This is a genomic window from Oryzibacter oryziterrae, assembly GCF_021864535.1.
Lineage (GTDB): Bacteria > Pseudomonadota > Alphaproteobacteria > Rhizobiales > Pleomorphomonadaceae > Pleomorphomonas > Pleomorphomonas oryziterrae.
On sequence record NZ_JAKJIC010000009.1, the window covers coordinates 1 to 196,438 of the forward strand.

Genomic DNA, 196,438 nt, shown 5'->3' on the forward strand with positions numbered 1-196,438 from the left:
GCAAACCAACCGATCAACTCATCGTCAATCACCGGTCAACAGCTCTCCGTCAGCGCTCCGTCGCCGCAGCGCCGCCGTCGATGAACGTGCTTATAGAAGGCACACTCAGAACTGTCAACGAGGTTTTTTCGACACGGGAGAAGTTTCTGTTTTGGGCATTTTTCCGCAGATTTCCGCCATTCAAGCCGCTGTTATCATGGGCTTTTCCACATAAGTCCACAAAATATGCATATTCTTTTTGCTGCCTAAATTTGCACACTCGTAGCCGGTTTTGCAATTTATCGCGGAAATCCGGGGTTTTGCATCGAAAGTGGCGCGCGATTTTTCTGCGCACGCCCCTTCATCGCCTCTCAAGCCAGGCAAATAGCTCCCCCGGATGCCCATGGAGCGAGGTGAAGCCCCCCCTGCGTCACCTGCCCCCCTCCACCTGAGACCAGAGCTGGCGCGTGATGTTCGCTCCCCCTCGTACGCACGGCGCCTGACGCACGCGAGCGCGCGCGTACGTTCTGCTGGGGTACTGCGGCGCTCCTCCCACCCTCGCCCTACTCCCGCCCAATTTGCGCCGCAGGACAGCGCGAGCGTCATAATCCGCTGGATATCTGCTCCACGTGGGAGCGCCCGCAGCCGCAGACGTTGACAAGTAAGACCAAGCGACGGCAAGGTCGCCGCCAAAGCGCCGGAACTGGCGGGAAAAGCGCGAGAATTCAGCAATGAAAGAGTTCGGCATGGCTGGATCGAAATCACGCAGGTGCCAACTCACATGATCGCGCCGCGCCTCAATCACGACGATCCGGTCTCCAGCCTCGGGAACCTGCCGCCGCTGCTCACCGTGGACAGCCGCAACGCACCTGACCGACGCAAACTGTCGCTGCGCTGGCTGAGCGGTACGATCCTGGCCTCCCTCGCCTCGACCTTCCTGATGGGCGGCGCGCTCTATGCAGCCTTCAACGGCCAGGAAACCGCCTTTGCCCCGCCCACTCTGGTAACCCGCTCAATCGCGGCCGTCATTCCCACTGCCCCCGAAGAGGCGGTGGAGAAGGGCGACCTGCCGCAAGCGACCGACCTGGCCGAACCGGCGACGCAGGTGATCAAGGTCTCGACCATCGTACGCGAGGGCGAGCATGACATCATCCGCCTGAAGCCCTTCGTCAAAGTCTCCACGGACCTGATTGCCGACCTGACGGCGATCACCGATCCGATCCCGCCCTATAATCCCCTGCGCATCTTCGCCGACGCCAACGCCGACACCAGCCCGGAATCGGAAGCCACCCTCTACGGGGCGGACATTGACGACGAAATGATGCTGAAGGTGTCCGACTTCCCCGTGAATGATCCGACGCTTGAAGCCGACATTCCCATGACCGTCGACCAGACGGAAAAGGTGGTGCGCGAGGCGGCGCAATTCCTCGGCGGCACCAACGTCAAGCTCGCGGCCCTCCCCCCGATCGACAGCTCGCGCTTCGACTTTGGCTTCAGCCAGTCCGATCCGCTGCAGGATCTCGGCGTGCGCATCGTGCCGGAGAACGTGTCCTTCGTGCCGACGACCGAAGACCAGCACCCAGGTGCGGCGGAGCATCAGGCCTTCGAAGATCGCAAGGTGGACGTTGAACAGGACACCCCGATCGAGCAGATCCTGACCGACAATGAAGCAACCGACGACGAAGCCGGCGACATTGTCATGGCCTTCTATCGCGCCGCTCATCTGAGAAATCTGTCTGCCGGCGATCAGATCCGCATCCGCCTCGCCCCCGACAACACCGACGAGACCGACCGCTACCGTCCGATCCTGATCTCGGTCTACCGCGCCGGCCAGCATGTTGCCTCCGTCGGCCTGTCCGACCAGAGCGAATATGTGAAGGTCGACGAGCCGCCCCCGTCCGAGGAGGTCGCCTCCGGTGGCGATGCGGACGATGGCGCGCCGCGCCCCCGCCTCTACGAGAGCCTTTATCAGACGGCCCTGCGCAACAACATTCCGCCGGGCCTGATCGACGAGCTGATCCGCGTCTACTCCTTCGATCTCGACTTCAACACCCGCATCCAGCCGGGCGACAGCTTCCAGGTGGTCTACACCGGAGGCGATGCCAACGCCGGCGAAAACGCCGACCCCGGCGAAATCGTCTATACGGCGATCACGCTGGGCGGCAAGGAAAAGCGCTTCTATCGCTATCGCGCGCCCGACGACGGGTCGGTGGACTATTACGATTCGGACGGCAAGAGCGCCAAGAAGTTCCTGCTGCGCAAGCCCATGTCGGGCGGCACCTTCCGCTCCGGCTTCGGCGCCCGCAATCATCCGCTGCTCGGCGTCGTGAAGATGCACACCGGCGTCGACTGGGCTGCGCCCCGCGGTACGCCGATCATGGCGGCGGGCGACGGCATCGTCACCTATGCCCGCTGGAAGAACGGATACGGCAACTACATCGAGATCCAGCATACCAACGGCTACGCCACCGCCTACGCGCACCAGACCGCTTTCGCCAAGGGAATCGCCGAAGGCAGCCGCGTGCGCCAGGGCCAGATCATCGGCTATGTCGGCACCACCGGCCTCTCCACGGGACCGCATCTGCATTACGAAGTGCATGTGAACGGCACGCCGGTCGATCCGCTGCGCATCAAGCTGCCGCAGGGCCGCACACTCGACGGCACGATTCTCACCTCCTTCGAGACCGAGCGCGAGCGGGTCGACACCTTGCTGGCGGGCGGGAACCAGACCTCCAAGGTTGCCGCGGCCGCTCAAACCGGCGGCGGCTGATCGCACGGGCTACCCGGCCCAGCGTCGGCAATCCACATGGATCGGCCTCCATCAGGGCGGTCTTGAGGTGGCTGTGAGTTTTCCTTCCGAAGCGCTTGACAGCCCCCGCCCCCCGCCCTTATATCGGCGCACTTTCCGCCGGGGCAGCCCGGTGGCCGGATGGCAGCGTAGCTCAGTTGGCTAGAGCGAAGGACTCATAACCCTTAGGTCGGCAGTTCGATTCTGCCCGCTGCTACCATCTCTCTTCCAAAACAGGACAGGGTTTATCAGGTTTGTTCCTGACTTGCCTGACTGCGTTCAAACGCTCATTCCCGATCGATCTTTCTTCTCCGCAGGCGGGACCAGCATGCCGGATTCATCCCCTTCCCTGTCCGTGCCGCACGGATCGATCAACGAAGACACCATCCATGCGCTGGTGCACGGCTTCTACGGCAAGGCCATGGCCGACCCGCTGCTCGGCCCGATCTTCGCGCGCGAAGTCCCGGCCGAACTCTGGCCGCATCATCTCGAGAAGATGTGCGCCTTCTGGTCGTCGACCCTGCTGAAGTCGGGCCGCTATCACGGGCGCCCGCTGCCGCCCCATCTCGCCTTGCCGGAGCTGGACGATCGGTTGTTCGGCCGCTGGCTGCAGCTGTTCAAGGAAACCCTCAGCGAGGTCTTTGTGGCCGAGGATGCCGCCTCGACCATAGCGCTCGCGGAGCGGATCGCCCACAGCTTCCGCCTGGCGCGCGCCTTCCATGAAGGGCGCGATTCGACGGGTCTGCGCATGCTGAAAGCCTAACAGTCCCTGGTCCGGGGGACCCCGGGGCACACTTTGTTATCGAAGGCCCAAACTTTTTTAGAGCCACGCTTCATTCTTGCCGCCGGTAGCTGTAGGCTGCGCCCCCTCGAAGGGAGCATTTTTCGCGGCCATGCGGCACATCCTGCTGAACCTTGCGATTGGTCTTTTCGGCGCAATCCTGCTTGTCCTGACCCTCGCCGGCGCTGCCATGATCTGGGGTGAGCGGCTGGATCTCGCAGCCGCGCAAAACCAGGAAATGCAGGAAGGGCGCAATCTGATCGCCACGAACCTGCTGCCCGCCACCGACACAATCAAGGACCAGGCGCGCATCGCCAACATCATCCGTGCCTTTGACGACAATCCGCTGGTATCCGCCCACCTCGTCGATCCCTGGGGCTTTGACCGCCTGCAATCGGTGCCGGCGCGCGTCGCCTACCAGCCGCCGAGCTGGTTCGTCTGGCTGGTCGCCCCCAAGCGGCAAGAGGTCCACATCGATTTCGGCCAGACCGGAACCTTGCACCTGCAGCCCTATCTCTTGCCGAGTGTAGAGACCATCTGGCACCGGACGGCAATGAACCTTGGTGCCATGGCAGGCGGACTGTTCTTCATCAGCGTCATTGCAATTTTCCTCGTCCGCCGGTCGCTCCATGTGCTGACGGATCTCGAACAGGCGTCGGTGCGCCTGCTTTCCGGCGATGAAGGGCAAATGGGCGCTCGATCCACACTGGGTCAGGCTTTCGACCGCCTCGCCGGCAAGTTTCAGGAAACCATCGCCCAGAATGCGCGTCTGACCCGCATGATCGACCGATTGCAGGAAGAGGAGCGCTCGGAGCTGGCGCGCAATCTGCACGACGACATCGGCCCCCAGCTGTTTGCCGTGGATGTCGACGCCTCGACCATCATCCGCCAGAGCGAGCAACAATCCCCCGATCTTCACGCCATTGCGGAACGGGCTAGCGCCATCCGGGCGTCGGCGACAACCATGAAGCGGCACGTGCGCCAGCTTTTGGGGCAGCTTCGCCCCAACGAAGCTCTCAAGCTCGGTCTGGAGCCGGCCGTCCGCAATCTCGCCGGCTACTGGAACGAGCGCCGGCCCGAGCTGAAATTCGGGATCAGCATCGCCTCCGAACCACACAATGGCCTTTTGGATGGAACGCTCTATGCCGTCATTCGCGAGGCGATTGCCAATGCCGTCAAGCACGGGCACCCCAGATACATCGACATTTCCGTGGACTCCTCTGCCCAGGAACTGAGGCTGAGAGTTGCCGACGACGGCGGCGGCGCTGCCAGTTTCGAAGGCCCCGGCTATGGCGTCATCGGCATGCGCGAGCGGGTCCAGTCCGTCGGCGGGCGGTTCATCATCGATCGCCGCGTCGACGTCGCAGGCGTCGTGGTTGCCGCAACCATTCCCTTCGGCCAGAATGGCCACAACCCAATTGGAGCTCGACAATGAAGATTCTTGTCGTCGATGATCACGCCGTGGTCCGCGAGGGCGCAAGCCGCCTGCTGGCCACTTTGGCGCCCGACGAAATCGCTGAAGCCGAAACGCCCGAGGAAGGCTTTCGCCGATTTGTCGAGATGCGGCCGGACGTTACCGTTCTCGACATCAACTTGCGCGGCGGAAGCGGCCTCGATCTTCTGCGTCGTATCCGCGGAGAAGACGCTGGCGCGCGCGTGGTCATCTTCTCGATGTACTCCGACGTCGTCTATGCCAACTCCGCCCGCCGGGCCGGGGCCATCGGCTACGTGTCCAAGAGCGCGTCGTCCGACGATCTGCTGACGGCTGTGCGCCTGGCAAGCGCCGGCCAGTCTTTCGTGGACGAGGAGCTGGCTGCCATGCTCGACAGCGACATGCGGCCGGATCAGGACCCGTTCCAATCGCTGGCCCGTCGCGAGATCGAAGTGCTTCGGCTACTCGGCGACGGCCTTGGACTCAACGAAATCTCCGAACAGCTTGGCATCGCCTACAAGACCGTTGCCAACACCTGCACGCGCATCAAGGAGAAGCTCGGCCTTGAGCGCACGGGCGACCTGATCCGCTACGCGGTGGAGAACCGCCACAACAGGCTCTCGGAACGCAATCTGGATATGTGACCGAAAGGGGGGGGCGCGACAGACCTCTCCTGTTGGATGGACAGCGTCCGGGCATCAGCGATGCACAAATAAAAGAGGCCAGCTCGTGCACCGAGCCGGCCCTTTTTCATACTCAGTTTCTGAAACGTCAGTTCACGTAGAACTCGCGAATACGCGCAGCGGTGTAAGCCGGATTGACCGTCGAGTTGAGCAGGAGCAGGAACTTCTGCAACTCGCCCGCAGTGGCATTGGCCACATAGACGATGTCGCCGTCATAGATGCGGAAGCGACGGGCCTGGAACAGGCCGTCGGCCTGACGCAGGTCGATCCTGTAGACCATCGGGATGGGCTGATCGACAGCCGCTGACGTCGCCCCAAGTTGGGTTGCCACACCTGGCTGCTCGTAGCGGAACACGAAGACGCCCGCCGGATCGGCGCGCTGATCGATCAGGCCGCCCAGCCTTGCAAGTGCCTGATCGAGCGTAAGCTCGCCAGCATTGAACGGGACTTCCAGATTGCGCATGGTCGCGCCGAAGGCCGTGAAGGTCTGCGGATCCTTGGTGACCGTCAGCATGTCGCCCGCACGAACGTAGATATTCTCGGACGGCTTTTCGACAATGGTCTGCAGCGGCACGCGGCGCGTGAGCTTGCCGCGCGTCAGCTGGACGAAGAGATCGAAGGTTTCCCCCTTCCAGCCGCCATTGAGGGCGAGAATGTCGAGGATCTTGGCGCCCTTGAGAGCGATTGGAACCATGCCGCCGGCAACGACGTCACCGGTGACGGTAACGGTCCGCGACATCGGCTTGACCACAGACACCATCACCTGAGGCTCGATGGCCTTGCCGGCCAGAGCCTCTTCGATCGCGGCCTTCACTTCACGGGGCGTGCGACCGACCGCGCGAATCTCACCGGCATAGGGAATCTGGATGGTGCCATCCGTGGTAACCGGCTGTTCGGGGATGGTCGCCGTCTTTGTGCCGCCACCGAGACTGCCGGACGCCGACGAGAACAGACCGCCCATCGCGGCCTCGAAGATCACGACGGAAACCATGTCGCCGATCCCGAGGATCTCGGCACCGGTGCCCGCGCCAGCGTTGCCGAAGCTGGCGGAAAAGTTGAGATCTGTACGTTGGGCGAGGATGTCGAGCGCATGATTGTCGACCTCCACAACCTTGTATTTGCTTTCGGAAGACGCCGCGCCACCCGAAATTTCACCAGACGAGGGTCCGGAGGCGGGCATAACGGAACAGCCTGCAAGCGTTAAGGCAGCAACACAAACTGCGGTCAAAAACGTTTTCTTCAAGCCGCCCTCCCGAGCACCCGACGCATAGCCAGGTACCATATTCCAAGCCACTTCAAACAATTCATTGAAATAGCTAGGCAAAAACTCAACACACCATCAGGCTTCAATCCAATACCCCAGATTCCTAACCAAATAAATACGAAGAGCCCCAGCCCCCCGGATTGATCCTCCAGAGTCTCAAAAATGCACCAGAATTGCCGCAGTTTCGCAAGTCCTTCCCGCTGTGGATAGCCTCGGAAGTCACCAATCCGCTGTGGGCAGTCTCATTCGATGCGCGCCAGCGCCTTGTAGACATGCACCATCAGCGCGGTAGCAAAGAGCGGCGTCAGGAGATTGAGAATCGGCACGGCAAGAACGGCAGTGATGATCAGCCCTGCCAGGAACAGCTTGCCGCTGAAGCGCTGACGCATCTGCCGAACGGTCTGCGGGTCATGAAAGCGCGACGCGACGAACTCGAAATACTCGCGACCGATCAGATAGGCGTTCACTACGAAGAAGATCGGCACGTTGACTCCGGGAAGCAGGAGCAGAAGGAGAAGCGCCGCGTTCACCACCACGAGCAGGCCGGTGAAGCGCAAGGCAGATGCAAGCCCCGTCCAGAAGTCGAGCGGTTTGCCCGGTGGGTCCTGCGGATAATGGGTTCGTTCGACCACTTCGGCCACTTCATCAAGGAAGAGCCCCGCGAACAGGCCAGTGACGGGGGCTACCAGAAAGCCGAGGCCGACGGCCAGCACCAAGCCGGTTACAAAATTGGCGAACCAGAGCCAGTTCTCAGGCAAGGCCGGCATCATCGCGTCCATGCCGGTATGTACCCCGATCCAGACGACGGCAAGCAGACCGACCGTCAGGCCGATCGACCGCCAGAAGACGGAGCGAAACGGCGGCGAGAAGATCTGCTGGAAGGCAAGAAGGGCGGCTGAAAGCATTTTTTGGCAACCTTATGGAGATGGCGAAGCGCGCGCTTGCCCCGCATTTGGGAATGCGCTAGGCCGAAGAGAAGAGGCGGCGGGTGCATTTCCGCCCGAAATGTCGTGCAGGGGTTCCCGGACTGATGGCTCATAAATTCGACGTGCTGACGATCGGCAATGCGATCGTCGACATACTCGCGCATGCGGAAGAGAAGGTCCTTCTCGATCTCGGCGTGACCAAGGGCATGATGCGCCTCATTGATGCGGACGAAGCCGCGCGCATCTACACCCTGATGGGGCCTGCCATCGAAGCCTCCGGCGGCTCGGCCGCCAACACCGCAGCGGGCGTCGCCTCCTTCGGCGGCATGGCGGCCTATATCGGCAAGGTCGCCACCGATGAGTTCGGGCGAATCTTCTCGCACGACATCAATGCCCTGGGTGTGCATTTTGCCACCGCCCCGCTGTCCAGCGGCGCGCCGACGGCCCGCAGCATGATCCTCATCACGCCGGATGCCGAGCGCACCATGAACACCTATCTCGGTGCCTGCCAGCAGCTGACCGAGGACGACATTGACGAAACCGTCGTTGGCGGTGCGCTGCACACCTACCTCGAGGGCTATCTGTGGGATCCGCCAGCCGCCAAGATTGCCTTCCGCAAGGCGGCCGCCATCGCCCATGCCCACGGTCGCGAAGTGTCCATCACGCTCTCGGACAGCTTCTGCGTCGATCGCTATCGCGCCGAGTTCCTCGAACTGATGCGGACCGGCACTGTCGACCTCGTCTTCGCCAACAAGGATGAAGTGCGCGCGCTTTATGAGACGTCCGACCTCGACACCGCCGTGACTTGCTTCCGCCAGGACTGCCGGTCCGGTGCCGTGACACTCGGCGGCGATGGCGCCCTGGCCTTCCGCGAGGGAGAACTGGCGACCGCCTCCGCCTATCCGGTCGAGACGCTGACCGACATGACGGGCGCCGGCGATCAGTTTGCCGCCGGATTCCTCTACGGCATCGCCCGCGGCCTGCCGCTGAAAGCTGCCACCGAACTCGGCTGCATGGCTGGATCGGAATGCGTCGGCCATATCGGCCCGCGCCCGGCCGTCAATCTCGCGCAGCTCGCCCGCGACACCGGCCTGCGCCTTTCGTAAGCCGCACCCACAAAAAGAAGAAACCGCGTCAACCAGACGGTTGAACGCGGTTTCTGCTGAACAGCTATGGTCCCCGATGAGGGAATGAGGACCATCTCCAAATCAGCCTTGGTCGGAGTTCGGGTCTAGGGAGTTTCGAATTCCGTACAGCCCACCGGGCTGCAAAGGGATACTCCCCCATGGCCGACCAGAATCCCAGTTAAAGTTTTGTCATGTTCGATCAAGGGGTTGGTATAGGAATATTTCCTACTCAGCTCGGATCGTAATTCAGGATGGGCGCCAGCCAGCGTTCCATGTCCTTGAGATCCATCTGCTTGCGCCTGGCATAATCTTCCACCTGATCGCGCTCGATCTTGCCGACACCGAAATAGTGACTGTCGGGATGGCTGAAATAGAGGCCGGAGACGGCGGCGGCCGGCCACATGGCGAAGGATTCGGTCAGCGTGATGCCCGCCTTCTCCGTGGCGTCCAGGAGGCGGAAGAGCGTGCCCTTCTCGGTATGGTCGGGCTGGGCCGGATAGCCCGGCGCCGGGCGGATGCCGCGATAGCCCTCGGCGATCATCTCCTGCGGCGTCAACGCCTCGTCGGTCGCATAGGCCCAGAACTCGCGGCGCACCCGCTCGTGCAGCCGCTCGGCAAAGGCTTCCGCCAGACGATCGGCGAGCGCCTGACTGAGTATCTTGGAATAGTCGTCATTGGCGCGGGCAAAGCGTTCCGCCACGGCCGCCTCACCGATACCGGCCGTCACAGCAAAGCCGCCGACATAGTCGGTCACGCCACTGCCCGCGGGCGCGACGAAGTCGCTGAGGCAGAGATTGGCGCGGCTCGACGTATCCCTGGCAATCTGCTGGCGCAGGCCATGCAGCACCGCCAGACGCTCAGACCGGCTGTCATCGGCATAGAGTTCGATATCATCGCCGATGGCATTTGCCGGCCAGAAGCCGACCACGGCCTTGGCGGTCAGCCACTTCTCGGCCACCATCTGCTTGAGCATGGCTTGCGCATCCTCAAACAGAGGGCGCGCCGCCGCACCGTAAACCTCATCCTCCAGGATCGCCGGATAGGCGCCCTTCATCTCCCAGGTGGAGAAGAAGGGCGTCCAGTCGATATAGGGGACGAGTTCAGCCAGATCATAGGCCTCGAACACCTTGGTGCCGAGGAAGGACGGCTTGGGCGGCACATAGTTCGACCAATCGATACGGAAGGAATTGGCCCGGGCGTCGGTTAGCGTGAGACGGCGCTTGTCCTCGCGACCGCGCGCATGCGCTTCGGCAATGCGCACATAGTCACGGCGGATGTCGTCCACATAGGCCTTACGGTTGTCGGAGAGCAGCGACGAGGCCACGCCGACGGCACGACTGGCGTCGGTGACATAGACCGCCTGCCCCGCCTTGTAGTTGGGATGGATCTTCACCGCCGTATGCACGCGGCTGGTGGTGGCGCCACCGATCAGCAGCGGAATGTCGAAACCCTGCCGTTCCATTTCGCCGGCGACGAGACACATCTCGTCGAGCGACGGCGTGATCAGACCGCTGAGGCCGATGATGTTGGCTTTCACCTCGCGGGCGGTATCGAGGATCTTCTGCGCCGGAACCATGACGCCGAGGTCGATGACCTTGAAGTTGTTGCAGGCAAGCACGACGCCGACGATGTTCTTGCCGATGTCGTGCACGTCGCCCTTGACGGTAGCCATCAGCACGGTGCCGGCGGAGCTGTCCTCGGTAAGGCCGAGCTCTTCCTTTTCCTTCTCCATGAAGGGCATCAGCCAGGCCACCGCCTGCTTCATCACACGCGCCGACTTGACCACCTGCGGCAGGAACATCTTGCCGGCGCCGAACAGGTCGCCGACCACGTTCATGCCGGCCATCAGCGGGCCTTCGATCACATGCAGCGGCCGGACGACCGACAGGCGCGCCTCCTCGGTATCGGTTTCGATGAACTCGGTGATGCCATGCACCAGCGCATGCTCGAGGCGCTTTTCCACCGGCAGCTGCCGCCAGGACAGATCGACCACCCGTTCCTTGGCGCCATCACCCTTGAAGCGCGGCGCGGCATCCACCAACCGCTCGGTGGCGTCGGATCGGCGGTTGAGAACCACATCCTCGCAGAGATCGCGCAGTTCTGCATCGAGGTCGTCATAGACGCCGAGCTGGCCGGCGTTGACGATGCCGAAATCCATGCCCGCCTGGATGGCGTGGAAGAGGAAGACGGTGTGCATGGCCTCGCGCACCGGCTCGTTGCCGCGGAAGGAGAAGGACAGGTTCGAGACGCCGCCCGACACATGGGCGCCCTTCAGGTTCTGGCGGATCCAGCGGGTCGCCTCGATGAAGTCGACACCGTAATTGTTGTGTTCCTCGATACCGGTCGCCACCGCGAAGATGTTGGGATCGAAGATGATGTCTTCGGGCAGGAAGCCCACTTCGTCGACCAGAATGCGATAGCTGCGCTCGCAGATCTCGATCTTGCGGGCATAGGTGTCGGCCTGCCCCTTGTCATCGAAGGCCATCACCACCACGGCCGCGCCATAGCGCCGGACCAGCTTGGCGTGATGGACGAAGGCATCCTTGCCTTCCTTGAGCGAGATCGAGTTGACGATACCCTTGCCCTGCAGGCACTTGAGGCCGGCTTCGATGACCGTCCACTTGGAACTGTCGACCATCACCGGCACACGCGCGATGTCGGGTTCGGCGGCCAGCAGATTCAGGAAGGTGACCATGGCCGCTTCACTGTCGAGCAGGCCTTCGTCCATGTTGACGTCGATGACGACCGCCCCGCCCTCAACCTGATCGCGCGCCACATCCAGCGCGGCGGCATAGTTGCCTTCCTTGATCAGTTTGCGAAAGCGAGCCGAACCGGTGACATTGGTACGCTCGCCAACCATGACGAAATTGGCAAAGCCGCTGGACGTGGAGGTCATCGGTGCGTGGCCTTCTAGACTGCTGTCTTCTGTTGGACGTTCTTGACGATGTCGATGCTCAGGCGCCGATGACTGCCGGCTCAAGGCCGGAGAGGCGCATCAGCGGCTCGATCCGGCCCGGCACGCGCGGCGCAATCGGCTGCACCGCCTCTGCAATGGCGCGGATGTGATCGGGTGTGGTGCCGCAGCAGCCGCCAACGATGTTGACGAGGCCGGAACGGGCGAACTCGCCGACCAGCTTCGCCATGGCCTCGGGGCTTTCGTCATATTCACCGAACTCGTTGGGCAGGCCGGCATTGGGATAGGCCATCACCAGGGTGTCGGAGACACGCGCGAGATCGGCGATGTGAGCGCGCATTTCGCGCGCGCCCAAGGCGCAGTTGAGGCCGATCGACAGGAGATCGCCATGCCGCACCGAGTACCAGAAGGCTTCCGCCGTCTGGCCCGACAGGGTGCGACCGGAGAGATCGGTGATGGTGCCGGACACCGACACCGGCAGGCGTACGCCCTTCTCCTCGAAGACTTCCTCGGTGGCGAACAGCGCCGCCTTGGCGTTCAGCGTATCGAAGACGGTCTCGATCAGGATGATGTCGGCTCCGCCGTCGATCAGCCCGCGCACCGCCTCGCCATAGGCGATGCGCAACTCGTCGAAGCTGATGGCGCGGAAGCCCGGATTGTTCACGTCGGGCGAGATCGAGGCTGTGCGATTGGTCGGCCCGATGGCACCAGCCACGAAACGCGGCCGGGCCGGATCGCGCGCCGTTACCTCGTCGCAGGCCGAACGGGCGAGCCGGGCGCCTTCCAGGTTCAACTCATAGGCCAGCGCTTCCATGCCGTAGTCGGCCTGGGCGATGGTGGTGGACGAGAAGGTGTTGGTCTCGACGATGTCCGCACCGGCATCGAGATACTCCATGTGGATGGAGCGGATCACGTCCGGCCGGGTGATCGACAGCAGGTCGTTGTTGCCCTTGACGTCGCGCGGCCAATCCTTGAAACGCGTGCCCCGGAAATCGGCTTCCGTCAGCTTGTGCCGCTGGATCATGGTGCCCATGGCGCCATCGATCACCAGAATGCGGGAGGCAGCGAGGGCCCTGAGGCGGGTCTCGATCTCGGAGGCTTTCGACATCAGTGAGCTCCTGCGTCAGTCAGAATTTCAAGGCGATTGCCGAATGGATCGGCGGTGTAGAAGCGGCGGAAGCCTGGTAGCGCGTCGTCCCAGATGACGGAAGCGCCGGCCGCCGTCAATCGTGCAGCCAGGGCGTCCAGCCCATCGCAGCGCAAGGCAGGATGCGCCTTCAGCGCCGGACGAAAGTCCTGTTCGACGCCGAGATGCAACTGGTGACGGCCAACGGCAAACCAGAGACCACCGCGTGCGGCCAGGACGGGTGGCTTTTCGAGCTCTTCGAGACCGAGCAAGTCGCCATAGAAACGACGCGCGGCCGCCTCTTCCCCATGGGGCATGGCAAGTTGCACATGGTCAAGCTCGAAGATCATGCCGCCTCCGTGACCGAAGCCGGCGGCGTCGCCCGCAGGCCCATCATGTGGCAGATGGCATAGACAAGATCGGCGCGGTTCATGGTGTAGAAGTGGAAGTCGCGGTAGCCGCGATCGATCAGGTCCATCACCTGTTCGGCACAGACGGCGGCCGCCACCAGCTGCCGCGTCACCGGATCCTCCTCCAGCCCGTCAAAGCGCGCGGCCAGCCAGGCGGGCACGCTGGCGCCGGTCTTCCTGGCGAAGCCGGCGGTCTGGGTGAAGTTCACCACCGGCACGATGCCCGGCACGATGGGAATGTCGATGCCCGCGGCACGCACACGCTCCACATAGCGTTCGAACACGTCATTGTCGAAAAAGAACTGGGTGATGGCGCGCGTCGCACCAGCCTCGACCTTGCGCTTGAGCAGGGCAATGTCGGCGAGTACGTCCGGGCTCTCCGGATGGCGTTCGGGATAGGCGGAAACGGTGATCTCGAAATCGCCGATGGCCTTGATGCCGGCGATGAGATCGGGCGTGGAGGCATAGCCTTCCGGATGCGGCTGATAGCGCCCGCCGACACCGCTGACCGGATCGCCGCGCAGTGCAACGATATGGCGAACACCCGCCGCCCAGTAGCCGCGCACCACGTCATCCACTTCCGCCCGCGTGGCATCGACGCAGGTGAGGTGTGCCGCCGGCTTCAGATGCGTCTCGCGCACGATGCGGGCCACGGTGTTGTGGGTACGTTCGCGCGTCGAACCGCCGGCGCCATAGGTGACCGACACGAAGGTCGGGTTGAGCGGCGCCAGACGCGTAATCGAGGCCCACAGGGTCTCCTCCATCTTCTCCGTCTTGGGCGGAAAGAACTCGAAGGAAACACCCAGTTGCAGGGAGCCGAGATTGTGGCTGTAGCGCATTTTTCTGTCCTGAATTTCGCGATTTGAAAGGGGGATCAGGCGATCTTCGACAAGCTTCCGGCCATCTCCATGCGTCGGTCTTGGGCGAGCCAGAGCGACACGGTCAGCCCATCGTCCGACATGGGCGGCAGGTCGCGCGTCTCGACGAGATCAAGGCCGGCAGCCTCGACCCAGCCCTGCATCTGGTCATGCCCGAAGCCCAGACGCCGATGCGCGTGATCGGCACGCAGAAACTCGTGGGCATGCGGGGCAAAGTCGACCACCAGCAGCCGTCCGCCGGGCGACAGCGTCCTTGCGGCCTCCCGCAAGGCGCGGGCGGGGTCGTCGAGATAATGCAGCACCTGGTGCACCAGAACGAGATCATAGCCGTTGCCCAGCGACAGTGCCGTGGCGTCGGCCTGCCGCACATGCGCATGATCGATGCCGGCCGCCGCCAGATTGGCGCGCGCCACCGACAACATGTCATGGCTCATGTCGATGCCGACCGCTCGGCTGTAGCGATCAGCAAGCAGGGTCAGCATGCGACCCGTGCCCGTGCCGATGTCGAGCAAGTTGTAGACCGGACGTTCACCGACGATGGCCCGGATCGCCGCCTCCACCGCCGCCTCGGACACATGCAGGGACCTCAGCCGATCCCAGGAGGACGCATTCCTGGCGAAATAGCGCTGCGCCTCGGCGGCATGGGCGGCCTTGACCGAATCCAGGCGCCGGCGATCCGACTCGAGCACGGCATCGGCCGCGTCGAGCCGCGCCAGCATGCTGCGGCAAAGCCCGGCGCCGGCACTGCTCTCGGCCAGACGATAATAGGCCCAGGCGCCCTCGGGAATGCGCTCGACCAGACCGGCCTCGGTCAAGAGTTTGAGGTGACGCGAGACCCGCGGCTGGCTCTGCGCCAGCACTTCGGTGAGATCCTTCACAGTCGCCTCGCCCGCCAGCAGCAAGGCAAGCAGGCGCAACCGCGTCGGCTCTCCCGCCGCGCGCAGCACGCTTACGACATCCTCGAATGCAGCCTTGCTCTCGAACACCGATCAACCTCACACAAGATATAAACATATCTTTATATCGGTCACGGAGCCATTGCAAGCTATGATCCGGAAAAGCAGGGGGCAGTGGCCGGCCAGACCTTGTGCCTGGGGGCAAAATGACAAACGCCGCGAAACGGGTCGCGGCGTTTGTGGATTGTCAGGTCTTTCGGGAAAGTCACCCCACCAGCCGCTGCCCACGCGTTGCGGCAATGCGCGAACGCGCCACCCGCGGGTCGATCTGCTGGAACTGATTGAGCGCCTGCATGCGCTGCTCGCCATCAAGCCGATGCTTCCAGGGACCGGCCTTCAGCATGGCCTGCACGGTAGTGAACTTCATGCCGAGCGCCTTGGCCATCACCACGAAGGGTTCGGTGTCCATGCGCACCAGCCAGTGCTTGGCCTCTTCGAGATCGAGATCGGCCACAAGGGCAAAGGTGGCGACAACATCGGCAAAGCGGTCTTCGAGCGCATACTGGCACATCAGCGCTTCCGACGCGATGCGGCGCCCACCCTGGTGCAGGATCTTCTCCCAGGCGGTCTCGAAGTCATAGAGGCCGAGCCAGTAGGAGTTGCTCATGCGCGCTTCAGCCATCTTGGCCGCTTCGTTGAGCTGGGCCTCCATGGCGCTCTCCGCCTCGCTGCCGATGGCAGCACGGACGCTGGTGACGGCCTGACCGACCACCTGCGCGATGACGGTATCGGGCGTATCGGGACGCTTGCCGAGAATCTCGGCCATGCGGACGTCGGACAGCGCCTGCTGGACGATCTGCGCCAGGGCGCGTTCACCGAGGCGCGCGCCGTGATTGCTCGCGACGGTGCGGCGCACATCGCTGTTGCCATGGCCGACGACCACATCGGTCACCCGCTCCGACAACACCGAGCGCTGCGCGATGGCCAGGAGATGGCCATGGCCCTTCTTCTCGGCGATCGCCACGAGGTCATGGTCATTGAGCACCGGCGAACGCTTGAGCACGGGGCCGGCCACCTCGATCATGTCGTCGGCGGCAAACTTGCGGACGGTGCGTTCGGGAGCACGGCGCAGCGGAGCGATCTTCTCGGCGGCAAAGATCTTGGCTTCCGCCTCGACCATATCCGCCAGACGACCGATCACATCGTCGTAGATCTCGATCTGCTCCATGGTGCAGCGTTCGGACGTGAAGGCGAACAAGGACGCGACACCCTTAAGAAGCTCGTTCTTTCTGCCAGGGGACGGATCAAGAGCGAGACTCTTGAAATCTACGAGATTGGTTTCGATCATGGCTTTTCCTGACACCCGCTGAATGATCGGAGGTTAGCACCAATTATTGCAAATCGTGTTCAGGAGACCATCGCAATTTTACGAAATTTTACATTCAAAACACGCTGCAACTGCCATTGATGTTCCTGACAGGGGCGGTAATTTCCCGCTATTGCGCAAAAATGCTTAGATGCACCGGCAGGAAAGCTTAAGACTTCAGAAACCAATCCGCGAACCCGTTGTTTCCGACGAGAGAGACATTTTTTGAGCGCGCGGATTTTGATGTGGACGCGCGCCGGCCAAAACGGCAACTGTTTCGGAACAGAAAGTTCAATCGGAGACCAAGATGCGTAGAATGGTTTTGGCGCTTGCAGCGGCCATCCTGCTTGCAGCACCGCTGCAAGCCGCAGAGCGCCCGCTCACGGATCTCGTCTCCGGTCTCGCCAAGCATCAGCAGGAGGGAGCCGCAAGGGCGCGGCAGTCCAATCCATCCTATCCCGTCATCGTCACGCTCAACCTGTTCGCAGCCAGCAAATACGCCGACGACATGGCCAAGCAGGATGCGCGGACGCTGGCCAAGAGCGCCGTCAAATCGGCGCTGTCGTCCTTCCTGCAGTCGCGCCTTCCCGGCAAGGCCGCGCGGATGATGACGACGGCGCCGCGCTTTGCCGCAAAGCTGAGCGAAGCGGAAATCCGCAAGCTCGCCGCAGATCCCACCGTTGCCCGCATGGAATATGACGCACCGGCCTACCCGCTGCTGCGCAAGTCCCTGCCCTTCATCCAGATGGACAAGGTCTTCGCCGCCGGCGGCACCGGCCTCTACGGAACCGTGGTGGTCATCGATACCGGCGATGACCCGACCCATCCCTTCATCAACAAGGGCATGCTGCGCCTCGACAAGCTGTCCGCCTGCTTCCGCAACGAAGCTCCGTTCTGCGCAAACGGCGAGATCTCCCAGACCGGTGCCGGATCTGCAACTGCCGTTGGCGGGCAGATCCACGGCACGCATGTCGCGGGCATTGTTGCCGGGTACAACAAGACCGCCACCGCCAGCCAGCCCAAGCAGGGCGTTGCGCCTTACGCAGCCTACATTCCCATCAACATCTTCCGCGAATCGAACGGGACATCGGACTCCGACGAAGAGGCCGCATTCGAGTATGTCGACGAACTCGTCAGCACCAACAACAACATGTACTCGATCCGGGCCGTGAACATGTCGGTTGGCGGCGGTGCCTTCGCTGGCAACTGCGACAGCGAGATGAGCGGCATGAAGGCCATATTCGACCGCCTGCGCAAGAAGGGCGTCGCGGTCGTCGTCGCCGCAGGCAATGCCTATCAGATGGATGCGGTGTCGGCGCCGGCCTGCATAAGTTCCGCCATCGCCGTCAGCGCCGCCAGCAAGCAAGCCCCCCTGGCCATTTCGTCCTATACCAACGTCGGCCGGATGACCGACCTTTACGGCCCCGGCGGCGAGTTCGACGATTGCGTGATCTCCTCCGTTCCCGGGCGGACATACGAAGCGGAATGCGGAACCTCCATGGCTTCCCCACATGTGGCAGGTGCCATGGAAGTTCTGCAAACGCTGTATCCCAAGCGCTCGGTGACGGAGATCCTGCAGGCCTTGCGCAGCACCGGACGCCCCGTCAAGGACACGCGCACCGGCGGCCATTTCACCTTCCCCTTCATCCAGGTGAACAGCGCCCGCCAGTTCCTGGCCAACCCGACCGCCGATCTGAACGACAGTTTCGCCTACGCCCGTCCCGTCAACGCCAACACCTGGTATTATGGTTCGAACGTCTTCGCCTCCAACGAAGCGGGTGAAAGATACCATGCGGTGGCCGGCGACAGCGGCTCGGTCTGGTTCAAGATCACCGCGGCATCCACAGGACGCCTGCACGTCACGACGACGGATTCCGACTTCGACACAACGCTCGCGGTCTATGCTTCCGCTGCACGGATCAGCGCTCTCAAGGCTCCCTTGGCGGTCAACGACAACGCGAGAAGCGGCGTGAAGACCAGCGCGCTCACCATCAATGCCGTCAAGGGCGCGACCTATTACATCTCGGTCGCGGGCAAGACCGCCAGTGAGCGCGGCCGGATCGTGCTCGTGGCCGGAATCGAGCCGGTCAACGACAACTTTGCCAAGGCCCAAAGCATTGCAGGCACGCAGACCCGCTCCGCCTACAACACCTTCGCCACGCTCGAAGACTCCGAGCCGACGCCGGTCAGCGAGAGCACGAAATCAGTCTGGTGGACGTTCAAGCCGACCTCAAGCAGCTACTACTTCATCAACACCTTCGGCAGCAACGTTGCTGACACGGCGCTGGCAATCTACAGCGGCAACAGCCTGTCCAGCCTGCAAGAGATTGAAAGCAACGACGATATCGACGATCAGAGCCGCCAGAGCGGGATGTTCCCCTATCTTACGGCCGGCGTGACCTACCACATTCAGGTCATGGGCTACTCCGACAGCGACGTCGGGCTGCTCAAGCTGTCGGTCATCGAGTAACCGCGCTGCCGGTCAGGTCACGCGACCTGATCGGCAAGCCTTTGGGGCGCGACCGCCGGGCGGACGATCCACCACCGGGCGGGCGGACTTGTCTGGCGCGCTTATGGATTGAGAGACAGTCCGTCGTAGCGGAAGAACTGGCCGCTGGTCTCCAGGGTCAAGCTGTCGAGAACCTTGCGGATGCCGGTGGCGCTGTCCTCCGGGCTCACTTCGGCTTCAGGGCCACCCATATCGGTGCGGACCCAGCCCGGGTGGATCATCGCCACCGAAATGCCGAGCGGTTTCAGATCCGTGGCCAGTCCCTGCATCACCTTGTTCACCGCCGCCTTCGAGGCGCGATAGGCGGTGGTGTCGGACTTCATCTGCGTCATCGCCCCCATGGCACTGGAGATCGTCGCGATCTTGCCGCCGCGCGTCATGTTGGAGAGCGCCGCGCGCGAGATGAACAACGGCGCGATGGTGTTGATCTGGAAGGATTTTTCGAAGGCTTCCCAGGTCACCGCCTCGGAAATGGTCGAGGGATTGGCCTCAAGCAGGACGCCCGCGTTGTTGATGAGGATATCGATCCGCTCGGCAAGGCGCGAAGGCAGATCGGCAACCGCACGCGAGCTGGCCACATCCAGCGAGATGACGCGCAAACTGTCTGGATAGGCATTGAGCAAATCGCGCAGGCTGGCCGGCACATCCGGTCCTGGCCGGCGCGTTGCCAGCACACGGCTGCCTGCCGCCAGATACTGACGGCACAGCTCAAGGCCGATCCCGCGACCGGCCCCGGTAATCAGAATTGTCGCCATGCCCCGGTCCTTCCGATCGCTTCCGACCTTCCGGTGAGACCGGCCAGGTCAGGAAAAGGGATCCGGATTGAACCGCAGTTGAAGCATTTTTACATGCGCAAAAATGCTTAGTCCTCAACTTTTTGGCACAAGCATCCGCTTCAACACCTCATCACGCCGGATGAAGTGGTGATAAAGCGCCGCGCTGGCATGAATGACGATGAATGTCAGGAAAAGCGGCTTGGCGGCTTCATGCACCCAGCCGATCTCCGGCGCGATGAACCAGGAGATCAGCCCGGAGATCGGCACGGTGAACAGCAGAAGATAGAAAATGATATGCAGGAGCAGCGACAGGCGCTGGTGGATCATGGGCACCCCCTCGGGAACCCTTGGGGCTCCATAACCGAGGCGCACCACCAGCCTTACGGCGGCCAGCAACAGAACCAGCACACCGGCGAAAATGTGCAGGCGCACACCGATGGCCAGATTGCCATCGATCGGCATGCCGTCGCCGAGCTTGCCACGCGCTTCTTCCATCACGGCACCAAAGCCAAGCTGGAAGAAAACCAGCACCACAATGGCCCAATGCAGACCGATCTGCCGCGCGCTATACCCGTTGGGGCGCTTGGGCTCATATTCCTCATCCATGGTCACCCTCCACGTCGACGATGTTGTTCCTCTCAGGCGATGTCGTTTTCGACTTGTCACGGGCAGGTCATGCCTCGCGCGCCGGAGTGCCGTCGTTTGTAAGGAGATCGGACGCCTCAACGGCCTCCAACTCCGGTCCTCGGGGTGTCGGTGTTCTTGAAACCGGCGAATCGCCTTCGCGCATTCGCTGCAATCCCGCGACCACATTGCACAGCCCAGCCTTCTGGCCTTGAGCCGACAACGGTCACATTGGAAGGCGCCGCAATTGCCTTTCTATTTTGGAAACCTGGGCGCCCTCCCCGACGACCCCAGCTCCAGAATGCGGCAAAAAATCAATGATGCAAGTGACTTTAGTCAAACTCGTGGCATCGACATACATATTTTTGCGTATCTCTAGCACTGAGCGCTTAAATCGATTAGAATGCGCGCCGACGCCGCAACTTCCTGCAGGAAGTGCGTAGAGCTTTCCGATCCGACGGATTCGTCAGATCGACAAGAAGTAGCTCCGGATTCAAGAGTTTGCGCAGTCGCGTGTCGACGAGGGTGATTCAAGCTGATCGACCGGTGCTGTGGTCTCAGTCGCCGGCGTCTTCGCTGGCATCCCAGGGCCAGGCACCGCTCTTGTCGCGCAGACGCTTGCGTGCCGCCTTGAGCAGCTTTTCAAAGGCAGGATCAACGGGTTCGTCCAGCGCCTGCTCCAGAAGAATCAGCACGGCATTGAGCGACCAGACCTCGGCGTCATCCTCCAGCGTCTCGGCAATGCCCTCGGCATTTTCGTCGTCGACGACACGCGCCAGCCACTCGTGCAGCACGACGGCCTCGTCGCGGGACAGGGAAATGGTGATGAGATCGGAGGACATGGCGGCACCGTCGCAGGAGTGAAACAGCTCCTCCTTAGCGAAGTTTCGCCACCAAGGGGAGTCGCCGCCTATCGAACAGCGACAATGAAGAGCCGCGGGAAGCGCAGCAGCACCTTGCCATCGGCTTGCATCGGATAGGCATTAGCCACCCGCGCAGTATAATCGCCGAGGAAAGCCGCCCTCTCGCCTGCGTCCAGCGGATCGAGAAAGGGCTTCAACCCGGTCGACTTCACCCACTCCACCACTGCAGTCGCGCCATCCAGGGGGTGATTGTAGATGCTGTGCCAGATGTCCAGCCGGGTGCAGAGTGGCTTCAGCGCTTCATAGTAACGGCCGACGCCCGGCAGCGGATCACGCGCCGCCGTGGCGAGCTTCGGAGCCCAGGGGCCGACTGACGCCACCTCGCGCATCAGTCGATGCGTCGGTTCGGCAAGATTGTCAGGCATCTGAACGGCGAGCACTCCGCCGGGCTTGAGAAGCCCGAGGAGGCGCTGAAACACTGCCGTGTGATCGGGCAGCCACTGGAACACCGCATTGGCGAAGATGAGATCCGGCGCGGTGTCCGGCACCCAGCTGCCAGCATCCGCCTCGCCGAAGGTGACGCCCGGCAGGCGTGCACGGGCTTCCTCCAGCATGGCCGGCGAGGTGTCGATGCCGAGATGCCGGGCCTGTGGGAACCGCTCCACCAGGAGCTCGGTCGAGTTGCCCGGCCCGCACCCCACATCCACAACGAAGGCCGGCACCGACAGCGGCACCTGCGCCAGCAGATCGCGCGCCGGGCGCGTCCGCTCGTCCTCGAACTTCAGATAGGTGGACGGCGACCAGTCGGCCATGCTTGCCTCCAAACAAAACGGCCCGCCGTCGGGATCGAGCGGCGGGCCGGAATGCATCACCGCGTCAGCGGCTTGTACTTGATGCGATGCGGGTTGACCGCATCGGCGCCGAGGCGGCGCTTCTTGTCTTCCTCATAGGCTTCGAAGTTGCCTTCGAACCATTCCACATGGCTGTCGCCCTCGAAGGCGAGGATATGCGTGGCAAGACGGTCGAGGAACATGCGATCATGGCTGATGACCACGGCGCAGCCGGCGTAATCCTCCAGCGCGTCCTCAAGGGCGGCCAGTGTTTCGGTGTCGAGGTCGTTGGTCGGTTCGTCGAGCAGCAGGACGTTGGAGCCCTGTTTGATCATCTTGGCCAGGTGGACGCGATTGCGCTGACCACCGGAGAGCGAACCGACCTTCTGCTGCTGGTCGCCACCCTTGAAGTTGAACGAGCCGCAATAGGCGCGGGAGTTCACTTCCTTCTTGCCCAGATAGATCACGTCGGCACCGCCGGAGATTTCCTCCCAGACGGTCTTGTTGGGATCGAGCGCATCGCGGCTCTGGTCCACATAGCCGAGCTTGACCGTCTCGCCGATCTTGATGGAACCGCCGTCCGGCGTTTCCTGCTCGGTGATCATGCGGAACAGCGTCGACTTGCCGGCACCGTTGGGACCGATGATGCCGACGATGCCGCCCGGCGGCAGCGCGAAGCTGAGGTTGTCGATCAGCAGGCGATCGCCATAGCCCTTGGAGAGGCCCGAAACCTCGATGACATTGTCGCCGAGACGCGGCCCCGGCGGAATGACGATCTGCGCCGTGCCGACGGTCTGGCGCTCCTCGTTGCGGCGCAGCAACTCGTCGTAGGACTTGATACGCGCCTTCGACTTGGCCTGACGGGCCTTGGGGCTGGCGCCGATCCACTCGCGTTCGCGCTCCAGCGCCCGCTGGCGGGCGGCTTCTTCGCGGCCTTCCTGCTCAAGGCGCTTGGACTTGGCAGTCAGATAGGCCGAATAGTTGCCCTCATAGGGAATGCCGCGGCCGCGGTCGAGCTCAAGGATCCAGCCGGTGACATTGTCGAGGAAGTAGCGGTCATGGGTGATGATCAGCACGGCGCCGGGGAATTCGCGCAGGTGCTTTTCCAGCCAGGCCACCGACTCGGCGTCGAGATGGTTGGTCGGCTCGTCGAGCAGCAGCAGGTCGTGATTCTCGAGCAGAAGCTTGGCAAGCGCCACGCGACGGCGTTCACCACCCGACAGCGTATCCACCTTGGCGTCGCCCGGCGGGCAGCGCAGCGCGTCCATGGCCATCTCGACCTTGGACTCGAGATCCCACAGGTTCTTGGAATCGATGATGTCCTGCAGCTTGGAGGCCTTTTCCGCGTTCTCCTCGGAATAGTCCATCATCAGCTCGTTATACTCGTCGATCAGCGCCTTGTCCTTGGCGACACCGAGCATCACGTTGCCGAACACGTCGAGGCTGGAATCGAGCTGCGGCTCCTGCGCGAGATAGCCGCAGGACGCGCCCTTGGCGAGCCAGGCTTCGCCGGTGAACTCCTTGTCGAGCCCCGCCATGATGCGCAGAAGCGTCGACTTGCCCGAGCCGTTCGGGCCGAGCACGCCGATCTTGGCGTCCGGGTAGAACTGCAGGTGGATGTTGTCGAGAACCTTCTTGCCGCCACCATAGGACTTGGTGAGGCCATGCATGTAATAGATAAACTCGCGCGCCATGGATCTTCCGATGTTTGCGTGAAATTGTTTGGCCGTGTTCTAGCCTGAGCGGGCCAGCAGGAAAAGCAAAAAAGCCGATGGGAGCCCTGCCCCACCGGCTTTTTGAGACGTGAAACTCGATGCCGCCCGTTCAGGCTGCCGAGACGCGCTGGATGAAATCGCGGACGTTCCGCTGCAGCACGTCCGACTGCCGTCCGAGCGTATCGGACAATGTCTTCATGCTGCCGGCCGTGGCGGACGTCTCGTCGCTGGCCGCCGTCACCTGAGTGATCGCCGACACGATGGCGTCGGTGGCGCGCGACGCCCCCGATGCATTGTTGGCGATTTCCCGGGTCGCTGCCGCCTGCTCTTCCACGGCCGCGGCGATCGCGGTGCCGATCCGTGCCACGTCGTCGATGGTGCCGGTGATGGAAGCGATATCGGTCACCGACTGGTTGGTCGCCTGCTGGATCGCAGCAATCTGCGCCGTGATCTCCTCCGTCGCCTTGGACGTCTGCGCGGCCAACTGCTTGACCTCCTGCGCAACGACGGCAAAGCCCTTGCCAAGCTCCCCGGCCCGTGCAGCCTCAATGGTGGCGTTGAGCGCGAGCAGGTTGGTCTGACCGGCGATATTGTTGATCAGTTCGACCACCGAACTGATCTGCTCGACCGCGCTCGCCAGCCCCTGCACCGACTGCACCGTGCGCCGGGCGTCCTCGGCCGCCTTCGCAGACACGTGGCGCGACATTTCCGCCTGCCGACCGATCTCGCCGATCGATGCGTGCAACTCCTCGGTCGCCGCTGCCGTGGAGCTGATCTCCGACGCCGCGTGGCTCTGGGCAGCGCGAATGTCCTCCGCCTTGCCGCTGACCGAGCTCGACTGGCGCGACAGGGCCGACGACGTTGTCTCCATGGTCGCCGACACCTGGCTCAACTCGTCGAGCAGCGTCACGATCTTGCCATTGAAGTCGTCGACGGACACCTTGACCAGGTTCTGCCGATCGCAAATCTGCTTGACCAACGTTTCGCTGTAGACGGAAACGGCAATATCCATATCCAGCAGCAAGGCGCGCGTGACAGCAGAGATCAACCGGCCGGCCTTCACGCCCGAGAACCGGCAGCGGGCCGAGATGATCTGGTTCATCTTGCCGAGTACGTCGGTATAACCGGCAATATACCAGTGCGGCTCCAAGCCTATCCGCTGGTGGGTAACGCCGACCTTGTGAACGGACTCGAAATATGCGGCAGAGAAATCCGCAGCGAAGAGACGTTGCCAATGCGCCCCTTGGTGCTTCTTCAGGTGAGCAATACGCCCCTCGACCAGGCTGGCCAACTTGGGAACCTTGGCCCAACGGCTGTAGAAGGCGTCAAGAATTTCATCCAGAGACGGCTCAACAATGCTCCAGGCTTGCCGCAGATCGGCGCAAACCTGACTGTCGATCGCAAATGTGGCCGCATGGCCAGCATAGTCACCAAAACCGCTCATCTCTGCACCGAACTTATTTCATCTGTTCCGATGAAAATCGAAAATAGTTAATCAAATAATAAATTTATAGACATTTACTCGCATTCAATCGTTTCAATATAATATGCATGACGCGGATATTCAATTTATCAAAAGCACTCAAAGTCACTCTATGTATTGATCACACTTATTTAGGCGCGGAAACTTCGATCAGCCTGATCGCCTGTTTTGGCGATCAACAAGCCCATGGATCCCCGCCCATGACCGCCCCATATGACCGCGGCGTGTTCGTGCAAAACATTCAAAAATAGATATCTATACGCGTGAAACAGCCCGGCTGTCCGAGGAGCAACCGGGCTGAAACAGCTTGAGATTTTCCGGGCCATGGCCTGTCGGCCATCACTCGGCGTCACGCACTGCGCACAGACGTGAAGAAGCCCTGGACCGAAGACCGCAGCACGTCGGCCTGCCCTTCGAGATCACCCGCCAGGGATGCCACCTTTCTGGCAACGTCCGAGCTTGCCGAGGTCGCCCCCTGAACGCGGGTGACCGCAGACATGATCGCGTCAGCCGACTGTGAAGCAGCGTTTGCATTGTTGGCAATTTCGCGCGTCGCAGCCCCCTGCTCCTCGACAGCCGCGGCGATGGCAGCACCGATGCGCGCCACTTCCTCGACCGTTCCGGCAATGCCGGAAATGTCATCGACCGATTGCTGCGTGGCCTGCTGAATGGAAGAGATCTGGCCGGTGATCTCTTCTGTGGCCTTGGCAGTCTGCGACGCCAGCGACTTCACTTCGCTCGCCACAACCGCAAAGCCCTTGCCGAGCTCACCCGCCCGGGCCGCCTCGATTGTGGCATTGAGCGCCAGAAGATTGGTCTGCGCTGCAATGTCGGAGATGAGCTCGATCACCGAACTGATCTGCCCGACCGCCGTGGCCAGACCCTTGATGTTGCCGCTGGTGCGCCGGGTTCCCTCGACGGCCTTGTCGAGAACCACGCGCGACGTCTCCGCTTGTCGGCCGATTTCGGCGATCGAGGCATGCAGTTCCTCAGTGGCCGCTGCCGTCGCGCCGATCCCGCCCTGCGTTTCACGCGAGGCGGCCGAGATACCCTTGGCTTGTCCCTCGACCTCGCCGACCTGCGTCGTGAGGCGGTCCGAGGTATCGCCCATGTCCTTTGACGCGGACTGCAGGCGATCGAGCAGCTGGGCCACCGAACCGTCGAACGAGGCGATCGCGGACTCCACCTTTTGCTGCTTCTCGACGATCTGCTTCATCAGCGTCTCACCGTATACGGAAACGGCGATATCCATATCCAGAAGAATGGCGCTGTTGACGGCCGCGATCAGCTGCGCCGTTTTCCGGCCGGAAAAGCGGTTTGCTTCTCCAAGGATACGAATGATGTGGCCGACGACCAGATTGTAGCCGGCAATATAGAGATGCGGTTCAAGCCCGATACGCACATGCGCCATGCCCACGCGCTGAACGCTGGCAAAATAGTCGGCGTCGAACTTGGCAGAGAACAACCGCTCCCAATGGGTCGACTGGGCCGACTTCAACGCCGGAACCCGCCCCGAAACCATCTTGGCCATGGCGGGATCGCGCTGCCATTGAGCGTAGAATGAGTCAAGGATTTCGCCGAGTTTGGGTTTGATCAACTCCCAGGCGGTGCGGATGTCCTTACGCTGAGTGTCGCCAATACCAAACGTCGTCGTATGACCCGAAAAAGATGCCTCAATGCTCATCGAGCTCCCCCCCAACCAAGCAACCAGATAAACCAATCCTAGAGAGGAATGGCTAATAAATATGAAACAGCAATTTTTTCGTTTCATCGCAAAATCATCGGAAAATTGACTATGAGTATACGCAGGTAAACTAAGCAAAGTTGAATTTTCTTATATTTGAAAATCAATAAAATGCACCATTTCTATCGGTAAAAATTGCAAGTTGGCAACTTCGGATAAAGCCTCTGATTTGTAACCAACAGACAACCAAACACCACGAAAAACGTATATGTCACGACATCAAATGCCGAGTTCTAGAGCAGATACAGACTTTCTCACATAGCACGTCAAAAAGCCGCATCTCCAGACGTGGAGAAGAATGAAAAAGCCGCCATAATCTCCCTCGCGAGACACAGGTCAACTAACAAGGCGAACAAGCCGCCTGAAAAACCTTTGGTAGTCGCAATAAAAAGGGGAGGAACAACAATATGAATCTTGTCACGGCGCTAGCCATCGTCATCGGCGTCCTGGGAGCGATCGCCACTTATGTATTTCTTGGTCCGGCAGGAGGGCTTGGCCTGCAGATCTGGGCATGTTTCATTGCCTGGGCGGCCTTCTTCCATTCGGGTGGCAATGAAGCAGCCCTGAAAACCAACATTCCCGCCCATATCTGGGGAAGCATCTGCGCCACGCTGGCCTTCCTGCTGATCACCAAGGTCGGGATTGGCGACCTGCCGCTGACAGCCGCGATCTGGGTCGGTGCGACTGTGATCCTTCTGATCCTCGGGGCGCACTTGCCATTGCTCTCCGGGATTCCTGCGGCGGTCTACGGCTATGCGTCGACGGCAGCCTTCTGCATCCTCAAGGGGGCAGACGTCAGTGACGGACTTGCCAACCTGATCTCCGGAGGTATCGGCACCAATCCGGCCATTACCATATCCCTGTCCATGGTCATCGGTTCACTGCTGGGCTATCTTTCCGGCAAGATCGCTGGTGCCATCGCGAAGTAGCAGAACCAACGGGCTTCGGGCCGGCACGACGCCGGCCCGGTCTCCGGACTGAAAATGCGGAAATCAGGACGGGACTTCCGCAATTCTGCGCAGTGACGGAATGGAATTTTTCGCGATAATAACGGATCTTGCCTGCAGCCTTCGCCGACAGAGTTTCAAGGGTGGAACAAAGAGCGATGGCTTCAGATCGAAGCGTGTGCGGCCGCCAGTTATCGAGCAGGTTGCCATGACGCTGTCGGCGGGTGATTGAGCGGAGTATTTCCATGCGCAGCGCCGGATTGCCCATTGCCGCCATCGTCTACCCCGAGGGAAGCCCGGTGGATGACCTGCTGGCCGATGCCGTTGCCCGCATGCGGACAGCTGGTGTGCGTGTCGCAGGCTTCCTGCAGGCGCACATGCCGACCACCGATCAATGCTGCGGCGCCATGCTGTTGACCGATATCGAGGATGGCACCCAGATCGACATTTCCCAAAAGCTCGGACCGCTCTCGTCGTCCTGCAAACTGGACTCGGCGGCATTGGCGGAAGCTGCGAGCCGCCTCGACCGCATCGTCGCCAGCCGTCCGGACCTGCTTCTGATCAACCGCTTCGGCAAGGCCGAAGTGGAGGGCCGCGGCCTGCGCTCAGGCATTGAGCAAGCCATTCTCGGTGGTGTGCCGGTGCTGCTGTCGGTCCGCGCCGATTATGCCGTGCCCTTCCAGGTGTTCCACGGTGGCCTCGGGGAAATATTGCCCGCCGATATCGAGGAAGTCTTGCGCTGGTGCCGTACGGCGACCGGACTTGCCGGCCTGCAAGCCGCCGAGTAGCCACGCACCTTCACCCCCGGGCGACGAAGCCCGCCACCAACTGCCGCGTCTCCGGATCGCCCATGTTGCAGGCCATCACCTGCGAGGCGTCCGCATAGGCGGCTTCCAGCGACACCCCCATCTGCCGATGGAACAGCGCCTTGCCCATGGCGATGGCGGCCGGCAGCTTGGCGGCAATCGCCCGTGCGGCCTCCGCGACCGTTTCATCAAGACGATCGGCAGGCACAGCAGCGTTGATCAATCCGATCTCCACGGCGCGCGGTGCCAGGATCAGCTTGCCGGTCAGCGCCAGTTCCAGCGCCTGTTTGGCCGGGACCGCCCGTGACAGCGCTACCGACGGCGTTGAACAGAAAAGCCCGAGATTGATGCCGTTGACACCGAACTTCGCCGTCTCCACCGCATAGGCGAGATCGCAAGTGGCAACCAGTTGGCATCCGGCCGCGACCGCCGCACCCTGGACGCGCGCGATCACCGGCTTGGGACAGGCGCGGATAGCCGCCATCAGACGGCTGCAGCGCAGGAAGTGCGCTTCATGCCAGGCGGTGTCCTCGTGCTCCAGCATTTCCTTCAGGTCATGCCCGGCAGAGAACACCTTGCCCGCACCGGTCAGCACCAGCACGCGCACTTGAGGATCGGTGGCCGCCGCCAGCACGGCGGCCTCCAGGGCATCCATCATCGCCGCCGACAAGGCATTGGCCTTGTCGGGACGATTGAGGGTCAGCGTGGCGATGCCGTCTGCCACTTGGGAAAGAACGAGATCGTCCACGCCGGCCTCCATCACGCCTTGAACTGGTCGCGCAGCTTGAACTTCTGGATCTTGCCAGTGGAAGTGCGCGGCAGATCGGCGAAGACGAAATGGCGCGGAACCTTGTAGTGGGCGAGATGCTTGCGGCACCAGTCGGTCAACTCGTCCGGCGTCACTTCCATGCCGGGCCGCAGCTCGACGAAGGCGCAAGGCGTTTCGCCCCACTTCTCGTCGGGTTTGGCCACGACGGCGGCATTGGCCACCGCCGGGTGCTTGTAGAGCGCATCCTCCACCTCGATCGAGGAGATGTTCTCGCCACCCGAAATGATGATGTCCTTGGAGCGATCCTTGAGCTGGATATAGCCGTCGGGATGCATCACGCCCAGATCGCCCGAATGGAACCAGCCGCCTGCAAAGGACTCGTTGGTGGCCTTGCGGTTCTTGAGATAGCCCTTCATCACCACATTGCCGGAGAACATCACCTCGCCGATGGTTTGCCCATCGGCCGGCACCGGCTGCATGGTGTCGGGGTCGAGCACGGTCAGGCGTTCGAGCGTGGTATAGCGCACGCCCTGGCGCGCCTTCTTGGCGGCCCACTCGGCCGAACCGAGCGCATCCCAGTCGGCATTCCATTCGTTGACCGTCGACGGCCCATAGGTCTCGGTCAGGCCATAGAGATGCACGACGTTGAAGCCCGCATTCTTCATGGCGGCGAGCACGGCCTCCGGCGGCGGGGCGGCGGCGGTCAGGAAGGTGATCTGTCTGGAGACCGCCTTGCGTTCCTCCTCCTTGGCATTGAGAATGATCGACATGACGATCGGCGCGCCGCACATGTGGGTGACACCATGTTCCGAAATGGCGTCATAAATGGCGCTTGCGCGCACCTGTCTGAGACAAACATGCGTCCCTCCGACTATGGAAAGCGCCCAGGGGAAGCACCATCCATTGCAGTGGAACATGGGCAGCGTCCACAGATACACCGCCCCATTTGGCATGTTGCAGGTCATGATGTTGCCCATGGCCAGCAAGAAGGCACCGCGGTGATGATAGACCACGCCCTTGGGATTTGACGTCGTACCCGAGGTATAGTTCAGCGAAATGGCGTCCCACTCGTCACCAGGCACGCGATAGGCGTAGTTTTCATCGCCTTCGGCCAGAAACGCCTCATAGTCGAGTGAACCAAGACGCTCGCCGGTCTGCGGATATTCGAGGTCGTCGTAGTCGATGACCAGCGGCTTGACCTTGCACAGCGCCAGCGCTTCCTTGATGGGCTTGGCGAACTCGCGGTCGGTGATCAGCACCTTGGCCTCGCCGTGATCCAGCGTGAAGGCCAGCGTCGCCGCATCGAGACGGGTGTTCAGTGTGTTCAGAACCGCCCCGCACAGCGGCACGCCATAATGGGCCTCGATCATCGCCGGCGTGTTGGCATGCATCACCGCCACCGTATCCCCGCGCCCGATGCCCCTCTTTGCCAGCGCGGAAGCCAGCCGCCGGCTGCGCAGACGCAGGTCGCGATAGGTTTCGCGCAGATTGCCGTGAATGATCGCGACCCGATCGGGGAACACGTCAGCGGCGCGCTCGAGATAGGTCAGCGGCGTCAAAGGCTGGAAATTGGCCGGATTCCGATCGAGATCGATATCGTAAATGCTGCTGGTCATGGAACTGTGCTCCTCCGCGAGCGACCGTCTCCCCCGATCGCCCGATGATGGCCAAGGTGTGCCAGTTGGACGCAGCAACTGTCCAGACCGACTTCCGGATTAGCACCTACCGAAATACAAACGCCCGGTGCGAAACACCGGGCGTTTGCTGCACTCATTCAGCGGCATGCGGTAACTGATGCTGCGGATCACGCGGCGGAGCGTCACCGTTGTCCGACACCAGCCTTGGCGCCATGGGTACCGGTGGTGGCGGTGCCGATTCCACCGTTGCCGGAGGGTTTGACGGTGGGGCAGCCTCCGCTTCCACAACGGGCTTGGGCTTGCGCACGTGGGCGTATGGATTGTGCGCCAGCTGCTCATGCGCATGCGCGTCCACATCATCCTCATCGGCCTCGTTGGGACGCACCAGGCGGTGGAACACGGCGGCAATGCCGCGGCTGATCATGTTCATCACCATGTAGAAGGACGGGATGAACACCAGTGACAGCAAGGTGGACACCACGAGGCCACCGATCACCGCGATGGCCATAGGCGAGCGGAACTCGCCGCCCTGCCCGATGCCGCGGGCTGCCGGCAACATGCCGGCCACCATGGCAATGGTGGTCATCACGATCGGTCGTGCCCGCTTGCGCCCAGCGTCGATCATCGCCTCCGTCTCGCTCAGACCGTGCTTTTCGCGCTCCACCGCAAAGTCCACCAGCATGATGGCATTCTTGGTCACGATGCCCATCAGCATCAGGATGCCGATGATCACCGGCATCGAGACGGAATTGTTGGTGATCAGCAAAGCACCCACCACGCCGCCCACGGACAAGGGCAGCGTGCCGATGATCGTTGCCGGCTGGAAGAAGCTGTTGAACAGCAGGATCAGCACAATGTAGACGATCGTGATGCCGGAAATCATCGCCACGAAGAAGCTCGTGAAGATTTCCGCCTGGATCTCGGCGTCATCGGTATCCTGGATATGCACCCCGGCCGGGAAGGTCTTGACCGCCGGCAGGCTCTTGATGAGATCAAGCCCCTGGCCCGACGTGTAGCCCGGCATCATATCGGTGCCGACCTTGACCAGACGTTCGCGGTCATAGCGATCGATGGTCGATGGCCCCTGGCCGAAGGAAATGTCGGCCACTGCGGCGAGCGGCACTGCCCGGCCCGCCGTGGTCGGAACCTTCAGGGCCGCCAGCGTATCGAGCTGCCCCCGCGCCCCATCCTGCAACTCCACACGGATCGGGATCTGGCGATCCCCGAGCGTGAACTTGGCCAGGTTGGACGACGCGTCGCCCACGGTCGCCACGCGCATCGTCTGCGACAGCGTCTCCGCCGTGACCCCGAGCTCGGAAGCAATGTCGCGCTTGGGCCGGATCTGGATTTCCGGACGCGCAAACGACGACAGCGCGGACGGGTTCGACAGCATCGGCTGCTTGCGCATGTCGTTTTCAAGCGACGCGGCGGCCTTGGCAACGTCGTCGCCATTTTTGCCCAGTACGCCGAGCGTCGCCTCGCGGTCGCCGCGGTCGTTGACGAAGAAGAACCGGATATCCGGCACGGTCAGCAGCTTTTCCTGCACGACCAGCTGAACTTCCTTCTGCGACAGCGTGCGATCGGTCTTTGGCACCAGATTGACGATGACGGCCGCGCGCCGCGTTTCCAGTGTCCCTGTGGGCGATGTGCCGCCCATGACGAACACACTGGAGACCTCGGGAATGGTGTGCATCAGCGTCGAAATGTCGTCGGTCGTGGCCGTCGTGTCATCCAGCGTCGCACCAGGCGGCAGCTCGATGGACGTCACGATGCGCGCCTCGTCGGCGAGCGGCATGAAGCCGTCCGGCAGGTTCTTGGCTTGGCCAAGCGCCAGCACGAAGGTTGCCAACGAGAGCACAATGGTGATCGCCGGCATGATCGGCAGCTTGATCGCACGTCCGCGGACATGCACCACAGGCGACCACAGCGTCAGGCGGAGGAACCCGGTATACCCGCGGATGATGATGCCACCCTCGTGATCCTCCGTGTGCGGACGGTTGAACCAGGCCAGGAACAGACCAGCCACGACAACGCCGGCGGCGGTGTAGAGGGCCGCCCGGCTCCAGCCGAAGCCGGCCAGCATCGCCGCACCGCGATCGAGCAGCGCAAGCGGGCCCCAATGCGCGGCCAGAGGCCCGTTGTCCAGGACCCACATGGAACCAAAATAGGCTACCAGCCCCACCGGCGCCAGGAAGACGATGTTGCGCAGCGCCGTCTTGGCAAAGCCGCGATAGAGCGGATGCCCGTCCGTGCCGTCGCCGAGATAGGGCGCCTTCATGAAATAGGCCGCCATCATCGGCGTGATCAGGCGCGCCACCAGCAGCGAGAAGAACACGGCGATGGCGACCGTCAGGCCGAACTGCTTGAAATACTGGCCGGGAATCCCCGCCATGAAGCTGACCGGCGAGAAGATGGCGATGATGGTGATCGAGATCGCGATCACGGCGAGGCCAATCTCGTCCGCCGCTTCCAGCGCCGCCCGATAGGGCTTCTTGCCCATTCGTATGTGGCGAACGATGTTCTCGATCTCCACGATGGCGTCATCGACCAGAATACCCGTCACCAGCGTGATGCCGAGCAAGCTGACAAGGTTGAGCGAGAAGCCCAGCATATCCAGCGCCCAGAAGGTCGGGATCGCCGACAATGGCAGCGCCACCGCCGAAATGATCGTCGCCCGGAAGTCGCGCAGGAACAGCAGCACCACGATGACGGCCAGCAACGCGCCTTCCATCAGCGTGTCCATGGCGCTTTCATAGTTGCCATAGGTATAGACAACGGCGTCGTCGATGCGGTGCATCTTGACGTCGGGATACTGTTTCTCAAGGTCCTCGACCTTGGCCCGCACCGCATCCGACACCGACGCATCGGACGCACCCTTGGCCCGATAGAGCGCGAAGGCCACCACCGGTCGGCCATCCAGGCGCGCAAAGGACTTGGGCTCTTCCCAAAGATCCGTGATCGTCCCCACGTCGGACAGGCGGATTTCGCGTCCGTCGCCCAGGGGAATGCGGGTATTGGCCAGATCGTCCATGGACTTGGCGCTCGACAGCGTCCGCACGGCCTGCGTCTGGCCGCCCACCTCGCCCTTGCCACCAGACAGGTCGATGTTGTTGGCCTTGAGCGCGGAGTTGACCTGCGCCGCCGTGACGCCGAGCGACATCAGCCGCGTCGGATCCAGTTCGACACGGATCTCCCGCTTGACGCCGCCCATGCGTTCGACACGCCCGACACCCTTGAGGCTCTGCAGCTCGCGGATCACCACGTCGTCGACGAACCAGCTGAGTTCTTCCGGCGTCTTGGCCGGCGATTGCGCCGCATAGGTGAGGATCGACTGCCCCTCGACGTCGATGCGGCGGATGATCGGCTCGTTGATCGCGCTGGGCAGATCGCCGCGAATCTCGGCAACGGCGTCCTTGACGTCATTGAGCGCCCGGTCGGTGTTGACCTCCAGCTGGAAGATCACGGCGGTCGTGGACTGACCATCGGTGATCTGCGAGGTGATGTGCTTGACGCCCGTCAGGCCGGAGATCGCATCCTCGACCTTCTTGGTGACCTGCGTCTCCAGTTCCGAAGGCGCGGAGCCGGAGTCCGTGATGGTCACGGAGATCACGGGAACGTCGATGTTGGGGAATTTGGTGATCGGCAGGCGGGTGAACGACCAGGCGCCCAGTGCCAGCAGGCACAGGAACAACAGGATCGGCGGAACCGGGTTGCGGATCGACCAGGCAGAAAAGTTCCAGTTCATCCCTTGGCCCCCGTAACCTTGGCGATCTCCGCCTTCACATGATCGCCGGCGCGCAGGAAGGTGCCGGCCCGCAGCACGACGACGTCACCTTCGGTCACACCACTCTTGATTTCCACCCGTCCGGCATCGCTGATGCCGAGATCAACCGGACGCGTCTGGACGACGCCATCCTTGTCGACAATCTGCACAGAGGTCTCGTCGGACAGCGTGTTGACGGCTGACACCGGCAGCACCACACCGCGCGCACTCGCAACCTCGACCACAGCACTGGCGAAGGAGCCGATCTTGAGTCCGGCGTCCGATGGCAGCGCAATGCGCGCCTTGCCAAGACGGGTGGTGGCGTCAACCAGTGGATCCACCAGACGAATGGTGCCTTCGATGGCCACATCCACGCCCGACGGCGTCACCTTCACCGTCTGCCCGGCCTTGAGGCGCGGCAAGGCGGTTTCGGTAACCTCGGCGTCCAGTTCGATCTTGCCGTCCTCGGCAATGACGAACATCGGCGTGGCCGACGACGCGGCAACCTGGCCGATCTTGGCGGCGCGGGTCAGAATGACGCCAGCTTTGGGCGCAATGACATCGGTCTTGGATTTGCGCAATGCGATCTCGGCGCGCTGGGCGTCCAGAAGCTTGCGCGCAGCCTCGGCCACCGCAAGGCCCTGCTTGGCAACCGCAAGTTGGGCATTGGCGGCATCGGCGGCAGCGACGCGCTGATCAAGCGTATCCTGCGACGTCACGCCCTTGCCGGTCAGCGTCCGCGCGCGATCAAGGGCAGTCTGAGCCTGAGTGGCCGATGCCTGCGCGGACAGGATCTGTGCGGCAGCCTGCGCGATCTGCGCCTCAGCCGAGGCAATCTGCGAGGCGTTCTGGGCCAGCGCCACGTCGATGGTGTCGGTGGCGAGCCGTGCCAGCACCTGCCCGGCCTTGACGGTATCGCCAACGTCGGCAAGCAGCGCTTCGATCTTGAGCCCCTCGACACCGGGCGTCACAGAGACTTCTTCGCGCGCGACAAGCGTGCCCGTGACGATCACCTTCTGGGAGAGATCGTCGGTGGCGGCGGTAATGACCGAAACCGTGGGGACATCCGGCGACGCCGCAGCCGAGGTGGGGGCCGGATCGGCCGCCAGGGCAGGCGCCGCAGTTCCCAGGACCGCCAGTGCGACAATCGTCATCCAAGTGCGTTTCATGATCTACCACCCAAAGTTCCCACGCGATCAGGGAACACAAACATTGCCAATTTGTAATGAACCGTCAGATGGGGCAGCCACCGGCTTCAGCCAAGAGGCGGAGCGCCCGAAACCTCACATTTATTGCAGCACAGCCGCGATAATTCGTGTCAGCATCCTTTCGGTTCCTGCAAGATCCAAACCGCTTTCGCTGCCTGCGCGCATGGCCAGTCCGTCGCCGACTGCAAGAAGTGTAGACGCGACCAGTTCAACGTCGACATCGCCGCCAAACTCTCCTTTGGCTTGCGCTTCGGAAAGAACGGCGATGAACTCGGTACGTATCTCCTGCTCGATCCGCTTGAAGCCGACCGTCCCGCTGCGCAGTCCCTCGACAGCAACCTCAAGCTTGAGCTGAAGGCACTGCTGTTCCTCGAGGCCACGCAGATAAGCCATGCCGCAGGCGAGCAGGCGATCATGGATGCGCCCTTCACCATGCAGCAAGGCGAGAGCCCGTGCGCCCCGACGCGCCTCCTCGTCGACGATCGCTTCGATGATCGACTCTTTCGACGGGAAGTAGCGATAGAGAGCGCCTGGACTCATTTTTGCCGCCGCGCAGATCTGCTGCATCGACGCGTTGTGAAACCCTCGAAGCGAAAAGCACGCGCGTGCAGCCTCGAGAATGCCCGCACGACGGCGATCCTGCGACGACAACTCTTCTTCCCGACAAAGCTCGGTCACCTGCAGGACGTCATGCATGCCAGTCCAGATCCAATCGAGAGCGAACGTTCGTTCGCATTAACGCGCAGACCGGCCGCGCCGTCAAGGCACTGCGCCTCAACGGCCAGAGACTCGTGCAGGAGAATGAAAAAAGGCGAAAGCGGCGCCTACGGCTGATTGCATCCGCAAGACGCAGGACTCGCATGGCGGATCATCGTACCGAGGAAAGGCAAAACGTGGTTAGCAATCCATGAATGAACGCCTGCCGACCCCGATCGGAGCACGTCCCGACCGGTATCAAATGATCCGGGACCGAGGCGCGCATTTCCATTGGCGGATCATCCATTTGGGATGATTGGCCACCCAATCGGCCGCGGCGACCTGACCGAACTGGACGCAGGCGATTGGGCCACCATCAAACGAGAGCTTCTCATCTCGGCACTGGGTTGGGGACGACTGCATGCAGACGAGCAAAACGAGTTCGAGCATTGGAGAGTCCTTTGCTGTGAAACTCGAAGGGAAATGCACGACATGTGCCAAATTGTCACAGGACGATCGCTGGGGGAAAGGCCGTTTGCGAAGAGGCAGGGAAGCCTCCAACGCCGCCGCCGCCAATCGACCGACATAAGATAAATTCCCGAAGACCGAATACGGATCAAGTTGTCAAAGCGGTGTTTCCGCTTGCCTCGGTCAAACAAGAGGTTCAAACTCTTCTTGTAGTCAACAGCAGATAGGGGTGTGATCCGGTGAAAAAGGCAAATGGATCGCCTATTGTCACAAGGTCAGGATGCACCATGAACCAAGGAGTATTTTGGTCATTCTGATCTCTATGGGAAATGTCCTGAATAAATCAGAACCCACCGAAGAACTGTCTCCAGAATCGACGGCATCAGCAAAGGCGGATGTTGTCGAAAGCATGTGACTGACAATCGCGATCCGAACGACTTTGGCTCTGCAAATTCTGCCACTTTCTCGGGCACCCTCACGAAAATCAAGCAACTGATGGCTTGAGGGGTGACCCGATCAACGGACGGGACCAGACCTGCGCAGCGAAACATCCCTCCCCCTGACAGATCGGGAGGCCCGGTCGCATGAACGAACAAGGACCGGAATGGCGATCAGCGAAGGCCCCGACGGGTGCCGCCACGACAGGCACCCAGATTCTGAAACGGCCAAGGGGCCACCGCAAATCCAGCGGCGGCCCCTTTCGTTTTGGACGGACAGGGTCAGGACTTGAGGCCGTAGGCTCTTGCAAAGGCGGCCAAGCCTTCGTCGACCATCGATTCGATGGTCTCTCTCGACGGATTCGGATCAATGGCAAACAGGGAGCGCTTCAGTACATCCGAGGTGCACAGGGCGATGAAGTGGCGCGCGGCCGCCTCGGGATTGGAACACTCCATGCGCCCCGCGGCGACCATGTCCTCAAAATAGGCAGCCAGACGCCCAACTCCACGCTGGGGACCGGCGTTGAAGAACACACGCCCAAAGGCGGGAAACTTCTCGACAGCGCCCAAGACCATGCGGATGGACGACGTGTGATCGTGCATGGACAGAAGTTCGCAATAGTTGATTGCGATCCTGCGGAGTTCTTCATGCAAGCTGGCGCCGCTTGCATCGAAGGTGATCAGATTTTCCGCAAGTATCTGCTTTTCCTCGACGATCAGCGCCTCGAACAGCACGTCCTTGCTGGCAAAATACACATAGAGCGTCCCCTTGGAGACACCCGCCGCCTTGGCGATGGCGTCCATGGAGGCGCCTTCATATCCCTTGGCCAGAAACACTTCCCGCGCCCCGACCATGATCTGGCGGCGCTTGTCGCTGTCATGCCCAGGGGCTTCGACGGCCACATGGGCTGTTGTTGCATCACTCATCACCTCAACCCCTGCCTGATCGAAACGGCTGAGCCATTCAACAGGCCCTTTTGTCGTTCGACCGCTTTCCGTCCGCTCATTGACCGCTAGCCAGGATGATCCGCAAGCAAGGCCCGGGAATCACCCTCTCAGAATAGTGAACCACCGGCTTTGCGCTGAGTCCGTTCGCACGCTGATTGCGAGCCACCCGGAAGACAGCGCATTATCACGATTTTATGATCACTTATCTTGAACCATGTGACCAGAATTTCGCGCCGCAGCATATTGACCGAACCGTTCAGTCATGCGATATCACGGTCAGACCTTAGGGGCAATACGGATAACGTATCCCCTCAAATAATGACCGAACGGTTTGGTCATTCCTTCAATCGAACGCCCAGAACGCGCCGCTGGCCGAATGCCAGGAGCGGATAGGGACCCTTTTTGGAGCTGAACCATGGCAAAGCGCGACGTTGAAGCTGGGGGAGCAGGCGGAGCCGTCCTCGAAGGCCCCGCCCCGCATCAGCCCTCCGAAGCGCCCAAGGCAGCGGCTCCGGCTGCGCCGGCGACGCCAACGCCCCAACCGGTTCGACGCAAGAAGTCCGGGATCGGACGCAAGCTGGTCTTGCTCGCCCTGCTCGGCGCGGCGGGCTACTACGGCTATCGCACCGGCGAAGCCTGGTGGACCGAAGGCCGCTTCATGATCGAAACCGACGACGCCTATGCGGCCGCCGACATCACCATGGTCTCGGCCAAGGCGTCGGGCTATGTCACCGACGTCATCGTCAAGGACAACCAGCCCGTCAAGGCGGGCGACGTGATCGCTCACATCGACGACGGTGACTACAAGCTGGCACTCGTCCAGGCAGAAAACGCCCTTGCCGGCAACGTGGCGACCATCGCCCGCATCGGCAAGCAGGTGGCGGCCGCCAACGCCCAGGTGGCCCAGGCCGAAGCCGGCGTCGCCTCGGCAAAGGCCAATCTCGCCTCGGCGCAGGCCACGTTCGATCGCCAGACCTCGCTCGTCGCTTCCAAGGTGTCGAGCCAGTCGCAACTCGATGATGCCCGCGCTGCCCGCGATGCCGCCGCCGCCAACGTGCAGTCGGCCGAAGCGGCGGTCACCGTCGCCGAAGCCAACATCGCCGTGTTCCAGGCGCAGCAGGTTGAGGCCGAACAGACCGGCAAGACGCTTGCCACCGCCGTCGACAAGGCCAAGCGCGACCTGAGCTTCACCGAAATCCGTGCGCCGATCGATGGTGTGCTGGGCAACACCGCCTTCAAGATCGGTACCTATGTGACGCCCGGCCAGCAGCTTGGCGCGCTGGTGGCACTCGATACGGTGCACATCGACGCCAACTTCAAGGAGACCCAGATCGCCCAGCTGGTTCCGGGCCAGAAGGTCAAGGTGACCGTCGACGCCTTTGGCAGCAAGAGCGACATCGAAGGCACGGTCGACAGTCTGTCGCCGGCCACCGGTGCGGTGTTCAGCCTGCTGCCTGCCAACAACGCCACCGGCAACTTCACAAAGGTGGTGCAGCGCCTGCCAGTGCGCATCGCCTTGCCGAAGGACGTCGTTGAAAGCGGGCGCCTGCGTCCCGGCCTATCGGTGGTGGTTGCGGTCGACAGCCGGACGACGCCAGCGGCCAAGTAATCCGCTGCCACAACAGCTTGCGGCGCTGACAGGCTTCTCCATGTCCTTGCAGCGCCGCCCATTCCTTCTCTGACGCACCGTCCTGCGGGTCCTCGCCCACCGGGCCGGATCTGACGCCGAAACATTCGATCGGCGATCCACTGCGAGCACGCCACCATGTCCAGCATCGCTGCCCCACGTCCGAGCACACCCGCCTTCAGTGGCAGGCGCATGTTCACCTTCATCTGCATGGTGTTCGGCATGTTCATGGCGATCCTGGACATCCAGATCGTCTCGGCTTCGCTCGCGGAAATCCAGGCCGGCCTCGGGGCCGCCAATGACGAGATCTCCTGGGTGCAGACAGCCTACCTGATCGCCGAAGTGATCATGATCCCGCTGTCGGGCTACCTCTCCCGCATGATCTCGACGCGCTGGATGTTCGTCATCGCCTCCGGTGGCTTCACCTTCGCCTCGCTGATGTGCGCCACATCCGGCACCATCAACGAGATGATCCTCTGGCGCGCCATCCAGGGCTTCATCGGCGGCGGCATGATCCCCACCGTCTTCGCCTCGGCCTACACCATCTTCCCGCGCGAGAAGCAGGCGATGATCGCGCCGATCATCGGCCTCGTCGCGACGCTGGCCCCGACCATCGGCCCGACGGTCGGCGGCTATCTGACCGAGCTGTTTTCCTGGCACTGGCTGTTTCTCGTCAATGTCGTGCCCGGCATTTTCGTGACGGCCGCAGCCTACTTCCTGATCGACTTCGACGAACCCGACCTCTCGCTGTTCGACAAGTTCGACTGGCTCGGCCTCGCCTCCATGGCCACCATGCTGGGCGCGCTCGAATATGTGCTGGAGGAAGGTCCGAGCAAGGACTGGCTGCAGGACGAACTGATCTTCAATCTGACGATCATCGCCGTGGTCAGCACCATCATCTTCTTCTTCCGCGCCTTCACCCGCGAAGAGCCCGTGGTCGACCTCTCGGCCTTTGCCAACCGCAACTTCACCTTCGGCTGCATCTTCTCCTTCTGCATGGGCATCGGCCTCTATGGCCTGACCTATATCTACCCGCTGTTCCTGGCCCGCATCCGCGGCTTCTCCTCGCTGCAGATCGGCGAGACCATGTTCGTGTCGGGCATCGCCATGTTTGCCACGGCACCATTCGCCGGCCGCATGATGCGCATGATGGACCTGCGCCTGATGATCGGCATCGGCTTTGTCGGTGTTGGCATCGGCACGCTGATTGCCAGCAGGGTGACGTCGGATTGGGACTTCTGGGAGTTGTTGTGGCCGCAGATCTTCCGTGGCGTCTTCCTGATGATCTGCATGGTGCCGATCAACAACATCGCCTTGGGCACCATGCCGCCGTCACGCATGAAGAACGCGTCGGGCCTGTTCAACCTGACCCGCAACCTCGGCGGTGCCGTCGGGCTCGCCTTGATCAACTCGGTGATGACCGATCGGTCCGACCTGCATTACGACCGTCTGCGCGAAGCGGTGAACTATGCCAATCCTGAGGCCGTGCAGGCCGTCAACAACATGACGCATGCCTTCAGCGAACTTGGCACCAACGCTGGCACAGCGGCGATCTTCCAGCTCAACCGCATGACGCTGCAGCAGGCGAGCGTGATGTCCTTCGCCGACGTCTTCATCCTGCTCACCATTCTCTTCTGCGGCCTTGCCTTGGCACTGCCGCTCGTGCAGAAGCCCGCCCCGCTGGGCGGAGGTGGCGGCGGCCACTGAATGCGCCAAGGGATAGACAAGAAAAGAGCCGTGCAGATCTCCCTGCACGGCTCTTGTGTTTTGCATCGACCTTGCGTTCAGAGCTTGATCATCACGTGGCGAACCACCGAGTAATCCTCAAGCGAATAGACCGACATATCCTTGCCATAGCCCGACTGCTTGAGGCCGCCATGCGGCATTTCGCTGGTCAGCATGAAATGGCAGTTGATCCAGCTGGCGCCATACTGAAGCCGGGAAGCGGCATTCATCGCCTTCGACACGTCGCGGCTCCAGACCGATGACGCCAAACCATAGTCGCTGTCATTGGCCCAGGCGATCACGTCGTCCTCATCGGTGAAGCGGGTGACAGAGACGACCGGACCAAACACCTCGCGACGAACAATTTCGTCGCTCTGCAAGGCGCCGGCAACCACGGTTGGCTGATAGAAGAAGCCCGGACCGTCCACGGCCTTGCCACCGGTAGCGATCTCGATGTGCTTCTGCTCCATGGCCCGTTCGACGAAGCTAGCCACGCGGGCGCGCTGGCGTGCGGAGATCAGCGGCCCGATCTCGTTGTCGGCATCCTCTGCTTCGTTATACTTGATCGTCGAGACGGCGGACGCCAGCTCGGCCACCAGCTTGTCGTAGACCTTGGCTCCGGCATAGACCCGGCAGGCGGCCGTGCAGTCCTGCCCGGCGTTATAATAGCCGAAGGTGCGCAATCCCTCGACCACCGAGGTGATATCGGCATCGTCATAAACGATCACCGGAGCCTTGCCGCCAAGCTCCAGATGCGTACGCTTGATCGTCTTGGACGCCGCCTGCAGCACTTTCTTGCCGGTGGCGACATCACCCGTCAGCGACACCATGGACACGCGCGGATGGTTGATCAGCGGGCTTCCCACGCTCTCGCCACGGCCGACGATGACGTTGACGACGCCAGCCGGGAAAATGTCGGCGGCCACTTCGGCAAGCTTCAACGTGGTCAGCGGCGTCTGTTCCGACGGCTTCAGCACCACCGTATTGCCGGCCGCCAGCGCCGGCGCGATCTTCCAGGCCGCCATCATCAGCGGATAGTTCCACGGCGCGATCTGGCCACAGACACCGATGGGATCGCGCCGGATCATCGAGGTGAAGCCCTCGATATACTCACCCGCAGCCATGGCCGGTACCACGCGCGCCGCGCCGGCAAAGAAGCGGAAGCAGTCGACGATGGCGGGAATCTCGTCACGCAGGACAGCGTGATAGGGCTTGCCGCACTGCAAGGCTTCGAGGCGGGCAAAGGTCTCGGCTTCGGCGGTGATCCGATCGGCCAGCGCCAGCAGCAGCGCCGCTCGGGCCGAGGGCGTATAGCGGCTATAGCTCACAAAGGCTTCGCTGGCGGCGGCAACAACAGCCTCCACCTGATCGATGGACGCCTCCGGCATGGCGACGAGCGTTTCGCCGGTGCGCGGATTGAGCACATTCTCCGCAGTTTCGGTGCCGGAAACGAACTCGGATCCGATCAGCATCTTGGTGGGCAGGACGACAGTCATTATGGGCTCCCTCTGGGTCTTGTCTGTCGGGTATCAACGCGATCCGCCGGCAACATGCTCCCCCTCGCGGGTGAGCCAATAGGCGGCAAGAATGGGAAAGAAGGTCACGGCCATCACCAGCACGGCCACCACATTGGTGACGGGGCGGTCGCGCGGGCGGACCAGCTCGTTGAGCATCCAGATCGGCAAGGTGGTCTGCTGCCCCGCCGTGAAAGTGGTGACGATCACTTCATCGAAGGACAGGGCGAAGGCCAGCATGCCCCCCGCGAGCAGCGCCGTCCCGATGTTGGGCAGCACCACATGGCGGAACGTCTGGAAGGCGTCCGCACCGAGATCGAAGGACGCCTCCACCAGCGACGGAGACAGGCGGCGGAAACGGGCCACGGCATTGTTGTAGACGACCACAATGCAGAAGGTGGCGTGCCCGAGCACGATGGTGAACACTGAATAGGGAAGATCCATCAGGTTGAAGGCCGAGCGCAGCGCGATGCCGGTGATGATGCCCGGCAAGGCGAGCGGCAGGATCAGCAGGAGCGAGACATTGTCCCGCCCCCAGAATCGGGTACGCGACAGGGCCGCGGCGGCCAGCGTCCCCAGCACGAGAGCCAAACCTGTCGCGATCAGCGCGACATTGACGGACAGCGTCAGCGCCGCCCAGATATCCGGCCGGTTCCAGGCGACGGCGAACCACTGCAGCGTCAAGCCCGGCGGGGGGAACTGATAGCTCTTGCCTTCCGTGGTGAAGGCATAGAGCAGGATGATCGCAAGCGGCCCATGCAGGAAGACGAGCCCCCCGAGCGCAGACAGCTTGAGCAACAGGGAAGAGCCTTCAGAGCGCATCGAAAGCCCCCAGCTTGCGGGCAAAGGCCAGATAGAGGCCCATGATCAGGATCGGCACCACGGAGAAGGCAGCCGCGAGCGGAATGTTGCCGGCCGTGCCCTGCTGGGCATAGACCGCCTGCCCGAGGTAATATTGCGAGCCGCCGACGATCTGCGGGATGATGTAGTCGCCGAGCGTCAGCGAGAAGGTGAAGATGGATCCCGCAACCACGCCCGGGAAAGCCAGCGGCAGGATGACGTGGCGGAAGGTGTCGCGCGGGCTGGCCCCGAGATCGGCGCTGGCTTCGATCAGATTGCCGGGCACCCGCTCCAGCGCCGACTGCACCGGCAGGATCATGTAGGGCAGCCAGACATAACAGAAGACGATGAACGTGCCGGTATAAGAAGCCGACAGCGACGGACCGCCGATCACCGGCAGCGACAGGTACCAATCGAGCAGCGCCTCGATGCCAAGCTTGTCCAGCACCCAGGTATAGATGCCCTCGCGCGCCAGAATGAGCTTCCAGGCGTAGACTTTGACGAGATAGCTCGACCACAGGGGCATCATGACCAGGAGATAGAAGGCAGCCTTCATCGGCCCGCGGGCGTAGCGGGCGGCATAATAGGCGATGGGAAAGGCCATGATGCCGTCGGCCACCGTCACCAGAGCGGCCATCGTCACCGTACGGACGATGACGTCCATGTTGGCCGGCGCCAGCAATTGCACCCAGGTGGACAGGGTGAACTCGCGGACGATCACGCCCGAGAAATCGTCAAGGCTGAAGAAACTCTGCGCCAGCAGCGCAAACAGCGAACCGAGATAGACGACGCCGAGCCATAGAAGCGGCGGGGCCAGGAGGACAGCCAGGAAGATGCGCGGCCGCCGATAGAGGGTGTCGATGACTGCGGACAGACCGCCCTGCCGCCGAAGAGCGAGATCAGACATGGGCGCCCTCCCCTTTCATGGCGTGCAAGGCACCCTGTGCCCAGCCGACGGTGACTGTCCGCCCGGCTTCGAGCGCCTGTGCCGCCGGGGCGAGCGACCACACTTCACGCCCGTTGATCTTCAACAGCGTCTTGCGCATGGCGCCCTGGAACTGCTGGTCGACCACCTCGGCCGGCTGCCTGATATCCATGGCTTCGGCCGCCGACCCGATCAGGATCGCCTCGGGACGCAGGCTGGTCCAATGGCTGACGCCGCCAAATCGAGGTGCTTCGTCCGGGGTGAGCACATTGGAGGAGCCGACAAACTCGGCCACAAAGCGCGTCGTTGGCCGCTGGTAGATGTCTTCCGGCGTGCCCACCTGCACGATGCGTCCCTGGTTGAACACCGCGACGCGATCGGCCATGGACAAAGCCTCGCCCTGATCGTGCGTCACGAAAACGAAGGTGAGGCCGAGCTGCTTGTGCAAGCGCCGCAATTCTTCCTGCATGTCCTCGCGCAGCTTGAGATCGAGCGCGCCAAGCGGTTCGTCCAGCAGCAGCACCTTGGGCCGGTTGACCAGGGCCCGGGCGAGCGCGACACGCTGGCGTTGGCCGCCGGATAGTTGCGCCGGACGCCGCGCATCCATGCCTTCCAGCCGCACCAGCGACAGGGCTTCCCGAGCGCGCCGTTCCCGATCGGGGCGCGAAACGCCGCGCACCATCAGACCATAGGCCACATTGTCGAGCACCGTCATGTGCGGGAACAGGGCATAATCCTGGAAGACGGTGTTCACGTCGCGCCGGTTTGGGGCAAGGCCTTCCGCCGTCTCATTGAAGATCTCGATATGCCCGGCAGTCGGCTGCTCGAAACCGGCAATCAGGCGCAAACAGGTTGTCTTGCCTGAACCCGACGGTCCGAGCATGGCGAAGAACTCGCCTTGCTCGATCTTGAGATCCACACCATCCACAGCCCGCACCGTGCCGAAATGGCGGGTGACATTCTGGAACAGGACTGCGGTGGTGGAAGGAGACGTCATGGGGATGCTCGTTGCATTGAGTTTCAGGCCGAGTTCAACCAGCGCCGCGTCCGCCCGAGAAGGCAGGCCGGGCGGAGACAGGCGCGTGTCAGCCACAAACAAATGTCAGGATCGACAAGGAGGGCACAGCTCTAGCAAGCCCCCGGGTCCGGGGCGAACGTCCCGGACCTTTGGGAACACGATGTCTCAGCGTCCGCCGAGGATCGCCATGTAATCGGACACCCAGCGGTGATAAGGCACACAGCCTTCAGCCGCCGCGCACTTGGCAACCGGTGTGCGCCAGAAGCTGATCTTGTCGAAGTTGTCGATGCCGTTGGTCTTGCAGCCTTCATCGGTCAGCAGCGCATTGCCCTTGCAGGCGGCGGGAACCGACGGCACCGACCCGAACCAGGCAGCCACGTCGCCCTGCACCTTCGGGGCAAGCGAATGCTCCATCCACATATAGGCGCAGTTCGGATGCTTGGCGTCGGCGTGCATCATGGTGGTGTCGGCCCAACCGGTGGCGCCTTCGGCCGGCACGATGGAGCCAATCGGCTTCTGCTGCGAGATCAGGAGATTGACCTGGAACGGCCAGGAGGACGATGCCACGACGCCTTCATTGTTGAAGTCGTCCACCTGCTTCATGGCGTCATGCCAATAGCGCTGGACCAGATCCTTCTGCGAACGCAGGAGTTCGAGCGCCGCATTATACTGCGTCTCGGTCAGAGCATAGGGATCGGTGATGCCGAGTTCGGGGTTGTGCGCCTTCAGATAGAGCGCAGCATCGGCAATATAGATCGGCCCATCGAAAGCCTGGATGCGCCCCTTGTTGGACTTGCCGTCCGGCAGGGTTTGCTCCTTGAACACAACATCCCAGCTGGCGGGCGTGCCGCCCTTGAAGGCCTCGGTGTTGTACATCAGAACGTTGGCGCCCCACTGATAGGGCACGCCATAGTGAACGCCGTCGACCGTGTGCCAGGGCGCGTTCTGCAGCCGCTCGTCCACCGTCTTCCACGACGGGATCAGATCGGTGTTGATGGGCTGAACCTTCTTGCCGGCAACCAGACGCAGGGACGCGTCGCCGGAGGCGGTGACCAGGTCAAAACCGCCCTCGTTCATCAGGGAAACCATCTCGTCCGACGTTCCGGCGACCTTCACCTGCACCTTGCAGCCGGTCTGCTTTTCGAAATCGGTGACCCAATCGTAATTCTTGTCGGTTTCGCCGCGTTCGATATAGCCGGCCCAGGCGACGATATCGACTTCCCCTTCCCCGGGGCCGATGGACGTAAGCTGAGCATAGGACGGCGTGACACCCAGAAGCAGCGTCGGCACCATGCCGAGCGCCGCCAAGCGCTGTGCGAAAGTGGTCATGTCGGTTCCCCTTGTGCTGGGCACGATCAGTCTTCGCCGCGCCCTTAGGGAAAAACCTAACAAAACATTGCCCTTTCGCAATTTCAAAATATCAAGAAATGATATCGGAATTTTCGATATCAACGTCAGGGGTTCAACCGTCCTGCATTGTGCGACAGCGTGACATCGATGAAGCGGCGGGCGTTGGGATTGTCGTGATAGCCTCGCCGGCGCACCAGCGCCGCCTTCACCATGGGCAAAGCTGCGGAAATCTGCCGCGCTTCGAGGCGCAAACCATCGAGCGACCAGGGGCGGAACACAAGATCGGGCAAAATGGCGACTCCTATGCCGGCCGCCACAAGCGAACGCACCGCCTCTACCGAACGCGTGCGGAACACCGTATGCGGCCGCAGGCCCGAGCCGCGCCAAAGATGATCGGCCGCCTCTTCGATTTCGTCGATACTGAGCGCGATCTGAGGAAATTCCGAGATCACCCCCAAGTCCAGCTGATCCCGCTCAGCCAGCGGGTGACCCGACGCCACCCATAGCCGATAGCGATAGGCCTCAAGTTCGTCGGCTGCCAGGGACTCCGGATTGTGCAGGCCCGACATTGTGACGAGCGCCAGATCGATCTCCCCGTTGAGCAGAAGATGCTCAAGGTAATCGTGCCCGTCTTCGACCAGATCGACACTGACACCGGGAAAGGCACGGGAAAAGCGCGCCAACAGGTCCGAGAGCACATAGCCGGCAACCAGCGAGGTGACCCCAAGCGTCAACCGCCCGGTGACTTCGGGGGCCACGTTGGCAAGGGCCCCGCGCGCGTCCGCCACATCCTGCCAGATGCGTTCGGCGTGCCGGCGAAACAACTGCCCCTTGTGCGTCAACCCGAGCCCGCGCGACTGCCGCTCGAACAGCTTGACCCCGAGGTCTGCCTCGAGATCCTTCATCGCCTCGGTAATGGTCGACTGCGACGTCGACAATTGCGCCGCCGCCTTGGAAACAGCCCCCCGTCTCGGCAACCGCAAGGAAATACTGAAGCTGGCGCAGCGAAAACGACATGACCGAAGCCTCCCCCCGCCGTTCTACGACGGATCGACGGGCCAGCGAAAGGCGACTTGGACAATCCTGTCCGCGGAAAAGCTTTCACCCGACGATCCAGGATGGCCAAGAAGAGGTCGAGGTTGCAACGGCTCCACACGGCACCAAGCACTCAGGCTCCAAACGCCTTGTGTCCCGAGCCATCTCGATGCCTCTATCAACAGGTGCCGGGAGCCGGTGTAAGTATCAAAAAGGGAGACGATTGGAGCGCGCAACAAGATCGCGCGACAAATCAACCTCTTATGATAGGTCAATCAGTCTGCGCGACCTGCGTGCCCCCGGTTGGAAGGCTCAAGTGCCCGGCAGCTCTGCCGGACCCGTGGTACCAAAATGCCATACCTCGACGAGAAAAAATGGGGCCACTGTTTGGCTCTTCCATCACATAGTTGTGCTATGTATATTTTTCACCGCACGGGAAGCTTGACTCTTGGTGGCCGGGTGCGCTTGAAAGCCTAATGTATCATGGGCGGGTCGGGCCGCTTGTGGCCGCCTGGGTTCAGCGAAGATTGAAGTAGTCCGAATCTGAAAGCAGATTGTTTCTTGAGACAATACAGGAAACAAGCCGTTATTATTCTTAGTCGGACCACAAAGACGTCACAACGTTTGGGCTCATACGGCTTCTTTATTTATTTTTGCCATAGGGGTGCGCGCAGTGCAGGGGATACAGTTCAATCGTCGCGTTTTGACGTCCGTCGAACTATTTTTAGTTCGCGCCTCCGTAACTGCTCTTTGTGCAATCTTGGCAAGTTGTTCGGCACTTCCACGTTCAGGTCCATCTGACTTGGCTGTGGTCTCCGGCGCCAAGGCAACCGTGACGCAATCGGGCAAGCAATCGGGCCTCGATTATGCGCTGGTTGACCTGAGCAAGGATGTGTTGCCGTACTTCGAGTTCGAGCCGCAATACCCTCTTTCGAGCTTCGGAGCGGTACGTGGCGGTCCGACCGCCCTGCCGCTTGGCGTTGGCGATCTCGTTTCCGTGACGATCTTTGAATCGCAGTCGGGCGGGCTGTTCATTCCGTCCGACGCGGGAAGCCGCGCCGGAAACTTCATCAGCATCCCCAGCCAGACCGTGGACAGTTCCGGCAACATCAGCATCCCCTATGCCGGACAAATCCATGTGGCGGGCCGCACTCCGATTGCCGCGCAACACGAAATCGAAAGTCGCCTCGCAAATCGTGCGATCGAACCGCAAGCGATCATTTCGCTGGAAACCAGCCGTTCCAGCGAAGTTTCGGTTCTGGGTGACGTCCATGCCCCCAAGAAGTTCTCGGTGAGCCCAAACGGCGATCGTGTTCTGGATGCGATCGCCCAAGGTGGTGGCCTGAGTGAGCCGGCAGTTGAAACCTATGTGACCTTGCAGCGTCACGGGAGGAAGGCGACGGTTCTCTTTGACACTCTCGTCAACAATCCGTCTGAAAACATCTACTTGCTGCCGGGCGACACGGTTTACGTCAACCGCGAACGCCGGACCTATCTCGCCTTCGGCGCAACGGGCGAGAGCAATCGCTTCGACTTTGAGGAAGCGGATCTCACCTTTGGCGAAGCCTTGGCAAAAGCCGGTGGTCTCAACGACAACCGCGCAGATCCGTCTCAAGTGTTTCTCTTCAGAACCGAAAGCCGTGACCTTCTGGCCAAGATCGGTGTTGATGTAAGCCGGTTCCAGGGAACGCAAATTCCGGTCGTCTTCCGCGCCAATCTGCGAGATCCTTCAGCGTTCTTCGTGACACAAAAGTTCCCGATGAAGGACAAGGACATCTTGTATATTTCGAACGCAGCATCCGTTGAGCTCACCAAGATTCTCGACCTGGTGAACTCTGCGTCTTCAACCTATGAAAAGGTGAAATGAGGCTAGCTGCGGCTCAAGCCATACACTCGGCGGCTGGCATCCGACAACCGTGAAGAACGCCTAACTCGGAGGAGCCATTCTGGCTCTTCCAACACGGCCTGCACGAAATGGACATGCAAGCTCCCCGGCAATGGCGCCAGCTGCAGCTGTCACGCGGGACAGCTTTGCTAGCTGTCTCTGCTCAAAGGAAGCTTCGCGCGGCGCCCGTACTTAAGCCAATACCTGGCAGAACTCTGGCGCCCCCCCAGCAGCGACCCAAAGCGGACTTCCACCGGCTCCTCTCACATCTCCTTTGCGACACACAGCAGGCTCGATGTCTGGCACTGCGATTGTCGGGTGGAGCTATGGCAGAGGGCGAGCGTATGCCGCGACAAGGGACTTCGCTCTCCCAAGAGTCCAACATTTCGCGTCATAAGTCCAAGAGTTCGCGTCGAGCGAAACATAACACGAGGTGGATGGTAGGCCCGGAGGGACTCGAACCCCCAACCAGACCGTTATGAGCGGTCGGCTCTAACCATTGAGCTACAGGCCCGGCAACCGGTGGGCTATGGTCCGTGCGCGATCGGCACAGTTGTGGACCGGAAACACCGTTGTTGGTGATCGCTTTTTGCATCTGCTGGCCGATGAATCAAGAGGGGTTGCCGCCCAAGCGGGGGATCCGGTCCACAAAGACCGGAGGAAATGCGGCGAGGGATTGCCGTCATCATTGCTTTCATTCCCCGGCTGACCTTGAGCTGAGGCAACGCCCTTCACATCCAGCGACGGCAAGGGATAGTCGCAATCTTCCCCGGCACTTTTGCCAGCCAGGTTGCAGGACTTGGCTGGCGGCGTTGGCTCGATGATGAGGGGACCAAGCGGCCGGCGATCACACCGAGATCGTCTTCAAGTGCGGCGAAACAGCTGGGCGCTTCGGTCGGCTGGCGACCCAGACGCCGAATATGGCGATGGCAACCCCCAGCAACTGTGACCAGTGGGGCGCCCGCCCAAAGCCAGCGGCCACCGCCAGCGCCGATACCGGCACCAGATTGAACAGCACCGATGTGGCTGCCGGGCCGCGCTGCGTGATGCCCACCTGCCAGAAGACGAAGGCAAGCACGGAGCCGATCAGCGCCATGTGCAGGCTTGCAAGCCAGGACACCAGGGACGCGGACTGCATCTGGTGCACAGGGCTTTCCACCACGAAGGCGACCGCCACAAGCATGGCCGCACCGAAGACCATGGTCCACACGGTGGTCTCCAGAGGCGACGCCCCCGCCACCCAACGCCGGCAACCGATGGAGTAAAGCGCCCACGCCAGGCTTCCGCCGGCGATCAACAGGTCACCTGCCGCAAAGCGTGAGCCGGAAAAGGCTCCGACCGTCAGCGCAACACCGATCAGACTGATCCCCATGCCCACCAGAGCAAGAGCCGCCGGACGACGCCGACTGATGAGCGCATCGAGCAGATTGGTCGTGAGCGGACTGGTTCCCATGATCAGCGCCGCCGTAACCGGGCTGGAGGTTCGCATCCCCAGAAACAGCGCCGCGTTGAAGCCGGCCACGCCGATCAATCCCAAAATGACGAAGGAAACCGCATTGCGCCTGAGAACGCCCAGATCGAGGCCACGCGATACGGTGAGCCAAAGCAAGGCGACGCCGGCAGCCAGGGCAAAACGCAGGGCGGCGGCCGTCCAGGGTGTCATATCGGTGAGCACGAGGCGCGTTGCCTCGAAGTTGGTGCCCCAGAAGATGGCGGCGAATGCACTCAGCAGCACCGCTCTCCTGTTCAGCAGGTGTTGGGACTTGGATGAAAGGTTGGACATCACGAACCCTCGTTATTGACGTTGCTCGTGACAATGGGCTTCTCCCGGTCGCTCGAATATGGAAGATATGAAAAATCCATTTTCCGAAAGTGGAAATCCATGCAGCCGAACTGGGATGATCTCCGCGTCTTTCTCGCGCTTGCCCGCGAAGGCAGCCTCTCCGGCGCAGCGCGCCGGTTGCGCTCGGGCGTCGCCACGGTCTCGCGCCGGATTGAACGGTTCGAGTCCGCCCTTGGTGTTCCGCTCTTCCTGCGCCACCAGAGCGGCTACAGCCTGACCGATCAGGGCAGCGCCCTGCTCCCACGCGCGGAGGCCGCCGAGGAAGCTCTGGTGAGCTTGCGGCACGAGGCCGGCGCACAGGATCAGGTGACCGGTCATGTCCGCATCGCGAGCATCGAGAGCCTGATCACACCGCTGCTTGTTCCGACACTGGCACCGCTGATGGCGGCCCATCCTGGCCTGGACATCGAGATCCTGTTCAGCACACAGACGATCAACCTCCATCGCCACGACGCTGACCTGGCGCTGCGCATGGTGCGCCCTGACCATGGCCATTTGCGTGTGCGCCAACTGGTGACCATGGGCTTTGGCCTCTATGGACCGCCCGACGGCACACGCCCCACACGGCATGTCTCCTGGCCTGATCAGGTCGGCCTCGGAACCGTGCTTGCATGGTCGCGTGCTTTTGCCGGGGCCGATGCCCCACAGTTCGCCGTCAACACGCTGGAAGCTCAGGTCGAAGCCGTGCGGCGAGGCTGCGGCATCGCGGTCCTGCCGCACTTTCTGGCCCGCGCCGCAGGCCTGAATCTTATAGCCACACGACTACCCGAGGGCGGCCCGATGGAACGCCCGATCTTCATGGTGACACACGCCGATCTCGCGGGCACGCGCCGTGTCAACGCCGTGGCCGAAGCCATCGCCGACGGCATGGCAGCCCGGAGAGCCGAGTTCGGCGCGGCATAATCCGGTCGACCGCGCGGTGTGCACATCGCCGAGCGATCCACCGGCGGCTCACCGAACACTGGCGGCAGGAAGCCGGCGGAACGGAAATCCCGCGGCTCCCTGGTGGATCAGCCCTCTGCCAGCGGCGGGACAGGGCGCGGGCGGCCGGCGTCGTCAATGGCGACGAAAGTGAAGATGCCGTGCGTCACCTGCTCGCGCACGTCACTCATGAAGCGGCGCGCCCAGGCTTCGATCTGGATTTTCATCGACGTGCGCCCGACTTTCTCGATGGTCGTGTAGACACACAGGACATCGCCCACTTTCACTGGCCGGATGAAGGTCATGGCTTCCACGGCAATGGTAACCGCGCGCCCCTGGCTGCGCTGGACCGCCGCGATACCGCCGGCGACGTCCATTTGCGACATGACCCAGCCGCCAAAAATATCACCATTGGCATTTGTATCGCGTGGCATCGCTATGGTGCGGACAGTCAGCTCGCCCTTGGGTTCTGCGCTCACGGTGGACCTTTCGATTGCAAGTCGCGAAGAGGAAAGTCTGGCCAGCGCCCCCCCTCCTCTCCAGCGTCAGATGAATCACGAGGTCAGTATCGGGGCAGTCTGGCGGCAAGGCAACCGCAAGCCGTTCACGCGGCAGCATCCTTGAGATAGCGCTCGACGATCGCGACGAAATCGCGCACGCCGACCGCGACAGCGTCAGCCGTCTCGTTGACCTGCGCAGCGACGGCCACTGTTTCGGCTGAAGCCGCCTCCACCGTTTCCACTTCGATCACCACCATCTGAGTGCCCTCTGCCGCAGTGGCGATCGAACGACTGATCTCGTCGGTCGCCTCTGCCTGCTGGGCGACGGACGCATTAATGGCGTCGGACAGCTCCTTCACGGAGGCGATCTTTACGGTGATCTCCTGGATCGCCTCGACCGCCGACCGGGTGCGGGACTGGATCTGCGTCACTTGCGAAGCGATGTCGTCAGTGGCTTTGGCAGTCTGACCAGCCAACTCCTTGACTTCACTGGCCACGACGGCAAAGCCACGCCCTGCTTCGCCGGCGCGCGCCGCTTCGATAGTGGCATTGAGGGCGAGAAGATTGGTCTGCGCGGCAATGTCGCGGATGAGATCGACCACAGCGCCGATGCGATCAGCCGCCTCGCTAAGCGCCGCCACCTGTCCGGACGATGCTGCTGCCTCGGCGTCAACGTCGGCAATGGACTTTGCCGATTTGCCGATCTGGCTGCCGATTTCCTGTATGGAACTGGACAGTTCCTCGGCCGCCGCAGCCACCGAACGCACGTTGGACGAAGCCGAGTTGGACTTCTCCCGCATTGCCGTTGCACGGCGCCGGGTATCGCTGGAGGTTGCCGAGAGCCCCTCGGCTGTGCCCTTGAGATCGGTCATCTGCCGGTCAACGGCCGCTTGCATTTGGGTCGATGCCGCCCGGAATTCGTCGGCCAATGCCTCAAGCTGTTGATCACGGGCGCTTTGTCTGGCAAGGCGCTCACGCTGGTCACTCGAAAAATGCTGCCGTTCAATGACGCCGTCGCGCAGGATGGCAACCGCACCGGCAATCTCACCAATCTCGTCGCTGCGGTTGAGGAAGGGCACAGATGCATCAAGCTCGCCGTGTGTCAGGCCGCTGATAACGCGGCGGAGCGCTTCGAGCGGCCCGGTGACCACCTTGGCCATGAAAGCCAGGACTACAAGGATCATCACCACCGCGCCCCCGGCCAAGGCCGCGGAGATGCGGCCGGTCAGAGCGTTGACATAGGCATGCAGCGTATCAGTACGCCAGGCAATCGCCATATGCCCCAAGGGTTTGCCGGCCTTGTCCTTGCCAACAGGGCTGACGACGATGACGGAGTCCGGCAGCATAGCCGCCGTGACTGCGCCGGGGCTGCCTGTGAGCAGCTCATCGAACTTGCGATCAGTCGCTCCGGCATCGGCGCCAGTGGCGGTGAACTCGGAGAGAATGCTGCCATCGGCCGCCGTGACGCGCGCCCGCAACATCGGAGGCTGATCTCCCGCCGTGAAGGTCTTGTAACCCTCGGAAATGACCTCCTGCTTCTTCCACTTCACCCCGCCTTCGACGGCAGAGGCGAGCAGTCCTGTCATCTCAAGGTGGGAATCCTGATACTGGTCCCCTAGGATTTGCGAGGCGCCCTGCAGAGCGGTGACGGCCGTGACAAGCAGCGCGAACACGATTGTTCCCGTCAACACCGCAACAACCTTCGCCCTGAGTGACAGCTTACCGAACAGCCCCAACTTCATTGCGCACACTCCGTCGCAACCACTCCAGCCCAACGACCGAAGTGCCGGCGCGCCTGTCGGCTGCGCGGCTCGGTCCGGCACAATGGACACATCCATCACCTTCGACCGCCGAAAGCCCCGTCGTGGGGCCTCCGGCGGTCAAGCCTTCAGGCTCACTGCAAACCGTCGACATTGATTCCGACGGTGATGGCGCCGATGGCGGCTCCCGACTTGGGATCGACGATCGTGACGCTCACTTGCGTCTGCATCTGCTGCGTCGACTCATCCTTCTCGACATCATCGACGAAAATGGCCCCCGGCCCGGCCTGGAAGGACTTCTGCCATTTGGCTTCGTCGCCCTGCCAATAGTCGGACGTGGCATCGCTTTGACCCACGTTGAGCCCCTTGTTGTCGGTCACGAACATCTCGGTAATCACACCGTCGGACTTTTCCTTGGCGGCCGTCAGGAACTTGGACAGCGGGGTCGAAAGTACACTGTCGATCAGCGGCTTGTCGGCAGCCTCGATCTCGGCGCGCCATTTCTGGTCAAGACCGTCAATGTCCGACTGCTGCAGACCGGCGTTCTTGGCGTCCTGCGCCGTCACAGCGTCGACAACGACAGCCTCGGACAGCAGCGGAACCACCATCTTCTCGACATAGCCGCGGGCGGCGGCAGCATAGTCGTCATCGGCCAGGGTGGCCGTCACCGGGACAAGCGACGACACAACAAGCGTAAATGCGTATACTGCAGCTTTATTCATGAGATCCTCCAAATAAACCCGGAACACGATCTCACGATGAAGGTTACAACAAAGATAACATTGAGCAGAATCCAAAATTACAGACAGAACGAGCATTAAATAAAGCAATCACATATAATAAAAGCGCAGACGATATGCTAGAAATGACGGTGTCGATAACTGACAGGTGAGGACATTTTTCTGCCTTGTTGATCGCGACACTCCGGTTTGTCGTTCGTCGCAGCATGTTCCCACAACCATGCCTGACCGCGCAAACGCCAGCGTCGAGGCGACGCTTCTGTCGCCAAGGGCATATGGCGCGACCGCACTAATCAGGATACAAGCTGCCATCGTCTGTTGAGTTGAACCTGGTCGCCATGTCGCCTTTGCGTTTTTTCGGATATCTCATGGCCGCTCTGGCCCTGGTGCTGCTGCTTCTCGTCGGCGCCTTCAGCTTTTACGGGCGGGAGGAGAGCTGGGCGCTGTTGTTCGGGCCAGCCGACCTTGGTCCTTACGACTTTGCCGCGCCGGTGCGCACCGGCAAACTCAACGACATGCTGGCCTGTCCCGATGGCGCCTGTGCCAAGGGCGAGCCCGGAATCATAACGCCGCATTATGCAGCGCCGGCTGCGGCTGTGTTCGACATTGCCTCCAAGGCGGTGCGCAAGCTGCCCGGCAAGGTCGCGGTCATCGGCATCAACCCGATCAACACCCGCCTGCGTGCGGTCGTCTACAGCCCGAACATTCGCATTCCCTCGACACTGTCGGTGATGGTGCAGCCCACAAGCGACGGCGGATCTGACATTTTCCTCTATTCCCGCAGCCAGATCGGCTATTACGACATGGGCCGCAACGCGGCTGATATCGAGGCTCTGCTTTCGGCAATCGAAGCCGAACTGAAAGCCCCTCCCAAGCCGTAACGGCGACAAATGTCGCAATGACTGTTCTATCCGTGGACCAGTTGAGGCGCTGACTTCACCGTCGCAATGAGATTATAAAGAAGCAGAATAGAGACGCCGTTCAGGACGCCTAGACCCGCTCATGCGCTTCGATAACTCACTTCTCGACCAGATTCGCAGCCGGCTGCCCATCAGCCAGGTTGTTGGGCGACGTGTGACCTGGGACAAGCGCAAGAGCCAGCCGGCGCGCGGCGACTACTGGGCCTGTTGCCCCTTCCATCAGGAAAAATCGCCGAGCTTCCACTGCGACGACCGGCGCGGCATCTACCACTGCTTCGGCTGCGGCGCGACAGGTGACCAGTTCAAGTTCCTCACCGAAGCCGAAGGCCTCAACTTTCCCGAAGCGGTCGAGCGTCTGGCCGAAGAAGCTGGCGTCGCCCTGCCCAAACCGGATCCACGGGACCGGGAACGCGAAGCGATCCGTGTCGACCTTGCCGGGGCGGTGGAGATCGCCGCCAAGTTCTTCGAACAGAAGCTGCGCTCCCCCGAGGGCAAGCCGGCGCGCGAGTACATGGTCCGTCGCGGCATTGTCGACAAGACGGCCATCGAGTTCCGCTTTGGCTATGCGCCAGACGAACGCGACGCCCTCAAGCGCCATCTGGTCCAGAGCGGTGTCCCCGAAGCCGTCGCCGTTACGGCGGGCCTGCTGATCAAGCCAGAGGACGGCCGCGCCAGCTATGACCGCTTCCGCGGCCGGCTGATGATCCCCATCCACGACGAACGCGGCCGCGTCGTTGCCTTCGGCGGACGCACGCTCGATCCGGACGGCCAGCCGAAATATCTCAACTCGCCGGAGACGCCGCTCTTTCACAAGGGCACCATGCTGTTCAACGTGCACCGGGCCCGCGAGGCGGCGCACAAGTCCGGCACGATGATCGTCACCGAAGGCTACATGGACGCCATATCGGTCTACCAGGCCGGTATCCGCAATGTGACGGCGGCGCTCGGCACCGCCTTCACCGAGGACCACATCGCCCGTCTCTGGCGGTTTGCAGCCGAGCCGGTCATCTGCTTCGACGGCGACAAGGCCGGTATCTCCGCCGCCCACCGCGCCATCGACCGGATCCTGCCCGTTCTCAAGAGCGGCTACTCCTTCAACTTCTGCTTCCTGCCAGACGGCCAGGACCCCGACGATCTCGTCCGCAAGGGTGGCGCCGACGCCTTCCTCGGCGAGGTCGCCAAGGCGCGCCCCTTGTCCGAAGTGCTGTGGGAGCGGGAAGTGGCAGGTGCTCGCCTCGACACTCCCGAACGCAAGGCCGCGCTGGAAGCGCGCATCGAAGAACTCGTCCGGCTGATCAAGGACGAACGCGTCGCCCGCCGCTATCGGCTTGCCCTGCGCGTCAATCTCTCCGAACTCTTCTGGAGCCATGACCGCAAGGCGCGCGGGGCCGGTGGCGATCGCCAGGCGGGCAAGGCTCAGCCCGCCGCCCCATCGGCACCTCGGCATCCCGATGAGCCAGATCTCGCCACCATAGAGCGGGTGCTGCTTGGCCTGTCGGTCGAATATCCCGACCTCTTCGAAGCCAACATGGACCGGCTGGCCCGCCTCGATTTCCATGTGCAGGCGCTCGAAGACTTCAAGCGGGCTCTCTATTCCATCGCCGCCGACTTCGACGGCCACTCGGTTCAGGACTTCTATGAAGGCCTCGACAACAGATTCTACTTCGTCCTGAACGAAGTGCATGGCGACGAGATCCGGCGGGAAGACGGCGTCAGCATCGGGCGCGGCCACAAGCTGCGCGAACGCCTTCCCATCCTGCGCTTCCATCCGGCCGAGAGCTTCGTCGAGACCTGCTTCGAGCTGCTGATCGAGCGCCTTTCGCTCCGTGCCTTGGCGGAGGACATCGAACGCGACATGAAGAATGTCACCGCCGAGACCGAGGAGAACGTCGCCGTCTACATCTTCGAGCTGTCGCGCGATCTCGGCCGACGTCGGGAAGAACTGCTGCGTCGCGAGCAGGAGCTGGCGGAAGAGGCAAAAGCGATTCGCGCAGCGACCACCGGGGCGGCCTCGGCTCAGCCAGCCCTCTGGAAATAGGCATCGCTGCCCCGCACTGTGGAAAACCAGGCTTCGGGCTTGCAAAACATGGCGTTTGAACGGCAGGCGCTGCCGTCGACACGCAAAAACCGGAAATTCAGGCAATTCGTGATTCGAATCACCCTTGCGGAATCTTTTTGGGCCGCTACATACACCGTTCCGGATTGTTCCATGGGCTGGCGGCGGCCCGTGGGTATGGTCATGCCTTATCGAAGGCGCGCGGGGCCAAGCGCGACGATGTCGAAGGTTAAACCAGACTTAAGGGCTTGACCCTATTTGTAGCGTTCCGGACCTGATGCGCGGATTTCGGCTGCGACGCAGGCGTGAGTTTGGACAAGGCGACCGTGGGCCACGCGCCCCGGAAGGCGGAGATGAATATGGCGACCAAGGCAACCGAAAACGAAGACGGCCAGGACACCGGTAACGAAGGTCCGGACAGCCCGCTTCTCGACTTGTCCGATGCCGCCGTCAAGCGGATGATCAAGCTCGCCAAGAAGCGCGGCTATGTCACCTATGATGAACTGAACGAAGTCCTGCCATCTGATCAGAACTCGTCTGACCAGATCGAGGACATCTACGCGATGCTCTCGGACATGGGCATCAACGTTGTGGACTCCGAGGAGGCCGAAGAGGCCGCCGGCGAAGACAACGCCAACGGTGCCGAGGAAAGCGACGAGCTGACCGAAACAACCGGCACCGCCGTCGCCAAGACCACCACGGCGCGCGAGCCGACCGACCGCACGGACGATCCCGTCCGCATGTATCTGCGCGAAATGGGTTCGGTGGAGCTGCTGAGCCGCGAGGGCGAAATCGCCATCGCCAAGCGCATCGAGGCTGGTCGCGAGGCCATGATCGCCGGCCTCTGCGAAAGCCCGCTGACCTTCCAGGCCATCATCTTCTGGCGCGACGAGCTCAACGAAGGCAAGATCCTTCTGCGCGACATCATCGACCTCGAAGCCACCTATGCCGGTCCGGACGGCAAGGGTGCGCCGCTGCCCTTCGCCGAAGGTGAGGCTGTGGCTGAGGGCGAGGAAGAAGCCCCCGCACCTGCCCCGGCCCGTCCGCGTGGCGAGGATGACGATGAGGAAGCCGCGCCGCCGCCGGAAACCGACATGCTGGATGAGGACGACATGGAGAACAATGTCTCCCTGTCGGCCATGGAAGCGGAACTGAAGCCGAAGGTGCTGGAAACCTTCGACCGCATCGCCGAGAACTTCAAGAAGCTGCGCCGGCTGCAGGAGCAGAATGTCGAGAACCGCCTCAAGAACTCGACACTGAGCCCCAGCCAGGAGCGCCGCTACAAGAAGCTCGAGGAAGAGATCCAGGAAGACGTGAAGTCGCTGTCGCTCAACGCTGCCCGTATCGAGGCGCTGGTGGAGCAGCTTTACGAGTTCAACAAGAAGCTGCTCGGCTTCGAGGGCAAGCTGCTGCGCCTTGCCGAAAGCTACGGCGTCGGCCGCGAGGACTTCCTCAAGCAGTATCAGGGCTCCGAGCTCGATCCCAACTGGATCCGCCGCGTCGCCTCGCTGTCGTCCAAGGGCTGGAAGGAATTCATCGCCCGGGCCAAGGAAGACATCCGCGACCTGCGCCAGACCATTCAGTCGCTCGCCTCCGAGACCGGCCTCGAGCCGGGCGAGTTCCGCCGCATCGTCCATCTCGTGCAGAAGGGCGAAAAGGAAGCGCGCATCGCCAAGAAGGAAATGGTGGAGGCCAACCTGCGCCTCGTCATCTCCATCGCCAAGAAATACACCAACCGCGGCCTGCAGTTCCTCGACCTCATCCAGGAAGGCAACATCGGCCTGATGAAGGCGGTCGACAAGTTCGAATACCGCCGCGGCTACAAGTTCTCGACCTATGCCACCTGGTGGATCCGGCAGGCGATCACCCGCTCGATCGCCGACCAGGCCCGCACCATCCGCATCCCCGTGCACATGATCGAGACGATCAACAAGATCGTCCGCACGTCGCGCCAGATGCTGCATGAGATCGGTCGCGAACCGACGCCGGAAGAGTTGGCCGAGAAGCTGGCCATGCCGCTTGAGAAGGTGCGCAAGGTCCTGAAGATCGCCAAGGAACCGATCAGCCTCGAGACGCCGATCGGCGACGAAGAGGACTCGCACCTCGGCGACTTCATCGAGGACAAGAACGCCATCCTGCCGATCGACGCGGCGATCCAGTCGAACCTGCGCGAAACCACCACGCGCGTGCTCGCCTCGCTCACCCCGCGCGAAGAACGCGTGCTGCGCATGCGCTTCGGCATCGGCATGAACACCGACCATACGCTGGAAGAAGTCGGCCAGCAGTTCTCGGTGACGCGCGAACGCATTCGCCAGATCGAGGCCAAGGCGCTCAGGAAGCTCAAGCACCCGAGCCGCTCGCGCAAGCTCCGGAGCTTCCTCGACAACTGAGGCATAGCTTCAGCCCAGAAACAGCAAGACGCCGGAAGTTGTCGCTTCCGGCGTCTTTTTGTTTGGCAGCTTGATGCCTGATCAGAAGCTGAACTTGGCGATCACCGCCCGGTGGTCGGACGGCCAGGGGCTGACGACGATATCGGCCTCGGGCGTCTTCTCGCCGACGACAGCGGCGCTCAGCGGCTTGACCGTGGCGCCACGCGCAAAGACGAAGTCGATGCGGTCATGGTGATCGGAAGGATCGGTCGCCTCTGTGGTCGGCGTCCAGGTGATGCCGGGCTTGGCCACGGGATCGGGGTAGACAGCGCGATAGAGATCGACAAAGCCAGCCTTTTCCAGCTTGGTGGTGCCGGGCCAGGCCACGGGCATCGGCTGGAAGCCGGCCTTGACGGTGCCTTCCGTCCAGTCGCGATGCGACGGTTCGTTGAAGTCACCACCGATCAGCACCAGCGAAGCGCCTTCCTTCTCGGCGACGCCAGCGTCGGCGATCATCTCATCGAAGGACTTGCCGCGCGCGCCCTCGGCAAACTTGATCGCCTCATCCGCCGTCTTGGCGAAGGGATAGTTGCCATAGGGGATGTTGAGCACCTGATAGGGCTGATAGGGGGCATCCGGCAGATTGACGCTGTAGACCGCCACCTTGCGGCCGTCGACGTTGACATTGACGCCGATGTCGCCAGGGCGTCCGCCTTCGATCGGATAGCGGGAGAACACCGCATTGGACCAGATCGCCGGATTGTCACCCTTCTGGTCGTAGTAGTTCATTCCCAGTGCCTTGGCGAGCGCGGCGGCCCGGCTCTCGCCAGCCGGCGGGCAGCTGTCAGCAGTGCAGGGATCGCCTTCGGCCCTGGTCTCGGAGATGGAAATGATATCCGCATTGGCGGCCTTGATGGCTGCCACCGTCTTGTCGATCGTCTCGCCCTTGTTGGCACCGGCGCCATACATGTTGAAGGCCATGAAGGTGATCTGCGTCTCGGCCATGGCTTGCTGGCTGACGGCAAGCATGGAAACAGCGCCGAGCAAGCCGGCGGCGGCGGTCTTGAAATGCATCGGTGGAAACTCCGGAAAGGGAAGATATCGGCGCGGACGGCCAATCGAGATCTTTACCTAGTCCCGGCATATTGCAAAGCCATGACGCAAGGATGCGGCTTGTCGTCAGGGGCCTGACCGGCTAGACCACGCTCAGGATACCGGCACGGGAGCGATCGTCATGTCCTTTTGGAAGAAGTTGTTCGGCGGCGGCAATTCGGGCGCCACTCTGTCCGCAACCGCCCCCACCCAGGAGCACAAGGGCTTCATCATCACCTCGACGCCCTTCAAGGCCGACGGCGGCCAATGGCAACTCTGCGGTGTCATCTCTCTTGAGACGCCGGAAGGTGGCAAGCAGGAGCATCGCTTCGTGCGCGCCGACAAGTTCACTGACGTCGATCAGGCCCACGACATCGTCTTCCAGAAGGGACGCCTGATCATCGACCAGCAGGGCAAGTCAATCTTCAGCTGAAGCCCATGAACCCAGGCATCAACGCGTGAAGACGCGGCGCAGCCCGGTCAATGCACGGGATGCCAGTTGATGCCAGAGATTTGCCGTCGCCGAAAGCGAACCGCAGACGACCACGACCAGCAGCAGGGTCGCCAGGCTATAGTGCTCGCCCGTCTCGTTGTTGCGCAGGAGATAGGTATCATCGCGCGGCGTCTCCACAGCGGTGATCTGGTAGGTCGCCTGCTGCACCGGCTCCTGTACGCTCGCCAACACCAGCGAGCGATTGAGCGCACCACCGGCCGAGATTGCCGGCAGCGGCATCGCATGCGCCGACGAGAGGCTCGCGACCAGCAGGGTCAGCATCAGCACCAAGGCCGTAGCCACGGCCACCATGATCGACGCTCCGGCGCCGACCGCCATCTCGTTTCCACTCCTGGGGGTCAACTCGAACTGGACCTCGTCCTCATGCCGCATGATTGCCACCATCAGTGATCCGGAACGGTGGGATCGCCGACGCGCCCCCAGTTCCAACACCGATGAGTAGGCCACCCGAATGGGACTGTCAGGCGCCGGGAATACGGTTGGGGACTGGAAATGTTGCGGCATTTTTATGGCGTCTCGGCAAGAAGGACGAAATCACCGTCCTGAAGGGGCTGATACGCTTTACGGGATGTTTCTGGAAAACGTCGTAGCTGGCGAACTATTCCGCATCGTTCAGAATTTTTTAATGATTTCCTTCTGAGGCGACGGAACCGACCAGACAGGACGGGCGTGCAATGCATCGGCCTCAAATGCGAAAGGCCGGGGACGAGACCCCGGCCTTGCACAGCGTGTGATGGAATACGGCAAAAATCAGATGAGGCTGGCGCAGAACCGCTGGATGCGGATGCAGGCTTCCTCAAGGTCCTTGGTGGCCGTCGCATAGGAGATGCGGAAGTTCGGGCCAAGGCCGAAGGCCGAACCCTGAACCACGGCAACGCCCTCGGCCTCCAGCAGCTCCGACACGAAGTCGTCGTCGCTGGCGATCACCTTGCCGGCCGGGGTCTTCTTGCCGATCAGACCGGCGCAGGACGGATAGACGTAGAAGGCACCTTCCGGCGTCGGGCACTTGAGGCCCTTGGCCTGATTGAGCATGGACACCACGAGGTCGCGGCGCTCCTTGAACACCTTGTTGTTGGCCGGAATGAAGTCCTGCGGCCCATTCAGCGCCTCGACGGCAGCATACTGGGCGATCGACGACGGGTTGGACGTCGACTGCGACTGGATCACCGCCATGGCCTTGATCAGCTCCGCCGGACCGGCGGCATAACCAATGCGCCAGCCGGTCATGCAATAGGCCTTGGACACGCCGTTCACCGTCAGCGTGCGGTCATAGAGCTTGGGCTCGACTTCCGCCGGGGTGGCGAACTTGAAGTCGTCATAGACGAGGTGCTCGTACATGTCGTCGGTCATCACCCAGACATGGGGATGCTTGACAAGCACATCGGTCAGAGCCTTCAGCTCGTCGTGGCTATAGGCGGCGCCCGACGGGTTGGAGGGCGAGTTGAAGATGAACCACTTCGTCTTCGGCGTGATGGCCTTGTCGAGCGCCTCGGCGGTCACCTTGAAGTTGGATTCCAGCGTCGCTTCGACGAAGGTCGGCGTACCGCCCGCGAGCAGCACCATGTCCGGATAGCTGACCCAGTATGGCGTCGGGATCAGCACTTCATCGCCCGGGTTCAGGGTGGCCATCAGCGCATTGTAGAGCACCTGCTTGCCACCGGTACCGACGGTGATCTGGTTCGGCTTGTAGTCAAGGCCGTTCTCGCGCTTGAACTTGGCGCAGATCGCCGCCTTAAGCTCGGGAATGCCGTCAACGGCCGTATATTTCGTCTTGCCCTCATTGATGGCCTTGATGGCCGCTTCCTTGATATTTGCCGGCGTGTCGAAGTCGGGCTCACCAGCGCCAAGGCCGATCACATCGCGACCGGCGGCCTTGAGCTCGCGAGCCTTGTTGGTGACGGCGATGGTGGCGGAGGGCTTCACACGGGAAAGGGACTCGGCAAGGAAGGACATGGGGGATGCGTCTCCTAACGCGGATGGGAAAGGGTCGCGGCACTTCCACCAGCGACCGCCCCTGCTCTATTGCGCTGCAGCGCTCCGCGCAAGACGGATTCGTCCGCAACTGCGCGGAAAAAGGCCTGACGGCTTACTGTCCGGGCAACTGATCAGCCGGGCGAACCGCCATGGCAAAGATGGCAATGGCCACTTGCGCCACGGCCAGCAGCACAAAGGCAACGCCGAGACCGGTGTGGGTCGACAGATAGCCAATGATCGGCGGTCCCGCCAGGAAGCCGCAATAGCCGCAGGTGGCCGCCGCCGCCACGCCCTTGCCGGACGAGGCAACATTGGCCCGGCCGGCCGCCGTGAAGAACAGCGGCACGAGGTTGGACACGCCGAGACCAGTGAGACCGAAGGCGAGAATGGCAATGTGGATCTGGCCGACATAGGTCGCGATCAGGATGCCGATCGCCGCCATGATCGCGCCGAAGCGGACGATGTGCACGGCGCTCTGGCGCAGACGGATGAAGTCACCGGAGAAGCGCCCGATCGCCATGCCGCCGGCAAAGGCCGCATAGCCGGCCGCCGTCATGGTGGCGTCGGAGTTGAAGGTGGTGCGCATGAAGATGGCGTTCCAGTCCAGCATCGCCCCTTCAAGCATGAAGCCGAACAGCGTCAGAATGCCGATCACCAGCACTGACCGATCCGGCAACGCGAAATGCGAGCCCGCTTCGCCCTTGTCGGCCTCGCCGGGCAGCAAACCGGTCACGGCATAGCCGGCCACCACCAGGAAGAAGGCGGTGACGATCAGAAAATGCGTGGTCGTGCCCATGTAGTTCAGCAACAGCCCCGCCAGCGACGACGCCAGGAAGCCGCCGATCGACCAGGTGCCGTGCAGGCCGGACATGATCGGCCGGGCATATTGCCGCTCCACCTCTACGGCATGGGTGTTCATGGCAACGTCGTTGACGCCATTGGAGAAGCCGAACAGGAAGGCGCAAAGGCACAGCATCGCCAGCGAAGGCGCAAGGCTGAGGAGCGGCAACGCCAATACCATCCCCAGGATGGAGTAACGCGTCGGCCCGGCACTGCCAAAGCGCGAGATCAGATAGCCGGCAATCGGCATGGCCACCACGGCGCCGCCCGCCAGCGCCAGCAGCGCCAACGACAACTCGCTGTCGGTCAGGTGCAGCTTGTCGCGGATCAACGGCACATTCGGTGCCCAGGAGCCGAACAGAGCACCATTGGTACAGAAGACGGCGGCGACCGACCAGCGGGCGCGAGTGGGGGTGGTGCTCATGAGGATGTTGACTCTGCGATGGTAAGCGTGACTGCCGCGGTGATCAGCCGGTCGCGCAGGGTTGGATTGACCGAAGCGTCGGTTACGATCTCGCTCGTCACCGCAAGATCCGCCACGTGATGGGGAGAGATAGTTCCGATCTTGTCGCCGGTTGCCACGGCGATGGTTGCGGCGGACGCCTCGATCATCGCCCGCTTGACCCAGGATTCTTCATAGTTGTCGGCAGAGAATCCGGCCTCGGGATCAACGCTGCAGGAGGCGAGTACGCATACGTCGGCGCGCACAGCACGGATTGCGGCAACTGCGGCCGATCCGACACTGCACCGGCCGGCGCCTTCTAGACGCCCGCCGACCACAATGGTCTCGATCAGTGGACGATCCGCCAGCGCCAACGCGGCCGGCAAACTGGGTGTGATCACCGTCAGGCGGCGGTCGTAGGGGAGCGCTTCAGCCACGGCGAGCGCTGTTGACCCGCTATCGAGCAGAACCACACACCCTTCCCGGAGCCGTTCGGCCACCACGCGGCCGATCGCCTGTTTGGCCGAGGTTTGAGAACCGCGTCGCAAGTCAAACTGACGGGGCAATGAGGCTGGCAAGACTGCCCCATGAACGCGCCGGATCAGACCGGCTTGCGACAGGCTGCGAAGATCCCGCCTGATGGAATCGTCGGACGTCGAGAAGCGCGTGGCAAGGTCTCCCACGGAGATCCGAGGTTCGGCTGCAAGCAGCAGCAATATTTGGCTCTGGCGCTCTTCAGGGGACATGACAAGGTCCAGTTTGCACGATTATTTATATTTATGCATTATCGTGCAGTCAAGAGTGCACATTCAGGCAAAGTGGCCCCAGGATCGCGTCACATTTGCAGTCCGTGACTTCAGGCAAACAGCCGGTGTCCTGCGCCGACCCGGCCGCCACCGAGCAAGGTGCGGACATGGAACGGGCGACAAATGCTCATCAAGCGCGAAAGGATGTCCTCGACATTGCAGCAGCTTCCGTCCCTTTTGATTTTATGAACCGATTCAATATCTGAACTTGCCTTCGCTGGCAACAAGGACCAGTCAACGGAAAGTGATTGCCCTGACGTAACAAAAGACAGCACTCTTCCGAATGAGGGAAAGGCGACGCCCGTTATCGAGGAGGAATGCATGCTGATCCGTAATCCACGCCGCTGGGAACTGCCCGAAGCGGCCGCCACGCCCGAGTCCGCCTTCCTGAACCGGCGACAACTGCTAGCCGGCATGGGACTGGGGGCTGGCCTCATCGCCCTGAGACCGCAGCCGGCTGCGGCGGCCACGCCGTTCGACGGCATCTTTCCGGCCAAACGCAACGAGGCCTACAAGCTCGATCGCGAACTGACCCCCGAAGACGTCAACTCGAAATACAACAACTTCTATGAGTTCACCCCTGGCAAGCAGGTCTATGCCGCCATCGGTGACTTCAAACCCTTCCCCTGGACGGTGACCATCGACGGCATGGTGGAAGAGGAAAAGAAGCTCGACATCGAGAAGCTGGTTGCCGCCATGCCGGTCGAGGAAAGACTTTATCGGCACCGCTGTGTCGAAGCCTGGTCGATGACCGTGCCCTGGACCGGCTTCCCGCTGAAGGCGCTCATCGACTACGCCCGCCCGCTCTCCAGCGCCAAATATGTGCGCTTCGAGACCTTCAGTTCACCCGGCATGGCACCGGAGCTGGGCAACTTCCTCTATCCCTGGCCCTATGTCGAAGGCGTGACCATGGAGGAAGGCACAAACGACCTCGCCTTCATGGTGATCGGCGCCTATGGCAAGCCGTTGCTGGGGCAGTTCGGCGCTCCCTTGCGTCTGGCGCTGCCCTGGAAATACGGCTTCAAGTCCATCAAGTCGATCGTGCGCATCACCTTCACCGACGAGCGTCCGGTGAACTTCTGGCAGCAACTGCAGTCTTCGGAATATGGCTTCTGGGCCAATGTAAACCCCGACGTGCCGCATCCGCGCTGGAGCCAGGCCGAAGAGCGAGTGCTGGGCTCAGGCGCCTATGTGCCGACGCAGCTCTACAATGGTTATGCCGAGGAGGTCGCCGGCCTCTACAAGGGCCTCGAAAGCGAGCCGCTGTTCATGTGAGGTTGAACCCAAATGGGCAAAAAAAGAGCCGGGCACGAAGCCCGGCTTTTGTAAGTTTTGGAATGCGGTTCGCAGGGACGATCCGCACCTTCCAGAGGGGAACAGCTGATGGTTCGACATCGCCGGGAGGAAGAGACGATGGAACCAACACATCAGCTGCCCCTGATATGCTCCCTTCGCAGATGCAAAACAAGAAGGCAGACTGCATGTCAGCTATGCAGATTATTCTTCGAGTTGCCTAATGTGTGGCTTTTGCCACATTCGGGATATCACTCAATTCAAGAAATTTTCTACTATTCTCATGGAGTTGCAACGAAAATGGCCAGCCGGTTGTTTGCCGGCTGGCCATTCGAGTTCTTGCCACAATTGCCCGCTCAGTAGTTCCAGCGCTGGGCCTTGGCCACCAGAAAATCGCGGAACGCATGCACGCGCGCCGAGTTCCGGAGCTCGTCCGGATAGACGAAATAGGTGTCGAAGGACGGCAGATCCACTTCCGGAATCAGCTGCATCAGGCCGGAGTCGGCTTCGACCAGATAGTCCGGCAACAGCGCAATGCCGACACCGCGCTGCACCGATCGCTTGATCGCCACGAGATTGTTGACCCGCAGCACCGGCAGGCGCGGATTATCATAGGGACGACCCACGCTCTCCAGCCAGTTCATGTCGCGCAGATAGGATGGTGCCGCAGCCCCGAAAGTGACGATGCGATGCCCGTCGAGATCCTCGATGGTGCGCGGTGCGCTGAAGCGCTTGATGTAGACCGGCGACGCATAGAGGTGGAAATGCACGGTGAACAGCTTGCGCTGGATGAGGTCCGGCTGGGTCGGCTGGCGCAGGCGAATGGCCACGTCGGCCTGCCGCATGGACAGATCGAGTTCCACATCGTCCAGGATCAGCTGCAGCTGCACTTCCGGATAGAGATCGACGAACTCATCGACGCGCGAGGTCAACCAGGTGGAGCCAATGCCCACGGTGGTGGTGACGCGCAGGGAGCCCGACGGCCGCTCGCGGCTGTCGGTCAGCCGGCTCTGCACGTCCTCGAGCTTCATCAGCACATCATGGGCCGCCCGGTAGAGAAGCTCGCCCTGCTCGGTCAGGATCAGTCCGCGCGCATGGCGATGAAACAGCGGCACCCCAAGATCCGACTCGAGCGCACTGACCTGCCGGCTTACCGCCGACTGGCTCATGCTCAGGGAATCCCCGGCATGGGTGAAGCTTCCAGCCCGCGCGGCCGCATGAAAAATGCGCAGCTTGTCCCAATCCATGATCCAGTTCCCCTGTTGCCCGGTCAGGCGCGGCGCTTTCAGATCCATGACGGTCTCCGTCGACTTGTCACCCGGCTGAGGCCGGACAACGGCAATCTTGTCGCACGCTTGTTACCCCACCCAGGTCTTTGCTCCCCCGAGACGCACCTATCGTTACATTCATTCGGCCGCAGCTTCAAACGCCTGCGCCGCCACATAGCGTTCTGCCTCCAGCGCCGCCATGCAGCCCATGCCGGCGGCGGTGACCGCCTGACGGAAATGTTCATCCGTCACATCACCGGCCGCGAACACACCCGGCACAGAGGTCGCCGTCGAGTAGGGCTCGGTCCAGATGTAGCCGCTCGGCTTGAGCTTCACCTGCCCCTCAAACAGCGACACCGCCGGGGCATGCCCGATGGCGACGAAAATGCCATCGATCGGCATCTCCGTGGTTGCGCCTGTCTGTATGTTCTTGAGGCGAAGACCAGTGACCGAGGGCGGGAAGCCTTCGGTGCCCAGCACTTCGTCAACCACAGAATGCCAGATCACCTCGATCTTGGGATGCGCAAACAGGCGCTGCTGCATCACCTTCTCGGCACGGAAGCTGTCGCGGCGATGCACCACCGTGACCTTGGCGGCGTGGTGGGTCAGATAGAGCGCCTCTTCCACGGCGGTGTTGCCACCGCCCACCACGACCACATGCTTGCCGCGATAGAAGAAGCCGTCACAGGTGGCGCAAGCCGACACGCCAAAGCCCTGGAACTTGTGCTCCGACGGCAGCCCCAGCCAGCGCGCCTGCGCGCCGGTGGCAATGACCAGACTGTCGGCCGTATAGACGTCGCCGCTGTCGCAGGTGAAGGTGAAGGGCCGCACCGACAGATCGGCCTTGGTGACTATATCGGCGACCATCCGCGTGCCCATATGCTCGGCCTGCGCCCGCATCTGGTCCATCAGCCAAGGTCCCTGCACCGCCTCGGCAAAGCCCGGATAATTCTCCACATCCGTGGTGATCGTCAGCTGGCCACCCGGCTGCATGCCGGCAATGAGGATCGGCTCAAGCATTGCACGGGCCGCGTAGATGGCCGCCGTATAGCCGGCCGGGCCAGAACCGATGATGAGAACCTTTGTATGATGATGCGCCATCTGCTTGCCTTGATCCGTTGAGCAAGCCGAAGGCGGTTCTCTGCCGCTTGCAAGCAATCGGCGCCATCCTTCGGCAAACTCTCAGACACCGCCTTCCAATCCGCCGTGCAAATTGCTGCCAGCGTACCTCGGACCACCGGTGTCCCACATTTCTTTGCCCAGATGTTAGGTTCAAACCCTTTGTCTTTCAAGGCTTTGGACACGACCTTCCGATCTTGAGCCTGGCGCTCCACAACATTTGAAGCGCTTTCGAACCAGTGCCGGCATAGTCAATCTTGCATAATCATGCGCATCCACGAAATTTGCTTTCGCCCAAACGAAAGGATCTATATGAATCGTGCGCCACTCTCCCACCCGTGAGTCTCAGTCATGAACATGCGTCTCGATCCCATCGATTGGAAAATTCTGCGTGAATTGCAGGCAGACGGACGCATGACCAACGTCGAGCTGGCCTCGCGCGTCGGCATTTCCGCCCCGCCGTGCCTGCGGCGGGTGCGCGCCCTGGAGGAAGCCGGCATCATCAAGGGCTATCGGGCCCTGCTCGATGAAAAGTCGCTCGGCCTCGACGCCACGATGTTCGCCTTCGTCTCCCTGTCCTCGCAATCCGAAGCCGAGCTGATGGCTTTCGAAGCGCGGGTTGCCTCCTGGCCCATCGTCAGGGAATGCTGGATGCAGTCGGGCGAGATCGACTTCATCCTGAAATGCGTGGCACCTGACCTCAAGACCTGCCAGACCTTCGTCATCGAACAGCTGACCGCAGCGCCCAATGTGGGCACGGTTCGCACCAGCCTGACGCTGCGGCAGGTGAAGAACGAGCCTTCGGTCGCTTGAGGGGCTCAGCGCCGGTGCGCTTGCCAGCGCTCCAGAATCAGACGCGCGATTTCGCCGGTGGAGTTGATCGGCTGATAGGTTCCGCTGGCCGGTGCATCAGGAAACCGGCCCACAGAGGCGTGCTGGCTCAGGGCCGCAATGAAGGCGTCGATCTTCCTGTGACCACCGGACGGATGGAAAATCTGGATGGGCCGGCCGGTGCTGGCCGCCTCTCCGATCATGTTGGTGGAGTCCGCCGTCACCACGACTTCGTCCGCTAGCGCAAGTATCGCCAAATAGGGGTTGGCACCCGCGCCGTCCCAAATGTAGACATTGGGCATACGTCCCAGCTCGCTCAATGCGGCCCGCAATTCTGCGGGCGTCCGCCGCGACGCGGTGATCATCAGCGAGCGGCCACTCGCCGCCAAGGCGCTCAGCCCTGCACTGAACGCCTGCTGATCCGCCGCGGAAAACCGCGAATGGCGACTGTTGCCACCGACCAGAACGGCCACGCGCGGCGTCGGCAGCGTCGCCAGAATGGCCGGCGGCTCCTCGCGCAAGGCCGCCAAGGCGGCCTCGGAGATCCGATTGGGACCGGTCGTATGGACGACAACAGCGCCCCCTCGCAGCCGGTCATGCGACTGGACCACCACTAGATCGCCCCCATGCCGGTGCGTCCGGGGATCCTTGAACACAACGGTGAATGTGTCGGGGGATACCCGTTTCAGCTTGCGCACATAGGCAATGGCCCGCCGCCCCGTGGCAAGGCAGATGTCGGGAAAGGGCGGACTGAGCGGCGATCCGGATCGTCCCGGGGCCTCACGCGGATCGATGCCCCCCCAAGGCATGAACCAGGCAAACAGCGACAGCGGCTTGACCCGTCGCACGTCTGGCGAAACGCCAAGTACCTCCGCGACCCCGATCAACGGAATCTCATCCCCCGCCTTGCCGTCGGTGAGAATCCAGACTGATGGTCTATGGACCTCAACCATCGCCTCGAGCCTCGCCAATCGCCAGCAGTCGCTCATAGGCTGCATATTCCTGCTCAAGCATATGCTGCTTGGTAAAATGCGCCATGACATGCATGCGGCCGGCCTTTCCCATCTCCAAGAGCCGCTCGGGGTCGGACAAAGCATCCCGGACAGCCTTGGCCATGTCCGCGGCGTCACCAGGACGAACAAGCCAGCCCGTCTTTCCTGGCACGACTGTTTCACGCGACCCACCGTGGTCCGTCGCTATGACGGGGGTCTCCATGGCCTGTGCCTCGATGGCAGCCCGCCCAAATGCTTCCGGCTCGGTCGACGCGGAAAATGCCAGGTCCGCAGTAGCAAGAATGGCAGCAACATCGCGCCGGCTGCCTGCAAATGAGACGCGCTGGAACAAGCCAAGAGACTGTGAAAGGTCCTTGGCTTCGGCGATCAGCCCATCTTTGCCGCTACCTACCAAAACAAGATGCCATGGCTGATCGGCAAGGTGTGCAAGCGCCTTCAAGAGTACGCCGTGGCCCTTCCAACCTGTGATCCGGCCGACCATCACAAGCAGGGGAACGCCAGTCCCAACTCCGAACTCATCCCGGATCGTGGCCGCTCGTTCGGCCGAGATTGCAGAGGGATCAAAGACTTTGGGGTCTATTCCTCGCGGAGCAACAATGATCCGCTCGCTCTCGACACCATAGACGGTCTCAATATGATGGCGAATGAACTCGGAGTTAGCCACGACAATCGGCGACCGCAACATAACCCTGTTGTAGGCTCGCTTGAACGCATTGCCGTGCCCATACACGCCATGGAAGGTCGTGAGAAAACGGCATGGACGCCGTGCCATCAGGGTCGCCAACCAACCAACCCAAGCCGGCGCACGACTGCGGGCATGCACGATATCGATTTCGTTGGCATCGATTAACCTGGCGACTGCAAAGGCATTCCTCAGAATGGCGAGGGGCGACTTGTCGCCCACGGATATCTTCCAGTGCACCGTGCCCAACGCGTCGACTTGCGCAACAAGATCCCCTCCCTTGCTCGCGATCCAGTTCGCAATGCCCTTGGCGGCAAGAAACTCTGCCATCTCCACAGTTGACCGTTCGACACCGCCGTCGCCCAGAGCCGGAAGCAGCTGCAGTACATGCGGCCGGTGCTTTTCGTCAGTCAGACCAGAGAGATAGGCCGGCAGCTTCATAGCCCATGTTTGGCCCCGCGCATGCAGAAGAGCAGACCGACCAAGGCGCTCACGCAGATTGGGATCGGACAGCAATCGATCAAGGGCGGCCTGAACATTGGCTGGGTCGTTGCCGTCACACAGAAGACCGGTTTTCCCGTCAAGGACAGCATCTGCAGCGCCACCCTCCCGGCCCGCCAGCGCGGGACACCCATGCCACCCCGCCTCAAGATAGACGAGACCGAACCCCTCCACCGAGGCTCCTTCACGTCGGGCGGGCATGGCGAAGATATCCGACGCAGCGAACAAGGCCGCCTTGTCCTCCTCGGATACCCCCCCAAGAAACTCAATGCGGTCGCCCGCTCCGGTTTGCTGGGCCAGCGCCTCCAGACGCGGACGATCGCGTCCATTTCCCGCCACCAGCAACGTTGTATCTGAAAATCGGCTTGCAGCTACTGCTTCGATCAGGCGGTCAACACCTTTGCGAGGCTCCAGACGGCAAAGGCAACTGACTATGAGACCTCGTCCATGGCGCACACGAAGGCTGGCAACTTTGGATGGATCGGCATCGCCCTGCGGCACGATTGGAGGTGTGACAACATCAAGCGCAACGCCCACTCCAAGATAGGGCTGGACCAGAGAAGCGGTATAATCGGAGTTGGCTACGACACGAGACGCTTTCGCCAAGGCTTTTCGGATGCGCTCTGCTTTGGCAGGTGAAGGTGCAGGCGGAAACTCCATGCCATGCGCCAAGCAGAGGACCGGAGTTGCCCCAGCAGAGTAATGCTCAAGGCTCTTCCAACTATCAGCGATGACGGCGGTAACAGATCCCAAGGCAACGATACGCTTGGCTTCCCTCCCCTTTCGCCACCGCCGAACAGGCTTAAGACCGCCAAACCGCTTAATCGCAAATCTCGCACCAGAATCGGATGCCACCGACGCCCCGTCGGCCAGCACTGTCACATCCTGGCCAGCCTCACTCAATGCGTTAGCAAGGCCACCCATCAAGGCTTCGATTCCACCGGTCGCTGGTGGAAAACACTGCGTCAGGATCAAATACATGCCAAATTCCAAGGCCGGCGCGTTGCTCCCGCCAGACCGCTCCTTCATATTTCAAACATCCGGCAACGAGAAGGCCCACGTGGACACAGGTGCAAACGAGTTGTTAAATGTCCATGAGGCTGGGATCGCTAAGGTTCCATCCCCCGTTACAAAAGAACATGGTTGTCTCGTGTCCAAATCCCCTTTGTCGATCTTCATCATCTGCCAGAACGAGGCCGATCGCCTGCCCCTCGTATTGGAAAGCATCAAGGACTTGGAGGCCGATCTGGTCGTTGTGGATAGTGGCAGCACGGACGGCACAGTCGACATCGCCCGCCGCTACACCGATCGCGTATTTCATCGGGCTTGGGAAGGATTTGGCCCGCAAAAGGTTTTTGCAGAAGCCCAATGCCGGCATGACCTTATTCTCAACCTCGATGCCGATGAAGTGTTGCTCGACGAGGTCAAAGCCTCGATCAGAGCAATACAGGCTTTGCCAGACGACAAGCGTGCTGCTGCTTACTCACTGCGCATTCGCCATGTAAGCTTGTTGGCACCGACGCTGAAACCTGGACTTTTCAATCCGACCAACATCACTCCACGCCTTTATGATCGCCGCCGCGCAGGGTTCAAGAGCAGCACCGTTCACGACAAGGTCATCACGCACGACGGAAGCAAGCCCGTGACTCTCAAGGGAGACGTGGCCCACATTTCGATGAAGTCATTCTCCCAGATGTGGGAAAAGATCAAAGCATACAGTGAACTCTCAGCCGTGGACTGGGTGTCCAAGGGACGTAATCCGTCCTCGATCAGACTGCTGTTCGACCCGCCATTTTTCTTCTTCAAGAACTATTTCATCCGGCGCTTGTTTGCAGTTGGCGTTGAAGGATTTGTCATCGCCATAATCCTCAGCGCCGGGCGAGCTCTCAGAATTGGCATGGCCAAGGAGCTTTACGAGCGCAAAGCCAAGAAATGAAGTCTGTGCATATGGGCGAGAACGTCAACGCAGCCCAAGCTTTGACTTCAGCCAACATGTGAGGCTTCCAATCAGCCCGAAGGTCGAAAGGCAGTATGCAACTTGATCCAAATGCCGCTTCGGCGCACGGGCGAACCGCTTACGCCCCGGCAGCGCCCGGTGATGTGAACCAATTGACGAAGGCAGGATGTTAGCCTCGACTGGTGGCGGCAAAACCCCATAGACGCACAGCTCGTGTTCCCACGGACGACGAAGATCTTCATCGATGGCTCGCCACCGTCGCTGTACAGGAGCCAGAAATTTCCGCGCTCCTAGCGGGGTGATCAAATAGGCACCTGTATTATTGGGGACCCGCCAATAGCGAACAACATCGCCGATGGAGTCCAAAGACGCCATCTTAACCGCAGCAGCCTTCGAAGGATTGCTCAACCGCACCAAGTCCCAATCAGGTGGCAACTGTCCAACTCTATCGAGTAGCTCAACCAATTGCCGATCGAGCCGTAAGTCATCCTCAAGCACCAGCGCCGGCGTATTTGTTGTCTCCGCGGACAACGCCTTCATAATTGTTAGATGGCTCGCATAGCAGCCGATCTCTCCGACCGATAGAACCTGCGGCGCTTCTCCGACCGCAGGTTCAAAATAGGGTCGTAGCCACGATGGCAGATCGTCACCGCGCACGGCAGGTATCCGCTCATACTCCAGACCAAGTCGACCGAGCTCTCTATCCATGTGAGCCAGCCGATCGGTATCCCTGTCGAGGTTTATGAGAAAAATGCGCAAACCTTCACCCTCAGATTCGATCCGTCACAAGAGAAGCCACCCCTTGGGACATATATCGTCGGTATAGGTCGTAAGCATTTGCGGCCGGGAAAACCATCTCCGGGGCGCGATTACCACCTGATTTTCAGATTGCGCCAGCCAGGCACCCCACCAACTGAACGTACTGTTGGCGATGATATGATGCCGACAACGGGACATCAGGTATAGATCCTCGTTCCTGTCACGGCCAGGAGTAACGGTGCAACCGCACCAGCCAGATGTCATGGCTGCCGCGGCCTCAAGATCGTCCGAAAACACAATATAGCGAGCGTTGGGAACCAGACGCTCCATGAACCGTCGGGCCTGTTGGTAGTACGCCTCGCCAAGCAGACCGTGGGTGGCGGCCGTCTTTGGGTCAGCCGCGTAATCACCCCGACGAATATGGACGGCAACGTGAGGCGTCTCATCAAGTGCCGTCAAAATCGAATGGTCGAGGTTGGCAGCAACATGGTCAAGAGCAAAGGCTTGTCGGACCACACCTGCCGCCGACTGGAAAAACAAATCCGATTGAAAATAGCCCGCAATGTAAGTCCCAGGTAAGATTGCGTCGATGGACGGATCATATGCCTGCCCCTGCTGCCGGAAAACAGAGCCAGGCCATTGGGTGAACCGCGTCTTGATGCCAGACTTCCTGAAGCGACCGAACAGACTTCGTCGTGTTTGGGCTTCCGCAGCCGACCAAGGCGCAACATCTAGGCGGAACGCGTCCAAACCAAAGTTAGCATGCGCAAGCCGCTCTGAGTTCACAGGATCCACCAACAGACCCACCTGCAAGCGGTGCGCTTGTGCCAGCCCTGCAGCCAACTGGAACATTTGATTGCCCAAGCCACCGAAAACCTGAACACATATATACTCACGGCAGTTGGCTGCGGTCACAGAGATAGAGCTGGACAAAAGTGCCATACGACTTGCCTCGACGACTCACGGCCTAACCCTGTGCAAGGCCGTGAGATTTCACACCTCGCGCGCGCCACAGGGAGAGCGCCGAACAGCCAAACAACAACCCAACCACGGAATTTCAATCCGAGGCCGCCTCAACACCCCGATACTCCATTTCCGAGAATAACAAAACCGCGCCATCCTTCTCTGGGCGCGATTGATTTTTGGCGCTTATAGAGATTTTGTCTTTCCGCACATATTGGACTAGTGCGCACGGTTGGCAGCGGCAGAAGGACCGATGAGCGTGATCAAGGCAGGATTTGTTTCTTCGGCGCCAAACTGGCAGTGGATCAGACAGTTCCCCGCTGGAGTTCCGCGCTGGGGCGACGTCGAGTTTTCGCTCTCCGGTGACATGTCGGACTGTGATGTAGTGTTTGTCTATGATGCCATCCCACGAGAGCTGTCAGGCCACCTTGCAGCAAATCGGTCGATGTTCCTTGCTTCCGAACCTGCGAGTGTCAAATCCTATCAGCCACGCTTTCTTCAGCAGTTTGACTGTGTCCTGACGACAGATCCGAACACAACCCACGCCCACGTCCTGATGACTCAGCCAGCGCTACCTTGGCTAATTGGCGCCTATGATGCTGCAGGCCAACCACTCGACAAGGCGATGACCGCTCGTGACTTCGAAGACTACGCGCCAATAAAGGACAAATCTATTTCAGTGATCACGTCCAGCAAGACAATGACGGCAGGACATCGCGCACGCCTGGAATTTGTCACAAGATTGAAAGATTATTTTGGGGATGAAATCGATCTATTTGGACGTGGAATACGAAACTTTGGGGATAAGACCGATACCATATCAAGATACAGATACCACATTGCGATCGAGAATAGCCAATTCAGTCACTATTGGACAGAAAAACTCTCCGACCCAATATTGGCGCTGACGCATCCAATCTATTTCGGATGTCCCAATATAAGAGATTACTTTGATGACAGAATGGTATCGACAATCGACATATCTGATTCGGATGGTGCGATCAGAATCATAAAGAAGATTCTCGATTCTGATCGTGCGGAGAATACCCGCGCCCATATGATCGAAGCGCGCCGCCGTGTGCTGAATGAGTACAATCTATTCTCCATTCTGGCCGAGCTTGCGACAGCAATCACCCAGAAGGAGCCCACCGGTAGCCGACAATCGGCCTTCCTGCAAAGCGAACGTAGCTTCGTGGGATTCAAGGGCCGCTTCGTGCGTCCCATTACACACGCAATCCGCCGAGTACTCAACAAATAGAAGAAGAGCGTATTATGTTCAAATTCATAAAGAGACGAAACCACCGCTTTGACAGCACGACGTCAATCGGCAGCACAAGCAAAGTCAGCAAGGACACCAATATTGGAAATTATTGTTACATCGGAGAACGGTGCGACATTACGCGAGCAACGATTGGAAATTATGTTTCTATTGCAAACAATGTTTCCATAGGCCCCGGAGAGCACCCAATCGATAGAATTTCAACACACAGTATTTTTTACGACGCTCCATATCTAGAACTTACACGAGGAGACTGTACCATCGGCAGCGACGCTTGGATTGGGGTTGACTGCATTGTGCGGCGCGGTGTTTCCATTGGAATTGGTGCTGTCATCGGCGCCAACTCCTTCGTGAACGAAGACATTCCCGACTTCGCCATTGCGGTAGGCTCACCGGCAAAAGTGATCAGATATCGCTTTTCGCCCGACAAACAGCAAATCATCTTGGCGAGTCGCTGGTGGGAAAAGACCTTCGAAGAGGCTCGAAAGAGCATTGCGGCGCTCGCGCGAGACTTATCATAGAGAAGATTTAGCGAGGTCGTACCGGGGTCAAAAACACAAAGCCTCATCTGCGGCGGGTCTGTAAACTGTCACCCAACTTCGCACTTCGCTTTTGTTCTGCGGACTCAGGCAGGGATCTCCCCCTTGGAAAGATCCTCCGCCAACACAAAATAGAAGCATCAGCAACGTTCATGGATAGAGGTTGGAGTCCGTGAGCGGCATTCACCTCCCTTTCACGGTGACCGAGAAGCAGCCCCTGATCTCAATCAGTCCATGCGGTGGGTTTCTGTGCGCAGATGCAAGAATGCCCACACAAGGTGGGCATCCGATCCAGCTTCCATCGACAGACAAAAGAGCTTAGCCCGCCTCTCACACAAACCGCACGTCGAGAATCTCATACCCTCTGGCGCCGCCAGGTGCTGCCACTTCGATGGCGTCGCCGACCGACTTGCCGATCAGAGCGCGGGCGATGGGCGAGGAGATGGAGATGCGGCCCTGCTTCACGTCGGCTTCGGCATCGCCCACGATCTGGTACGTCTTCTCTTCGTCGGTATCCTCGTCGACGAGCTTCACGGTGGCGCCGAACTTCACCGTCTTGCCGGTCAGCTTGCTCACGTCGATGATCTCGGCGCGCGACAGCATGTCTTCCAGCTCGGAGACGCGTCCCTCGTTGTGGCTCTGCGCCTCCTTGGCGGCATGGTACTCGGCGTTTTCCGACAGATCGCCGTGGGCACGCGCTTCCGAGATCGCAGCAATGATCCGAGGGCGCTCCTCGGACTTGCGACGCTGCAGCTCCAGTTCAAGCGCTGCGTAGCCGCCGGCGGTCATCGGGATCTTTTCCATCGGTCTCTCAGCCTTTCATAAAAAATCACTGCGCCCGGCGCCTGAGGCACCGGGCCGCGATTTATCCCAGATTTTGCCCGGCACGCTGATGGTAGCCAACCGGGGCAGTTGTTTTACTGGCGAAACCCGACGGGGTTCCGCAACTTCCTCAAGCCTTTTGGAAATAGGCCTGCAACGGACGAACTTCACGCACACCGGTCGCCCAGGCCTCTATCCCGCGCGCCGCAGCGATTGATCCTGCCAAAGTGGTATAATACGGAACTTTCTGCAAGAGGGCAGCGCGCCGGAGCGAACGACTGTCGCTCAGCGCCTGGCGTCCGTCGGTGGTGTTGAACACCAGATGCACTTCGCCATTCTTGATGGAGTCCACGATATGCGGACGCCCCTCGAGAACCTTGTTGACCTGGTGCGAAACAACGCCATTGGCCACCAGATAGCGGTGCGTACCGCCGGTTGCCATCACCTTGAAGCCCACGGCCTGCAGACGCTTCACGGCGTCGAGCACCCGCGGCTTGTCCGAATCGCGCACGGACACGAACACCGTACCGGCCGTCGGCACCTTGGTGCCCGAACCGAGCTGCGCCTTGGCGAAGGCCACCGCGAAGTTCTTGTCGAGGCCCATGACTTCGCCGGTCGAGCGCATTTCCGGCCCGAGCAACGTATCGACACCGGGGAAGCGCGCAAACGGGAACACCGCTTCCTTGACGGCGATATGCTCGAGCGGCTCGTCCCTCAGGGCAAAATCGGCGAGCTTCTCACCGGCCATCAGGCGCGCGGCGATCTTCGCCACCGGCTTGCCGATGGTCTTGGCCACGAAGGGCACCGTGCGCGAGGCGCGCGGATTGACCTCAAGGATGTAGATCACCCCGTCCTTGATGGCATATTGCACATTCATCAGGCCGACGACGTTGAGCGCCCGCGCAAGACCGGCGGTCTGGCGCTTGAGCTCGGCGACCATGTCATCGCCCAGTGAATAGCTGGGCAGCGAGCAGGCGCTGTCACCGGAGTGAATACCGGCTTCCTCGATATGCTCCATGACGCCGGCAACGAACACGTCCTTGCCGTCACACAGCGCATCGACGTCCACTTCGATGGCGTCGCTGAGATAGCGATCGAACAGCAGCGGGCTCTTGCCCAGCACCATGTTGATCTGGCCGGTCTTGTCGTTGGGATATTGCGCCTTGACGTCCGCCGGTACCAGCGCCGGCAGCGTTCCGCTCAGATAGGCGTCGAAGCCCTCTTCGCTGCGCACGATCTCCATGGCGCGGCCGCCCAGCACGTAGGACGGGCGAACCACCAGCGGGAAGTCGAGTTCGGCCGCGATGAGACGTGCCTGCTCGATCGAATAGGCGATGCCGTTCTTCGGCTGCTTGAGGCCGAGCTTGTCGAGCAGACGCTTGAAGCGATCGCGGTCTTCGGCAAGATCGATGGCATCAGGCGACGTGCCGAGGATCGGAATGCCGGCCCGCTCAAGCGCATCGGCGAGCTTGAGCGGAGTCTGGCCACCGAACTGTACGATCACGCCATGCAGCGTGCCGTTCTGCTGCTCGACGCGCAGGATTTCCAGCACGTCCTCGGCCGTCAGCGGCTCGAAATACAGGCGATCAGAGGTGTCATAGTCGGTCGACACGGTCTCCGGATTGCAGTTGACCATGATAGTCTCATAGCCGGCGTCGCTGAGCGCGAAGCAGGCATGACAGCAGCAATAGTCGAACTCGATACCCTGACCGATGCGGTTGGGTCCGCCGCCCAGAATGACGACCTTCTTGGCATTCGACGGCCGAGCTTCATCGGCGACAGCGCCGGCGAAGGGTGTCTCATAAGTCGAATACATGTAGGCGGTCGGCGACGCGAACTCGGCCGCGCAGGTGTCGATGCGCTTGTAGACCGGATGAACATCAAGCGAGTCGCGCAGGGCCTTCACATCGGCGACCGGCTGGCGGGAGAGCTCGGCGAGACGCGCGTCGGCAAAGCCCATGGCCTTGAGCCGGCGCAGCCAGGGCGCGGTCGCCGGCAGCCCGTTCTCGCGAACCTTCTGCTCCACGTCCACGATCTCGCGGATCTCGTTCAGGAACCACGGATCGATCTTGGAGATCGCGTGGATCTCCTCGGTCGACATGCCGCGGCGCATGGCCTCGGCGACATAGCGGATACGATCCGGCGTCGGCGTGCCGAGAACGGCGCGCAGGCTGTTGTGCAGCTCACCCGACGGCACTTCGATCTCGTTGAGACCGGTAAGACCCGTCTCGAGACCACGCAACGCCTTCTGCAGCGACTCCTGGAAGGTGCGGCCGATCGCCATCACCTCGCCAACCGACTTCATGGCGGTGGTCAGCGTCGGCTCGGCGCCGGGGAACTTCTCGAAGGCAAAGCGGGGGATCTTGGTGACCACGTAATCGATGGTCGGCTCGAAGGCGGCCGGTGTGGCCCCGCCGGTAATGTCGTTGGCCAGCTCGTCCAGCGTATAGCCCACGGCAAGGCGCGCCGCCACCTTGGCGATCGGGAAGCCGGTCGCCTTCGACGCCAGCGCCGAGGAGCGCGACACGCGCGGGTTCATCTCGATGACGATCATGCGGCCGTTGGCGGGGTTGACCGCGAACTGGACGTTGGAACCGCCCGTCTCGACGCCGATCTCGCGCAGCACCGCGCAGGAGGCGTTGCGCATGATCTGGTATTCCTTGTCCGTCAACGTCAGCGCCGGCGCGACGGTGATGGAGTCGCCGGTGTGCACGCCCATCGGATCGAAATTCTCGATCGAGCAGATGATGATGCAATTGTCGTCCTTGTCACGGACGACTTCCATCTCGAACTCTTTCCAGCCGAGCACCGATTCTTCCACCAGCACTTCGTTGGTGGGCGAGGCCTCGATGCCCGACATGACGATGTCGTAGAGTTCTTCGATGGTATAGGCGATGCCGCCACCGGTGCCGCCCATGGTGAAGGACGGGCGGATGATCGCCGGCAGACCCGTCACCTTGTAGGCTTCCAGCGCCTGCAGGCGGGCCGTGAGGTTATACTCCTCGCGGCGAGCCTTCTCGTCCATCTCCCATTCGCCGTCAAAGGCCGCCAGCGCCTTGGCGCGGGCTTCGGGATCGGTGTGCTTGTCGGCAACCGCCGCCTTGCGGGCCTCATATTCGGCGCGGAACTTCTGCTTCAGCGCGGAGGTATTGACGAACGCCGCCTTCGGTGTGTCGAGGCCGATGCGCGTCATCGCCTCGCGGAACAGTTCACGATCCTCGGCCTTGTCGATGGCCTCGGCGGTCGCGCCGATCATCTCGACGCCGAACTTCTCGAGCACGCCCATCTTCTTCAGCGACAGAGCCGTGTTGAGCGCCGTCTGTCCGCCCATGGTCGGCAGCAGGGCCATGCGCTCGTCGGGACGGGCAGCCCGTTCGCGTTCGATGATCTTCGCAACGATCTCAGGCGTGATCGGCTCGATATAGGTCGCGTCGGCCAACTCCGGATCGGTCATGATCGTCGCCGGATTGGAGTTGATCAGGACGATGCGATAGCCTTCCGCCTTCAGAGCCTTGCACGCCTGCGTGCCCGAATAATCGAATTCGCAGGCTTGGCCGATCACGATAGGACCGGCGCCGATGATGAGGATGGAGTCGATATCGGTACGTCTGGGCATCTTCGCTCGCGTGTCATCGCGACCGGCGTCCCTGAGGGCGTCGGTCGGCGCGGGTTCCAGAATGGGTGATCGTCGATCAGATCGTTGGCGCGGCTTATAGAGTAAAAGCACCGCGCCGCAAACCCCTTGGGCAGTGCTTTCCGGCACTTTCTTCACCATTCCCCCCAAGCGGCCACCCGCGGCAGCGCGACGCCTTGCCACCGGCGCCGCCGCAGCAAAAGCTCGACGACGGTTTCCGCTCAATGAAAAAAGGCGCTATGAGCTATCTTTCACAGGCGCCGCAGGGTTGGGCGGCCCGTAAGAACCCAAGGTTAAATGCGATCTTGGTGGAGGCAATCACATGCGGTGGCAGGGACGGCGGCAGAGCGACAACGTGGAAGACTACCGCGACGGCGGTGGATCGCAGCAGGCTGGTGGCGGCTTCCGCCTGCCCGGCGGCAACTTCGGCGGTGGAGGACGGCGCGGCGGCGGCCTTTCGATCGGAACGCTGATCGTGCTCGGCGTCATCCTCTGGATGCTCGGCATCAATCCGCTGGTGCTGCTCGACGGCAACATGAACCTCACCGGGACGGACAGCTTCCAGCAGCAGCGCCCGCAGCAGAGCAGCAACAGCAACGACGAAATGAAACAATTCGTCGCCACCGTCCTCGCCGACACAGAGGACACCTGGACCGAGATCTTCAAGGCCTCCGGCGAGCACTACAAGCCGACGCCCCTGGTGCTGTTCTCGCGCTCCCTCCCCTCCGCCTGCGGCTTTGCCAGCGCAGCGAGCGGGCCTTTCTATTGCCCGGGTGACAAGAAGATCTACATCGACCTCGCCTTCTATCAGGAACTGCGCCAGAAGTTCGACGCCCCCGGCGACTTCGCCCAGGCCTATGTGATCGCCCACGAAGTCGGCCATCACGTGCAGGATCTCCTCGGCATCCTCCCGGACTTCAATCGCAAGCGTCAGGCGATGTCGCAGAGCGACTCCAACGCCTACTCGGTTCGCATCGAACTGCAGGCTGATTGCTTCGCCGGCGTCTGGGGTGCCTACGCCCAGCAGAAGGGGATTCTCGAGCGCGGCGACCTCGAAGAGGCCCTCAACGCCGCCGTCCAGATCGGCGACGATACGATCCAGAAACGGATGCAGGGCTACGTCGTGCCCGAAAGTTTCAATCATGGCACATCTGCCCAGCGAAAGCGGTGGTTCGCGAAGGGATTCGACGCGGGCAGCATTGACGCTTGCGATACTTTGGCCGCAAAGACCCTCTAGCAGCCCATCGATGTCCAGATCTCAGCAAGCGTAGGAAAGTACAAATGTCCGCCAAGACGTCCGGTCGCGGTTTGTTGTTCGTCTACCTGACAGTCCTCCTGGACGTGATCGGCATCGGCATGATCATCCCGGTGATCCCCGCGCTGATCACGTCACTGACGGGCGACAGCCTCGACCAGGCGGCCTATGTGGGCGGCACCATGATGTTCGTCTACGCCGGCATGCAGTTCATCTGTGCGCCGATCATCGGCAACCTGTCGGATCGCTTCGGCCGGCGACCGCTGTTGCTGATCTCGGTACTGACTTTCGGCTTCGACAATTTGATCTGTGCGCTGGCGCCCTCGATGCCCTGGCTGTTCCTCGGCCGCTTCCTTGCCGGCATCTCCGGCGGCAGCTATACCACCGCCGGAGCTTACATTGCCGACGTCTCCGCGCCCGACAAGCGTGCCCGCAACTATGGCTTGATGGGCATGATGTTCGGTGTCGGCTTCGTGCTGGGGCCGGTGCTCGGCGGTCTCGTCGGCTCCATCAGCCCCCGCGCGCCCTTCTTTGCCGCCGCCGGCCTGTCGCTGCTGAATGCGGGTTTCGGCTACCTCTTCCTTCAGGAAAGCGTGCCGCCGGAAGCCCGACGCCCGTTCTCCTGGAAACGCGCCAATCCTTTCGGTGCCATGAAGGCCATGGCCGGCCACAAGGGCCTGCTCGGCCTTGCCCTGATCGTCATCGTCGCCCAGATCGCCCATGACGCCAATCCGTCCGTCTGGGCCTTTTCCGGCAAGCTGCGCTTTGGCTGGACCGAGCGGGACGTCGGGCTGTCGCTGGCCGCCGTCGGTGTTGCCATGGCCATCGTCATGGGCGGGCTGATCGGCCCGATCGTCAAGCGCTTCGGCGAGAAGCGCGCCGCTCTGATCGGCCTCACCCTGTCGTCGTTGGGATTTGTCGGCTATGCCTTCGCGCCATCCAGCGCCGCCATGCTCGCCTTCATCCCGCTGTTCGCCTTCATCGGCCTCATCGAACCGTCACTGAAGTCCATCGCGGTCACACGCATTCCTGACAACGCCCAAGGCGAGTTGCAGGGCGCCATTGCCAGTCTGAAGAGCCTGACCATGACGCTGTCGCCGCTCCTGATGACGCGACTGTTCGGCTATTTCTCCGCCCCGGCTGCGCCGATCTATTTCCCTGGCGCTCCGTTTCTCTGCGCTGCGCTCCTGATGTTCCTCGGCCTCGGCATCCTGCTGGGACAGGACGTCTGAGGACCGCTGACAGCGCCTGACGTAGCGAGATGCAAATCTGTCTCCCCCAAGGAGACAGATCATGCCCGATCTCAACAGCTTCATCATCCGCGCCAAGGCCGCGACTTACGCCGGCGGCGGGGCCAACGCCCCCAGCAGCCGGACCGCTTCACACGATCTCGCCTTTGCCCATGGCGACTTCCGCTATCTCGACAGTTATTTTGGCGGCAGCGACTTCGCCGGCCAGGAAACGGTCTGGCTGCGCGACGAACCCGTTTGGGTGATGAACTATTTCGGGCGCATCCTGCGCGACGATCTGATCACCGGCCATCAGGCCGGTATCCTGATCAAGGCGGCGCTGAGCGCGCTTTACACCGAAAGCCGTTTTCTCGGCGGTCATCGCTTCGCCCAAGAGGATCTTCTCTACATCGACATGTCCGACGGCGATTTCAGCAACTTCTTTGGCTATGAGGAGATCCGGCGCAAGGATGTCAGGGTCTATGAGTTGCGCTATTGCGGCGGCCGGGTGCGTCCTTGAACCTCATGCCTGCGCCCGCTTCCCAGGAGTATAGCAAGGAACATTTGGACCGCGGGAGTTGCTTGCGTTCCTGCAAATGCCCAAAAGGCATTTCATGAAAACTAAACGGCTTTCTGCTATACCCATCTCGCCGCATGTGGGAACCGAGGGGATCCTGCCGACGGCACATAACTTGGAGTTTCAACGTGAAGTCATTTCTTCTTGCCACTTGCGCCTGCGTCATGGTCGGCTCGCTTCCGTCGATCGCACTTGCTGGCGACAAGGTGGATATGGCCAACGTCACCTGCCAGCAGTTCCTGGCTGATCAGGACGGCCTGCTGCCGACCCTGTTCTGGATCGACGGCTATCTGAGCCATGCCTCCGGCAACACGGAAATCGATCCCGACCAGCTCGTCCAGAACGCCAAGGACATCGCTGCGTCCTGCCAGAGCGAGCCGGACAAGAAGGTCATGGACCTGCTCGAGCAGTAAGCGCGTATCGACCGCGATCTGCGGGCGAGAGCCCATCAAGGCCCGGGGACGGAGAACGTCACCGGGCCTTTTTCATGCCCATTTGCTGCAACGATCCATAACGGCCGCTCATCGATAGAAGCAAAATAATTCGCTTTTCGCCCCATAGGGGAGCCAGTAGCTTCAGGAAAACCACCCCGGAAGGATGGCCATGTCCGACAAGCCGCAGATCCCCATTCCCGTTGTCTTGGTCTGTGGCTGCCTGATCGCCATCCTCACCTTTGGCCCTCGCTCCACCATGGGCTTCCTGTTGACGCCCATGACCACCGCCAATGGCTGGAGCCGGGAGATCTTCGGGCTTGCCATTGCCATTCAGAACCTGGTCTGGGGCCTCGGCCAACCTTTCACCGGCCTGATCGCCGACCGCTTCGGCACCTGGAAGACGCTTACTTGTGGTGCGGCCCTCTATGCCCTGTCGCTGGCCCTGATGGCCGCGACCACCTCTGCAAGCACGCTCCAGCTGACCGCCGGCGTACTGATGGGACTCGGCATCGCCGGCAGCGCCTTTTTCCTCGTGCTGGCCGCCTTCGCCCGACTGGTGCCCGAAAGCTTCCGCACCACGGCCTATGGCCTCGGCACCGCAGCCGGCTCCATGGGGCAGCTGCTGTTCGCCCCCCTTGGCCTCGCCACCATCGACCATTTCGGCTACGCCAACGCGCTGCTGATTTTCGCGAGCCTTCTGGCCCTCGTGCCGCTCCTCGCCATCCCCTTGAAAGGCAAGCCCCGACCAGCCGGCGGCGCCAAGGCCTTGGCTGGCGATCAGGACCAGACCGTGCGCCAAGCGCTCACTGAAGCCTTCGGCCATCGTTCCTATCTGCTGCTGGTCGCCGGCTTCTTTGTCTGTGGCTTCCACGTGGCTTTCGTCACCACGCATCTGCCGCCTTATCTGATGGACAAGGGTCTAGATCCCCATTGGGGCGCCTGGGCGCTGGGACTGATCGGGGCCTTCAACATTGCCGGCTCGCTCTTGTCTGGCCAGGCGTCGGCACGCTTCCCCAAGCGCTACGTCCTTTCGGTGATCTATTTCAGCCGCGCGGTGTCCTATGGATTGTTCTGGCTGCTGCCGGTGAGCCCCACCACGGTGATCCTCTTCGCGGCCTTCGCCGGACTCACCTGGCTGTCGACGGTGCCGCCCACCAACGGCCTTGTCGGCGTGATGTTCGGGACCCGCTATCTCGGCATGCTCACTGGCATCGCCTTCTTCTCGCACCAGGTCGGCGCCTTCCTGGGCGTATGGCTCGGCGGCAAGTTCTACGCGGCGACCGGCACTTATGACGGCGTCTGGGCCATCGGCGTGCTGCTGGGAGTTTTCGCCGGCGTCGTCAATCTGCCGATCACCGAAACGCGGGTGAGCCGGCCGCTTCCGGCCTGAGCTCGTCCGACAGTCTCAGACCCCAAACTCCCGCCGCTCGGCGATGGCCGCCCGTGCCGCCGCCAGTCGGGCGATAGGCACTCGGAAGGGCGAACAGGACACATAGGTCAGCCCTGCGCCCTCGCAGAACGCGATGGAATCAGGATCACCACCGTGCTCGCCGCAGATGCCGAGCTTGATGTCCGGTCGTGTCCGGCGGCCGCGTTCGATGGCGATCTTGATCAGCTCGCCCACGCCATCCGGATCGATGCTGACAAAGGGATCGCGGCTGAGGATGCCCTTCTGCAGATAGGTCGGCAGGAAGGACGCCGCGTCGTCGCGGCTGATGCCGAAGGTGGTCTGCGTCAGATCATTGGTGCCAAAGGAGAAGAACTCGGCCGATTCGGCAATGTCGGCCGCCTTGAGCGCCGCACGCGGCAACTCGATCATGGTGCCGACCTGATAGCCGATATGTTCGCCGCTCTCCTTGGCCACCGCCGTCGCGACGCGGGCGATGATCGCCTTGACATAATCAAGCTCGGCGCGCGCGGCCACCAGCGGCACCATGATTTCCGGCATCACCGGCACGCCCGTCGATCGGGCGGCAATCACGGCGGCCTCGAAGATGGCACGCGCCTGCATCTCGGCGATTTCCGGGAACGAGACTGCCAGGCGACAGCCCCGGTGGCCGAGCATCGGATTGAACTCTTCGAGATTTTCAACCCGCCGCCGCAGCGCTTCCGGTGTGAGACCCAGCACACGCGCCACCTCGCCGATCTCCTGCTCGCCGCGCGGCAGGAACTCGTGCAGCGGCGGATCGAGCAGGCGAATGCACACCGGCAAGCCATGCATGATCTCGAAGAGTTCGGCAAAGTCCTGACGCTGCATCGGCAGGATCTTGGCGCAAGCGTCGCGCCGGCGCTCCGGCGTCTCCGCCAGAATCATCTCGCGCACCGCCGTGATGCGCTGATGATCGAAGAACATATGCTCGGTGCGGCAAAGGCCGATCCCCTCGGCACCGAACTCACGGGCAACGCGGGCGTCCGATGGCGTCTCCACATTGGTACGCACCTTCATGCGCCGCGCCGCATCGGCCCATTCCATCAGCGTGGCGAAGGTACCGCTCAGTGCCGGCTGACGCATGGGCACGCGCCCGACCATCACCTGTCCGGTGCCGCCATCAATGGTGATGACATCACCGCGGTGCAAGGTACGCCCATGCACCGTCAGGCTGCCGACGGCCCCGTCAACCTTCAGGGCGCCGACACCGACGACACAGGGCTTGCCCATGCCGCGGGCGACGACGGCCGCATGGCTGGTCATGCCACCGCGCGCCGTGAGAATGCCCTCGGCCGCATGCATGCCATGAATGTCTTCCGGGCTCGTCTCGATGCGCACCAGGATGGACTTGATCCCCCGTTGGCGCGCCCTCTCGGCCTCCTCGGAAGTGAACACGATCTCGCCGATCGCCGCCCCAGGCGACGCCGGCAGGCCGGTCACCAGCACATCCCGTTCGACATCCGCATCGATGGTGGGATGCAGCAACTGATCCAGCGAACTCGGATCGATCCGCTCGATGGCTTCGTCGCGGCTGATCAGCCCCTCGTTGGCCATCTCCACCGCAATGCGCATGGCCGCCTCGGTCGTGCGCTTGCCCGAGCGGGTCTGAAGCATCCAAAGCTTGCCGCGCTCGATGGTGAACTCGATGTCCTGAATGTCGCGGAAATGCCGCTCCAACTGGTCGCAATAGCCGATGAACTCCCGATAGGTCTCGGGCATCAGCAACTCGAGCGATGGCCGCTCCGATCGCGTGGACACGCGGGAGGCCTCGGTGATGTCCTGCGGCGTCCGCAAGCCTGCCACCACATCCTCGCCCTGCGCGTTGACCAGGAACTCGCCGTAGAGCGTCTTCTCGCCGGTCGAGGGATTGCGCGTGAAGGCAACGCCCGTTGCCGAGCGCTCGTCCATGTTGCCGAACACCATGGCCTGGATGTTGACGGCAGTGCCGGCCGTCGAGGGAATGCCGTGCAGCTTGCGGAAGGTGACGGCGCGGGAGTTCATCCACGACCCGAAGACGGCACAAATGGCGCCCCACAGCTGTTCGACCGGATCTTGCGGAAACGGCGCCCCGGTCTCCTGCTCGACCAGACGCTTGAACTCATCGATGATGTCGCGCCACTCGGCGGCGCTCAGCTCGGTATCGGCGAAATAGCCTTCGCGATCCTTGACGTCATCAAGCACATCCTCGAACAGATGCACGCCGACGCCCAGCACCACATCGCCATACATCTGGATGAACCGGCGGTAGCTGTCGAGGGCGAATCGCTCATCGCCAGCCTCGCGCGCCAGTGCTTCAACGGTAACATCGTTGAGGCCGAGGTTCAGCACCGTGTCCATCATGCCGGGCATGGAGGCAAGCGCACCCGAGCGCACAGCCACAAGCAGCGGATGCTGCGCGTCACCGAAGGAGCGGCCCGTACGCTGGCTGAGTTGCACCAGCGCCTGCTCGACTTCGTCCCTGAGCCCGTCGGGATAGGTCTTGCCGTTGGCGTAGAAATGCCGGCAGACCTCGGTGGTGATGGTGAAGCCGGGCGGCACCGGCAGGCCAAGCAACGCCATTTCCGCCAGATTGGCGCCCTTGCCACCAAGCAGATGCTTCAAATGGGTTCCGCCGTCGGCTCCACCCGCTCCGAAACTGAAGACCCACCGGGGCATGAATTCACCGAACCCTCGAGTTGACCCGCTGACGCTCGCCAAGGACAGGAACCCGAAAGGCAAGCATTTCCAGACAGGTTCAGCTTGCCTGCGCCTCCCGATGAGTCGGGAACAAGTCAGCCACCAAATCAGGGTGGTTATAGCACGGAAACAAACCGCGGCGATTCAGTTGTTGCGGTGCAGCGAGAACTTTTGATGAATTCCGCGCCGGCATCCGTCGGTTCGGCGCAATCGGCTAATCCGCCATGGCGGCTCAGCTTTTCGCCGGTACTTCCAGATGGAAGGGAACCCCTTCGAACGCGTCTTCGCCGCGCCCGATGGCATCGATGGCAGCGACCATACGACCGGATCGGCCCAGCAGATGATCGGCGATCTCGATGATGCGCCGGTTCGGCGTGGCCGAGGGTGATCGCGTGCGCAGCGTCTGTGCCAGCTCCACTTCATCGCGCGTCGGATCGAGATGCAGCGCCAGCGTATAGGCGGCCGCCGTCGAGCGAGAGATCCCGGCAAAGCAATGCACCACCAGCGGCGTCTGCCGGTCCCAATCCTTGATCCACTCAAGCAGCTGCACGACATGCTGCTCGCCCGGCAAGGTCATGCCCGAAAGGGGATCGACAATGTCATTCATCGCCAGGAACAGGTGATTGTTGTGACTGATGGCATTGGGCAGACGCATGGGCGTGCCGGCATTGACCAGCGTCACCACATGCCGGGCCCCGACCCGCTCAACGGTTTCCTCGAGCTTGGCGAGCGAGCAGACGTGGATCATAGCAGACACTCCAATTCAGCAAATCTTTTCAGAAACTTGTCTTCGGCCTCGATTGTCGACCAGGGCACGAGTCCGAGCCGGGGACCCTCCGGAGTCTGCCGCCCGACCCCCTTGGGAACGCCGAATATCTTCTTGGCCTCCTCCGCCGTGAATCCCGCAAGCTCCACTGCTTCGAAATAGGCGCAGAGGATGTCGGCCTTCTTGGTCAGCTTGTGCAGGTAGGCCGTTGCAAACTTGGCGATCCCGAACCGACGATGGATCGCGTCTTCAAGGCGCCTCTCGATCACCTTGTAGTCGCCGCCCATCACCGACTTGAAGGGCGAGATCATGTCGCCGATGACATACTCCGGCCCGTCATGCAGCAACACCACGAGGCGCTGGGCCGGCGTGAGCGTCGGCTCGATCAGGCCGGCGATATCCTCGACCACCAGGCAATGCTGCGCCACCGAGAAGGCATGGTCGCCGACCGTCTGCCCGTTCCAGCGGGCGACGCGGGCAAGACCATGCGCAATGTCGGCGATCTCCACGTCCAGCGGCGAGGGATCGATGAGATCGAGCCGCCGCCCGGACAGCATGCGCTGCCAGGCACGGGGCGGTGAGCCGGCTTTGTCTGCCATGAAAAATCCTGATGCCCATTCAAGTCACGAAACGGCGACCGGTCCTGCAGGGAACCGGGCCGGTGCCGATGTCTAGCGCGTCGTGCTGCCCAACACTGACAGCATCACTCATCGCCAGCGGCGGCCTCCGGCCAGCCGTAATGGGCCCAGGCGGGAAGTTCAACGTGAACCGGCACGTCACCCACAGTCACGCTGCCGCCGGCATCGATCGCCGCCTTGATCTTGTCGAGGCGCAGGATTGCGAGCCCCTCCCGACCGGCGACCGTGCCGACCGATCCGAGACTGCGACCGGCGGCCAGAACATCGCTGCCCCGCGATAGCGGCGCAGTGCCGACAAGCCTCACCGGACGACGACGGGCCGTTCCGCGATGCTTCATGCGGCTGACCACTTCCTGACCGACGAAGCAGCCCTTGGTGAAGGAAACCCCCGACAGATCGTCCATGGCCAGGTCATGCGGGAAGCAATCGCCCGCAACGACATCGAAGCCGAGTTCGGGAACGCCAAGCACCACGCGCCGGGCGTGATAGGCGGCTTCGCCGTCAGCATCCGAGGGCACTGCCGTTGTGGACGCATAGAAGCGCTGCCCGAGCTCGGGATGCCGAGGGTCGCGTGCCAAGGTGCCCGGGCCGGTTGGACCGGCACCGTCGAGCAGCACATGAACGGCCATGGCCTCACTGACATCGGCCAGCTCCACCTGCGCCCTCAGCCGAAACATGGTGAGTCGCTTCAGGAGATCCCCTGCCGCACCAACCGGTGCATCAAGCAGAAATCCGCCGTCGACGCGCACAAACAGAAAGTCCGAGATCACCTTGCCCTGTGGGGTGAGCAGCGCGCCATAGCCCGCGCTTTCGGCCGTGGCGACGTCGGTCTTCTGCGTGATCATCCGCTGCAGATAGTCTTCCGCCTCGGGTCCGGTCACAGACAGGATCACACGGGAAGTCAGTCGGGCAAGTGAAATGGCCATGTGGGTTCCACCAAATTGTTCGTTGCCGAAAGGTAGAGAGCCGAGGAGCAACAGACAAGGGTTTGAAACGCCCACGCTCGAGGCCACTGAGAGGGCTGGCCAGCCACAGATCGCAGCGTGGATCGGGGCATGTTCACATCTGCGACAAGTCTCACCGGCAATATTGACAATGACAGCACATGAGATCATTGGGGATCTCGCGCCGGCCAAAGCCGCCGCCCCAACCCACTGAAAGACAATGGACAGTCACAGTCGACCTAGTCGCAAACCCGCCGAAGGCGCCGATAGGTAAGCTGTCCCACGGCTTGCCGCTGGTGCCATCGCGCCAAGGACAAGCCCTGATGATCGATAGAAACTCCCCCTGCCCGTCCGCAGGCCCGGCGTTTGCCGAGGCCGTTGGCATCCGTGTCCGCAGCGTTGTCCCGCCGGTTCGAAGACCTGAGTGTTGATCCTTCGCCTCCTGCCGAAATCGTGCGGTCTGCCGAGCTCGTTGAAGCCCGAGGCCGCCAATCGATCACATTCAGTCCGCGAGTTGGCCCATGGTCTTCCACAAGGTTACGCCTGGCGGCGTCGGCCGTCGCCTCGTTCCCAACATCTTTGACGTTGCCGCCCTGGTTCTGGTGACCGGCCTTCTGGTGCTGATCGCCTATGGCGTCGATCAGGCCGATGCCCCACTGGCCACGCTGCCCACCAGGACGATCAGCCTCGATCCCTGGCTGTTGCCGCAATATGCCCTCCGCACCACGTTGCGGATGCTGACGGCCATGGTCTGGTCGCTGGTCTTCACCTTCGTCTATGCAACGCTGGCCGCAAAGAGCCGGCGCGCTGAAATGGTGCTGATCCCGCTGCTGGACGTGCTGCAGTCCGTCCCCATCCTCGGCTTTCTCACCTTCACGGTGGTGTTCTTCATGGGCTTGTTCCCCGGCCGGGTGCTGGGGGCGGAACTGGCCAGCGTTTTCGCCATCTTCACCAGCCAGGCCTGGAACATGACCTTCTCCATGTATCAGTCGCTGCGCAGCCTGCCCAAGGATCTCGAAGAGGTGTCGTCGAGCTTTCACCTGTCCTGGTGGCAGCGCTTCTGGCATCTCGACGTTCCCTTCGCCATGCCCGGACTCGTATGGAACGCCATGATGTCCATGTCCGGCGGCTGGTTCTTCGTGGTGGCGTCCGAGGCCATCACGGTCGGGGACACCTCCGTCGTTCTGCCCGGCATAGGCTCCTATGTGGCCACGGCGATCGACCAGCAGAACCTCGCCGCCATCGGCTGGGCAGTATTGTCGATGCTGGTCATCATCATTGCCTACGATCAGTTGCTGTTCCGCCCGATCGTCGCCTGGGCCGACAAGTTCCGCGTCGAGCAGACGGCGTCGGGCGAAGCGCCAGACTCCTGGGTGCTCGACCTGTTTCGCCGCACCCGTGCCCTGCGGGCCGTGACGCTCTTTGCGTCCAACGGCCTTCGGGCCATCGGCCGGCTGTCCTTGCCTTTGCCGCGCCTGCCGCGCCCTGCACTGCGGCTCGCCCTCCCCGAGCAACTGGTGGATGGGGCCTGGCGGGTGATCCTGGTGGTTGCCACCGTCTGGATTGGCAGCGAGATCGTCCGGTTTGTCGGCGCCAACCTGGGCCTGTCGGACGTGGCGGAAGCCTTCGGCAAGGGGCTTCTCACGCTGTTGCGCGTGTCCGTCCTGATTGCCATCGCCAGCCTCGTCTGGGTTCCCATCGGCGTCTGGGTAGGACTGCGGCCGCGCATCGCCCAAAAGGTGCAGCCGCTGGCTCAGTTCCTGGCCGCCTTCCCGGCGAACATTGCCTTCCCGGCCGCCGTCATGCTGATCGTCCATGCCAAGCTCGATCCGAACATCTGGCTCAGCCCGCTGATGATCCTGGGAACGCAGTGGTACATCCTGTTCAACGTCATCGCCGGCACCACGGCCTTCCCCTCCGACCTCAAGGAAGCCGCCGCCAGCCTGCATCTCAAGGGATGGCGCTGGTGGAAGACCGTGATGCTGCCCGGCGTCTTTCCCTATTACGTCACCGGCGCGATCACCGCATCCGGCGGCTCGTGGAATGCTTCCATCGTCGCGGAAGCTGCAAGCTGGGGCAACCATTCGCTGACGGCCACCGGTCTTGGCTCCTATATCGCCGCTGCCACGGCGGCCGGCGACTTTCCCCGCGTGGTGCTGGGGATTGCCGTCATGTCCATCTTCGTCACCCTGACCAACCGCCTCGTCTGGCGCCCGCTCTACGGCTTTGCCGAGCGCCGGCTGCGCATTTCCTGATCCTCGGGAGGCTCCAATGACTGCCATTCTTTCCCCCGCCGCCCAGACCTCGGCGCCCCTCGTCGAAATCACCGATGTCAGCCGCGTTTTTCCCAAGGCCAATGGCGAGGACCTCACCGTCCTCGAAAAGGTGAACCTGACGATCCGCTCAGGCGAGATCATCGGTCTGCTCGGTCGCTCCGGTTCAGGCAAGTCGACGCTGCTGCGCATTATCGCCGGCCTGTCCGCAACGTCGTCCGGCGCCGCGCTGTTCAAGGGGCAACCGATCTCCGGCCCACCTGAAGGACTTGCCATGGTGTTCCAGTCCTTCGCGCTGTTTCCCTGGCTGACGGTGCTGCAGAACGTCGAGCTCGGCCTTGAAGCGCTCGGCGTCGAGACCGCCGAACGGCGCCGGCGAGCGCTGGCCGCCATCGACCTGATCGGCCTCGACGGCTTCGAGAACGCCTATCCCAAGGAACTGTCGGGCGGCATGCGCCAGCGCGTCGGCTTTGCCCGCGCCCTGGTGGTCCATCCCGACCTGTTGCTCATGGACGAGCCCTTTTCTGCCCTTGATGTGCTGACCGCGGAGACGCTGCGAACCGACATCATCGATCTGTGGATCGAAGGCCGGCTGCCCATGAAATCGGTGCTGATCGTCACGCACAACATCGAGGAGGCGGTGCTGATGTGCGACCGCATTCTGGTGTTTTCGTCCAATCCCGGACGCATCGCCTCGGAGATCCAGGTCGGACTGCCACATCCGCGCAATCGCCTCGACCCGGCCTTCCGCGCTCTGGTCGACAGCATCTACGCCCGGATGACGCAGCGAGACGCCGGCAAGATGGCGATCCCTACCGGCATCCCCGGCACCGGCGTCGGCATGGTGCTGAACCACATCTCGACCAACGAGATGTCCGGTCTCATCGAAGCTCTGGCCGGCGAGCCCTTCCATGGTCGCGCCGACCTGCCCGTCCTGGCCGACAAGCTGCAGATGGAGGCCGACGAGCTGTTCCATCTGGCCGAGGCCTTGCAGCTCTTGCGCTTTGCCAGCCTGAGCGAGGGCGACCTGCTGTTGAGCGACGCCGGCAAGGCCTTCACCGAGATGGGCACCGACGAGCGCAAGACCTTGTTCGCCCAGCACCTACTGGCGCATGTGCCGATCGTCGGCGTCATCCGCCGTGTCCTCGACGAACGGCCCTCGCACGCCGCTCCCGCGGCGCGCTTCCGCCAGGAACTCGAGGACTACATGTCCGAGGACTATGCCGACGAGACCCTCAAGGCCGTCGTCTCCTGGGCCCGCTACGCCGAACTCTTCGCCTATGACGACGCAGCGGAAATGTTCAGCCTCGAAAACCCGCAGTGACAGCGGGGCGGCGGCGCGGACCCTTCAGAGGATCGCGCCGTCGACCACGATCAGCGGCTTGCCCTGTGAGCAGCACTCGATGCGGGCATCGACCTTATAGATATCACGCAGCAGCGCCGGGGTGATAACGTCCTCCGACGGCCCCGCGGCTACCAGCCGGCCATCGGCGATCACCAGCGTACGTTCGCAGTAGCGAAGCGCGTGATTGAGGTCATGCAGGGCGATGACGACTGCCATGTCGTCGCGCCGGGCGAGATCGCGCATCAGGTGCAGCACCTCGATCTGGCGATGCAGATCGAGCGCCGACGTCGGCTCGTCCATCAGCAGGATCTCCGGCCGCCGGGCCAGCGCCTGGGCAATCGACACGAGCTGCCGCTGTCCGCCCGACAGTTCACACAGATTGCGGAAAGCGAGCGGCGTGATGCGCAGCGCCTCCAGGATGCTGTCGATGTGGACGAGATCGCCCTCCTTGACCAGCCAGCTGCCGCCGGAGCGGGAGGCAAGCAGCACCGACTCGTAGACCGTCAGAACGGCATTGGCGCCGGTATCCTGCGGCATGTAGCAGATGGCATCTTCGCCCCGGCGCGGAGCGTCCACAGTAACGGTGCCCGCCCCCTTCACCAGACCGGCGATGCGCTTGAACAGCGTCGACTTGCCGGCCGCGTTGGGGCCGATCAGCGCGGTCAGCGTTCCACCGGTGATCATGTCGACGGAAATGTCGGAGAAGATGGCGCGGCTACCGTAACGGGCGCCGATGGCGTTGAGGGCAAGGGCTACCATGTGCGTCTCCTGTGGGTGAAGATGAGGGCAAAGAAGAAGGGAAGACCAACAAGCGAGGTAATCACGCCGATCGGCAGGATGGCGCCGGGGATGATCATCTTGCTGACCACCGAGGTCGCCGACAGCATCAGCGCACCGCACAGGATCGATCCGGGGAGGAAGAAGCGCTGATCCTCACCGAGCAGCATGCGGGCAATATGCGGGCCGACCAGACCGACGAAGCCGATGGTTCCGACGAAGGACACCGGGATGGCCGCAAGCAGCGACACCAGCAGCAGGACCTCGAGCCGGATGCGCCGGATATCGACACCGAAACTCGCCGCCTTGTCGTCCCCGAGGCGCAGGGCCGTCAGTTGCCAGGCTCTGCGGGCAAGCAGTGGCACCGAAAGGACCAGGACTGCGGCCGTGATCCAAACCTTCGGCCATGTGGCCTTGGTGAGCGATCCCATGGTCCAGAAGACCACGGCGGCCAGCGCCTGTTCGGAGGCGAGATATTCCAGGAGCGACAGCAAGGCATTGAAGGTGAACACCATGGCAATGCCGAGCAGCACGATGGTCTCGGACGTGACACCGCGCAGCGTCGATACGCCGTAGATCAACAGCGACGCCAGCATCGCCATGACGAAGGCGTTCACCGGGATCATGTACTCAACTGCGCCCGGCAGGAGCGCCACGCCCCCCACCAGCCCGAGCGCCGCGCCGAAGCCGGCAGCGGCGGAGACGCCAAGCGTGAACGGGCTGGCGAGTGGGTTGGCGAGAATGGTCTGCATCTCCGCACCTGCCAGTGACAGCGATGCACCGACAGTCAAGGCTATCAGGGCCACCGGCAGTCGGATGTCCCAGATCACCACACGCAGTTGCTCGCCGACCAGATCGGGGGTCCAGAGGGCGGCGACCACCTCGCCAAGGCTGTAGCGGGCCGGGCCAAGCGCCATGTCGAGGGCAACCGACAGGCACAACAGGACCACAAGCACGCAAAGGATCAGGATCCGGCGGGTGGCAAGGGCGCGATAGTGCACGCGCCCCGCTTCGGCCGGAAGGCTACCGGTCACGGCCATCGGCTCACAGCCCCGCGTTCAGGGAGACGAAGTAACCGGGACGATAGGCCACCGGCAGGAAGCGCTCATGCAGCTCGCGGAAGGTGGCATCCGGGTCAAGATCCTTGAAGAGATCGGGATGCAGCCACTTGGCGATCTGCTGAACGGCCACGAATTGATAGGGATTGTTGTAGAACTGGTGCCAGATGGCGTGGACATTGTTGTCCTTGACCGCCTTGATGCCGGTGAAGGCCGGTCGCTGCATCAGTCCGGCGAGCTTTTCCCGTGCCTTGGCCGAATCGGCTCCGGCCCCGAGGCCGACCCACTTGCCGCCGGGCACATAGAGCTCCCAGTTGGCCCCGGTGACGATCACCTGATCGGGGTTGGAGGCGATGATCTGCTCGGGGTTCACCGTGCCGAAGGTGCCGGGGATGATGTCCTTGGCCATGTTGGTGCCACCGGCCAGCTCGACCATCTTGCCGAAATTCTCCGAGCCGAAGGACATGCAGCAATCGTCGGAATAGCCGCCGGCGCGCTCCATGAACACAAGCGGCTTGGCCACTTCCGGATGCTTGGCCAGCACGTCGGTGACGCGCGCCATCTCGGCGGCGCGGAACTTGATGAAATCCTCGGCCCGCTGCTCCTTGCCGTAGAGCTTGCCGATCAGACGCATGGAGGGCTCGGTATTCTCCAGGGCCTTTTCGCGGAAGTCCACATAGACGAGCGGAATGCCGACCTTGGCGAGCTTCTCGATATAGCCGCTTTCCTGCGTCGCCGTCTTGGCGTCGATGTTCATGATGATGACGTCGGGCTTCAGCGTCACGGCCTGCTCGATGTCGAAGGTGCCGTCCTTCATGCCGCCGAAGGTCGGCAGCTTGTCCATCTGGGGAAACTTTTCCAGATACTCGTTGTACCCGTCGAGATCGGCCTTCTTGAAGTCGTCGCGCCAGCCGACGACACGGGCAAAGGGGTTCTCGCTATCGAGGGCTGCGGTGAAATAGATCTGCCGTCCCTCACCGAGAATCACGTGCTGAACGGGCACGTTCACCTCCACTTCGCGACCGGCGATGTCGGTGATCTTGACCTTTTCGGCAAGCGCGGCGCCCGAGAAAAGGGCGAGCATGAGGGTGGCGGCGGAAGCCACCAGCGCTGTGTGACGCATGATTTCCAGTCTCCTGCAATGGATCTTGCACACTCGTAAACTTGAGTATTGCAGTCACCTTATCGGCTATATATTATGAGTTTTGTAGTCAAGAATTATCTTTTGGAACCGTTCCAGAGATCGGATAGGCAGCTGAAAAACATGGAAAATTTGACGCATACGTCCAACTACGACCTGCGCGAGGAGATCAAGGCCTATTGGTCAGAGCGAGCCGCCACCTTCGACAGCCAGCCCGGCCACGAGATCTTTTCGGACACCGAACGCACCGCCTGGCAGAGGCTGCTCCGCCGCCATCTCGGCGACGGCCAAGGACGGCGCGCCCTCGATCTCGCCTCCGGCACCGGCGTCGTCTCCCACCTGCTCGACGACCTCGGCTTTACCGTCACCGGCATGGACTGGGCCGAGCCGATGCTGGATCGCGCCCGCGCCAAGGCGCGCAGCCGTGGCCGCAGCATCCACTTCCTGATGGGTGACGCCGAGCGCACCATGGAACCCGACGACCACTATGACGTGATCACCAACCGCCACCTGGTCTGGACCCTCGTCAACCCCGCAGCCGCCTTTGCCGAATGGTACCGCGTCCTGAAGCCAGGGGGACAGTTGCTCATCGTGGACGGCGACTTTGTCGGCCGGACGCCCTTGCAGCGGCTGGCGGGCTGGATCAGCACCCAGATGGCCCGTTTGGGCTTGTCCAGGAAAGACAATCACGGCCCCGTATCGGCCACCATGGCCGTGACCCATCGCTCGATCCTGTCGCGGGTGCATTTCTCGCAAGGGGCCAGAGCCGATGCCGTCCTGTCGCTCCTCGAAAGGGCCGGCTTCGAACCGGTTGCGCTCGACACCGACTTCCGCGCCATTCACAAGGCGCAGGCGGCCAACTTCGGTTTGCTCAAGAGCCTCGAACGCGCCACGCAGCACCGCTACGCGATCTGCGTCAGAAAGCCTGGTGGATAAGGCATGACATCTGAATTCCAAATGTCTCGGTCGGACCACTGGGAATGTGTGAGCTTGCCTCAGCCACCGCATTGACCTCATCGCCCTCATCGCCTATGAACCCGCCAGCCTGCGGGCGCTTGCCGCGCTCCGCAGCCTTTGGCACGCCCCCGTGCCGGACGCTTCCCGAAGGAGACGCCGATGACCTCCGCCGCCTGGCTTGAGCCCACCCCGACCGCCGTCCTCGTTCTCGCCGACGGCACCGTGATCGAGGGCTTCGGCATCGGCGCCCGAGGCGAGGCGGTGGCGGAAGTCTGCTTCAACACAGCGATGACCGGTTATGAGGAAATCCTCACCGATCCGTCCTACGCCGGCCAGATCGTCACCTTCACCTTCCCGCATATCGGCAATGTCGGCGTCAACGACGAGGACATCGAGACCGTCAACATGGCCGCCGACACCGCCGTCCGCGGCGTGGTGCTGAAGGACGAGGTGACCGATCCCTCCAACTGGCGCGCCGCCAGGCATTTCAACGACTGGCTCGCTGCCCGCGGCATCATCGGCATCACCGGCGTCGACACCCGGGCGCTGACCGTACTGATCCGCGAGAAGGGCATGCCCAACGCGGTGATCGCCCACAATCCCGACGGCGTCTTCGACCTGCCGGCGCTGAAGGCCAAAGCCGCCGCCTGGAGCGGCCTCGTCGGCCTCGACCTGGCCAAGGTGGTGACCGCCGGCCAGAGCTATGGCTGGACCGAGAAGACCTGGACGCTGGACGCCGGCTACACCACGCAGGACGCCCCGAAATACAAGGTCGTCGCCATCGACTTCGGCGTGAAGCGCAACATCCTGCGCCTGCTCGCCGACCAGGGCTGCGACGTCGTCGTGCTGCCGGCCAACGCCACCGCCGACGAGGTCTTCGCCCACAATCCCGACGGCGTCTTCCTCTCCAACGGCCCCGGCGACCCGGCCGCCACCGGCGAGTATTCCGTCGCCACCATCAAGGCAGTGATCGAGGCGGGCATCCCCACCTTCGGCATCTGCCTCGGCCATCAGATGATGGGTCTCGCCGTCGGCGGCACCACCATGAAGATGCACCAGGGTCACCACGGCGCCAACCATCCGGTGAAGGATTTCACCACCGGCAAGGTGGAAATCACCTCCATGAACCACGGCTTCGCCGTCGACCCGGCGAGCCTGCCCGACAACGTCGAACAGACCCACGTCTCGCTCTTCGACAGCTCCAACTGCGGCCTGCGCCTGAAGGACAAGCCGGCCTTCTCGGTGCAATATCACCCCGAAGCCTCGCCCGGCCCGCAGGACAGCCACTATCTCTTCACGCGCTTCGTCAACCTGATCCGCGAGAAGAAGGGCGAGGCCAAGGTAGCCGAGCGGGTGTGAGACGCCCCACCTGAGCTAGCCCCCAAGCCGGATTGATCCCTATGACGCCATGCGTTATAAGGGATCATGATTCATGGCTTTGCCGATCCCGAGGCACGTCTGATTTGGCAGGGCCTGCGCAGCCGCAAGCTGCCGGCCGATATCCAGGTCATTGCCCTGCGCAAGCTCCGCATGCTCAATCAGGCGAGAATCCTGGCCGACCTGCGCGTGCCGCCGGGCAATCGGCTGGAGTTGCTGAAAGGCGACCGAGCCGGCCAGCACTCGATCCGCATCAACGACCAGTGGCGTATCTGCTTCCTCTGGCAAGACGGGGGACCGACCGATGTCGAAATCGTCGACTATCATGACTGAACTCCTGCCAAACCCGACGCCGGGAGACATTCTCGCGGAAGAGTTTCTGACCCCGCTTGGCCTGAGCCAGAACGCCCTCGCCCGCGCCATTCACGTGCCGCCACGGCGCATCAACGAGATCGTGCTTGGCAAGCGCGCCGTGACCGCCGATACCGACCTTCGCCTCGCCCGCTATTTCGGCCTCTCGGAAGGCTTCTTCCTGGGCCTGCAGGCGGACTATGACCTGATGGAACGACGCCGCCAGATTGGCGCCGACCTCGACCGCATCGAACCCCGCGCCGCCTGAACGACGGGTCGAGCCAGCGGCTCAGCCTTCATAAGGTCTGCCTGAACCACCAACAGGCCCTCTCCCCCGTTGCGGGGGTGAGGCTTGCCGAACGCCGAGCAGGCAAGTGACTGCGAGGCCCGCCGAGTGGGAGAGAGGGGTATCACTGCTGACGGCCGCGAAGAATTGCGGTGACTGCTTTTCGAATTCACCTCTGGTGCTTGGGAGGCTCGCACGCGCGGTCAGGGTGAATTCGGACAGCTGTCACCAGGCAATTCGGGGTGGGAGTCCAGGCGAGGACGAATTGCCTGGTGACAGCTAGCCCAATTCATTGAAAGACCTGAGAAATACCGCCACGCACGGCGCGTGAATTGAGCAAGCAGTCACCGGAATTCTGCGCCCACAAACACCGTCACCTCCGCGAGGCCTCGGCCTCCGGAGCTTTGCTTTGATCTTCTTCTCCCCACGAGATGCGGGGACGGGAGCGCGGCGGGGCCGCGGTAAGGTTTGGAGTAGGATAGCGGTCGCCCGCGCTCCCGTCCGGTGTGTACGAAGCCTGTCCGGAAGCTCGCGCCCCCGATTTTAAACGGTACGTCTTCAGGGCTGTCCCGGCTTTGGTCAGCATCCCCGAGGGGACACCTCCCGAACCACCGTCTGCCGCAACACCCGAGAGCGCGCGGGGGAAAGACGGTGGCCCATCGGCCGGAGCCAGGCGGTCCCGGTTACGAAAGGACGGGCTGCGTGACTCATCGCCATCAGTGCCGCCTCCGTCGCTCTGGACCCACCCGACACCCCTATCGCCCACCTGCTTCAGGGCACCTGGTCCTAGTGCCAGGCAGTGGTACCGAGGTCAGGCTCGCCCGGGACTGCCGCCAGTCGGCAGGCGCGGGACCGGTCCCCGACCAGATGCTCGGTGCTGGATCCTGACACCTCCCCGCAGGCCGCGGATGGGGGGATTATGGGGCGGGTTGGTGGGAGGGGGATAAGTTTTTTTGGGGGATGGGAGGCGGAACACGCTGGTGTGGAGACGGCACCAGACACTCCGAGTGCCGTCATGGTCCGCGAAGGCGGACCATCCATGCTGTCAGAGCAAAGATGTAGATGGCCGCTTTGGAGACGGCACACCGTAAGGAAACGGACCTTCGGACTCTATCGCCATGGCTGCGTGGATGGTACGCCTTCGCGTACCATGACAAGCGGAAAGGTGGAGGGGGAGCGGCAGATATAGCGGACGCGAAGAATTGCAGGGTTTGCTTTTCGAACCCACGATTTGCGATTGGGAAGTTGGTACGGGTGATTGGAGCAAAATCGGATATAAGTCACAGAAATTCTGCCAAAGATTGCTTTACCAAGCTACCTCCCAACGCCTCGCCGAACAATTTTCTCAAATGCCAGTGCGCGCATTAGAGAGTTTTCGTCTCCATACAGGGTAAAATCATTTATATTCATCATTGACAGTTCATTCAAAGCTTCTCCTCGGCTTCGATGATCAAGAATTATTTTCTTCATCACTTGCTCTGAGGATGTCAACCTGTCCGCATCTTCATGACTGCAAAAAACCAATTTTTCATCAACCCATTTTCCACAATATGTATATTCACTTTGCTGAGCAAAATGGCGCTTTGGAGCCGTAACGTAGTGCCCCATCCCAACAATCAAAGGATCACCAACCCACCCCCCTCGAGCCTCTCCGTTCCACTCACGAAGCATATAAACGGCCGAATTTCTTTCTGCTTTGGCATTTGAATATGCAAAATAAGCAGCGATATAAAAAGACTGCGTCCAATCTAAAAGAGGGGAGGGGAAACCATGATGACGCGCGTAGCACATCAACTCATAGTGGGGTAAACTTTGCATTCTTCCATGTATTTCAAGGTCAGATAGAATAATTCTATCGAATGTCTTATCTACATACGAGTTTATCGACGGAATAATACTATCAAGAATTTCATAATATGAATAAGCATCAAACAGCCCCTCACCAGACAGGCCCTCACTCCTCAAAAATCGCTCAAGAGATGTATCGAGATCCCAAAGCTCATCTGCTTGCCCCCTAAATAGGGTGCTAGAGAAGTATTCTAAAGGGCCAGCTTCCTTCTTCGTCTTAGTGAATAAATCCAACTCCACCCGAATAAATTCGATATACTCTCTCCATGTAACGGGGCCGACAATTTCCATTTTTACCTTCTCCCCCGCCCCTTCTTCCCCCCGATCGTCCCCGCCGCCGTGCTTGGTGGCGGGCGCTTCGGCAACTCTCCCGGCGAAACCGGCACTTCCGTCCGGCCCACGGTCATCTCGTCGAGCGAGTTCTTCCTGACCCGGCTCGGCGGCAGGTTGCCGGCGCGGCCGTATTTCGGGCCGCCGCCGAAGCTGCCGGCGGAGGCTTCCACGTCGCGCTGGCGGGCCATGGGATCGTCGGAAATGGCCAGTTCCGTGGCCTGCAGGCGCTTGAGTTCGTCGCGCAGGCGGGCGGCTTCCTCGAATTCCAGGTCGGCGGCGGCCTTGCGCATGCGCGCTTCCAGATCCGACATGTAGGCCTTGAGATTGTGGCCGACCATGGCGCCTTCCTCGGCAAGGCCGGTGTCGACGCGCACGTGATCCTGCTCGTAGACCGACGACAGCACGTCGCCGATGGAGCGCTTGACGCTTTCGGGCGTGATGCCGTGCTCGGTGTTGTAGGCCACCTGCTTTTCGCGGCGGCGGTTGGTCTCGGCGATGGCGCGCTCCATCGAGCCGGTCATGTTGTCGGCGTAGAGGATCACCTTGCCGTCCACGTTGCGGGCGGCGCGGCCGATGGTCTGGATCAGCGAGGTTTCCGAGCGCAGGAAGCCTTCCTTGTCGGCGTCGAGAATGGCGACGAGGCCGCATTCGGGGATGTCGAGGCCCTCGCGCAGCAGGTTGATGCCCACCAGCACGTCGAAGGCGCCGAGGCGCAGGTCGCGCAGGATCTCGATGCGCTCCAGCGTGTCGATGTCGCTGTGCATGTAGCGCACGCGCACGCCATGCTCATGCAGATACTCGGTGAGATCCTCGGCCATGCGCTTGGTCAGCACGGTGCAGAGCGTGCGATAGCCGGCGTCGGCAGTGACGCGCACCTCGCCCAGCAGATCGTCGACCTGGGTGCGGGCCGGACGGATCTCCACCGGCGGATCGATGAGGCCGGTGGGGCGGATCACCTGCTCGGCGAACACGCCGCCCGACTGGTCCAGCTCCCAACCGCCCGGGGTCGCCGAGACGCAGACGGTCTGCGGCCGCATGGCATCCCATTCCTCGAAGCGCAGCGGGCGATTGTCCATGCAGGACGGCAGGCGGAAGCCATATTCGGCCAGCGTCGCCTTGCGCCGGAAGTCGCCTTTGTACATGGCGCCGATCTGCGGCACGGTCACATGGCTCTCGTCGATGAAGACGATGGCATTGTCGGGCAGATATTCGAACAGTGTCGGCGGCGGCTCGCCGGGCGCGCGGCCGGTCAGATAGCGCGAGTAATTCTCGATGCCGGCGCAGGAACCGGTCGCCTCCATCATCTCCATGTCGAAGGTGCAGCGCTGCTCGAGCCGCTGCGCCTCCAGCAGGCGGCCGTGATGGTTCAGCTCCTCGAGACGGGCGCGCAGCTCGGTCTTGATGGATTTCACCGCCTGCGCCAGCGTCGGCTTGGGCGTCACATAGTGCGAGTTGGCGTAGACCTTGACGAATTTCAGGTCGGCGGACTTGGTGCCGGTGAGCGGGTCGAACTCGGTGATCGTCTCGATCTCGTCGCCAAACAGCGACAGACGCCAGGCGCGATCCTCCAGGTGCGCGGGGAAGATTTCCACCACATCGCCGCGCACCCGGAAGGAGCCGCGCACAAAGGCCATGTCCTGCCGCTTGTATTGCAGGGCCACCAGATCGGCGAGGAGTTCGCGCTGGTTGATGCGCTGGCCGACCTCGAGGGAAAAGGTCATGGCCGTATAGGTTTCGACCGAGCCGATACCGTAGATGCAGGACACGGAGGCGACGATGATCACGTCGTCGCGCTCCAGCAGCGAGCGGGTGGCCGCATGGCGCATGCGGTCGATCTGCTCGTTGATGGTCGACTCCTTCTCGATATAGGTGTCGGTGCGCGGCACGTAGGCTTCCGGCTGGAAATAGTCGTAGTAGGAGACGAAATATTCCACCGCGTTGTCGGGGAAGAAGCTCTTGAACTCCGAATAGAGCTGGGCCGCCAGGGTCTTGTTGGGGGCGAGGATCAGGGCCGGACGATTGGTGGCGGCGATGATGTTGGCGACCGTGAAGGTCTTGCCCGAGCCGGTGACGCCGAGCAGCACCTGGGTCTGCTCGTCCTGGGAAATCCCGGCCAGCAGATCGGCAATGGCGGTGGGCTGGTCGCCGGCGGGGGTATAGGCCGAATCCAGACGGAAGGGGATGCCCCCCTCCGACTTGGGCGGCCGGTCGGGCCGATGCGGCACCCAGGGCTCGCCATCGTTGAAGATGTCGCGGCCCTTCTGGATCAGCGCCTCCAGCGCCTGGACCGTGGCGGTGACGCCGCCGGTGGGCAGCGCCTCGGCCTCTTCCAGCGACAAGGCCATGCCGGCAACGGGATTGAGGCCGCCGGCGGCGCGCGTCTTCGGATCGGTGGAGCCGCCGATCGAACCGCCGCGCGAGGATTTCTTGGTGGCAAGCTCCGCCGTCTTGCCGCGCTTCTTCGGCGCGGCGGGCGCCGGCGTGCTGACCTTGGTGACGCCCTCCATGTCGGCGCCGGCCACATCCTTCAGCCAGTCGGAGAAGGAGCCGGTCAGCGGCGCCCCCTCGAAAGACGTCTGGGGCGCTTCGGAGAAGCCGGTGACGGGATCGTCGGATGTGGGGGGAGCGGGTTTGCGAGCCATGTCCCTAGTTTCGTCACCCCCGCGCGAAAAGGCAAGCACCGAGGCGGCAGACAGGGCGTCGCTGATGCCATCTGCTGACAGCAATGAAAATGGCCGCTTCGGCGGAGAACCGAAGCGGCCAGTCCTGGGAGTCATCTTGAAGAACGCGTCAGCGGGCCTGACCGATGCACTTGCCGCCCTTCCAGACGCATTGCTGACCGGGGATACCGACAGCACCGCCGCCGCCACCGCCCTGCGTCACGCCGTCGTCGCCACCACCGCCGCCTTGCGGCTTGGAAGGCCTCTGCGGCTTGAAGGGTGCGCCGCCGCCACTGAAGCCGGGCGAGCCGCCGAACACGCCGCCGCCATCGAACTGCGGCTCCGGCCGGGGCTTGTGCGGCCGGGGAGGCGCAGTCACGTCACCGCCGCCGCTGGGACCACCCCAACCCTGCACGACGCCACCGCCGCCACCACCGCCACCGGAGTTGTTGTGGCTCCACGGGCGCTGCTGCGTATAGGGGCAATCATTGTCCCAGCCGCAGGGCGGCATCGCATTGCCCGGCTGCCCCTGATAGACCGGCGGGCGATAGACCGGGGGACGATACACCGGCGGCCGATAGATCGGCGGATTGTACGCCGGCGGCCGATGCGTATACCAGGGACGACCAACGTAATAATTGTCCCAATAGCCGAAGTTGAAGGTGAGGAACGGCACCGTCACACGCGGCCGATAGGGCACGTAGGTCTGCTGGTCGTTATAGAACAGCGACAGGTAGCGCGAGGAAACCCAGCCACGCTCCTGATAATAGCTGACGTCGCACCAGCTATAGCCCTGGAGACAGCCGTAGACCTGCACCTGCGAGCCCGCAGGAAGAACCATGATCGGATAATACTGGGTGCTCGGACCGGTGCGCAGGTTCACATTTCCGGTCACCCAGGCCTGCGAGGCAGCCTCTGCGGCGACGGGAACAGTCGCCAGCCCCAGGGCAACAGCCGCAACCCGCCAAATCGTGTTGAACATCTCGATCCTCCTGCCCACGTGATCGGACGGGGCACTTTGCGATGAATGGCATATTGGCACGATCGGCCTGATCCCAAGCTGAATTCGCCGTTCATCCACCGTTCATCTTGTCTGTTTCCCTGTTTACACCAGAAACATGTCCGGATGCAGGCAACGCCACAGTACGAAATTTTATCAATTGATCAAATTTCAACACCATGACGACGGCCATGTCTTGAATTCGTCACCAAATGGGCCTTCACTCCGCGAACGTCGCTGAAAGGGAGACTCACGATGTCCAAGTCCATTCCCACCCGCCGAACCATTCTGAAGGGAACGGTGGCGGCCGCCACGCTGTTCGCCTTTGCGCCGCTGCTGCGCGCCGCCGATCTCGGTCTTACGGTCCGTTTGATGGCAACCAGCGACCTGCACGTGAACATTTTCCCCTACGACTATTATCGCGACAAGGCCGACGATACGGTCGGTCTTTCCAAGACCGCGGCCCTGATCGCCGCCGCGCGCGCCGAAGCCAAGAACGCCATCCTGTTCGATAACGGCGACCTCATTCAGGGCAGCCCGCTCGGCGACTATGTCGCCTACGAGAAGGGCCTGAAGGATGGTGAGATCCACCCGATCGTCGCCGCCATGAACGAGCTCGGCTATCTCTGCGGCACGCTCGGCAACCACGAGTTCAACTATGGCCTCGACTTCCTCGGCCACGCGCTGAAGGGCCAGAACTTCCCCTCGGTCTGCGCCAACGCCATCAAGGCCGACGGCACGACGCTGGTGGAGCCGACCCGCGTCTTCAAGACCACCATCCTCGATGACGCCGGCATCAAGCACACGCTGAAGATCGGCGTGATCGGCTTCGTGCCGCCGCAGATCGTCCAGTGGGACAAGGACAATCTCGCCGGCAAGGTGACGACCATCGACATCGTCGACGCCGCCAACAAGTATCTGCCGGAACTGCGCGAGAAGTCCGACATCGTCGTTGCGCTCTGCCATTCGGGCATCGCCGGTGGCGAACGCGTCGGCGGCGAGGAAAATGCCGCGCTGCATCTGTCCAAGGTGCCGGGCATCGACGCCATCTTCACCGGCCACCAGCATCTGGTGTTCCCGGGCAAGGACTTCGCCACCATCGAAGGCGCCGACCTCGAGAAGGGTACGCTCAACGGCGTTCCCACGGTGATGCCCGGCTTCTGGGGCAGCCATCTCGCCGTGATCGACCTCAACCTCGTCCGTGAGAACGGCAAGTGGCGCCCGGTGGGCTTCAATGTCGAGGCGCGTCCCATCTACGAGCGCACCCCCGACAAGAAGATCGTCTCGCTGGTCGACCCGGTGCCGGCGGTTCTGGCTGCCGTGCAGAAGGACCACGACGCCACGCTCGATTATGTACGCCGCCCCGTCGGCGAGACGTCCGCGCCCATCTCCAGCTATTGGGCGCTGGTCGCCGACGATCCGTCGGTGCAGATCGTCAGCCAGGCGCAGCTCTGGTATGGCGCCCAGCAGGCCAAGGCCGCCGGCCTTCCGGACCTGCCGATGCTCTCGGCAGCCGCGCCCTTCAAGTCGGGCGGACGCTCGGGCCCGGACTATTACACCTTCGTGCCCAAGGGCCCGATCGCCATCAAGAATGTGGCGGACATCTACCTCTATCCGAATACCATCCGCATCGTGAAGGTCACCGGCGCCCAGCTCAAGGACTGGCTGGAACGCTCGGCCGGCATCTTCAACCGCATCGATCCGGCCAAGACCGACGAACAGCCGCTGATCGACCAGACCTTCCCGGCCTATAATTTCGACGTGATGGACGGCGTCACCTACAAGATCGACGTGACGCAGCCGAGCAAGTTCGACAAGGACGGCAACCTGCTGGACGCCACCGCCAACCGCATCAAGGATCTCGCCTATCAGGGCAAGCCGGTCGATGCGGCGCAGGAGTTCCTGGTGGTGACCAACAACTACCGCGCCGGTGGCGGCGGCAAGTTCCCGGGCGCTGACGGCACCACCGTCGTCTTCCAGGGACCGGACACCAACCGCGACGTCATCGTCCGCTACATCATCGCCAACAAGACCATCAACCCGGCGGCCGACGGCAACTGGTCGCTGGCGCCGCTGCCGAAGACCGTCAACATCACCTTCCCCTGCTCGCCCAACGCCACGCTGGAAACCGTGCCGGCTGGTGTGAAGGTGGAAAAGGACGGCGACGCCGCTGACGGCTTCGGCAAGTACAAGCTGATCCAGTCCTGATCGCGGGACGTCCATCCTGAGCATGCGCCGGCCCGACTGACGTCGGGCCGGCGTTTTCACATCCGGCGCGATGCGGCAAGACGATCCGGCGAGCTTGTCTGACGTGGTGAAGGGTGCCTTCAGCCGCGGATTTCGACCGGCTGGGACAGGGATTGGGTACTTCCGTCGGGCATGACGATGCTGAAGGTCAGCACCCAGCGCCCGCCGGAGGGTATGGTCATGTTGGCGACTTCGAAATAGCCGTCCGCACCGCGCAGCATCGGGGCCGAGACACTCTCTCCCCCGGCGTCAGGCGCCTTCAGCATCACCGTAACCTCTCGGGGATTGAGCGCCTCGAACTCGCCGGTTTCGAGGAAGGCCCGAATGTGCACCGGCCCTGCCCGGCCCGGCAGAATGTCCACGTCGGCCATGGCCGGCAGGGTGTGAATGTGCAGGGAGATCGGCTGATTGGCCGCTTCTGCCAGAACCCGAGGCGGCGGCGTGAAGCGCCAGAGGCCAACCAGCAGCAAGACGCCGAAGATCAGCGCGATCTCCACCGAGATCGACCGGCGCAGACGCCAGACCATCTCCGGATCGCGCGTCCAGAACCAGCGATTGAGCGCTGCAGCCACCAGCACGACACCAACCAGCGTCAGCTTGAGAAGCAGCAAGCGGCCGTAATCGGTAGACGTGAGGTCGGCCAGACTGGGGAGCTGCGCCCGGATCAGGATCGCGCCGCTGCCAAGGATCAGCAGCACAGGGAAAGGAATGATCCGCGAGAACAGCAGCAGTTCCTCGCGCCCCTCTTCGCCACCCCTGGTCAGCACGTGCCGCAAGGGCAGCAGGCAGCCGAGCCAGAAAGCGAGACTGACCCCATGCAGGAACAGGGCGGGCACGGTCAGGAAGGTCGGTTCGGCGGTTGCTGCGTGACCACTCAGGCAGAAGGCAAAGCCGACCATCACCAGCGCGACGAAACTGAAGAGCCGCCCTCGCCACTCCCAAAGATGCCCGGAAACAAAAGCCAAGACCAGTGCGGCAAGCCCCGCCAGCAGCGTTTGCGCCATCGGCGTGCCGAACGGCAGGCGCCAGGTCTCGGCAAGCAGCAGCGCGCTGAGATCCTGACCCGCCAGATCTGCGCCTTGCAGGCCGTAGATCAGCGGCGGCGTCAGCAGGCCCAGGCGCAGGATCATCGCGGTGAAACGGTCTTGCGGCCCGTCCTGGATCCAGGTCCAGAAGACCGCACCCCCGACGCCAAACAGCAGCGAGAACTGAAACAGCAGGCGCGTCACATAGAGCAGCGACCGAACGGCCGGCGAGCTGGTCTCAAGCGTTTCCGGCATCACGAGGTTGGACGGCGCGCCGACCGAGAAGCGGAAGGTGCCGTCCACCGGGTGCCCGTCGGCCGACGCCACGTGCCAGCCGACGATGCGGCTCCCCTGCGCAGACAGGGAGGGGAGCTCAACGTCAACCTCGTTGCCGGTAGTGAGCCCTTCGAGTGGCAGGATCGTCCCGTCGGGCTGCACCAGAGCCAGCTTGCCGGGCTGCACGGGTTCATTGAATGTCAGCACCACCCGTGCCGGCGGTACGGAGAGCATGGCGCCATCCTGCGGATCGCTCTTCAGCAAGATCGCGTGAGCCGACGCGACGTTCGGCAGCATCAGACAAAGAAAGGCAAGCAGAACCAATGCGTATTTGCGCGCCTGCACCATTGCCCCATCCCCCGACGATCACATGCCATCTTCATATCTGAACCACGGCATCTGTCGACCACTCAAAGCTGACGGTCAAGCCTCTGTCGCTGGACACTGGCCCGCCGACAGGTTAGCTCCTATGCATGAACTATCGCCACGCCTACCACGCCGGTAATTTTGCGGATGTGCTCAAGCACGCCGTCCTCGCAAGGATCCTCGCCTATCTTTGCAAGAAGGACGCGGCCTTCCGCGTCATCGACACCCATTCGGGCATCGGTCTCTATGACCTTGCCTCCGACGAGGCCTTGAAGACGGGCGAATGGCGCAATGGCGTCGGCCGCATTCTCGAAAGCGATCTGTCGGAGCCACTGCGCGCCTATCTCGGCCCGTGGATGGGCGCCATCCGCGCCGCCAACGGCGACGACAACCTGCTGGTCTATCCGGGTTCGCCCATGATTGCGACCACCCTCGGCCGCCTGCAGGATCGCTTTCTTTTCAACGAACTGCATCCCGAGGACGCCCAACAGCTCGACGCCCTCTACAGCGCTGACCGTCGCGTGCAAATCAGCCGCGAAAACGGCTATGTCACCGTCCGCGCCCAACTGCCCCCGCGCGAGCGACGCGGGGTTGTGGTGATCGATCCGCCCTTCGAAGAGGCCGGCGAGTTCCAGCGCATGCTGCGCGCCATGCAGGACGCCAGCCGGCGCTTCGCCACAGGTATCCAGCTGCTGTGGTATCCCATCAAGGATCAGGACGCGGTCGACGCCTTCCTGTCGGAGGCCGCCGATACCGGCGCCACACGCCTGCTCTGCATCGAGCAATGGATCCGCGAGCCCGGCGGCGACGGCCCGCTCGCGGGAGCCGGCATGCTGGTGGTCAACCCGCCCTACATGCTGGCCGAAGAAACGCGCGCCATCATGCCCGAGCTCATCGAGTTGCTCGCTGACGGGCCGGGTGCGGGCGGAAGGGTGACCTGGCTGGTGGAAGAGGCGGATCGGTCCGGCGCTTGACCGCGCCAAAGGAACGGAAGAGAGTCGCGCCAACATCTTGCGAATCTGGATGGTGAAGACAATGCGCGTGTTCTCTGCCCTGCTGCTGCTCGCCCTGTCGGTCGCTCCCGCTGTTGCCGCCGACGGCAATCCTGCGATTCCTGCCTGTGACGATCCGACCGTGCTGGGCTCCATCAAGGAGAAGCAGGCCTGGGCCGAACACGCGACCTGGCAGGATGGCGTCGTCATCGCCTCCATCGCCCAGCCGAGCCAGTCGACGGCCGGCACGAAGTTCGTCTCCGCCGTCGAACACCGCCATTGCATCGCCCGCGCCGAGCTCGCTGGTGGACAGCGCCGCACGCTCTACTACGTGATCTCCAACGACAGCGGCTTCGCCGGCTATGGCTGGGGGGTGGAGTTCTGCCTCGCCGGCCACGATCCCTATCACGTCTATGACGCCAACTGCCGGGTGCTCCGGTGAGCCGCATGCAGACCCGTACTCCGCTTCGGCCTTGGCTGGCTGCAGCCCTGCTGGCCGCTGGCCTCATGGGCGCGACGAGCGCTGTGGCGCAGGACCGTGCCGGCGACTTTGACTTCTATCTCCTGTCGTTGTCCTGGTCGCCAAGCTATTGCGCAAGCGAAAATGCCAGGCCAAACAGCCGGCAGTGCGCCGGCTACCGCCCCTACGCCTTTGTCGTCCACGGCCTCTGGCCACAATACGAGCGCGGCTACCCGGAAAACTGTACGACAAACAAGCCGGTGCCAACCCTTCGCGACGTGGATGGCATGCTCGATTTGATGCCGGATGCCGGCCTCATTCTCCACGAATGGTCAAGGCACGGCACTTGCTCGGGCCTCGACGGCACCAGCTATCTCGATACCGTGCGTACGGCCCGCGCCAAGGTGGCCGTACCTGCCGCCTTCGACGCGCCATCGACCTATCTGACCATTGCGCCTGATGACCTGGAGCGCGCCTTCCTGAAGGCCAATCCCGGTCTGAAGCCTGAGGGCATCGCGGTGACCTGCGACGGTCGCCGCCTCAGCGAAGTCCGCATTTGCATGACGCGCGATCTCGCCTTCCGCTCCTGCCCTGACGTCGACCGCCGGGGTTGCCGCAGCGACAAGGTCGTCATGCCGCCGGTAAGGTGAAAATGTTCATGTTGTGCCCGAGGGTTCGCCTGCCCCGCCTGTCTTCCCTGCTCCGCCTTGCGGCCAGCGGAGCCGTGTCTTGCTGCCTTTCGGCGGGTTTTGCGCAGGCCGATACGCTCAAGCGGTTCGGCGCAGCCCTCGTGGCCTGTACGGCTGACTTGCATTGCGCGGTCTCCATCAAGTCCATCGGCGAAGACAAGCCGTCGACCTTCGTGCTGATCCGTGGCCCGGAAAGCCGGGCACGCTGGGTCGTGTCGCTCACGACCGAAGGCGTGCTGGCCGATGCTGATCGACCGGTGTCGCTCTCCATCGACAACGGCGTCGACATCACCCTGCGGCCCAGCGCCGACTATGCGCCCTTTGTGACCGCATCGAGCTATTACATCACCTCGCAAACAGCCCTGGATCGTCTGATGCTGCAGGTGCAGCGCGGCCATGACCTGCGCTTTGCCTATATCGACATTACCGGCGCCCCGCACACCGACCGCTTCCCCCTTGGCAGTCTCGCTGATGCGCTCAACGAAGTGGACACGCTTCAGAAGCGCCTCGGCGGGGATCGCCGCGCCGCGCCGCCCGAGGATCTGCCGCCGGCGCCGCAAGTCGACGACGCCGCGATGATCGCCGACACGGGCGTGCCGCCACGCCTGCTGGAATGGCACGTGGCCGCCAGCACCTGCGAGGCGCCGGACAGCGCCGATCTCGCCCCAATCCCACCGATGATCGGGGCGCTGTCGGACACGGCAACGCTTTACGCCATTCCCTGTTTCAAAGGGGCCCACGGCACCGGCTATCGTCTCTACATGGTCGAGCGCGGCGAGATCGGCGGCATGCATGCCCTGACCTTCGCTGCCCATTCCGATCGCTTCGGCTGGACCGGCACCGATACCCTGTTCGACACAGGCTTTGACGCAGCCAGCCATGTCCTCACCGCCAGCGAGATCGACGAGAAGGGGTGTGTCTCCAAGGCGTCATGGACCTGGGACGAATATGCCTTCCGCCTCGATCGTCTTGCCGCAGACCCCGCCTGCAACGGCAGCCCGGACAGCGGGCTCAAGCCGGTCTATCAGGCACCCTGACATCCCTTCATTCTGCATCTTCCGGAGATACCCATGCCGAACATGATTCTGCGTTCGTCCCCCGCCTCCCCCTTCGGGCGCAAGGTCAAGCTGGCGATGATCCTCCTCGGCCTGACCGATCAGGTGACGGTGGAGTTCGCCGACACCCGCAATCCCGAGGACAGCCTGCGCAGCCAGAACCCGCTCGGCAAGATCCCGGCCCTCATCCTGGCCGACGGCACGATCCTGTTCGACAGCCGGGTGATCTCCGAGTATTTCGATCACCTCGCCGGCGGCGGCAAGATCATCCCCGCCGATCCCGACCGTCGCTTCAAGGCACTGACGTTGCAGGCAATCGGCGACGGCATCATGGATGCCGGCATCCTCAGGCGCTACGAGGCGGCCGTCCGGGAACCGGAATTCTTCTCGCGAACCTGGGACGACCATCAGCAGGGCAAGATCGACCGCGCCCTCGCCGTGCTGGACGCCAACCTGCCCTCCGAGGACCGGATCGAAGTCGGCGAAATCTCCGTCGCCTGCGCCCTCGAATATCTCGACTTCCGCTTCCCCGGTCTCTGGCGCGACCGCCATCCGAAGCTGACCGCCTGGCTCGACCGGTTCGAGGCGCGCTGCCCCGGCTTCAGCGACACCAAACCGAAGTGAACGAGTAGCCTTGCCGATCCTCTCCATGATAGGCATCTGACGCGTCGCCGCCGTGCACCTGTTGCGGCGCGTTACTGCGGAGCGAATTCATGGCCTGGGGTAATTTTCCGTCTGTTCCCGTTGCCCGTCACCAGTCGTCCGGGAGCGCCGACGACATTGATTTCGAGATCAAGGGCGCCGAAATGCAGTTCGTCGAGATCGAGCTTGATCCCGGCGAGAGCGCTGTCGCGGAAGCTGGCTCGATGATGTTCAAGTCGGCCGCAATCACCATGAACACGGTGTTCGGTGACGGCTCGAATTCCGGTGGCGGCTTCATGGGCAAGCTGCTTGGCGCCGGCAAGCGCCTGATCACGGGTGAGAGCCTGTTCACCACCGTCTTCACCCACGAAGGCCAGGGCAAGGCGCGCGTGGCCTTTGCCGCGCCCTACGCCGGCCACATCCTGCCCATCAAGCTCGACAGCATGGGCGGCACGTTGATCTGCCAGAAGGACAGCTTCCTGTGCGCCGCCAAGGGCGTGTCGCTCGGCATCGCCTTCCAGAAGCGCATCATGACCGGCCTGTTCGGTGGTGAGGGCTTCGTGATGCAGAAGCTCGACGGCGACGGCTGGGTCTTCGTGCACATGGGCGGGACGCTGGTGGAGAAGGAACTTGCGTCGGGCGAAGAGCTGCATGTGGATACCGGCTGCGTCGCCGCCTACACGCCTTCGGTCGATTTCGACATCGTCCGGGTCGGGTCGGTCAAGTCGATGATCTTCGGCGGCGAAGGCGTGTTCTTCGCCCGCCTGGTCGGCCCTGGGAAGGTGTGGCTGCAGTCGCTGCCCTTCTCGCGCCTCGCCGGCCGCATCTGGGCCGCCGCGCCGCAGAACATGTTGGGCTCGTCCAAGGAAGAGGGCTCGATCCTCGGCCCGCTCGGCAACCTCCTCGACGGCGACAACAGCTGAGGCGCCATGCGCTGAAAAGCAAAGAGCCCCCGGAGCACTTGGCTCCGGGGGCTCTTTGAGCCTGACCTGATTGGGATCAGAACTTGTAGCCGAGGCCGACGGTGACCAGCGAGCCGTCGAGACCGGTCTTCACCGAGTCGGCGCCGACCGTGTAGGTCTTGTCGTTGGTGCCGGTGTAGGTGTACTCGGCGCGGGCCGTGATGTTGTTGGTCAGAGCGGCTTCGATACCGGCGCCAACCACGTAACCGACGTGGGTGTTGTCGTCCGAACCACCGTTGAACTTGGCGGTACCCTGACCGACCACCGCACCGGCGGTGCCGTAAACCAGGATGTTGTCGAAGGCATAACCGACGCGACCGCGGACAGAGCCGAACCAGTCGGTGCTGGCCTTGACCGAGGTGCCGCCGGACGTGAACTTGTCGGACGGGCCCATCATCACGTCAGCTTCGCCACCGACCACCCAGTGCGGGTCGACCTGGTAGTTGTAGCCGCCGTAGACGCCACCGGTGAAGCCGCTGACATCCTTGTCGCCGCTACCCGTCTTCACGGTACCCCAGCCATAACCGGCCTGGGCACCGACATAGGCACCGGTCCAGTCGAAGGCCGAGCTGGTGGCAACGGGGGCCATGGCAGGAGCCTCGGGGATCGGCTCGTTGAGGTCGGCGGCGAACACGGGGGCCGACGCAACGAGGGCAGAACCGGCGACCAGCGCGAGAACCAGCTTCTTCATACTCTTTACTCCTTTTGTGTAGCCAGAGCAGGTATTTCACCGCTCGAGGCTCCTCACAGTGCAACGGCATCGTCTTGCGTGATGCCGTCGTTCGATGAGCTGAAAGTGGAGGCGGAATGCGGCAAGGTCCATGCGAGAATTTGACCAAAAAGAGGCAAGTTGAAGTCGAAAATCTGCATCGACAATTTCGCAACAGTATGGTTCTTGGTCTGGGACAACGCTTTAATTCTGTAGAAACAGATATGAACACTCACAAAATTTCGTGATTTCTGTTCACGTTTACTTAACCATGATCGACGGCATTGGAACTGCCATAGCGGACGCTTTCTGACAGCATAAATGTTGTAGACTGCCGCACATGATTCAGGATCCCGCCAAGCCCATGATCGACGACGAAACCCTTGCGCCTGTAACGGAAAGTGACGAAGACGCCACCGCCCTGCCAGATCTGGAGACGGACAGCGAGGGGGAGGTGCTTGATCTGACCGCGCCGGAAAGCCGGCGTGGTGTCGAAGTCATCTCCGCCATGGTCAAGTTGCTGCCCAATGGCCCCGGCGTCTATCGCATGCTCTCGCCGACCGGCGACGTGCTCTATGTGGGCAAGGCCAAGAGCCTCAAGAAGCGCGTCTCCAATTACACGCGCCTCGGCCAGTTGCCGACCCGCATCCTGCGCATGGTGCAGGCGACGGGCTCCATGGAGTTCGTCACCACCAAGACCGAAACCGAGGCGCTGCTGCTGGAAGCCAACCTGATCAAGCAGCTGCGTCCGCGCTTCAACGTGCTGCTGCGCGACGACAAGAGCTTCCCCTACATCCTGATCACCGGCGATCACCCGAGCCCGCAGATCGTCAAGCATCGCGGCGCCCGCTCGCGCAAGGGACGCTATTTCGGCCCCTTCGCTTCGGCCATTGCCGTCAGCCGCACCATCAACGCCATGCAGAAGGCCTTCCTGATCCGCAACTGCTCCGACAGCGAGTTCGACAGCCGCAGCCGGCCCTGCATGCAGTTCCAGATCAAGCGTTGCGCCGGCCCCTGCACCGGCGAGATCGACGCCGCCAACTACAAGCGTCTGGTCCGCGAGGCCGAAGACTTCCTGTCGGGCAAGAGCCGCCAGATCAAGGAGGAGCTGGCCACCGAGATGCAGGCCGCCGCCGCCGACCTCGATTTCGAAAGTGCCGCCGTCTACCGCGACCGCCTGGCGGCACTCAGCCATGTGCAGAGCCATCAGGGCATCAACCCGCAGGGCATAGAAGAAGCCGATGTCTTCGCCGTGCATCAGGAAGCCGGGCAGACCTGCGTCCAGGTGTTCTTCTTCCGCACCGGCCAGAATTGGGGCAACCACGCCTTCTTCCCGAAGGCCGGCGGCGCCGAGCCTGGCGAAGCGCTCTCGTCCTTCATCGCCCAGTTCTACGATGACAAGCCCTGCCCCTCGCTCATCCTCGTCAGCCACGAGCTTGAGGACATGGCGCTGATGGCCGACGCCCTGTCGGAGCGCTCCGGCCGGCGCGTCGAGGTGGCAGAGCCCAAGCGTGGCGAGAAGAAGGATCTCATCGACCACGCCGTCCAGAATGCCCGCGAGGCGCTGGCCCGTCGCCTCGCCGACACGTCGAGCCAGTTGAAGCTGCTCGAAGGCCTCGGCAAGGTCTTCGGTCTGCCAGAAACACCCAAGCGCGTCGAAGTCTATGACAACGCCCACATCATGGGCACCAATGCGGTGGGCGGCATGATCGTCGCCGGCCCCGGCGGCTTCGTGAAGAACCAGTATCGCAAGTTCAACATCCGCTCCGAGGACATCACGCCGGGCGACGACTTCGGCATGATGAAGGAAGTGATGACCCGCCGCTTCTCACGCCTCGTCAAGGAGCACGGCAGCCGCGAGGCCGCGCCGCGCGACGAGGATGGCTTCGGCCCCTGGCCCGATCTGGTGCTGATCGACGGCGGCGCCGGCCAGCTGTCAGCCGTGCGCGCGATCATCGAAGAACTCGGTCTCACGGATATCCCGCTGGTGGGTGTCGCCAAGGGTCCCGACCGCGACGCCGGCCGCGAACGCTTCTTCCGCACCGGCCTGCAGGACTTCATGCTGCCGACCCGCGACCCGGTGCTCTATTTCATCCAGCGCCTGCGCGACGAGGCCCACCGATTCGCCAACGGCAGCCACGCGGCGCGCCGCTCCAAGCAGATTTCCGAAGGCGGATTGCAGGAGATCCCCGGCGTGGGGCCGACGCGCAAGCGCGCCTTGCTCAACCACTTCGGCACGCTCAAGGAAATCGAGCGGGCCGCCCTGCCCGATCTCGAACAGGTCTCCGGCATTTCCGCCGCCACCGCCAAGGCGATCTACGACTATTTCCGCAAGGGATGACGGCGGGCGAGGCTCCCACCCGCCGTCCTGCCTGGCTTACTTGCGCGGATCATAGCCGCCGGCATTGATCTCCAGCGGCGGGTTGAAGGCGTTGGCAATCGCGGCCCAGTCGACGAACTTGAAGTTGGTCGCCTTGGGCTCGCCGCTCAGCCCGTTGAGATCGTCGTTATAGCCGTCCTGCGTCACGAACAGGCCGTTCGGCCAGCCCGGCAGGGCGGTGGCGATCACGTCGGCGCCGTCGCTTTCCTGCACCGCGTCGATCTTGGCCGCCGCATTGGCCGCCACGCGGAAGGAGCCGAGCAGCTTGAAGCCATCGTCGATGCGGAAGACGGCAAAGCTGTCGTCATAGGGGGCATCGGCCACACCGCCCTCGCCATGCGCGCCGCCCTGGCTCGACGCCAGAAGATAGCGGGCGGTCTTGCCGTAGTAGACGGTCAGCCCTTCCACGTCGCGGGTGATGACGCTGTCGGGCTTGTTGAACACGCTCTTGGAGGAACCGCGCGTGGTGTAGAGCGGCTTGTCACCAAACAGACCGGTCGCCGGATCGAGCTTCCAGATGCCCACGTCTTCCTGACCGGCATAGACGGCGCCCGTAACCTTGTCGACGGTGACGCCCTCGAACTGCGGGTTCCAGTCCGACAGCGGATCGTCCTTGCTCTCGGCCGTCAGATCCTGTCCGTCGAAGACGAAGGGCACGCGCGCGTCATGCACCATCTTCACGGCCACCTTGCCATCGGCTTCAGGCTGCAGCTCGAAGACGCCGACGCGCGGGTTGGTCCGCTGCGTGCCGACCGCGAGCACCTTGCCGTCGGCCGCTTTCCAGGCGGTGAGGCCGTAAACCGTCATCTGATCGTCGAGCGGATTGTCCTGATCCGCACCGCCCGCCTTGTCCGGACGGGTCGGGAAGGCACGACCAACACTGAGATCGGTGATCTCGCTGAGCGGCTTGTCGGCCGACCCGTCGATCTTGAACACGCGGATGATGTCGAGGCCGCGGTCGGACGCCACCGCCACGTCGATGGACGAACCATCGGCAAGCTTGAGGCCATAGACCACGTCGATGTTGTTGATGCGCCCCTTGCCGGCATCGGTCTTCTCGGCCTTGATCTTCTGCACTTCAGTGCCCTTGAGATCATAGACGCGGATGCCGCCGTTCTTGATGGCGGTGATCACCAGGGTCTTCGCCGGATCGGCCGGATCGACCCAGAAGGACGGATCGTCGGCATCCGCCTTGCCGTCCTCTTCGGAAAGATTGGGCGTCTCGACACTGGCGGCAACCTCGGCGATCGAGGGAGTGGCAAGGGCCAGCGTGTGCCAGGACACCAGGGTGAGTGAAAATGAAGCGACGGCAACCAAGCGACGCAAAGTCATCGGACTATCCTCCGTAAGCATGTGTGCGGAATGCTTTCGGGCATAATGCGGGTGCATCACGTGATTATGACGACGTTCAGGAAAGCTGCCCTACCGGTTCAAGTTGTAGCCATGATGGCGCCCGACAAGCCGGCTTCGCACGGAGAGCCAGCTGCGTACGGGTTTCATCCCCGTTGCTCCCCGAGCGGAAAAGGCCTAATATTTGACCAAACGATAAAACAATATCCTGGGATCGAAATGACTGAATTCAATGTGGAGATCGTCGGCAGTCTTGCCGCCATTCTCTCTGCCGTTTGCTGGGCGCCGCAATCGCTCAAGATCATCGTCGAGCGCAAGACCGCCGGCCTGTCGCTGATGACCAACCTGATGAGCTTCGTCTCGGTCCTGCTCTGGGAAGCCTATGGCCTGTTGCTCGGCTCCTGGCCGATGATCCTCTCCAACGCCGTTTCCATCACGCTGATCGGCACCATTCTCGCCATGAAGCTCTATCTCGACCACTTCCACGCGGCGGTCGACAGCCCCTTCACAGCAGGCTCGCCCCAACATTGATCCCAAGTGCCAGGATCGTGGTGTTGAACAGGAAGGACAGGATGGTGTGCGCCAGCGCCACGCGACGAATGCGTTGCGAGGCGATGGTCACGTCCGAAGTCTGCGACGCGGCGCCGATGGTGAAGGACACATAGAGAAAATCCCAGTAATCGGGCTCCGTGATGTGTTCGGGAAACTCAAGGCCGCGGCCATGGTTCTCGCGCAGGTAATAGTCATGGGCATAATGCTGCGCCATCACGGTGTGCACGAAGAACCATGAAACGATGATGGTCAGCGTCGAGACGGCAACGCGCCAGATTTCCGTGCCGCCCACCGCCAGCTTGGCGCGGTGGAGATCGACGCCGATCGCCACCAGACTGACCAGCGAGGCGGACATCGCCAGCAGCAGGATCGTCCACTCCCCCTCGTCATGCTGGGCTGCCCGGCGCCTCAGGGCATGGACATCAGATCCGGCCATCATCTTCCAGGTCATGATGAGATAGAGGCACACGCCCGTATCCCAACCAATCAGGATTCGCGTCGGCGGTTCGAGGGAGGTGGGCAGGAGGAAATAGACCAGGAAGCCCAGGACGATGCCGGAGATCAGCCGCGGCCTGGCCCGTAGCACGGTGATCGCGCGGCGTATCCTTGACCGACGCGGCGTCACGCCCGGTGTAAGTGTCATCATGCAAACCCTTCTGCAGTCTCGCTCGACATCGCCGAGCGGTCCGGCTCAAGCCGGACCGTGGCCGAGAGACCTCACAGCAAAAGACGGCAAAATCGCGAAAGATCAATGCCGATCGCGTGATCGGCATCACGCGGAGTCGGCGGTGGCCTCATTTGCCCAAGGACGTGCTGCCCGAATAGGTGAGCGTCGCCATCACGCGGTCGCCGCAGTCGCTGCTGGTCTGCGTCGCGCAGTCGCTGCCGGTGAGCGAGTTGCCGTGATAGCGCAGATCGAGGTCGAGCCCCTCGGTGACGTCGACCGTCACGCCGGCGTTCCAGTAGAAATATGAGACCGGATCCGGATTGTGCGAGGAATACCAGTCGTAGCCGAACTCGCCGGACAGGGTGAAACGCTCGCTGACCGGGATCGACGCATTCACGTAGCTCTCGACGTAATGATCGCCATTGCCGACGTAGTTGGGTTCCCAATCGGTGCTGCCGGTCACCGCCGCGCCATTCTCGAAGGTATAGGTGAGGCTGGCATAGAGATCGGCATAATCCACGTCATGGTCGATCACCGTATAGGAAGCCCCCACATTGGCCTCAAGCTCGGGTGTCAGGGAACGAGTCACGTTGGCGTCGACGATCCATTCGTTCTGATACTTGTCGGTGGGCGAATAGTCGCGCGCGATCGACGCATCGAAGGTCCAATCGCCATAGGTGGGCGACACGCCCGCCAGGATCTCCATGGTGGGATCATGGTCTTGACCATGGGTCCAGGCTCCGACCGCCACGCGCCAGATATCGAAATCGACAGTGACGCGCCCTTCCGCATAACCGGAATGATCCGTGGCCGTGAGGCCGGACGAATAGTGATCGGTCGCAGCGAAAAATTTCCAGGAGATGTCCGGTTGCACGGCATCGGCAGCCTCGTCAGCCGCCTGGTCCGCCGCTTGGGCATGCCAGACGCCACTTACCATCGCGGCCAGAACGACCGCCACGCGCAACACAGACCCGTTCATGATCGCCCCCGATAACCTTTTGCTAACCTCTCACAGCCCCCCTCCCCACGCAATCCGTGATTCGCCGTTCGGGACGCCATCCCCAGCCGATGTCGAGCCGGCAGAACTGCCTATCCCGCCCCTTGCTTCCGGCAGCCGTCTTGCCCTTGTCGTCCTGCCGTGCGATGTCTCGGAAAACGCGTCATGAAGCTCCGCCGATGAAACTCGTCTGGTCCCTGCCCAACATCCTGACATATCTGCGCATTGTCGCAGTTCCGGCCGTCGTTGCCGCCTTCTACATCGAGGGCGACGCAGGACGCTGGACAGCCTTTGGCCTGTTTGCGGCGGCCTCCATCACGGACTATTTCGACGGCTATCTAGCGCGCCTGTGGAAACAGCAATCTTCGCTTGGCCGCATGCTCGATCCGATCGCCGACAAGTTGCTGGTCTCGGTCTGCATCCTGGTGCTGACCAACAACAACACGATCGGCGGCTGGTCGCTCTGGGCGGCGGTAATCATCCTAATGCGTGAGATCTTCGTATCCGGCCTGCGCGAGTTCCTGGCGGAGCTGAAGGTTTCCGTGCCCGTGACGCGGCTCGCCAAGTGGAAGACCACGCTGCAGCTTGTCGCCATCGGCATCCTGCTGCTCGGCCCAACCGCCGACAAATACGTCGATCACATTTCCGAACTAGGCCTTCTCCTGCTCTGGACGGCCGCAATCGTGACCCTGTACACGGGTTATGACTACTTCCGCACGGGCGTTGTCTATCTTATGGAAGAAAACCATGACCGATAGAGAAGTCCGCCTCGTCTATTTTTCCTGGGTCCGTGAGCGCATCGGCGTGCCGGAAGAGCGGCTGGTGCTGCCCTCCGACATCATCACCGCCGGAGACCTCGTGCGCTGGCTGGCAACGCGCGACGACGCGCATGCCTTTGCCTTGCAGTCGCCGTCAACCATCCGCGTTGCCGTCGACCAGATGCATGTCAGTCATGACGAAGCCATAACGGAGGCCCGGGAAATCGCCCTTTTTCCGCCGATGACCGGCGGTTGACGGAGACTTCCCATGGTGACGGACTGGATGACCCTTGCCGCCGCAGACGGCCATGCCCTCTCGGCCTATCGCGCCCTGCCCGCCGGCAAGCCTCTGGGCGGCGTTGTCGTGATTCAGGAAATCTTCGGCGTCAACGACCACGTCAGGCGCATCACCGAAGAGCTGGCGGCAGCCGGCTTTGCCGCTGTCGCGCCGGCGCTGTTCGACCGCTACGAGCGCAACGTCGACCTTGGATACACTGACGACGATCGGCAAAAGGGCATGGCCTTCATGTCCCACTTCGACTTCGCCAAGGCCCTTGCCGATGTGGCGGCGGCGAAGGCTGCCCTTGCCCCCATCGGCAAGGTCGGCATCGTCGGCTTCTGCCTCGGCGGCACCATCGCCTATCTGAGTGCCTGCCGTCAGGACTTCGACGCCTCGGTCGGCTATTACGGCGGCGGCATCGCCCGGTTTCCCGACGATCGCCCGCGCGGGCCGCTGATGCTGCATTTCGGTGAAGCCGACGCGCATATTCCCCTGTCGGTTGGCGAGAAGGTCAAGGCGGAGAGCCCGGCGGTCGAAGTCTACACCTACCCCGGCGGCCACGGCTTCATGCGCAAGGAAACGCCGGCCGCCTATGACGAGGCGTCTGCCGTGTTGTCCTGGCAACGCAGCCTCGACTTCCTGAAGCTTCACCTCGCCTGATCGGGAGCATCCCACCATGGCCACTGTCCGCGTCCAGGCAGAAGACTTCGACACCGGCGCCGAGATCGAGAAGGTCTCCGCCGGGCGCCGCGACATCGGGGCGGTGGCTAGTTTCGTCGGCCTCTGCCGGGACGAAGGCGGACGCCTTGCGGCACTGGAGCTCGAGCACTATCCCGGCATGGCCGAGGCAGAACTCGGCCGCGTGGTCGCGGAAGCCGAATCCCGCTGGCCGCTCGATGCCGTGACGGTGATCCACCGTTACGGCAAGATCGCGCCCGGCGCCCGCATCGTTCTGGTGGTGACCGCATCGAGCCACCGCGTCGCCGCCTTCGAGGCCTGCGAGTTCCTGATGGACTACCTGAAGACCCGCGCGCCCTTCTGGAAGAAGGAACATCTGATCGACGGCACCAGCGGCGCCTGGGTGGAAGCCAAGGGTGATGACGACGAGCGCACCAACCGCTGGAACGGTTGAGCATTTCGGCCCGGACTTCGAAGAGATTTTGCGTCGCAGCGATGAAGTGGCTATGCTCTCGCGCCGATCATTCCGGTTGAAGAACAGCAGGACGAAACACGTCAGACATGGCCGATACGCATTTCTCGCCAGCCAACGCCGCGCTCTCCGCCCGTCAATCGGACGCGGGCAAGGAGCTCGATCTTGAGCTGATCGAACTCCTGTTCTTCGCCTATCGCGATTTTGTCGGCGAAGCGGACCAGACCCTGCTGGCCTTCGGCTTCGGCCGCGCGCATCACCGCGTGCTGCATTTCGTCAATCGCAATCCGGGCATGCGCGTCACCGATCTGCTGGACATCCTGCGCATCACCAAGCAGAGCCTCGGCCGCGTCCTCAAGCAGCTCGTCGACGACGGCTATGTGGATCAGACCCCCGGCCCGGTGGACCGGCGCGAACGCCTGCTGACCGTCACCGACAAGGGCAGCCGCCTTGTGCTCGCCCTGGCCGCCCGCCAGGACGCCCGCATCGCCCATGCGCTCGAAAGCATGCCCGCAGGCTCACGGCAAGTGGTGCGCGATTTCCTGTCGAACATGATCGACACCGCCGGCCATGCCCCGGCCAGTGAAACAGAGATCTGACCATGGTGACAGCGGCCATCCCCTCCGACGATGCCAACCATGTCCTCGTGGTGGACGACGACAGCCGCATTCGCCAACTGCTCGCCAAATATCTCGCCAACAACGGTTATCGCGTCACGTGCGCCGCCGACGCCGTCGAGGCGCGCCGCAAGATCTCCTCCATCGAGTTCGACATCATGGTGCTCGACGTCATGATGCCCGGCGAGGACGGCTTCTCGCTGACCCGCGCCCTGCGCGCCGAGCAGGACCTGCCCATACTCTTGCTGACCGCCCGTGCCGAATCCGCCGATCGCATCACCGGACTGGAAGTTGGCGCCGACGACTATCTGACCAAGCCTTTCGAGCCACGCGAACTGCTGCTGCGCCTCAACAACCTGCTGAAGCGCCGCCCCCAGCCGGAAGTGCAGCTGTTGCGCGACGCCATCCAGTTCGGCCGCTTCACCTATGACGCCAAGCGCGAGGAACTGTCCGACGGCACGGCACTCATCCGCCTCACCGATCGCGAACGGCAGTTGCTGACGCAGTTTGCCGCCAGCCCCGACGGCACCGTGTCGCGCGAATCCCTCATCGGCGGTGACGGCGAAGTGGGCGAGCGGACCATCGACGTGCAGATTAACCGCCTGCGCCGGAAGATCGAGGACGACCCGGCCAATCCCATTCATCTGCAGACTGTGCGTGGCATCGGCTATCGGCTGAGGTTCGACTGACCCATGACGAACACCGTCCCGCCCCCAGACCCTGCCGACGGCTCCTGCTCGCGCCTTCGCTGGCTGGACAGGGCGGACCGGGGCATGCGCGTCGTGCGCCAGACCGTCGCCCGCTACAGCCCGCAACCGGTCAGATATTTCTGGCGTCGCATGTCCATCGAGTTCAACCGATGGCTTCCCAAGGGACTGCTGGCGCGCTCGCTGCTGATCATCGTCCTGCCGATGCTGATCCTGTTGACGGTGCTGACCTCCGTCTTCATGGACCGCCACTGGCTGCTGGTCACCGATCGCCTGTCGAGCGGTGTGGTGCGCAACGTGGCGGCGCTGGTGAACATTGCCGAAGCGCCCCTGCCGGATCAGGTGCGGCTCGGCATGCTCGAATCCGCCGGACGCGCCATGCAGCTCGATGCCGTCCTGCTGCCGCAAGGCGACCTCGGCCAAAGCGAGCTGGATGAGAATGACATTGTCCACCGCATGCTGGCACAGGCGATCCAGCTGACGCTGAACCGCCCCTACACCATTGCCAACGCGGAAGGCTCAAGCGTCCGCATCCGCATCCCCGTCAATGGGGCGACGCTGGAAGTCGTGTTCCCGCGCAACATCGCCTATGCCGCCAATTGGCACTTCTTCCTCGTCTGGATGATGGTGACGGCGACGGTGCTGATCCTGATCTCCACCCTGTTCATCCGCAACCAGATCAAGCCGATCCAGCGGCTGGCGGACGCCGCCGAAGCCTTCGGCAAGGGACAACCGGTGCAGGACTTCTCGCCCGCCGGCGCAAGGGAAGTGCGCCGCGCCGCCTATGCCTTCATCGGCATGCGCCGGCGCATCGAGCGGCAGATTGAACAGCGCACCACCATGCTCGCCGGCGTCAGCCATGACCTCAGAACCATACTCACCCGCTTCCGCCTGGAACTGGCGCTGCAGCCGGAATCGGAGGAGACATCGGCGATGCGGGCCGACATCGGCGAGATGGAGGCCATGCTCAATGCCTATCTGGATTTTGCACGCGGCGATCCGGACGAGGAAGCGCGCACCGTTTCGGTGGGCGAACTCCTGCGCGATGCATTGAGGCTGCCGGGCGGTTTGCCCAAACCCGTGGAGATCGACGTCAGGGGAGACGATCACGCCAACCTGCGCGCCACGGCCATACGCCGCATGCTGGTCAATCTGGTGGGGAACGCCCTTCGCTATGGGCGGAGTCACGTTCATGTGCTGATCGAACGGGGCGACACGCATCTTGTGATCACCGTCGACGACGACGGCCCTGGCGTGCCGGAGGCGGAGCGGGAAGCGGTGTTCAAGCCCTTCTACCGCCTTGACCAGGCCCGCAACCAGGATATCCCCGGGACGGGCCTTGGCCTTGCCATTGCGCGGGATGCCGCCCGAAGCCATGGCGGCGACATCCATCTTGAGAGCAGCCCCCAGGGGGGCCTGCGCGTCGTAACGCGCCTGCCTGTCTGAACAGGCTCAGCGGGGCAGAAGCCGCGGCGGCATCCGGAGATTGGAAATCGGATGCCAGGGCGACCGGCTGACCTCGATCTCGGCCGAATCACGGTTGAAGCCGACATCGTCGAGCAGATAGGGATCTGCCAGCATGCGGGAGAGATCCTGCCTCAGCTGCGAGCGCTTTTTCCACTGGCGGTAGATCTGACGCGGCGAGATGGCCAGCTCGGCCCAGTGGCGCATGGTCATCGAGAAAATCATTTTTGTTCTCCAAGCTTTCCTTTGAACCCTATATGGCAGTGCGGCAAAGCGTCTTCAAACGCGTTTTTCGTTCGCTTGACTTTCGAAAATCTCAATCGTAAACACCCCGTTAATTCACATGGCGTGAACGCTTGATCGTTTAGAATTGCGACCGCCAACCGGGTTCCTTTCGACAAGATTTGACCGGCTGGACGAAATAAGACGTCACGATTCGCCCCGGAAATGAGCCTGTTCAAACCATAGGCAGAACCAAGATGCAGCGGTTGCCTTCCCTCAATGCATTGCGCGCCTTCGAATGCGTCGCCCGCCTCGGCGCCGTCAACCGAGCCGCCGAGGAAATGAACGTTACCGAAAGTGCGGTCAGCCGACAGGTACGCGCGCTCGAAGAAGATCTGCGTGTCGAACTGTTTCGTCGCGTGCACCGCGGCGTAAGGCTTTCTCCTGAGGGAGAGCAACTTCTGCGCTATCTAGGGTCCGCTTTCGATACCATCCGCCGCGGCGTCGAGCAGATCCGCGCACGGCCGGGCGAGGTACGGGTGCGGACGCCGCCCACCTTCGGCTCGCGCTGGCTGCTGCCGCGTCTGCGTGACTTCGAGATGGCCAACCCCGACATGTCCGTCCGCGTCACGATCCTGTGGGAGAACATGGAGCCGTCTGACGCCGAGAACGATGTCGGCGTTGTCTACGAAAGCCGTGGCTGGCCGGAGGAGGAGCTCATTCCCTTCCTGCACGAGCGACTGACACCTGTGTGCTCACCGGCCTTTCTGGCAAGTGTCAAGGCAAAGGACACGGCGGAGATGATTCGATCCTCGCAGCTGCTGCATTGCTCGGTGGTGCGCGACTGGGAGCGCTGGGTCACCACGGCTCTGCCCGGCGAATCCATGGACGTGGCACGCGGCGAGATCTTCGATACGATGGATACGGCGCTGAGAGCGGCGGAGGCCGGCCGCGGTTTTGCCATCGCCGATCTCGCCATGGTGGACCACGATCTGGCGCTGGGGCGCCTGGTGGCGCCTTTCCCGACCATCGCCGAAGGCGTCGACAACTTCTACATCGTGCGGCGCGACCGGCTGCGGCCGAAGCCGGAGGTGACGCGCTTCATCGACTGGTTGTTCGCCCAGGTCCGTGCGGACGGCGCTGCGGGGTAGTACCGAGCGTCATTGAAAATGACTCTCTGCATCCCGCATTCGAATGTCTCATGCCCTTGATGCAGATGAGACATTCGAAACATCTTCAATGAGCCGATGCGTCAGCATCTTGGGCAGAATTGGTATGAATGCGTGGCGACCGACGCAGCGGCTCAGTAGAGCCGCCCGCCCACTTCCGCCTCAAGACCGGGACCGACCAGCACCACGTGCCCCTTGTCGTCCGGCACACCCAGCGTCAGCACTTCCGAGCGCATCGGACCGATCTGCTTGGGCGGGAAGTTGACGACGCCGAGCACCAGCCGGCCAGGCAGGTCCTCGACCCGATAGTTCTCGGTGATCTGCGCCGAGGAACGGCGCAGACCGATCTCCGGTCCGAAATCGATCGTCAGCTTGTAGGCCGGCTTGCGCGCTTCCTTGAACACCTCGGCGGTGACAATGCGGCCGACGCGGATGTCGACTTTCAGGAAGTCGTCGTAGGAAATCGGATCAGCCATCGGCTCAGCCGGCCAGTTCGCGCGAACGATGGGCCGCGGCGGCCACGGCGGCCGTCAGTACCGGCTGCAGGCCGTCTTCCGCCATCAGCACCTGCAGCGCCGCTGCCGTCGTGCCGCCCGGCGAGGTGACGTTCTTGCGCAGCGTCGAGGGATCGTGACCGGACGCGCCAAGCAGGGCACCGGCGCCGACCACCGTCTGGCGTGCCAGCAGCAGTGCCAGATCATGCGGCAAGCCCGCCTTCTGCGCCGCCTCGGTCAAGGCTTCGACCAGATAGAACACATAGGCCGGGCCAGATCCGGACACGGCGGTCACCGCGTCGATCATGGCCTCTTCCGACACCCAGGCCGACTTGCCGACGGCGTTGAGCAGCGCCGCGATCTTGCGCCGATGCACTTCCGTGACGGCGCCATTGCCGACGCCGACCGACATGCCCTGGCCGACCTGAGCCGGCGTGTTGGGCATCACGCGGATGATCGGCCCCGTGCCGAGCGCGGACTCCAGTGTCGCCAGTGTCGTCCCGGCGGCGATCGAGACGATGATCGTCTCGGGACCGATCTTGCTTGCCAGCACCGGCAAGGCTTCGAACATCTGCTGCGGCTTGATGGCGATGACCACGATTTCCGGCGCGACCGCCAACTCGGAAATGTCCTTCACGTGGGTGAGCGAATATTCGATCATCATCGAAAAGGCTTCCGAGCCCACATGCGGGTCGACCACGGTCACCGCCTTCGAGCTCAGCCCCTTGGCGAGCCAGCCGTGCAGCATCGCGCCGCCCATCTTGCCCGCCCCGATGAGCACCAGGGACTTGATGTCGGAAAGTGCCATAATGTCCTCGCCTGAAATGCGCCGGTCACGCGAGCCTCTGTCGCGAACCTGCCGATATCCCTGAAAGGCAAGACGTTGCCACCGGAAAACCATTGCCGAGGCACGTCATCCCATACCCGTTTGCTCTTTCCTAGCAGCCTTGCCGCCCCTCGCTCAAGCTGGACAAAGGCAATGCGCAAAACAAAAGGCCCGATCGCCAGGACCGGGCCTTGAAGGACACACTGGTTGGGCCATCAAGCCTCGCCGACCGTCTCGATCAACGCGTGATCGAAGGAGTCCCGCGCGTTCTTGCCGCCCCACACCACGAACTGGAATGACTGGTAGAATCGCTCGCAAGACTCGAGCGCGGTTTCCAGCAGAGCCTCGATCTGTTCGTCGCTGGCTTCCACCTGTCCGGCGAGAAGCAAGGCGTTGCGATACATGACCACCCCTTCGGCCTGCCAAAGATCGAAATGACCGATCCAAAGCTGCTCATTGACCAAGGCCAGCAGCTTCATCACCTCCATCTTGCGCGTCTCGGTCACCTTGATGTCGAAAGCGCAGGCAATATGCAGGGCCTCAATATCCTCCATCCAGGAGAAGGCCACATGATAGTCGGACCAGCTCCCCTTGACCGAGATGGTGATCTCGTCGTCGCCCGACCGCTCGAAGGACCAGTCATTCTGGGCCGCGATCAGTTCGATGACGTCGACGGGATTGCTGGGACGTTCCGAATGCACATCGATGAGGGTCATGACGACCTCCAAGGTTGCCGCTGCCGACGCAGCGTGCGTGCCACGTTGTGATGTGACTTGCCCCGTTCCGTCATGCCGAAGCATTGCGGTGGCAGCTTGTCCCATCCTTCAGCCGGTCGCGTCCGGTCCAAGGGGCGGGACCACGACGATGACCGGCAACACCGATGGTCTCCCGAAGGCGAAACACCGGAATCCAGCATCCTTGAAGGGGAAATCGCACCGCAGGCACACGGACAGTGGGCGCGATCCCTCCCGAATCTCATGAGTTCGATGGTGATGCGAAACCGATCCGAACAAAAGCCCTCATGGGGACTTTTCTGTATTTTCCTCGCCAGCCGTTGCACCAAGGCGACTTTCGAGAGCGGCGACACGCGCCGTCAGCCGTTCAACCTCGGCCAGCGCCTTCGCGGCGAGGTCCTGCACGACCTCAAGCTCCTCGCGGCGGACAAGGTCGAGCTCCGAGGCAAAGCGCTCCGCCTGGGAGCGGAAGGCCGTCGACATTTCGCGACCGGCCGACTGGGCGATACCGGCTGCATCGTTCATCAGCTTGGCAAATTCATCGAACAGACGTCCCTGCGTGCCGGACATGTCTAGGCTCCCTGATGGCGTTTGGTACCCCCTATTTGGCTCTTGTTGGCGCGCCCCGCAAGCGGCTCTAGGTAAAATGCTTGACGGCTCGACGGCACCGCTTCAAATCTCCTGTCGAGGATTGCTGTCCGCGATCTGCGAAAACCCGAAAGCCGTTCATGCCCCTGCTGGTCCTGCCTTTCCCCGCCTTCAACCCGATCTTGTTCGAGTTGGGCCCGATCAGCATCCGCTGGTATGGCATTGCCTATGTGGCCGGCCTGGTGTTCGGCTGGTGGTATATCCGCAAGCTGGTGGAAACCGATCGCCTGTGGGAAAACCAGAAGCGCCCGACCGCCACCGACATCGACGACCTCCTGGTATGGATGACGCTCGGCGTCGTGCTGGGTGGACGCCTCGGCTATATCCTGTTCTACAATTTCAACGACTACCTCGCCCACCCGCTGGAGATCTTCAAGACCTGGCACGGTGGCATGTCGGTGCACGGCGGCTTCATCGGCACGGCGATTGCACAGATCCTCTACGCCCGCCGTCGCGGCCTCAATTTCCTGACCGTCTTCGATCTGGCGGCCGTGGCTGTGCCCGTCGGCCTGTTCCTCGGGCGCCTCGCCAACTTCGTCAACGGCGAGCTCTACGGCCGCGTTACCGACGTCCCCTGGGCTTTCGTCTTTCCCAACTCCGACGGCATGCCGCGCCACCCGAGCCAGCTCTATGAAGCCGCGCTTGAAGGCGTGTTGCTGTTTGCCCTCCTGACGCCACTCGTCTGGAAAGCCGGCCTTCTCAAGCGGCCCGGCCTTGCCACCGGCATCTTCGGCCTCGTCTACGCCGCCGCCCGCATTCTGGTGGAAACGGTGCGCGAACCCGACGCGCAGGTGGGCTTCCTCGCCGGCGGTTTCCTTACCATGGGCATGCTGCTGTCGGTACTGATGGCCATTGTCGCGATCGCCTTCATCCTGCTCGCCCTTTCGGGCCGTACCCGCAGCGAGACGCCTGCATGAACGCACTCGCCAGCAAGCTCGCAGCCTTGATCCGGTCGGTGGGACCTTTGTCCATCGCCGACTATATGGCTGCCGCCCTGGGCGACCCCGAGCATGGCTATTACACGACGCGCAATGCCATCGGCCTCGATGGCGACTTCATCACCGCGCCGGAGATCAGCCAGATGTTCGGCGAGCTGATCGCCATCTGGTGCCTGACCGCCTACGAAGCCATGGGATCGCCCGAAACCGTGCACCTCGTCGAACTTGGCCCCGGTCGCGGGACGCTGATGGCCGACTTGCTGCGCGCAGCCCGGACGCACCCAGCCTTCAGGGCCGCCGTCTCGGTGCACCTCGTGGAGATGAGCCCAACCCTGCGCGAGGCGCAACGCGACAGGCTGACGGGCCTTGCTACCCCTCGGTGGCACGACCGGCTCGATCAGGTTCCGGAAGGTCCGCTTCTGGTGGTCGCCAACGAGTTCTTCGATGCCCTGCCCATCCGCCAGTTCGTCAAGACCGAGCACGGCTGGCGCGAGCGCGTGGTCGGCCTCAATGATGATGGCGACCTTGCCTTTGGCGTCGGCGCCGGGACCATCGACCCAGCGCACCTGCCAAGCGGCGCGGACGAAGTGCCGGTCGGCGCCGTCGCCGAGATCAACCGCCCGGCCGAAGCCATCATGGCTGGTCTGGCCCGGCGGCTCCGTGAGAGCAATGGCGCGGCGATCGTCTTCGACTATGGGCATACCCGCAGCGGATTTGGGGAAACCTTCCAGGCTGTCCGCGCCCATCGCTTTGCCGATCCGCTCGACAATCCCGGCGAATGCGACATCACCGCCCACGTGGATTTCGAAGTGCTCGCCCGCACCGCCCGCAGCGAAGGCGCCCGCGTGCACGGTCCGGTGACACAGGGCGACTTCCTCCTCGCCATGGGCCTGCTGGAACGGGCCGGCGGCCTCGGCCATGGCAAGTCGCCTGAAGTGCAGGAGGAGATCGTCACCGCCGTCAATCGCCTCGCCGGTCCCGAGGAAATGGGTGTGTTGTTCAAGGTGCTGGCCGTGAGTGCGCCAACCCTCAAATTGCCCGGATTTGAAAGTCTCTGAGAACTTCCGCTCCGCAAGTCCCTGAACTGAAAGCCACGCGCATGATTCTTCGCTGTCCCGCCCTGTCCGCTCTTGCCGGCATTTCCCATGGCTGGTTCACCCGCAAGGGCGGTGTTTCCTCGGGCCTCTACGACAGCCTCAATACCGGTTACGGCTCCAGCGACGACCGCGCCAATGTCGGCGAGAACCGCGGCCGCATCGCCGACGCGCTCGGCGTCAGCCGCGATCGCCTCGTCTCCTGCTATCAGGTCCACTCGCCCGACGTGGTCGTGGCCACCACCCCCTGGGCCTGGCAGGATAATCCCAAGGCCGATGCCCTGGTGACGCGCGAGCCCGGTCTTGCGCTCGGCACCAGCCATGCCGATTGCGGCCCGGTGCTGTTTGCCGATGCTGAAGCGCGCGTCATCGGCGCGGCCCATGCCGGCTGGAAGGGCGCGTTCACCGGCGTGCTCGAAGCCACCGTCGACGCCATGATCGGCCTCGGTGCCCGCCGCGAAGCCATCGTCGCCACGCTCGGGCCAACCATCTCGGGCGAGGCCTATGAGGTCGGGCCCGAGTTCGTGGAGCGCTTCAAGGAGGCCGGCGAGACGGTGGCCCGCTGGTTCAAGCCCTCGGACAAGCCCGGCCATGCCATGTTCGACCTGCCCGCCTATATCGTGCATCGCCTCACCCGCGCCGGCGTTCAGGCCTCGAGCCTGGGCCTGTGCACCTACGCCGACGAAAGCCGCTTCTTCTCCTACCGCCGCACCACCCATCGCGCCGAAGCCGACTACGGCCGCCATCTCTCCGCCATCGCCCTGCAAGACGAGTGACCCATGGCCACCCATTTCTCGCCCGCCGAGTTTTCCCGTCGCAAGTCCGAAGCCCTCGCCGCCATGGCGAAGGGCAAGTTCGACGCCATGCTGCTGTTTGCCCAGGAGTCCATGTACTGGCTGTCGGGCTATGACAGTTTCGGCTTCTGCTTTTTCCAGTGCCTCGTGCTGACGTCCGACGGACGCATGGCCTTGCTCACCCGATCGGCCGACCTCAGGCAAGCCCAGCACACTTCCATTCTCGACGACATCAGGATCTGGGTCGACAGCGCCAATGCCGGGCCGGCACACCAGCTGCGCGACCTGCTCGCCGATCTCGGTCTCGCCGGCAAACGGCTCGGTGTCGAATACGACACCCACGGCCTGACCGCCCGCAACGGCAAGGCGCTGGAAGCGGCTCTCGACGGCTGGGCGCAGCTTGAGGATGCCTCGACGCTGATCCCTGCCCTGCGGGTCGTCAAGTCCGCCGAGGAGATCGCCTGCGTTCGTGAAGCTGCCCGCATCGCCGATGTCGCCTACGAGGACGCATTGAAGATCATCGGACCGGGTGCGGACGAAGGCGACATTCTCGCAGTGCTGCAAGGACGCATGTTCGCCGAGGGCGGCGACTATCCTGCCAACGAGTTCATCATCGGCTCCGGTGCCGACGCCCTGCTCTGCCGCTACAAATCCGGCCGCCGCAAGCTCGACGCCCGCGATCAGCTCACCCTCGAATTTGCCGGCGTTAGCCGCCACTACCACGCGGCCCTCATGCGCACGGTGGTCGTGGGGCCGCCCAACGATCGCCATGTGCAACTGCACCGGGCCGCGCTTCAGGCCCTCACGGCCATCGAAGGCGCCATGCGCCCCGGCCGCAGCTTCGGAGACGTCTTTGCCGCCCATGCCGAAGCCATGGATGAAGCCGGCCTGCGCGAACACCGCCTCAACGCCTGTGGCTACTCGCTCGGCGCCCGCTTCACGCCCAGCTGGATGGAATGGCCGATGTTCTACGCCGGCAATCCGGCCCTGGTCGCACCGGGCATGACGCTGTTTGCCCACATGATCATCATGGATTCGGCCAGTGGCACGGCCATGTGCGTGGGCCGCACCTATCTCACCACGGACGGGTCTCCCGAGCCCCTCAGCAGCTTGCCTCTCGATCTGCCGGTCGTCCCCTGACGGGAACCCTGCGCGAAGACAGTTTTCAGCAGCCGCTAAACATGCTCTAAACAGCGCAAAGATCGCAAAGTGATTTGCCTCGGGGGGTTGAATGATCTCGGAAAACACTCGGAAGATCGGCGCGCGCCGCCTGGGGCTGGGGTTGATCGCCTCGGGTCTGCTGGCGATCCTGCCGGCCTGTCAGTCCACCCAGACCAAGGCCCCGCGTGCTGCTCTCTCCGATGTAGCTGCCGGCCCGACGATCCCCGCGCCGCCGGAAGCGACCCAGCCGATGCCGCCTGCGGTGTCAGCTGCGGAAGCATCCTTCCGCTTTGACCAGATCCTCGGCGTGCCCACCAACAAGACGGACACGCTCGCCCGCGGCATTGCCGATTCCGCCCGGGCACGCATGCTGCACCTGGTGCGCCGCTCGGACCCGACGGCGACCTATCGCGTCATGGGCTATCTGTCGGCTGTCGGCGGCGACGCCGGTGTCAACGTGACCTATGTCTGGGATATCGTCGACGCCCAGAACAATCGCGTGCATCGCTTCGCCGGTATCGAAATTGCCGGCAAAGCGGACGCCGATCCCTGGTCGCAAGTCTCCGATGAGGTGCTCCGCGCCATCTCAGCCCGCACCGTCGAGGACATCTACGCCTGGATCAACCGCCTTCCTTCGCCGGCTGCCGGTGCGGCTGCGGCGGCAAAGGGCGGCCCTGCGACGCTTTGACGACAGCACACCCGGATCAACTGAACATTGGGGCAATTATCCAAAGGAATCGCACGCCCTGCGATTCCCATGTTTACGTGTGCAAACCCCGCTGATAAAAGGCCCTCAATTTTCCAGCGCCTGGATTGCGTGGCTCCCTGGCTGGCAATCCGACCCACAATCAAAGGGCTATGCTCATGAAGCTCGTCGCCGGCAACGCCAACCCCAAGCTTGCCGCGGAGGTCGCGGATTATCTGGAGCTGCCCCTGACGCAGACACTGGTCCGCCGCTTCGCCGATCAGGAGATTTTCGTCGAAATCCTGGAAAACGTCCGCGGTGAGGACGTCTTCGTCATTCAGCCGACCAGCTACCCGGCTAACGACAATCTGATGGAGCTCCTGATCATCACCGACGCCCTGCGTCGTTCGTCGGCAAAGCGAATCACTGCGGTTCTGCCCTATTTCGGCTATGCCCGCCAGGATCGCCGCTCTTCCGGCCGCACCCCCATCTCGGCAAAGCTCGTCGCCAACCTGATCACCAATGCCGGCGTTGACCGCGTGCTGACCATGGATCTGCACGCCGGCCAGATCCAGGGCTTCTTCGACATCCCCACCGACAACCTGTTTGCCGCGCCGGTCTTCGTGCGCGACATCAAGGAACGCTACCAGACCGGCAACGTGGTGATCGTCTCGCCGGACGTCGGCGGCGTGGTGCGCGCGCGCGCGCTGGCCAAGCGCATCGACGCCCCGCTCGCCATCGTCGACAAGCGTCGCGAGCGTCCGGGCGAATCGGAAGTCATGAACATCATCGGCGCCGTCGATGGCCGCGACTGCATCCTGGTCGACGACATCGTCGATTCCGGTGGCACGCTGTGCAACGCCGCCGAAGCGCTGCTGGCCAAGGGCGCCAACTCCGTCACCGCCTATGCCACGCACGGCGTGCTCTCTGGCGGCGCCGTCGCCCGCATCACCGCCTCCAAGCTCAAGGAAATGGTGTTCACCAACTCCATCGCCCCGACCAAGGACTTCGAGGCCAGCCCCAAGCTGCGCTCCATCTCGATCGCTCCGCTGATCGGCGAGGCCATCGCCCGCACCGCGCACGAGCAGTCGGTGTCGAGCCTGTTCGACTGACAGTCGCGGCGACAGCCAGACAAATCCTGCACGGCCGGTTCCACGAACCGGCCGTTTGTCTTTGCAGGCCTGCCTTTGCCTATTCGCCGGCCTTGACCACCGCGGCTTCGATCTGCGAACCAAGGCTCTCGGTGTCCAGATCCTCACCGTTGGCAAGCACGATCACGGTCAGCCCGGTGGTGAGATTGCGCTGGAAATAGGTGGCTGTGCCCATCCAGCTGCCGCTGTGGCTGGCGTAGCTGTTGCCGTTCCAGATGGAGATGCTCCATCCATAGCCGTAACCGGAGCCCTCGCCGTCATCGATCGGCTGGCCATTGTCGAAGGTGCCATTGGTGAACAGGGAGGCGGTCGCATCTTCGTCGAGCAACTCGTTGGTCGCCAGCGCCTTTTCATAGAGCGCGAGATCGCTGAGGTTGGTGAAGACGCTGCCATCGCCCTGCACCACGGTCGGCTCCATGTTCTCCTCGAACTTGCCGTTGCTGCCCTTGTAGCCGGTCACCATCTGGCTTTCGGGAATGTCCTTGGCAAGCGAGGCAATATTGGTCGACGTCATGCCGAGCGGCCCCCAGACGCGATTGCGCAGCACGTCGCGCAAGGACGACTTGCCATCGGCTGCGGCGACCACGCTGGCCAGCGTCACATAGCCGCTGTTGGAGTAATCGAACTTGGTGCCGGGGGCGCGTACCAGAGGCTGGCCCGCGAGCCAGGACACCACGGCGGCGTTGTCCATGTCGTCTTCATAGTCGAAGCCGTCGTCGTTGAGGTAGTCGGGCAAACCGGCCACGTGATGGATCAGATCGCCAACGGTGATCGGCCGATAGCGCTCGTCCTGCCCGTCGAAGTCCGGCAGGATATCGGATACCGGCGTATCCTCCTCAAGGAGCCCGTCCTCGATCAGCAGCCGGGCCGCCAGCGCCGTCTCGTTCTTCGACATGGACGCCAGATCGAAGATGGTGTCCTCGTCGACAGGCGTCTCGTCGTCGAGATCGGCAAAACCGTAGCCCTTCATGTGCAGCACGTCGCCATCGCGCATGACCAGGATCGCCAGACCGGGCGTGTCCTTGCCGACAACCGTCTTGGCAAGGGCATCAACGGCCTGGATGGTTGGCGAGGCCTCCGCGCGCCAGGGAACGAGCGCACCGGAAAGAGCCAACAGGCAGGCAAGCAACTTCATGAAATCCCCCGTCCGACATGCCGCCGAACTCGACCGGCGACCATAGAGGGCATTTGCGCTCGGCAGCCCTCCCCCCATTTCCAGACCATCATGAGCGACAAATCGGAAAAATCCGTATAGCCGGGCAGATCAAGAGCGTGGAACGTGATATGCTGCACGCAATTGCCTTATTGCCTTGCTGCCCTTTTCGGGAGTTGCTCAATGTCATTTCTCTGCAAAGCAGCCTCTTGGGCTGTCTTGGTCGGCATGTTTGCCTTCCCCCCGACTGCCAATGCCCTGGGCCTGATCCATCTGCAGATCAAGGATGGCGCGTTGGCATTGAAGCCGCCCGTCATCTCCGTTCAGGTGACCATCGATCGCCCCCCCGGTCAGGATGGCGGTGACGCCACGCCTGGCAACGGCGGCCCACCGGATACGGGTGGCCAGACTGACGACGGCGGTTCGCAAGGCGGTGGCGTCACCGGCGGCAATGGCGGTTCAACCGACACGGGCGGAAACGACCGTCCGACTTCGAATACGTCCCCCGAAGGCAGCCACGAGGGAGATGACAGCAGCCGAAACCTCTATCAGCCCGCGGCCATGGCAAAACCGAAGCTCCCGATCTGCGCCGGTCCGGGACAGACGAACTGCCTCTGCGCGAACGGCAGTCTTGCCGGCGCCAGGGGATGCCCCGAACTGTCCCCCAAACCGATCGCAACCTCCAAACCGGGCAAGCCCAAACCCGCCAAGCCGGTGATCCGCGAGCCGGCAACCTTCTCCGATGCGTCCATCTCCTGCGTCGATGGCGACCTCTACGCTGCGCTCAAGGACGTCTATGGCTGGAAGCCGGGTCTGCGCCCGTGTGCCGGCACCTGCCTGCCCCGTCCCACCGGCAGCCTGAAGTCGCTTGATGACCTCTCCCGTCTGGCCAAGCAGAACAACATCAGCTGGTGCCCCGACGATTGCATCCGCATCTCGGGCTATCTGCCGCCGGAAGAGATCCTGTCCATCGAAAGGAAGACCGGCCGCAAGTTCTGCGCGTCGGTGACCGCCCTCTCCTGTCAGGCGGATAGACTCGGCAGCGGACCGGCTGCGCAGGTGCATGAGAAGATCATCACCATCTATCGCGACGCCAAGGCCACCGCCCAGCCGACCGATCAGGTGCTCCTGGTCAGCGTATCCGGCTACGCAAGCCCGCTGCCCGCGCATGCCAGCGCCGTCAACGACTTGGAGGCCATGAAGGCCGCCGTCGGCAAGCTCGGCTATGGCAAGGACGCTGTCCATCTCGCCACCGATACCAGCGCGGCCGGACTGAAGGCCTTCTTCGGCAAGGACGGACCGCTCGCCAAACTGCCGGCGAAATCGAACCTGACGGTCTACATCTCGGCCCTTGGCTATACCGATCCCGCCTCGGGCAAGTCCTATATCCTGCCCGCCAACGCCGACCCGGCCAAGCTGGGTGAAACCGGTCTGCCGCTGCAGGACCTCTACGAGGCGCTTGGCTCCGTCGGTGCCCAGTCGGTGACCGTCTGGCTGGAAGCCTCGTTCCCCACCTCGATCAGCGCCATGATCGATCCGCCGAACCTGCCGGAATCCCAGGCCGCCGTGCTGCCCGACCGGGCCATCGCCGGCCTGACCGTGCTCACGGCAGCCGATCGTGATCAGGCAACGCTCGTCGACCCGGACCTCGGAACCGGCCTGTTCACGCGTTACCTGCTGGAAGGCCTGTCCGGTTCCGCCGACGCGGCTCCCATCGGCAATGACGACCGCAAGATCGATAGCGTCGAGCTCTATGTCTACACCGCCCACCGCGTCCGCATCACCGCCCGCAAGTCCTTCGGCCTCGAGCAGAAGCCACAGATCAGCGAGGCGCAAAACGCGCTGGTTCGGGCCTTCTGACATCAGGGTCCCCCGAGACAAGCAAAGGGCGACTGGCTTTTCGGCCGGTCGCCCTTTCTGCATCTGTCAATAAGTCCGTGCCATGCGCTCAGTTGAACAGGTCCCGCAACACGCGCGGCACCTTGGGTGTCGGCACAGACGGCAGGCCGTCGACGAGCTTCTCGACCACATTCTTGTCCGACGCCTTGGGCAACTTGCCCGGCTTTGCCGCCGGCTTGACCGGAGGCACGGCAACAGCGGCCGGCACAGGGGCGGGAGCGATAACCTCGCCGGTCGTCTCGATCTCCCGCGCCACGCGGAAGCCGATCACGTTGAGCCGCTTGTCGGACGGATAGCTCGCCCGCGCCGCGCTGCGTGCGGCTGCCGGCTCGAAATACCAGGCGCCGCCCTTGACCACGCGCCGCGTGCAGTCACCGCCGCGCGAGGTGCCGTCGGCCGGCGCCCCCGCATGGTCAGGCGACCAGCAGTCGGCAACCCATTCGGCCACATTGCCGGTCATGTCCTGCAAGCCGAAGGGATTGGGCGGATAGGCGCCAACCTCGGACGTCTTGCCAAGATAGGCCGAGGCCAAGGTCACATCGCCGCTTTGGGAGAAGTCGACATTGGCGGCGCTCTTGGGCAGGCCGGTGCCGGTCGGATAAGGCGTCGTGGTCCCGCCTCGGGCTGCATATTCCCATTCGGCTTCGGTGAGCAGGCGATAGCGATGGCCCGTGGAAGCCGTCAGCCAGGCCGCATAGGCCTCGGCGTCCGCATGATCCACATAGATGACCGGCCGATTGCCACGACCCCAGCCGGCGTCCTTGGGCGTCTCGCCGGGACAGCCGCCTTCCATGCGGCAGGTCTCGAAGGCATCGAAGGTGATTTCGGTCTTGGACACGGCAAAGGGCTTGGCGATGGTCTCGTCCACCTGCGGCCCTTCGGACGCATCCCGGCCGACTTCCGTCGCCGGCGAGCCCAGCTTGAACGATCCTGCCGGCAACACCACCATCTCGGGACAATCCGAGCAGTCGCGGAAGCTCGATCCGACGGAATGATCGGTCTGCGGTACCACCTTGGTGGCCGGCACGTTCATCACCACGCGCGTCAGCGGTTCGGCCTGAGCGCCATCGCAATTTTCGCCGGCCAGACAGATCTTCGGCGCGCCGCCGCGGCTCGTTACCTCGGGGATCTGCACGCCATCGGTGGCCACGCGCACATCCTCGGCCACCTGATCGAGCAGATCGCGGAAGGGCACCGTCTTGCCGTTTTCAAAGCGCGCGAGCAGCGCTTGGGTGAAGGGCGAGTGCTGGCCGGGCTTGCCGTCGGCGGCCACCGAGCCCGACAGCGTCGCACTGGCGATCAGCGTCGATCCGGAGGAGTTGACCCGCGTCAGGCCGCGAAAGCCCGAATCCTCCGTGCCCCGCTTGGGGCAGGACGGGAACGGATCGGATCGGCAGGCATCGAGTAGCACCACCTTGGACTGCGCCCCGTCGGCCGCCTCGAACAGCGCCGACAGTGGCACTGATCGCTTTGCCTCACGGGTCTCGCAGGAAAGTTCCATGTCGACGGGCGCCAGCACGTCCTTGCCGTCAACCTCCATGCCGTGACCGGCGTAATAGACAACAGCCAGCTCCGCTCCGGACGCCTTCGCCTGGAAGGCTTCGAGGCTGTCGAGAAAATCGGCGCGCGTCAGATCGGTTGCCTCTTCCACGTCGAAGCCGTTGGCGCGCAGCATGCCGGCAACGGCTTCCGCGTCATGCGTCGGGTTTTCAAGACGCGACAGCTTCTCGTAGCCGCCATTGCCGATGACGAGTGCCACGCGTGTCGACGCGTGGGCCGACACCGCCATGGCAAGCGTGATCATGAGCGCACTGAGCAGTCGCATGTTTCACCCCCTGAAGCTCCCTGCCGATCAGGCTGAAGCACCCTGATTGACAGGCGGCGGCTCAAGTCTCACGGCATTGAGCCACGCCGACGCCCGGTTTGAACGCCCCACTACAAACGAATTGTGAACATATTACGGGATGCTCGAGCCGTCAGCACAAAAGGACAGTGCGCCAGCTCAAGCTCACTTCATCCGCAGTTCAGCCAGCATGTACCATTGCTCAAGATGATCGCGGACGATCGGCTCGTAGATCGCGTTCATCCGGCGCACGGTCACCGCGATATTCTCGTTCTTGCTGCCGCTCCGCTCCGCCTCGACGGGCGGCAGGAAAGTCAGGCGGAATGATGTATCCTTCACCCTGACATTGAAGGCCGGCAGAAGTATGGCGTCGGTTGCCAGCGCAAACTTGGCCATGTTGACGATGTTGCCGCTCGCCGGCACCGGTCGGCCAAACAGCGGAAACTGGATGTTCTTCTCGTGCACCTCGTCGATGAACAGCAGCAGCACGCCGCGCTCGTCCTTCAACTTGCTCATCAGGCGGAAGGCCGTCTTCGGCCCCGGCGGCAGCATGAAGCCGCCATGCCGCTTGCGCACCCAGTGCACCATGCGGTTCTCGAAGCGATTGGGCTGCGGCTGGTAGACACCGCGGGCATCGGGCGCAAAATCGCGATGGAACACAAGGGCGATCAGGGCTTCCCAATTGGCCAGATGCACGCCGGTGATGATCACGGGGCGCCCAAGGGCCATCGCCGCATCGAAATGCTCGCGCCCCACCACCTCCACATCGCCGCGCGGGTAGAAGCGATCCACCTGGGCGAATTCCACGAGCGCGCGGCCCGTATGTTCGAACCAGGCTGGCAACACCGCCTCGGCGGGCGTCGAGCCCGCGCCGCTGCGCTTGTGGATCAGCTGGATCATCCGCTGCATGCGACCGACGAACTTGGCCTTGCGATGGTGCCAGGCGGCAATGCGGCCGAGCCGGGCGCCGACGCGCGGCGTCAGGATGGGCGGCAGCAGCCTCAGTCCATAGTGCAGGGAGTAGGCATAGAGCCCCCAGAGCGGCGCCCAGATCCAATGCGCACGCCAGCGCTTGCGCCCCTCTGCGCCCTCTGCCAGCGCGGCGAGCGGAACAGGCTCGGGCTCCGGCGCCCGGGTCTCGGAGAAGGGAATGGTCACCGCTGCCCCCGCTCTCAGGCCGCCTTGGCGCGGCGATGGATCCGCATGGGAAGCGTGTCGCCCGGTCGCAGCGTCAACCGGCAGACCGCCTGCACATGGGCGTCTTCGCCGAGCTGCAGGTCGAAATGCCGCGCCAGCATGGCCAGCGCCAGGATGGCCTCGGTCAGACCGAAGGTCAGCCCGGCGCAGACGCGCGGGCCGGTCGAGAAGGGAATATAGGCATACTTGCCCGGCTTCTCGGTGGCCGTCGGCATGAAGCGATCGGGCACGAAGGCATCCGGCTGCTTCCAGAGCTTCGGGTTGCGATGCAGCAGCCAGGGCGAGACCAGCAGGATCGTCCCCTTCTTGACGGGCTTGCCGTTGACGGTCTCGTCGCGCAAGGCCTCGCGGGCCAGCAGCGGCACCGGCGGATAGAGCCGCAGCGTCTCCTCGATGATCGCCCGGGTGAACTCCAGCTTGGCGAGATCCTGGTGCGTCGGCTCGCGATCGCCGAGTGCTGCGTCCACTTCCTTGTGCAGACGCGCCCGCACGTCGGCGTCCTGAGACACCAGATACCAGGCCCAGGCCAGCGTCGTGGCCGTGGTCTCATAGCCGGCCATGAAGATCACCGCCGCCTCGTTGCGGATCGCGTCGCGGCTGAGCGGCTGGCCGTGGCTGTCCTTGGCCTTGAGCAGCGAGGAGATGATGGAATCGTCCCGCCCCGTCTCGGCGATGGAGGCAATGATCTCGTTCACCGGCGCCAGGATTCGGTTGCCGGCGTTGCGGATCAGCCGGCTGCGGTGACGCGGCACCCAGTCGGGCAGGCCGAGCAGCGACATGACGTCGATCTGGTCGATATGCCGCTGATAGTCGAAGAAGCCACCAACGATCTCGTCCGCATGATGCCGGCTGAGCGTGCTGCCGAACACCGATTTGCAGATGACCCCAGCGGTCAGCCGCGCCATTTCCGACAGCACGTCCACCGTCTGGCCGTCGGGCTGGCTGAACCATTCCTCGCGCCGCTCACCGATCACGCTGATCATGGTCGGCAGGAACTCGCCAAGCCTGTTGGTATGGATGATGGGACCGACGATCTTGCGCCGTTCCTCCCATACCTTGCCGTCCGACACGAACAGTCCGTCACCGAGCAACGGCTGAAGCGCATGCCGCATCTGCGGGCTCTTGCGCTGGAAGGCAGTATGCTTCTTGACGAAGGCTTCCTGCACCATCTCCGGCACGTTGATCAGCATCACCGGCCGACGGATCAACTTGCCATCGATCTGCGCGTTGCCATAGGCGCGCTTGGGAAAGATCGCGAGGAAATTGTTGCGCGCCACCTTGATGAGGTCGATGAAATGCAGCCACTTCTCCGGTCGCTCGGGATAGGGCGGAACAAAGGGCTTGGCCTTGCGAGCCGCCGGCTTTGGCGCTGCGCCGGCCGCTCCGGCTTCCAAAGTCATGTTGTCCATCGACGCCTCAAATCACAAACGCTCTGAAATCCGCTGGCTGTCCCGCACTGCGGGCCAATCACGTGCCTTGCTGCCTGTTTACCGAAGTCGCGGCAAACGCGCCATCCCTTCAGCCAACACCTCTGCCGACAAAACAACGTGAGGGCCGTGTTTGCCTTGCGCTTGCGCCTGATTTCCGCTATAGCCCGCCCGTCCGCGCCGACCCCCCTGGAGGGAGCGCCGGACCGATGGCAACCGCATCGGTCGCTATTGTCGTTTTTGCATAGGAAGGCAACATATCATGGCTCAGACCTACGAGCTCGAAGCCTCCGCGCGCGAACGGGTGGGAAAGGGGTCCGCCCGTGCTCTCCGCCGCGAGGGAAAGATTCCCGCCGTGATCTACGGCGACAAGCAGGCCCCGCTCTCCATCGCCGTCAACGCGAAGGAAGTGTTCCTGAAGCTGCATGCCGGTGGCTTCAAGACCAATGTCGCGACCATCAAGGTCGACGGCACCCCGATCAAGGTCCTGCCGCGCGACTATCAGCTGGATCCGGTCCGTGACACGCTCGTGCACGTCGACTTCATCCGCGTCACCGACAGCACCAAGCTGACCGTGAACGTGCCGGTGCAGTTCATCAACCAGGAGCTCTCGCCTGGCCTCAAGCGCGGTGGCGTTCTCAACGTCGTCGCCCATGAAGTCAAGCTGACCGTGACCGCCAACGCGATCCCGCAGCATGTGGTTGTCGATCTGCAGACCGCCGACATCGGCGACTCGATCCACATCTCCGCCGTGAAGCTGCCGGAAGGCGCCACCGTCGTCGAGCAGGGCGATTTCACCATCGCCTCGGTGACCGGTTCGTCCGCCTCCCAGTCCGCCGGCGCCTGATCGCCCGGTTGACCGATTATGCCAAGTGGCATGGAAATGACACTTGGCGTGCTGCTTTCGAATTTCTCGTGCCCCTGGTGCAAATGAGAAATTCGAAATGTCTTCAACGAGCCGATGCGTCAGCATCCTGGCGAGTTGGCTTTGCCAGGGTTCCGGTCGCAAGATCGGAACCTTTTTTCATTTGGAGGCATGCGTGCTCATTCTCGTCGGTCTCGGCAATCCTGGCCCCAAATATGCCGGCAATCGCCACAACATCGGCTTCATGGCGGCGGACGCCGTTCACGCGCGCCATCGCTTCCCGGCCTGGCGCAAGAACTTCCAGGCCGAAGTCTCCGAGGGCACGATCGGCGGCGAGCGCGTGCTCCTCATGAAACCGCAGACCTACATGAACGAGAGCGGCCGATCCGTTGGCGACGCCGTGCGGTTTCTCAAGCTGCAGCCCGCCGACGTCGTCGTCATGCATGACGAACTCGACCTGCCGCCCGGCAAGCTGCGCATGAAACTCGGCGGCGGCCATGGCGGTCACAACGGCCTCCGCTCCATCTCCTCGCAGATCACCGACGCCTACCGCCGCATGCGCCTGGGCATCGGTCACCCCGGCGTCAAGGAACTCGTCCACGCCCATGTGCTCGGCGACTTCGCCAAGGCCGACCGCGACTGGCTCGACCAGCTGCTGACCGCCATCGCCGACAATGCCGACGATCTCGCCAAGGGTCAGGACGCCACGTTCGCCAACCGCATCCACCTGATCACCGAGCCCAAGAAGGAGCGCAAGCCGAAGACCGAGGCCGCAGCACCCGCGGGCGAGGCAACAGCAGCTCCGGCCAAGACGGACGAAGCCGCGCCACAGGAGAAAAACTCCATGGCCGCCGTGCTGCGCGGCCTGCTGGCAGGCCAGAAGCCGACTCGGAAAGGGCCAAGGTAGGACGCAGACCTCAGCCATCCCATGGCAGCGGAGACAGGCACCGATGCGTATCGCAAGTCTGAAGGAAAATCCGGCGTGGGCCGACATCATCGCCAATCGCTGCTGGCACGCCTGGTGGACCGACAGCGGCGTCTCCCTGACCGACTATCGCGCCGGAATGGACGCCATGATATCGGGCAACGGAATCCCTCTGGCCCTGGTGGCCCACGATGAGGGGCGCTATCTCGGCTCTGTCTTCCTGATCGACAACGATCTCGATGCCCGCCCCACCCTCAAGCCGTGGATCGCGGCCCTTTGGGTCGAGCCGTCAGAAAGACGCCGGGGAATAGCCTCGCAGCTCATCCAGGCTGCACGAGAGGAAGCCCGACGGCTCGAGCACGCCACGGGTTATCTCTGCGCCACCGAAGACAAGACGGCCTTCTATCTCTCCCGCGGCTTCCGCCTGATCGAGCGCGACGTGGACGGACTGAATGTGTTCATGATCCCGTCTCAAGGCGAGGCGACCGAAGGCGGCTCGAAAACGCCGTGAGTTTGTAGTCCTGAATTGCCCCATGACCGTCCGATCCTGCACGATCGGACGCGTTGAGACAGCTGAACCCGCTAGCAGACGAGCGTCGCTGTTCCTGCTTCAACGGAGTTCAAATGCTCAAACGTCTTCTCGCCGCCGTCGCTCTGGTCTGGTCTATCGCCCCGGCATCTCAGGTGCAGGCCTCAACACTGCCGGCCCGCCTCATCGCCGACTTTTCCGGATGGGCTGTTGCCCAGCATATCGCCGACGCCAGCATGGTCGTCTACGATGGCGACAAGGTGGTGGCTCGCTTTGGTAAAGGCCACCGCACGAGTGAGACCCGCGTCCCCGTCGGTAGCCTGTCCAAGGCCATCACCGGCGCTTGCGTCACGCGGCTGGTGGAAAGCGGCAAGCTTTCCTACACCGCCAAACTGCGAACGCTGCTTGCCACCTATCTGAAGAGCCATCCGCCCCGCGACAAGCGTGTCTACGACCTGACCGTTGCGCAGTTGCTGACCCACGCCAGCGGCCTCACCTATGATCCAAGCCAGGGCAACGCGTTCGGCAACTTCGACCCGACGAAAGAGAACCTGCCGGCCCAGTTGGCCATCGCCCTCAGCAAGCCGCTCGGGCAAACCCCGGGCGCATCGTTCAACTACAACAACATGAACTATGCCGCCTTGTCGCTGATCATCGAGACGGTGACGCACCAGCCCTATGAGGCTGTCTGCAAACGCCTTGTCCTGCGCCCGGTGGGCATCAAGACCGCCCGACTGATGCCGAAGCTGAAGATCATGTCCGGCTACGGCAGCTGGGAGATGTCGGCGACGGACTATGGTCGCTTCACCGCCTATTTCCGTCCCGCCAGCCGGCTGTTGCGGACCCACCTCAAGGATTGGCCGAAGATCGAGACCAGCAACGGCATCGTCTATTCCATCGGCGCCCTCGCCTATGAAGAAGCTCCCTGGCAGATCTTCTGGCACTTCGGCCAGATCGACCTTTCGCTTGCGGACAGCGAAGTGCACACGGGCGCGGTCTTCATCAACTGGAGCAACCGCTATCGTGTTGTCGCGACCTATCGGGCTTCGCCGTCGGATTCGGCGCTGGCCGAACTGTTCAACACGCTCGACGGCGATGTGCGATAAGCCGCCGGTGTCCGCCCGACATGCCTCGAGAAGGCCGCGTGGAAGGTCGATTTCGAGTTGAAGCCGACGGCCATCGCAATGTCCACGACCGGCAGTTCGGTCGTGGACAGCAGCACGCAGGCAGCCCTCACGCGGGCGGAGTTGACCGCGTCCGCATAGCTGATCCCCTTGGCCCCATTCAGGGCCTGCGACAGCACATTCGGCCGGACTCCGACCTTGGAAGCAAGCTTGGGCAGACTGAGCGTGGAATCGCTGTGAACGTCAGGCCGCTCAAGCAGCTCCAATGCCCGCATCGCGACGTCTTGGGCCCTCTCCGGCGGCAAAGGCGACTTGAGATACTTGTCGATCGTCGCCACCACAGGGGCGGGCCGCTCGACAAGGCCCGTCGCCCGAACAAGACCGAACACCGACAAGGTCGCAACGGCGACGATGGACGGCAGCTCCAGCAGACGCGTGCCGAATTCCGACAGGCCGCCCAGCGGCCCCGCCACCATTGCCGCAATCTCCAGCGCCAGCAAGGCGCCAAGACCGACGACCAAGGCCATCGACCAGCTTGAACGCGAGGGATTGGCCAACACCCGCCGCGTTGCAGAGACCATGTAGACCACTTGCAAGCCCATCGTCGCGATGTCCAGCGCGACAAGCGGCACGCTCGTGAGCATCAGAACCGGGCCAACGTCGGCTACGGTCGCCGGCCGTTCGATGAACGCCAAGGTGACAGCCGGCACCGCGAACAGGCCAGCGAGACCCGGAAGCAGCGCGTGCCGCCGCAGCGATCGCTCTTTCAGCCCGAACAAGTGGATGAAGAAGGCCGGTGCAATCACGGAACTGGCGACGATGTTGAGCCCATAGAGCTCGATCGTGGCGCCGACCTCCTGCGGCTCGTCAAGCGAGGTGACCGTCGTTGCGGCAAGGCCCACCAGCGCCACGGCCAGCGACGCGAGCTGCCGCGTTCGGATCGCCGGTTGGGCGGCCAGAACGGCGGCGGTCAACAGCGCTTGCCCGAACACGGCCCACCCCAGGGCGCCGGCGAACTCATTCAATCCCTGCAATCGGCAACTCTCCCCTTGACGGCCCGGCCTTCAGAGGCCACACAGCCTGCAAATCTCTGACTAGCCCCTTTTCTGCGAGTTTCACCATGGGTTTCAAGTGCGGTATCGTTGGTCTGCCGAATGTGGGCAAGTCCACGCTGTTCAACGCGCTCACCAAGACGGCCGCCGCGCAGGCTGCCAACTATCCTTTCTGCACCATCGAGCCGAACACCGGCGAAGTGGCCGTGCCCGATCCGCGCATGCCGCCGCTGGCCGAGAAGGCCAAGTCCGCCCAGGTCGTGCCGACGCGCATCACCTTCGTCGACATCGCCGGTCTCGTGCGCGGCGCCTCCAAGGGTGAAGGCCTCGGCAACCAGTTCCTTGCCAACATCCGCGAAGTCGACGCCATCGTCCACGTGCTGCGCTGCTTCGAGGATGGCGACATCACCCATGTGGAAGGCCGCATCGATCCGATCGCCGACGCCGAAACCGTCGAGACCGAGCTGATGCTGTCCGACCTCGACAGCCTCGAACGCCGCGTCGTGCCGCTGCGCAAGCGTGCCCAGGGCGGCGACAAGGATCTCAAGGAACAGGTCGAGCTGATGGACCTCGCCCTCGAGGCCCTGCGCGACGGCAAGCCGGCCCGCACGGTCAGCGTGCCCAAGGGTTCCGAGCAGGCGTTCAAGACGCTGAACCTGCTGACCTCCAAGCCCGTGCTCTACGTCTGCAATGTCGAGGAAGCCTCGGCCGCCACCGGCAACAGCCAGTCGGCCCGCGTCTACGAGATGGCCGCCTCCCAGGGCGCCAAGGCGGTGATCATCTCCGCCGCCATCGAATCCGAAGTCGCCCAGCTGGACGATGCCGAGCAGAAGGAGTTCCTGGAGACCCTCGGCCTCGAAGAGCCCGGCCTCGACCGCCTGATCCGCGCCGGCTACGAGCTGCTCGGCCTGATCACCTATTTCACCTGTGGCCCGAAGGAATGCCGTGCCTGGACCATCATGGCCGGCACCAAGGCCCCGCAGGCCGCCGGCGTCATCCACACCGACTTCGAACGCGGCTTCATCCGCGCCCAGACCATCGGCTACGACGACTACATGACCTACGGCGAAGCCAAGTGCAAGGAACTGGGCAAGGCCCGCGACGAAGGCAAGGAATATGTGGTGCAGGACGGCGACGTGATGCTGTTCAAGTTCAACACCTGATCCCGCGCACCCGCTCTGTGTTCCAGCGCTTCAGTCCAGCAGGCGGGCCTCGGCCCCCGCCTGCTGGGCGAGTTTGACGGCTCGTCTGTCAAAGGACACAAAGACCTCGCCGCCCATGAAACGCCCGTCATGGGCGATCACCCCGTCGGCAAAGTCGCCACCGCCTTCCAGGAAGGCAAGCCCGACTTCGACGGCGGCACGGTTGGCCACCACGCCGCGCGTCTCAAGCAGCGCCCTGATGGTGGCGGCAATATCCGCCTTTGCCACTTTGTAGGCGCGGTCGAGCACCCAGACCAACTCGCAGAAGACCTGCAAGCTGACAAAGACCGCTTCAGCCGCGCCCAGCGCCTCGGCGGCTGCCTTGGATTGGGCAGGGTCGTCGTCGGTGAAGAGACGCACCAGCACATTCGTATCGGCAATGACCTTCATCGCTTGAAGCCACCCGCTTCGGCGCCGGCATCGGCAATCGCTTCGTTGATTTCATCGATGGTGAGACCGCGGTCCTCCGACTTGCCCTTGAGGACGCCGCGGAGTGCCGAAAATGAGCCAGAGGGCCGCGCAGCCCTGAGCTCGGCCCGCCCATCCGGCAGGAGTTCCACCTGAAGCTTGTCGCCTGGCTGCAGATCGAGATGACGCAAGATGTCACGGCGCAGCGTTACCTGGCCACGACTGGTAATGGACAAGGTCGCCACGGCTCGCCTCCGTTTCCCACCCTGACAAGGTAATGTAAAATTACCTTATCTGCAAGGAGCCCACCCACCCGACAAGGCGATCAGCCTACAGCTTCACCGCCCTGAGCTTCTCGTAATAGGGCATGGCCGCCTCGGCGATCCGGGCCAGTTCCAGCGGCAAGGCGCTGATCTCCGCATCGGCCTTGTCCGGTCCGAAGGCAGTGGAAGCCTCCACCGCATGATACCAATGCGGCGCCCAGACCCCATCGGTCGCCCGCCGCCCGGCCGGCCAGGACAGCATGGCCGGATCGAAGGCAAGGCCGAGCGCTCCACACAGCCGCGAGAGCGTTGCCGCCGGATCGGCCAGCACGTCGCGCCCCTCCACCACCACCGGCACCTTGCCCGTGCGCTCGGCGACCCGATCGAAAATCTCCGCCTGCTGGCGAAAGCCGATGTCGTCGAGGCTGACGTCCTCTCGCTTCATCACATAGGAGGCCAGCACGCTGGCCGGATGGCGCAGCAGGAAGGCGTTGGTTACCCGGTCGAGCCAGTCAAGCGAGAAGGCCGGGATCATGTGGTGGGTCATGTGCTTCTGGTAGAACACCGTCTTTCCCTGCGGCAGAGCGCCCAGCAGCGCCGCTTCCACCTTCAACGGATCGCTTTCATGGGCGGCGAGTATCTCCGCATTCATCGGATGCACGATGCCGGTGGTCTTGAGATAGGCCGCATAATAGGGCTCGTCCCAGACGTGGCAGTCGGCCCGGTTGCCGAAGGATCGCATCATCGCGGTGGAGATATTGCGTGGTCCCGACCACATGGCGATGCGAACGATCTCCTGCGACATTGCTTCTCCTCAAGCCCCTGGCGCCCAGACGGCGTCACATGAACCGCAGATGAACAGGAGATTCGGGTCGGGTTCAAGCGCCCTGTCCTATTCTGGCCACAGTTCGCTCGCCAACAGGCCCATCATGATCCGCTTCCTGATCGCCGTCCTGCTTCTCTCCGCTTCCATCGTCGCGGCCCGATCCGGCATCGACGAAACGTCCATATTGGCGGTCGATGGCATCGGGCAGTTGACCGGCGTCGCCGGCGCCGGAGCCTGGACCGAATGGTCCACTCCCTGACTGCAGCGACAGTCCTCGAACGCGCGTGAAGCGACCGGACGAACCGCCAAGACCGGCCGAGCAATGCAAAAAGGGCGGCAGCACCTCGGTGCCACCGCCCGCTTGACCTTCAAAACGGCAAATCCTTACGCCGAGCGATAGCTCATGCGGCCGGCCACCTCGTCGAGAGCATCCTGCTCGGCGGCCTCCTGCGCTCCACGTTCGCGCAGGTGATCGCGCTCCTCGAGGAGCTCGATCTTCTTCATGTCTTCAATGGCCTCGGACAGGGCTGCCTGTGCTGCATCGAGCTGTCCCCTGAGATCGTTGGCCGACCCCATGAGATTGTCACGACGCGCCATGGCCGCCTTGGCAAAGGTCGGATAGGCGAAATGCGTTATGTCCGTGATGCCCGAGCGCTTCTGCTCGGCCAGAATCTGGTCATCGAGTTCCGACGCCATGCGCTCGAACTCGGCGATCATCATCTCGATTTGCACCACTTGCCGACGTTTCTCGTCGACCTGGAAACGCTTGAGCCGGATGAGACTGTTACGCGACTTCATTTACTTGAACTCCCCGGAATGGTCGTACCTTAACCCAACAGTACTTTCCAAAAGGTGAGCGAGTTCGCGGTATCCGTCATATCGACTCGTGTTTTCTTCCTTTCCTTGCGTCAGAAAGCGCTCCAGCGGCCCGTTGAGGGCAATCGCCTGGTCAACTTCGGGGTTTGTGCCCTTGCGATAGGCCCCGAGCCGGATCAGCTCCTCCATGTCGGTATAGGTCGACATCAGCCGCTTGGCGTCACGCAGCATGTCGCGGAACTCCGGCTCGACGCAGCCCGGCATGGTGCGCGATACCGATTTCAGCACGTTCACCGCCGGATAGCGCCCCCGCTCGGCGATGGCGCGTTCCATGACGATATGGCCGTCCAGAATGCCGCGCACGGCGTCCGCGACCGGCTCATTGTGATTGTCGCCGTCCACGAGCACGGTGAACAGCCCGGTGATCGATCCGCCGCTCGCACGCCCCGGGCCAGCCCGTTCGAGCAGGCGCGGCAGTTCCGAGAACACCGTCGGCGTATAGCCCTTGGACGTCGGCGGTTCGCCGGCCGACAGGCCGATCTCGCGCTGGGCCATGGCAAAGCGCGTCACCGAGTCCATGAGGCACAGGACGTCGAGACTCTGGTCGCGGAAAAACTCGGCAACGGTCAGCGTCAGATAGGCTGCCTGGCGCCGCATCAAGGGCGACTCGTCGGAGGTCGCCACCACCACCACGGACCGTGCAAGGCCCTCCTCCCCGAGGTCGTCCTCGATGAACTCCTGCACTTCGCGCCCGCGCTCGCCCACAAGCCCGATCACCGACACGTCGCACCCGGTATAGCGCGCCAGCATCGACAGCAGCACCGACTTGCCGACACCTGAGCCGGCAAAGATGCCCATGCGCTGACCGCGGCAGCAGGTCGCAAAGGTGTTGAGCACGCGCACGCCGAGATCGATCGGCCCGCCCACGCGCGTCCGCTCGGCTGCTTGCGGCGGCGAGGCCCGAAGCGGCATTTCGTCCGTTCCCTGATGGATCGGCCCCTTGCCGTCGATCGGCTCACCGAAGGCGTTGACCACCCGACCGAGCCAGGCAGAAGACGGACGGACCGTCGCCGCATTGGCAACAATCGCCGCCTTTGCCCCGAGACGGACGCCCTCCATCGAGCCGAACGGCAGGCAGAGGGCATTGTCGCCCCGAAAGCCGACCACCTCCACCGACACCTGCGACCCGCCAAATCCGGTCACGGACAGCCGCGATCCCACGCTCATTTCCTGCACCGGCCCGGCCACTTCCACCAGCAGCCCCTGGACGGAGGAAACCCGTCCATAGACCTCCAGCGGCCGGATCCTTGCGATTTCGGAAATGAGACCGTCAAGCGACATCGAAAAAACGTTTCCCGGTGATTCGAATTTGATGAGCCAGTGTAACCCTTCGTTAAGAGAGGTCGTTAATGATTTGTCAGATGTCCCGAGCCATCGCGGCTGATCGGCGGAGGGCCTGTGGAAAAGGATTCAAGACTGAGTCAGCTGAGTCACTTAGGTCAAAATCTTAATGTGCTGCGTGAGCGGTCTTGAGTCGGATTTTGCTTGGAATCTGAAGGGTATGACAGAAAAATACGGGTATATTTTTCAAATCCCTTGCAGGCAAGAATCATAATTTGTTAACCATTAGACGCTAGCCTTGGATCCGATAGTGTTTGACCGGCTGAAGCCGGAGCCGAGCTTCCGACAGAACGTCGGGTCCGAGGCCCTAGAAAAAGGGGATTTAGGCATGCGAGTTTTGCTGATCGAGGACGACAGCGCGACCGCACAGAGCATCGAGCTGATGCTGAAGTCCGAGAGCTTTAACGTCTACACGACCGACCTCGGTGAGGAAGGTATCGACCTTGGAAAGCTCTACGACTACGACATCATTCTGCTCGACCTCAATCTGCCGGACATGTCCGGCTATGAGGTTCTGCGCACGCTGCGGGTATCCAAAGTCAAGACCCCGATTCTGATTCTGTCAGGCCTGGGCAACATCGAAGACAAGGTGCGGGGCCTCGGCTTCGGCGCCGACGACTACATGACGAAGCCGTTCCACAAGGACGAGCTGATCGCGCGCATCCACGCCATTGTGCGCCGCTCGAAGGGTCATGCCCAGTCGGTCATCGTCACGGGCGACCTCGTGGTCAACCTCGACACCAAGACCGTGGAAGTCAACGGCAACCGCGTGCATCTGACCGGCAAGGAATATCAGATGCTCGAGCTGCTCTCGCTCCGCAAGGGCACCACGCTCACCAAGGAAATGTTCCTGAACCATCTCTATGGTGGCATGGACGAGCCCGAGCTGAAGATCATCGACGTCTTCATCTGCAAGCTGCGCAAGAAGCTGGCCAACGCCACTGACGGGCGCAACTACATCGAGACCGTCTGGGGCCGCGGCTATGTGCTGCGCGAGCCGGACGAGATCCAGGAAGCCGTCTGACACAAACAGTATGTTCGCAGCCGCGCGTTTCCCCTTTGCGGGTGGACTGCAATACAGACAAGCTCCGGTTCGCCGGAGCTTTTTTGTTTTGAACTATTCATTCAATTCAATATATCCTTTGCCTGCTAGCGAAAATATTTTCAGTATTTAACCGACGACACTCAAATATTTCCTTTGAAATGGACATATTTACTATTTGTTCTATCTTGACCGGCAAACTCTGAAAAACATCAACCAATATATATTTCTCTCCATCGAGGTCACTCCATGCTGTTACTTCTTGGGCGCCTGTCCATCCTGGCCAAGATCATCACTCTGACGATCATCGTCAGCACGACAGCTGTCGTGATTGCCATGTTCGGGCGCATGGAGTTCGAGCGACTGTCGACAACGATGGTGGAAGTCGGACAGGGCGAAGCTGCAGCGCGCGAGGCCATGGACCTGCGCATCGACGTCATCGCCATCAGCCGGATGACCTACCAACTCGCCCAGGAACCGAACCGATCGGCCGACTTCCGCACTGAAGCTGAACGTCGCATCCAGGAGATGGGCGATCGCTTCCCGATCATCCTCGCCTCCGCCGACGCCACGGAAGCAGGGCTGCTGAACGACGTGCGCAGTGCACTGGACGTCTATTTCGCGTCGGTGCGGGCAATGGTCGACGTCGCCGCCAGCAAGGCCACCGATCAGGCTGCCGTCAAGCAGGCGCTCGATGGCTGCCTCGACAAGCAAAAGCAGGTCACCACCGCGGTGAAGGCCTACAATGCCTATTCGGCAGACCGCATGAGCGCATTGCGCCAGGGCGCTCTGGATGCAGCAGGGGCGAGCGAGAGGCAGTTGACCCTGGTCGCCGTCGTCGGCGTGCTCTTGGCCCTGGGTCTTGGCATCCTTGCGGGTCGCAACCTGATCGCCCGGCCGATCCAGCTCCTGACGCAGGTCATGCTGCGCCTCGCCGGTGGCGACCTCGACACGGCCGTCCCGTCGTCGAAGGCAAAGGACGAAATCGGCCACATGACCGAGGCCGTCCACATCTTCAAGAACAACCTCCTGCGCAATCGCTCGCTCGAGCTTGAAGCCTCCGACCAGCGCGCCGCCGCCGAAGCCCAACGCCGCGACTTCCTGGCGATCACCGCCTCGCGTTTCGAGGGCGAGATCGGCGACATCATGGATCACCTGGCGACCGCCACCAACGACGTCCGTGCCATCGCGGACAACCTCTGCGCCGATTCCGCCTCGACGCTGGCAAAGTCGACGGCCGTCGCCTCGGCCGCCGAGGAAACGACCGCCAATGTGACCGCCATGTCGAGCGCAACCGAAGAGCTGGGAGCCTCTGTCAACGAGATTGCCCGCCAGGTCGAGAACGCCAGCACCATGTCCCAGAGCGCCGTCACCCAGGCCGACCGCATGGCGACAATCGTCAAGAGTCTCAGCGAAGGCGCAGAGAAGATCGGCGACATCGTTCAGCTGATCGCCAACATCGCCAGCCAGACCAACCTGCTCGCCCTCAATGCAACCATCGAGGCCGCCCGGGCCGGCGAACTTGGCAAGGGCTTCGCCGTGGTGGCTGCCGAAGTGAAGGGGCTGGCCGACCAGACCAGCAGGGCCACGTCGGAAATCTCGGCGCAGATCTCGGCCATCCAGGAGACCACCGGCGAGGTGGTGTCGGTGATCGGCCTCGTCACCGATCAGATCAAGTCGATGAGCGGGACCGCCACGGCGATCGCCGACTCCGTCACCCAGCAGGGCATCGCCACCAACGAGATCCTCGGCGCCGTCGTCCAGGCCTCGTCAGGCACACGCGAAGTCTCGCGCAACATCGCCGACGTGGCAGGCTCCGCCGGTCAGACCCGGGACGCGGCAACAACGCTTCTCGCCCGCATGACCCAGCTCGCCCAGCAGACCGAAGACGTCAAGCGGCGCGTCCAGGGCTTTGCCAGTTCCGTACGAGCTGCCTGAGACCAGTCTTGCGATTTGGAGCCAAGTGCCGTCCGGTCACACCACCGGGCGGCGGTCAGTCTTCCGCGCCCTTGAAGCTCTTGGGCAGGCTCACCGACGCTTCCCCGCCGGTCTCCGCCTTGATCCAGGCGGCAACACCACGCCCGGCGGCCTCCACGCCCAGAACCTCGATCGCGGGCTGCTGATAGGGATGGTTGGCGACGATTGCCGTGAACAGGGACTCGACGAACTCGTCCCGCGTCTTGAGTGACAGCAGCACTTCCTCGTCCTCGTTCACCTCCCCCATCCAGCGATAGATCGAGAAGACACCCGGCACGATGTTGGCGCAGGCAGCCAGCCGACGGTCCACCACGAGGCGACCAATCTTCTTGGCAACATCGAGATCAGGGCAAGTGACATTGACAATGCGAAGGTCAAGAGGGGGCCGACTCATGCAGTCCTCGGAATGGTTTGCTTTTCAATGAACCCATGCTAGAGCATTGCATGAAAATAGTTAAGCATATTCACGCGTCAGCTGCGCTATCTCCTTGAAATCCGGACGGAAGATTAGCCCTCTCAGGGAAAGCGCAAACCTTGCCGGTGCCTCACTGACTTGACACCGGCAGCGCCGCAAACGATGACAAGGCGTTCGGTGGAACACCGTGACGAAGCCAGAATAACCGCTAGCGAGAGCCATGTCCCACCGCCATCTTCCGTCCTTCGAGCGGCTTGCCTTTGTCGCCAGCGACACCGAGGAGGCCCAGGCCGCCCGCACCGCCCTCGTCGATCGCTATGGCGCCGTCACGCCGGCCGAGGCCGATACGATCATCGCGCTCGGCGGCGACGGCCTGATGCTGCAGACGCTGCACCAGTTCATCAACTCCGATAAGCCCATCTACGGCATGAACCGTGGCTCGGTCGGCTTCCTGATGAACGAGTTCCGGCTTGAGGGCTTGCGCGAACGCCTGTCCAACTCGGTGGTCACCGCGCTGCATCCCCTCACCATGCACGCCACCAACGTGGCCGGTGAGACCCGCGTGGCCAAGGCCTTCAACGAAGTTTCGCTGCTGCGCCAGACCTACCAGGCCGCCAAGCTGCGCATCACGATCGACGACAAGGTGCGCCTTGAGGAACTGGCCTGCGACGGCGTGCTGGTCTCCACGCCCGCCGGCTCGACCGCCTACAATCTCTCGGCCCACGGGCCGATCCTGCCGATCCACGTGCCCCTGCTGGCGGTCACGCCCATAAGCGCTTTCCGGCCGCGCGGCTGGCGCGGTGCCGTCATCCCCAACCGCTGCTCGATCATCATCGATACGCTGGAGCCGGAGAAGCGCCCCGTCTCGGTGTCGGCCGACCATCAGGAAGTGCGCGATGTGCTGCGCGTCGCGGTCAAGGAAGACGTGCGCCAGCGCAGCCTGATCCTGTTCGACCGCGACCACAGCTGGGAAGAGCGAGTGCTGGTCGAACAGTTTCGAACCTGATCGGGAAACTGTTCCTTAAGGGCCGGCAGGCATGATGGCCATCAGGACTGTCTCGTCCAGCAGGGAGCCGGATGGAAACGAAGATGCCGCTTGCAGCCGAGGCGACCGAGTATATAGAGGCCAAGAACGACCTCCGAAAGAAGGTTCGCGAGATCCGCAGCCGTTCGCCGGCTGATGATCCGGTCAAGCGCGCAGAAACCGCCCTTCAGATCCTGTCGACCCATTTCGACGACTGGATGAAGGACGAGATCGAGGTCATGTCCGAGACGCACAAGGCCTGGCTTGCCGTCGGCCTGCGCGCCGGGACCGAGAAGCAGACCTTTTTCCGCGCCGTGCATGACGTGAAGGGGCAGGCCACCACCCTCGGCTTTCCGCTGGCGTCCCAGGTTGCCGGCAGCCTCTGCAACATCCTTGAACGCGTTGACGAGACAAAGCCCCAGCCGGCAGAGCTGATTGCTCAGCATGTGGACGCCGTCCGCGCCATCTTCCGCGAAAAGGCCAAGGACGAGAACGACAGGATCGGCTCGCAGCTGTCGGCCGCCCTGATTGCGGTGGCCAAGGAATATCTGGCCGTCCACGGCATCCCCGAAGCCACCGACGACGAACTCTTCGTCGACGATCACGAGTAAGCCGCGCGCAATCGCCCGCAGGCTTCTGATCTCATTTCGGTTGAAATCCTTCAGGCGACCGTCAGGCCGCCTGTGACAGATCGTCTGCGTTGGCCGCCGCGGCATCGCGCGCCCGGCGCATCTGCGCCCGCGCCGCCTCGCGCGCCGCTTCTGCAGCAAGGCGCCGCAGCATGGCAAGGAGATCGTCCACATCCGCCTGCGCGAACTGCTGGTACCGGGTCAGCACCCGCTCCACCATCCGCCGTGCAAAGCGGAAGCGATCGCCGATGGCCCCGTCATACTCCAGCTCCCGCCAGACTTCGAGCGCAGCGATGAAGGCCGCATGGCTCCGCTCGGGCAGACCGGCCCGTTCGAACAGAGCCCGCAGCGCCGCCTCCCGTCCGTCCACCAGCAAGGCATAGACCCGCGGCGATGGAATGCCCGTCAGGATCGACAAGGCCACCTCCAGGAAGCGCAAGTGCCCCTGGCACATGGAGCGGATCAGCAGCGACGTGGTCAGTTGCCCCGACGCCCTCAGATGCTGCACGAGGGCTTCCAGATCGTCCTCGTCGGCATCATGGGCGAGCAGCACCGTCGCCTTGTCGCAGGCGTCGCGCACCACGTTGCGCGCCCGCTTCTCCGGCATCCAGTCCCGCGTGACAAGGAACAGGTTGAGCTTGGCGCCGAGCGAGGCGATCAGCGACTGGCGCACCGCCAGCGGCAGGTCATCGCGGGCAAACAGCGCCTCGCGCACGTCGCCATCCTCGCCAAAGCGCGCGGCAATGGTGCGGAAGGTAATTTCGTCGAGATCCGCGCCCTCGTTGGCGATCATCGCCAGAACGGCCTCACGGTCGCCCTCGTCGGCAATGGCCTGGGAAACGGCAAAGGAGATCCACGGCCGGCTCGCCACCGCCACCTGAACACGGGCGCCGGCGGAGCCAACCGCTTCGATCAGTTCGCTGTCGATGAGACAGGGCGACCTGCGGAAGATGACTTCGGACACCAGCGGCAGGTCGTGCGACAGGGCGATGATCATGTGCCGCGGCGCGGCTTCATGGATGGCGATGGCTTCGGCAAAACTGCGCCGCACGTCGATCGACGGATCGTCCAGCAACATCGTCAGCGCCGTCTCGATCGCTTCGCGACGCGGAGCCGACTGCTGCGGCTGGAAGTAGCTGCGCACCAGCGGCGGAATGGCAGACGCGCGAGCCTGAGAGGGCGCCTTTTCCAACCAGTCCAACAGCCGCAACACCACCATGGGTCACCCGATCGTCAGCAGTCCGGCGAAAACGCAATCGCACCAAAGACCTGATGCGGCCGCTTTGCCTTCCTGCCGATGTTCACATGCGGGGTGTTAAAGATTGGTTCATCATAACAATTAACCATGATCGTGCGGAGCCTTGCCGTCGGAAGACAGCGGGCAGTCAGCTGTCCTTGAGGAACTGCGCCAGATCGAGCGGTCCGTCCTTCAGGTCTGTCGGCGGAATCTGACCGGGCTGCACGGCACGCAAGGCCGCACTCAGGCGGGCGGCGGAATCGGCAGACTTGGCCATGGCTGCGGCGTCAACGGCCACGGCAACGTCGAACATGCCGGGCGTCTGCGAGAATCCGCGCCAGAAGGCAGCAGCCGCCACCGGGTTCTTTGAGACATTGTTGCGGAACAGCGAGGAAAAAGCGTCTGAACTATCGGCTGCCTTCCAGCCGGACTTGATTTCATTCGTCGCACCGGTGCCGTCCGCATAGGCAAGACCGGACGTCGGGTCCCCTTCCCCATTGACGCCCAGTGCGTCGAAGGCCGTCATCACCCGGTCGCTCGCGGGCACCAACGGCGAGTCATTGCCGTGTTTGGCCACCAGATTGGCGTAGACCTCGGAGACGGACCGCGGCTGTCCCTTGTCGTAGAAAATCGCCCGGTTGGCGTTTGCCTGCTTGGGAAACAACTCCGACGCCGACTGATTCGGCGAGGAGGCCGCCGAGTTGATCAGCTGCGCCGCCCCCTGCGCGCCCAGGAAATGCGCTATATAGAGTTCGCCCGAGGTCGCCTCGCGCCCAAGCTTGCCTTGCAGAAACTCGGCATTCTTGCGCGTGTAGGCACCCGCCATCAACGAAGCTACTTCGGGATCGTTGCGCAGCGACAGGATCGCATCGCGCGCCTTCGGGTCAGCGACGAAGTAGCGACCGCGGCTGTCCTGCGTGATCTGGTCGGAATATTGCGACAGCCCGAGCTCGGGGCCCGACTGCTTCATCGTCTCGAGCCACGTGCCCTCGACGAACTGAAACAGACCGGTGGCCGACGATGTGCTCGCCTTGGCCTCCGTGTTCAAGGCCGATTCGCGTTGGGCTGTGTCGAGAAGATACTGGAAGGACGTGCCGGTGCTGTCGCTGGCCGCATCAAAGGCCTGCTGAATACGCCCGGAAATACCGGCGTTGCTCGTCGAGGTGTTCGGCACCGTCCGCTGGGGCGGTTGCGCATATACCCACTGGAAAACGGGTTTCATTGCATTCCACCAGCTAGTTTACCGGGCGGATGCCAGAGACGCGGAACAAAGACACTTGGACAGGAACCCGACCTCGGTTAGTTATTTGTTAAGAACTTCCGCCAATATGGTTAAGGAATGGTAAATGCCGTTTGCCTTTCAATATCTTTCTGGAAATTGCACGGAAATCTTCGGCAATCGCCACGAAATACTAAAAAATCCCATAGTAATTTCCCGCAAGACCCTATCCTTTTTGAGCGAAGCCACAGAAAACGCCCCGTCGCCCGAGCAAATCAAGGAGCTGATCGCCCAAGGTCTGCGTGCGATCATCCTGACCGCCAACGAAGAAACCGACATTATATCAAAGACTTCCGCCGCACTTGCTGTCGCGGAAGCGCTTGCCGGCGTCGATGAGGGGCACGTTGAGATCATCGCCCTTGTCGCAGGCGCAGGTGCCGCCATGTCGTTGCCCTGGCGTCAGCTTCCCTCCAAGCGATTGACAGCCATAGGGCTTGCACCGGAGCTTCTGGAAACACATTGGGGCCCATCCCCCGCCACAAAGGTTAACCCGGCTCTCGACCTCGTCGCGGCCAATGTCTTGCTGACCGCCGCAAGCCATCGCCTGCTGGCCTTTGTACAACAAGACGACGACTCCAGCCGATTTCACGCCAGATGGCATGGATTTACGCACTATTTGTCATGAATTTGGACTAGCCATATCACTGCCACTTCCGTTTACTGGCTGTTGGCTTGAGCCGAAGCAAAATCGGCGTCCACACCGGCGCATCCGTCCTGTAAGGTTCGGACGCGCGAGTTGCGTATTGCAGGGAAGCGGAGCGCTGCGGGCCGAGACTGTGCCGCCTCTGTCTCCCTGATTGGTTCGTTTGCTATTTCAAGGACATGCCTGTGGCAAAAATTGTTCCCGTCATTCTCGCCGGTGGTTCCGGTACCCGGCTCTGGCCCGCTTCGCGCGATGCCTTTCCCAAGCAGTTCCAGCCGCTTGTCGGTGAACTTTCCACCGATCAGCAGACCCTGAAGCGCGTGGCTGCCGGCGACCTTTTCGATGATCCCGTGGTCGTCACCTCCGACGCTTTCCGCTTCTTCGCGCGCCGGCAGGCGAGCGACGTCGGCGTCAACGCCACCGTGGTTCTTGAGCCCGCCCGCCGCGATTCGGCCGCGGCCATGGCTGCGGCCGCCGCCTTCGTTGAAAAGACGCGCCCCGGCTCCGTCGTGATGGCTCTAGCCGCCGACCATGTGGTGCTCGACGACGAGATCTTCCGCGACGCCGTTCGCCTCGGCCTGGAAGCCGCCTCGGTCGGCAAGATCGTCGTCTTCGGTCTGGTTCCCACCGAACCCAAGACCGCCTATGGCTACATCAACCCCGGCAAGCCGCTCGACGGTAACGAGGATCTCTGTCTCGTTGAAGCCTTCGTCGAAAAGCCGAACGCGTCCACCGCGCTCGACTACATGAGGAAGGGCTTTCTGTGGAACTCCGGCAACTTCCTGTTCCGTGCCGACCGCATGGTCGATGAACTGGCCCTCTACGCGCCGGACATCATGGAAGTCGCCGCCCGGGCCGTTGACCGGGCCAGCGAGGACATCGGCTTCTGGCGTCTCGACGAGGCCAGCTTCTCGGAAGCCCGCAAGACCTCCATCGACTATGCCGTCATTGAAAAGACGCGCGAGATCGCCGTGGTGAAAGGCCGCTTCCGCTGGTCCGACGTCGGCGCCTGGGATGCCATCTGGCAGGTCTCCGACAAGGACGAGAGCGGCAATGCCCTGCACGGCGACGCCGTCGCCATCGCCTCCAAGGACTGCCTGATCCACAGCAGCGGCATCTTGACCACCGTCGTCGGTGCCGAAGACCTCCTCGTCGTCGCCACGCCCGACGCCGTCATGGTTGCCCCGCGCGACCGGGCGCAGGACGTGAAGACGCTGGTCGACACGCTGAAGGCCAAGGGCCGCCCCGAGGCCACGATCCATCGTCGTGACTATCGCCCCTGGGGCTATCTGGAATCGGTGGATGCCGGCGCCCGCTTTGCGGTCAAGCGCATCGTGGTCGATCCGGGTGGCGTCCTGTCGCTGCAGCGCCATCTTCACCGCTCCGAACATTGGGTGGTGGTGAACGGCACGGCCTCGATCCAGATCGACACCCAGCCCGAACGCATCGTCACCATCAACGAGTCGGTCTATGTGCCTCTCGGCACCGTACATCGCCTGTCCAACAAGGGCCGCATCCCCTTGGAGCTCATCGAAGTACAGACCGGTTCCTATCTCGGCGATGACGACATCGAGCGCCTCGACGACGTCTACAGCCGTCCCTGAGGATCCATGCGTCAGCCGCTCGGCTGCGGGCCCTGCAAATCTGCCAGAGCCCACTAGCGAAACGGTCGGTTGATCATTATCCTCTGTCTCGCCGCGCGCCGCCGGCCCGTCCGGCAGCGAGCGGCTTGGTTTTTCGGCCTGTCCAGCCCGCGCAGGGACAGAGCTTTGACGGATTTCAGCAAAGGGGAAACGGGGTAGCGACCCGAGACGACAATGGGTTACCTGTTCGAAATCGGGATCGTATTCTGCCTGCTCGTCTTGAACGGCTGGTTTTCCATGTCAGAGCTTGCGGTGGTGTCATCACGCCGCTCCCGCCTTGAGGCCATGGCCGAAGCCGGCAACAAGGGAGCCCGCACGGCGCTGTCCCTTGCCTCAAATCCGGGCCGGTTCCTCTCCTCCGTCCAGATCGGCATCACGCTGGTCGGCATCTTCGCAGGCGCCTATTCGGGCGCCACGCTGGCCGATCCGCTCAATGCCTGGTTCGTCAGCCTCGGCATCCCCGCATCCGTCGCCGATGCGCTGGCGATCGTCGTCGTGGTTGGCTCCATCACCTTCCTGTCGCTGGTGATTGGCGAACTGGTGCCCAAGCGCATCGCGCTGTCCAATCCGGAGGGGGTCGCCGCCTTCGTGGCCCGCCCCCTCGCGGCCATCGCCTATTTCGCCAGCCCCATCGCTTTCCTGCTGGAGAAATCCAGCCATGTGCTGATGCGCCTCTTCCGCATCCCGGAGAACAGCGACGCAAGGGTGACGGAAGAGGAGATCCGCGCGGTCATCGCCGAAGGCACCAACTCCGGCATCCTTGAACCCGAGGAAAAGGAGCTGATGGCCGGCGTCATGCGCTTTGGCGATCGCTCCATTCGCGCCGTCATGATCCCGCGCCCGGACATCACCGGCATCGACCTCGATTGGGACCGCGACCGCATCATCGAAGCCATCGCCAATTCGTCCCACTCGCGCTACCCGGTCTTCTCCGGCTCCATCGACATGGTGCAGGGTGTCGTCCAGGCCAAGGACCTCCTTGACCAGAAGCTGCGCGGTGAAGCCTTCGACCTCAAGAGCCGCATCCGCCCAATCGACATGGTCCCCGACACCGCTTCGGCCCTCGACGTGCTGGAAACCCTTCGCAAGTCGCCGCTGCAGATGGTGATGGTCATCGATGAATATGGTTCGGTGGAAGGCATGGTGACCGCCGCCGACATCCTGGAAGCCATCATCGGCAATCTCGGCGAACAGTCCGGCTCGGACGCCAGTTCCATCGTCGAGCGTGAGGACGGCAGCTGGCTGATCGATGCCGACCTTGGCGTCGACCTCGTTGCCGATCGCATCGGCCTCAAGGCGCTGAACGATCCCGACCGCGACTACGAGACGCTCGCTGGCTTCGTTCTCTCCGTCTCCAAGGAAATTCCGTCCACCGGCGACATCGTCACCTGGCGCGGCTGGCGTTTCGAGGTGGTGGACATGGATGGACGCCGCATCGACAAGCTGCTGGTGTCGATGCCAAGCGAAGCTTGATTCCCGGGATCAAAGCCCCACAAGCCGGCAATCTTCGGCCGAACGTCCGGTGCCGCTATGGAGCCCATGCGGCTTTCGAAATGCCCCTCGAGCCGCTGCGCAAGCATTTGCGAAAAACGAGTTACCCCGCCGGACACGCAAGCCGCATGCGGCGGGGGCAAATCAGGCGCAAGGTGCGGGCATGGTGACTCGCCCCCCAGCTTGTGAGGAGCACCCTCCAACCACCTGTCCCGGACACCTCACGGGAGGCTAGGCGAGCCCCGGGCCTCCCCCTCACTCGCCAGCGCCACGAAACCTTACTCGCCGTCCTGCCCCTGACCTTGTGCCAAATGGCTGACGATCGCCAGGCAGGCCTTCACGCAACCCTCGATCGTCTCCGGACCGACCTTGCTGGTGAGCGACCTGAGGACCTCGTTGTACTTGGCTTCGATGGCTGCGATTTCCGCCCGGCCGAACTCCGTCAGAGACACCTGGGTCTTTCGCAAATCTTCGAATTGCTGAGCACGCGAAATCAAATCGCGGGCTTCAAGGTCCCTCAGGATGCGCGACAGGCTGGAAGCACGGACAAAGGTATTGGCTGCAAGCTCCGATGCAATCATCGGCGACTTTACCGCGAGTTCGTGGAGCACCCGCCACTGGGGCTCGGTCAACTCGGCTGCCTTTATCTCATCACGTACGGAGTCGATCACAGACTCATACGTGAGAAGCACCGTCTTCATCACATCAGGCACAAGAGGAACGTCCGAATTGCCTTCCGGGGCAACGTTGATTTTCAGAACCGGAATCATATTTGCGACTTCATACTCGATGTGGTTGGAAGGATCCAACAACGCATTAGTCAAATAAAATAATACTTGCAAGTATGGATTCCAAGCAAAATCACGACAACCAACCGCGACGCGGCAATTCACAAAAATAAACAGCCAATCAATCAACAGAGAAATATTCCCGTTCACTCACAAAGCACGCCACACAGGAATTTCATACCAAATGCAAGAGGCCAACATTATCACTATTTCATTTGGCATTTTTTGCGCACTTTGGACCGCAACGATCACAAGATAATACTAACTTACCTCCAAATGCCACATATGATCGAAGTGGCACCAAGCCAAGCTTGCATACAATACCCCCAGGACGGCTTGACCCAACGTAATGTTATATCGTAACATGGGTACAAACCACTTGGTGCGATAAATTCACGCATCTTCGCCTAAATCTCGGGCCTGCTGATTTTCTAATCAAAAAAGAAGATGCAACCCGTGCTTAATTTGTCACAGTTGAAAAGCGAAACTGCGACACCCCGGAGGCCGCATTCCGATGGCGCATGACCACCACCATGATCATGGTACCCATGATCACAGCCACCACGCTCACGATCATGGGCGTCAGGATCATCACGGCCATCAGGACCAACCCTCGACGCAAACCGAAGGCCTCTACGCCATCGGCCTGGATCTCGATTCCCGCTCCATCGAACGGCCGACGCCGGCCGCCTCCCGCACTGTCGAGACCTTCCCGTCCATGATGCGCATGGGCATTCTCGCCCGGATGGCCCTGGCCATCTTTGCCATCATCTTCATTTGGACCGCTGCCGTCCTGGTGATGGGATGACCGCCTTGCCCGCCTCAGCCACCATCAAGTTCGTGAATGCCACCATCGGTTACGACCGGCATCCCGCAGTGCATCACATCAGCACGGAGATTCGGGCCGGCTCGCTGTCCGCAATCGTCGGCCCCAACGGCGCCGGCAAGTCGACCCTGCTCAAGGCCGTCGTCGGTCTCCTGCGCCCCATGGGCGGCCATATCGAGATCGGCGGCTGCGCCCGCCGACGCATCGCCTATCTGCCGCAGCAGGCCGATCTGGAGCGCAGCTTCCCGCTACCAGTATTCGATTTCGTCGCCATGGGCCTGTGGCACCGCCGCGGCCCCTTCGGAGGCTTTCGCCGGGCAGACGACATTGCTGTGGCCGAGGCGCTCGGCACCGTCGGCCTTGCGGGTTTTGAACGCCGCACGCTCAACACGCTCTCCGGCGGCCAGATGCAACGGGTCCTGTTCGCCCGCCTGTCGCTGCAGGACTCGCCCCTGATCCTGCTGGATGAGCCCTTCAACGCCATCGACGACCGAACTGTGGAAGACCTGATGGCCTTCGTCCTGCGCTGGCGGGACGAAGGGCGTACGGTACTTGCCGTGCTGCACGATCTTGCGGACGTCCGGACCTACTTTCCGGAAACCCTGCTGATCGCCCGACGTCTCGTCGCCCACGGCCCCACCAGGGATGTGCTGACACCCGGCAACCTCTCGCAAGCCAGGCACATGACCGAAGCCTGGATCGACGCCGCGCCCTATTGCGACGATCACCACACCCACGCCGCTTGAGTGCCGGAGTCCTGATGTCCCCGTTTGACCTTGTCCAGCCGTTTGCCGATTTCGCCTTCATGCGGCGCGCACTGGTGGGCACCCTGATCCTCTCGGTAACGGCCGCCCCCATCGGCGTCTTCCTGCTGCTGCGCCGCCTCAGCCTGACCGGCGATGCCATGGCCCATGCGATCCTGCCGGGTGCGGCCATCGGCTATCTGCTTGCCGGCCTCAACATCTACGCCATGAGCATCGGCGCCGTCGGCGCCGGCCTGCTGATCGCGCTCGCGGCCAGCGCCGTGACGCGTCTGACCCCGTTGCGGGAAGACGCCTCGCTGGCCTGCTTCTACCTGATTTCGCTCGCGCTGGGCGTCACCATCGTCTCGCTGAAGGGATCGCAGCTCGACCTGATGCACCTGCTGTTCGGCTCGGTGCTTGCGCTGGACGACACAACCATCGTCTTCATCGCTTTCGTCTGCTCGGTGACGCTTGTGGTCCTCGCCGTCATCTGGCGCGCCCTGGTGCTGGAATGCATCGATCCGGCCTTCCTGCGCGTCGTCGGCGGTCAAGGGGCCTGGGTTCACCTCACCTTCATGGTGATCATGGTGCTGAATCTCGTGGCCGGCTATCAGGCGCTCGGCACGCTGCTGTCCGTTGGCCTGATGATGCTGCCCGCCGCCACCGCACGCTTCTGGACGCGTACGCTCGGCGCCCTCACCTTCCTGGCCATTGCCAGCGCCATGATGGCGGCCTTCGCGGGACTGCTCATATCCTACTATCTGTCACTGCCCTCAGGCCCGGCGATCATTCTCGTCGCCGGCAGCTTCTATCTGATTTCCGTGCTGTTCGGGCCGGTCGGCGGCATCGTCACCTCGCGGCTGCCGTCACGCCACAGGATCGCCTGAGGCGCCGCCTGTACACTGCCCGACGAGGCGACGGCTGAGTTCAGCCGCCTTCTCCGCCGCTGGTTTCAGCAGCTTCGGCTCGTTGGCGCATGGCCACATTGCGCGCCCGCAGGATCCTGAGACGCTGAGCCAGCTCGTCGATCCTGCGGCTATCGTCATCTGAGGGCGCCGCCACCTCGCTGGGCACGCGTTCCTGCCGCGCGGCAAAGTCCACGTGAATGACCGGGGCCGACACGGGCTCGTTGACCATGCCCTCGGCGGGGCGCTCAGACGTCAGATCGGCGATGGCTTCCGACAGGGAGGCAATACGGGCCTCCGCTTCCACCAGAGCCATCTTCATCTCCGCCGCCTGCGTCTCCGCTTCCGAGAAGCGGAACTCCGCCTGGCTGGACACCTGGGCCTCAGCGGCAAGCCGCCGCTCGAGCTCACGCCGGTCCGCTTCGCTGCGCGTGGCCGCTTCCACCGCGGTCAGCGCTTCCTGGCGCGCCGAACCCAGTCGCGTTTCCAGCTCGGCCACAGTGGAAAGGAAGGACGCCTTCTCGATCTCCAGCACGGCGATCCGCTCACGAACAGAAGAGAGCTCCAGTTTGGCTTCCGTCAGAGCCGTCGACGCCCGCTCGCGCTCCAGATCGACACGAGCCATCTTGGCCGCCATTTCGGCACGCACCGCGTCCTTGGCGGCCGCAACTTCAGCAAGGGTCAAGGGCAGGGATCGCTCCAGGCGGCGAATGGCAAGGCGCGACGCGCGTGCATTCAGCGCCGGCAAAAGCAGCAGCGCCAGCAATCCGGCGGCAAGTACACCAAGAACGAAGAACAAAACACTTTCGATCACGACGATGCCACCCAACGAGGCCGAGAAATATGCGGCCTCCTGACTGTCGCCTGAACGTTATCAACGGTCAAGATTAAGCTTAAGACAAGGTTACCGGGCCGATCGCAAATGCATTCGGCCCGGTCCATTTTTGCTTGTGACACTCCTCAGAAGGGGTTCCAGGTCGCCGACTGGGTAAACTTCAGATAGCCCACGTTGACGCCGAGCCGTGCGCCGACGCCGGACCGCACCGGCACCAGCGTCGTGGCGCCGCCCCGCAAGGCGGTCAGACCGAAGCCGCCGACGAAATAGGCCGATCCGTCCACCCCGCCATAGCGACGAAACAGATCCCCGACCGACTGCAGGTTATAGACGAGGATCATGGTGCGCGCGCCGTCGGCCCCGAGGTCGAAGCCGAGGCTCGGCCCCTGCCAATAGACCTTGTACTGGCCGGCGTTGCGGGTATAGAGCGTGCCCTCGCCGTAACGCAGCCCGCCGAAAATGGCTCCGCCGCCTTCCTGGCCGAGAATATACCCGTTGGGCTGACCATAGCTCGAAACGGCCTTTTCGATGACCGACGCCAGTCCGCTGGACACCTGACCGAAGAACTTGTTGCCGGTCTCGACCAGTTCCTGAGACGAATAGGCGGAGCCTTGCGGTTGCGCCAGGGCTGGCGCCATCGGCAACGCTGTGGCCATGACCAGCAATCCGACCAGGGCGACGACACGTCGAAACAGTTTGCGCATGACCTAACAACCTCCAGCTTTGACCGGGTGATGAGACCCGGCCGCAACATTTACGGTCTACCTGGGCTACGGTGCCGGCTCGCGGTCCTCTCACCTGGCAGCGGCCGCCGTCCCCGTGTGCCGTTAACCTCACCGATACCCGACGGGCCGACAATTGCCGACAGGCACAACCGATCCGGTCATGATGATACACGCGAATCAGGCATCAAGGCGGCGACATTTGAGCAGGATTGAAGCAGTCCTGGCTATGGCCCTATTCGTCTTTTTCGCAAGGGTCGTGCCGGGCTTCGCGTTTGACGAGCGTATCGTCTTCGACCCCTACACGGGCCTTTCGCTGGGTGGTTACGACCCGGTCGCCTATTTCACGGATGGTACCGCAGTCCGCGGCAACGACGAGAACGAAATCGTCCTCGGGGACACCTTCTGGCACTTTGCCAACAAGGGTAACGCCGACGCCTTCCGCTCGTCGCCACAGACCTATGTCCCCGGTTTCGGCGGCTACTCGCCGCTGGGCATTGCCCGCGGCGTGCCTCAGCCCGGCAGCCCGATCATTTTCGCGATCTACGACAATCGCGTCTACCTCTTCGCGTCCGAGGACGACCGCAACACCTTCATCGCCGACCCAGCCGCCGCAGTCGCCGCTGCCAAGGCGGAATGGCCGAACGTTCTCAAGCTTCTCGCCTACTGACCGGCGATGGCGCTTTTGCCCAGCTTTCTGCGATGGCGGCTTGGCACGGCTGGCTTGCAAGGGTATCCAAGGCTGAACTGATCAGTGCGATTCGGCATGCGCCGCATCGTGTCGTCCCCGCCATGCACGGAACTTTCTCATGTCCGATCCCGTCAAGTTTGAAGCTCTGGACTTTGCCGCCTTGCTCTGCTCGCGCGTCTGCCACGACATCATCTCGCCGGTCGGCGCCATTACCAACGGCATCGAAGTTCTCGATGAGGAAGACAGCGAAGAGATGAAGGCTTTCGCCTTCGACCTCATTCGCAAGAGCGCCCGAACCGCCTCCGCCAAGCTGCAGTTTGCGCGCCTCGCCTTTGGCGCGGCCGGCTCGGCCGGCGCTGAGGTTGATCTGGGCGACGCCGAGACGGTGGCCAAGCGCTACATGGAAAGCGAGAAGGCCGAGATCGACTGGCAGGCCGTTCGCCGACTGCTTCCCAAGAACCAGGTCAAGCTGCTGCTCAATCTCCTGCTGATGTCGCTGCAGGCGATTCCCCGCGGCGGCAAGGTGGTCATCACCGTCACGGGCGATTTGCCGCTGCCGACGCTGCGCATCGAGGCAACCGGCCCCGCGGCCCGCATTCCGCCGCGTATTGTCGAACTTTTGAAGGGCGATCTTGGCGACCACATGGACGCACACGCCATCCAGCCCTATTACGCCGGTGCACTCGCCCGTGCGGCAGGTCTGGAGATCGATGTCGCCAAGACCGATGAGACCACGGTGATCTTCGAAGCCAAGGCTCCGGTCGCGGCGGAAGTCGCAACCTCCTGATATTCATCGTTAAAGCTGGCTAAGCTCAGGGGACGGGGACCTTCCGCAGCGAGGGTGTCCGTCCCTCAGCATTTGCACGCACCCGTAGAACTCGGCAAAGACTCGCCAAATGCACGTTTCGGCATTCAAGACAACGCTAGGCAGTTTTCCATACTGAATTCCTGCAAGCTGATGCTCACAGTAAAGATGTTTCAACAGCGTCTCGTGAATTTCAATCAATATTAACGGTTTAACGGGACACTTTCCCCAAAGAGACCGCGATGCCGGTGCGGTTCGGCAGGATTAGACTCCTGCCACGAGGGCCTTCTTTGGGGGTGCAGTATGGACGACCTTTTGCGTGAATTTCTCACGGAGACGAACGAGTCGCTCGACGTGGTGGACGTTGAGCTCGTGAAATTCGAGCAGGAACCCAATAACGCACGAATTCTCGATAATATTTTCCGCCTCGTGCACACCATCAAGGGCACTTGCGGCTTCCTCGGACTGCCACGTCTTGAAGCGCTGGCGCATGCCGCTGAAACCCTGATGGGCAAGTTCCGTGAAGGAGCCCCGGTGACGCAGGACGCCGTGAGCCTCATCCTGCAGACCATCGACCGCATCAAGGGCATCCTGGCCGAACTCGAAGCCAACGAGGGCGAGGAGCCCAAGGGCGAGGATCGCGACCTGATCTCGCAACTCGAGGCCATGTCCCTGGCTGGTGACGCTGCGAAGGCGGAAGCCAAGAAGGCACCGCAGGCGGCTCCTGCGCCCAAGAAGGAAGCTGCCGGCGGTACTCTCGTCCAGCAGGTGCTGGAGCGTGAACTGCGCCCCGGCGAAGTCTCCCTCGATGAACTCGAACGCGCCTTCCGCGAAACCGAAGTTGAAGTCGAGACGCCGGAAGTGCCCGTCGCTGCCGTTGTGGAAGAGGCCCCCGTGGTCGCTGCACCGCAGCAGGCAGGCATCGACTTCAACCGCGTCGCCGCCGAAATCGAAGCCCGCATGAAGCAGGCTCAGCCGGAAGCGCGCGTCGAGAAGGCCGCCAAGGTCGTCACCGAAGACTCCGACGCCGACAGCAAGGGCGACAGCAAGGGCTCGGTCTCCAGCCAGTCGATCCGCGTCAACGTCGAGACGCTCGAACACCTGATGACCATGGTGTCCGAACTGGTGCTGACCCGCAACCAGCTGCTCGAAATCGTCCGTCGTCACGAAGACAGCGAATTCAAGGTGCCGCTGCAGCGCCTCAGCAATGTCACCGCCGAACTGCAGGAAGGCGTCATGAAGACGCGCATGCAGCCCATCGGCAACGCCTGGCAGAAGCTGCCGCGCATCGTTCGCGACCTCGCACAGGAACTCGGCAAGCAGATCGAACTCGAAATGATCGGCGCCGAGACCGAACTCGACCGCCAGGTGCTCGAGCTCATCAAGGATCCGCTCACCCACATGGTCCGCAACTCTGCCGACCATGGCCTCGAGCGCCCGGAAGACCGCAAGAAGGTCGGCAAATCCGAGAAGGGCGTGATCAAGCTCAGCGCCTATCATGAGGGCGGGCATATCATCATCGAGATCGCCGACGATGGTCGCGGCCTCAACATGGAGCGCATCCGGCAGAAGATCATCGAGAACGGGCTGGCCACCGAGGCCGAGCTCGAGAAGATGACCGAGAACCAGATCTACAAGTACATCTTCGCCCCCGGCTTCTCGACGGCTGCCAAGGTCACCTCCGTTTCCGGCCGTGGTGTCGGCATGGACGTGGTCCGCACCAACATCGAGACCATCGGCGGTACGGTCGATCTGAAGTCGGTTGCCGGCAAGGGCTCCACCTTCACCATCAAGATCCCGCTGACGCTCGCCATCGTCTCGACCCTGATCGTCGAAAGCTGTGGCGACCGCTTCGCCATCCCGCAGCTCTCCGTCGTCGAACTGGTTCGCGTTCAGAGCAACTCCGAGCACCGCATCGAGCGCATCAAGGACACCCCTGTCCTTCGTCTGCGTAACAAGCTGCTGCCGCTCGTTCCGCTCGCCAACCTCCTCAACATGGAAGTTTCGGCTGAGAAGAGCGAAGACGAAGGCTTCATCGTGGTCATGCAGGTGGGCAACGTCACCTTCGGCCTGGTGGTCGACGGCGTGTTCCACACCGAGGAAATCGTCGTCAAGCCGATGTCCAAGATGCTGCGCCACATCACCATGTTCTCCGGCAACACCATCCTGGGTGACGGCTCGGTGATCATGATCATCGATCCCAACGGCGTCGCCAGCGCCATCGGCACCGCGGTCGCCTCCGAGCTGGTCGACCACCACGATGCCGACAAGCAGCGTGGCGTCGAGAACGATGCCAAGATCTCCATGCTGCTGTTCCGCGCCGGTTCGGCCGAACCCAAGGCTGTCCCGCTGTCGCTGGTCACGCGCCTCGAAGAGTTCGAGATCGAGAAGATCGAGCATTCCAACGGTCGCGACCTCGTGCAGTATCGCGGTTCGCTCATGCCGCTGGTCTACCCGAACTATGACGTGCACCGCCGCGAGGAAGGCACCCAGCCGATGCTGGTCTTCTCCGACGCCGGCCGCTCCATGGGCCTGGTGGTCGACGAGATCGTCGACATCGTCGAGGAGTCGCTGAACATCCAGGTGGGTTCGGACGTCCCGGGCATCCTCGGCTCCGCCGTCATCAAGGGCAAGGCCACCGAGATCCTCGACATCGGCCACTACCTGCCGCTGGCCTTCGAAGACTGGTTCAAGCGCAAGGAAATCTCGTCGGCGGCGCTGACGCGCAAGCTGTTGTTCCTCGACGACAGCGCCTTCTTCCGCAACATGCTCGGCCCGGTCATGAAGGCCGCCGGCTTCGACGTCACCGTCTGCGCTTCGGCTACCGATGCCATGCGCCTGCTCGGCGACGGTCAGCTGTTCGACGTCATCGTCTCCGACATCGAGATGCCGGTGGTCAACGGCTTCGAGTTCGCCGAGATGCTGCGTCGCGACGCCCGCTTCAAGCGGACGCCCATCATTGCTCTGTCGGCGCTTTGCACGCCGGCTTCGATCGAGCGCGGTCGCCAGTCCGGCTTTGACGAGTATGTCGCCAAGTTCGACCGTCCGGGCCTGATCGCCGCCCTCAAGGAAATCACCAGTGCCGACTACGGGATTGCAGCATGAGCGCGAATGACCACACCCCTGGCGCCGCCGCCAACGACACCCACTCGGGTCAGATCCAGTATGTGACTGTCTTCATCGGCGGTCAGCTGTTCGGCCTGCCCATCCACAAGGTGCACGATGTCTTCGTGCCCGAGAGCATGACGCGCGTGCCGCTGTCGGCCTCCGAGATCGCCGGCGTTCTGAACCTGCGCGGCCGTATCGTGACCGCCATCAACATGCGTCGCCGCCTCGGTCTGCCGCTGCGCGAAGGCAACCACGGCATCATGGCTGTCGGCATCGAATATCGTGGTGAGTCCTACGGGCTGATCATCGACGAAGTCGGCGAAGTGCTGAACCTCGACGCCGCCGGACGCGAAGCCAACCCCGCCAACCTCGACCGTCGTTGGGCCGAGATCTCAGGCGGTGTCCATCGCCTCTCCGGTCAGCTCATGGTGATTCTCGACGTGGAACGCGTCCTGGGTCGCATGCTTGAGGCGGCCTGAGACGAAAATTTGACCGTCGCTGCAACGGTCCCAAGGAGTGACAAATGAAAACCTGTCTCGTGGTCGATGACTCGAGCGTCATTCGCAAGGTGGCCAGACGCATCCTCGAGGATCTGTCCTTTACCATCTCGGAAGCGGAAGACGGTCAGCAGGCCCTGGAAAAGTGCCAGGAAACCATGCCGGATGCCATCCTCCTGGATTGGAACATGCCGGTAATGGATGGCCTTGAGTTCCTGGCCCAATTGCGCAAGCTCGACGGCGGCGAAGCTCCGAAGGTGGTGTTCTGCACCACGGAGAACGACGTCGGGCATATCGCCCGCGCCATCCGCGCCGGCGCCAATGAATACATCATGAAGCCCTTCGACCGCGAAATCGTGGAAGCGAAGTTCCAGGAAGTCGGGCTCATTTAAGCAAGAAATTAGTGGAGGACCGTTGCCCATGTCGGCAATCGCGCGCCAATCGTCCTCGACCGGGGCTGTCACCGATCCCATTCGCGTGATGGTGGTCGACGACTCCGTCGTCATTCGCGGCCTCGTCGGTCGCTGGCTCGATGAAGAGCCAAACCTTGCCGTGGTTGCCAGCCATCGCAACGGGCGCCTTGCGGTGGACGATGTGCTGAGATCCAACCCCGATGTTGTGATCCTCGACATCGAAATGCCTGATATGGACGGCTTGACCGCCCTGCCGCTGCTCCTGGAGAAGAAGCGCAATCTCGTGGTGGTCGTCGCCTCGACGCTGACCCGCCGCAATGCCGAGATCTCGCTGAAGGCGCTGTCGCTCGGAGCGGCCGACTATGTCCCCAAGCCGGAAACCAACTCCGGCGTGACCACCTCGCCCGAGTTCCGTCGTGAGCTCATCGAGAAGGTACTGAACCTCGGCCAGCGCGCCCGCAGCCGCATGGCTCCTGGCAGTTCGCCGGCAGCGCCCCGTCCGGGCGCCATGCCCCAGCGCGGCATTGCTCTCGGCGCGCCCGCAGCCCAGGCTGCCAAGCCGCACCGCGCGGCCAGCTTTACCCTGCGCTCCTACGGTAACGTTAAGCCGAGAGTCCTTGCGATCGGCTCGTCCACCGGCGGCCCGCAGGCGCTCAACACCCTGTTCGGCGAAATCGGTTCGTCGATCGGCCAGGTGCCGGTGGTGCTCACCCAGCACATGCCGCCCACCTTCACCGCCATTCTCGCCGAGCACCTGACCAAGGCCGCCGGACGTCCGGCCAGCGAAGGCAAGGACGGCGAAGTGCTGGTTCCCGGACACATTTACGTCGCCCCGGGCGGCCGCCACATGATCCTTGCCAAGAGCGGCTCGGACGTGGTGGTGCGCCTGACGGACGGCCCGCCGGTCAACTTCTGCAAGCCGGCCGTCGATCCGCTGTTCAAGTCGGTGGTCGAAATCTACGGCACGGCAACATTGGGTGTGATCCTCACCGGCATGGGCTCGGACGGCGCCGAAGGCGTGCGTCAGATCGGCCAGGTCGGCGGTAGCGTCATCGCCCAGGATGAAGAAACCTCCGTGGTCTGGGGAATGCCCGGCGCCGCTGCCCACACAGGCATGTGCTCCGACGTTCTGCCCCTCAACGACATCGGCCGCAAGGTTTCCAAGATCCTGCTCGGAGGGCGTCCATGACCCCGGCAGAATATGACTATCTGCGGCAGTTCCTGAAGGCGCGGTCCGGTCTGGTTCTCTCCAACGAGAAGCAGTATCTGATCGAGAGCCGCCTGCTCCCGGTCGCCCGCAAGGCCGGCCTGCAGTCGATCGCCGCTCTGGTCGCCAAGCTGAAGGAGCCCCGCGAGACCATTCTCGCCGAGGCGGTCGTGGAAGCCATGACCACCAACGAGAGCTTCTTCTTCCGCGACAAGACGCCCTTCGAACACTTCACCCAGGTGATGCTGCCGGAGATGCTGAAGGCGCGCGCCCAGCAGAAGCGCATCCGCATCTGGTGTGCCGCCGCATCCACCGGCCAGGAGCCCTACACGCTCGCCATGTGCCTGAAGGAGATGGAGAGCAAGCTCGCCGGCTGGCGCATCGAGATCCTCGGCACCGACATTTCCAACGAAGTGCTCGACCGGGCCAAGGCTGGCACCTACACCCAGTTCGAGGTGCAGCGTGGCCTGCCGATCCAGTTGCTGCTGAAGTATTTCACCCAGCACGGCGAAAGCTGGACCATCTCGCAGAACCTGCGCTCCATGATCCAGTGGCGCAAGTTCAACCTGCTGGACAGTTTCCAGACGCTCGGCCAGTTCGACATCGTCTTCTGCCGCAACGTGCTGATCTACTTCGACCAGCCCACCAAGACGGACATCCTCGCCCGCATCTCCAAGATCATGACGCCAGACGGCTTTCTGGTGCTGGGTGCTGCCGAGACCGTGGTCGGCCTGTCCGATTCCTTCAAGCCGATGACCGACCGGCGCGGGCTCTACATGCCCAACCTCGCCGCCTCGGCTTCGGCCCAGCCGCCGCGCCTGTCCATGGTCGCCGGTGCAGGCCGGACCTTCTGATCAGCGCCATCGTCGCTTCCACGACACGCCGGGCCGAAAGCCCGGCGTGTTGCATTTTGGGGAAGTCAGCTGCCGGCTTCCGTCCGCTCATGCGGGCGCAGCATGGTGAAGCTGTCGCGCACAACCGCATAATCCTTGTAACCGAGGCGCGTCAGCACCGGCGCCTTGGCGAGATCGACATAGCCGTCGGTCAGGATGGCTTCGTCAATGTGGATGGCCACTACTTCGCCCAGCACCAGGAAATTGTCGGGAACACCGCCGTCGCGGCCGACGATCGGCACCGTCTGCAGATAGACGCATTCGAGTGCCGCCTTGGCCTCCCCTACACGCGGGCAAGCCACCGCCGTCCCGGCAACGGCCGTGAGTCCGGCCAGCCCGAACTCGTCCACCTCCGGCGACACGGGCGCCGACGTCTCGTTCATCGCTGCGCTCAGGTCCGCCGTCACCAGATTGACGGTGAAGCAGCCCGTGGCTTCGGCATTGCGCTGGCTGTCCTTGTTCGGTCCGGCCGAGAAGCCGACCACATGCGGATGCGTGCCCAGCGCGTTGAAGAAGCTGTAGGGCGCCAGATTGGCGATGCCCTCCGCGGACACCGTTGAGATCCAGCCGATGGGACGCGGCACCACCAGTGCCTGGAACGGATCATGCGGCAGGCCATGGCCTTCCGAAACGCGATAGAACATGACCTCACTCCTGCCAGTAGGTCACGATGTCCTTGAGGTCGGGCCGCGGCCGTTCCTGCGGCGGGATGGTCGGTGTTCCCACATGGATCAGACCGGCGATCCGCTCGCCCGCCTGCACGCCCAGCACGGCCGCACCTTCAGCGTCATAGGTCATCCATTCGGTCAGCCAGTTGGCCGCATACCCCATGGCATGGGCCGCGATCTCGAGATTGAGACAGACCGCGCCGGCCGACAGTTCCTGCTCCCAAACCGGGATCTTCACATGCTCGGCCGCTCTTGAAATCACCAGGATCACCAGTGGGGCCTTGGCGAGACGGTTGCGCTCTTCCTCGAGCCGTGCCTCCGTCACCTCCGGATTGCGCGCCTTGACCAGGGCCGCCAGCTTCTCGCCTGCCGCCTTGCGCGCTTCGCCCTCGAACACCACGAAGCGCCAGGGCGCCAGCTTGCCATGGTCGGGCACGCGCGCGCCAATGGTCAGCAGCGTCTGGAGTTCTGCGGCGGTCGGACCGGGAGCGGCCAGAAACGCCGGCGGAATGGAACGACGCGTGGACAGAAGGTCGATGGTCGGGTTCATGCTGTCTCCGAAAGCAAGGCCGGGCAGCCCCTCGCTGCCCGTTGTTGCCGTGCAAGCTAGCCCATGGCAAGGCCCGCTGTGAACCGGCATTTCGCAAGGGAGGCAGTGGAAACAGTCCGATACGCACATCACATTTCCGTTGACGGAGCGCCACGCCTGCGCCGCATCTGCGCGGGGTGACTTGAAATGGCCACGAACTTCGGTGAAGACATTTCCCATGGAAGAGATCAGCGAGCGTCGCATGGTTCGGCACATCTTGACGTCAGCGATTGCCGCCCTGGCGATCGGCTTCGCCCTGTCAGGCGCGCCGGCGCAAGCGCAGGATCTTGGCGGCCCCGCTCCGGTCCCGCCCGCCGACATTCCCAATCCCGGAACCGCCGCTGCACCCCCGCCCAGTGCGGTGCCTCAGAGCACGGACCTCCTGCCGGCACCACAATTGCCGGGCGGCGCCACGCCCTACGCCCCCGACACCGAACTGCCCCGCATCGACCTGAAGCCGATCACGGCCGAGAAGCCCAAGGGCCGTCTCCTGCTGGCCGCCAAGCTCACCGACGATGGTCCGCAGATCAAGGCCGGCGTCGTCTGGCGCGTCTTCGGCAACGACCCCGGTCCCAACGGCAGCCGTCCCATGGTGGCGGAAGCCAAGGGTGGTGCTGCCACCTTCGAGCTGCCGTCCGGCACCTATCTCGTCTATTGCGGCTTCGGCTATACCGGCAACACGACACGCGTCGAACTCAAGGACGGCATCGCCAACCAGACCGTCGTGCTGAACGCCGGCGGCGTTCGCTTCAACGCCGTCACCGGCCCCAACAAGACCATCTCTGCCGACGACCTCACCTTCAACGTCTACTCGCCGGAAGTGGATTCGCGCGGCGAACCCAAACCCGCGGCCCTCGACGTGTCCCCCGGTGAGATCGTTCGCCTCGCAGCCGGCAGTTACAACGTGGTGGCCAACTATGGCGATGCCAACGCCAACACCTCCGCCGAGATCGAGGTGAAGGCCGGCAAGCTCTCCGACGTCACGCTGACCGAGAAGGCCGCCAAGGTGACGCTGAAGCTGGTTGGCAGCGAAGGCGGCGAAGCTATCGCCGACACCAAGTGGAGCGTCTTGACCCAGGCAGGCGACATCGTCACCTCCGGCGTCGGCGCCTTCCCCTCCTTCGTGCTGGCCGAGGGCGACTACACCATCGTCGCACGCCATGAGGACACGCTGTTCCAGCGCGTCGTCACCATCGCTTCCGGCGACGACAAGGAAATCGAGGTCCTCGCCAAGGGCGGCGAAAAGGTCCGTCAGTAAGGCGCCCCGCGAGGGCATTCGAACCCGGAAGCGCCAAGGGCAAGGCCCTTACGCCCGCCGCGCCAGCGCCACGCCCAAACCAGCCCCCGCCAGCGCCACGGCCGTGATCCGGTGCCGCAGCCTTGCCTTGGCCGCAAGAAACCTCCGCGCACGCCCGGCCGCCAACGCCCAGACGCTGTCCAGCATCAGCCCCAGAACCAGAAAGGTGACCGCCAGAATGGCCAGGTCTCGCCCGGCTGTCTCGGTGCTGGTGATGAACTGAGGGAAGAAGGCGCCGTAGAAGGCCAGCGTCTTGGGATTGGTCAGCGACACCATGAAGCCTCGCGCGATCACCCGCCCCGCCGGCTGCCGCTGTGGCTTGACGGCGCCGAGATCATCATCGACCGCCGTCCAGCTCTTGTAGGCAAGCCAGAGCAGATAGGCGACACCCGCCCAGCGCAGCCAGTCGAAGGCATCGGCCATCACGCCGACCAGACGGGTCAAACCGAACATCACCAGCGCCAGCTGAACCAGCGCCGCCGAACTGGTCCCGAGCACGGTTACCAGGCCCTGGCGCGTTCCATGCGCCACCGAGTTGGCCACGATCAGCGCCACATTCGGCCCGGGAATGAGGATCAGCACCACGGTCATCGCCACAAAGGCGAGATACATCTCAAGCGTCATCGCGTCCGCCCCTCACCCGCCACCGGCGATTCATGCGAGCTCATGTTGGCTCACCGCGACTCATCCGGACTCATGCCGTCCATGCGGACTCATGAGCCGGCATGGGCGCGAGCAGCAGCCGTCCCCCGCCTCAACCCTTCAGGAAGGTCGCGAACGCGTCCTTGTGGTCGGGATGCCAGCGCGACAGCGCTGGCCGGTTCTCGATGATGTCACCGATCGCCCAGGCCATGCGCTTCTCGTCGAGTTCGCGCGGCGTCTCGTTGTCAGGGCAGAGAATGTAGAAGTCGCCGCGCGCGATCCCCTCGAACATGAAGTCAGCCACTTGCGCTGCCGACCATGCACCCGCCGGCTTCTCTGCATCCAGCCTGGAACCGTTGATGCCCGTGAAGGTCCAGCCGGGAATGAGCAGATGCGCCGCGATCCGCCCTGGAGCCGCCGCCCTCAGTTCATGCGCCAGCTGCTCGGTCACCACCTTCACCGCTGCCTTGGAGGCGTTGTAGGCGGCGTTGCCCGGTGGGCAGGTGATGCCCTGCTTGGAGCCGGTGTTCACCACCAACCCGGCCTCACCGCCCGCGATCATCCGCGGCACGAAAGCCTGCACGCCGTTGATGACGCCCCACATGTTGACGCCCATCAGCCGCTGCCAGTTTTCATAATTCTCGAAGGTCCCGCCACCGTCGCCGATCGCCGCATTGTTCATGAGAAAATGCACGGCGCCAAACTGCTGGTAGGCCACCTCGGCGAGCTGGCTCACGGCCTTCATGTCCGATACGTCGGTCAGGACCGCCAGCGCCTCCGGCGCCCCCATGGCCTTGGCAGCGGCTGCCACGGTGGCCAGTTCATCGGCGATGACATCGGCCAGCACCAGCTTCATCCCCCGCGCGGCGCATTTCAGCGCCACCGCCCGGCCGATACCACGCGCCGCCCCCGTGATGACCGCCACATTCGCCTTGGTGAAAATATCCGACATGCCTGCCTCCTACCGCGCCAGTTCCTTGAGGCCTGCGCGGATCAGCTGCGTCGTGGTCGCCTCTTCGCCTGCCGCCTTGGCCGCCGCGCTCACGGCCGCCGCCGCCTGCAATTGCGCATAGCCAAGATTGACCAGCGCCGACACCGCCTCGGCCACCGGCCCGGCAACGCGGGCCTCGGCCACATCGGCAGCCACGCGGATCACCGACGGATCGGCATCCGCAAAGGCCGGCGCCTTGTCCTTGAGCTCGGTGGCAATGCGTTCCGCCACGCGCTTGCCCACCCCCGGCGCCCGCGCGATCGCCGTCAGATCCTTCATCGAGATCGCCGTCGCCAACTGGCCGGGATCAAGCACCGACAGCACGCCCAGCGACACCTTGGCACCAACGCCCTGCACCGTCATCAGCAGGCGGAACCATTCGCGCTCGATGTCATTGGAGAAGCCATAGAGCCGGATCATGTCCTCGCGCACCATGGTCTCGATGGAGAGCGTTGCCGCCTCGCCTGCCTTCGGCAGCCGCTGCAGCGTGCGCGACGAACAGAACACCTGATAGCCGACGCCATTGACGTCGAGGATCACCCAATCGTCGCCGAAACTGTCCACCACGCCCTTGAGCTTGCCGATCATGATGCCGCCCGTCTCCCCTGTCTGCTATCCCGCTGCCGCGATCTTGGCGAGCCGCCCCACCACCGAACCGCGATGATGGGCATGCGTCAGCGCGATGGCCAGCGCGTCCGCGGCGTCGTCCGAGTTGAACGTCGCCTTGGGCATCAGCACCTTCACCATCACGCGGATCTGCCCCTTCTCGGCATGGCCGGCGCCGACGATCGCCTTCTTCACCGCATTGGGCGCATACTCGGCCACCGGCAGGCCGCGCCGCGCCGGCGCCAGCAGCGCCACGCCGCGCGCTTGTCCCAGCTTCAGCGTCGCGCCGGCGTCCTTGTTGACGAAGGTCTGTTCGATGGCCGCCTCATCGGGCTGAAACTCATGCAGCACCACGTCGAGCCCGTCATGGATCTGCACCAGCCGGCTCGCCAGATCGAGGTCGGCGTCCGACGTTACCGATCCCGACGCCACGAAGCGTACGGAATTGCCGACCGACTCGATGACGCCCCAACCGGTACGGCGAAGGCCGGGGTCGATGCCGATGATTCGCGTGACTGTACTCATGCGGCGAGCCTAGCCGTGCGTTCTTGTTTTGTACAGAGCCTCGGATCAACCATCGGCCAGTACAGTTGAACGACAGGCGAGAGGAAGGCCGACGCGCGGTCAGGAGCCGCGTACCGCGCTGACAAAAAAAGCCCGCCGCCTCCGGATCGCAAACGACCGGAGGCGGCAGGCCCTCAGCAAGGACGTCAGGCGCTGACGGCTTCCAGCGCCGGATAGTCGCTGTAGCCTTCTGCGCCGAGCGCATAGACCGTAGCCCAGTTCACCTCGGCAATGGGAGCGCCAGCCTTGAGGCGCGCCACCAGATCCGGATTGGCGATGAAGGCCGAGCCGAAGGACACGGCGCTCGCAAGGCCGCTGTCGAGATCGGCCTGCGCCTTGGTGGCGTCCAGCTGCTCGTTGGTGATGACCGGGCCGCCGAACTCCGCCTTCAGATGCGGCGTGATGCGATCGTCGCCCGGATATTCCCGGGTGAAGATGAAGGCAATGCCGCGCTTGCCGGCTTCGCGGGCCACATGGCCGAAGGTGGCCTTCGGGTCGCTGTCGCCGATGTCATGGCTGTCGCCGCGCGGTGCCAGATGCAGACCAACCCGGCTTGCACCCCAGACGTCGATGCAGGCGTCGAGAACTTCCAGCATCAGCCGGGCGCGGTTCTCGATGGAGCCGCCGTAGGCGTCCGTGCGCTTGTTGGTCTTGTCCTGCAGGAACTGGTCGAGCAGATAGCCGTTGGCGCCATGCACTTCCACGCCATCGAACCCGGCGCGCTTGGCATTCTCGGCGCCCTTGCGATAGGCGGCGACAACACCGGCGATCTCCTCGGTCTCCAGGGCGCGCGGCTGCACATAGGGACGCTTGGGGCGCAGGAGGCTGACTTCACCGGCCGGCTGGATCGCCGAGGGAGCAACCGGCTTCTCGCCGCCAAGCAGCACCGGATCGGAGATGCGGCCCACATGCCAGAGCTGCAGGACGATGCGACCGCCGGCCTTGTGCACGGCCTCCGTCACCAGCTTCCAGCCTTCCACCTGCGCATCCGACCAGATGCCCGGCGTGCGCTCGTAGCCAACGCCCATCGGCGTGACCGAGGTCGCCTCGGAGATGATCAGACCTGCGGCGGCGCGCTGGGCGTAATACTCGGCCATGACAGGCACGGGCACGCGATCTTCGGTGGCACGGGCGCGCGTCAGCGGCGCCATGACGATGCGGTTGGGCAGCTCAAACGCGCCAAGGCGAACGGGATCAAAAAGAGTGGGCATGGAGACTCCTTGGTGGACAACCCATCATGATTTGATATTTCGAGAATATCGAACTAACGACGTCGATATACGACGCCTTCATCGCTTTGCCAATCGGGGAGCGGTCAACAAAATCGTGAACTCGGTCTTCCCGAAAAGCCCCCGGAAGCAAAGCCAGTGAAGATCTGTCTGCTGTCAGGAGGAACCAGACGCCCCCTCCTCATGATCGGGATGCTGGTGGGACACCACGTGGTCGAAAAACGTCGCCCGCCGCTCCGCCTCTTGCTCAGCCGTCCGCCGCGGCAGCACGTCCAGTTCGCCGAACCAGCTCATCTTGTTCTGCAGCCCCACCTGGATCGACGGCTTGATTGCCTCCGGATCGTCAAAGGCGCCGACCGCCAACTCCATGCTGTCGCCGCCCGCGTCATAGGTCAGCGGCGTGCCGCATTTGGCGCAGAAGCCGCGCCGCACCAGATTGGAGCTCTGGAACCAGCTCGGCTCCTCCTTGGTCCAGGTGAGATGCGCTTTCGGCGCTGAGACAAGCGGCGCAAAGAAATTGCCGAAGGCCTTCTGGCACATGCGGCAATGGCAGATGCCGGCCCGGCCGAGCGGCGCGTCGACGACAAAGCGCACGGCGCCGCATTGGCAGCCGCCAGTCTTGCGATACCCGGACATCGGATTCCCTCCGTTCAGCCGACAGCCGTCACCGTTCGGTGAGCTTCAACTCGATGCGGCGGTTCTTGGCGTTGATCTCGTCGGTGTCGCCGGCTTCCAGCGGCTGGAACTCGCCAAAGCCCGCCGCCACCAGATGTTCAGGCGAGATCCCCTTGCTGATCAGATACTTGACCACCGAGATTGCGCGCGCCGACGAAAGCTCCCAGTTGTCGCGGAAGCGTCCGTTGCCCGACAGCGGCCGCGAGTCCGTATGCCCGTCCACGCGCAGCACCCAGGCGATTTCCGGCGGGATCTGCCCTTCCAGCTGCAGCAGCGCTTCCGCCAGCTTGTCGAGTTCGCCCTGACCGGCGGCATTGACATCCGCCTGCCCGGAGTCGAACAGCACTTCCGACTGGAACACGAAGCGGTCGCCCACCACGCGCACGTCGGCGCGCTGCGACAGGATCTCACGCAGGCGGCCGAAGAAGTCCGACCGGTAACGCGCCAGTTCCTGCACCTTCTGCGCCAGCGCCACGTTGAGCCGCTTGCCGAGATCGGCGATCTTGGCCGAGCTTTCCTTGTCCCGCTGCTCGGACGCATCCAGCGCGTCTTCGAGCGCCGCGATCTGCCGGCGAAGCGCGGCAATCTGCTGGTTGAGCAGTTCCACCTGCGCCATGGCCCGCTGGCTCACCCGCTTTTCGTCGGCCAGCTGCGTGTTCAACGAGGACACCTGGCTGTCGGCCACGCTCGCGGCCCCGTTCTGGCTGTCGAGCAGTCCCTTCAGCTCGTCCCGCGAGGCGATGGCGTCCTTGAGATTGGACTCCAGCAGCGAGACGTTGTCCTGCAGGTCGCGATTGTTGGCCCGCTCCATGGCGAGCAGTTCGGTCAGCTCTGCGATCTGCGAGTTGAGCCGGTTGAGCACCGTGTCCTTGTCGGTGATCTGCTGGCTGAGGAAGAACTGGGCGAGCGAAAACACCGACAAAAGGAATATGATCGACAGCACCAGTGTCGTCAGCATGTCGACGAAGGCAGGCCAATAGTCCTGCTGGGCGGTGAATCGACGGCGGCCGAGAGCCATGGTCTATTCCCTCGACGAGCGTTCGACCGCTCCGGTCAGCAGCTCCAGGAGACGACGGATCTCCTTCTGCTGCTCGCCCTGCGTCTCCGCCCAGCTGCGCACCAATTGCTGCTCGGCCCGCATGTGCTGGACGAGCCCCTGAATGCCCTCGGCCAGATTGGCCATGGCCTGGTTGGAACGACCAGCCGAGCCGCCCTCTTGCATGCTGCGCGCCAGCCGATCGAGCGCACCGCGCAACTCTTCCGACGTCTCCGCCCCACGAATGGCATCGCCCACCGCACTGGCGTCCAGCTCAGCCTGGGTCGACAACCAGTCTTCGAGATCGAGATAGAAGCGGTTCTGCGCCTGCCCCGCCTGAAGATCGAGGAAACCGAGCACCAGCGAGCCGGCCAGACCGAACAGCGAGGACGAGAAGGCCGTTCCCATGCCGCTCAGCGGTGCCGACAGGCCGCTTTTCAGATCCTCGAAGATCACCGAGGCATTGCCCGAGCCCACATCCAGCGCCTGAATGGTGGCGCCTACCGAATTCACCGTGGCAATCAGACCGTAGAAGGTGCCGAGAAGGCCGAGGAAGACGAGCAGACCGGTCATGTAGCGCGAAATGTCCCGCGCCTCATCGAGACGGGTCGCGATCGATTCGAGCAGCGAGCGCATGGTCGATGTCGAAATAGACTGTTGTCCGAGGCGATCGCCCAGCAGCGTCGCCATGGGCGCCAGCAGCACCGGCGGCCGGCGCACCTCGAGGCCCGGCTCCCCGAAACGATAGGAGTTCACCCAGCGCACTTCCGGGAACAGGCGGATCACCTGCCGGAAAATCAGGATGATGCCGACAAAGGCCACGGCAAAGATCAGCCCGTTGAGGCCCGGATTGGCCATGAAGGCGGCGTCCACCTGCCGGAACAGCAACATGCCGATGAAGGCAACGATGATCAGGAACACCACCATCCGCCACAGATAGACCTGCGGACTGGTCAGCTTTACTCCAGACAAATCCCTAGCCATGACGCTGCCTACCCTGCACTGCCACATTTCCCGCCCGGCCTCGGGCGGCGGTTTAGTTAACGCGATTTTTACCGTTCAACGCAAGGCATTCGGTATTGTCCCGTGGAGATATACCACGGATATTGTCCGCCTCTCGGAGGGTTCAGGATGCAGCCGAACGGCAGGATTCCCGGCTTTGTCGTCATCCTCAACGGCGCGCCACGCGCCGGGAAGTCGTCGATTGTCGCCGCCCTGCAGGCCCGGACCGATGCCGTCTGGATCAACCTCGGCGTCGACGTCTTCGCGAACACCGTGACGCCGCCACACCTGCGTCCGGGCATCGGCCTGCGCCCCGGCGGAGAGCGACCGGACATCGAGGTCTGGCTGCCCGCGCTCTACGCCGGCCTTTACGAATCCATCGCGGCCCACGCCCGGCTCGGCTTCAACGTCGTCGCCGACGTGGGCCATCACGAGGGACACTCTCACCCCTACGGCCTTCTCGAAGAGTGCGTGCAACGCCTCGACGGCATGTGCGTGTTGTTCGTTGGCGTCCGCTGCCCGATCGAGACGATCATGATCCGCCGCAACGCCAGCGACGGCTCCATCTACGCACAAGGCTCCGAAGCCGAGCCCGTGCCGCCGGCCGTCATGCGCTGGCAGGAAATGGTGCACCAGCCCGGCCTCTACGACCTTGAGATCGACACATCCGTGCTGACGCCTGAAGCCTCGGCCGAGGCGATCCTTGCCGCGCTCACAAAACCGCCCTCCAGCCCCTCCGCCTTCGAAAGGCTGGCCGCGCTGGCGCAATGACCCTCACGCCCGATCGACCCGGGCGGCATAGCATCCGTGCTTGGCGTAGTGGACGTGAATGTAGGCGATCGACGGGTTTGCAAACAGACGGAGAATGGTCGGCTCGACCTCGTCTCCCTGCGCCACATCCGCATCCTTGAGCCAGCCGTCGGCATCGAAGCCGCGCAGCGACAGGATGCGGGTCCGCATCACCTCGGGGAGAACATCGTGCTCGTCGAACGCCGCTTCGGCGCCTTCCAGCACGAAGATGGCGTGGCGCGAGCGATAGGGCGTCGGCGCCGGCTGATGCTCGTAGTTCAGCAGCAACACGCTTTGTCCGACCGGTGCATCGGTGAGCGTGATCCGATCGGGATATCCAGGGGTCTTGTCCACGCGCAGACGCTTCACGCCGTGAGCGTCAAGCGCTGCGTCATCCAGCCCGTGGAGAAAGCGGAACACATCGGGTGAAAGGCCGGAAATGCGATAAGCCATGATTGTCTCCTGCGTTGCCGCGGAAACAACCAGCTTTCGTGCATCCCGACCACCCGATTCTCGCCGGAGGCGGCCTCAGGGCATGTCCTCAAAGAGCGGAGCTATGCCCGGAAATGCTCCGGCTCAGGCCTTCTTGAGCGTCGCCAGCAGCTGGCCGTGGATGCGCTCGTTGCCGGCGACAATGCCGCCGGTCTCGTGGATGTTGTCCTTGCCGTCGAGGTCGGACACGAAGCCGCCGGCTTCCTTCACCATCAGCCAGCCGGCCGACGTGTCCCAAGGGTTGAGGCCATGCTCCCAGAAGCCGTCGAGACGGCCGGAGGCCACATAGGCGAGATCCAGTGCAGCCGAACCGATGCGGCGGATGCCGGCGCAGTTGGCCATCACCTGGCGCAGCTCGTTGAGATAGGGGCCATGATCGGGGCGGCCGAGATGCGGTACGCCCGTGCCGATCACGCAATCGACGATCTCGCGGCGGGCCGACACGCGCAGGCGCCGATCGTTGACGAAGGTGCCGGCGCCCTTCTCCGTGGTGTAGAGCTCATCCAGCACCGGATTGTAGATCACACCGGCCACCGGCACGCCGTTCTTTTCCAGTGACAGCGAAATGGCGAAATGCGGAATGCCGTGCAGGAAGTTGGTGGTGCCGTCCAGGGGATCGACGACCCAGCGGTGCTGCTCGTCCTCGCCGGTCACCTCGCCGCGCTCTTCCATCAGGAAGCCGTAGGACGGGCGGACGCGCTTCAGCTCGTCGAACAGTACCTGCTCGGAACGCTTGTCGGCCGCCGAGACGAAGTCGCCGGGGCCCTTCATCGAAACTTGCAGGTTCTCCACCTCGCCGAAATCGCGAGCGAGACCGCGTCCGGCCTTGCGGACGGCCTGGACCATGACGTTGAGAAGGGCTGAGCGAGCCATGACGAAACCTTGAATTCGAAGTGGATTGGCCGTGTGTCCACCACAAAAGCGGCCGGACTGCAAGACAAAAGGCGGAAAAGCCGTCCTGCACTCACGCAACAGGGTTACGGAGTGCCGTCGGAGACCCCCGGCAGCGGTTCGCCGGGCAGTTGGCGCCCCGGCGCAGCCGGCAACGGAACGGCCTTGCCGCCGTCAGGCGTCGCAGGCGGCGGGGTCGTCGAAGCCCCGTCGCTCCCGCCAAACTGGCTGTCCAGCCAGGGATCGTCGAGCCCAGCAGCCTTGGACTTGGTGTACCAGCTTGCCGCCTCGGCAGGATTCTTGTCGACGCCGTCGCCGACCAGATAGAGCCGCGCCAGGCGGTTCTGCGCAACCGGATTGCCGGCCATGGCCGCCACGCGGAACCAGGCGGCGGCCGTCTTGCTGTTCTTGGACACGCCGACGCCGTTGAACATCATGATCCCGTATTCGACTTCCGCCGCAACATGCCCGCCCAGCGCCGCCTTGCCCATCAGCGTCGCCGCCTTCACTTCGTCTTTGGCCACGCCCTGGCCTTCGCGATAGAGCGCCGCCAGCGCGTAGACGGCATCCAGATTGCCGGCGTCGGCTGCGGTCTCGAACAGCTTGGCCGCGCGCGCGTAGTCGGTCAGCCCCGAATCCGGGTCGATGCAGATCAGCCCCAGCCAGTAGTTGGCGTCGGTCACGCCCTTGCCGATCGCCTCTTCGAGATAGCCGGCCGCCTTCTTGGTATCGCGCGTGGTTCCGAGGCCGAGCGCATAGAGATTGGCAAGCTCCACCAAGGCCTTGGGATCGCCGTTCTTGGCGGCGAGCCCATACCAGGTCAGCGCTTCCTCATATCTCTGCGGCACGCCGAGGCCGTTGGCATAGAGATAGCCGATGAGGCTCTGCGCCACCGCATCGCCCTTCTTGGCCCGCTCGACGGCAATGGCGAAGGCGGTGATGTAATAGCCGCGCTGGAAAGCGCCCCAGGCGTAATCGATCTTGTCGTTGTCCGGCAGTGCCGACAGCACGTCCTCGTCGCCCTTGGCCGCGGGCGCTCCGGCAGGGGCAGCACTCTCGCCCGGCGGCGGCACGGGCAGCGGCGCGGTTTCCGCCGCCACGCGGACGGACAGGCTCAGAAGGACGACAACGGCAAGCAGAGCACGCATGGCGGGGTTCCGGACGGCGGACGCGGCGGCAATAACCTTCAACTATGCTGAGATTGCGGCAGTCAGTCTTCGGGGTGCTGCGCCGCCACCTCGTCGAGCAGGGCATTGATCGCCTTGATGGCCGCACCAGCGCCGTCGGGATGGCTCCAGACAGCCGAACGCACGGCAACGAAGTCGGCCCCGGTCTCGGCGCAGACGCGCACGGACTCGAGCGTGGTCCCCGCCAGCAGCACGCAGGGCGGCTCGAACAGACTCGCCCACCAGGCCCCGAGATCCAGTGTCTTGCGATGGGGTTCCTCCGATTCCGCCAGATCGATCAGGCCGAAGAACACATAGTCGACTCCAGCCTCGCCGGCATCCATCGCCTCATGGCGCGTGCGCAGATTGCCGGCACCGACGATGGATTTCGGCTGCAGCGTCTCGATGGCCTCCTTCAGCGCCTCCGCGCCGCCGGCTTCCACCTGCACACCATCGGCCTTGGACCGACCCATGATGCGGCTGTCGTCCACCACCATGGCCGCCACGTCGTGCGCCTGGGCGATCGGCACCAGCGTCTCGGCAATGCGCTGCAACTGGGCGCCCGAAGTCACCTCCGGCGCGATCAGCAAGGTCGCCACGTCACCCGCCGACAGAGCCGCTTCCAGCTCGGCCGGATAGGTGGAAAGATCGATCTCGCGGGGCGTGATCAGGAATAGACGGGCGCGCAACGCTTCCTCCGGAAAAAATCAGCCCCCATGCGCGGGCATGGGGGCCTTATGACACCTAATGTGCTGAGAAACAATCAACTCGGCATCTTGCAGCCTGAGCTGAACGCTCCGGCGCTGGGCAAGCCCCAAAGCCGGAAGCCCACGCCAGTAGCCAAAAGTGAAATTCGCTGGCGCGCGGCAGATAGCAATGGTTTCGAGAACCGGAACGCAGCGGGCTTGAAGGCCCGGGAGCACCGAGCGCGTTCCGCTCAAGTCGACCAGGCTTGAGCGATAAGAACTCGCACAAGCCAAAATCCAAGCGGAGAAACCGAAGCTAGATGCCCGCGCCAGTAGCCAAAAGTGAAATTCGCTGGCGCGCGGCAGATAGCGATGGTTTCGAGAACCGGAGCGCAGCGGGCTTGAAGGCCCGTGAGCACCGAGCGCGTTCCGCTCAAGTCGACCAGGCTTGAGCGATAAGAACTCGCACAAGCCAAAATCCAAGCGGAGAAACCGAAGCTAGATGCCCGCGCCAGTAGAATTTCAGCCTTCGAGCGCCTTCACGCCCGGCAGCTCCTTGCCCTCCATCCACTCGAGGAAGGCGCCGCCCGCCGTCGAGATATAGGTGAAGTCGTCGGCAACGCCAGCGTGGTTGAGGGCAGACACTGTGTCGCCACCGCCGGCCACCGTCAGCAGCTTGCCGGCCTTGGTGTTGGCAGCGGCATGCTGGGCGGCGGCAACCGTCGCCTTGTCGAAGGGAGCGATTTCGAAGGCGCCGAGCGGGCCGTTCCAGACCAGCGTCGCAGCCCGGTCGATGGCCGCATTGACCGCGTCCACCGACTTCGGACCGGCATCGAGGATCATGGCGTCAGCCGGCACGGCATTGACCGAGACCACTTCGTTGGCGGCACCGGCCTTGAACTCGCGGGCGATGACGGCATCCACCGGCAGCACCACGTCGCACTTGGTTTCCTTGGCCTTGGCCAGGATGCGCTTGGCGGTCTCGGCGAGGTCATGCTCGCAAAGCGACTTGCCGACGGCGACGCCCTGGGCGGCCAGGAAGGTGTTGGCCATGCCGCCACCGATGACGAGGATGTCCACCTTGGCGACGAGGTTTTCGAGCAGATCGATCTTGGTCGACACCTTGGCACCGCCGACAACGGCGAGCACCGGACGCTTCGGCGTGCCGAGCGCGGCACCGAGCGCGGTCAGCTCGGCCTGCATGGTGCGGCCGGCATAGGCCGGGAGCTTGTGGGCGAGACCTTCGGTCGAGGCATGGGCGCGGTGCGCTGCCGAGAAGGCGTCGTTCACATAGAGGTCGCCGAGCTTGGCGAGAGCGTCGACCAGCGCCGGGTCGTTCTTCTCTTCGCCCTTGTAATAGCGGGTGTTCTCGAGCAGCAGGATGTCGCCGTTGGAGAGCGCGGCAATGGCCTTCTCGGCCACGTCGCCGATGCAGTCGTCGGCGAAGGCAACCGGCTTGCCGATGGCCTTGGCCAGCGGGGCAACGATCGGCTTCAGGCTGTCTTCGGCCTTGCGCTCACCCTTGGGGCGACCGAAATGGGCCAGCAGAACCACCTTGGCGCCCTTGTTGGACAGGTCGAGGATGGTGGGAACGATGCGGTCGATGCGGGTGGTATCGGTGACCACACCGTTTTCCATCGGCACGTTCAGGTCGACGCGCACCAGAGCGCGCTTGCCGGCGACGTCGGCATCATCGATTGTCTTGAATTTCATCGTCCAGTTCCGTTGTTCGAAGGTCCGGTAGCCCGGTCCAGTTGCGCGCACGGCATACTACGAAGGTCGTAGTGACGCAAATCGTGGCTATTGCGGTGGTTTCGCCCCGCAAAGAGAAAACCCCGCTTTCGCGGGGTTTTCCTTGATCTTGATCAGAGCGTCTTTGCAATCGCCACAGCCGTGTCGGCCATGCGGTTGGAGAAGCCCCACTCGTTGTCGTACCAGGTGAGGATGCGCACCATGGTGCCGTCCATGACCTTGGTCTGGTCGAGGTGGAAGATCGACGAATGCGGGTCGTGGTTGAAGTCCGACGACACGTTCGGCTGGTCGGTATAGCCCAGGATGCCCTTGAGCGGACCGGAGGTGGCGGCAGCCTTGATGGCGGCGTTGACTTCGTCGACCGTCGTGGCGCGCTTGGCGGTGAAGACCAGATCCACCACCGACACATTCGGGGTCGGCACGCGGATGGCGACGCCGTCGAGCTTGCCCTTGAGCTCGGGCAGGACGAGGCCGACGGCCTTGGCGGCGCCGGTCGAGGTCGGGATCATCGACAGGGCGGCCGCACGGGCGCGGTAGAGATCCTTGTGCAGCGTGTCGAGCGTCGGCTGGTCGCCGGTGTAGCTGTGGATCGTCGTCATGAAGCCCTTCTCGATGCCGATGGCATTGTTGAGGACCTGGGCGACGGGCGACAGGCAGTTGGTGGTGCACGAGGCGTTCGACAGGACGATGTGGTCCTTGGTGATCTTGTCGTCGTTGACGCCGAAGACAACCGTCAGGTCGGCGCCGTCAGCGGGGGCCGAAACCAGCACGCGCTTGGCACCGGCCTGCAGATGCAGCGAGGCCTTGTCCTTGGACGTGAAGATGCCCGTGCATTCCAGGGCGACGTCGACGCCAA

177 protein-coding genes, 2 tRNA genes and 2 pseudogenes are annotated in these 196,438 nt (G+C 62.8%); 83 read left to right on the top strand and 98 right to left on the bottom strand.

Features of this window, described 5'->3' with window-relative positions:
• From L2I41_RS11015 to L2I41_RS11040, 6 genes are all read left to right on the top strand, one after another.
• A partial coding sequence (locus L2I41_RS11015) for a hypothetical protein (RefSeq protein WP_237153606.1) occupies window positions 1–214 on the top strand: 214 nt, incomplete at its 5' end.
• Window positions 215–760: 546 nt separating this feature from the next.
• Window positions 761–2,749: a M23 family metallopeptidase gene (locus L2I41_RS11020; protein ID WP_237153607.1), complete on the top strand. Its 1,989-nt coding sequence runs from the start codon at window positions 761–763 to the stop codon at window positions 2,747–2,749.
• Between the two features lie 161 nt (window positions 2,750–2,910).
• Window positions 2,911–2,987 (top strand) — tRNA-Met (locus tag L2I41_RS11025).
• 108 nt (window positions 2,988–3,095) lie between these two features.
• Entirely contained in the window at window positions 3,096–3,530 is a 435-nt protein-coding gene (locus L2I41_RS11030) for a group III truncated hemoglobin (RefSeq protein ID WP_237153608.1), read from the top strand.
• Window positions 3,531–3,660: 130 nt separating this feature from the next.
• Window positions 3,661–4,983, top strand: coding sequence for a sensor histidine kinase (locus L2I41_RS11035; protein WP_237153609.1), 1,323 nt, complete (start codon window positions 3,661–3,663; stop codon window positions 4,981–4,983).
• Entirely contained in the window at window positions 4,980–5,624 is a 645-nt protein-coding gene (locus tag L2I41_RS11040; RefSeq protein ID WP_237153610.1) for a response regulator transcription factor, read from the top strand. The genes L2I41_RS11035 and L2I41_RS11040 overlap by 4 nt, the downstream gene beginning before the upstream one ends.
• A gap of 127 nt (window positions 5,625–5,751) precedes the next feature.
• Here L2I41_RS11040 and L2I41_RS11045 read toward each other — a convergent pair whose 3' ends face one another.
• On the bottom strand, window positions 5,752–6,843 hold the full coding sequence (locus L2I41_RS11045) for a polysaccharide biosynthesis/export family protein (RefSeq protein WP_237153611.1): 1,092 nt from the start codon (window positions 6,841–6,843) through the stop codon (window positions 5,752–5,754).
• Between the two features lie 326 nt (window positions 6,844–7,169).
• Window positions 7,170–7,832, bottom strand: coding sequence for a sulfate transporter family protein (locus L2I41_RS11050; RefSeq protein ID WP_237153612.1), 663 nt, complete (start codon window positions 7,830–7,832; stop codon window positions 7,170–7,172).
• 125 nt (window positions 7,833–7,957) lie between these two features.
• Here L2I41_RS11050 and L2I41_RS11055 point away from each other — a divergent pair, with 125 nt between their 5' ends.
• Window positions 7,958–8,959 carry an adenosine kinase gene (locus L2I41_RS11055; RefSeq protein ID WP_237153613.1) on the top strand — a complete coding sequence of 334 codons (1,002 nt, stop codon included), beginning with the start codon at window positions 7,958–7,960 and terminating at the stop codon, window positions 8,957–8,959.
• A gap of 250 nt (window positions 8,960–9,209) precedes the next feature.
• On the opposite strand, the pseudogene metH reads toward L2I41_RS11055, so the two are convergent.
• The 5 genes and pseudogenes from metH to L2I41_RS11080 all read right to left on the bottom strand — a co-directional run bounded on the left by metH (window position 9,210) and on the right by L2I41_RS11080 (window position 16,462).
• Window positions 9,210–13,002, bottom strand: a pseudogene (gene metH, locus L2I41_RS11060) (methionine synthase).
• Window positions 13,002–13,370 (bottom strand): VOC family protein, encoded by a 369-nt coding sequence (locus L2I41_RS11065; RefSeq protein WP_237153614.1) that lies wholly within the window; start codon window positions 13,368–13,370, stop codon window positions 13,002–13,004. The pseudogene metH and the gene L2I41_RS11065 overlap by 1 nt, the downstream one beginning before the upstream one ends.
• A complete protein-coding gene (gene metF, locus L2I41_RS11070) occupies window positions 13,367–14,269 on the bottom strand; it encodes a methylenetetrahydrofolate reductase [NAD(P)H] (protein WP_237153615.1) in 903 nt (300 codons plus the stop codon). The genes L2I41_RS11065 and metF overlap by 4 nt, the downstream gene beginning before the upstream one ends.
• 35 nt (window positions 14,270–14,304) lie before the next feature.
• Window positions 14,305–15,294 carry an ArsR/SmtB family transcription factor gene (locus tag L2I41_RS11075; protein WP_237153616.1) on the bottom strand — a complete coding sequence of 330 codons (990 nt, stop codon included), beginning with the start codon at window positions 15,292–15,294 and terminating at the stop codon, window positions 14,305–14,307.
• 175 nt (window positions 15,295–15,469) lie between these two features.
• Window positions 15,470–16,462 (bottom strand): DUF2336 domain-containing protein, encoded by a 993-nt coding sequence (locus tag L2I41_RS11080; protein ID WP_237153617.1) that lies wholly within the window; start codon window positions 16,460–16,462, stop codon window positions 15,470–15,472.
• Between the two features lie 415 nt (window positions 16,463–16,877).
• Between L2I41_RS11080 and L2I41_RS11085 the strand changes: the two genes are divergently transcribed.
• A complete protein-coding gene (locus L2I41_RS11085) occupies window positions 16,878–19,040 on the top strand; it encodes a S8 family peptidase (protein ID WP_237153618.1) in 2,163 nt (720 codons plus the stop codon).
• A gap of 101 nt (window positions 19,041–19,141) precedes the next feature.
• Here the strand turns inward: L2I41_RS11085 and L2I41_RS11090 are convergent, their stop codons facing one another.
• The 7 genes from L2I41_RS11090 to L2I41_RS11120 all read right to left on the bottom strand — a co-directional run bounded on the left by L2I41_RS11090 (window position 19,142) and on the right by L2I41_RS11120 (window position 27,141).
• Complete coding sequence (locus L2I41_RS11090) at window positions 19,142–19,834, bottom strand: SDR family oxidoreductase (protein WP_237153619.1); 693 nt, start codon at window positions 19,832–19,834, stop codon at window positions 19,142–19,144.
• A 114-nt stretch (window positions 19,835–19,948) separates the two neighbouring features.
• Window positions 19,949–20,461: a cytochrome b gene (locus L2I41_RS11095; protein ID WP_237153620.1), complete on the bottom strand. Its 513-nt coding sequence runs from the start codon at window positions 20,459–20,461 to the stop codon at window positions 19,949–19,951.
• 575 nt (window positions 20,462–21,036) lie between these two features.
• Window positions 21,037–21,321 (bottom strand): hypothetical protein, encoded by a 285-nt coding sequence (locus tag L2I41_RS11100; RefSeq protein ID WP_237153621.1) that lies wholly within the window; start codon window positions 21,319–21,321, stop codon window positions 21,037–21,039.
• Between the two features lie 68 nt (window positions 21,322–21,389).
• Window positions 21,390–22,154 (bottom strand): trans-aconitate 2-methyltransferase, encoded by a 765-nt coding sequence (tam, locus tag L2I41_RS11105; RefSeq protein WP_237153622.1) that lies wholly within the window; start codon window positions 22,152–22,154, stop codon window positions 21,390–21,392.
• Window positions 22,155–22,210: 56 nt separating this feature from the next.
• Complete coding sequence (ettA, locus tag L2I41_RS11110; protein ID WP_237153623.1) at window positions 22,211–23,866, bottom strand: energy-dependent translational throttle protein EttA; 1,656 nt, start codon at window positions 23,864–23,866, stop codon at window positions 22,211–22,213.
• Between the two features lie 130 nt (window positions 23,867–23,996).
• Complete coding sequence (locus L2I41_RS11115; protein ID WP_237153624.1) at window positions 23,997–25,331, bottom strand: globin-coupled sensor protein; 1,335 nt, start codon at window positions 25,329–25,331, stop codon at window positions 23,997–23,999.
• A gap of 388 nt (window positions 25,332–25,719) precedes the next feature.
• Window positions 25,720–27,141: a globin-coupled sensor protein gene (locus L2I41_RS11120; protein WP_237153625.1), complete on the bottom strand. Its 1,422-nt coding sequence runs from the start codon at window positions 27,139–27,141 to the stop codon at window positions 25,720–25,722.
• 380 nt (window positions 27,142–27,521) lie between these two features.
• Here L2I41_RS11120 and L2I41_RS11125 point away from each other — a divergent pair, with 380 nt between their 5' ends.
• Together L2I41_RS11125 and L2I41_RS11130 are read left to right on the top strand one after the other, a co-directional pair.
• The gene (locus tag L2I41_RS11125) at window positions 27,522–28,043 is read left to right on the top strand and encodes a DUF1097 domain-containing protein (protein ID WP_237153626.1); all 522 of its coding nucleotides are present in this window, start codon (window positions 27,522–27,524) and stop codon (window positions 28,041–28,043) included.
• A 263-nt stretch (window positions 28,044–28,306) separates the two neighbouring features.
• Window positions 28,307–28,849, top strand: a complete 543-nt coding sequence (locus tag L2I41_RS11130; RefSeq protein ID WP_237153627.1) for a DUF2478 domain-containing protein — start codon at window positions 28,307–28,309, stop codon at window positions 28,847–28,849.
• 10 nt (window positions 28,850–28,859) lie between these two features.
• On the opposite strand, the gene L2I41_RS11135 is transcribed toward L2I41_RS11130, so the two are convergent.
• The 7 genes from L2I41_RS11135 to L2I41_RS11165 all read right to left on the bottom strand — a co-directional run bounded on the left by L2I41_RS11135 (window position 28,860) and on the right by L2I41_RS11165 (window position 38,772).
• Window positions 28,860–29,615, bottom strand: coding sequence for an enoyl-CoA hydratase (locus L2I41_RS11135; protein ID WP_237153628.1), 756 nt, complete (start codon window positions 29,613–29,615; stop codon window positions 28,860–28,862).
• Between the two features lie 11 nt (window positions 29,616–29,626).
• Window positions 29,627–31,252 (bottom strand): acyl-CoA synthetase, encoded by a 1,626-nt coding sequence (locus L2I41_RS11140; RefSeq protein WP_237153629.1) that lies wholly within the window; start codon window positions 31,250–31,252, stop codon window positions 29,627–29,629.
• A 154-nt stretch (window positions 31,253–31,406) separates the two neighbouring features.
• Window positions 31,407–35,018: an efflux RND transporter permease subunit gene (locus L2I41_RS11145; RefSeq protein WP_237153630.1), complete on the bottom strand. Its 3,612-nt coding sequence runs from the start codon at window positions 35,016–35,018 to the stop codon at window positions 31,407–31,409.
• Window positions 35,015–36,205, bottom strand: a complete 1,191-nt coding sequence (locus tag L2I41_RS11150) for an efflux RND transporter periplasmic adaptor subunit (protein WP_237153631.1) — start codon at window positions 36,203–36,205, stop codon at window positions 35,015–35,017. Before L2I41_RS11150 ends, L2I41_RS11145 begins: the two co-directional genes overlap by 4 nt.
• A 120-nt stretch (window positions 36,206–36,325) precedes the next feature.
• Window positions 36,326–36,940, bottom strand: coding sequence for a TetR/AcrR family transcriptional regulator (locus L2I41_RS11155; protein ID WP_237153632.1), 615 nt, complete (start codon window positions 36,938–36,940; stop codon window positions 36,326–36,328).
• Window positions 36,941–37,198: 258 nt separating this feature from the next.
• Window positions 37,199–37,390 (bottom strand): hypothetical protein, encoded by a 192-nt coding sequence (locus L2I41_RS11160; RefSeq protein WP_237153633.1) that lies wholly within the window; start codon window positions 37,388–37,390, stop codon window positions 37,199–37,201.
• A gap of 737 nt (window positions 37,391–38,127) precedes the next feature.
• A complete protein-coding gene (locus tag L2I41_RS11165; RefSeq protein ID WP_237153634.1) occupies window positions 38,128–38,772 on the bottom strand; it encodes a TetR/AcrR family transcriptional regulator in 645 nt (214 codons plus the stop codon).
• 436 nt (window positions 38,773–39,208) lie between these two features.
• Here L2I41_RS11165 and L2I41_RS11170 point away from each other — a divergent pair, with 436 nt between their 5' ends.
• Both L2I41_RS11170 and L2I41_RS11175 read left to right on the top strand, forming a co-directional pair.
• Window positions 39,209–40,402 carry an HlyD family secretion protein gene (locus tag L2I41_RS11170; RefSeq protein ID WP_237153635.1) on the top strand — a complete coding sequence of 398 codons (1,194 nt, stop codon included), beginning with the start codon at window positions 39,209–39,211 and terminating at the stop codon, window positions 40,400–40,402.
• 156 nt (window positions 40,403–40,558) lie between these two features.
• A complete protein-coding gene (locus L2I41_RS11175) occupies window positions 40,559–42,127 on the top strand; it encodes a DHA2 family efflux MFS transporter permease subunit (protein ID WP_237153636.1) in 1,569 nt (522 codons plus the stop codon).
• 77 nt (window positions 42,128–42,204) lie between these two features.
• On the opposite strand, the gene L2I41_RS11180 is transcribed toward L2I41_RS11175, so the two are convergent.
• The 6 genes and pseudogenes from L2I41_RS11180 to L2I41_RS11205 all read right to left on the bottom strand — a co-directional run bounded on the left by L2I41_RS11180 (window position 42,205) and on the right by L2I41_RS11205 (window position 48,809).
• On the bottom strand, window positions 42,205–43,629 hold the full coding sequence (locus tag L2I41_RS11180; RefSeq protein WP_237153782.1) for a gamma-aminobutyraldehyde dehydrogenase: 1,425 nt from the start codon (window positions 43,627–43,629) through the stop codon (window positions 42,205–42,207).
• 45 nt (window positions 43,630–43,674) lie between these two features.
• Window positions 43,675–44,481: an ABC transporter permease gene (locus L2I41_RS11185; RefSeq protein ID WP_237153637.1), complete on the bottom strand. Its 807-nt coding sequence runs from the start codon at window positions 44,479–44,481 to the stop codon at window positions 43,675–43,677.
• The gene (locus L2I41_RS11190; protein ID WP_237153638.1) at window positions 44,471–45,406 is read right to left on the bottom strand and encodes an ABC transporter permease; all 936 of its coding nucleotides are present in this window, start codon (window positions 45,404–45,406) and stop codon (window positions 44,471–44,473) included. Before L2I41_RS11190 ends, L2I41_RS11185 begins: the two co-directional genes overlap by 11 nt.
• Complete coding sequence (locus L2I41_RS11195) at window positions 45,399–46,421, bottom strand: ABC transporter ATP-binding protein (RefSeq protein ID WP_237153639.1); 1,023 nt, start codon at window positions 46,419–46,421, stop codon at window positions 45,399–45,401. Before L2I41_RS11195 ends, L2I41_RS11190 begins: the two co-directional genes overlap by 8 nt.
• Before the next feature lie 186 nt (window positions 46,422–46,607).
• Window positions 46,608–47,735, bottom strand: a complete 1,128-nt coding sequence (locus tag L2I41_RS11200) for an ABC transporter substrate-binding protein (protein WP_237153783.1) — start codon at window positions 47,733–47,735, stop codon at window positions 46,608–46,610.
• Window positions 47,736–47,896: 161 nt separating this feature from the next.
• Window positions 47,897–48,809 (bottom strand): annotated as a pseudogene (locus L2I41_RS11205) (LysR family transcriptional regulator).
• Between the two features lie 826 nt (window positions 48,810–49,635).
• On the opposite strand from L2I41_RS11205, the gene L2I41_RS11210 reads away from it, so the two are divergent.
• Window positions 49,636–50,694 carry a polysaccharide biosynthesis/export family protein gene (locus L2I41_RS11210; protein ID WP_237153785.1) on the top strand — a complete coding sequence of 353 codons (1,059 nt, stop codon included), beginning with the start codon at window positions 49,636–49,638 and terminating at the stop codon, window positions 50,692–50,694.
• Window positions 50,695–51,150: 456 nt separating this feature from the next.
• Here L2I41_RS11210 and L2I41_RS11215 read toward each other — a convergent pair.
• Window positions 51,151–51,226, bottom strand: a tRNA-Ile gene (locus tag L2I41_RS11215).
• A 333-nt stretch (window positions 51,227–51,559) separates the two neighbouring features.
• Complete coding sequence (locus tag L2I41_RS11220; protein WP_237153641.1) at window positions 51,560–52,495, bottom strand: DMT family transporter; 936 nt, start codon at window positions 52,493–52,495, stop codon at window positions 51,560–51,562.
• A 99-nt stretch (window positions 52,496–52,594) separates the two neighbouring features.
• Between L2I41_RS11220 and L2I41_RS11225 the strand changes: the two genes are divergently transcribed.
• On the top strand, window positions 52,595–53,458 hold the full coding sequence (locus L2I41_RS11225) for a LysR family transcriptional regulator (RefSeq protein WP_237153642.1): 864 nt from the start codon (window positions 52,595–52,597) through the stop codon (window positions 53,456–53,458).
• Window positions 53,459–53,565: 107 nt separating this feature from the next.
• Here the strand turns inward: L2I41_RS11225 and L2I41_RS11230 are convergent, their stop codons facing one another.
• From L2I41_RS11230 to L2I41_RS11240, 3 genes are all read right to left on the bottom strand, one after another.
• Window positions 53,566–53,910, bottom strand: a complete 345-nt coding sequence (locus L2I41_RS11230) for an acyl-CoA thioesterase (protein WP_237153787.1) — start codon at window positions 53,908–53,910, stop codon at window positions 53,566–53,568.
• A 170-nt stretch (window positions 53,911–54,080) separates the two neighbouring features.
• Window positions 54,081–55,814 (bottom strand): methyl-accepting chemotaxis protein, encoded by a 1,734-nt coding sequence (locus L2I41_RS11235; protein WP_237153643.1) that lies wholly within the window; start codon window positions 55,812–55,814, stop codon window positions 54,081–54,083.
• A 56-nt stretch (window positions 55,815–55,870) separates the two neighbouring features.
• The gene (locus L2I41_RS11240; RefSeq protein ID WP_237153644.1) at window positions 55,871–56,458 is read right to left on the bottom strand and encodes a hypothetical protein; all 588 of its coding nucleotides are present in this window, start codon (window positions 56,456–56,458) and stop codon (window positions 55,871–55,873) included.
• Window positions 56,459–56,844: 386 nt separating this feature from the next.
• Here L2I41_RS11240 and L2I41_RS11245 point away from each other — a divergent pair, with 386 nt between their 5' ends.
• The 3 genes from L2I41_RS11245 to rpoD all read left to right on the top strand — a co-directional run bounded on the left by L2I41_RS11245 (window position 56,845) and on the right by rpoD (window position 61,842).
• A complete protein-coding gene (locus L2I41_RS11245; RefSeq protein WP_237153645.1) occupies window positions 56,845–57,357 on the top strand; it encodes a DUF1499 domain-containing protein in 513 nt (170 codons plus the stop codon).
• A 121-nt stretch (window positions 57,358–57,478) separates the two neighbouring features.
• Complete coding sequence (gene dnaG, locus L2I41_RS11250; protein WP_237153646.1) at window positions 57,479–59,434, top strand: DNA primase; 1,956 nt, start codon at window positions 57,479–57,481, stop codon at window positions 59,432–59,434.
• Window positions 59,435–59,811: 377 nt separating this feature from the next.
• Window positions 59,812–61,842, top strand: coding sequence for an RNA polymerase sigma factor RpoD (gene rpoD / locus L2I41_RS11255; protein ID WP_237153647.1), 2,031 nt, complete (start codon window positions 59,812–59,814; stop codon window positions 61,840–61,842).
• A gap of 81 nt (window positions 61,843–61,923) precedes the next feature.
• Here the strand turns inward: rpoD and L2I41_RS11260 are convergent, their stop codons facing one another.
• Window positions 61,924–62,895: an endonuclease/exonuclease/phosphatase family protein gene (locus tag L2I41_RS11260; RefSeq protein WP_237153648.1), complete on the bottom strand. Its 972-nt coding sequence runs from the start codon at window positions 62,893–62,895 to the stop codon at window positions 61,924–61,926.
• Window positions 62,896–63,055: 160 nt separating this feature from the next.
• Here L2I41_RS11260 and L2I41_RS11265 point away from each other — a divergent pair, with 160 nt between their 5' ends.
• On the top strand, window positions 63,056–63,346 hold the full coding sequence (locus L2I41_RS11265) for an HlyU family transcriptional regulator (RefSeq protein ID WP_237153649.1): 291 nt from the start codon (window positions 63,056–63,058) through the stop codon (window positions 63,344–63,346).
• 18 nt (window positions 63,347–63,364) lie between these two features.
• Here L2I41_RS11265 and L2I41_RS11270 read toward each other — a convergent pair whose 3' ends face one another.
• From L2I41_RS11270 to L2I41_RS11285, 4 genes are all read right to left on the bottom strand, one after another.
• Window positions 63,365–63,811, bottom strand: coding sequence for a hypothetical protein (locus L2I41_RS11270; RefSeq protein WP_237153650.1), 447 nt, complete (start codon window positions 63,809–63,811; stop codon window positions 63,365–63,367).
• A 366-nt stretch (window positions 63,812–64,177) separates the two neighbouring features.
• Window positions 64,178–65,380 (bottom strand): pyridoxal phosphate-dependent aminotransferase, encoded by a 1,203-nt coding sequence (locus L2I41_RS11275; RefSeq protein ID WP_237153651.1) that lies wholly within the window; start codon window positions 65,378–65,380, stop codon window positions 64,178–64,180.
• Window positions 65,381–65,513: 133 nt separating this feature from the next.
• Entirely contained in the window at window positions 65,514–66,665 is a 1,152-nt protein-coding gene (locus L2I41_RS11280) for an MFS transporter (protein WP_237153652.1), read from the bottom strand.
• Complete coding sequence (locus L2I41_RS11285; RefSeq protein WP_237153653.1) at window positions 66,662–67,429, bottom strand: DeoR/GlpR family DNA-binding transcription regulator; 768 nt, start codon at window positions 67,427–67,429, stop codon at window positions 66,662–66,664. The genes L2I41_RS11280 and L2I41_RS11285 overlap by 4 nt, the downstream gene beginning before the upstream one ends.
• A gap of 381 nt (window positions 67,430–67,810) precedes the next feature.
• On the opposite strand from L2I41_RS11285, the gene msrP reads away from it, so the two are divergent.
• Window positions 67,811–68,764: a protein-methionine-sulfoxide reductase catalytic subunit MsrP gene (gene msrP / locus L2I41_RS11290; protein WP_237153654.1), complete on the top strand. Its 954-nt coding sequence runs from the start codon at window positions 67,811–67,813 to the stop codon at window positions 68,762–68,764.
• Between the two features lie 374 nt (window positions 68,765–69,138).
• Here the strand turns inward: msrP and L2I41_RS11295 are convergent, their stop codons facing one another.
• Complete coding sequence (locus L2I41_RS11295) at window positions 69,139–70,029, bottom strand: LysR family transcriptional regulator (protein ID WP_237153789.1); 891 nt, start codon at window positions 70,027–70,029, stop codon at window positions 69,139–69,141.
• A gap of 159 nt (window positions 70,030–70,188) precedes the next feature.
• Window positions 70,189–71,151 (bottom strand): thioredoxin-disulfide reductase, encoded by a 963-nt coding sequence (trxB, locus tag L2I41_RS11300; RefSeq protein WP_237153655.1) that lies wholly within the window; start codon window positions 71,149–71,151, stop codon window positions 70,189–70,191.
• Window positions 71,152–71,520: 369 nt separating this feature from the next.
• Between trxB and L2I41_RS11305 the strand changes: the two genes are divergently transcribed.
• Complete coding sequence (locus L2I41_RS11305; protein WP_237153656.1) at window positions 71,521–71,982, top strand: Lrp/AsnC family transcriptional regulator; 462 nt, start codon at window positions 71,521–71,523, stop codon at window positions 71,980–71,982.
• A 5-nt stretch (window positions 71,983–71,987) separates the two neighbouring features.
• On the opposite strand, the gene L2I41_RS11310 is transcribed toward L2I41_RS11305, so the two are convergent.
• Window positions 71,988–72,989 (bottom strand): mitochondrial fission ELM1 family protein, encoded by a 1,002-nt coding sequence (locus L2I41_RS11310; RefSeq protein ID WP_237153657.1) that lies wholly within the window; start codon window positions 72,987–72,989, stop codon window positions 71,988–71,990.
• Window positions 72,946–75,189, bottom strand: a complete 2,244-nt coding sequence (locus L2I41_RS11315) for a glycosyltransferase (RefSeq protein ID WP_237153658.1) — start codon at window positions 75,187–75,189, stop codon at window positions 72,946–72,948. The genes L2I41_RS11310 and L2I41_RS11315 overlap by 44 nt, the downstream gene beginning before the upstream one ends.
• Here L2I41_RS11315 and L2I41_RS11320 point away from each other — a divergent pair.
• Window positions 75,176–76,132 (top strand): glycosyltransferase family 2 protein, encoded by a 957-nt coding sequence (locus L2I41_RS11320; RefSeq protein ID WP_237153659.1) that lies wholly within the window; start codon window positions 75,176–75,178, stop codon window positions 76,130–76,132. The two genes, L2I41_RS11315 and L2I41_RS11320, sit on opposite strands and share 14 nt — an antisense overlap.
• A 24-nt stretch (window positions 76,133–76,156) precedes the next feature.
• Here L2I41_RS11320 and L2I41_RS11325 read toward each other — a convergent pair whose 3' ends face one another.
• Window positions 76,157–76,912, bottom strand: coding sequence for a glycosyltransferase family 25 protein (locus tag L2I41_RS11325; protein ID WP_237153660.1), 756 nt, complete (start codon window positions 76,910–76,912; stop codon window positions 76,157–76,159).
• 24 nt (window positions 76,913–76,936) lie between these two features.
• Complete coding sequence (locus tag L2I41_RS11330; protein ID WP_255720162.1) at window positions 76,937–77,854, bottom strand: alpha-1,2-fucosyltransferase; 918 nt, start codon at window positions 77,852–77,854, stop codon at window positions 76,937–76,939.
• Window positions 77,855–78,128: 274 nt separating this feature from the next.
• Between L2I41_RS11330 and L2I41_RS11335 the strand changes: the two genes are divergently transcribed.
• Both L2I41_RS11335 and L2I41_RS11340 read left to right on the top strand, forming a co-directional pair.
• Window positions 78,129–79,133, top strand: a complete 1,005-nt coding sequence (locus tag L2I41_RS11335; protein ID WP_237153662.1) for a glycosyltransferase family 10 domain-containing protein — start codon at window positions 78,129–78,131, stop codon at window positions 79,131–79,133.
• A 14-nt stretch (window positions 79,134–79,147) separates the two neighbouring features.
• The gene (locus L2I41_RS11340; RefSeq protein WP_237153663.1) at window positions 79,148–79,675 is read left to right on the top strand and encodes a CatB-related O-acetyltransferase; all 528 of its coding nucleotides are present in this window, start codon (window positions 79,148–79,150) and stop codon (window positions 79,673–79,675) included.
• Between the two features lie 348 nt (window positions 79,676–80,023).
• Here the strand turns inward: L2I41_RS11340 and greA are convergent, their stop codons facing one another.
• Both greA and carB read right to left on the bottom strand, forming a co-directional pair.
• Window positions 80,024–80,497: a transcription elongation factor GreA gene (greA, locus tag L2I41_RS11345; protein ID WP_237153664.1), complete on the bottom strand. Its 474-nt coding sequence runs from the start codon at window positions 80,495–80,497 to the stop codon at window positions 80,024–80,026.
• Window positions 80,498–80,645: 148 nt separating this feature from the next.
• The gene (carB, locus tag L2I41_RS11350; protein ID WP_237153665.1) at window positions 80,646–84,131 is read right to left on the bottom strand and encodes a carbamoyl-phosphate synthase large subunit; all 3,486 of its coding nucleotides are present in this window, start codon (window positions 84,129–84,131) and stop codon (window positions 80,646–80,648) included.
• A 340-nt stretch (window positions 84,132–84,471) separates the two neighbouring features.
• On the opposite strand from carB, the gene ypfJ reads away from it, so the two are divergent.
• The 5 genes from ypfJ (at window position 84,472) to L2I41_RS11375 (ending at window position 89,034) form a co-directional block, all read left to right on the top strand.
• A complete protein-coding gene (gene ypfJ / locus L2I41_RS11355; protein ID WP_237153666.1) occupies window positions 84,472–85,386 on the top strand; it encodes a KPN_02809 family neutral zinc metallopeptidase in 915 nt (304 codons plus the stop codon).
• 44 nt (window positions 85,387–85,430) lie between these two features.
• Entirely contained in the window at window positions 85,431–86,636 is a 1,206-nt protein-coding gene (locus L2I41_RS11360) for a TCR/Tet family MFS transporter (RefSeq protein WP_237153667.1), read from the top strand.
• Window positions 86,637–86,697: 61 nt separating this feature from the next.
• The gene (locus L2I41_RS11365) at window positions 86,698–87,153 is read left to right on the top strand and encodes a DUF5680 domain-containing protein (RefSeq protein ID WP_237153668.1); all 456 of its coding nucleotides are present in this window, start codon (window positions 86,698–86,700) and stop codon (window positions 87,151–87,153) included.
• Between the two features lie 185 nt (window positions 87,154–87,338).
• Window positions 87,339–87,623 (top strand): HdeA/HdeB family chaperone, encoded by a 285-nt coding sequence (locus L2I41_RS11370; RefSeq protein WP_237153669.1) that lies wholly within the window; start codon window positions 87,339–87,341, stop codon window positions 87,621–87,623.
• 190 nt (window positions 87,624–87,813) lie between these two features.
• On the top strand, window positions 87,814–89,034 hold the full coding sequence (locus L2I41_RS11375; RefSeq protein ID WP_237153670.1) for an MFS transporter: 1,221 nt from the start codon (window positions 87,814–87,816) through the stop codon (window positions 89,032–89,034).
• A gap of 15 nt (window positions 89,035–89,049) precedes the next feature.
• Here L2I41_RS11375 and ppdK read toward each other — a convergent pair whose 3' ends face one another.
• The 4 genes from ppdK to ygfZ all read right to left on the bottom strand — a co-directional run bounded on the left by ppdK (window position 89,050) and on the right by ygfZ (window position 94,079).
• A complete protein-coding gene (gene ppdK / locus L2I41_RS11380; RefSeq protein ID WP_237153671.1) occupies window positions 89,050–91,728 on the bottom strand; it encodes a pyruvate, phosphate dikinase in 2,679 nt (892 codons plus the stop codon).
• 253 nt (window positions 91,729–91,981) lie between these two features.
• Window positions 91,982–92,497 (bottom strand): tyrosine phosphatase family protein, encoded by a 516-nt coding sequence (locus L2I41_RS11385; protein ID WP_237153672.1) that lies wholly within the window; start codon window positions 92,495–92,497, stop codon window positions 91,982–91,984.
• Complete coding sequence (locus L2I41_RS11390) at window positions 92,494–93,114, bottom strand: HD domain-containing protein (protein WP_237153673.1); 621 nt, start codon at window positions 93,112–93,114, stop codon at window positions 92,494–92,496. Before L2I41_RS11390 ends, L2I41_RS11385 begins: the two co-directional genes overlap by 4 nt.
• A gap of 104 nt (window positions 93,115–93,218) precedes the next feature.
• A complete protein-coding gene (gene ygfZ / locus L2I41_RS11395) occupies window positions 93,219–94,079 on the bottom strand; it encodes a CAF17-like 4Fe-4S cluster assembly/insertion protein YgfZ (protein WP_237153674.1) in 861 nt (286 codons plus the stop codon).
• 539 nt (window positions 94,080–94,618) lie between these two features.
• Here ygfZ and L2I41_RS11400 point away from each other — a divergent pair.
• Window positions 94,619–96,352 carry an ABC transporter permease gene (locus tag L2I41_RS11400; protein WP_237153675.1) on the top strand — a complete coding sequence of 578 codons (1,734 nt, stop codon included), beginning with the start codon at window positions 94,619–94,621 and terminating at the stop codon, window positions 96,350–96,352.
• 16 nt (window positions 96,353–96,368) lie between these two features.
• Window positions 96,369–97,694 (top strand): ABC transporter ATP-binding protein, encoded by a 1,326-nt coding sequence (locus L2I41_RS11405; protein WP_237153676.1) that lies wholly within the window; start codon window positions 96,369–96,371, stop codon window positions 97,692–97,694.
• Between the two features lie 24 nt (window positions 97,695–97,718).
• Here the strand turns inward: L2I41_RS11405 and L2I41_RS11410 are convergent, their stop codons facing one another.
• From L2I41_RS11410 to L2I41_RS11420, 3 genes are read right to left on the bottom strand one after another with little or no spacing between them, the layout of a single operon-like run.
• Complete coding sequence (locus tag L2I41_RS11410; protein ID WP_237153677.1) at window positions 97,719–98,474, bottom strand: ABC transporter ATP-binding protein; 756 nt, start codon at window positions 98,472–98,474, stop codon at window positions 97,719–97,721.
• Entirely contained in the window at window positions 98,468–99,532 is a 1,065-nt protein-coding gene (locus L2I41_RS11415) for a FecCD family ABC transporter permease (RefSeq protein WP_237153678.1), read from the bottom strand. Before L2I41_RS11415 ends, L2I41_RS11410 begins: the two co-directional genes overlap by 7 nt.
• Before the next feature lie 4 nt (window positions 99,533–99,536).
• The gene (locus tag L2I41_RS11420; protein WP_237153679.1) at window positions 99,537–100,673 is read right to left on the bottom strand and encodes an ABC transporter substrate-binding protein; all 1,137 of its coding nucleotides are present in this window, start codon (window positions 100,671–100,673) and stop codon (window positions 99,537–99,539) included.
• Between the two features lie 141 nt (window positions 100,674–100,814).
• On the opposite strand from L2I41_RS11420, the gene L2I41_RS11425 reads away from it, so the two are divergent.
• The 4 genes from L2I41_RS11425 (at window position 100,815) to L2I41_RS11440 (ending at window position 103,644) form a co-directional block, all read left to right on the top strand.
• Window positions 100,815–101,627: a class I SAM-dependent methyltransferase gene (locus L2I41_RS11425; RefSeq protein ID WP_237153680.1), complete on the top strand. Its 813-nt coding sequence runs from the start codon at window positions 100,815–100,817 to the stop codon at window positions 101,625–101,627.
• Between the two features lie 180 nt (window positions 101,628–101,807).
• Window positions 101,808–103,007 carry a glutamine-hydrolyzing carbamoyl-phosphate synthase small subunit gene (gene carA, locus L2I41_RS11430; RefSeq protein WP_237153681.1) on the top strand — a complete coding sequence of 400 codons (1,200 nt, stop codon included), beginning with the start codon at window positions 101,808–101,810 and terminating at the stop codon, window positions 103,005–103,007.
• A gap of 66 nt (window positions 103,008–103,073) precedes the next feature.
• Complete coding sequence (locus L2I41_RS11435; protein ID WP_237153682.1) at window positions 103,074–103,358, top strand: type II toxin-antitoxin system RelE/ParE family toxin; 285 nt, start codon at window positions 103,074–103,076, stop codon at window positions 103,356–103,358.
• Window positions 103,330–103,644 (top strand): HigA family addiction module antitoxin, encoded by a 315-nt coding sequence (locus tag L2I41_RS11440; protein ID WP_237153683.1) that lies wholly within the window; start codon window positions 103,330–103,332, stop codon window positions 103,642–103,644. The genes L2I41_RS11435 and L2I41_RS11440 overlap by 29 nt, the downstream gene beginning before the upstream one ends.
• A 1,332-nt stretch (window positions 103,645–104,976) precedes the next feature.
• On the opposite strand, the gene L2I41_RS11445 is transcribed toward L2I41_RS11440, so the two are convergent.
• From L2I41_RS11445 to L2I41_RS21475, 3 genes are all read right to left on the bottom strand, one after another.
• Complete coding sequence (locus L2I41_RS11445) at window positions 104,977–105,801, bottom strand: FRG domain-containing protein (protein WP_237153684.1); 825 nt, start codon at window positions 105,799–105,801, stop codon at window positions 104,977–104,979.
• 2 nt (window positions 105,802–105,803) lie between these two features.
• A complete protein-coding gene (uvrB, locus tag L2I41_RS11450) occupies window positions 105,804–108,485 on the bottom strand; it encodes an excinuclease ABC subunit UvrB (RefSeq protein ID WP_237153685.1) in 2,682 nt (893 codons plus the stop codon).
• Window positions 108,486–108,633: 148 nt separating this feature from the next.
• On the bottom strand, window positions 108,634–109,485 hold the full coding sequence (locus L2I41_RS21475; RefSeq protein WP_255720171.1) for an SH3 domain-containing protein: 852 nt from the start codon (window positions 109,483–109,485) through the stop codon (window positions 108,634–108,636).
• Between the two features lie 273 nt (window positions 109,486–109,758).
• On the opposite strand from L2I41_RS21475, the gene L2I41_RS11465 reads away from it, so the two are divergent.
• A complete protein-coding gene (locus tag L2I41_RS11465; RefSeq protein ID WP_237153686.1) occupies window positions 109,759–111,711 on the top strand; it encodes a bifunctional 2',3'-cyclic-nucleotide 2'-phosphodiesterase/3'-nucleotidase in 1,953 nt (650 codons plus the stop codon).
• Window positions 111,712–111,830: 119 nt separating this feature from the next.
• On the opposite strand, the gene L2I41_RS11470 is transcribed toward L2I41_RS11465, so the two are convergent.
• On the bottom strand, window positions 111,831–113,399 hold the full coding sequence (locus L2I41_RS11470) for a copper resistance CopC/CopD family protein (RefSeq protein ID WP_237153687.1): 1,569 nt from the start codon (window positions 113,397–113,399) through the stop codon (window positions 111,831–111,833).
• A gap of 125 nt (window positions 113,400–113,524) precedes the next feature.
• Here L2I41_RS11470 and L2I41_RS11475 point away from each other — a divergent pair, with 125 nt between their 5' ends.
• The 6 genes from L2I41_RS11475 to L2I41_RS11500 all read left to right on the top strand — a co-directional run bounded on the left by L2I41_RS11475 (window position 113,525) and on the right by L2I41_RS11500 (window position 118,178).
• A complete protein-coding gene (locus L2I41_RS11475) occupies window positions 113,525–114,391 on the top strand; it encodes a 23S rRNA (adenine(2030)-N(6))-methyltransferase RlmJ (RefSeq protein ID WP_237153688.1) in 867 nt (288 codons plus the stop codon).
• Window positions 114,392–114,452: 61 nt separating this feature from the next.
• Window positions 114,453–114,851 (top strand): hypothetical protein, encoded by a 399-nt coding sequence (locus L2I41_RS11480; protein WP_237153689.1) that lies wholly within the window; start codon window positions 114,453–114,455, stop codon window positions 114,849–114,851.
• Between the two features lie 5 nt (window positions 114,852–114,856).
• Window positions 114,857–115,519: a ribonuclease T2 family protein gene (locus L2I41_RS11485; protein ID WP_237153690.1), complete on the top strand. Its 663-nt coding sequence runs from the start codon at window positions 114,857–114,859 to the stop codon at window positions 115,517–115,519.
• Between the two features lie 8 nt (window positions 115,520–115,527).
• Window positions 115,528–116,595 carry a DUF1176 domain-containing protein gene (locus L2I41_RS11490; RefSeq protein WP_237153691.1) on the top strand — a complete coding sequence of 356 codons (1,068 nt, stop codon included), beginning with the start codon at window positions 115,528–115,530 and terminating at the stop codon, window positions 116,593–116,595.
• 33 nt (window positions 116,596–116,628) lie between these two features.
• Window positions 116,629–117,237: a glutathione S-transferase family protein gene (locus tag L2I41_RS11495; protein WP_313791135.1), complete on the top strand. Its 609-nt coding sequence runs from the start codon at window positions 116,629–116,631 to the stop codon at window positions 117,235–117,237.
• An 89-nt stretch (window positions 117,238–117,326) separates the two neighbouring features.
• Window positions 117,327–118,178, top strand: a complete 852-nt coding sequence (locus tag L2I41_RS11500) for a TIGR00266 family protein (protein ID WP_237153692.1) — start codon at window positions 117,327–117,329, stop codon at window positions 118,176–118,178.
• A 76-nt stretch (window positions 118,179–118,254) separates the two neighbouring features.
• On the opposite strand, the gene L2I41_RS11505 is transcribed toward L2I41_RS11500, so the two are convergent.
• Complete coding sequence (locus L2I41_RS11505) at window positions 118,255–118,908, bottom strand: outer membrane protein (protein WP_237153693.1); 654 nt, start codon at window positions 118,906–118,908, stop codon at window positions 118,255–118,257.
• A 53-nt stretch (window positions 118,909–118,961) separates the two neighbouring features.
• Window positions 118,962–119,087 carry a hypothetical protein gene (locus L2I41_RS21480; protein ID WP_255720172.1) on the bottom strand — a complete coding sequence of 42 codons (126 nt, stop codon included), beginning with the start codon at window positions 119,085–119,087 and terminating at the stop codon, window positions 118,962–118,964.
• Between the two features lie 179 nt (window positions 119,088–119,266).
• Here L2I41_RS21480 and uvrC point away from each other — a divergent pair, with 179 nt between their 5' ends.
• Complete coding sequence (gene uvrC, locus L2I41_RS11510) at window positions 119,267–121,267, top strand: excinuclease ABC subunit UvrC (protein WP_237153694.1); 2,001 nt, start codon at window positions 119,267–119,269, stop codon at window positions 121,265–121,267.
• 36 nt (window positions 121,268–121,303) lie between these two features.
• Here the strand turns inward: uvrC and L2I41_RS11515 are convergent, their stop codons facing one another.
• Complete coding sequence (locus L2I41_RS11515) at window positions 121,304–122,638, bottom strand: phytase (RefSeq protein ID WP_237153695.1); 1,335 nt, start codon at window positions 122,636–122,638, stop codon at window positions 121,304–121,306.
• A 237-nt stretch (window positions 122,639–122,875) separates the two neighbouring features.
• On the opposite strand from L2I41_RS11515, the gene L2I41_RS11520 reads away from it, so the two are divergent.
• Entirely contained in the window at window positions 122,876–123,187 is a 312-nt protein-coding gene (locus L2I41_RS11520) for a SemiSWEET family sugar transporter (RefSeq protein WP_237153696.1), read from the top strand.
• Here the strand turns inward: L2I41_RS11520 and L2I41_RS11525 are convergent.
• A complete protein-coding gene (locus tag L2I41_RS11525) occupies window positions 123,162–123,854 on the bottom strand; it encodes a DUF1345 domain-containing protein (protein WP_237153697.1) in 693 nt (230 codons plus the stop codon). The two genes, L2I41_RS11520 and L2I41_RS11525, sit on opposite strands and share 26 nt — an antisense overlap.
• A gap of 148 nt (window positions 123,855–124,002) precedes the next feature.
• Window positions 124,003–124,854 carry a TorF family putative porin gene (locus L2I41_RS11530; protein WP_237153698.1) on the bottom strand — a complete coding sequence of 284 codons (852 nt, stop codon included), beginning with the start codon at window positions 124,852–124,854 and terminating at the stop codon, window positions 124,003–124,005.
• Between the two features lie 164 nt (window positions 124,855–125,018).
• Between L2I41_RS11530 and pgsA the strand changes: the two genes are divergently transcribed.
• The 7 genes from pgsA (at window position 125,019) to L2I41_RS11565 (ending at window position 129,830) form a co-directional block, all read left to right on the top strand.
• Entirely contained in the window at window positions 125,019–125,630 is a 612-nt protein-coding gene (gene pgsA, locus L2I41_RS11535; protein WP_237153699.1) for a CDP-diacylglycerol--glycerol-3-phosphate 3-phosphatidyltransferase, read from the top strand.
• Complete coding sequence (gene moaD / locus L2I41_RS11540; RefSeq protein WP_237153700.1) at window positions 125,620–125,886, top strand: molybdopterin converting factor subunit 1; 267 nt, start codon at window positions 125,620–125,622, stop codon at window positions 125,884–125,886. The genes pgsA and moaD overlap by 11 nt, the downstream gene beginning before the upstream one ends.
• Before the next feature lie 12 nt (window positions 125,887–125,898).
• A complete protein-coding gene (locus tag L2I41_RS11545; protein ID WP_237153702.1) occupies window positions 125,899–126,570 on the top strand; it encodes a dienelactone hydrolase family protein in 672 nt (223 codons plus the stop codon).
• A 16-nt stretch (window positions 126,571–126,586) separates the two neighbouring features.
• Window positions 126,587–127,042 carry a molybdenum cofactor biosynthesis protein MoaE gene (locus L2I41_RS11550; RefSeq protein WP_237153704.1) on the top strand — a complete coding sequence of 152 codons (456 nt, stop codon included), beginning with the start codon at window positions 126,587–126,589 and terminating at the stop codon, window positions 127,040–127,042.
• A gap of 107 nt (window positions 127,043–127,149) precedes the next feature.
• On the top strand, window positions 127,150–127,659 hold the full coding sequence (locus tag L2I41_RS11555) for a MarR family winged helix-turn-helix transcriptional regulator (RefSeq protein ID WP_237153706.1): 510 nt from the start codon (window positions 127,150–127,152) through the stop codon (window positions 127,657–127,659).
• Between the two features lie 2 nt (window positions 127,660–127,661).
• Entirely contained in the window at window positions 127,662–128,366 is a 705-nt protein-coding gene (locus L2I41_RS11560) for a response regulator (protein ID WP_237153708.1), read from the top strand.
• Window positions 128,367–128,369: 3 nt separating this feature from the next.
• On the top strand, window positions 128,370–129,830 hold the full coding sequence (locus L2I41_RS11565; protein ID WP_237153709.1) for an ATP-binding protein: 1,461 nt from the start codon (window positions 128,370–128,372) through the stop codon (window positions 129,828–129,830).
• 6 nt (window positions 129,831–129,836) lie between these two features.
• On the opposite strand, the gene L2I41_RS11570 is transcribed toward L2I41_RS11565, so the two are convergent.
• On the bottom strand, window positions 129,837–130,073 hold the full coding sequence (locus L2I41_RS11570; protein ID WP_237153710.1) for a hypothetical protein: 237 nt from the start codon (window positions 130,071–130,073) through the stop codon (window positions 129,837–129,839).
• Between the two features lie 254 nt (window positions 130,074–130,327).
• Between L2I41_RS11570 and L2I41_RS11575 the strand changes: the two genes are divergently transcribed.
• Window positions 130,328–131,221, top strand: coding sequence for a LysR substrate-binding domain-containing protein (locus L2I41_RS11575; protein ID WP_237153711.1), 894 nt, complete (start codon window positions 130,328–130,330; stop codon window positions 131,219–131,221).
• Between the two features lie 152 nt (window positions 131,222–131,373).
• Here the strand turns inward: L2I41_RS11575 and L2I41_RS11580 are convergent, their stop codons facing one another.
• From L2I41_RS11580 to L2I41_RS11595, 4 genes are all read right to left on the bottom strand, one after another.
• Window positions 131,374–131,715 (bottom strand): tRNA-binding protein, encoded by a 342-nt coding sequence (locus L2I41_RS11580; RefSeq protein WP_237153713.1) that lies wholly within the window; start codon window positions 131,713–131,715, stop codon window positions 131,374–131,376.
• A 4-nt stretch (window positions 131,716–131,719) separates the two neighbouring features.
• On the bottom strand, window positions 131,720–132,541 hold the full coding sequence (gene proC, locus L2I41_RS11585; RefSeq protein ID WP_237153714.1) for a pyrroline-5-carboxylate reductase: 822 nt from the start codon (window positions 132,539–132,541) through the stop codon (window positions 131,720–131,722).
• 233 nt (window positions 132,542–132,774) lie between these two features.
• A complete protein-coding gene (locus L2I41_RS11590) occupies window positions 132,775–133,275 on the bottom strand; it encodes a type III secretion system chaperone family protein (RefSeq protein ID WP_237153715.1) in 501 nt (166 codons plus the stop codon).
• A gap of 303 nt (window positions 133,276–133,578) precedes the next feature.
• A complete protein-coding gene (locus L2I41_RS11595; protein WP_237153716.1) occupies window positions 133,579–133,863 on the bottom strand; it encodes an accessory factor UbiK family protein in 285 nt (94 codons plus the stop codon).
• 158 nt (window positions 133,864–134,021) lie between these two features.
• Between L2I41_RS11595 and lgt the strand changes: the two genes are divergently transcribed.
• The 6 genes from lgt to L2I41_RS11625 all read left to right on the top strand — a co-directional run bounded on the left by lgt (window position 134,022) and on the right by L2I41_RS11625 (window position 139,725).
• Window positions 134,022–134,858, top strand: coding sequence for a prolipoprotein diacylglyceryl transferase (gene lgt, locus L2I41_RS11600; protein ID WP_237153717.1), 837 nt, complete (start codon window positions 134,022–134,024; stop codon window positions 134,856–134,858).
• The gene (locus tag L2I41_RS11605; RefSeq protein ID WP_237153718.1) at window positions 134,855–135,937 is read left to right on the top strand and encodes a class I SAM-dependent methyltransferase; all 1,083 of its coding nucleotides are present in this window, start codon (window positions 134,855–134,857) and stop codon (window positions 135,935–135,937) included. Before lgt ends, L2I41_RS11605 begins: the two co-directional genes overlap by 4 nt.
• A gap of 41 nt (window positions 135,938–135,978) precedes the next feature.
• Window positions 135,979–136,749 (top strand): peptidoglycan editing factor PgeF, encoded by a 771-nt coding sequence (pgeF, locus tag L2I41_RS11610; RefSeq protein WP_237153719.1) that lies wholly within the window; start codon window positions 135,979–135,981, stop codon window positions 136,747–136,749.
• A gap of 3 nt (window positions 136,750–136,752) precedes the next feature.
• Complete coding sequence (locus L2I41_RS11615; RefSeq protein WP_237153720.1) at window positions 136,753–137,907, top strand: M24 family metallopeptidase; 1,155 nt, start codon at window positions 136,753–136,755, stop codon at window positions 137,905–137,907.
• Between the two features lie 91 nt (window positions 137,908–137,998).
• Window positions 137,999–138,616 (top strand): hypothetical protein, encoded by a 618-nt coding sequence (locus L2I41_RS11620; protein WP_237153721.1) that lies wholly within the window; start codon window positions 137,999–138,001, stop codon window positions 138,614–138,616.
• A 176-nt stretch (window positions 138,617–138,792) separates the two neighbouring features.
• A complete protein-coding gene (locus tag L2I41_RS11625; protein ID WP_237153722.1) occupies window positions 138,793–139,725 on the top strand; it encodes a ribose-phosphate pyrophosphokinase in 933 nt (310 codons plus the stop codon).
• Window positions 139,726–139,804: 79 nt separating this feature from the next.
• On the opposite strand, the gene L2I41_RS11630 is transcribed toward L2I41_RS11625, so the two are convergent.
• Entirely contained in the window at window positions 139,805–140,899 is a 1,095-nt protein-coding gene (locus tag L2I41_RS11630; RefSeq protein ID WP_237153723.1) for a serine hydrolase domain-containing protein, read from the bottom strand.
• Between the two features lie 246 nt (window positions 140,900–141,145).
• Between L2I41_RS11630 and L2I41_RS11635 the strand changes: the two genes are divergently transcribed.
• The gene (locus L2I41_RS11635) at window positions 141,146–142,777 is read left to right on the top strand and encodes a caspase family protein (RefSeq protein ID WP_237153724.1); all 1,632 of its coding nucleotides are present in this window, start codon (window positions 141,146–141,148) and stop codon (window positions 142,775–142,777) included.
• Between the two features lie 88 nt (window positions 142,778–142,865).
• Here the strand turns inward: L2I41_RS11635 and L2I41_RS11640 are convergent, their stop codons facing one another.
• The 3 genes from L2I41_RS11640 to L2I41_RS11650 all read right to left on the bottom strand — a co-directional run bounded on the left by L2I41_RS11640 (window position 142,866) and on the right by L2I41_RS11650 (window position 147,256).
• Entirely contained in the window at window positions 142,866–144,641 is a 1,776-nt protein-coding gene (locus L2I41_RS11640) for an SUMF1/EgtB/PvdO family nonheme iron enzyme (protein ID WP_237153725.1), read from the bottom strand.
• 183 nt (window positions 144,642–144,824) lie between these two features.
• Complete coding sequence (locus tag L2I41_RS11645; RefSeq protein ID WP_237153726.1) at window positions 144,825–145,817, bottom strand: lysophospholipid acyltransferase family protein; 993 nt, start codon at window positions 145,815–145,817, stop codon at window positions 144,825–144,827.
• A gap of 14 nt (window positions 145,818–145,831) precedes the next feature.
• Window positions 145,832–147,256, bottom strand: coding sequence for a cytochrome P450 (locus tag L2I41_RS11650; RefSeq protein ID WP_237153727.1), 1,425 nt, complete (start codon window positions 147,254–147,256; stop codon window positions 145,832–145,834).
• Window positions 147,257–147,545: 289 nt separating this feature from the next.
• Between L2I41_RS11650 and L2I41_RS11655 the strand changes: the two genes are divergently transcribed.
• From L2I41_RS11655 to L2I41_RS11670, 4 genes are all read left to right on the top strand, one after another.
• Window positions 147,546–148,130 (top strand): 50S ribosomal protein L25/general stress protein Ctc, encoded by a 585-nt coding sequence (locus tag L2I41_RS11655; RefSeq protein WP_237153728.1) that lies wholly within the window; start codon window positions 147,546–147,548, stop codon window positions 148,128–148,130.
• Between the two features lie 193 nt (window positions 148,131–148,323).
• The gene (pth, locus tag L2I41_RS11660; RefSeq protein ID WP_237153729.1) at window positions 148,324–149,055 is read left to right on the top strand and encodes an aminoacyl-tRNA hydrolase; all 732 of its coding nucleotides are present in this window, start codon (window positions 148,324–148,326) and stop codon (window positions 149,053–149,055) included.
• Between the two features lie 43 nt (window positions 149,056–149,098).
• Complete coding sequence (locus L2I41_RS11665; RefSeq protein WP_237153730.1) at window positions 149,099–149,584, top strand: GNAT family N-acetyltransferase; 486 nt, start codon at window positions 149,099–149,101, stop codon at window positions 149,582–149,584.
• A gap of 113 nt (window positions 149,585–149,697) precedes the next feature.
• Window positions 149,698–150,708, top strand: coding sequence for a serine hydrolase domain-containing protein (locus L2I41_RS11670; RefSeq protein WP_237153731.1), 1,011 nt, complete (start codon window positions 149,698–149,700; stop codon window positions 150,706–150,708).
• Here L2I41_RS11670 and L2I41_RS11675 read toward each other — a convergent pair.
• Window positions 150,639–151,760 (bottom strand): helix-turn-helix domain-containing protein, encoded by a 1,122-nt coding sequence (locus L2I41_RS11675; RefSeq protein ID WP_237153732.1) that lies wholly within the window; start codon window positions 151,758–151,760, stop codon window positions 150,639–150,641. The genes L2I41_RS11670 and L2I41_RS11675 overlap by 70 nt on opposite strands.
• An 86-nt stretch (window positions 151,761–151,846) precedes the next feature.
• On the opposite strand from L2I41_RS11675, the gene ychF reads away from it, so the two are divergent.
• Window positions 151,847–152,941 carry a redox-regulated ATPase YchF gene (gene ychF, locus L2I41_RS11680; protein ID WP_237153733.1) on the top strand — a complete coding sequence of 365 codons (1,095 nt, stop codon included), beginning with the start codon at window positions 151,847–151,849 and terminating at the stop codon, window positions 152,939–152,941.
• A gap of 30 nt (window positions 152,942–152,971) precedes the next feature.
• Here the strand turns inward: ychF and L2I41_RS11685 are convergent, their stop codons facing one another.
• From L2I41_RS11685 to L2I41_RS11695, 3 genes are all read right to left on the bottom strand, one after another.
• Complete coding sequence (locus L2I41_RS11685; RefSeq protein ID WP_237153734.1) at window positions 152,972–153,370, bottom strand: type II toxin-antitoxin system VapC family toxin; 399 nt, start codon at window positions 153,368–153,370, stop codon at window positions 152,972–152,974.
• Window positions 153,367–153,633 (bottom strand): AbrB/MazE/SpoVT family DNA-binding domain-containing protein, encoded by a 267-nt coding sequence (locus L2I41_RS11690; protein WP_237153735.1) that lies wholly within the window; start codon window positions 153,631–153,633, stop codon window positions 153,367–153,369. Before L2I41_RS11690 ends, L2I41_RS11685 begins: the two co-directional genes overlap by 4 nt.
• 85 nt (window positions 153,634–153,718) lie before the next feature.
• Window positions 153,719–154,456 carry a sulfotransferase-like domain-containing protein gene (locus tag L2I41_RS11695; protein ID WP_237153736.1) on the bottom strand — a complete coding sequence of 246 codons (738 nt, stop codon included), beginning with the start codon at window positions 154,454–154,456 and terminating at the stop codon, window positions 153,719–153,721.
• Between the two features lie 49 nt (window positions 154,457–154,505).
• On the opposite strand from L2I41_RS11695, the gene L2I41_RS11700 reads away from it, so the two are divergent.
• The gene (locus L2I41_RS11700; protein WP_237153737.1) at window positions 154,506–154,736 is read left to right on the top strand and encodes a hypothetical protein; all 231 of its coding nucleotides are present in this window, start codon (window positions 154,506–154,508) and stop codon (window positions 154,734–154,736) included.
• A gap of 125 nt (window positions 154,737–154,861) precedes the next feature.
• On the opposite strand, the gene fliJ is transcribed toward L2I41_RS11700, so the two are convergent.
• A complete protein-coding gene (fliJ, locus tag L2I41_RS11705; protein WP_237153738.1) occupies window positions 154,862–155,275 on the bottom strand; it encodes a flagellar export protein FliJ in 414 nt (137 codons plus the stop codon).
• The gene (fliI, locus tag L2I41_RS11710; protein WP_237153739.1) at window positions 155,276–156,634 is read right to left on the bottom strand and encodes a flagellar protein export ATPase FliI; all 1,359 of its coding nucleotides are present in this window, start codon (window positions 156,632–156,634) and stop codon (window positions 155,276–155,278) included. It lies immediately after the preceding gene.
• Window positions 156,635–157,022: 388 nt separating this feature from the next.
• Here fliI and ctrA point away from each other — a divergent pair, with 388 nt between their 5' ends.
• Entirely contained in the window at window positions 157,023–157,718 is a 696-nt protein-coding gene (gene ctrA / locus L2I41_RS11715; RefSeq protein WP_026792093.1) for a response regulator transcription factor CtrA, read from the top strand.
• Between the two features lie 267 nt (window positions 157,719–157,985).
• Complete coding sequence (locus L2I41_RS11720; protein WP_237153740.1) at window positions 157,986–159,674, top strand: methyl-accepting chemotaxis protein; 1,689 nt, start codon at window positions 157,986–157,988, stop codon at window positions 159,672–159,674.
• 55 nt (window positions 159,675–159,729) lie between these two features.
• Here L2I41_RS11720 and cutA read toward each other — a convergent pair whose 3' ends face one another.
• On the bottom strand, window positions 159,730–160,107 hold the full coding sequence (cutA, locus tag L2I41_RS11725; RefSeq protein ID WP_237153741.1) for a divalent-cation tolerance protein CutA: 378 nt from the start codon (window positions 160,105–160,107) through the stop codon (window positions 159,730–159,732).
• Between the two features lie 241 nt (window positions 160,108–160,348).
• Here cutA and L2I41_RS11730 point away from each other — a divergent pair, with 241 nt between their 5' ends.
• Both L2I41_RS11730 and L2I41_RS11735 read left to right on the top strand, forming a co-directional pair.
• Window positions 160,349–161,134, top strand: coding sequence for an NAD kinase (locus L2I41_RS11730; protein WP_237153742.1), 786 nt, complete (start codon window positions 160,349–160,351; stop codon window positions 161,132–161,134).
• 83 nt (window positions 161,135–161,217) lie between these two features.
• On the top strand, window positions 161,218–161,763 hold the full coding sequence (locus L2I41_RS11735; protein WP_237153743.1) for an Hpt domain-containing protein: 546 nt from the start codon (window positions 161,218–161,220) through the stop codon (window positions 161,761–161,763).
• Between the two features lie 61 nt (window positions 161,764–161,824).
• Here the strand turns inward: L2I41_RS11735 and L2I41_RS11740 are convergent, their stop codons facing one another.
• Window positions 161,825–162,982, bottom strand: coding sequence for a DUF2336 domain-containing protein (locus L2I41_RS11740; RefSeq protein WP_237153744.1), 1,158 nt, complete (start codon window positions 162,980–162,982; stop codon window positions 161,825–161,827).
• A 184-nt stretch (window positions 162,983–163,166) separates the two neighbouring features.
• Window positions 163,167–164,240, bottom strand: a complete 1,074-nt coding sequence (locus tag L2I41_RS11745; protein ID WP_237153745.1) for a lysozyme family protein — start codon at window positions 164,238–164,240, stop codon at window positions 163,167–163,169.
• Window positions 164,241–164,364: 124 nt separating this feature from the next.
• On the opposite strand from L2I41_RS11745, the gene L2I41_RS11750 reads away from it, so the two are divergent.
• The 3 genes from L2I41_RS11750 to L2I41_RS11760 all read left to right on the top strand — a co-directional run bounded on the left by L2I41_RS11750 (window position 164,365) and on the right by L2I41_RS11760 (window position 168,056).
• Entirely contained in the window at window positions 164,365–164,922 is a 558-nt protein-coding gene (locus L2I41_RS11750; RefSeq protein ID WP_237153746.1) for a hypothetical protein, read from the top strand.
• A 197-nt stretch (window positions 164,923–165,119) separates the two neighbouring features.
• On the top strand, window positions 165,120–166,544 hold the full coding sequence (locus L2I41_RS11755) for a mannose-1-phosphate guanylyltransferase/mannose-6-phosphate isomerase (protein WP_237153747.1): 1,425 nt from the start codon (window positions 165,120–165,122) through the stop codon (window positions 166,542–166,544).
• A 213-nt stretch (window positions 166,545–166,757) separates the two neighbouring features.
• The gene (locus L2I41_RS11760) at window positions 166,758–168,056 is read left to right on the top strand and encodes a hemolysin family protein (RefSeq protein ID WP_255720175.1); all 1,299 of its coding nucleotides are present in this window, start codon (window positions 166,758–166,760) and stop codon (window positions 168,054–168,056) included.
• A 296-nt stretch (window positions 168,057–168,352) separates the two neighbouring features.
• On the opposite strand, the gene L2I41_RS11765 is transcribed toward L2I41_RS11760, so the two are convergent.
• Entirely contained in the window at window positions 168,353–168,991 is a 639-nt protein-coding gene (locus tag L2I41_RS11765) for a MarR family winged helix-turn-helix transcriptional regulator (RefSeq protein WP_237153749.1), read from the bottom strand.
• Between the two features lie 385 nt (window positions 168,992–169,376).
• On the opposite strand from L2I41_RS11765, the gene L2I41_RS11770 reads away from it, so the two are divergent.
• From L2I41_RS11770 to L2I41_RS11780, 3 genes are read left to right on the top strand one after another with little or no spacing between them, the layout of a single operon-like run.
• Complete coding sequence (locus L2I41_RS11770; RefSeq protein ID WP_237153750.1) at window positions 169,377–169,670, top strand: hypothetical protein; 294 nt, start codon at window positions 169,377–169,379, stop codon at window positions 169,668–169,670.
• Entirely contained in the window at window positions 169,667–170,434 is a 768-nt protein-coding gene (locus tag L2I41_RS11775; RefSeq protein WP_237153751.1) for a metal ABC transporter ATP-binding protein, read from the top strand. The genes L2I41_RS11770 and L2I41_RS11775 overlap by 4 nt, the downstream gene beginning before the upstream one ends.
• Window positions 170,435–170,448: 14 nt before the next feature.
• The gene (locus tag L2I41_RS11780) at window positions 170,449–171,318 is read left to right on the top strand and encodes a metal ABC transporter permease (protein ID WP_237153752.1); all 870 of its coding nucleotides are present in this window, start codon (window positions 170,449–170,451) and stop codon (window positions 171,316–171,318) included.
• 40 nt (window positions 171,319–171,358) lie between these two features.
• On the opposite strand, the gene L2I41_RS11785 is transcribed toward L2I41_RS11780, so the two are convergent.
• Together L2I41_RS11785 and L2I41_RS11790 are read right to left on the bottom strand one after the other, a co-directional pair.
• A complete protein-coding gene (locus tag L2I41_RS11785; RefSeq protein WP_237153753.1) occupies window positions 171,359–172,150 on the bottom strand; it encodes a hypothetical protein in 792 nt (263 codons plus the stop codon).
• Window positions 172,151–172,296: 146 nt separating this feature from the next.
• The gene (locus tag L2I41_RS11790; RefSeq protein ID WP_390634142.1) at window positions 172,297–172,875 is read right to left on the bottom strand and encodes a DUF1134 domain-containing protein; all 579 of its coding nucleotides are present in this window, start codon (window positions 172,873–172,875) and stop codon (window positions 172,297–172,299) included.
• A 247-nt stretch (window positions 172,876–173,122) separates the two neighbouring features.
• Here L2I41_RS11790 and L2I41_RS11795 point away from each other — a divergent pair, with 247 nt between their 5' ends.
• The 7 genes from L2I41_RS11795 (at window position 173,123) to L2I41_RS11825 (ending at window position 180,468) form a co-directional block, all read left to right on the top strand.
• Window positions 173,123–173,563, top strand: a complete 441-nt coding sequence (locus L2I41_RS11795) for a YHS domain-containing (seleno)protein (RefSeq protein ID WP_237153754.1) — start codon at window positions 173,123–173,125, stop codon at window positions 173,561–173,563.
• A gap of 139 nt (window positions 173,564–173,702) precedes the next feature.
• Window positions 173,703–174,371 carry a histidine phosphotransferase ChpT gene (chpT, locus tag L2I41_RS11800; protein ID WP_237153755.1) on the top strand — a complete coding sequence of 223 codons (669 nt, stop codon included), beginning with the start codon at window positions 173,703–173,705 and terminating at the stop codon, window positions 174,369–174,371.
• Window positions 174,372–174,692: 321 nt separating this feature from the next.
• Window positions 174,693–177,494 (top strand): hybrid sensor histidine kinase/response regulator, encoded by a 2,802-nt coding sequence (locus tag L2I41_RS11805; RefSeq protein WP_237153756.1) that lies wholly within the window; start codon window positions 174,693–174,695, stop codon window positions 177,492–177,494.
• On the top strand, window positions 177,491–177,976 hold the full coding sequence (locus L2I41_RS11810; protein WP_237153757.1) for a chemotaxis protein CheW: 486 nt from the start codon (window positions 177,491–177,493) through the stop codon (window positions 177,974–177,976). Before L2I41_RS11805 ends, L2I41_RS11810 begins: the two co-directional genes overlap by 4 nt.
• Before the next feature lie 44 nt (window positions 177,977–178,020).
• A complete protein-coding gene (locus tag L2I41_RS11815) occupies window positions 178,021–178,386 on the top strand; it encodes a response regulator (protein WP_237153758.1) in 366 nt (121 codons plus the stop codon).
• A gap of 28 nt (window positions 178,387–178,414) precedes the next feature.
• Window positions 178,415–179,596 carry a protein-glutamate methylesterase/protein-glutamine glutaminase gene (locus tag L2I41_RS11820; RefSeq protein ID WP_237153759.1) on the top strand — a complete coding sequence of 394 codons (1,182 nt, stop codon included), beginning with the start codon at window positions 178,415–178,417 and terminating at the stop codon, window positions 179,594–179,596.
• Window positions 179,593–180,468 carry a CheR family methyltransferase gene (locus L2I41_RS11825; RefSeq protein ID WP_237153760.1) on the top strand — a complete coding sequence of 292 codons (876 nt, stop codon included), beginning with the start codon at window positions 179,593–179,595 and terminating at the stop codon, window positions 180,466–180,468. The genes L2I41_RS11820 and L2I41_RS11825 overlap by 4 nt, the downstream gene beginning before the upstream one ends.
• Window positions 180,469–180,533: 65 nt before the next feature.
• Here the strand turns inward: L2I41_RS11825 and L2I41_RS11830 are convergent, their stop codons facing one another.
• Both L2I41_RS11830 and L2I41_RS11835 read right to left on the bottom strand, forming a co-directional pair.
• Window positions 180,534–181,151, bottom strand: a complete 618-nt coding sequence (locus L2I41_RS11830; protein WP_237153761.1) for a flavin reductase family protein — start codon at window positions 181,149–181,151, stop codon at window positions 180,534–180,536.
• A gap of 4 nt (window positions 181,152–181,155) precedes the next feature.
• A complete protein-coding gene (locus L2I41_RS11835) occupies window positions 181,156–181,725 on the bottom strand; it encodes a nitroreductase family protein (protein WP_237153762.1) in 570 nt (189 codons plus the stop codon).
• Between the two features lie 217 nt (window positions 181,726–181,942).
• On the opposite strand from L2I41_RS11835, the gene L2I41_RS11840 reads away from it, so the two are divergent.
• A complete protein-coding gene (locus tag L2I41_RS11840) occupies window positions 181,943–183,022 on the top strand; it encodes an RgsD C-terminal domain-containing protein (protein WP_237153763.1) in 1,080 nt (359 codons plus the stop codon).
• A 48-nt stretch (window positions 183,023–183,070) separates the two neighbouring features.
• On the opposite strand, the gene L2I41_RS11845 is transcribed toward L2I41_RS11840, so the two are convergent.
• From L2I41_RS11845 to L2I41_RS11880, 8 genes are all read right to left on the bottom strand, one after another.
• Window positions 183,071–183,685, bottom strand: a complete 615-nt coding sequence (locus L2I41_RS11845) for a LysE family translocator (protein ID WP_237153764.1) — start codon at window positions 183,683–183,685, stop codon at window positions 183,071–183,073.
• Window positions 183,686–183,815: 130 nt separating this feature from the next.
• Window positions 183,816–184,655 carry an SDR family NAD(P)-dependent oxidoreductase gene (locus L2I41_RS11850; RefSeq protein WP_237153765.1) on the bottom strand — a complete coding sequence of 280 codons (840 nt, stop codon included), beginning with the start codon at window positions 184,653–184,655 and terminating at the stop codon, window positions 183,816–183,818.
• A gap of 9 nt (window positions 184,656–184,664) precedes the next feature.
• The gene (gene ruvA, locus L2I41_RS11855) at window positions 184,665–185,282 is read right to left on the bottom strand and encodes a Holliday junction branch migration protein RuvA (protein ID WP_237153766.1); all 618 of its coding nucleotides are present in this window, start codon (window positions 185,280–185,282) and stop codon (window positions 184,665–184,667) included.
• A gap of 24 nt (window positions 185,283–185,306) precedes the next feature.
• Window positions 185,307–185,825 (bottom strand): crossover junction endodeoxyribonuclease RuvC, encoded by a 519-nt coding sequence (gene ruvC, locus L2I41_RS11860; protein ID WP_237153767.1) that lies wholly within the window; start codon window positions 185,823–185,825, stop codon window positions 185,307–185,309.
• A gap of 185 nt (window positions 185,826–186,010) precedes the next feature.
• Window positions 186,011–187,075 carry an alkene reductase gene (locus L2I41_RS11865; protein ID WP_237153768.1) on the bottom strand — a complete coding sequence of 355 codons (1,065 nt, stop codon included), beginning with the start codon at window positions 187,073–187,075 and terminating at the stop codon, window positions 186,011–186,013.
• Window positions 187,076–187,249: 174 nt separating this feature from the next.
• Window positions 187,250–187,729 carry a GFA family protein gene (locus tag L2I41_RS11870; protein ID WP_237153769.1) on the bottom strand — a complete coding sequence of 160 codons (480 nt, stop codon included), beginning with the start codon at window positions 187,727–187,729 and terminating at the stop codon, window positions 187,250–187,252.
• 28 nt (window positions 187,730–187,757) lie between these two features.
• Window positions 187,758–188,786: a peptidoglycan -binding protein gene (locus L2I41_RS11875; RefSeq protein WP_237153771.1), complete on the bottom strand. Its 1,029-nt coding sequence runs from the start codon at window positions 188,784–188,786 to the stop codon at window positions 187,758–187,760.
• A gap of 3 nt (window positions 188,787–188,789) precedes the next feature.
• Window positions 188,790–189,788: a flagellar motor protein MotA gene (locus L2I41_RS11880; RefSeq protein WP_237153773.1), complete on the bottom strand. Its 999-nt coding sequence runs from the start codon at window positions 189,786–189,788 to the stop codon at window positions 188,790–188,792.
• Window positions 189,789–189,935: 147 nt separating this feature from the next.
• On the opposite strand from L2I41_RS11880, the gene L2I41_RS11885 reads away from it, so the two are divergent.
• The gene (locus tag L2I41_RS11885) at window positions 189,936–190,577 is read left to right on the top strand and encodes a chloramphenicol phosphotransferase CPT family protein (protein WP_237153775.1); all 642 of its coding nucleotides are present in this window, start codon (window positions 189,936–189,938) and stop codon (window positions 190,575–190,577) included.
• Between the two features lie 3 nt (window positions 190,578–190,580).
• Here the strand turns inward: L2I41_RS11885 and L2I41_RS11890 are convergent, their stop codons facing one another.
• From L2I41_RS11890 to L2I41_RS11915, 6 genes are all read right to left on the bottom strand, one after another.
• On the bottom strand, window positions 190,581–191,048 hold the full coding sequence (locus L2I41_RS11890) for a DUF1203 domain-containing protein (RefSeq protein WP_237153776.1): 468 nt from the start codon (window positions 191,046–191,048) through the stop codon (window positions 190,581–190,583).
• Between the two features lie 123 nt (window positions 191,049–191,171).
• Window positions 191,172–191,960, bottom strand: coding sequence for an inositol monophosphatase family protein (locus L2I41_RS11895; protein ID WP_237153777.1), 789 nt, complete (start codon window positions 191,958–191,960; stop codon window positions 191,172–191,174).
• 104 nt (window positions 191,961–192,064) lie between these two features.
• A complete protein-coding gene (locus L2I41_RS11900; protein WP_237153778.1) occupies window positions 192,065–193,126 on the bottom strand; it encodes a tetratricopeptide repeat protein in 1,062 nt (353 codons plus the stop codon).
• Window positions 193,127–193,188: 62 nt separating this feature from the next.
• On the bottom strand, window positions 193,189–193,833 hold the full coding sequence (locus L2I41_RS11905; protein ID WP_237153779.1) for a thiamine phosphate synthase: 645 nt from the start codon (window positions 193,831–193,833) through the stop codon (window positions 193,189–193,191).
• 519 nt (window positions 193,834–194,352) lie between these two features.
• A complete protein-coding gene (locus L2I41_RS11910) occupies window positions 194,353–195,543 on the bottom strand; it encodes a phosphoglycerate kinase (RefSeq protein WP_237153780.1) in 1,191 nt (396 codons plus the stop codon).
• A gap of 152 nt (window positions 195,544–195,695) precedes the next feature.
• Window positions 195,696–196,438: type I glyceraldehyde-3-phosphate dehydrogenase (locus L2I41_RS11915; RefSeq protein WP_237153781.1), on the bottom strand; the 743-nt coding region annotated here is incomplete at its 5' end.

Excerpts from the sequence above, each read along its gene's own strand:
- L2I41_RS11570 (WP_237153710.1), bottom strand. The coding sequence starts at position 130,073 with ATGATTTTCTCGATGACCATGCGCCACTGGGCCGAGCTGGCCATCTCG.
- L2I41_RS11875 (WP_237153771.1), bottom strand. The coding sequence starts at position 188,786 with ATGGCTCTCGGCCGCCGTCGATTCACCGCCCAGCAGGACTATTGGCCT.
- L2I41_RS11830 (WP_237153761.1), bottom strand. The coding sequence starts at position 181,151 with ATGTTCTATCGCGTTTCGGAAGGCCATGGCCTGCCGCATGATCCGTTC.
- L2I41_RS11755 (WP_237153747.1), top strand. The coding sequence starts at position 165,120 with ATGCCTGTGGCAAAAATTGTTCCCGTCATTCTCGCCGGTGGTTCCGGT.
- fliJ (WP_237153738.1), bottom strand. The coding sequence starts at position 155,275 with ATGAAGTCGCGTAACAGTCTCATCCGGCTCAAGCGTTTCCAGGTCGAC.
- L2I41_RS11910 (WP_237153780.1), bottom strand. The coding sequence starts at position 195,543 with ATGAAATTCAAGACAATCGATGATGCCGACGTCGCCGGCAAGCGCGCT.
- L2I41_RS11365 (WP_237153668.1), top strand. The coding sequence starts at position 86,698 with ATGCCCGATCTCAACAGCTTCATCATCCGCGCCAAGGCCGCGACTTAC.
- L2I41_RS11220 (WP_237153641.1), bottom strand. The coding sequence starts at position 52,495 with ATGTCCAACCTTTCATCCAAGTCCCAACACCTGCTGAACAGGAGAGCG.
- L2I41_RS11665 (WP_237153730.1), top strand. The coding sequence starts at position 149,099 with ATGCGTATCGCAAGTCTGAAGGAAAATCCGGCGTGGGCCGACATCATC.
- L2I41_RS11900 (WP_237153778.1), bottom strand. The coding sequence starts at position 193,126 with ATGCGTGCTCTGCTTGCCGTTGTCGTCCTTCTGAGCCTGTCCGTCCGC.
- L2I41_RS11530 (WP_237153698.1), bottom strand. The coding sequence starts at position 124,854 with ATGAACGGGTCTGTGTTGCGCGTGGCGGTCGTTCTGGCCGCGATGGTA.
- L2I41_RS11440 (WP_237153683.1), top strand. The coding sequence starts at position 103,330 with ATGTCGAAATCGTCGACTATCATGACTGAACTCCTGCCAAACCCGACG.
- L2I41_RS11595 (WP_237153716.1), bottom strand. The coding sequence starts at position 133,863 with ATGTCCGGCACGCAGGGACGTCTGTTCGATGAATTTGCCAAGCTGATG.
- ygfZ (WP_237153674.1), bottom strand. The coding sequence starts at position 94,079 with ATGGCCATTTCACTTGCCCGACTGACTTCCCGTGTGATCCTGTCTGTG.
- ruvA (WP_237153766.1), bottom strand. The coding sequence starts at position 185,282 with ATGATCGGCAAGCTCAAGGGCGTGGTGGACAGTTTCGGCGACGATTGG.
- L2I41_RS11650 (WP_237153727.1), bottom strand. The coding sequence starts at position 147,256 with ATGACTTTGGAAGCCGGAGCGGCCGGCGCAGCGCCAAAGCCGGCGGCT.
- L2I41_RS11390 (WP_237153673.1), bottom strand. The coding sequence starts at position 93,114 with ATGGCAGACAAAGCCGGCTCACCGCCCCGTGCCTGGCAGCGCATGCTG.
- L2I41_RS11400 (WP_237153675.1), top strand. The coding sequence starts at position 94,619 with ATGGTCTTCCACAAGGTTACGCCTGGCGGCGTCGGCCGTCGCCTCGTT.
- L2I41_RS11745 (WP_237153745.1), bottom strand. The coding sequence starts at position 164,240 with ATGAAACCCGTTTTCCAGTGGGTATATGCGCAACCGCCCCAGCGGACG.
- L2I41_RS11815 (WP_237153758.1), top strand. The coding sequence starts at position 178,021 with ATGAAAACCTGTCTCGTGGTCGATGACTCGAGCGTCATTCGCAAGGTG.
- L2I41_RS11685 (WP_237153734.1), bottom strand. The coding sequence starts at position 153,370 with ATGAAGGTCATTGCCGATACGAATGTGCTGGTGCGTCTCTTCACCGAC.
- L2I41_RS11170 (WP_237153635.1), top strand. The coding sequence starts at position 39,209 with ATGGCAAAGCGCGACGTTGAAGCTGGGGGAGCAGGCGGAGCCGTCCTC.
- metF (WP_237153615.1), bottom strand. The coding sequence starts at position 14,269 with ATGCGCTACAGCCACAATCTCGGCTCCCTGCAACTGGGTGTTTCCTTC.
- L2I41_RS11160 (WP_237153633.1), bottom strand. The coding sequence starts at position 37,390 with ATGCTCGAACTCGTTTTGCTCGTCTGCATGCAGTCGTCCCCAACCCAG.
- L2I41_RS11550 (WP_237153704.1), top strand. The coding sequence starts at position 126,587 with ATGGCCACTGTCCGCGTCCAGGCAGAAGACTTCGACACCGGCGCCGAG.
- L2I41_RS11515 (WP_237153695.1), bottom strand. The coding sequence starts at position 122,638 with ATGACTTTGCGTCGCTTGGTTGCCGTCGCTTCATTTTCACTCACCCTG.
- L2I41_RS11750 (WP_237153746.1), top strand. The coding sequence starts at position 164,365 with ATGCCGTTTGCCTTTCAATATCTTTCTGGAAATTGCACGGAAATCTTC.
- ctrA (WP_026792093.1), top strand. The coding sequence starts at position 157,023 with ATGCGAGTTTTGCTGATCGAGGACGACAGCGCGACCGCACAGAGCATC.
- L2I41_RS11065 (WP_237153614.1), bottom strand. The coding sequence starts at position 13,370 with ATGATCTTCGAGCTTGACCATGTGCAACTTGCCATGCCCCATGGGGAA.
- proC (WP_237153714.1), bottom strand. The coding sequence starts at position 132,541 with ATGGCACTTTCCGACATCAAGTCCCTGGTGCTCATCGGGGCGGGCAAG.
- L2I41_RS11090 (WP_237153619.1), bottom strand. The coding sequence starts at position 19,834 with ATGGCGACAATTCTGATTACCGGGGCCGGTCGCGGGATCGGCCTTGAG.
- L2I41_RS11630 (WP_237153723.1), bottom strand. The coding sequence starts at position 140,899 with ATGAAGTTGCTTGCCTGCCTGTTGGCTCTTTCCGGTGCGCTCGTTCCC.
- L2I41_RS11500 (WP_237153692.1), top strand. The coding sequence starts at position 117,327 with ATGGCCTGGGGTAATTTTCCGTCTGTTCCCGTTGCCCGTCACCAGTCG.
- L2I41_RS11635 (WP_237153724.1), top strand. The coding sequence starts at position 141,146 with ATGTTTGCCTTCCCCCCGACTGCCAATGCCCTGGGCCTGATCCATCTG.
- L2I41_RS11125 (WP_237153626.1), top strand. The coding sequence starts at position 27,522 with ATGAATCTTGTCACGGCGCTAGCCATCGTCATCGGCGTCCTGGGAGCG.
- L2I41_RS11150 (WP_237153631.1), bottom strand. The coding sequence starts at position 36,205 with ATGAAACGCACTTGGATGACGATTGTCGCACTGGCGGTCCTGGGAACT.
- L2I41_RS11700 (WP_237153737.1), top strand. The coding sequence starts at position 154,506 with ATGAACAGGAGATTCGGGTCGGGTTCAAGCGCCCTGTCCTATTCTGGC.
- L2I41_RS11495 (WP_313791135.1), top strand. The coding sequence starts at position 116,629 with ATGCCGAACATGATTCTGCGTTCGTCCCCCGCCTCCCCCTTCGGGCGC.
- L2I41_RS11655 (WP_237153728.1), top strand. The coding sequence starts at position 147,546 with ATGGCTCAGACCTACGAGCTCGAAGCCTCCGCGCGCGAACGGGTGGGA.
- chpT (WP_237153755.1), top strand. The coding sequence starts at position 173,703 with ATGTCCGATCCCGTCAAGTTTGAAGCTCTGGACTTTGCCGCCTTGCTC.
- uvrC (WP_237153694.1), top strand. The coding sequence starts at position 119,267 with ATGATTCAGGATCCCGCCAAGCCCATGATCGACGACGAAACCCTTGCG.
- L2I41_RS11425 (WP_237153680.1), top strand. The coding sequence starts at position 100,815 with ATGGAAAATTTGACGCATACGTCCAACTACGACCTGCGCGAGGAGATC.
- tam (WP_237153622.1), bottom strand. The coding sequence starts at position 22,154 with ATGGCCGACTGGTCGCCGTCCACCTATCTGAAGTTCGAGGACGAGCGG.
- L2I41_RS11620 (WP_237153721.1), top strand. The coding sequence starts at position 137,999 with ATGATCTCGGAAAACACTCGGAAGATCGGCGCGCGCCGCCTGGGGCTG.
- L2I41_RS11695 (WP_237153736.1), bottom strand. The coding sequence starts at position 154,456 with ATGTCGCAGGAGATCGTTCGCATCGCCATGTGGTCGGGACCACGCAAT.
- L2I41_RS11410 (WP_237153677.1), bottom strand. The coding sequence starts at position 98,474 with ATGGTAGCCCTTGCCCTCAACGCCATCGGCGCCCGTTACGGTAGCCGC.
- L2I41_RS11560 (WP_237153708.1), top strand. The coding sequence starts at position 127,662 with ATGGTGACAGCGGCCATCCCCTCCGACGATGCCAACCATGTCCTCGTG.
- L2I41_RS11475 (WP_237153688.1), top strand. The coding sequence starts at position 113,525 with ATGAACTATCGCCACGCCTACCACGCCGGTAATTTTGCGGATGTGCTC.
- uvrB (WP_237153685.1), bottom strand. The coding sequence starts at position 108,485 with ATGGCTCGCAAACCCGCTCCCCCCACATCCGACGATCCCGTCACCGGC.
- L2I41_RS11795 (WP_237153754.1), top strand. The coding sequence starts at position 173,123 with ATGGCCCTATTCGTCTTTTTCGCAAGGGTCGTGCCGGGCTTCGCGTTT.
- L2I41_RS11055 (WP_237153613.1), top strand. The coding sequence starts at position 7,958 with ATGGCTCATAAATTCGACGTGCTGACGATCGGCAATGCGATCGTCGAC.
- L2I41_RS11185 (WP_237153637.1), bottom strand. The coding sequence starts at position 44,481 with ATGCGCTCTGAAGGCTCTTCCCTGTTGCTCAAGCTGTCTGCGCTCGGG.
- ettA (WP_237153623.1), bottom strand. The coding sequence starts at position 23,866 with ATGGCGCGCGAGTTTATCTATTACATGCATGGCCTCACCAAGTCCTAT.
- carA (WP_237153681.1), top strand. The coding sequence starts at position 101,808 with ATGACCTCCGCCGCCTGGCTTGAGCCCACCCCGACCGCCGTCCTCGTT.
- L2I41_RS11735 (WP_237153743.1), top strand. The coding sequence starts at position 161,218 with ATGCCGCTTGCAGCCGAGGCGACCGAGTATATAGAGGCCAAGAACGAC.
- L2I41_RS11165 (WP_237153634.1), bottom strand. The coding sequence starts at position 38,772 with ATGAGTGATGCAACAACAGCCCATGTGGCCGTCGAAGCCCCTGGGCAT.
- L2I41_RS11845 (WP_237153764.1), bottom strand. The coding sequence starts at position 183,685 with ATGACGCTTGAGATGTATCTCGCCTTTGTGGCGATGACCGTGGTGCTG.
- L2I41_RS11895 (WP_237153777.1), bottom strand. The coding sequence starts at position 191,960 with ATGGCTCGCTCAGCCCTTCTCAACGTCATGGTCCAGGCCGTCCGCAAG.
- L2I41_RS11770 (WP_237153750.1), top strand. The coding sequence starts at position 169,377 with ATGGCGCATGACCACCACCATGATCATGGTACCCATGATCACAGCCAC.
- L2I41_RS11615 (WP_237153720.1), top strand. The coding sequence starts at position 136,753 with ATGGCCACCCATTTCTCGCCCGCCGAGTTTTCCCGTCGCAAGTCCGAA.
- L2I41_RS11625 (WP_237153722.1), top strand. The coding sequence starts at position 138,793 with ATGAAGCTCGTCGCCGGCAACGCCAACCCCAAGCTTGCCGCGGAGGTC.
- L2I41_RS11865 (WP_237153768.1), bottom strand. The coding sequence starts at position 187,075 with ATGCCCACTCTTTTTGATCCCGTTCGCCTTGGCGCGTTTGAGCTGCCC.
- trxB (WP_237153655.1), bottom strand. The coding sequence starts at position 71,151 with ATGGCGCATCATCATACAAAGGTTCTCATCATCGGTTCTGGCCCGGCC.
- L2I41_RS11520 (WP_237153696.1), top strand. The coding sequence starts at position 122,876 with ATGACTGAATTCAATGTGGAGATCGTCGGCAGTCTTGCCGCCATTCTC.
- ypfJ (WP_237153666.1), top strand. The coding sequence starts at position 84,472 with ATGCGGTGGCAGGGACGGCGGCAGAGCGACAACGTGGAAGACTACCGC.
- L2I41_RS21480 (WP_255720172.1), bottom strand. The coding sequence starts at position 119,087 with ATGCAGATTTTCGACTTCAACTTGCCTCTTTTTGGTCAAATTCTCGCA.
- L2I41_RS21475 (WP_255720171.1), bottom strand. The coding sequence starts at position 109,485 with ATGTTCAACACGATTTGGCGGGTTGCGGCTGTTGCCCTGGGGCTGGCG.
- L2I41_RS11375 (WP_237153670.1), top strand. The coding sequence starts at position 87,814 with ATGTCCGACAAGCCGCAGATCCCCATTCCCGTTGTCTTGGTCTGTGGC.
- L2I41_RS11670 (WP_237153731.1), top strand. The coding sequence starts at position 149,698 with ATGCTCAAACGTCTTCTCGCCGCCGTCGCTCTGGTCTGGTCTATCGCC.
- L2I41_RS11310 (WP_237153657.1), bottom strand. The coding sequence starts at position 72,989 with ATGAGCGACTGCTGGCGATTGGCGAGGCTCGAGGCGATGGTTGAGGTC.
- L2I41_RS11575 (WP_237153711.1), top strand. The coding sequence starts at position 130,328 with ATGCAGCGGTTGCCTTCCCTCAATGCATTGCGCGCCTTCGAATGCGTC.
- L2I41_RS11790 (WP_390634142.1), bottom strand. The coding sequence starts at position 172,875 with ATGCGCAAACTGTTTCGACGTGTCGTCGCCCTGGTCGGATTGCTGGTC.
- L2I41_RS11730 (WP_237153742.1), top strand. The coding sequence starts at position 160,349 with ATGTCCCACCGCCATCTTCCGTCCTTCGAGCGGCTTGCCTTTGTCGCC.
- L2I41_RS11880 (WP_237153773.1), bottom strand. The coding sequence starts at position 189,788 with ATGGCTAGGGATTTGTCTGGAGTAAAGCTGACCAGTCCGCAGGTCTAT.
- L2I41_RS11295 (WP_237153789.1), bottom strand. The coding sequence starts at position 70,029 with ATGGATTGGGACAAGCTGCGCATTTTTCATGCGGCCGCGCGGGCTGGA.
- L2I41_RS11035 (WP_237153609.1), top strand. The coding sequence starts at position 3,661 with ATGCGGCACATCCTGCTGAACCTTGCGATTGGTCTTTTCGGCGCAATC.
- L2I41_RS11245 (WP_237153645.1), top strand. The coding sequence starts at position 56,845 with ATGGCCGCTCTGGCCCTGGTGCTGCTGCTTCTCGTCGGCGCCTTCAGC.
- L2I41_RS11190 (WP_237153638.1), bottom strand. The coding sequence starts at position 45,406 with ATGTCTGATCTCGCTCTTCGGCGGCAGGGCGGTCTGTCCGCAGTCATC.
- L2I41_RS11100 (WP_237153621.1), bottom strand. The coding sequence starts at position 21,321 with ATGTCCTCCGATCTCATCACCATTTCCCTGTCCCGCGACGAGGCCGTC.
- L2I41_RS11240 (WP_237153644.1), bottom strand. The coding sequence starts at position 56,458 with ATGAATAAAGCTGCAGTATACGCATTTACGCTTGTTGTGTCGTCGCTT.
- pgsA (WP_237153699.1), top strand. The coding sequence starts at position 125,019 with ATGTCTCGGAAAACGCGTCATGAAGCTCCGCCGATGAAACTCGTCTGG.
- carB (WP_237153665.1), bottom strand. The coding sequence starts at position 84,131 with ATGCCCAGACGTACCGATATCGACTCCATCCTCATCATCGGCGCCGGT.
- L2I41_RS11235 (WP_237153643.1), bottom strand. The coding sequence starts at position 55,814 with ATGGATGTGTCCATTGTGCCGGACCGAGCCGCGCAGCCGACAGGCGCG.
- L2I41_RS11505 (WP_237153693.1), bottom strand. The coding sequence starts at position 118,908 with ATGAAGAAGCTGGTTCTCGCGCTGGTCGCCGGTTCTGCCCTCGTTGCG.
- L2I41_RS11775 (WP_237153751.1), top strand. The coding sequence starts at position 169,667 with ATGACCGCCTTGCCCGCCTCAGCCACCATCAAGTTCGTGAATGCCACC.
- L2I41_RS11360 (WP_237153667.1), top strand. The coding sequence starts at position 85,431 with ATGTCCGCCAAGACGTCCGGTCGCGGTTTGTTGTTCGTCTACCTGACA.
- fliI (WP_237153739.1), bottom strand. The coding sequence starts at position 156,634 with ATGTCGCTTGACGGTCTCATTTCCGAAATCGCAAGGATCCGGCCGCTG.
- L2I41_RS11385 (WP_237153672.1), bottom strand. The coding sequence starts at position 92,497 with ATGATCCACGTCTGCTCGCTCGCCAAGCTCGAGGAAACCGTTGAGCGG.
- L2I41_RS11225 (WP_237153642.1), top strand. The coding sequence starts at position 52,595 with ATGCAGCCGAACTGGGATGATCTCCGCGTCTTTCTCGCGCTTGCCCGC.
- L2I41_RS11605 (WP_237153718.1), top strand. The coding sequence starts at position 134,855 with ATGAACGCACTCGCCAGCAAGCTCGCAGCCTTGATCCGGTCGGTGGGA.
- L2I41_RS11040 (WP_237153610.1), top strand. The coding sequence starts at position 4,980 with ATGAAGATTCTTGTCGTCGATGATCACGCCGTGGTCCGCGAGGGCGCA.
- L2I41_RS11130 (WP_237153627.1), top strand. The coding sequence starts at position 28,307 with ATGCGCAGCGCCGGATTGCCCATTGCCGCCATCGTCTACCCCGAGGGA.
- L2I41_RS11480 (WP_237153689.1), top strand. The coding sequence starts at position 114,453 with ATGCGCGTGTTCTCTGCCCTGCTGCTGCTCGCCCTGTCGGTCGCTCCC.
- L2I41_RS11200 (WP_237153783.1), bottom strand. The coding sequence starts at position 47,735 with ATGGTGCCGACGCTGCTTCTGGGTGTCACGCCGTCCTATGCTCAGCTT.
- L2I41_RS11820 (WP_237153759.1), top strand. The coding sequence starts at position 178,415 with ATGTCGGCAATCGCGCGCCAATCGTCCTCGACCGGGGCTGTCACCGAT.
- L2I41_RS11260 (WP_237153648.1), bottom strand. The coding sequence starts at position 62,895 with ATGCATTTCAAGACCGCCGCCGCCGGCTTGCTCGGCGCTGTTTCCATG.
- L2I41_RS11340 (WP_237153663.1), top strand. The coding sequence starts at position 79,148 with ATGTTCAAATTCATAAAGAGACGAAACCACCGCTTTGACAGCACGACG.
- L2I41_RS11320 (WP_237153659.1), top strand. The coding sequence starts at position 75,176 with ATGCCAAATTCCAAGGCCGGCGCGTTGCTCCCGCCAGACCGCTCCTTC.
- dnaG (WP_237153646.1), top strand. The coding sequence starts at position 57,479 with ATGCGCTTCGATAACTCACTTCTCGACCAGATTCGCAGCCGGCTGCCC.
- msrP (WP_237153654.1), top strand. The coding sequence starts at position 67,811 with ATGCTGATCCGTAATCCACGCCGCTGGGAACTGCCCGAAGCGGCCGCC.
- L2I41_RS11420 (WP_237153679.1), bottom strand. The coding sequence starts at position 100,673 with ATGCGTCACACAGCGCTGGTGGCTTCCGCCGCCACCCTCATGCTCGCC.
- L2I41_RS11405 (WP_237153676.1), top strand. The coding sequence starts at position 96,369 with ATGACTGCCATTCTTTCCCCCGCCGCCCAGACCTCGGCGCCCCTCGTC.
- L2I41_RS11780 (WP_237153752.1), top strand. The coding sequence starts at position 170,449 with ATGTCCCCGTTTGACCTTGTCCAGCCGTTTGCCGATTTCGCCTTCATG.
- rpoD (WP_237153647.1), top strand. The coding sequence starts at position 59,812 with ATGGCGACCAAGGCAACCGAAAACGAAGACGGCCAGGACACCGGTAAC.
- L2I41_RS11580 (WP_237153713.1), bottom strand. The coding sequence starts at position 131,715 with ATGGCTGATCCGATTTCCTACGACGACTTCCTGAAAGTCGACATCCGC.
- L2I41_RS11720 (WP_237153740.1), top strand. The coding sequence starts at position 157,986 with ATGCTGTTACTTCTTGGGCGCCTGTCCATCCTGGCCAAGATCATCACT.
- L2I41_RS11020 (WP_237153607.1), top strand. The coding sequence starts at position 761 with ATGATCGCGCCGCGCCTCAATCACGACGATCCGGTCTCCAGCCTCGGG.
- L2I41_RS11760 (WP_255720175.1), top strand. The coding sequence starts at position 166,758 with ATGGGTTACCTGTTCGAAATCGGGATCGTATTCTGCCTGCTCGTCTTG.
- L2I41_RS11050 (WP_237153612.1), bottom strand. The coding sequence starts at position 7,832 with ATGCTTTCAGCCGCCCTTCTTGCCTTCCAGCAGATCTTCTCGCCGCCG.
- L2I41_RS11485 (WP_237153690.1), top strand. The coding sequence starts at position 114,857 with ATGCAGACCCGTACTCCGCTTCGGCCTTGGCTGGCTGCAGCCCTGCTG.
- cutA (WP_237153741.1), bottom strand. The coding sequence starts at position 160,107 with ATGAGTCGGCCCCCTCTTGACCTTCGCATTGTCAATGTCACTTGCCCT.
- L2I41_RS11415 (WP_237153678.1), bottom strand. The coding sequence starts at position 99,532 with ATGGCCGTGACCGGTAGCCTTCCGGCCGAAGCGGGGCGCGTGCACTAT.
- L2I41_RS11805 (WP_237153756.1), top strand. The coding sequence starts at position 174,693 with ATGGACGACCTTTTGCGTGAATTTCTCACGGAGACGAACGAGTCGCTC.
- L2I41_RS11155 (WP_237153632.1), bottom strand. The coding sequence starts at position 36,940 with ATGCATGACGTCCTGCAGGTGACCGAGCTTTGTCGGGAAGAAGAGTTG.
- L2I41_RS11335 (WP_237153662.1), top strand. The coding sequence starts at position 78,129 with ATGAGCGTGATCAAGGCAGGATTTGTTTCTTCGGCGCCAAACTGGCAG.
- L2I41_RS11885 (WP_237153775.1), top strand. The coding sequence starts at position 189,936 with ATGCAGCCGAACGGCAGGATTCCCGGCTTTGTCGTCATCCTCAACGGC.
- L2I41_RS11085 (WP_237153618.1), top strand. The coding sequence starts at position 16,878 with ATGCGTAGAATGGTTTTGGCGCTTGCAGCGGCCATCCTGCTTGCAGCA.
- L2I41_RS11045 (WP_237153611.1), bottom strand. The coding sequence starts at position 6,843 with ATGCCCGCCTCCGGACCCTCGTCTGGTGAAATTTCGGGTGGCGCGGCG.
- L2I41_RS11840 (WP_237153763.1), top strand. The coding sequence starts at position 181,943 with ATGGAAGAGATCAGCGAGCGTCGCATGGTTCGGCACATCTTGACGTCA.
- L2I41_RS11280 (WP_237153652.1), bottom strand. The coding sequence starts at position 66,665 with ATGAGCACCACCCCCACTCGCGCCCGCTGGTCGGTCGCCGCCGTCTTC.
- L2I41_RS11435 (WP_237153682.1), top strand. The coding sequence starts at position 103,074 with ATGATTCATGGCTTTGCCGATCCCGAGGCACGTCTGATTTGGCAGGGC.
- L2I41_RS11565 (WP_237153709.1), top strand. The coding sequence starts at position 128,370 with ATGACGAACACCGTCCCGCCCCCAGACCCTGCCGACGGCTCCTGCTCG.
- L2I41_RS11030 (WP_237153608.1), top strand. The coding sequence starts at position 3,096 with ATGCCGGATTCATCCCCTTCCCTGTCCGTGCCGCACGGATCGATCAAC.
- L2I41_RS11270 (WP_237153650.1), bottom strand. The coding sequence starts at position 63,811 with ATGGTGGCAATCATGCGGCATGAGGACGAGGTCCAGTTCGAGTTGACC.
- L2I41_RS11265 (WP_237153649.1), top strand. The coding sequence starts at position 63,056 with ATGTCCTTTTGGAAGAAGTTGTTCGGCGGCGGCAATTCGGGCGCCACT.
- L2I41_RS11445 (WP_237153684.1), bottom strand. The coding sequence starts at position 105,801 with ATGGAAATTGTCGGCCCCGTTACATGGAGAGAGTATATCGAATTTATT.
- L2I41_RS11525 (WP_237153697.1), bottom strand. The coding sequence starts at position 123,854 with ATGATGACACTTACACCGGGCGTGACGCCGCGTCGGTCAAGGATACGC.
- L2I41_RS11835 (WP_237153762.1), bottom strand. The coding sequence starts at position 181,725 with ATGAACCCGACCATCGACCTTCTGTCCACGCGTCGTTCCATTCCGCCG.
- L2I41_RS11810 (WP_237153757.1), top strand. The coding sequence starts at position 177,491 with ATGAGCGCGAATGACCACACCCCTGGCGCCGCCGCCAACGACACCCAC.
- L2I41_RS11330 (WP_255720162.1), bottom strand. The coding sequence starts at position 77,854 with ATGGCACTTTTGTCCAGCTCTATCTCTGTGACCGCAGCCAACTGCCGT.
- L2I41_RS11305 (WP_237153656.1), top strand. The coding sequence starts at position 71,521 with ATGAACATGCGTCTCGATCCCATCGATTGGAAAATTCTGCGTGAATTG.
- L2I41_RS11120 (WP_237153625.1), bottom strand. The coding sequence starts at position 27,141 with ATGAAACGAAAAAATTGCTGTTTCATATTTATTAGCCATTCCTCTCTA.
- L2I41_RS11890 (WP_237153776.1), bottom strand. The coding sequence starts at position 191,048 with ATGGCTTATCGCATTTCCGGCCTTTCACCCGATGTGTTCCGCTTTCTC.
- L2I41_RS11115 (WP_237153624.1), bottom strand. The coding sequence starts at position 25,331 with ATGAGCGGTTTTGGTGACTATGCTGGCCATGCGGCCACATTTGCGATC.
- lgt (WP_237153717.1), top strand. The coding sequence starts at position 134,022 with ATGCCCCTGCTGGTCCTGCCTTTCCCCGCCTTCAACCCGATCTTGTTC.
- L2I41_RS11285 (WP_237153653.1), bottom strand. The coding sequence starts at position 67,429 with ATGTCCCCTGAAGAGCGCCAGAGCCAAATATTGCTGCTGCTTGCAGCC.
- L2I41_RS11465 (WP_237153686.1), top strand. The coding sequence starts at position 109,759 with ATGTCCAAGTCCATTCCCACCCGCCGAACCATTCTGAAGGGAACGGTG.
- pgeF (WP_237153719.1), top strand. The coding sequence starts at position 135,979 with ATGATTCTTCGCTGTCCCGCCCTGTCCGCTCTTGCCGGCATTTCCCAT.
- L2I41_RS11825 (WP_237153760.1), top strand. The coding sequence starts at position 179,593 with ATGACCCCGGCAGAATATGACTATCTGCGGCAGTTCCTGAAGGCGCGG.
- L2I41_RS11195 (WP_237153639.1), bottom strand. The coding sequence starts at position 46,421 with ATGACGTCTCCTTCCACCACCGCAGTCCTGTTCCAGAATGTCACCCGC.
- L2I41_RS11095 (WP_237153620.1), bottom strand. The coding sequence starts at position 20,461 with ATGGATGAGGAATATGAGCCCAAGCGCCCCAACGGGTATAGCGCGCGG.
- L2I41_RS11140 (WP_237153629.1), bottom strand. The coding sequence starts at position 31,252 with ATGACCAGCAGCATTTACGATATCGATCTCGATCGGAATCCGGCCAAT.
- L2I41_RS11145 (WP_237153630.1), bottom strand. The coding sequence starts at position 35,018 with ATGAACTGGAACTTTTCTGCCTGGTCGATCCGCAACCCGGTTCCGCCG.
- L2I41_RS11490 (WP_237153691.1), top strand. The coding sequence starts at position 115,528 with ATGTTGTGCCCGAGGGTTCGCCTGCCCCGCCTGTCTTCCCTGCTCCGC.
- L2I41_RS11545 (WP_237153702.1), top strand. The coding sequence starts at position 125,899 with ATGGTGACGGACTGGATGACCCTTGCCGCCGCAGACGGCCATGCCCTC.
- L2I41_RS11870 (WP_237153769.1), bottom strand. The coding sequence starts at position 187,729 with ATGTCCGGGTATCGCAAGACTGGCGGCTGCCAATGCGGCGCCGTGCGC.
- ruvC (WP_237153767.1), bottom strand. The coding sequence starts at position 185,825 with ATGAGTACAGTCACGCGAATCATCGGCATCGACCCCGGCCTTCGCCGT.
- L2I41_RS11590 (WP_237153715.1), bottom strand. The coding sequence starts at position 133,275 with ATGACCCTCATCGATGTGCATTCGGAACGTCCCAGCAATCCCGTCGAC.
- ppdK (WP_237153671.1), bottom strand. The coding sequence starts at position 91,728 with ATGCCCCGGTGGGTCTTCAGTTTCGGAGCGGGTGGAGCCGACGGCGGA.
- L2I41_RS11275 (WP_237153651.1), bottom strand. The coding sequence starts at position 65,380 with ATGTCCTTCCTTGCCGAGTCCCTTTCCCGTGTGAAGCCCTCCGCCACC.
- ychF (WP_237153733.1), top strand. The coding sequence starts at position 151,847 with ATGGGTTTCAAGTGCGGTATCGTTGGTCTGCCGAATGTGGGCAAGTCC.
- L2I41_RS11230 (WP_237153787.1), bottom strand. The coding sequence starts at position 53,910 with ATGCCACGCGATACAAATGCCAATGGTGATATTTTTGGCGGCTGGGTC.
- L2I41_RS11555 (WP_237153706.1), top strand. The coding sequence starts at position 127,150 with ATGGCCGATACGCATTTCTCGCCAGCCAACGCCGCGCTCTCCGCCCGT.
- L2I41_RS11850 (WP_237153765.1), bottom strand. The coding sequence starts at position 184,655 with ATGTCGGATATTTTCACCAAGGCGAATGTGGCGGTCATCACGGGGGCG.
- moaD (WP_237153700.1), top strand. The coding sequence starts at position 125,620 with ATGACCGATAGAGAAGTCCGCCTCGTCTATTTTTCCTGGGTCCGTGAG.
- L2I41_RS11470 (WP_237153687.1), bottom strand. The coding sequence starts at position 113,399 with ATGGTGCAGGCGCGCAAATACGCATTGGTTCTGCTTGCCTTTCTTTGT.
- greA (WP_237153664.1), bottom strand. The coding sequence starts at position 80,497 with ATGGAAAAGATCCCGATGACCGCCGGCGGCTACGCAGCGCTTGAACTG.
- L2I41_RS11175 (WP_237153636.1), top strand. The coding sequence starts at position 40,559 with ATGTCCAGCATCGCTGCCCCACGTCCGAGCACACCCGCCTTCAGTGGC.
- L2I41_RS11640 (WP_237153725.1), bottom strand. The coding sequence starts at position 144,641 with ATGCGACTGCTCAGTGCGCTCATGATCACGCTTGCCATGGCGGTGTCG.